215 protein-coding genes, 2 tRNA genes, 3 rRNA genes, 1 pseudogene and 1 riboswitch (2 of these 222 running past the window's edge) are annotated in these 227551 nt (G+C 66.2%); of the genes and pseudogenes, 142 read left to right on the top strand and 79 right to left on the bottom strand.

Going from position 1 to position 227551, the window contains the following annotated elements; genetic code table 11:
- The 3 genes in view from QFZ46_RS02240 to QFZ46_RS02230 are tightly spaced (at most 10 nt apart) and all read right to left on the bottom strand, a layout consistent with a single transcriptional unit that may run on beyond the window.
- Positions 1–983, bottom strand: partial view of an LLM class flavin-dependent oxidoreductase gene (locus QFZ46_RS02240; RefSeq protein ID WP_307357872.1) — the 5' portion only. Its footprint begins 76 nt before the window's first position; the window shows 983 of its 1059 coding nt (coding positions 1–983); the start codon lies at positions 981–983; the stop codon falls past the left edge of the window.
- A gap of 10 nt (positions 984–993) precedes the next feature.
- Positions 994–2286 (bottom strand): O-acetylhomoserine aminocarboxypropyltransferase/cysteine synthase family protein, encoded by a 1293-nt coding sequence (locus tag QFZ46_RS02235; RefSeq protein ID WP_307357870.1) that lies wholly within the window; start codon positions 2284–2286, stop codon positions 994–996.
- On the bottom strand, positions 2283–2972 hold the full coding sequence (locus tag QFZ46_RS02230) for an alpha/beta hydrolase (protein ID WP_307357867.1): 690 nt from the start codon (positions 2970–2972) through the stop codon (positions 2283–2285). The genes QFZ46_RS02235 and QFZ46_RS02230 overlap by 4 nt, the downstream gene beginning before the upstream one ends.
- A gap of 120 nt (positions 2973–3092) precedes the next feature.
- Here QFZ46_RS02230 and QFZ46_RS02225 point away from each other — a divergent pair, with 120 nt between their 5' ends.
- The 7 genes and pseudogenes from QFZ46_RS02225 (at position 3093) to QFZ46_RS19995 (ending at position 9319) form a co-directional block, all read left to right on the top strand.
- Positions 3093–4613, top strand: coding sequence for an ABC transporter substrate-binding protein (locus QFZ46_RS02225; RefSeq protein WP_307357865.1), 1521 nt, complete (start codon positions 3093–3095; stop codon positions 4611–4613).
- Between the two features lie 3 nt (positions 4614–4616).
- Positions 4617–5642: an ABC transporter permease gene (locus tag QFZ46_RS02220; RefSeq protein WP_307357863.1), complete on the top strand. Its 1026-nt coding sequence runs from the start codon at positions 4617–4619 to the stop codon at positions 5640–5642.
- Positions 5639–6502, top strand: a complete 864-nt coding sequence (locus QFZ46_RS02215) for an ABC transporter permease (RefSeq protein WP_307357860.1) — start codon at positions 5639–5641, stop codon at positions 6500–6502. Before QFZ46_RS02220 ends, QFZ46_RS02215 begins: the two co-directional genes overlap by 4 nt.
- Positions 6495–7388: an ABC transporter ATP-binding protein gene (locus tag QFZ46_RS02210; RefSeq protein WP_307357858.1), complete on the top strand. Its 894-nt coding sequence runs from the start codon at positions 6495–6497 to the stop codon at positions 7386–7388. The genes QFZ46_RS02215 and QFZ46_RS02210 overlap by 8 nt, the downstream gene beginning before the upstream one ends.
- Positions 7385–8188, top strand: a complete 804-nt coding sequence (locus QFZ46_RS02205; RefSeq protein WP_307357856.1) for an ATP-binding cassette domain-containing protein — start codon at positions 7385–7387, stop codon at positions 8186–8188. The genes QFZ46_RS02210 and QFZ46_RS02205 overlap by 4 nt, the downstream gene beginning before the upstream one ends.
- 17 nt (positions 8189–8205) lie before the next feature.
- A pseudogene (locus QFZ46_RS02200) lies at positions 8206–9015 on the top strand (LLM class flavin-dependent oxidoreductase); the annotation flags it as partial.
- Entirely contained in the window at positions 9011–9319 is a 309-nt protein-coding gene (locus QFZ46_RS19995) for an LLM class flavin-dependent oxidoreductase (RefSeq protein WP_373457631.1), read from the top strand. The pseudogene QFZ46_RS02200 and the gene QFZ46_RS19995, both read left to right, overlap by 5 nt.
- A gap of 9 nt (positions 9320–9328) precedes the next feature.
- Here the strand turns inward: QFZ46_RS19995 and QFZ46_RS02195 are convergent, their stop codons facing one another.
- The 7 genes from QFZ46_RS02195 to hrpA all read right to left on the bottom strand — a co-directional run bounded on the left by QFZ46_RS02195 (position 9329) and on the right by hrpA (position 17769).
- A complete protein-coding gene (locus QFZ46_RS02195; protein WP_307357852.1) occupies positions 9329–10015 on the bottom strand; it encodes an alpha/beta fold hydrolase in 687 nt (228 codons plus the stop codon).
- Positions 9939–10142, bottom strand: coding sequence for a hypothetical protein (locus tag QFZ46_RS02190; RefSeq protein WP_307364710.1), 204 nt, complete (start codon positions 10140–10142; stop codon positions 9939–9941). The genes QFZ46_RS02195 and QFZ46_RS02190 overlap by 77 nt, the downstream gene beginning before the upstream one ends.
- Positions 10139–11083 carry a quinone oxidoreductase family protein gene (locus QFZ46_RS02185; protein ID WP_307357851.1) on the bottom strand — a complete coding sequence of 315 codons (945 nt, stop codon included), beginning with the start codon at positions 11081–11083 and terminating at the stop codon, positions 10139–10141. Before QFZ46_RS02185 ends, QFZ46_RS02190 begins: the two co-directional genes overlap by 4 nt.
- A gap of 70 nt (positions 11084–11153) precedes the next feature.
- Positions 11154–11981, bottom strand: a complete 828-nt coding sequence (locus QFZ46_RS02180) for a MetQ/NlpA family ABC transporter substrate-binding protein (RefSeq protein WP_307357848.1) — start codon at positions 11979–11981, stop codon at positions 11154–11156.
- Positions 11982–12039: 58 nt separating this feature from the next.
- Positions 12040–12783 (bottom strand): methionine ABC transporter permease, encoded by a 744-nt coding sequence (locus tag QFZ46_RS02175; protein WP_307357846.1) that lies wholly within the window; start codon positions 12781–12783, stop codon positions 12040–12042.
- Complete coding sequence (locus QFZ46_RS02170; RefSeq protein WP_307357844.1) at positions 12780–13757, bottom strand: methionine ABC transporter ATP-binding protein; 978 nt, start codon at positions 13755–13757, stop codon at positions 12780–12782. Before QFZ46_RS02170 ends, QFZ46_RS02175 begins: the two co-directional genes overlap by 4 nt.
- 106 nt (positions 13758–13863) lie before the next feature.
- On the bottom strand, positions 13864–17769 hold the full coding sequence (gene hrpA / locus QFZ46_RS02165) for an ATP-dependent RNA helicase HrpA (protein WP_307357842.1): 3906 nt from the start codon (positions 17767–17769) through the stop codon (positions 13864–13866).
- Between the two features lie 67 nt (positions 17770–17836).
- Here hrpA and QFZ46_RS02160 point away from each other — a divergent pair, with 67 nt between their 5' ends.
- The 3 genes from QFZ46_RS02160 to QFZ46_RS02150 all read left to right on the top strand — a co-directional run bounded on the left by QFZ46_RS02160 (position 17837) and on the right by QFZ46_RS02150 (position 21166).
- Positions 17837–18673, top strand: coding sequence for an aldo/keto reductase (locus QFZ46_RS02160; RefSeq protein ID WP_307357840.1), 837 nt, complete (start codon positions 17837–17839; stop codon positions 18671–18673).
- A gap of 76 nt (positions 18674–18749) precedes the next feature.
- Complete coding sequence (msuE, locus tag QFZ46_RS02155; RefSeq protein WP_307357838.1) at positions 18750–19319, top strand: FMN reductase; 570 nt, start codon at positions 18750–18752, stop codon at positions 19317–19319.
- 47 nt (positions 19320–19366) lie between these two features.
- A complete protein-coding gene (locus QFZ46_RS02150; RefSeq protein ID WP_307357836.1) occupies positions 19367–21166 on the top strand; it encodes a thioredoxin domain-containing protein in 1800 nt (599 codons plus the stop codon).
- 17 nt (positions 21167–21183) lie between these two features.
- Here the strand turns inward: QFZ46_RS02150 and QFZ46_RS02145 are convergent, their stop codons facing one another.
- Positions 21184–22038 carry a PHP domain-containing protein gene (locus QFZ46_RS02145; RefSeq protein WP_307357835.1) on the bottom strand — a complete coding sequence of 285 codons (855 nt, stop codon included), beginning with the start codon at positions 22036–22038 and terminating at the stop codon, positions 21184–21186.
- Between the two features lie 155 nt (positions 22039–22193).
- Between QFZ46_RS02145 and QFZ46_RS02140 the strand changes: the two genes are divergently transcribed.
- On the top strand, positions 22194–23732 hold the full coding sequence (locus QFZ46_RS02140; RefSeq protein ID WP_307357833.1) for an HNH endonuclease signature motif containing protein: 1539 nt from the start codon (positions 22194–22196) through the stop codon (positions 23730–23732).
- A 30-nt stretch (positions 23733–23762) separates the two neighbouring features.
- Complete coding sequence (locus tag QFZ46_RS02135; RefSeq protein ID WP_307357832.1) at positions 23763–24500, top strand: phosphotransferase; 738 nt, start codon at positions 23763–23765, stop codon at positions 24498–24500.
- Between the two features lie 21 nt (positions 24501–24521).
- Here the strand turns inward: QFZ46_RS02135 and QFZ46_RS02130 are convergent, their stop codons facing one another.
- Positions 24522–26072 carry a dolichyl-phosphate-mannose--protein mannosyltransferase gene (locus tag QFZ46_RS02130; RefSeq protein ID WP_307357830.1) on the bottom strand — a complete coding sequence of 517 codons (1551 nt, stop codon included), beginning with the start codon at positions 26070–26072 and terminating at the stop codon, positions 24522–24524.
- Between the two features lie 35 nt (positions 26073–26107).
- On the opposite strand from QFZ46_RS02130, the gene rsmI reads away from it, so the two are divergent.
- The 11 genes from rsmI to QFZ46_RS02075 all read left to right on the top strand — a co-directional run bounded on the left by rsmI (position 26108) and on the right by QFZ46_RS02075 (position 39116).
- Complete coding sequence (rsmI, locus tag QFZ46_RS02125; RefSeq protein WP_307357828.1) at positions 26108–26929, top strand: 16S rRNA (cytidine(1402)-2'-O)-methyltransferase; 822 nt, start codon at positions 26108–26110, stop codon at positions 26927–26929.
- A 119-nt stretch (positions 26930–27048) separates the two neighbouring features.
- Positions 27049–27660 (top strand): class I SAM-dependent methyltransferase, encoded by a 612-nt coding sequence (locus QFZ46_RS02120; protein WP_307357825.1) that lies wholly within the window; start codon positions 27049–27051, stop codon positions 27658–27660.
- An 84-nt stretch (positions 27661–27744) separates the two neighbouring features.
- Positions 27745–28857, top strand: coding sequence for a LacI family DNA-binding transcriptional regulator (locus tag QFZ46_RS02115; protein WP_307357823.1), 1113 nt, complete (start codon positions 27745–27747; stop codon positions 28855–28857).
- Between the two features lie 154 nt (positions 28858–29011).
- Positions 29012–30676, top strand: a complete 1665-nt coding sequence (locus QFZ46_RS02110) for an ABC transporter substrate-binding protein (protein ID WP_307357821.1) — start codon at positions 29012–29014, stop codon at positions 30674–30676.
- On the top strand, positions 30673–31653 hold the full coding sequence (locus tag QFZ46_RS02105) for an ABC transporter permease (RefSeq protein ID WP_307357820.1): 981 nt from the start codon (positions 30673–30675) through the stop codon (positions 31651–31653). Before QFZ46_RS02110 ends, QFZ46_RS02105 begins: the two co-directional genes overlap by 4 nt.
- Positions 31650–32564 carry an ABC transporter permease gene (locus QFZ46_RS02100; protein WP_307357819.1) on the top strand — a complete coding sequence of 305 codons (915 nt, stop codon included), beginning with the start codon at positions 31650–31652 and terminating at the stop codon, positions 32562–32564. The genes QFZ46_RS02105 and QFZ46_RS02100 overlap by 4 nt, the downstream gene beginning before the upstream one ends.
- Positions 32565–32569: 5 nt before the next feature.
- Positions 32570–34273, top strand: coding sequence for an ABC transporter ATP-binding protein (locus QFZ46_RS02095; protein WP_307357817.1), 1704 nt, complete (start codon positions 32570–32572; stop codon positions 34271–34273).
- Between the two features lie 44 nt (positions 34274–34317).
- Positions 34318–35487, top strand: a complete 1170-nt coding sequence (locus QFZ46_RS02090) for a glycoside hydrolase family 1 protein (RefSeq protein ID WP_307357815.1) — start codon at positions 34318–34320, stop codon at positions 35485–35487.
- Between the two features lie 109 nt (positions 35488–35596).
- Positions 35597–36622 carry an NAD(P)/FAD-dependent oxidoreductase gene (locus QFZ46_RS02085; protein WP_307357813.1) on the top strand — a complete coding sequence of 342 codons (1026 nt, stop codon included), beginning with the start codon at positions 35597–35599 and terminating at the stop codon, positions 36620–36622.
- Between the two features lie 32 nt (positions 36623–36654).
- A complete protein-coding gene (gene metG / locus QFZ46_RS02080; RefSeq protein WP_307357812.1) occupies positions 36655–38232 on the top strand; it encodes a methionine--tRNA ligase in 1578 nt (525 codons plus the stop codon).
- Complete coding sequence (locus QFZ46_RS02075) at positions 38229–39116, top strand: TatD family hydrolase (RefSeq protein ID WP_307357810.1); 888 nt, start codon at positions 38229–38231, stop codon at positions 39114–39116. The genes metG and QFZ46_RS02075 overlap by 4 nt, the downstream gene beginning before the upstream one ends.
- Positions 39117–39119: 3 nt before the next feature.
- On the opposite strand, the gene QFZ46_RS02070 is transcribed toward QFZ46_RS02075, so the two are convergent.
- Positions 39120–40388: an MFS transporter gene (locus tag QFZ46_RS02070; RefSeq protein ID WP_307357808.1), complete on the bottom strand. Its 1269-nt coding sequence runs from the start codon at positions 40386–40388 to the stop codon at positions 39120–39122.
- Between the two features lie 35 nt (positions 40389–40423).
- Between QFZ46_RS02070 and rsmA the strand changes: the two genes are divergently transcribed.
- From rsmA to QFZ46_RS02050, 4 genes are all read left to right on the top strand, one after another.
- Positions 40424–41272: a 16S rRNA (adenine(1518)-N(6)/adenine(1519)-N(6))-dimethyltransferase RsmA gene (gene rsmA / locus QFZ46_RS02065; protein WP_307357805.1), complete on the top strand. Its 849-nt coding sequence runs from the start codon at positions 40424–40426 to the stop codon at positions 41270–41272.
- 9 nt (positions 41273–41281) lie between these two features.
- Entirely contained in the window at positions 41282–42349 is a 1068-nt protein-coding gene (gene mgrA, locus QFZ46_RS02060; protein WP_307357803.1) for an L-glyceraldehyde 3-phosphate reductase, read from the top strand.
- 7 nt (positions 42350–42356) lie between these two features.
- Positions 42357–43292: a 4-(cytidine 5'-diphospho)-2-C-methyl-D-erythritol kinase gene (locus QFZ46_RS02055; protein ID WP_307357801.1), complete on the top strand. Its 936-nt coding sequence runs from the start codon at positions 42357–42359 to the stop codon at positions 43290–43292.
- Positions 43293–43384: 92 nt separating this feature from the next.
- On the top strand, positions 43385–43804 hold the full coding sequence (locus QFZ46_RS02050; RefSeq protein WP_307357799.1) for a hypothetical protein: 420 nt from the start codon (positions 43385–43387) through the stop codon (positions 43802–43804).
- Positions 43805–43862: 58 nt separating this feature from the next.
- On the opposite strand, the gene mmsB (QFZ46_RS02045) is transcribed toward QFZ46_RS02050, so the two are convergent.
- From mmsB (QFZ46_RS02045) to chvE, 3 genes are all read right to left on the bottom strand, one after another.
- Positions 43863–45086, bottom strand: a complete 1224-nt coding sequence (gene mmsB / locus QFZ46_RS02045; RefSeq protein ID WP_307357797.1) for a multiple monosaccharide ABC transporter permease — start codon at positions 45084–45086, stop codon at positions 43863–43865.
- On the bottom strand, positions 45083–46636 hold the full coding sequence (mmsA, locus tag QFZ46_RS02040; protein ID WP_307357795.1) for a multiple monosaccharide ABC transporter ATP-binding protein: 1554 nt from the start codon (positions 46634–46636) through the stop codon (positions 45083–45085). Before mmsA (QFZ46_RS02040) ends, mmsB (QFZ46_RS02045) begins: the two co-directional genes overlap by 4 nt.
- Before the next feature lie 86 nt (positions 46637–46722).
- On the bottom strand, positions 46723–47868 hold the full coding sequence (gene chvE, locus QFZ46_RS02035) for a multiple monosaccharide ABC transporter substrate-binding protein (protein ID WP_307357790.1): 1146 nt from the start codon (positions 47866–47868) through the stop codon (positions 46723–46725).
- 176 nt (positions 47869–48044) lie between these two features.
- Here chvE and QFZ46_RS02030 point away from each other — a divergent pair, with 176 nt between their 5' ends.
- From QFZ46_RS02030 to QFZ46_RS02005, 6 genes are all read left to right on the top strand, one after another.
- Positions 48045–49571, top strand: a complete 1527-nt coding sequence (locus tag QFZ46_RS02030; protein WP_307357788.1) for a sugar ABC transporter ATP-binding protein — start codon at positions 48045–48047, stop codon at positions 49569–49571.
- Positions 49571–50800, top strand: a complete 1230-nt coding sequence (locus tag QFZ46_RS02025) for an ROK family protein (protein WP_307357785.1) — start codon at positions 49571–49573, stop codon at positions 50798–50800. Before QFZ46_RS02030 ends, QFZ46_RS02025 begins: the two co-directional genes overlap by 1 nt.
- A gap of 102 nt (positions 50801–50902) precedes the next feature.
- Complete coding sequence (locus QFZ46_RS02020) at positions 50903–51916, top strand: LacI family DNA-binding transcriptional regulator (protein ID WP_307357782.1); 1014 nt, start codon at positions 50903–50905, stop codon at positions 51914–51916.
- 150 nt (positions 51917–52066) lie between these two features.
- Positions 52067–53617, top strand: coding sequence for a multiple monosaccharide ABC transporter ATP-binding protein (gene mmsA, locus QFZ46_RS02015; protein ID WP_307364466.1), 1551 nt, complete (start codon positions 52067–52069; stop codon positions 53615–53617).
- Entirely contained in the window at positions 53614–54936 is a 1323-nt protein-coding gene (mmsB, locus tag QFZ46_RS02010; protein ID WP_307357780.1) for a multiple monosaccharide ABC transporter permease, read from the top strand. Before mmsA (QFZ46_RS02015) ends, mmsB (QFZ46_RS02010) begins: the two co-directional genes overlap by 4 nt.
- Positions 54937–54966: 30 nt before the next feature.
- Entirely contained in the window at positions 54967–56085 is a 1119-nt protein-coding gene (locus QFZ46_RS02005) for a substrate-binding domain-containing protein (protein WP_307357778.1), read from the top strand.
- A 69-nt stretch (positions 56086–56154) separates the two neighbouring features.
- Here QFZ46_RS02005 and QFZ46_RS02000 read toward each other — a convergent pair whose 3' ends face one another.
- Genes QFZ46_RS02000 through QFZ46_RS01980 form a run of 5 tightly spaced genes read right to left on the bottom strand, consistent with a single transcriptional unit; the run spans position 56155 to position 62815 of the window.
- Positions 56155–57465 carry a glycoside hydrolase family 125 protein gene (locus QFZ46_RS02000; RefSeq protein ID WP_307357776.1) on the bottom strand — a complete coding sequence of 437 codons (1311 nt, stop codon included), beginning with the start codon at positions 57463–57465 and terminating at the stop codon, positions 56155–56157.
- Positions 57462–59714, bottom strand: a complete 2253-nt coding sequence (locus QFZ46_RS01995; RefSeq protein WP_307357775.1) for a glycoside hydrolase family 3 protein — start codon at positions 59712–59714, stop codon at positions 57462–57464. The genes QFZ46_RS02000 and QFZ46_RS01995 overlap by 4 nt, the downstream gene beginning before the upstream one ends.
- The gene (locus tag QFZ46_RS01990; protein WP_307357773.1) at positions 59711–60562 is read right to left on the bottom strand and encodes a carbohydrate ABC transporter permease; all 852 of its coding nucleotides are present in this window, start codon (positions 60560–60562) and stop codon (positions 59711–59713) included. The genes QFZ46_RS01995 and QFZ46_RS01990 overlap by 4 nt, the downstream gene beginning before the upstream one ends.
- A 21-nt stretch (positions 60563–60583) precedes the next feature.
- Complete coding sequence (locus QFZ46_RS01985; RefSeq protein ID WP_307357770.1) at positions 60584–61513, bottom strand: carbohydrate ABC transporter permease; 930 nt, start codon at positions 61511–61513, stop codon at positions 60584–60586.
- Between the two features lie 18 nt (positions 61514–61531).
- Positions 61532–62815 (bottom strand): ABC transporter substrate-binding protein, encoded by a 1284-nt coding sequence (locus QFZ46_RS01980; protein WP_307357768.1) that lies wholly within the window; start codon positions 62813–62815, stop codon positions 61532–61534.
- A 142-nt stretch (positions 62816–62957) separates the two neighbouring features.
- On the opposite strand from QFZ46_RS01980, the gene QFZ46_RS01975 reads away from it, so the two are divergent.
- Together QFZ46_RS01975 and QFZ46_RS01970 are read left to right on the top strand one after the other, a co-directional pair.
- Positions 62958–63995, top strand: coding sequence for a LacI family DNA-binding transcriptional regulator (locus tag QFZ46_RS01975; protein WP_307357765.1), 1038 nt, complete (start codon positions 62958–62960; stop codon positions 63993–63995).
- Positions 63988–65238, top strand: a complete 1251-nt coding sequence (locus QFZ46_RS01970; protein ID WP_307357762.1) for a glycoside hydrolase 5 family protein — start codon at positions 63988–63990, stop codon at positions 65236–65238. The genes QFZ46_RS01975 and QFZ46_RS01970 overlap by 8 nt, the downstream gene beginning before the upstream one ends.
- A gap of 17 nt (positions 65239–65255) precedes the next feature.
- Here the strand turns inward: QFZ46_RS01970 and QFZ46_RS01965 are convergent, their stop codons facing one another.
- A complete protein-coding gene (locus tag QFZ46_RS01965) occupies positions 65256–65747 on the bottom strand; it encodes a nucleoside deaminase (protein WP_307357759.1) in 492 nt (163 codons plus the stop codon).
- 46 nt (positions 65748–65793) lie between these two features.
- On the opposite strand from QFZ46_RS01965, the gene QFZ46_RS01960 reads away from it, so the two are divergent.
- The gene (locus QFZ46_RS01960) at positions 65794–67599 is read left to right on the top strand and encodes an ABC-F family ATP-binding cassette domain-containing protein (protein WP_307357757.1); all 1806 of its coding nucleotides are present in this window, start codon (positions 65794–65796) and stop codon (positions 67597–67599) included.
- Between the two features lie 10 nt (positions 67600–67609).
- Here the strand turns inward: QFZ46_RS01960 and QFZ46_RS01955 are convergent, their stop codons facing one another.
- Both QFZ46_RS01955 and QFZ46_RS01950 read right to left on the bottom strand, forming a co-directional pair.
- Positions 67610–68521: a pseudouridine synthase gene (locus tag QFZ46_RS01955; protein ID WP_307364464.1), complete on the bottom strand. Its 912-nt coding sequence runs from the start codon at positions 68519–68521 to the stop codon at positions 67610–67612.
- A 22-nt stretch (positions 68522–68543) separates the two neighbouring features.
- Positions 68544–69038 carry a MarR family winged helix-turn-helix transcriptional regulator gene (locus QFZ46_RS01950; RefSeq protein WP_307357754.1) on the bottom strand — a complete coding sequence of 165 codons (495 nt, stop codon included), beginning with the start codon at positions 69036–69038 and terminating at the stop codon, positions 68544–68546.
- A gap of 90 nt (positions 69039–69128) precedes the next feature.
- Here QFZ46_RS01950 and QFZ46_RS01945 point away from each other — a divergent pair.
- The 6 genes from QFZ46_RS01945 to QFZ46_RS01920 all read left to right on the top strand — a co-directional run bounded on the left by QFZ46_RS01945 (position 69129) and on the right by QFZ46_RS01920 (position 74661).
- A tRNA-Gln gene (locus QFZ46_RS01945) sits at positions 69129–69200 on the top strand.
- Position 69201: 1 nt separating this feature from the next.
- Complete coding sequence (gene glmU, locus QFZ46_RS01940; protein ID WP_307357753.1) at positions 69202–70632, top strand: bifunctional UDP-N-acetylglucosamine diphosphorylase/glucosamine-1-phosphate N-acetyltransferase GlmU; 1431 nt, start codon at positions 69202–69204, stop codon at positions 70630–70632.
- A gap of 7 nt (positions 70633–70639) precedes the next feature.
- Positions 70640–71674, top strand: a complete 1035-nt coding sequence (locus QFZ46_RS01935; RefSeq protein WP_307357751.1) for a ribose-phosphate diphosphokinase — start codon at positions 70640–70642, stop codon at positions 71672–71674.
- A gap of 48 nt (positions 71675–71722) precedes the next feature.
- A complete protein-coding gene (locus QFZ46_RS01930) occupies positions 71723–72196 on the top strand; it encodes an FMN-binding protein (protein WP_307357748.1) in 474 nt (157 codons plus the stop codon).
- 5 nt (positions 72197–72201) lie between these two features.
- Positions 72202–73071 carry an FAD:protein FMN transferase gene (locus tag QFZ46_RS01925; protein ID WP_307357747.1) on the top strand — a complete coding sequence of 290 codons (870 nt, stop codon included), beginning with the start codon at positions 72202–72204 and terminating at the stop codon, positions 73069–73071.
- A gap of 15 nt (positions 73072–73086) precedes the next feature.
- Positions 73087–74661, top strand: a complete 1575-nt coding sequence (locus QFZ46_RS01920) for a flavodoxin reductase (protein ID WP_373457630.1) — start codon at positions 73087–73089, stop codon at positions 74659–74661.
- 29 nt (positions 74662–74690) lie between these two features.
- On the opposite strand, the gene QFZ46_RS01915 is transcribed toward QFZ46_RS01920, so the two are convergent.
- The 3 genes from QFZ46_RS01915 to QFZ46_RS01905 all read right to left on the bottom strand — a co-directional run bounded on the left by QFZ46_RS01915 (position 74691) and on the right by QFZ46_RS01905 (position 77745).
- The gene (locus tag QFZ46_RS01915) at positions 74691–76160 is read right to left on the bottom strand and encodes a sensor histidine kinase (protein WP_307357745.1); all 1470 of its coding nucleotides are present in this window, start codon (positions 76158–76160) and stop codon (positions 74691–74693) included.
- An 11-nt stretch (positions 76161–76171) separates the two neighbouring features.
- Positions 76172–76900, bottom strand: a complete 729-nt coding sequence (locus QFZ46_RS01910; protein WP_307357743.1) for a response regulator transcription factor — start codon at positions 76898–76900, stop codon at positions 76172–76174.
- Positions 76901–76977: 77 nt separating this feature from the next.
- Complete coding sequence (locus tag QFZ46_RS01905; protein WP_307357742.1) at positions 76978–77745, bottom strand: FadR/GntR family transcriptional regulator; 768 nt, start codon at positions 77743–77745, stop codon at positions 76978–76980.
- A 135-nt stretch (positions 77746–77880) separates the two neighbouring features.
- Here QFZ46_RS01905 and QFZ46_RS01900 point away from each other — a divergent pair, with 135 nt between their 5' ends.
- The 8 genes from QFZ46_RS01900 (at position 77881) to QFZ46_RS01865 (ending at position 86330) form a co-directional block, all read left to right on the top strand.
- Entirely contained in the window at positions 77881–79191 is a 1311-nt protein-coding gene (locus tag QFZ46_RS01900; protein ID WP_307357740.1) for an ABC transporter substrate-binding protein, read from the top strand.
- 69 nt (positions 79192–79260) lie between these two features.
- Complete coding sequence (locus tag QFZ46_RS01895; RefSeq protein ID WP_307357737.1) at positions 79261–80187, top strand: carbohydrate ABC transporter permease; 927 nt, start codon at positions 79261–79263, stop codon at positions 80185–80187.
- Positions 80184–81068: a carbohydrate ABC transporter permease gene (locus QFZ46_RS01890; RefSeq protein ID WP_307357735.1), complete on the top strand. Its 885-nt coding sequence runs from the start codon at positions 80184–80186 to the stop codon at positions 81066–81068. Before QFZ46_RS01895 ends, QFZ46_RS01890 begins: the two co-directional genes overlap by 4 nt.
- 3 nt (positions 81069–81071) lie before the next feature.
- Complete coding sequence (locus QFZ46_RS01885; protein WP_307357733.1) at positions 81072–81593, top strand: gluconokinase; 522 nt, start codon at positions 81072–81074, stop codon at positions 81591–81593.
- Positions 81590–82741 carry a galactonate dehydratase gene (gene dgoD / locus QFZ46_RS01880; protein ID WP_307357732.1) on the top strand — a complete coding sequence of 384 codons (1152 nt, stop codon included), beginning with the start codon at positions 81590–81592 and terminating at the stop codon, positions 82739–82741. Before QFZ46_RS01885 ends, dgoD begins: the two co-directional genes overlap by 4 nt.
- 25 nt (positions 82742–82766) lie before the next feature.
- Positions 82767–84005, top strand: coding sequence for a D-mannonate dehydratase ManD (manD, locus tag QFZ46_RS01875; protein ID WP_307357730.1), 1239 nt, complete (start codon positions 82767–82769; stop codon positions 84003–84005).
- The gene (locus QFZ46_RS01870; RefSeq protein WP_307357728.1) at positions 83995–85029 is read left to right on the top strand and encodes an alcohol dehydrogenase catalytic domain-containing protein; all 1035 of its coding nucleotides are present in this window, start codon (positions 83995–83997) and stop codon (positions 85027–85029) included. The genes manD and QFZ46_RS01870 overlap by 11 nt, the downstream gene beginning before the upstream one ends.
- A 62-nt stretch (positions 85030–85091) precedes the next feature.
- A complete protein-coding gene (locus QFZ46_RS01865; protein ID WP_307357726.1) occupies positions 85092–86330 on the top strand; it encodes an FAD-binding oxidoreductase in 1239 nt (412 codons plus the stop codon).
- Between the two features lie 51 nt (positions 86331–86381).
- On the opposite strand, the gene gndA is transcribed toward QFZ46_RS01865, so the two are convergent.
- Both gndA and QFZ46_RS01855 read right to left on the bottom strand, forming a co-directional pair.
- Positions 86382–87830: an NADP-dependent phosphogluconate dehydrogenase gene (gene gndA / locus QFZ46_RS01860; RefSeq protein WP_307357725.1), complete on the bottom strand. Its 1449-nt coding sequence runs from the start codon at positions 87828–87830 to the stop codon at positions 86382–86384.
- A 124-nt stretch (positions 87831–87954) separates the two neighbouring features.
- A complete protein-coding gene (locus QFZ46_RS01855) occupies positions 87955–88080 on the bottom strand; it encodes a hypothetical protein (RefSeq protein ID WP_307357724.1) in 126 nt (41 codons plus the stop codon).
- A gap of 222 nt (positions 88081–88302) precedes the next feature.
- Here QFZ46_RS01855 and QFZ46_RS01850 point away from each other — a divergent pair, with 222 nt between their 5' ends.
- Together QFZ46_RS01850 and pth are read left to right on the top strand one after the other, a co-directional pair.
- Positions 88303–88926, top strand: coding sequence for a 50S ribosomal protein L25/general stress protein Ctc (locus tag QFZ46_RS01850; RefSeq protein ID WP_307357722.1), 624 nt, complete (start codon positions 88303–88305; stop codon positions 88924–88926).
- A 102-nt stretch (positions 88927–89028) separates the two neighbouring features.
- On the top strand, positions 89029–89610 hold the full coding sequence (gene pth / locus QFZ46_RS01845) for an aminoacyl-tRNA hydrolase (protein ID WP_307357720.1): 582 nt from the start codon (positions 89029–89031) through the stop codon (positions 89608–89610).
- 78 nt (positions 89611–89688) lie between these two features.
- On the opposite strand, the gene QFZ46_RS01840 is transcribed toward pth, so the two are convergent.
- Positions 89689–90369, bottom strand: coding sequence for a hypothetical protein (locus QFZ46_RS01840; RefSeq protein ID WP_307357719.1), 681 nt, complete (start codon positions 90367–90369; stop codon positions 89689–89691).
- Between the two features lie 34 nt (positions 90370–90403).
- Positions 90404–91408 carry a tryptophan--tRNA ligase gene (gene trpS / locus QFZ46_RS01835; RefSeq protein WP_307357718.1) on the bottom strand — a complete coding sequence of 335 codons (1005 nt, stop codon included), beginning with the start codon at positions 91406–91408 and terminating at the stop codon, positions 90404–90406.
- A gap of 57 nt (positions 91409–91465) precedes the next feature.
- On the opposite strand from trpS, the gene QFZ46_RS01830 reads away from it, so the two are divergent.
- Positions 91466–91813 (top strand): hypothetical protein, encoded by a 348-nt coding sequence (locus QFZ46_RS01830; RefSeq protein ID WP_307357716.1) that lies wholly within the window; start codon positions 91466–91468, stop codon positions 91811–91813.
- Here the strand turns inward: QFZ46_RS01830 and QFZ46_RS01825 are convergent.
- The 7 genes from QFZ46_RS01825 to sdhC form a co-directional block, all read right to left on the bottom strand.
- Positions 91803–92330, bottom strand: a complete 528-nt coding sequence (locus QFZ46_RS01825; RefSeq protein ID WP_307357715.1) for a hypothetical protein — start codon at positions 92328–92330, stop codon at positions 91803–91805. The two genes, QFZ46_RS01830 and QFZ46_RS01825, sit on opposite strands and share 11 nt — an antisense overlap.
- Before the next feature lie 82 nt (positions 92331–92412).
- A complete protein-coding gene (locus tag QFZ46_RS01820; protein ID WP_307357714.1) occupies positions 92413–93252 on the bottom strand; it encodes an exodeoxyribonuclease III in 840 nt (279 codons plus the stop codon).
- Positions 93253–93262: 10 nt separating this feature from the next.
- Positions 93263–94459, bottom strand: coding sequence for a YihY/virulence factor BrkB family protein (locus QFZ46_RS01815; RefSeq protein WP_307357712.1), 1197 nt, complete (start codon positions 94457–94459; stop codon positions 93263–93265).
- 49 nt (positions 94460–94508) lie between these two features.
- On the bottom strand, positions 94509–95270 hold the full coding sequence (locus QFZ46_RS01810; protein WP_307357710.1) for a succinate dehydrogenase iron-sulfur subunit: 762 nt from the start codon (positions 95268–95270) through the stop codon (positions 94509–94511).
- A gap of 2 nt (positions 95271–95272) precedes the next feature.
- Complete coding sequence (sdhA, locus tag QFZ46_RS01805; RefSeq protein ID WP_307357709.1) at positions 95273–97078, bottom strand: succinate dehydrogenase flavoprotein subunit; 1806 nt, start codon at positions 97076–97078, stop codon at positions 95273–95275.
- A gap of 17 nt (positions 97079–97095) precedes the next feature.
- Positions 97096–97548, bottom strand: a complete 453-nt coding sequence (locus tag QFZ46_RS01800) for a succinate dehydrogenase hydrophobic membrane anchor subunit (RefSeq protein WP_307357708.1) — start codon at positions 97546–97548, stop codon at positions 97096–97098.
- The gene (gene sdhC, locus QFZ46_RS01795) at positions 97548–97982 is read right to left on the bottom strand and encodes a succinate dehydrogenase, cytochrome b556 subunit (protein WP_307357707.1); all 435 of its coding nucleotides are present in this window, start codon (positions 97980–97982) and stop codon (positions 97548–97550) included. Before sdhC ends, QFZ46_RS01800 begins: the two co-directional genes overlap by 1 nt.
- 166 nt (positions 97983–98148) lie before the next feature.
- On the opposite strand from sdhC, the gene QFZ46_RS01790 reads away from it, so the two are divergent.
- From QFZ46_RS01790 to QFZ46_RS01750, 9 genes are all read left to right on the top strand, one after another.
- Complete coding sequence (locus QFZ46_RS01790) at positions 98149–99264, top strand: mannose-1-phosphate guanylyltransferase (RefSeq protein WP_307357704.1); 1116 nt, start codon at positions 98149–98151, stop codon at positions 99262–99264.
- A gap of 129 nt (positions 99265–99393) precedes the next feature.
- The gene (locus QFZ46_RS01785) at positions 99394–100485 is read left to right on the top strand and encodes a BMP family lipoprotein (RefSeq protein ID WP_307357702.1); all 1092 of its coding nucleotides are present in this window, start codon (positions 99394–99396) and stop codon (positions 100483–100485) included.
- Between the two features lie 113 nt (positions 100486–100598).
- Entirely contained in the window at positions 100599–102155 is a 1557-nt protein-coding gene (locus tag QFZ46_RS01780) for an ABC transporter ATP-binding protein (protein WP_307357700.1), read from the top strand.
- Positions 102152–103459 carry an ABC transporter permease gene (locus tag QFZ46_RS01775; protein ID WP_307357699.1) on the top strand — a complete coding sequence of 436 codons (1308 nt, stop codon included), beginning with the start codon at positions 102152–102154 and terminating at the stop codon, positions 103457–103459. The genes QFZ46_RS01780 and QFZ46_RS01775 overlap by 4 nt, the downstream gene beginning before the upstream one ends.
- Positions 103456–104736 (top strand): ABC transporter permease, encoded by a 1281-nt coding sequence (locus QFZ46_RS01770; protein WP_307357698.1) that lies wholly within the window; start codon positions 103456–103458, stop codon positions 104734–104736. The genes QFZ46_RS01775 and QFZ46_RS01770 overlap by 4 nt, the downstream gene beginning before the upstream one ends.
- Before the next feature lie 21 nt (positions 104737–104757).
- The gene (locus tag QFZ46_RS01765; RefSeq protein WP_033106831.1) at positions 104758–105156 is read left to right on the top strand and encodes a cytidine deaminase; all 399 of its coding nucleotides are present in this window, start codon (positions 104758–104760) and stop codon (positions 105154–105156) included.
- Complete coding sequence (locus tag QFZ46_RS01760; RefSeq protein ID WP_307357696.1) at positions 105153–106469, top strand: thymidine phosphorylase; 1317 nt, start codon at positions 105153–105155, stop codon at positions 106467–106469. Before QFZ46_RS01765 ends, QFZ46_RS01760 begins: the two co-directional genes overlap by 4 nt.
- Positions 106470–106527: 58 nt before the next feature.
- The gene (locus QFZ46_RS01755; protein WP_307357694.1) at positions 106528–107646 is read left to right on the top strand and encodes an adenosine deaminase; all 1119 of its coding nucleotides are present in this window, start codon (positions 106528–106530) and stop codon (positions 107644–107646) included.
- A gap of 17 nt (positions 107647–107663) precedes the next feature.
- Positions 107664–108521, top strand: coding sequence for a carbohydrate kinase family protein (locus QFZ46_RS01750; RefSeq protein WP_307357692.1), 858 nt, complete (start codon positions 107664–107666; stop codon positions 108519–108521).
- 25 nt (positions 108522–108546) lie between these two features.
- Here QFZ46_RS01750 and QFZ46_RS01745 read toward each other — a convergent pair whose 3' ends face one another.
- The 8 genes from QFZ46_RS01745 to QFZ46_RS01710 all read right to left on the bottom strand — a co-directional run bounded on the left by QFZ46_RS01745 (position 108547) and on the right by QFZ46_RS01710 (position 116262).
- The gene (locus QFZ46_RS01745; RefSeq protein WP_307357690.1) at positions 108547–109302 is read right to left on the bottom strand and encodes an alpha/beta hydrolase; all 756 of its coding nucleotides are present in this window, start codon (positions 109300–109302) and stop codon (positions 108547–108549) included.
- A 21-nt stretch (positions 109303–109323) separates the two neighbouring features.
- Entirely contained in the window at positions 109324–110616 is a 1293-nt protein-coding gene (locus QFZ46_RS01740; protein WP_307357689.1) for a flavin-containing monooxygenase, read from the bottom strand.
- A 78-nt stretch (positions 110617–110694) separates the two neighbouring features.
- Positions 110695–111840 carry a mannitol-1-phosphate 5-dehydrogenase gene (locus QFZ46_RS01735; RefSeq protein WP_307357688.1) on the bottom strand — a complete coding sequence of 382 codons (1146 nt, stop codon included), beginning with the start codon at positions 111838–111840 and terminating at the stop codon, positions 110695–110697.
- Positions 111837–112271 carry a PTS sugar transporter subunit IIA gene (locus QFZ46_RS01730; RefSeq protein WP_307357687.1) on the bottom strand — a complete coding sequence of 145 codons (435 nt, stop codon included), beginning with the start codon at positions 112269–112271 and terminating at the stop codon, positions 111837–111839. Before QFZ46_RS01730 ends, QFZ46_RS01735 begins: the two co-directional genes overlap by 4 nt.
- Before the next feature lie 58 nt (positions 112272–112329).
- Complete coding sequence (locus tag QFZ46_RS01725) at positions 112330–113985, bottom strand: PTS mannitol transporter subunit IICB (RefSeq protein WP_307357685.1); 1656 nt, start codon at positions 113983–113985, stop codon at positions 112330–112332.
- A complete protein-coding gene (gene ptsP, locus QFZ46_RS01720; protein ID WP_307357683.1) occupies positions 113982–115667 on the bottom strand; it encodes a phosphoenolpyruvate--protein phosphotransferase in 1686 nt (561 codons plus the stop codon). Before ptsP ends, QFZ46_RS01725 begins: the two co-directional genes overlap by 4 nt.
- Entirely contained in the window at positions 115664–115948 is a 285-nt protein-coding gene (locus QFZ46_RS01715) for an HPr family phosphocarrier protein (RefSeq protein ID WP_307357681.1), read from the bottom strand. The genes ptsP and QFZ46_RS01715 overlap by 4 nt, the downstream gene beginning before the upstream one ends.
- Positions 115945–116262, bottom strand: coding sequence for a PTS sugar transporter subunit IIB (locus tag QFZ46_RS01710; protein ID WP_307357680.1), 318 nt, complete (start codon positions 116260–116262; stop codon positions 115945–115947). Before QFZ46_RS01710 ends, QFZ46_RS01715 begins: the two co-directional genes overlap by 4 nt.
- Before the next feature lie 126 nt (positions 116263–116388).
- Between QFZ46_RS01710 and QFZ46_RS01705 the strand changes: the two genes are divergently transcribed.
- Positions 116389–118311, top strand: a complete 1923-nt coding sequence (locus tag QFZ46_RS01705) for a BglG family transcription antiterminator (RefSeq protein WP_307357678.1) — start codon at positions 116389–116391, stop codon at positions 118309–118311.
- 3 nt (positions 118312–118314) lie between these two features.
- Here QFZ46_RS01705 and QFZ46_RS01700 read toward each other — a convergent pair whose 3' ends face one another.
- From QFZ46_RS01700 to QFZ46_RS01690, 3 genes are read right to left on the bottom strand one after another with little or no spacing between them, the layout of a single operon-like run.
- Positions 118315–118578, bottom strand: coding sequence for an HPr family phosphocarrier protein (locus tag QFZ46_RS01700; protein ID WP_307357676.1), 264 nt, complete (start codon positions 118576–118578; stop codon positions 118315–118317).
- Positions 118578–120257 (bottom strand): phospho-sugar mutase, encoded by a 1680-nt coding sequence (locus tag QFZ46_RS01695; RefSeq protein WP_307357674.1) that lies wholly within the window; start codon positions 120255–120257, stop codon positions 118578–118580. The genes QFZ46_RS01700 and QFZ46_RS01695 overlap by 1 nt, the downstream gene beginning before the upstream one ends.
- Positions 120254–121087, bottom strand: a complete 834-nt coding sequence (locus tag QFZ46_RS01690) for a purine-nucleoside phosphorylase (protein WP_307357672.1) — start codon at positions 121085–121087, stop codon at positions 120254–120256. Before QFZ46_RS01690 ends, QFZ46_RS01695 begins: the two co-directional genes overlap by 4 nt.
- Positions 121088–121137: 50 nt before the next feature.
- Here QFZ46_RS01690 and QFZ46_RS01685 point away from each other — a divergent pair, with 50 nt between their 5' ends.
- Positions 121138–122586 carry an NAD(P)H-quinone dehydrogenase gene (locus QFZ46_RS01685; protein WP_307357670.1) on the top strand — a complete coding sequence of 483 codons (1449 nt, stop codon included), beginning with the start codon at positions 121138–121140 and terminating at the stop codon, positions 122584–122586.
- 98 nt (positions 122587–122684) lie between these two features.
- Here the strand turns inward: QFZ46_RS01685 and QFZ46_RS01680 are convergent, their stop codons facing one another.
- Positions 122685–124451, bottom strand: coding sequence for an acetyl/propionyl/methylcrotonyl-CoA carboxylase subunit alpha (locus tag QFZ46_RS01680; RefSeq protein ID WP_307357668.1), 1767 nt, complete (start codon positions 124449–124451; stop codon positions 122685–122687).
- 78 nt (positions 124452–124529) lie between these two features.
- Positions 124530–125171, bottom strand: coding sequence for a Maf family protein (locus QFZ46_RS01675; RefSeq protein WP_307364460.1), 642 nt, complete (start codon positions 125169–125171; stop codon positions 124530–124532).
- 23 nt (positions 125172–125194) lie between these two features.
- Between QFZ46_RS01675 and QFZ46_RS01670 the strand changes: the two genes are divergently transcribed.
- From QFZ46_RS01670 to QFZ46_RS01655, 4 genes are read left to right on the top strand one after another with little or no spacing between them, the layout of a single operon-like run.
- Positions 125195–126394, top strand: coding sequence for a class I SAM-dependent RNA methyltransferase (locus tag QFZ46_RS01670; protein ID WP_307357666.1), 1200 nt, complete (start codon positions 125195–125197; stop codon positions 126392–126394).
- Positions 126395–126422: 28 nt separating this feature from the next.
- Positions 126423–127085 carry a response regulator transcription factor gene (locus QFZ46_RS01665; protein ID WP_307357665.1) on the top strand — a complete coding sequence of 221 codons (663 nt, stop codon included), beginning with the start codon at positions 126423–126425 and terminating at the stop codon, positions 127083–127085.
- Entirely contained in the window at positions 127075–128310 is a 1236-nt protein-coding gene (locus QFZ46_RS01660; RefSeq protein ID WP_307357663.1) for an ATP-binding protein, read from the top strand. The genes QFZ46_RS01665 and QFZ46_RS01660 overlap by 11 nt, the downstream gene beginning before the upstream one ends.
- A complete protein-coding gene (locus tag QFZ46_RS01655; protein WP_307357662.1) occupies positions 128307–129341 on the top strand; it encodes a hypothetical protein in 1035 nt (344 codons plus the stop codon). Before QFZ46_RS01660 ends, QFZ46_RS01655 begins: the two co-directional genes overlap by 4 nt.
- A 261-nt stretch (positions 129342–129602) precedes the next feature.
- On the opposite strand, the gene QFZ46_RS01650 is transcribed toward QFZ46_RS01655, so the two are convergent.
- The 5 genes from QFZ46_RS01650 to QFZ46_RS01630 form a co-directional block, all read right to left on the bottom strand.
- Positions 129603–129824 (bottom strand): acyl-CoA carboxylase subunit epsilon, encoded by a 222-nt coding sequence (locus QFZ46_RS01650; protein WP_307357660.1) that lies wholly within the window; start codon positions 129822–129824, stop codon positions 129603–129605.
- Positions 129821–131416 carry an acyl-CoA carboxylase subunit beta gene (locus QFZ46_RS01645; protein WP_307357659.1) on the bottom strand — a complete coding sequence of 532 codons (1596 nt, stop codon included), beginning with the start codon at positions 131414–131416 and terminating at the stop codon, positions 129821–129823. Before QFZ46_RS01645 ends, QFZ46_RS01650 begins: the two co-directional genes overlap by 4 nt.
- An 83-nt stretch (positions 131417–131499) precedes the next feature.
- Positions 131500–131805 carry a hypothetical protein gene (locus tag QFZ46_RS01640; RefSeq protein WP_307357657.1) on the bottom strand — a complete coding sequence of 102 codons (306 nt, stop codon included), beginning with the start codon at positions 131803–131805 and terminating at the stop codon, positions 131500–131502.
- A gap of 75 nt (positions 131806–131880) precedes the next feature.
- Positions 131881–132828: a hypothetical protein gene (locus QFZ46_RS01635; RefSeq protein WP_307357655.1), complete on the bottom strand. Its 948-nt coding sequence runs from the start codon at positions 132826–132828 to the stop codon at positions 131881–131883.
- Positions 132829–132909: 81 nt separating this feature from the next.
- Positions 132910–133602, bottom strand: a complete 693-nt coding sequence (locus QFZ46_RS01630) for a phosphocholine cytidylyltransferase family protein (protein WP_307357654.1) — start codon at positions 133600–133602, stop codon at positions 132910–132912.
- A 235-nt stretch (positions 133603–133837) separates the two neighbouring features.
- Here QFZ46_RS01630 and QFZ46_RS01625 point away from each other — a divergent pair, with 235 nt between their 5' ends.
- The 3 genes from QFZ46_RS01625 to QFZ46_RS01615 are packed head-to-tail and all read left to right on the top strand — an operon-like array spanning position 133838 to position 137408.
- Entirely contained in the window at positions 133838–135550 is a 1713-nt protein-coding gene (locus QFZ46_RS01625) for an ATP-binding cassette domain-containing protein (protein WP_307357652.1), read from the top strand.
- Entirely contained in the window at positions 135526–137091 is a 1566-nt protein-coding gene (locus QFZ46_RS01620; RefSeq protein ID WP_307357650.1) for a hypothetical protein, read from the top strand. The genes QFZ46_RS01625 and QFZ46_RS01620 overlap by 25 nt, the downstream gene beginning before the upstream one ends.
- Positions 137092–137141: 50 nt before the next feature.
- Positions 137142–137408, top strand: a complete 267-nt coding sequence (locus tag QFZ46_RS01615; protein WP_307357648.1) for a DUF3039 domain-containing protein — start codon at positions 137142–137144, stop codon at positions 137406–137408.
- Between the two features lie 23 nt (positions 137409–137431).
- Here the strand turns inward: QFZ46_RS01615 and QFZ46_RS01610 are convergent, their stop codons facing one another.
- Positions 137432–138757, bottom strand: a complete 1326-nt coding sequence (locus tag QFZ46_RS01610; protein WP_307357647.1) for a nicotinate phosphoribosyltransferase — start codon at positions 138755–138757, stop codon at positions 137432–137434.
- Positions 138758–138819: 62 nt separating this feature from the next.
- Between QFZ46_RS01610 and murI the strand changes: the two genes are divergently transcribed.
- The 4 genes from murI to QFZ46_RS01590 all read left to right on the top strand — a co-directional run bounded on the left by murI (position 138820) and on the right by QFZ46_RS01590 (position 142052).
- Positions 138820–139689 carry a glutamate racemase gene (gene murI / locus QFZ46_RS01605; RefSeq protein ID WP_307357646.1) on the top strand — a complete coding sequence of 290 codons (870 nt, stop codon included), beginning with the start codon at positions 138820–138822 and terminating at the stop codon, positions 139687–139689.
- The gene (gene rph, locus QFZ46_RS01600; RefSeq protein ID WP_307357644.1) at positions 139682–140419 is read left to right on the top strand and encodes a ribonuclease PH; all 738 of its coding nucleotides are present in this window, start codon (positions 139682–139684) and stop codon (positions 140417–140419) included. The genes murI and rph overlap by 8 nt, the downstream gene beginning before the upstream one ends.
- 2 nt (positions 140420–140421) lie before the next feature.
- On the top strand, positions 140422–141015 hold the full coding sequence (rdgB, locus tag QFZ46_RS01595; protein WP_307357643.1) for an RdgB/HAM1 family non-canonical purine NTP pyrophosphatase: 594 nt from the start codon (positions 140422–140424) through the stop codon (positions 141013–141015).
- A 119-nt stretch (positions 141016–141134) separates the two neighbouring features.
- Positions 141135–142052 carry a cation diffusion facilitator family transporter gene (locus tag QFZ46_RS01590; protein WP_307357641.1) on the top strand — a complete coding sequence of 306 codons (918 nt, stop codon included), beginning with the start codon at positions 141135–141137 and terminating at the stop codon, positions 142050–142052.
- Between the two features lie 9 nt (positions 142053–142061).
- On the opposite strand, the gene QFZ46_RS01585 is transcribed toward QFZ46_RS01590, so the two are convergent.
- On the bottom strand, positions 142062–144482 hold the full coding sequence (locus tag QFZ46_RS01585) for an ATP-dependent DNA ligase (RefSeq protein WP_307357638.1): 2421 nt from the start codon (positions 144480–144482) through the stop codon (positions 142062–142064).
- Between the two features lie 60 nt (positions 144483–144542).
- Here QFZ46_RS01585 and ku point away from each other — a divergent pair, with 60 nt between their 5' ends.
- Positions 144543–145349 carry a non-homologous end joining protein Ku gene (gene ku / locus QFZ46_RS01580; RefSeq protein ID WP_307357636.1) on the top strand — a complete coding sequence of 269 codons (807 nt, stop codon included), beginning with the start codon at positions 144543–144545 and terminating at the stop codon, positions 145347–145349.
- A gap of 24 nt (positions 145350–145373) precedes the next feature.
- On the opposite strand, the gene QFZ46_RS01575 is transcribed toward ku, so the two are convergent.
- Both QFZ46_RS01575 and QFZ46_RS01570 read right to left on the bottom strand, forming a co-directional pair.
- Positions 145374–146132: a DedA family protein gene (locus QFZ46_RS01575; RefSeq protein ID WP_307357634.1), complete on the bottom strand. Its 759-nt coding sequence runs from the start codon at positions 146130–146132 to the stop codon at positions 145374–145376.
- A 45-nt stretch (positions 146133–146177) separates the two neighbouring features.
- A tRNA-Leu gene (locus QFZ46_RS01570) sits at positions 146178–146259 on the bottom strand.
- Between the two features lie 140 nt (positions 146260–146399).
- Between QFZ46_RS01570 and QFZ46_RS01565 the strand changes: the two genes are divergently transcribed.
- From QFZ46_RS01565 to QFZ46_RS01535, 7 genes are read left to right on the top strand one after another with little or no spacing between them, the layout of a single operon-like run.
- Positions 146400–147542, top strand: coding sequence for a CpaF family protein (locus tag QFZ46_RS01565; protein WP_307357632.1), 1143 nt, complete (start codon positions 146400–146402; stop codon positions 147540–147542).
- Positions 147539–148399, top strand: coding sequence for a type II secretion system F family protein (locus QFZ46_RS01560; protein WP_307357630.1), 861 nt, complete (start codon positions 147539–147541; stop codon positions 148397–148399). Before QFZ46_RS01565 ends, QFZ46_RS01560 begins: the two co-directional genes overlap by 4 nt.
- Positions 148396–149334, top strand: a complete 939-nt coding sequence (locus tag QFZ46_RS01555; RefSeq protein ID WP_307357629.1) for a type II secretion system F family protein — start codon at positions 148396–148398, stop codon at positions 149332–149334. Before QFZ46_RS01560 ends, QFZ46_RS01555 begins: the two co-directional genes overlap by 4 nt.
- 44 nt (positions 149335–149378) lie before the next feature.
- A complete protein-coding gene (locus QFZ46_RS01550; protein ID WP_307364708.1) occupies positions 149379–149579 on the top strand; it encodes a hypothetical protein in 201 nt (66 codons plus the stop codon).
- A 1-nt stretch (position 149580) separates the two neighbouring features.
- Positions 149581–149982, top strand: coding sequence for a TadE/TadG family type IV pilus assembly protein (locus tag QFZ46_RS01545; RefSeq protein ID WP_307357628.1), 402 nt, complete (start codon positions 149581–149583; stop codon positions 149980–149982).
- On the top strand, positions 149951–150406 hold the full coding sequence (locus QFZ46_RS01540) for a TadE family protein (RefSeq protein ID WP_307357626.1): 456 nt from the start codon (positions 149951–149953) through the stop codon (positions 150404–150406). Before QFZ46_RS01545 ends, QFZ46_RS01540 begins: the two co-directional genes overlap by 32 nt.
- Entirely contained in the window at positions 150403–150828 is a 426-nt protein-coding gene (locus QFZ46_RS01535; RefSeq protein WP_307357624.1) for a pilus assembly protein TadG-related protein, read from the top strand. The genes QFZ46_RS01540 and QFZ46_RS01535 overlap by 4 nt, the downstream gene beginning before the upstream one ends.
- Positions 150829–150838: 10 nt before the next feature.
- Here the strand turns inward: QFZ46_RS01535 and QFZ46_RS01530 are convergent, their stop codons facing one another.
- Complete coding sequence (locus QFZ46_RS01530) at positions 150839–152056, bottom strand: MFS transporter (RefSeq protein WP_307364458.1); 1218 nt, start codon at positions 152054–152056, stop codon at positions 150839–150841.
- Between the two features lie 59 nt (positions 152057–152115).
- A complete protein-coding gene (locus QFZ46_RS01525; protein ID WP_307357623.1) occupies positions 152116–152931 on the bottom strand; it encodes an endo alpha-1,4 polygalactosaminidase in 816 nt (271 codons plus the stop codon).
- 49 nt (positions 152932–152980) lie between these two features.
- On the opposite strand from QFZ46_RS01525, the gene prfB reads away from it, so the two are divergent.
- Positions 152981–154090, top strand: a complete 1110-nt coding sequence (gene prfB / locus QFZ46_RS01520) for a peptide chain release factor 2 (RefSeq protein WP_307357621.1) — start codon at positions 152981–152983, stop codon at positions 154088–154090.
- A 6-nt stretch (positions 154091–154096) separates the two neighbouring features.
- Here prfB and QFZ46_RS01515 read toward each other — a convergent pair whose 3' ends face one another.
- Positions 154097–154921, bottom strand: a complete 825-nt coding sequence (locus tag QFZ46_RS01515) for a DUF2510 domain-containing protein (RefSeq protein ID WP_307357620.1) — start codon at positions 154919–154921, stop codon at positions 154097–154099.
- Between the two features lie 134 nt (positions 154922–155055).
- Between QFZ46_RS01515 and ftsE the strand changes: the two genes are divergently transcribed.
- From ftsE to smpB, 3 genes are all read left to right on the top strand, one after another.
- The gene (gene ftsE, locus QFZ46_RS01510; RefSeq protein WP_307357618.1) at positions 155056–156108 is read left to right on the top strand and encodes a cell division ATP-binding protein FtsE; all 1053 of its coding nucleotides are present in this window, start codon (positions 155056–155058) and stop codon (positions 156106–156108) included.
- On the top strand, positions 156105–157019 hold the full coding sequence (ftsX, locus tag QFZ46_RS01505; protein WP_307357616.1) for a permease-like cell division protein FtsX: 915 nt from the start codon (positions 156105–156107) through the stop codon (positions 157017–157019). The genes ftsE and ftsX overlap by 4 nt, the downstream gene beginning before the upstream one ends.
- A 69-nt stretch (positions 157020–157088) precedes the next feature.
- On the top strand, positions 157089–157565 hold the full coding sequence (smpB, locus tag QFZ46_RS01500; protein WP_307357614.1) for an SsrA-binding protein SmpB: 477 nt from the start codon (positions 157089–157091) through the stop codon (positions 157563–157565).
- 4 nt (positions 157566–157569) lie between these two features.
- Here the strand turns inward: smpB and QFZ46_RS01495 are convergent, their stop codons facing one another.
- Positions 157570–159429 (bottom strand): S9 family peptidase, encoded by a 1860-nt coding sequence (locus tag QFZ46_RS01495; protein ID WP_307357611.1) that lies wholly within the window; start codon positions 159427–159429, stop codon positions 157570–157572.
- Positions 159430–159547: 118 nt separating this feature from the next.
- Positions 159548–160234: a transcriptional repressor LexA gene (gene lexA / locus QFZ46_RS01490; protein WP_307357609.1), complete on the bottom strand. Its 687-nt coding sequence runs from the start codon at positions 160232–160234 to the stop codon at positions 159548–159550.
- Between the two features lie 308 nt (positions 160235–160542).
- Between lexA and QFZ46_RS01485 the strand changes: the two genes are divergently transcribed.
- The 4 genes from QFZ46_RS01485 to hisH are packed head-to-tail and all read left to right on the top strand — an operon-like array spanning position 160543 to position 163259.
- Positions 160543–160917: a LysM peptidoglycan-binding domain-containing protein gene (locus QFZ46_RS01485; RefSeq protein WP_307357608.1), complete on the top strand. Its 375-nt coding sequence runs from the start codon at positions 160543–160545 to the stop codon at positions 160915–160917.
- Positions 160918–160930: 13 nt separating this feature from the next.
- Positions 160931–162025, top strand: coding sequence for a histidinol-phosphate transaminase (locus QFZ46_RS01480; protein WP_307357606.1), 1095 nt, complete (start codon positions 160931–160933; stop codon positions 162023–162025).
- Entirely contained in the window at positions 162022–162627 is a 606-nt protein-coding gene (gene hisB, locus QFZ46_RS01475) for an imidazoleglycerol-phosphate dehydratase HisB (RefSeq protein ID WP_307357604.1), read from the top strand. Before QFZ46_RS01480 ends, hisB begins: the two co-directional genes overlap by 4 nt.
- The gene (hisH, locus tag QFZ46_RS01470; RefSeq protein WP_307357603.1) at positions 162624–163259 is read left to right on the top strand and encodes an imidazole glycerol phosphate synthase subunit HisH; all 636 of its coding nucleotides are present in this window, start codon (positions 162624–162626) and stop codon (positions 163257–163259) included. Before hisB ends, hisH begins: the two co-directional genes overlap by 4 nt.
- A gap of 43 nt (positions 163260–163302) precedes the next feature.
- On the opposite strand, the gene QFZ46_RS01465 is transcribed toward hisH, so the two are convergent.
- The 6 genes from QFZ46_RS01465 to QFZ46_RS01440 are packed head-to-tail and all read right to left on the bottom strand — an operon-like array spanning position 163303 to position 170953.
- Positions 163303–163836, bottom strand: a complete 534-nt coding sequence (locus QFZ46_RS01465) for a hypothetical protein (RefSeq protein WP_307357602.1) — start codon at positions 163834–163836, stop codon at positions 163303–163305.
- On the bottom strand, positions 163833–167768 hold the full coding sequence (gene eccCa, locus QFZ46_RS01460) for a type VII secretion protein EccCa (protein ID WP_307357601.1): 3936 nt from the start codon (positions 167766–167768) through the stop codon (positions 163833–163835). The genes QFZ46_RS01465 and eccCa overlap by 4 nt, the downstream gene beginning before the upstream one ends.
- Positions 167765–168412 carry a hypothetical protein gene (locus tag QFZ46_RS01455; protein ID WP_307357600.1) on the bottom strand — a complete coding sequence of 216 codons (648 nt, stop codon included), beginning with the start codon at positions 168410–168412 and terminating at the stop codon, positions 167765–167767. The genes eccCa and QFZ46_RS01455 overlap by 4 nt, the downstream gene beginning before the upstream one ends.
- Positions 168409–169728 (bottom strand): type VII secretion integral membrane protein EccD, encoded by a 1320-nt coding sequence (eccD, locus tag QFZ46_RS01450; RefSeq protein WP_307357598.1) that lies wholly within the window; start codon positions 169726–169728, stop codon positions 168409–168411. Before eccD ends, QFZ46_RS01455 begins: the two co-directional genes overlap by 4 nt.
- Positions 169725–170246, bottom strand: coding sequence for an OCRE domain-containing protein (locus QFZ46_RS01445; RefSeq protein WP_307357596.1), 522 nt, complete (start codon positions 170244–170246; stop codon positions 169725–169727). Before QFZ46_RS01445 ends, eccD begins: the two co-directional genes overlap by 4 nt.
- Positions 170243–170953, bottom strand: coding sequence for an FHA domain-containing protein (locus QFZ46_RS01440; RefSeq protein ID WP_307357594.1), 711 nt, complete (start codon positions 170951–170953; stop codon positions 170243–170245). Before QFZ46_RS01440 ends, QFZ46_RS01445 begins: the two co-directional genes overlap by 4 nt.
- Before the next feature lie 130 nt (positions 170954–171083).
- Between QFZ46_RS01440 and QFZ46_RS01435 the strand changes: the two genes are divergently transcribed.
- Genes QFZ46_RS01435 through QFZ46_RS01400 form a run of 8 tightly spaced genes read left to right on the top strand, consistent with a single transcriptional unit; the run spans position 171084 to position 177043 of the window.
- A complete protein-coding gene (locus tag QFZ46_RS01435) occupies positions 171084–171443 on the top strand; it encodes a hypothetical protein (protein WP_307357592.1) in 360 nt (119 codons plus the stop codon).
- A gap of 36 nt (positions 171444–171479) precedes the next feature.
- Positions 171480–171791: a pore-forming ESAT-6 family protein gene (locus QFZ46_RS01430; RefSeq protein WP_307357590.1), complete on the top strand. Its 312-nt coding sequence runs from the start codon at positions 171480–171482 to the stop codon at positions 171789–171791.
- Positions 171791–172837: a DUF6177 family protein gene (locus QFZ46_RS01425; protein WP_307357588.1), complete on the top strand. Its 1047-nt coding sequence runs from the start codon at positions 171791–171793 to the stop codon at positions 172835–172837. The genes QFZ46_RS01430 and QFZ46_RS01425 overlap by 1 nt, the downstream gene beginning before the upstream one ends.
- On the top strand, positions 172837–173172 hold the full coding sequence (locus tag QFZ46_RS01420; protein WP_307357586.1) for a hypothetical protein: 336 nt from the start codon (positions 172837–172839) through the stop codon (positions 173170–173172). Before QFZ46_RS01425 ends, QFZ46_RS01420 begins: the two co-directional genes overlap by 1 nt.
- Before the next feature lie 24 nt (positions 173173–173196).
- Complete coding sequence (locus QFZ46_RS01415; protein ID WP_307357584.1) at positions 173197–173568, top strand: DUF6507 family protein; 372 nt, start codon at positions 173197–173199, stop codon at positions 173566–173568.
- 5 nt (positions 173569–173573) lie between these two features.
- The gene (locus tag QFZ46_RS01410; protein ID WP_307357581.1) at positions 173574–176063 is read left to right on the top strand and encodes a hypothetical protein; all 2490 of its coding nucleotides are present in this window, start codon (positions 173574–173576) and stop codon (positions 176061–176063) included.
- A gap of 21 nt (positions 176064–176084) precedes the next feature.
- Complete coding sequence (locus tag QFZ46_RS01405) at positions 176085–176567, top strand: DUF6301 family protein (RefSeq protein ID WP_307357579.1); 483 nt, start codon at positions 176085–176087, stop codon at positions 176565–176567.
- A 2-nt stretch (positions 176568–176569) separates the two neighbouring features.
- Positions 176570–177043 (top strand): TY-Chap domain-containing protein, encoded by a 474-nt coding sequence (locus QFZ46_RS01400; protein WP_307357578.1) that lies wholly within the window; start codon positions 176570–176572, stop codon positions 177041–177043.
- A gap of 82 nt (positions 177044–177125) precedes the next feature.
- Here the strand turns inward: QFZ46_RS01400 and QFZ46_RS01395 are convergent, their stop codons facing one another.
- The 3 genes from QFZ46_RS01395 to QFZ46_RS01385 form a co-directional block, all read right to left on the bottom strand.
- Positions 177126–177512 carry a hypothetical protein gene (locus QFZ46_RS01395; RefSeq protein WP_307357576.1) on the bottom strand — a complete coding sequence of 129 codons (387 nt, stop codon included), beginning with the start codon at positions 177510–177512 and terminating at the stop codon, positions 177126–177128.
- Positions 177505–177846, bottom strand: coding sequence for a hypothetical protein (locus tag QFZ46_RS01390; RefSeq protein WP_307357574.1), 342 nt, complete (start codon positions 177844–177846; stop codon positions 177505–177507). Before QFZ46_RS01390 ends, QFZ46_RS01395 begins: the two co-directional genes overlap by 8 nt.
- Positions 177847–178188: 342 nt before the next feature.
- A complete protein-coding gene (locus QFZ46_RS01385) occupies positions 178189–179415 on the bottom strand; it encodes a MinD/ParA family ATP-binding protein (protein WP_307357573.1) in 1227 nt (408 codons plus the stop codon).
- A 99-nt stretch (positions 179416–179514) separates the two neighbouring features.
- On the opposite strand from QFZ46_RS01385, the gene priA reads away from it, so the two are divergent.
- From priA to QFZ46_RS01370, 3 genes are read left to right on the top strand one after another with little or no spacing between them, the layout of a single operon-like run.
- Positions 179515–180261 (top strand): bifunctional 1-(5-phosphoribosyl)-5-((5-phosphoribosylamino)methylideneamino)imidazole-4-carboxamide isomerase/phosphoribosylanthranilate isomerase PriA, encoded by a 747-nt coding sequence (gene priA / locus QFZ46_RS01380; RefSeq protein WP_307357571.1) that lies wholly within the window; start codon positions 179515–179517, stop codon positions 180259–180261.
- Entirely contained in the window at positions 180245–181015 is a 771-nt protein-coding gene (locus QFZ46_RS01375; RefSeq protein WP_307357569.1) for an SseB family protein, read from the top strand. Before priA ends, QFZ46_RS01375 begins: the two co-directional genes overlap by 17 nt.
- A gap of 22 nt (positions 181016–181037) precedes the next feature.
- Positions 181038–181451 (top strand): hypothetical protein, encoded by a 414-nt coding sequence (locus QFZ46_RS01370; RefSeq protein WP_307357568.1) that lies wholly within the window; start codon positions 181038–181040, stop codon positions 181449–181451.
- Here QFZ46_RS01370 and QFZ46_RS01365 read toward each other — a convergent pair.
- On the bottom strand, positions 181444–181839 hold the full coding sequence (locus QFZ46_RS01365; protein WP_307364456.1) for a DUF1844 domain-containing protein: 396 nt from the start codon (positions 181837–181839) through the stop codon (positions 181444–181446). The two genes, QFZ46_RS01370 and QFZ46_RS01365, sit on opposite strands and share 8 nt — an antisense overlap.
- A gap of 262 nt (positions 181840–182101) precedes the next feature.
- On the opposite strand from QFZ46_RS01365, the gene infC reads away from it, so the two are divergent.
- The 3 genes from infC to rplT all read left to right on the top strand — a co-directional run bounded on the left by infC (position 182102) and on the right by rplT (position 183415).
- Positions 182102–182728 (top strand): translation initiation factor IF-3, encoded by a 627-nt coding sequence (gene infC, locus QFZ46_RS01360; RefSeq protein WP_307364454.1) that lies wholly within the window; start codon positions 182102–182104, stop codon positions 182726–182728.
- 72 nt (positions 182729–182800) lie between these two features.
- Positions 182801–182995: a 50S ribosomal protein L35 gene (gene rpmI, locus QFZ46_RS01355; protein ID WP_017828564.1), complete on the top strand. Its 195-nt coding sequence runs from the start codon at positions 182801–182803 to the stop codon at positions 182993–182995.
- 33 nt (positions 182996–183028) lie between these two features.
- Positions 183029–183415 (top strand): 50S ribosomal protein L20, encoded by a 387-nt coding sequence (rplT, locus tag QFZ46_RS01350; RefSeq protein ID WP_033106886.1) that lies wholly within the window; start codon positions 183029–183031, stop codon positions 183413–183415.
- A gap of 67 nt (positions 183416–183482) precedes the next feature.
- Here the strand turns inward: rplT and QFZ46_RS01345 are convergent, their stop codons facing one another.
- Positions 183483–183905 (bottom strand): ribosomal maturation YjgA family protein, encoded by a 423-nt coding sequence (locus QFZ46_RS01345; protein ID WP_307357564.1) that lies wholly within the window; start codon positions 183903–183905, stop codon positions 183483–183485.
- An 84-nt stretch (positions 183906–183989) separates the two neighbouring features.
- On the opposite strand from QFZ46_RS01345, the gene QFZ46_RS01340 reads away from it, so the two are divergent.
- From QFZ46_RS01340 to argH, 21 genes are all read left to right on the top strand, one after another.
- On the top strand, positions 183990–184802 hold the full coding sequence (locus QFZ46_RS01340) for a TrmH family RNA methyltransferase (RefSeq protein WP_307357562.1): 813 nt from the start codon (positions 183990–183992) through the stop codon (positions 184800–184802).
- 104 nt (positions 184803–184906) lie between these two features.
- Positions 184907–185656, top strand: a complete 750-nt coding sequence (locus QFZ46_RS01335; RefSeq protein WP_307357560.1) for an amino acid ABC transporter ATP-binding protein — start codon at positions 184907–184909, stop codon at positions 185654–185656.
- Positions 185657–185693: 37 nt separating this feature from the next.
- A complete protein-coding gene (locus QFZ46_RS01330) occupies positions 185694–186602 on the top strand; it encodes a glutamate ABC transporter substrate-binding protein (RefSeq protein WP_307357558.1) in 909 nt (302 codons plus the stop codon).
- Between the two features lie 60 nt (positions 186603–186662).
- The gene (locus tag QFZ46_RS01325; RefSeq protein ID WP_307357556.1) at positions 186663–187319 is read left to right on the top strand and encodes an amino acid ABC transporter permease; all 657 of its coding nucleotides are present in this window, start codon (positions 186663–186665) and stop codon (positions 187317–187319) included.
- Complete coding sequence (locus tag QFZ46_RS01320; protein ID WP_307357554.1) at positions 187316–188236, top strand: amino acid ABC transporter permease; 921 nt, start codon at positions 187316–187318, stop codon at positions 188234–188236. Before QFZ46_RS01325 ends, QFZ46_RS01320 begins: the two co-directional genes overlap by 4 nt.
- Positions 188237–188266: 30 nt before the next feature.
- On the top strand, positions 188267–189307 hold the full coding sequence (gene pheS, locus QFZ46_RS01315) for a phenylalanine--tRNA ligase subunit alpha (protein WP_307357552.1): 1041 nt from the start codon (positions 188267–188269) through the stop codon (positions 189305–189307).
- Complete coding sequence (pheT, locus tag QFZ46_RS01310) at positions 189307–191802, top strand: phenylalanine--tRNA ligase subunit beta (RefSeq protein ID WP_307357551.1); 2496 nt, start codon at positions 189307–189309, stop codon at positions 191800–191802. Before pheS ends, pheT begins: the two co-directional genes overlap by 1 nt.
- Positions 191802–193211 carry an HNH endonuclease signature motif containing protein gene (locus QFZ46_RS01305; protein WP_307357549.1) on the top strand — a complete coding sequence of 470 codons (1410 nt, stop codon included), beginning with the start codon at positions 191802–191804 and terminating at the stop codon, positions 193209–193211. The genes pheT and QFZ46_RS01305 overlap by 1 nt, the downstream gene beginning before the upstream one ends.
- Before the next feature lie 77 nt (positions 193212–193288).
- On the top strand, positions 193289–193876 hold the full coding sequence (locus QFZ46_RS01300) for a pyridoxine/pyridoxamine 5'-phosphate oxidase (RefSeq protein WP_307357548.1): 588 nt from the start codon (positions 193289–193291) through the stop codon (positions 193874–193876).
- On the top strand, positions 193873–194310 hold the full coding sequence (locus QFZ46_RS01295; protein WP_307357546.1) for a cupin domain-containing protein: 438 nt from the start codon (positions 193873–193875) through the stop codon (positions 194308–194310). Before QFZ46_RS01300 ends, QFZ46_RS01295 begins: the two co-directional genes overlap by 4 nt.
- Entirely contained in the window at positions 194295–195020 is a 726-nt protein-coding gene (locus QFZ46_RS01290) for a DUF402 domain-containing protein (protein ID WP_307357545.1), read from the top strand. The genes QFZ46_RS01295 and QFZ46_RS01290 overlap by 16 nt, the downstream gene beginning before the upstream one ends.
- Positions 195021–195046: 26 nt before the next feature.
- A riboswitch (TPP riboswitch) is annotated at positions 195047–195141 on the top strand.
- Positions 195132–196004 carry a hydroxyethylthiazole kinase gene (thiM, locus tag QFZ46_RS01285; RefSeq protein WP_307357543.1) on the top strand — a complete coding sequence of 291 codons (873 nt, stop codon included), beginning with the start codon at positions 195132–195134 and terminating at the stop codon, positions 196002–196004. (Overlaps the previous riboswitch by 10 nt.)
- Positions 196001–198202: a bifunctional hydroxymethylpyrimidine kinase/phosphomethylpyrimidine kinase gene (locus QFZ46_RS01280; RefSeq protein ID WP_307357542.1), complete on the top strand. Its 2202-nt coding sequence runs from the start codon at positions 196001–196003 to the stop codon at positions 198200–198202. Before thiM ends, QFZ46_RS01280 begins: the two co-directional genes overlap by 4 nt.
- Before the next feature lie 7 nt (positions 198203–198209).
- Entirely contained in the window at positions 198210–199169 is a 960-nt protein-coding gene (locus tag QFZ46_RS01275) for an NAD-dependent epimerase/dehydratase family protein (RefSeq protein WP_307357540.1), read from the top strand.
- Positions 199170–199410: 241 nt separating this feature from the next.
- On the top strand, positions 199411–200454 hold the full coding sequence (gene argC / locus QFZ46_RS01270; protein ID WP_307357538.1) for an N-acetyl-gamma-glutamyl-phosphate reductase: 1044 nt from the start codon (positions 199411–199413) through the stop codon (positions 200452–200454).
- The gene (argJ, locus tag QFZ46_RS01265; protein ID WP_307357536.1) at positions 200451–201608 is read left to right on the top strand and encodes a bifunctional glutamate N-acetyltransferase/amino-acid acetyltransferase ArgJ; all 1158 of its coding nucleotides are present in this window, start codon (positions 200451–200453) and stop codon (positions 201606–201608) included. Before argC ends, argJ begins: the two co-directional genes overlap by 4 nt.
- Positions 201605–202522 (top strand): acetylglutamate kinase, encoded by a 918-nt coding sequence (argB, locus tag QFZ46_RS01260; protein WP_307357534.1) that lies wholly within the window; start codon positions 201605–201607, stop codon positions 202520–202522. The genes argJ and argB overlap by 4 nt, the downstream gene beginning before the upstream one ends.
- Entirely contained in the window at positions 202519–203736 is a 1218-nt protein-coding gene (locus QFZ46_RS01255) for an acetylornithine transaminase (protein WP_307357531.1), read from the top strand. Before argB ends, QFZ46_RS01255 begins: the two co-directional genes overlap by 4 nt.
- The gene (gene argF / locus QFZ46_RS01250; protein WP_307357529.1) at positions 203733–204656 is read left to right on the top strand and encodes an ornithine carbamoyltransferase; all 924 of its coding nucleotides are present in this window, start codon (positions 203733–203735) and stop codon (positions 204654–204656) included. Before QFZ46_RS01255 ends, argF begins: the two co-directional genes overlap by 4 nt.
- A gap of 10 nt (positions 204657–204666) precedes the next feature.
- The gene (locus tag QFZ46_RS01245; protein WP_307357527.1) at positions 204667–205758 is read left to right on the top strand and encodes a heparan-alpha-glucosaminide N-acetyltransferase domain-containing protein; all 1092 of its coding nucleotides are present in this window, start codon (positions 204667–204669) and stop codon (positions 205756–205758) included.
- A 9-nt stretch (positions 205759–205767) separates the two neighbouring features.
- Positions 205768–207198 (top strand): argininosuccinate lyase, encoded by a 1431-nt coding sequence (gene argH / locus QFZ46_RS01240; RefSeq protein WP_307357526.1) that lies wholly within the window; start codon positions 205768–205770, stop codon positions 207196–207198.
- A 14-nt stretch (positions 207199–207212) separates the two neighbouring features.
- On the opposite strand, the gene QFZ46_RS01235 is transcribed toward argH, so the two are convergent.
- Positions 207213–207785 carry a DUF1349 domain-containing protein gene (locus tag QFZ46_RS01235; protein WP_307357524.1) on the bottom strand — a complete coding sequence of 191 codons (573 nt, stop codon included), beginning with the start codon at positions 207783–207785 and terminating at the stop codon, positions 207213–207215.
- 92 nt (positions 207786–207877) lie between these two features.
- Here QFZ46_RS01235 and QFZ46_RS01230 point away from each other — a divergent pair, with 92 nt between their 5' ends.
- Positions 207878–209044 carry an ATP-binding protein gene (locus QFZ46_RS01230; protein ID WP_307357522.1) on the top strand — a complete coding sequence of 389 codons (1167 nt, stop codon included), beginning with the start codon at positions 207878–207880 and terminating at the stop codon, positions 209042–209044.
- Positions 209045–209079: 35 nt separating this feature from the next.
- Here QFZ46_RS01230 and QFZ46_RS01225 read toward each other — a convergent pair whose 3' ends face one another.
- The gene (locus QFZ46_RS01225) at positions 209080–209436 is read right to left on the bottom strand and encodes a MerR family transcriptional regulator (RefSeq protein ID WP_307357520.1); all 357 of its coding nucleotides are present in this window, start codon (positions 209434–209436) and stop codon (positions 209080–209082) included.
- Between the two features lie 53 nt (positions 209437–209489).
- On the opposite strand from QFZ46_RS01225, the gene QFZ46_RS01220 reads away from it, so the two are divergent.
- From QFZ46_RS01220 to QFZ46_RS01210, 3 genes are read left to right on the top strand one after another with little or no spacing between them, the layout of a single operon-like run.
- Positions 209490–210443: an aldo/keto reductase gene (locus tag QFZ46_RS01220; protein ID WP_307357518.1), complete on the top strand. Its 954-nt coding sequence runs from the start codon at positions 209490–209492 to the stop codon at positions 210441–210443.
- Between the two features lie 32 nt (positions 210444–210475).
- The gene (gene tyrS / locus QFZ46_RS01215) at positions 210476–211777 is read left to right on the top strand and encodes a tyrosine--tRNA ligase (protein WP_307357517.1); all 1302 of its coding nucleotides are present in this window, start codon (positions 210476–210478) and stop codon (positions 211775–211777) included.
- Positions 211777–212586 carry a DUF4184 family protein gene (locus tag QFZ46_RS01210; RefSeq protein WP_307357516.1) on the top strand — a complete coding sequence of 270 codons (810 nt, stop codon included), beginning with the start codon at positions 211777–211779 and terminating at the stop codon, positions 212584–212586. Before tyrS ends, QFZ46_RS01210 begins: the two co-directional genes overlap by 1 nt.
- Here the strand turns inward: QFZ46_RS01210 and QFZ46_RS01205 are convergent.
- Positions 212513–213775, bottom strand: a complete 1263-nt coding sequence (locus tag QFZ46_RS01205) for a CoA transferase (protein ID WP_307357515.1) — start codon at positions 213773–213775, stop codon at positions 212513–212515. The two genes, QFZ46_RS01210 and QFZ46_RS01205, sit on opposite strands and share 74 nt — an antisense overlap.
- Before the next feature lie 599 nt (positions 213776–214374).
- On the opposite strand from QFZ46_RS01205, the gene QFZ46_RS01200 reads away from it, so the two are divergent.
- From QFZ46_RS01200 to QFZ46_RS01145, 12 genes are all read left to right on the top strand, one after another.
- Positions 214375–215899, top strand: a 16S ribosomal RNA gene (locus QFZ46_RS01200).
- Positions 215900–216335: 436 nt separating this feature from the next.
- Positions 216336–219442 (top strand): 23S ribosomal RNA (locus QFZ46_RS01195).
- Between the two features lie 109 nt (positions 219443–219551).
- Positions 219552–219668: ribosomal RNA gene (rrf, locus tag QFZ46_RS01190) — 5S ribosomal RNA — on the top strand.
- Together the 16S, 23S and 5S rRNA genes form the textbook arrangement of a ribosomal RNA operon.
- A gap of 87 nt (positions 219669–219755) precedes the next feature.
- Complete coding sequence (locus QFZ46_RS01185; protein ID WP_307357513.1) at positions 219756–220460, top strand: hypothetical protein; 705 nt, start codon at positions 219756–219758, stop codon at positions 220458–220460.
- Positions 220461–220507: 47 nt separating this feature from the next.
- The gene (locus tag QFZ46_RS01180) at positions 220508–221149 is read left to right on the top strand and encodes a hypothetical protein (RefSeq protein ID WP_307357511.1); all 642 of its coding nucleotides are present in this window, start codon (positions 220508–220510) and stop codon (positions 221147–221149) included.
- Positions 221150–222181, top strand: a complete 1032-nt coding sequence (locus QFZ46_RS01175) for an HAD-IIA family hydrolase (protein ID WP_307357510.1) — start codon at positions 221150–221152, stop codon at positions 222179–222181.
- A 59-nt stretch (positions 222182–222240) separates the two neighbouring features.
- Complete coding sequence (locus QFZ46_RS01170) at positions 222241–222423, top strand: hypothetical protein (protein WP_307357508.1); 183 nt, start codon at positions 222241–222243, stop codon at positions 222421–222423.
- Entirely contained in the window at positions 222420–223217 is a 798-nt protein-coding gene (locus QFZ46_RS01165; protein WP_307357506.1) for a TlyA family RNA methyltransferase, read from the top strand. The genes QFZ46_RS01170 and QFZ46_RS01165 overlap by 4 nt, the downstream gene beginning before the upstream one ends.
- Positions 223214–224137: an NAD kinase gene (locus QFZ46_RS01160; RefSeq protein WP_307357504.1), complete on the top strand. Its 924-nt coding sequence runs from the start codon at positions 223214–223216 to the stop codon at positions 224135–224137. The genes QFZ46_RS01165 and QFZ46_RS01160 overlap by 4 nt, the downstream gene beginning before the upstream one ends.
- Positions 224134–225816 carry a DNA repair protein RecN gene (gene recN, locus QFZ46_RS01155; protein ID WP_307357502.1) on the top strand — a complete coding sequence of 561 codons (1683 nt, stop codon included), beginning with the start codon at positions 224134–224136 and terminating at the stop codon, positions 225814–225816. Before QFZ46_RS01160 ends, recN begins: the two co-directional genes overlap by 4 nt.
- Before the next feature lie 26 nt (positions 225817–225842).
- Positions 225843–227540, top strand: a complete 1698-nt coding sequence (locus QFZ46_RS01150; protein ID WP_307364452.1) for a CTP synthase — start codon at positions 225843–225845, stop codon at positions 227538–227540.
- Positions 227533–227551, top strand: the start of a protein-coding gene (locus QFZ46_RS01145; protein ID WP_307357500.1) for an NUDIX domain-containing protein. The gene runs 566 nt beyond the window's last position; the window shows 19 of its 585 coding nt (coding positions 1–19); its start codon is at positions 227533–227535; its stop codon lies off the right edge, out of view. Before QFZ46_RS01150 ends, QFZ46_RS01145 begins: the two co-directional genes overlap by 8 nt.

Here is a 227551-nt window from a genome sequence, read left to right as displayed (position 1 = left end):
TCCAACGGCGATGCCTGAATCAGCAGCAGCGTGATGCCGGCCTCGGCGTAGTCGTTGATGCGCTCGGCGACCTGCTCGGCCGTGCCGACGAGGTTCGGGCGCAGTCCGCGCGTGCCCACGGAGTACTCGCGGCGGCTGACCTCGAGCGAGAGGTTCGAGTGGCGTTTGAACTCCTCGAAGGAAGCGTATCCGGGGGAGTCGGGGTCCACCGTCGTGATCCGGTCGAGTTCGCGCTGCGCCTCTGCCTCGGTGTCGCGGACGATCACATATGCCGGCATCCCGAACTCGGCGATCGGCCGGCCATGGATCCGCTCGGACCTGGCATTCATGTCGGCGACGTTGCTGCGCACCTCATCGAGCGTGCCGCCGTGCATGACGTAGGCGTCGGCGAAGTCGGCGATCGCCTCACGGCCGGCGTCGCTCTCACCGCCGGCGAACACGACAGGATGGCTGGACGGCTTGGGCTCGACGATCGTGCCCTCGAACTCGTAGTGATCACCCGCGTAGGAGAACGGAGTCTGTTCCCAGAGCCCGTTGAGCACATCGACGAACTCCTTCGCCTGTGTGTAGCGCTCGTCGTGCGCGGGGAAGTTCCCGCCGAATTGCCGCGCTTCTTCGGCCCACCACGCCGCCACGACGTTGAGGGACACGCGACCTGGGGCGATGCTGTCGAGCGTGCTGACCGTCTTCGCGAGTACGGCGGGAAGATGGAAACCGGGGCGTACAGCCGTCATCACGCGCAGACGGTCGGTGACCGCGAGGATCGCCGCCGACAACGACCACGCCTCCAAACTGGGCGCCTCGACGCCCTTGCGGTCGTTGAGATAGAGCTCTGGGACGAGCGTGGTGTGGAAGCCGAGGCGGTCGGCCTTCACCGACACCTCGCGGATGTGCTCCCACGTGGCTGCCATTCGGCCCTCGTCGGTGACGTTGCGCAGGAATCCGCCATAGACAGGCGTCCAGTATCCGAGGTTGATGCTCATGATGCTCCAGTCATAAGCGCGCGAGCGCGCGGTCGAGGGCTGCGATGAGGTCGGCTGAGTCTTCCAACCCCGCACTCAGGCGGATCGTGTTCCACGAGATGCCGGCCGCGGCGCGCTGTTCGGCATTCAGATGCGAGTGCGTCATGGATGCCGGGTGCGAGACGAGACTGCGTGCGTCGCCGATGTTGGCGACCAGACGGAAGACCTCGAGAGAGTCGACCACGCGTGCGATGCGCGCCTGGGCCTCTGCATCCTCCGCTCCACGAAGGTCGATCGAGAACACGGACGGCGCTCCGCGGGGCAGGTAGCGTTCGGCGAGCGCATGCCAGCGGTTGCCTTCGAGCCCCGGGTGGTGGACGGCAGCGACCTTCGGGTGCGCCGCCAGATGCTCAGCGAGAGCCAGTGCGGTCGCGCTCTGGCGGGACACCCGAAGATCGAGCGTCTCGATGCCCTGCAGGATCTGCCAGGCGTTGAACGGCGAAAGCGACGGTCCGAGGTCGTGCACGTACTTGGATTTGACGAGCGCGGCGAAAGCCTGACCGATGCCGAAGCGCTCCCACAGCACGAGCTCACCGAACCGCGGATACGGCGCGGTGAACTGCGGCCAGCGCTCAGGCTGTGCGCCGAAGTCGAATGAGCCCTGATCGACGACGACTCCGCCGAGCGAGGTGCCGTGACCGGACAGGAACTTGGTCGCCGAGTGCACGACGAAGTCCGCGCCGTGTTCGCCGGGCCGGATGAGGTACGGCGTGCCGACCGTGTTGTCGATGACGAGCGGAACACCCGCCTCATGCGCGATGTCGGCGACGAGGCGGAAGTCGAGCACCTGGGCGATCGGGTTGGCGACGGATTCTGCGAACAGGGCGCGCGTATCGGGACGGATAGCGGCCCGCCACGCGTCCGCGTCGTCCTGGTCGACGAATGTCACGGGGATGCCGAAATCGTCGAAGGTGTCCTGGAAGAGGTCGACGGTGCCGCCGTACAGCTGACTGGCGGAGACGATATGGCCGCCACGGCCGGCGAGCGCCATCAGCGTGACGGCCACGGCTGCCTGCCCCGACGCGACCGCGACGGCGGATGCTCCGCCCTCGAGCGCGGCGACCCGCTCCTCCAGAACCTGCTGGGTGGGGCTGGCGTTGCGGCTGTACAGGTTGCCGGCCCGGCGCAAGGCGAACAGATCAGCGGCATCGGCCAGCGAGGCGAACTCGTATGCGGCGGTCTGGTAGATCGGCGGCACAGCACTGTTCTGCGGGATGCCAGGGGTGTATCCGGCCTGCACCTGCTGTGTTGAGAAAGCAGTCATGCGGCGGGCACCCCCGCTGCGTCACGCACGACGGGCGCGCGCACATCTCCGTTGCGCAGGCGCTCCAGCCACAGCACGATGGATGCTGCGACGCTGCGGTGCGACTGGTCGTTCAGCGCATCGTGCAGGCCGTCGACGGTCTCGAGCAGTTCGATGTCCGGTACAGCGCTCAGCAGCGCGCCGGCTTCGGCGATCGGCGAGACGGCATCGGCTGATCCGTGGAACGCCAGCACTGGCACCGCGATGGCCGCGAGGTCGGCGGACGCCGGGACGTGCTCGACGGCGAAGTCGGAGGTGCGCGCCTCGAGCGAGCCGAGTACACCGAGGTGCAGAGGGCAGGCCGTACGCTCCTCGTCGGCAGGCTGGGCGGCGCCGTCGACGTCGACCGGGGTGCCGGCGATGATCGCACCGTCCGGTGTCTCGCCCTGTGAGAGCACTCGCAGTACGGCGGCGGCTCCGGTGTCGGAGCCGACCAGCACCACCGGTACGTCGTCGACACCGGCGAGCCACGCGGCGGCGGCATCGGCATCCGCTTCGAACACGCCCACCGTATAACCGTCGGCGCTGAGGCGCCTCCCGAACCGCTCGTACACGGGTGCACGCTCGCCGCGACCCGTGACGACGGCGAGGATGCCCCTCACGCGGGCGGGCGGCGTCCAGAGGGCAGCAGGGGAGCTCGTGGTCATGCGTCCATATTGAGTGCAGCCTGCCCCGCCACGATATGGATGTGTCGAACTGTTGCAGTCTGTGTCGCCCTGCATCACCCATTCTGGCGGTGAGGAGTGGCACCTTCTAGCTTCACACCCATGACCTCACGACACAGACTCGCGTCACTCGCCGTGCTCACTGCCTCTGCCCTCGCCTTCACCGGTTGCGCTGCGGCGCAGGCGCCGGCAGGGGAGAGCGCCGACGCGACCTCCCTCACCTGGGGGTGGCGGTTGCCCACCAGCTGGGACCCGGTGACCTCGACAGCAGGTTGGGACACCCACGCGCTGGCCCTCGTGTACGACGGGCTGACGCAGCTCGACACCGAGGGCGAGCCGGTGCCCGGACTGGCCGAGACATGGGAGTACAACGCGGACGGAACCGCCATCACGTTCCACCTGCGTGAGGACGCGGCGTTCAGCGACGGGACACCGGTGACCGCTGAGGCAGTGAAGCTCAATCTCGAGCGGGGGCGCGATCAGGAGAACTCCACTCTCGCGGGGCAGTTGCGGATCGTCACTTCGGTGGATGCCGTCGACGATCACACCGTCACGGTGAACCTCGATCAAGCCGACTACCAGGTGCCCTACCTCTTCGCAGGCAAGACCGGGTTCATCGTGAACCCCGCGGCCTTCGATGACGTCACCACGCTCGCCACGCAGCCCGAAGGCGCCGGCCCGTTCGCATTGACCGAGTACGTGCCCAATGCGCACGCGACGCTGGAGAAGAACGACGAGTACTGGAACGCCGACCACATCTTCATCGACGACTTCTCCGTCGTACCGGTCGCAGACGATGCGACGGCTGTCGCCGGCGTGAACACCGGCCAGTGGGACGTCGCGATCATTCCGGCGTCGCAGGCAGAGGCGGCGGAATCGGCCGGCCTCGACGTCGAGGAGATCAAGGCTCTCACCGTTCGGGCTCTGGATGTGAACGGCACTGTGGCGCCGTTCGACGATCAGCGCGTCCTGCAGGCGATCAGCCATGCCACCGATCGTCAGGCGCTGATCGACTCCACATACTTCGGTCACGGCACCGCGAACTGGCAGCCGTTCCCCGATGGTTATGTGGCGCACAGCGACGAGCTGGACGACCTGTATCCGTACGATGTCGAGGCGGCCGAGGACCTCCTCGCCGAAGCAGGCCACCCCGATGGGATCGACATCACCCTCACTCTCGGCGAGGACGACACCGCGCTCGCCGAACTGCTGCAGGCGCAGTGGGCAGACGCCGGAATCCGCGTCACGCTGAACGTGCAGGCGGCAGCCGCGATCTCGCAGAACTATGTGCAGCGCACGTTCCCGTTCGTGCTCGACAGCTACTCGGGGCGTCAGTCGCCACTGCAGGCGCTCGAAGTGCTGTACGGACCCGAAGGGCTGATGAACCTCGGCCGTGAGACGCCGGAGGAACTCACGGCGGCCATCGACAAGGCACGCGCCACGCCGACGGACGACCCCGCATACGCGGAGACGATCCAGGATGCCGTCGAGGTCGGTGTGAAGCTGCAGCCGAACACCTTCCTGTTCAGCTGGCCGCGCATCCTCATCCACCCTGACAAGGTCACCGGCATCCAGCACTGGCTCGACGTGCAGCGCTGGGAAGACGTGAAGATCGAAGGCTGAGACATGACGACGACCGTGACCGCCGAGGCGCCCTTCGCGCCCGAGATCGAGGATGTGCTGAGCGTGCGCCGCGTGCGGCCTGCGCTGCGCACGGTGCTGGTCACCCTCGGCACGGCGATCACGGTCTTCGTGCTCGCCACCTTCGCCACTTTCGCGCTCGGTGCGGCGAGTGGATCCAATCCCGCAGCGGTCGCACTGGGTGAGGTCGCCACGCAGGCCGACATCGACCGGCTCAACCACGTGTTCGGGCTGGATCGGCCGTTCCTCGTGCGTTACCTCGACTGGATCTCGGGTGCTGTCACAGGCGATCTCGGTGCGAGCTGGTTCACGACCATCCCGGTCGCCGACAGCATCGCGCAGGCGTTTCCGGTGAGTCTGTCGATCGCCTGCGGTGCGATCCTGCTCGCGCTGCTGTTCGGGTTCGCGGGTGGAATCCTGGCGGCCGTCAGCCGGGGAGGCATCGTCGACCGCGCGGTGACCCTGCTGACCACGGTGTCTGCGACGGTTCCGGCGTTCGTCGCGGCGATCGCGCTCATCCTGCTGTTCGCCTACGCGATCCCGATCTTCCCCGTCGCCGGATATGTGCCGCCCGAGAAAGACTTGGGCGGCTGGATGCTCTGCCTGGTGCTGCCGTCGGTCGCACTGAGCCTGGACGCAGGGGCCGACATCGCCCGTCAGCTTCGCACGACGTTGGTCGGCACGCTGCAGGAGAACTACATCATCGGCGCGCGTGTACACGGCCTCGGGCCGGGGAGGATCGTGCTCAGACACGCGCTTCCGATCGCGTCGACGCCGGCGTTGTCGGTGCTCGGAGTGCACGCACCGCGCCTGGTCGGTGGAGCCGTCATCACCGAGGTGATCTTCGGGATGCCCGGCCTCGGTCAGCTCGCGAACCGCGCCGCGCTGCAGGGCGACGTTCCGGTCGTTCAGGGTGTGCTGCTCATCACGATCGCCATGGTCGTCATCATCGGCGTGATCATCAACCTCATCATCGCCCGCACCGGCGGCACCGATCGGAGCGCCGCATGAACGCCCTCGCTCGCCTCTGGGACGCCGGATGGACTGTGCGCATCGCGATCCTCGTCATCTTCGGAATCGTCGTGATCGCCGTCGCCGGTCCCGCGCTGGCGCCGTACGATCCGCTCGGGCAGGACACCGCGAATGCCCTTCAGGACTCGTCGTTCGCACACCTGTTCGGCACCGACTATCTCGGCCGCGATGTGCTCTCCCGGCTGCTCGCAGGAGCACCGGCCTCGCTGCTGAGTGCTCTGGGCGCGGCTCTCATCGGGCTCGTGATCGGTGCCGTGCCCGGAGCCCTCAGCGCTTTCGCGCCGAAGATCGGCGAGTGGCTGTCGCTGCGCCTCGTCGACGCTTTGCTCTCGCTGCCGTTCATCCTCTTCGCCATCGTGTTCGCGGCTCTGCTCGGCAACGGCCTCTTCCAGGCGACACTGGCGATCGGCATCCTGATCGCGCCGAGTTTCTTCCGCATCGCGCGTGCGGCAACGCTCCGGGTGCGCGACTCCCAGTACGTCGAGGCCGCCACATTCCTCGGTGGATCGGCGTGGTGGGTGCTGCGCCGCCATGTGTGGCGGCAGGTCGCCCCGAACCTCGTCGTGGCGTCGGTGTCGGCCCTCGGGGGTGCGCTGCTCGCGGTGGCTTCGCTCACGTTCCTCGGCATCGGAGTTCAGCCGCCTGCACCGACCTGGGGCGGGATGCTCTCCAGCGATCTCGGGTATCTCGGCCAGCGTCCGCTCGGGCCGGTGGCACCGGCGCTCGCCATCATCATCACGGTCGGAGCACTGAACCTGCTCGCGGATGCGGCTCGTGACGTGCTCGGAGCGGATGCCGTGACCGCACGCGCCGCGCGGAAGGAGGTCGCTCATGTCTGATCTGCGAACCACGACCGCATCGGAGGCGCCCTCATCGCCTGATGTCCGAGCGACATTCTCACCGTCGTTCGACGAGAGCTCGCTCGTGCGTGCGCCAGCGGCGTCGGCGGAGAACCTGGTGATCACGGCATCCGATGGAACCGAACTCGTGCACGGCGTCTCGGTTCAGGTGCGACCGGGGGAGGCCGTGGGCATCGTCGGAGAGTCCGGCAGCGGCAAGACGCTGACCTGTCGCGCCCTGCTCGGCATTCTTCCCCCTGGGCTGGCGATCACCGGTGGCACGGTTCGTGTCGGCGACCAGGACCTGACCGACGCGCCGGAGAAGACGTGGCGGAGCCTGCGGGGCACGCACGTGGCGGCGGTGTTCCAGGATCCGGCGTCGTATCTGCATCCCGCGATTCCCGTCGGCGCCCAGCTCGAGGAGACGTTGCGCATCACAGCGGGTATCCCGAGAAGGCAGACGCGCGAGCGTGCGCGCGAACTGCTCGATGACCTCGGCATCCGCAGGGTCGATCTCGTACTGCGCCAGCGCGTGTCGCAGCTCAGCGGAGGGATGCTGCAGCGCGTGCTCATCGCGATGGCGCTCGCCGCAGACCCCGCGGTGCTCATCGCTGATGAGGCGACCACCGCACTGGATGTCACCGTGCAGGCCGAGCTGCTCGATCTGCTGAAGCGGCTGCGGATCGAGCGCGACCTCGCGCTCATCCTGGTCTCGCATGATCTCGCGGTCGTCTCGCAGGTCTGCGAACGCGTGCAGGTCTTCCGCGACGGTCGCGTCGTCGAAGCCGGCGCGACCTCCCGTGTGCTGCGGGCGCCGGGGCACCCCTACACGCGCGAGCTGCTATCAGCGCACGCCGCATACGGACTCGAGAGGTATCTCGCATGACGTCTCAACCCGCGGTCGATTCCGTTCTTCACCTCGATTCGATCTCCGTCGATTTCGGTCAGGTGAGAGTGCTCGACGACATCTCCCTGACCGTGCGCCGCGGAGAGGTCGTCGGCGTTGTCGGCGAATCGGGATCGGGCAAGACGACTCTCGCGCGCACGGTGCTGCGTGCAGTCGCACCCGCAGAGGGACGCGTGAACGTGGCAGGGCGCGACGTCACCAAGTTGCGCGGCGGAGCACTGCGCGCCTGGCGCCGCTCCGGCGCAGTGCAGTACGTGTTCCAGGATCCGCTGCGCTCACTGGATCCTGGCGTCGCAGTCGCCGACTCCATCGTGGAGGGCTTGCGCATCGCCAAGGTGCCGCCGGCGGATGCTGCCCGTCGCCGCGCGGCGGCGCTCGAGGCCGTCGGACTCGACGAAGACCTCATCGCCCGGCTGCCGTCCGGTCTCTCAGGAGGGCAACGACAGCGTGCTGCCATCGCCAGAGCTCTCGTGGTGGAGCCGCAGCTGCTCGTGCTCGATGAACCGGTGAGTGCGCTCGACGCCGCAAGCCGGGACCGCGTCGTGCAGGCGTTGATCGCGCTGCGCGATCAACGGGGGAGCGACCTGGCGATGCTCGTGATCTCGCACGACATCGGCTCGCTGGCGGCCATGAGCGATCGGCTCGTGGTGCTCAACCGCGGACGCATCGTGGAAGACGGTCCGACCAGGCGCGTGGTCGCGCAACCGGAGCATCCCTACACCAGGCGCCTCATCGACTCCGTTCCCCTCATCCACACACCATCCGCCAACCGTCCCTGAACACTGGAGCTTCTGACATGCCCATCGAACTTCTCGGAATGATCGCCACGACCGCCGGGTCGGAGTCGAAGGCGATCGCGGGACCGGTCGTCGATCCCGCCTATGTGCGCGAATTCTCGCGTGCACACGAGGACGCCGGATTCGACCGAGTGCTCATCGGATACAGCGCGAGCTCGCCGGACGGCTTCGCCGTGGCGTCCGCGGCGCTGCACTCCACAGAGCGACTGAAGGTGCTCATCGCGCACCGCCCCGGCTTCGTCCCGCCGACGATCGTCGCGCGCAAGCTCGCCACGCTCGACCATCTCACCGGTGGTGGAAGGGTGGCGATCCACCACATCACCGGCGGCAGCGAGGCCGATCAGCGCCGTGACGGCGACTACAGCGAGAAGCAGGACCGCTACCGCCGCACCGGCGAGTTCATCGACGTGCTGCGCAAGACGCTCACCGAGGACGAGCCCTTCGATCACGAAGGCGAGTTCTACCGTTTCGAAGGTGCGTACTCGGCGGCGAAGCCGGCGACGGATGCGGGGATCCCGATCTTCTTCGGCGGTCTCTCAGGCGGTGCGGTCGAAGTCGGGGCCAAGAACGCCGACGTCTACATGCTGTTCGGCGAGCCGCTCGCCGAGGTCGCGGAACACATCCGCACGATCCGCGCTGCCGCCGCGAAAGAGGGCAGAACGATCGAGTTCAGCCTCTCGACGCGACCGATCGTCGCCGACACCGAAGAGGCGGCGTGGGCGAAGGCCGACCGGATCTACGCCGAGACCGAAGAGCTGATCGCGGCGCAGAAGGACGGCAACACACTGTCCTTCGCCCGATCGCGTGAACCGGAGGCGGAACGCGGTGTCGGCCGATCGCCTGCAGCAGATCGCGAAACGCGGCGACGTGCACGACGAGCGGCTGTGGACCGGGATCACCCGCCTCACCGGCCCAGCCGGCAATTCCACCGCGCCGGTGGGCACGCCCGAACAGGTCGCAGAAGCTCTGCTGAAGTACTACGACCTCGGCGTCACGCGATTCCTCATCCGCGGCTTCGATCCGCTGGGCGACGTGCGCGACTGGGGTAGTGAGCTGGTGCCGGCGCTTCGTGAGGGCGCACGTCTGCGGGACGAGGCGCGCGCTGCCGCGTGAGCGGCGGAATCACCCGCGGAGCGCGAGGAACTCCGCGATGGCGTCCAGCGCCGAGGGCGAACCCTCCAGATGCGGCAGGTGAGCGGAATCGGGAAGCTCCACGAACTGCCCGTTCTGAACGGAAGCGGCAGCCTCGCGTGCCCGTTCGCGGATATGCAACAGGTCGAGGCTGCCGACGAGGAACAGGATCGGTACGGTGATCCGGTCGAGTCGGGACCAGGCGTCCAATGCGTCTCCCGACGTGCCGGGGTCGATCGCGGAGATGGCGCGCGCGTTCATATCCAGGAAGAGGTCGCGGATGGGGCCGTTCACGCGCCCCTCGTGCCCGGGTCCGTCAAACCAGAGGTGCGCTTCCAGCCGGTTGACGGCGTCGAGATCCGCCACTGCATCGGCGGCGTCGATCTCGGCGTCAAGCGCTTCGACCAGGGGTTCGAGTTCCGGCTCAGGGGCACCACTGATCGCGGGGGCGATCAGCACGAGCGCTGAGATGCGCTCCGGATGCGCCAGCGCGAGGTCGATCGCTGTCCTGCCGCCGATCGAGCTGCCGATCGCGATCACCGTGTCCGCCTCAGAGGCATCCAACACGGCGACGGTGTCAGCCACAGGTGACCAGCCGTCCTCAGGGCTGTACTCCGTCTCGCCGTAGCTTCGCCTGTCGTAGCGGATGCAACGGACGGCTGTACCCAGACGATCCACCACGGGGTGCCCAGGAGCGCTTGTCCGTCACGCCGGCGTGCAGCAGCAGCACCGTCGTCCCATCGCGCGGACCGGTGTCTTCCACCGCGAGCGAAGCACGGCCCGACTCGACGCGCACAGAGGTCACGGCACCAGCGTGATCTTGCCTCGAGCGGCATGCGCCTCGATCAGCTCGTGCGCCTGCGCCGCCTCCGAGAGAGGTAGTTCGGCACCGAGTTCGATCTGGAAATCGCCCGCCGCGATCAAGGCGATCGCGACGTCGACGCCTTCGTGACGCCACGCGAGTTCCTGCTCCGTCAGCGGAGTGGGAGCACCACCACTGAAGGCGCGGATGCCGAGGGCTGCGGCGTCCGGCCCGCGGACGATCGTCGCGATGCGATCGTGGTCGCTGACGAGTTCCTTCGACACCTCGACAGCCTCGTCGGTGCCGATGCAGTCCAGCGCGACAGTCACGCCATCCGGTGCTGCCGTGCGCACGCGGTCGGCAAGGCCGGTGCCGTATGCGACGGGAATCGCGCCGAGTTCGCGCAGCTGCTCGTGACGCGCGGGGCTACCGGTGGCGATCACGGTCGCGCCCCACGCGACCGCGAACTGGATGGCGGCCTGCCCGACCGCGCCGGATCCGGCGTGGATCAGCAGTGTGTCGCCTTCACCGACACTCAGCGAGCGCAGGCACTGATACGCCGTTCCCACCGGGATGCTCAGAGCGGCGCCTTCCGCGGCGGTGACAGCATCCGGAAGGAGTGAAAGGTGCGCCACGGGCACGACCAGGTGCGTCGCATACGTTCCGACGGTGTCGCCGATCGCGACTCGGTCGCCGACCGCGAACTCCGTCACTCCTTCACCGATGGAATCGACCACGCCCGCCCCGTCCAAGCCGACGCGACGCGGTTCGGTGATGGGCGGCATGGGACGTTTGCCGCTGCGTCGCTTCGCATCGAGCGGGTTGACGCCTGCCGCCTCGATCTTCACCACGACCTCGCCGGAACCGGCGACAGGATCGGGGATCTCCACGAGGTGGAGGACGTCAGGGGAGCCGATTTCGGTGTGAACGATCGCGCGAGCCATGCGGCCAGGCTACCTGGAATGACGAGGCCCCCGCACCGAACGGCGCGAGGGCTTCATCACAGCAGAGAGGTCAGTCGACCGGAACGATCAGGCCCTTCCAGGTCTCCAGGATGTACTCCTTGGTGCGGTCATCGTTCAGCAGCTCGACGAGAGCTTCGATGCGCGGGTCATCCTTCATGTCCGCGCGCGTCGCGAGGATGTTGTAGTACTTGCTGTCGGTGCCCTCGAGCAGGATCGCCTGATCCTCGGAGAGCCCGGCCGGGATCGCGAACGACGCGGTCACGAACGCGGCGTCGTTGTCGGGAAGGGCCAGCGCGAGCGACGCGTTCTCGATCTCGACGAATTGCAGATCCTTCGGGTTCTCGGTGATCTCGGCGAGCGTGGTGGCGCCGTCTGAGATCTCGATGATGCCCTCGGCGGCGAGAAGTTTCAGCGCGCGTCCCTCGTTCGTCGGGTCGTTCGGGATCGCGATGGTGGCGCCCTTGTCGAGGTCGTCGAGGCTGTCGAGCTTCTCGCTGTAGAACGCGGCGGCGGGGAGGTAGATCTCGCCGACCGAGATCAGATCGTCGCCGGACTGCTCGTTGTACGTCTCGAGGAACGTCGAGTTCTGGAACAGGTTCGCGTCGACCGAACCGTCAGAGAGCGCAGGATTCGGAGTGTTGTAGTCGGTGAACTCCTGCCATTCGATCGTGAGTCCGGCATCCTCGGCGAGGTTGTCGGAGACCCACTTCAGGATGTCGCCGGCGGGAACGGGCAGCGCGCCGACCTTCAGCGTGCCGAGTCCTTCCGAGCCGTCCTCAGCGGGAGCGGGCGCGGAGCCGGCGCAGGCGGTGAGGCCGAGCGCGAGTGCACCGGCTGCGACGATGGCGACGCCGCGGGCGAGGGAGGAGAAGGACATGGTGGTGCTCCTTTTGATGTCTGTGTGAAGGGATGCAGAGGGGACGGGATGCAGGGTGTCAGGCGTCGGCGCCGATGACGTCGGCGGCATGCGATGCCCTGTTCGCATGGTCGAGTGACCGTGCGAGCGCATTGCATGCCCACTGCACGAGCAGCACGATCACGAACAGCACGACGACGACGGCGACGATGTGCACCCAGCTGTAGCGCTGGAATCCGTACGTGAGCGCGACATTGCCGAGTCCGCCACCGCCGACCACGCCGACCATCGCGGAGAAGTTGATGATCGAAGTGATCGTGGTTGCGATGCCGAGCACGATCGCCGGTGCCGTCTCGGGGAGGATGACGCGGCGGACGAGCTGCCAGCGCGTGGCGCCGATGGAGTCCGCCGCTTCCAGCAGGCCCGAATCGACCTCCTTGACGGCGATCTCGACCACGCGGGCGAAGAACGGGATCGCGATGAGGGTGAGAGGGAAGATCGCGGGGCCCGTGCCGATGAATGAGCCCAGCAGCAGGCGGGTCAGCGGTATCAACGCGATCATCAGCACAATGAACGGCACCGAACGACCGAGGTTCACGATGAATCCGAGGACGCGGTTGATGGTGACGCCGAGAGCTGGGGAGCCGAGGGGAGCGGAAAGGAACCGCCCCTTCTCGGTGCCGACCAGGACGATACCGAGCGGGAGGCCGACGATGATCGTGAACAGGATCGCCACGCCCGTCATCCAGAGCGTCTCGAGCGTGCCCTTGAGCATCGTGTCGAAGAGCTGCGGCCAGAAGTCGGGGGAGGTGTAGTCGATCATGCTGCCTTCACCACCTCGACGGCGACGCTGTGCTCCGCGAGGAACGCCTCCGCGCGGGCGACGATCGCAGGATCGGCCGGCAACGCGAGGCGCGTGCGTCCTGCCTGTGCGCCGCCGATGTTCTCGATCGTGGCGCCGAGGATGGAGACATCCAGGTCCAGCGCACGCGAGAGCAGCGCGATGGTCGGCTTCTGCGCCTCCTCGCCGGCGAATGTGAGATCGATGACAACGGAGCCGGGAATGTCCGGCACCTCGCCGAGCGGGAACAGATCGCGTGCGAGGCGGCTGCCTGGCGTGCGGATCAGGTCGGTGAGGGTGCCCTGCTCGATGATCTTGCCGTGCTCGAGGAGCGCGGCGGCGTCGCAGATCTGCTTCACGACCGCCATCTCATGCGTGATCAGCATGATCGTGAGTCCCAGCTCGCCGGAGAGGCGCCGCATCAGCGCGAGGATCTGACGCGTGGTGTCCGGATCGAGCGCGCTGGTGGCCTCGTCCGAGAGCAGCACGCTCGGACGCGACGCCAACGCGCGGGCGATTCCGACACGCTGACGTTGACCGCCGGAGAGCTGAGCAGGGTAGGCGTCGGCGCGCGCGGCGAGACCCACCAGATCGAGCATCTCCCGCGCCTCCTGCGCACGGTCGCCGCGGCCACGACCGACGGCCTCCAGCGCGAACTCGACGTTCTGCGCCACGGTGCGGTTGCCGATCAGATTGAAATGCTGGAACACCATGCCGATTCCGTGCCGCGCGGCGCGCAGCTCCTGCCCTGTCAGGTGCGAGACCTGCACGCCGTCGACAGTGACACTGCCGGAATCAGGGCGCTCCAGCGCGTTCACGGTGCGCAGCAGGGTCGATTTGCCCGCCCCCGACTGGCCGACGACGCCGAAGATCTGGCCGCGGCCGATCTCGAGCGACACATCTGCGAGTGCGCGGGTGCCGCCGAAGGCTCGGCTGACGTGCTCGATGGTGATCATGGGAATGCTGAAGGCCCCTTTCGGGGGAAGAGAAGGAGGGTAGGAGACAATTCCACCTGATCGGCGGGCCGAACGCCAATTCGCGTGACGCTCCGTGACGCCGTTGTCAGTTCTCTCGCAGGATCTTTGCTATGCGCTGCGGAGACACCGGCTGTGCGGTGCCGAGGCGCTGCGCGAAAACGCTGATCCGGTATTCCTCGAGCAGCCAGCGCACCTCCACGAGTGCGGGGGCGGCGCCGGTGGGGAGCGGGATCGTGCCCCCGGCATCCTCGAAGGCCTTCGAGACCCTCTCGTACTCGGTCATCCGTGCCCGATCCTTGCCCGGTTCGTTCGACAGCATCTTCAGCCGATCGAGCATGCCATCGAGGTACCGGGGGAAGTGAGCGAGTCGTTCGGTGCCCGTCGCCGAGATGAACCCCGGATGCAGCAGCCCGCTGAGCTGCGAACGGATGTCGTTCAACGGACCGAGCAGCGCGAGCGAGTTCTCCGTCTTGATGCCACGTTCTACGTCACGGGACTTCGTGAGAACGCGCGCGACGAGTGAGACCGTCGCGAACAACTGGTCCACGAGGGTGTTGTTCACGGCATCACGTGCTCGGACGAACTCGGCCTCGGTGCGGATCGGGTCCACAGGCAGCGCCGCGCGCACGACGGCGGCCCTGGCGTCTTCGATCAGCGCTGCGGCCGACGAATACGGTGACGCGGCCAGCGCGAGCTTCTCCTGCGCGGTCAGGTGCTGCTGCACGTACGACGCAGGAGACGGCACGTTCAACAGCACGAGCCGCAGCACGCCGTCCCGAGTGGCTGCTGTCGCCGCATCCGCCGTCGCCTCTACGCGCACCGAGACCGTCTTGCCCTGATCGATGATCGCCGGGTATCCGCGCACGACGCCGCCGGCGACTTTGGTGTCGAGCACCTCCGGCAGGTCGCCGAACGTCCAGCCGGTGAGGCCGTTCTGCTCGATCGCGCCCCTGGCCTGTGCCTGTGGGGCAGCGGACGCCGCGGCGACGGCACCCGTGCCCGGCCGCGCGCCGGTTCGTTCCGGACGTGAGATCGATCGCGCGACGCTGGCTCTCGCGCGATCCGAGAGCGAGCGCTGCAGGTCGCCGAGGTCCCGTGCGGATCCGGCGACGCGGCCTCGCTCGTCGACCGCGCGGAAGTTCATGCGCAGGTGTCCCGGAACGCGCTCGTCGTCGAAGTCGGCGGCCGACACCGGCTGATTCGCCAGCGGCTGGATCATCCTGGCCAGGGCTTCCTTCAGCGAGCGCTGGGGGAGCCCTCCGTGGTTCTCCGGCCCTTCAGGGGCGAGCGTTTCACCGAACTTGTCGGCCCAGTCCGCGGCGGGCACGACGTGCCGGCGAATGGTCTTCGGCAGTGCACGCAGCAGCGCGGTGACGAGGTCTGCGCGGAGTCCGGGCACCTGCCAGTCGAACCCGCGGTTCTCGATCTGCGCGAGGAGAGCGAGAGGCACGACAACGCTGACGCCGTCATCGTCAGCTCCCGGCTCGAACCGGTAGGCGAGACCGAGCACCTGGTCGCCCTGCGTCCAGCGCGTGGGGAAGTCGTTCTGGTCCGCGCGCTCCTCGTCTTCGATCAGGTCGCGCTCGCGCATGACGAGCAGCTTCGGCGTCTTCTGCAGCGTCTCGCGCCACCAGCTCTCGAAAGAGCGCACGTCGAACACCTCGGCGGGGATCCGCTCGTCGTAGAAGCGGAACACCTCCTCGTCGCCGGCGAGGATGTCGCGTCTGCGTTCGCGTTCCTCGAGCTTCTCGAGGCGCTTGCGGAGTTCGCCGTTGCTGCGCCAGAACGCGCTGACGCGTTTGTCGAGCCTGGTCGGATCCCACTCGCCCTCGACGAGTGCATGCCGCACGAAGAGTTCACGGGAGGCAGCGCGATCGATTCGCGCGAACTGGATGCGCCGGCGCGGGATGATCTCGACCCCGAACAGCGTGACCTTCTCGAAGGCGACAGCGGCGCCGGCATCCTTCGACCAGTGCGGTTCCGACACCGATCGCTTGGCGAGGTCACCGGCGAGCGACTCCGCCCAGGCAGGGTCGATCGCCGCGACAGTGCGCGCGAAGGTGCGGGAGGTCTCGACGATCTCGGCGGCCATGACGGCCTGCGGGCTCTGCTTGCGCAGTCCGGAGCCGGGGAAGATCGAGAAGCGGATGCCGCGTGCTCCTCGGTACTCGGCGATCCGGCGTTTCGGATCCTTCTGGCTCTTCGTCTGCCCCTTCGGCGGAGTCTTGGTGTTGCGTTCATCGAGGATGCCGATCTGGGAGAGCAGACCGGACAACAGGGCGCGGTGAATGGCGTCGGGATCTGCCGCGCCCTCGTTCTTCGAAGCCGGTGCGGCCTTGACCAGTGAGCGCAACTGGCGGTGCACGTCGAACCACTCCCGCACACGCACGTAATTCAGATGCTCGGAGCGGCAGAGGCGTCGGAACGCGCTCGAGCCCAGCTTCCGCTGCTGCTCGCGAAGATGGTTCCACAGGTTCAGGGTCGCCAGGAAGTCGCTCGTCGGGTCGGTGAAGCGCGCGTGCATCCGATCCGCGGCATCCCGCACGGCCTGGGGCGCCTCCTGAGAAGGACGCTCGCGGACGTCCTGGATGGTGAGGCCGGCGACGATCGCGAGCACCGGGTCTGTGACGCCGCTCTTCTGCGCCTCCAACAGCATGCGTGCGAAGCGCGGATCGATCGGCATCCGGGCGATATCGCGCCCCACCCGGGTGAGTCGCGGGGTGTCGCGACCCAGATCGACCGCTCCCAGCTCGGTGAGGAGGTCGAACGCCGCCTTGATGCCGCGGGAATCCGGCGGGGTGAGGAACGGGAACGCCGAGATGTCACCGAACCCGAGCGACAGCATCTGCAGCACTACCGAGGCGAGTGACGTGCGCAGCACCTCGGGCTCGGTGAACTCCGCGCGCTTGTCGAAGTCGTCTTCGCCGTAGAGGCGGATCGCGATGCCGTCGCTGGTGCGGCCGGCACGGCCGGAGCGCTGGTTCGCTGATGCCTGCGAGATCGGCTCGATCGGCAGCCGCTGCACCTTCGAGCGATTGCTGTAGCGCGAGATGCGCGCGGTGCCGGTGTCGACGACGTACTTGATGCCGGGGACGGTGAGGCTCGTCTCGGCGACGTTGGTGGCGAGGATGACGCGGCGTCGCACCCCTGTAACGCGGCTCGGCTCGAACACACGATGCTGCTCTGCGGCCGACAGTCTGCCGTACAACGGAAGCACTTCGACCGGTGCCTTGCTGGACGCATAGGCCGCTCGCACGGCATCCGCGGCATCCCGGATCTCGGCCTCTCCCGGGAGGAACACGAGGACATCGCCCGGCGCCTCGCGATCGAGTTCGCGCAGCGCGATGACGATCGCTGAGACCTCGTCTTCGCTCTCGTCCTCGGAGGGTGCGCGGTACCGGATCTCGACCGGGTAGGTGCGCCCTGACACCTCGATGACCGGCGCCGGCTCGCCGCCAGGGGTGGCGAAGTGCTTCGCGAAGCTCGCCGGGTCGATCGTCGCCGAGGTGATGATGACCTTGAGGTCGGGCCGCTCGGGAAGGATGCGCGTGAGGTAGCCGAGCAGGAAGTCGACGTTGAGGGAGCGTTCGTGCGCCTCGTCGATGATGATCGTGTCGTAGCGGCGCAACAACCGGTCGCGGTGGATCTCGTTGAGCAGGATGCCGTCGGTCATCAGGGCGACCTTGGTCGCATCCGACACCTTGTCGGTGAAGCGCACCTTGTAGCCGACGACGCCGCCGAGCTCGACCTGCAGCTCCTCGGCGACGCGCTCGGCGATCGTGCGCGCGGCGAGCCGCCTCGGCTGGGTGTGCGCGATGTTCGTGCGGCCGAGTTCGAGGCAGATCTTCGGAAGCTGGGTGGTCTTGCCTGATCCGGTCGCGCCGGCGACCACGACCACCTGGTTGTCGCGGATGGCGTCGGCGATCTCATCCCTGGCCGCGCTGACGGGCAGCTCCGGGGGATAGGTGATGACGAGATCGGCAGAAGACATAGCCCTCCATCGTATGACGGTGAGGCGCCGAGAGGCGACCTGTCATCACAGGTCGTAGGCTAGGCGCATGACGATCCCCACTGTGACCCTCAACGATGGCAACTCCATTCCTCAGCTCGGCTATGGCGTCTTCAAGGTGCCACCGGCAGACACCGAACGCACTGTCAGCGAGGCGCTCGAGATCGGCTACCGGCACATCGACACCGCGGCGATCTACGGCAACGAGGAAGGCGTGGGCGCAGCGATCGCGAAGAGCGGGATCGCCCGTGACGAGCTCTTCATCACAACCAAGCTCTGGAACGACCGGCACGACGGCGACGAGCCGAACGCCGCGATCGCAGAGAGCCTCGAGAAGCTCGGCCTCGAGCATGTCGACCTGTACCTCGTGCACTGGCCGACGCCCGGCAAGGACAACTACGTACATGCGTTCGCCAAGCTCATCGAGCTGCGGGATGCGGGACTCACGCGCAGCATCGGCGTCTCGAACTTCCTCGCCGAGCACCTCGAGCGCGTCGTGAACGAGACCGGTGTGACCCCGGCCGTCGACCAGATCGAACTGCACCCGGCGTACCAGCAGCGCGAGACCGTGGCATGGGCTGCTGACCACGGCATCCGCATCGAATCCTGGGGTCCGCTCGGGCAGGGCAAGTACGACCTGTTCGGTACGCCGGCCGTCGCCGACGCGGCAGCCGCTCATGGCAAGACACCTGCGCAGGTGGTGCTGGGCTGGCACCTGCAGAAGGGCACCATCGTGTTCCCGAAGTCGGTGCGTGCCGAGCGCCTGCGCGAGAACCTCGACGTGTTCGACTTCACGCTGACCGACGCCGAGATCGCGGCCATCGACGGCCTCGACCCGCTCGACGGATCGGGCCGCGTCGGCACGCACCCGAACGAGTTCGACTGAGACGCGCTGTTGCATTAGATGACGCCCCGTGTCGCTTCCTGCGCCACGGGGCGTCGTCATGAGTACGTTCTATGGCATGACCGCTCCTTATCGCATCGTCGCCGTCTCCGGCTCGCTCCACGAGCCCAGCAAGACGACCGCGCTTCTGCGAGCCATCGCCGCAGCCGTCGCCGAGCGGGCGGAGGTCGAGGTCCAGATGATCGAACTCACCGCGGTGGGCCCGGCGCTCGCCGGGGCTCTGCGGCGCGATCACCTGCCGGCCAGCGTCGAAGCGCAGTTGGTCGCGATCGAGCAGGCCGACCTGCTCATCGTCGGCTCCCCGGTCTACCGCGCCTCGTTCACCGGCCTCTTCAAGCATCTGTTCGACTTCGTCGGCCAGTACGCGCTCGTCGGCAAGCCCGTTCTGCTCGCGGCGACCGGCGGGGGAGAGCGCCACGCGCTCATCATCGAGCATCAGCTGCGCCCGCTGTTCGCGTTCTTCCAGGCGCTCACGCTTCCGCTCGGCGTCTACGCCAGCGACACCGACTTCGACGGGTATGTGATCAACTCCGAGATCCTGCAGGCGCGCATCTCGCTCGCTGCGGAACGTGCTCTGCCGCTGGTCGGGTACGCCGCGTCGCGGACCGCGGAGGCGCTCGTCGGCTGATCGACGCGCCGGTCCTGCGAGTCCGGCACGGGCGTAGCGTGGGGCGCATGACGAATCGTCTCGCGAACACGCTGAGCCCATATCTGCGATCGCACGCCGACAACCCTGTCGACTGGTTCCCCTGGGGTGCGGATGCGTTCGCCGAGGCGCAGCGACGGGATGTGCCGCTGCTGATCTCGATCGGCTACTCGACGTGCCACTGGTGTCACGTGATGGCGCGCGAATCCTTCTCCGACCCGGAGACTGCGGCCCTGATCAACGACGGCTTCGTCGCGATCAAGGTCGATCGGGAAGAGCATCCCGACGTCGACGGGGCGTACATGGCTGCGGCGTCAGCATTCACGCAGAATCTCGGCTGGCCCCTGACGGCGTTCGCCACTCCGCAGGGGCGCACGTTCTACGCCGGCACGTACTGGCCGCCTTCCGCGAGGGGTGGCCTGCCCGGATTCACGGATGTGCTCGCGGCGGTGAGGGAGGCATGGACGCTTCGCCGTGAGCAGGCGATCGAATCTGCGGATGCGGTGGCCGAGGCTCTGGCGAGTGCTGCGGCAGTCGTACCTTCTCCACTGCCGTCGGCGGCAGCACTCGCTGCGGCTGCGGCGAGCATCGCGGCAAGAGAAGATGAAGTGCATGGCGGCTTCGGGGGCGCTCCGAAATTCCCTGTGGCGACCACCCTGCGGTTCCTGCAGGCGCCGCTCGTGCGCAGGGACGCTCCGGAGGCCGCGGCTGCCGCCGGGCGCGCGCTCGCCGCGATGTCGGCATCCGATCTTCGCGATACGGTCGACGGCGGTTTCTTCCGCTACGCGACGCAGCGCGATTGGACCGTGCCGCACTACGAGCGGATGCTGACGGACAACGCGCAGCTGCTCGACGTGGCCGTTGCGTCCGGCGGTGAGGCGACGGCGCGAGGGATCGCCGGGTTCCTGCTCGGCGTGCTGCGGCGCGAAGGCGGCGCCTTCGGCGCTGCACAGGATTCGGAGTCATGGATCGACGGGCAGCGCAACGAGGGCGGATATTACCTCGCCGCGGATCGCACATCTCTGGAGCCGCCAGCGATCGATGGGAAGGTCATCACGGGGTGGAACGGCCTCGCGATCGGTGCCCTCGCGCGGGCAGGGGCGGCGCTGGGCGTGCCGGACTGGGTGGATGCCGCGGCGGCAGCGGCTTCGTTCGTGCTGGCCACCAACCGCTCGGCGGAGGGGCGTCTCGTCAGAGCCTCGTTGGAGCGGGCGGCGTCTCCGGCGGTGGCGACGCTTGCGGATCTCGGGCTTCTCGCGGAGGGGTTGTTCGCGCTCGCCGCGGCGAGCGGCGAGGTGTCGTGGGCTGTGACCGCGCGGGAGCTCGTCGACGACGCTCTCGGCGACGGAGTCGTGGTCGATCCCGTGCTGGCGGCGCAGGGCGTGGCGTCCGCTCCCGATCAGACCGACGGCGACCTGCCGTCGGGTGTCTCGGCGCTCGCCGCCGCAGCACTGGCGGCGTGGCGACTGGGCGGTGGGGAGCGATACCGGGAAGCCCCAGAAGAACTGGTGCAGGCGCACGCCGCCTCTGCGCTGCAGCATCCTTTCGGCCATGGCTCGCTTCTGGCCGTGGCTGCGGGACTCGTCGAGCCGCCTCGTCAGCTCGTCGTCGTCGCAGACGATCGTTCAGGCGCGCTCGCCGTCGCCTCACGCGGGGTGGATGCTGACGTGATCGCGGTCGTGACGCCTGCGCAGGCCCGCGCGTTCGCGGAGGCGGGATTCGAGCTGTTCGAGGGGAAGGACGCGTCATCCGATCTCGCATACGACTGCCGGGCGTTCGTCTGCCGGCTGCCGACGGGTGATGCGGCAGAGCTCGTCAGGGAGCGGTGACCTGCCGACGCAACCCGTCAGCGGGTCCAGAAGTCCTCGGGTTTCCTCCCCGGCCGAAAGCCGAAGCTCTCGACCATAGACATGGCCTCGGGAAAATGCGCTGCCAGGGTGTCCGGGCCGTGAGCATCGCTGCCGAATGACACCGCTCGCCCACCTTCTTCCGACCACCACTGCGGAATCCACGACTGAAGCCCTCGGGTGTTCATCTCCAACGCTCTGCCCGAGTCGGCGATCGCGCGCATTGCGACCCGAAATCCTTCTTCGAATGGCCGCGGATCGAAAGGCCCTGCCACAGGGACCGGCCAGGAACGTGCGGCGTAGTCGATGTGGGTGAAGACCACGAACGAATCGGAGCCGGCCACCATCCGGGGTATCTCCTCGAGGTACGCCCACATGACCTCATCCGCTTGTCGATGGCGATAGAGAGTCGTCGGCTCCGTTCGATCCTGGTCGTCGAACGGGAGCATGTGGAGGGAGCCGTTGACCCGATCGATCAGTCCGCTCGAGAGTAAAGCTGTAGCCTTGGCGCCCCACAGGTGGGGCTGTCCGAATTCCACGCCGGTAAGGATGCGAAGCTCTGGGTAGTCGTGACGACGACGTTCGATCGCATCGAGATATCCTTCGAAATCGAACGGCGGAAGCCTCACATGACCCGAACCGTCGACGTAGCGCTGGCCGTGCTCACCGATGTCCCCGGGATCGACCCGCCACGATTCCTCCAGATCAAGGTGCTCCGTGAAGACAAGCGCCGGCAGGCCGAGTTGAACTGCTCGCGCGCACATCCGATCCATCGCCCCTGCCGAGGACGGGTCGGAACCCGCATCCCACGACCATTCGCTATGCACGTGAGCGTCCGCCGTCAGATCTGTCATGGGCTCACGCTACCCCGACGATGAATCGATGATCCATCGTCGAAGTGTGCGGCGTGTGCGGGTTTGTGTGGCGCTTCGAGAATTGTTGGGAAAGGTTCTCTGACCTGGGTGAAAGCGGGGTGGGAATGTCGGTGGTCCGGTGTTGAATAGTTGGTATGAACAGCATCGTTGCTCGGCTTCGGGAACTCGAGGAGTCCCTCGATTCCGTGGCGCGTGATGCGTTCGGTTCGGAGCAGATTCCGGGGTTGTCCGACACCGATGTAGCGGAATTGCTGGCGGTCTCGGGGCGGATCCAGCGTCGGGTGGAAGGACTGCAGGTCGAAGCGACCGTGCAGGTCGGCGACCGGTCGGCCGGGCTGAAGGACGAGCGGATGACGACCCGGTATGGGTGTTCCACGCCGGCGGATCTGGTGCGGATGCTGGTCGGCACGGACACGCGCGGCGCGGCACAGCTGGTGAAGGCGGCCCGACTGGTGCGCCGGGATGTGGGGATCACGGATGGGGCGTTCCTGCCGGCCCGATATCACGCGCTGCGGGAAGTGATGGTCGAGGGCGGTCTGGGGCTGGCGGGATTGTTGGCGGCAACGGATCCGATCGAGCAGTCCGCGCGCCGGATCAGTGATGAGAACCGGGTCGAGGCGGACCGGCAACTCGCGGACTTCGCACGCGGCATGGACGCTGGCGCGGATGACGGGGTGCCGCGTCCGATCCCTCTTCCGGAGAATCTGGGCGTGTTGGCGCGGGTGATGGTCGCGTACCTGGATCCCGACGGGGCAGAGCCCGCGGAAGAGGCGGCGATGCGGGGCCGGTACTTCTCGATCGGGAGGGTCAAGGACGGTGCGGCACCGGTACGCGGCAGCCTCCTGCCCGAAGTCGCCGCGCAGTTGAGCCTGCTGATCGACAGTCTGTTGAACCCGAAGGTGAATGGGACGGACGACCCAGAGCGGGATGCTGGGGCCACCGGTGACGGTTCAACGGGCGGGTTGACGGACGCTGGGTCAGCGGGCGACGACGCAGATGGCGGTGCGAGGGGTGCGGGTGGTGGGGTGCGGTTCGAGCCGTCGGTGGAGACGGGTCCCGCGGATGTGACGGATACGGGTGTTACGGATACCCGTACGCGTGGGCAGAGGCTGCATGATGCGTTGGCGGCGATTCTGAACACGGCGGCCCGGACTGACCTGTTCCCGCACCTGGGCGGTGCGGCACCGACGCTCACTGTCTCCGCGACCGCGGCTGACCTTTCGGCCGGTTACGGGTGGGCGCAGATCGGGCACACCGGTGATCTGGTTCCGCTCGCTGCGGCGTTGCAGACCGGGTGCGCCGGTGGCATCCAACGGATCCTGTTCGATGACCACGGTCGGATCGTGTCGATCGGCACCAGTGGTCGTATCTTCAACGCCCTGCAACGCCGCGCCATCACCGCACGGGATGGCGGGTGCGTGATCCCGGGGTGCACGATCCCCGCGACGTGGTGCGAAGTGCACCACGTGCAGGAGCACGCCGACGGCGGCCCGACCCATACCGACAACGGGGTGCTGTTGTGCTGGTTCCATCACCGCACCCTGCACCTGACCGAGTGGGTGATCCGCATGAACCACGGCATCCCCGAAGTCCGCGGCCCCGCCTGGTGGGACCGCCACCAGAGATGGCACCCCACCCACAGCCCACACCACCGACAACCCATCCCCGGATAGGGAGCGCAAGCCTGCCCTTAACATCGAGTCATGAGCAAGGACGCGGCGGAGACCGAGCTCGCGGGCGGCAACATGAACGACGTGACACGCGTCGACGGAGAGGTTCGACGACCAGCGGGGGTGTGGACGGGAAATGTCCATGCATTTCTGGAAGAGCTTCATGCGGCGGGTGTCGATGGCGTTCCTCGGGTTCTAGGCATCACGGCTGACGGCCGGGAACGACTTTCCTTCATCGAAGGCGAGGTCGCGCATTACCCGCTTCCGGAATGGCTCTGGAACGACGGCATCCTGGTGAGTTCCGCGCGACTCCTCCGACGGATTCACGACGCCGGCGTCGAGAGCGCGCGCAGGTCGACGGGGTGGCGTAGTCCTTCCCGTGAGCCGATTGAAGTGGTCTGCCATAACGACTTCGCGCCATACAACCTGGTGTTCGAGCACCAGCAACTCGTCGGTGTGATCGACTTCGACATGGCTGCTCCTGGACCGCGTCTCTGGGATCTCGCTTATCTCGCGTACCGACTGGTCCCGTACGTGGAAGACGCTGAAGCGCCAGCCGACGTGCGGGCGGCAGAACCCACGCGTCTGGCAAAGCTCTTGTCGGCATACGGCACCGACGTATCGAACGACTCGCTGTGGACGATGATGGCTGCTCGACTCGATGCGCTCGCTGAGCACTCACGGTCCGAATCCATCGCCAGACCGGAGCTTGCAGCACACGCCGAGATGTACGAGCGCGACGCAACTCGGTTGCGAGACCGCCTGAGGTGAGACCGCCGCGCTGCGTACCTGTCACACCCAGGTCGGCATCCAGTTGTGGATCAGCCAGAACTCGTACGGCACGTTCATGCCGACCCACACCGGGTAGAAGAACGCCGAGACGACCACGGTCACTGCGAGGAAGATCATGACGGTGCGTTCGCCGGATTGCCGACGGTGCAGAGGGTCGTCGCGGCGTCCGGCCATCTCCCGCAGCGCGAGCGCAAGCGCCAGCACGAGGAACGGCATCATGACCACCGTGTAGAACTGGAAGATCGTGCGTTCGGGATACAGCAGCCATGGCACGTAGGTGACGGCGAGGCCGACGAGCGGGATCGCATACGTCCACGGCATCGGCCTGCGCTGGACGAGCCCGCGCACGAATCGGTAGAGCAGGAAGATCGCAGCGGCGACGCCGCCGTACCAGATCAGCGGATTCGGTACCGACGACACCACAGAGATGCAGTGATCGGTGCCGCAGCTCTGATCGTCTCCCACCCATACGGCCGTCGGACGGATGAGGAACGGCCACTGCCATGCCGGGCTGGCATACGGGTGACCACTGCTGAGTCCGACGTGGAAGGCGTAGATCGACTCGTGATACTCCCACAGGGCGGCCAGCGGGTTCCCGGCGGACTGCCGGTCGTAGCCACCGGCCGTCACGAGCCATCCGGTCCAGCTGGCGAGGTACGTGAGCAGCGCCGCCGGAACCAGCAGAACGAACGAGACCGGACCTTGCCTGAGCGCGGCATCCGTCGGCCAGAACAGCACACCGGCGCGTCGACGAGCCAAGGCGTCTGTGATGACGAGATACAGGCCGAGGCCGGCGAGCGCGTAGAGGCCTGACCATTTCACGGCGCTCGCAGCACCGAGGGCGACACCCGCTGCGATCACCCACGGACGACGCCAGATCACCCGGCCCCAGAGCGGAGCCGGTGATTCAGCGTCGACATATTCCACCAGCGGAATGCTGCGTCTGCGGTCATGCAGGATGAAGAGCACGGCGAGCAGGATGAAGAAAGTCAGGATGCCGTCGAGCAGGGCGATCCTGCTCATCACGATGCTGAGCCCGTCGATCGCCAACAGGACGCCGGCGACGGTCGCCGCAACGATCGAGCGTGTCAGCTCCTTCGCGACGAGGTAGACGAGCAGCACCGTGGCGGTGCCGATCACTGCGACCATAAGGCGCCAGGCCGCACTGTTTCCCTCACCGAACAGCCCCATGCCGAGGGCGATGATCCACTTGCCGAGAGGCGGATGCACGACGAAGCTGCCGACGCCGGTCAGCGCGTTCGTGTCGCCTGTGAGGAACGCTTCGTTCGCGCCATCGCCCCAAGCGCCTTCGTACCCCAGCGTCCACAGCGACCAGGCGTCCTTGACGTAGTAGGTCTCATCGAACGCGAGCACATTCGGGTGTGCCAGGTTCGCCAGGCGGAGCACTGCCGCGAGCGCCGTGATGACGAGTGGCGAGAGCCAGCGAAGGAGACGGTTCCAGTCCGGATCGAGCAGCAGCCGATCACGCAGCCGACCCCATAGCGTCAGACGCTCCGCAGGAGGGGGGAGCAGAGGCACGGGCGCGGTCACGGCACAAGCCTAAGCGGCGCGCCTAAGCTGATCGTGTGATCATCCTCGCCGCGACTCCGATCGGAAACCTCGGCGATGCGTCTCGTCGCCTCATCGAAGTGCTCGAGAACGCCGAGATCGTCGCGGCTGAAGACACCCGCACCACAGCTCACCTGCTTCGCGCGCTGCAGATCGAGAATCGGCCGAGACTGATCGCCCTGCACGACCACAACGAGAAGCACCTGGCAGTAGAGCTCGCCGCACTCGCCGTCGAGCAGGACATCGTGGTGGTCAGCGACGCAGGGATGCCGGCGGTCAGCGACCCAGGGTATGGCCTGGTCGCCGAGGCCGTCGCACAAGGAGTCACGGTCACCGCCATTCCGGGGCCGAGCGCGGTTCTCATGGCGCTCGCGATCTCGGGGCTGCCGACCGACCGCTTCACATTCGAAGGCTTCCTGCCGCGGAAGCCGGGGGAGCGACGTACGGCTCTGGCGAAGCTCGCCGCTGAGCCGCGCACGATGCTGTTCTTCGAATCACCCGCGCGCCTCGCCTCGTCCCTCGCCGACATGGGCGGCGCATTCGGCCCCGAACGCCGCATCGCCGTCTGCCGCGAGCTGACGAAGTTCTACGAAGAAGTGCGCCGAGGCACGGCATCCGAGCTCGTCGAATGGGCCGAGAAGGGCGTCAAGGGCGAGATCGTCGTCGTCGTCGAGGGCGCACCTCCTCGAGAGATGTCGCCGGAGGATGCCGGCGCCCAGGTGCAGGCGCTCGTCGACGGCGGTATGCGTCTGAAGGAAGCCTGTGCAGAGGTCGCCGCGGCGACAGGTCTGAGTTCACGCGACCTCTACCAGCAGGCACTCGTGGCCAGGAAGTCATGACGCCTGTGTACGTTCTTCGCAGATGTGCACTTCGCTCGCAGAGAATCCTGGAAACGCCTGCGAAGAGAATGCACATCTGCGAGGGAAGAGCCCCGCGTGGCGTTCGAGGTGTGCTTCACGTGACGGATGCGTCCATCGCCGCCGCCTATGATGAGCGAGCTGCGGAGTACATCGAGATCGCCGGAGAGATCGCGCAGATGGATGCCGCGGACCGCGAGCGCATCAGCACGTGGCGCGATGCGTCTTCGGGACGATTGCTGGACGCAGGATGCGGCCCTGGGATCTGGACGGAGTTCCTCCACGACGGGCACCGCGACGTCGTCGGCGTTGACATTTCTGCAGCGTTCCTGGCTGCTGCTCGCTTCCGCGCGCCGGGTCTTGTCTTCCAGCGGGCCTCTCTCCGCGCCCTTCCGTTCGAAGACGCGTCGCTCGGCGGCATCCTGGCATGGTATTCGGTGATCCACACGCCGCCCGAAGACGTTCCCGCGATCCTGGCGGAGTTCGCCCGCGTCCTCGCGCCGGGTGGCTCGCTTCTCCTCGGCTACTTCGAGGGTCCGCCTCGCGAAGACTTCGCCCACGCCGTAGCGCCCGCATATTTCTGGTCTGCGGATGCCCTGTCGGCCCTTCTCGCGGATGCCGGCCTTGCCGTCGTCTCGACTGAACGGCGTGACCGGGTGCCCGGTGAGGTGAGTCACCGTCCGCACGGCGCTCTGACGGCCCGCCGCCTCTGACCATTCGGCCGCGTGACGGAGAGTCCGATAGCTCGCGGTTCGGGCGCGGGTACCCTGGGCTGAGGTTCAGTGAGGGAGACGACTGTGGCGAAGGCCCCGACGGTGTACGACGTCGCGGATCGGGCAGGTGTCTCGATCGCGACGGTCTCCCGGGTGCTTCGGACGCCGGACGCGGTGCGTCCGGTCACTCGCGACCGGGTTCTCGATGCTGTGACCGCTCTGGGTTACGTTCCGAGTGGCAGCGCCCGGGGTCTTGCGGAACGACGTACCGGCGTGATCGGTCTGTACTTTCCGGGATTCGATGCCGCTGAGGAGGCACCGACGCTCGATGTGCTCTCTGCAGGTGCGACGCATCCGTTCACGATCGTTCGCGATGAAGGAGCGACGCCGGCGAGTGCAGAGGAGGATCCGGAGTCGATGCTCTTCCTCGACGAAGTGCTCCGTGGCGCCGAGCTGGAGGCGTGGAAACAAGGATTCGTCCTCATGGTCGGAGTGGGCAGGAACGACCCCGACCGCTCCACAGTGCGCGACATGGCTGGGCGAGTGGATGGACTCGTCGTCCTGGCGCGCAGCGTTCCCGACGACGTGCTCGCGCGGCTTGCCGCGCGGATCCCGGTCGTGGTGCTCTCCGGCCCGCCAAGGGGGGACAGCTACGACCACGTCACCGTGAGCAACACAGAGGCGATGACCGAACTCACCAGGCTCGTGCTGGCGCAATCGGATGGGCGGCCACCGGCGTTCCTCGCCGGACCGGTCGACTCACCGGACGGCGCGCAGCGGTGGCAGGGCTTCTCGGCAGCGATCGCCGAGGCGGGTATCTCCCTCGACGACGTCGCGGTAGTGCGGGGCGACTTCACGCGCAAATCGGGGCGTCGCGCGGCGGAGGAGTTGATGGCGAATGGGCTGCCCGCGGCGCTGATGTCGGCGAACGACCAGATGGCGCTCGGTGCGCTGGACGCCTTCCGTGCGGCCGGAGTCACGGTGCCGGACGATCTGCTGGTCACCGGGTTCGACGGCATCGACGCGGCTGCGGTGTCCCACCCGCGACTGACCACAGTCCGTCAGCCGATGATCGAGCTGGGTCGAGCTGCTGTGCAGGTGCTGGTGAACCGGTTGGAGTGCCCGGACACCGCCCCGATCTTCGTTCGTCTTCCCCTCGAGATCACGCTGCGCGAGAGTTCGCAGCGGCGACCCTGACGTCGCTCCCCGGCCTCTGCTGCACCCCTCGGGCCCACCGCTGGGGGTTGCGCTGCCAAAATGTATGCGCTTACAATTGCGAGTGCGGCGGATGCCGTGTGAACGCTCCGAGCAGAGAGCGCTCGCCATGACAGAGACGACATGAGGTGGCAGGGTGTCGAAGACGCACATGTTCCGGCGCTGGCGGAGAGCCGCGGTGGTGGGGCTCGCAGCTGTGGCGGTGGCCCTCAGCGGGTGCAGCATCCAGATCAGTTCACAGCCCGATCCATCGATCGGCGATGACACGATGCTGATCAACGCGGACAAGGGCAACCCGTTCTTCACTCGCAATTTCAACCCGTATCTCACCAACACGCGCACAGCCGCGCGTTGGATGTACGAGCCGCTCATCCTGATCAATCCGCTCGATGGCACACAGAATCCGTGGCTGGCTTCGGAGTGGTCGCAGCCGGACGCCCGCACGATCGTCATGACGATCCGCGAAGGCGTCCAGTGGAGCGACGGTGAAGAACTCACGCCTGATGACGTCGCCTTCACCTTCCAGCTCTTGAAGGACACGCCTGCGCTCGACATCAAGGGCGCCTGGCAGCATCTCGACAGCGTGGAGGTCGACGGCGGCGACGTCGTCTTCCACCTGAAGAGCGAGGATGCTCCGTCGCTCTCGATCATCGGGCAGACGATGATCGTCCCCGAACACCTCTGGTCGGATGTCGAGGACCCGGGAACGTGGCGGAACGAGAAGCCCGTCGGCACCGGTCCGTTCGTGCTCGGCAACTACAACGATCAGCAGTACTCGATGGACAGGAATCCCGACTACTGGCAGGCCGATTCGATCGAGATCGAGCACATCATCCTTCCGGCGACGAACTCCCAGCTCGACACCGTCACGCGAGGCTACGACTGGGCGTACTCCTTCATCTCCGATGTGGAGGGCAGCTGGGGTGCCGCGAGCCCCGACAACGCCTGGTGGTTCCCGCCGGGAGGTGTGATCGCGCTCATGCCGAATCTCGAAGTCGCCCCGTTCGACGACGTCAACGTCCGCCGCGGCATCGCCCTCGCGCTCGATCGTGACGAGATCGCCGAGACCGCCTCCGAGGGATACATGGAACCCGCGGGCCAGACCGGACTCATCCTGCCGAATCAGGAGGAGTATCTGAACCCGGACATCCCAGACGACGGAATACTCACCCAGGACACGGAAGCGGCGCTCGCAGCCTTCGCCGAGTCCGGCTACACGCTGGAAGGCGACCGCCTGGTCGGCCAGGACGGCGAGCAGCTCGAGTTCTCCCTCACCACCGCCAACGGCTTCTCCGACTGGACGCGTGCGGCGCAGACCGTGCAGCGACAGCTTGCGGCGGTCGGGGTGAAAGTCAGCCTGAAACTTCCGCAGCCAGCGGGGTATCAGAGTGCGATCAGCAACGGCGACTTCGAGATGGCCATCGGCGGCATGGGCAACGGCGATGTCTACCAGGCCTTCAACAACCTCCTCTCCAGCGAGTTCTACGTGCCCGTCGGAGAGACCACGGCGAACAATTTCCAGCGCTATCAGTCCGATGATGCCGACGCACTGCTCGCGGAGTACCGCGGCACCGTGGATCCGGCACGTCAGCAGGAGATCGTGAACGAGTTGCAGACACTCGTGTACGACGACCTGCCCGTCATCGGCCTGTACTACGGCGGCATCTGGGGCCTGTTCAACGACGGCAAGTTCACCGGCTGGCCCTCAGAGGAGGACCCGTACATGATCCCGCAGAACTACGACTCCGCTCCGTTGATGATCTTCACGCGGCTGGAACGAGTGAAGGGGGAGGACCAGTGAAGTATCTGCTCCAGAAGCTCGGGCTGTTCGTGCTCACCCTGTGGGCGGCGATCACGCTGAACTTCTTCCTCCCGAGGCTGATGCCCGGCTCACCGGCAGACGCGGCGATCGCCAAACTGTCGCAGAACGGTCCGGTCTCCGACGCCACGCGAGCGGCGATCGAGGCTCAGCTGGGCGTGCCGACCGGCTCGATGTGGGACCAGTACGTGACCTACCTCGGGCAGGTCGCTCGCCTCGACTTCGGCGTCTCGTACACGTTCTACCCGCAGTCCGTGGCCAGCATGGTGTCCACGGCCCTACCGTACACGATCGTCCTGGTGGGCGTCGTGACGGTCCTCGCCTTCGTCCTCGGCACGCTCATCGGTGTCGCCGCTGCGTGGCGTCGAGGCACCTGGCTCGACTCGCTGCCGACGCTGACGGGATCGTTCCTCAGCACGTTCCCGTACTTCTGGACGGCACTGCTGCTGCTGTTCTTCCTCGGCTACGTGCTGCACTGGTTCCCGACGACCGGCGCGTACTCCGCGACGACGACACCGGGCTTCACCGGCGAGTTCATCGTCGATCTCATACGTCACGCCGCGCTTCCCGCCCTGACGATCCTGCTCACCTCGCTCGGTGGATGGATCATCGGCATGCGCAACGCGATGATCAACACGCTCGGTGATGACTACGTCACATTCGCGGAGGCCAACGGGCTGCGCGGCCGCACTATCGCTCTCCGCTACGCTGCCCGCAACGCGATCCTGCCGAACCTCACCGGGTTCGGGCTCACGCTGGGCGGCGTGGTCGGCGGATCGATCCTCGTGGAGCAGGTGTTCGGATATCCGGGTATCGGATATCTGCTCTTCAACGCCGTGATCGGACAGGACTATCCGCTCATGCAGGCGCTCTTCCTGATGATCACCGTCAGCGTGCTCATCGCCAACTTCCTCGTCGACATCTTGTACGGCGTACTGGACCCAAGGACTCGCCGATGACTTCTACGATGAACGTCAAGATTCCCAGCGACCGGATCGCCGCGCCCAGCCCGTGGCGCGCGTTCGGACGGATGGTCGGCACTCTGTGGGGCAACGGGAAAGCCCGGATCGGGCTGTGCATTCTCGCCTTCTTCGTGCTCGTGGCCGTGTTCGCGCCGTTGATCGCGCCCTACGGGCCGAAGGACAACGGCTTCGAGCGCAACGCCGATGCCTCAGCTGCGCACTGGCTGGGAACGACGGCGGCCGGCGAGGACGTGCTCAGCCAGCTGATCTACGGCTCGCAGATCAGCCTCCTGGTCGGCTTCGCCGCCGGCATCCTCTCGACGATCGTCGCGATCCTGATCGGCCTGAGCTGGGGGTACATGCGCGGCTTCTCCGCCGAAGTGGTCGGCTTCATCGTCAACCTCTTCCTCGTCATCCCCGGACTGCCGCTCATGATCGTGATCGCCGCGTATCTGCAGAACGGCGGCATCCTGATGATCATCGCCGTGATCGTCGTGACCGGCTGGGCGTGGGGTGCGCGAGTCCTTCGCAGCCAGACGCAGTCCCTGCGAGGAAACGACTTCGTGTCGTCAGCGCAGTTCTCCGGCGACAGCCCGGCCCGGATCGTGTTCAGAGAGATCCTTCCGAACATGACGTCGATCATCGCCGGCACGCTCTTCGGCGCGGCGACCGCTGCGATCCTCGCCGAAGCGGGCCTGGAATTCCTCGGTCTCGGCGACTCCAGCATCGTCAGCTGGGGCACGATGCTCTACTGGGCGCAGAACTCCAACTCGCTGCTGACAGGGCAGTGGCTGCTGCTCTTCGCTCCTGGTCTCTGCATCGCGCTGCTGGCGCTGAGTCTCACGCTCATCAACTTCGGCGTGGACGGCATATCCAATCCGCGTCTGCGAGAGGGGAAAGGGCGATGAACGCCATGGAAGAGACTGAGATCCTGCTCGACGTCCAGAACCTCTCCGTCGAGTACGCCTCGCCCGGCACGGCGCCGGTGACCGCCGTCGAGGACGTGTCTTTCACGCTGCGTCGAGGAGAATTCGTGGGCCTGGTCGGCGAGTCCGGTTCCGGGAAGTCGACGTTGGGATTCGCGCTGACGCGACTGCAGAAGCCTCCGGCGCGGATCAGCGGGGGACGCATCCTGTTCGCCGGCCGTGACATCCGCGAGCTGGATGCCGAGGAGTTGCGCAGACAGCGTCAGGGCGGGTTCGCGATGGTGCTGCAGTCCGGCATGAACGCTCTCAACCCGGTGCGCACGGTGGGGGCGCATTTCCAGGACATCTTCGCCGCGCACGGCCATGTGCCCCGAGAGTCGCGCGCGCAGTGCGCGGCCGATCTCGTGGGCAAGGTGGGCCTCGACGCTGAGGTGCTGAAACGCTATCCGGGCGAGTTGTCCGGCGGCATGCGACAGCGCGCTTCGATCGCGCTGGCGCTGTCGCTCGAACCGCAGCTCATGGTCTTCGACGAGCCGACGACAGCACTGGACGTGCTCGTCCAGCACGCCGTGATGGACACGATCCGCGACCTGCAGCGCGAGGAGCAGTTCACGGCCATCCTCATCAGCCACGATCTCGGGATCGTTCTGGAGGCGACCGACCGCGTCATGGTGATGCACGAGGGGCGGATCGTCGAGGATGCGTCGAGCCGGGACATCCTCGAGCGGCCGCAGGACGAGTACACCCAGATGCTGCTCAGTCACTATGCGGACCCGCGTGCGGAGTCCATCTCCATCCCGGGCTTCATCGATCTCGGCACGCGTCGCAGCGAGGGGAAGTCCCGCACCGACCTCACCGAGACCTTGCCGACGGTGTCGCAGCGCGATGCACGAAGGGCGGATGCCGCGATCATCGTCGAGGGCGTCTCGAAGACCTATCCGGCGCCTCGGCGCGGCCAGGCCCCTGTCACGGCCGTCGATGATGTGTCGTTCCGCCTGGAACCCGGGGAAGCGCTCGCTCTGGTGGGAGCATCCGGCTCGGGAAAGTCGACGCTCGCGAAACTCATCACAGGAGTCGAGAAGCCGACCGCCGGAACCGTGCATTTCGGCGACCGGGATGTCGCCTCCCTGAAGCGGAGCGGCCTGAGAGACCTCCGCAAAGACGTCCAGATGGTGTTCCAGGACCCGTACTCGGCGCTGAACCCGTTGCACACCGTCGAGTACGCGCTCACCAGGCCGGTGCACAACTACACCAAGCTTCGTGGGCAGGAAGCGAGAGCGCGGGTGCTCGAACTTCTCGAGACTGTCGGGCTCACTCCCGTCGAGCAGTTCGCCGCCAAGCTCCCGCATCAGCTCTCCGGAGGACAGCGCCAGCGCGTGGTCATCGCCCGTGCACTCGCGAGCGATCCGCAAGTGCTCATCGCCGATGAGCCGGTGTCGATGCTCGATGTCTCGCTGCGCGCCGGGGTGCTGGCGCTGCTGGAAGATCTGCGGGAGCGCTGGGGCATCAGCATGCTCTACATCACTCACGACCTGTTGAGCGCGCGACTGGTCACCGAGAACATCCTGGTGCTCAACAATGGCCGGGTCGTCGAGCGTGGCGAGACGTCGCAGGTGCTGCGGCATCCGCAAGACCCGTACACCGTCGAGCTGCTCGACGCCGTGCCCAACCCTGCCCGCGCCGCGCGCTGATCCGCCGCGGCCCTGACCTGTCCATGACGACGAAAGGAGCATTCGTGCTCGAATTCCCCGACGGCTTCCTCTGGGGCGCCGCGACAGCGGCCCACCAGGTGGAGGGGAACAACACGACCAGTAACTGGTGGACGATGGAGCATGCTCCTGACACCTCGATGGTGGAGCCCTCAGGCGACGCGGCAGACCACTTCCACCGCTATCCGGAGGACATGCGCCTGCTCGCGGACGCTGGTCTGAACTCCTATCGGTTCTCCATCGAATGGGCGCGCATCGAGCCGGAGCGCGGATTCATCTCACGAGCGATGATCGACCACTACCGTCGCATGATCGACACCGCGCGTGAGGTCGGGCTCGACCCGACCGTGACACTGATGCACTTCACGGTGCCGCAGTGGTTCCAGCGCGACGGTTTCTGGCGCGCGGATGACGCGGTCGACCTGTTCTCCCGCTACGTGGAGACCGTCCTGCCGATCCTCGACGGAGTGAAGTACGTCTGCACGATCAATGAGCCGAACATCGCCGCGATGCTCGCCGGGGGCGAGGATGCGGCGAACCTGGTCGCGTTCGGACTCCCCAATCCGGATCTCGCGGTCGCAGACACCCTTCTGGCCGCGCACCGGCGAGCTTCGGACATATTGCACACCGTGCCCGGAGTGCAGGCTGGATGGACCATCGCCACTCAGGCCTTCCACTCGACGGGGGAGCCTGGGGCCGACGAGATGCTCGCGGAGTACGGCGACCCGCGTGACCACTGGTACCTGGAGCAGTCCGCCGGCGATGACTTCGTCGGCGTGCAGGCGTACACACGCACGTTCATCGGTCCCGAAGGCCCTCGCCCCGTGACCTCGGACGTGGAGACGACGCTCACGGGCTGGGAGTTCTTCCCCGAGGCGCTCGAGCTCGGCGTGCGCAGCGCGTGGGCGCTGAGCGGGGGAGTGCCAGTGCTGGTCACCGAGAACGGCATCGCCACGGCAGATGACACCCGCCGCATCGCCTACACGCAGGGGGCCCTGGAAGGGCTGCACCGAGCGATCTCCGACGGCATCGATGTGCGCGCGTACCAGCACTGGAGCGCCCTGGACAACTATGAGTGGGCCAGCGGTTTCGCACCGACTTTCGGACTGATCGCCTTCGACCACACGACCTTCGAGCGCACGCCGAAGCGAAGTCTGGCCTGGCTGGGTGAGGTCGCTCGGCGGAACGGACTCTGAGCCGGACGGCCTTGGGAGCGGATGCCGGGGCTGCCCTCGGACCATGAGTCGCGCGATCCGTGCGAAGTGCTCCCGATCGGGATGAACAGCGATGCCTAGGATGGACCGCATGTCGATGCGCCCGGTGATCGTGATCGGTGCGGGAATCATCGGCGCATCCATCACCTATCACCTTGCCGTTCGTGGCGCGGATGTCACCCTCGTCGATGCCGGTCTGCCCGGCGCCGGTGCGACGAGGCACTCTTTCGGCTGGATCGGCCGCTCGCCGGGTGATTCCAGTCCCGCGGGCGAGTTGCGAGCGCTCGGGCGCAGTCATTGGGAGCGACTCGCACGCGAGGTTCGTGGGCTCGAAGTGCACTGGTCAGGTGCCCTCGTCTGGGGTGAGCACTTCGCCGGCCGCGGACCCCGAGACACTCATGCGGCGACGCGCGAACCCCGTCTGGTTGAACCTCCGCGTCATGCAGAGTTCCGTCCGGATGATGGATGGGTTGATCCCGTTCGCGCGACCGAGAGCTTGATCAGCGCTGCACGGGAACACGGGGCGTCGGTGAGATTCGGCGCTCCTGTCACTCGACTGGTGACCACTCGCGACGGTGCAGTCGACGGCGTAGAGCTCGGCCAGGAGATCCTCGCAGCCTCCACAGTGGCCGTCGCCGCCGGCGTTGGGTCGACGGCACTCTGCGCGACAGCCGGCGTGAACCTGCCGATGCTCTCGAGCCCTGTCGTCATGGTGCGGCTGCGTGCGTCCTCGGGCCTCGTCCGAGGCATCGTCGCCAACGATCAGTTCGAAGCCCGCCAAGATGTCGATGGAACCGTGCTCATTCCTCTCGACTACGACAAACACACGTCGACTGACGAGCTGAGAAGGACCGGTGAGGAGGCGCTCCGTGTGTTCATGGCGTCGTTCACAGGCGCGGATGATGCCACCCTGGTGAGCGCGGAGATCGGGTGGCGACCGATGATGGCAGACGAAAAGCCCAGAGTCGGCTACGCCGAGGCATCTGGTTTGTACGTCGCAGTGGCCCATCCCGGTATCACCCTCGCCTCCGTCATCGGACACGCGGCGGCCGAAGAGATTCTGGCGCGGACCGACCGGGATGAGCCGGCAGCCCACCGATCGCCGGGCACGGCGTAACCCGGACCGGCATCCCGCCTAGAATTGACCCCATGCCCGCAGGCGAATCCTTCTACATCACTACGCCCATCTACTACCCCTCCGATGTCCCGCACATCGGTCACGGGTACACGTCGGTGGCGGTCGACACGCTCGCGCGTTGGCACCGTCAGTCGGGTGATGACACCTGGATGCTGACCGGCACAGACGAGCATGGCCAGAAGATGCTCCGCGCCGCCGCGGCGAACAACGTCACGCCTCAGGAGTGGGTGGACAAGCTCGTCACCGAGAGCTGGTTCCCGCTTCTGGAGACGCTCGACGTCGCCAACGACGATTTCATCCGCACCACGCAGGAGCGTCACGAGAAGAACGTGCAGGTGTTCTTCCAGCGTCTCTACGACGCCGGGTACATCTACGCGGGCGAGTACGAAGCGCTGTACTGCGTGGGCTGTGAGGAGTTCAAGCCCGAGTCGGAGATCGTCGACGGCACCGGTCCTTTCGAAGGACTGAAGGTCTGCGCCATCCACTCCAAGCCGCTGGAGCTGCTTCAGGAGAAGAACTACTTCTTCAAGCTGAGCGAGTTCCAGGACCGACTGCTCGATCTCTACAAGACCGAGCCCGACTTCGTCCGCCCGCACTCGGCCCGCAACGAGGTCGTCTCGTTCGTGTCGCAGGGGCTGAAGGACTTGTCGATCTCGCGCTCCACCTTCGACTGGGGCATCCCGCTGCCCTGGGATGAGTCGCACGTCATCTACGTGTGGGTCGACGCTCTGCTGAACTATGCCACTGCGGTGGGCTATGGCGCAGACGAAGAGCTCTTCGCGCGTCGCTGGCCTGCGTACCACGTGGTCGGCAAGGACATCCTGCGGTTCCACGCGGTCATCTGGCCTGCTCTGCTGATGGCTGCGGGCCTCGACGTGCCCAAGGGCGTCTTCGCGCACGGATGGCTGCTCGTCGGCGGTGAGAAGATGTCGAAGTCGAAGCTGACCGGCATCGCGCCGACCGAGATCACCGACGTGTTCGGATCCGACGCGTACCGGTACTACTTCCTCTCCGCCATCGCGTTCGGGCAGGACGGCTCCTTCAGCTGGGAAGACCTCTCGGCGCGATACCAGGCCGAGCTGGCCAACGGCTTCGGAAACCTCGCATCGCGTACGGTCGCCATGATCGAGAAGTACTTCGACGGTGTCGTGCCCGAGGCCGCCGAATACACCGATCAGGATCTTGCGATCCAGAAGATCGTGGCGGATGCCCAGGCCGCAGCCGACAGGTGGATGGAGCAGTTCCGCATCGACGAGGCGATCTCGTCGATCTGGGCGATCGTCGATGCGCTGAACGGCTACATCACCGAGAACGAGCCGTGGGCGCTCGCCCGTGACGAGGAAAAGCGTGCTCGACTCGGGACGGTGCTGTACACATGCGCCGAGGGTCTGCGTGCGCTCGCCGTGCTCCTGTCGCCGGTCATGCCGCAGGCGACCGAGAAGCTCTGGACCGCCCTCGGCGCTGCCGAGAGTCTCGGCTCGCTGCAGGCGCAGCCGCTCCGCGAGTCCGGTGCGTGGGGGGTCCTGCAGCCAGGCACGCAGGTCGCCGCTCTCGCACCGCTCTTCCCTCGTGTGGAGTCGCAGGCTTGACCGAGAACCCCAGTCAGTACGTTCGGGAGCGGGCAGCGGAGGGCCGTAAGGACCTCCGTTACCCGGTTGCCCCCGAACCGCTGACGTCGCCGGTGTACGACAATCACGCGCACCTGGAGATCACCGACGGCGTCGAGCCGCTTTCGTTGAAGGATCAGCTCGACAGGGCCGAGGCGGTCGGTGTCGCGGGTGTCGTGCAGGCGTCCGGTGACATCGAGTCGTCCCGCTGGGCGGTGGATGCCGCGGCAACCGATCCTCGAGTGCTCGCGGCCGTCGCGATCCACCCGAACGACGCGCCCGTGTACGCGGAAGCCGGCCAGCTCGATCAGGCGATCGGCGTGATCGACGAACTCGCCGCGCACCCCCGCACGCGCGCGATCGGGGAGACCGGGCTGGACTTCTTCCGCACCGAGGAAGACCGGCGCGGTCCGCAGTTCGAATCGTTCGAGGCCCACATCGCTCTCGCGAAGAAGCACGCCATCGCGATGCAGATCCACGATCGCGACGCCCACGACGCGGTCCTTGAGACCCTTGCTCGCGTCGGGGCGCCCGAGAAGACGGTGTTCCACTGCTTCTCCGGCGACGACGCGATGGCCAGAATCTGCGCGGATGCCGGATACTACCTGTCCTTTGCAGGCAACGTCACGTTCAAGAACGCCCAGAACCTGCGAGACGCGTTGCACGTCACCCCGCTCGACCGCCTTCTGATCGAGACGGATGCCCCGTTCCTGACACCGGTTCCCCTGCGCGGTCGCCCGAACGCGCCGTACCTGATCCCGCTCACGCTGCGGTTCATGGCGGCAGAGCTCGATACTCCGGTCGACGAGCTCGCCGCTCAGGTCGCTGAGAACACGCTTCGCGTCTACGGAGAGTTCGCCGACTGAGGCTCAGACCGCCGCGGCATCCTCAACGTCGTCGATCACGGGCTTCGCGTTCACGATGTGCGAGATCGGCTTCCACACCAGCACGAGGGTGATGGCCGCGCCGACGAAGGCGAACCACCACGGCGCCGTCAGCCCCCACACCTGGGCGATGACGCCGCCGAGCGCCTGACCGATCACCATGCCGCCGAAGACCCCGACCATGTTCACCGACGCGACCCGACCCTGCAACTCGTGCGGCACCAGGCGCTGGCGCACCGTCGTGGAGATCGTGCCCCACACGAAGGCATAGCTGCCGAACACGAACATGATCACCAGCGCCACCCATCCCGCACTCGTGAGCGCGAAGGCCAGGTGCATGAGCACTTCGAGCGACAACGCCACGCGCATGAGAGTGGCGAATGACACATGCCGCTCCAGCCATCCGAATGTCAACGTGGCGAGGATGCCGCCCGCTGCGGACGCGGTGGTGAGCGCCCCGTAACCGACGGCGCCCATGTGCAGGTGCTCCGTCGCGTAGAGCACGAGCACGCCCCAGGGTGCCGCCCACGTGATGTTGAACGTGAGGATGATCAGCACCAGCATCCGCACCGGAGGGTTGCGCCACATCCAGCGCACGCCCTCGGCGATGTCGGTATGGACGGGAGACGGCTTCTCAGCCGAGGTGGCGCGCGGCGGCACCGGTGTTCGCGCCATCCGTGAGATCAGCACGACTGCGAGCAGCACGCACACGACCTCGACGAGGAACGGCAGCGCGTGACCGGCGGCGAACAGGAACGCACCGACCGGCGGACCGGCGAATTGGTTCGCCACCAGATACCCTGCCTGCAGTCGTGCGTTGCCCACGCCGAGATCGGCGGGCTTCACGAGCATCGGCAGCAGGGTGCTGCTCGTGGTGTCGACGAACACTTCCGCCGTGCCGTAGAGGAAAGCGGCCGCGAGCACGACCCAGATGTTCGCCGTGTCGGTGAACAGGAACACGCAGAGCGCTGCCAGCACGAGCGCCCGTGCGGCGTTGGCGAACATCACGAGGCGTCGCCTGTCGAAACGGTCCGCGATGGCGCCGGCGTGCAACCCGAAGATCAGCCAGGGCAGGAACTGCAGAACCGCACCCGCCGCCACCAGGATCGGCGACGAGGTCATCGAGGCGATCAGGAGGGGAGCGGCCGCCAAGGCGATGCCGTCGCCGACATTGCTCGTCCATGAGGATGCCAGCAGCCAGCGGAAATCGCGGCCCATCCGGCGGGGTGCGATGAGTTCTCCGAGCGAGGGCACCCGAACACATTACCCGCATGGGGGACAATGGCAGGATGACCGTCACGCTGCTCGGCGCCACCGAGATCCGCCGTCTTGCCGCCGAGCTCGACGTCACCCCGACCAAGAAGCTCGGGCAGAACTTCGTCGTCGACGCCAACACGGTGCGCAAGATCGTGCACGTCGGGCGGGTGCAGGCAGGGGAGCGGGTCGTCGAGGTCGGTCCGGGCCTCGGCTCACTCACCCTCGCGATCCTCGAGACCGGAGCATCCGTCACGGCGGTCGAGATCGACCACCGCCTCGCGGCGAGACTCGCCGAGACTGCAAGCGCGCATGGCGTGCCCGCAGATGCCCTCACCGTGGTCGATGCGGATGCGCTGCGGATCAATGAGCTCCCTGGCGACCCGACCGTGCTGGTCGCGAACCTGCCCTACAACGTCTCCGTCCCCGTGCTGCTGCATTTCATGGAGACGTTCCCGAACCTGCAGCGGGGCATCGTGATGGTGCAGGCCGAGGTGGGCGAGCGACTCGCCGCCCCGCCAGGGAGCAAGGTCTACGGTGCACCGAGCGTCAAAGCGGCGTGGTACGGGCCCTGGCGACTCGCCGGTAACGTCTCGCGTCAGGTGTTTTGGCCGGTGCCGAACATCGACAGCGTGCTCGTCGCCTTCGAACGCGATGCAGAGCCCCGCGGCGACGAGGAACTGCGCAAGAAGACCTTCCGCATCGTCGACGCGGCGTTCCAGCAGCGCCGCAAGATGCTGCGTCAGGCGCTCTCCGTCGTGCTCGGCGGCACGGCGGCGGAAGCATCCGCGATTCTCGAGCGGGCGGGCGTCGCGCCCACCGCACGCGGCGAGCAGTTGACGGTGGATGACTTCGTGCGAATCGCCGAGGCGCTGGACGGCTAACCTGGAGGCGTGACTGAGACGCCCCGCTTCCCTACAGACATCGCTGAGCTCCACCGCCCGTACGCGGCGAAGGAGGACAGGTACAAGAACTTCGAATACCGTCAGGTCGGCACGTCCGGTCTGTATCTGCCGCCGATCTCGCTCGGTCTGTGGTGGAACTTCGGTGACAACATCCCGCTCGACAATCAGCGCGCGCTGCTGCGGCACGCATTCGACAGCGGCATCACGCACTTCGACCTCGCCAACAACTACGGCCCGCCGTACGGCTCGGCCGAGAAGAACTTCGGCCGCATCTTCGCCGAGGACCTCCGTCCCTACCGCGACGAGCTGATCATCTCGTCGAAAGCCGGCTACGACATGTGGCCCGGCCCGTACGGCAACTTCGGCAGCCGCAAGTACCTCCTCGCGAGCGCCGAGAAGTCCCTCACTTCGATGGGCCTCGATTACGTCGACATCTTCTACTCCCACCGTGCGGACCCCGTGACGCCGATCGAGGAGACCGTCGGCGCGCTCGACACCCTGGTCCGCCAGGGCAAGGCCCTGTACGTCGGCATCTCGTCGTACAGCGCGGAGCGCACGGCCAAGGCCGCCGAGGTCGCCCGTGAGCTCGGCACGCCGCTGGTGATCCACCAGCCCTCCTACTCGATCCTCAACCGCTGGGTCGAAGGCGGACTGACCGATACCCTGCGCAGCGAGGGCATGGGCGCGATCGCCTTCACGCCGCTCGCCCAGGGGCTGCTGACCGACAAGTACCTCGCTGACGGCACAGCGGAACGTGCGCAGAAACGTCGTTCGATCTCGGACCGGCCGCTCTCAGAGGACGGCCTCGGCATCCTCCGCAGCCTTAACGAGATCGCGAAGGAGCGCGGGCAGTCGCTGGCGCAGCTGGCGCTGCTGTGGACGCTTCGCGACCCGGTGGTCACCTCCGCGCTGATCGGCGCTTCTCGTCCTGCACAGCTCGACGAGAACATCGCAGCGCTCAACGGGCCTGCGCTCACCGACGAGGAGCTCGCTCGTATCGACGCCCTCTCCGACGGCATCGACGTCGACCTCTGGGCGTCATCGTCCGCTCTGTGAGACACCCATGAGCCTCGCCGCATTCCCCGAAGTGGTGCACGTGCGTGCTCCGGGGAAGATCAACGTCTACCTCGGCGTCGGCGGGCGTCATGATGACGGATATCACGCGCTGGCCACCGTGTTCCAGGCCGTGTCGCTCTACGAGGACGTCATCGCCCGTGATGCAGACGACTTCGCGCTGAGCGTGGTCGGTGTCGCAGATCCGAGCACCGTACCGGTGGATGACCGCAACCTTGCGATGCGTGCGGCAAAGCTGCTCGCCTCGGCGACCGGGTATACCGGCGGCGTGCACCTCGAGCTGCGCAAGAGCGTTCCTGTCGCGGGTGGGATGGGCGGAGGATCAGCGGATGCCGCGGCCGCCCTCGTCGCGTGCGACGCGCTCTGGGGCACAGGGCTCTCGCCGAATCGGCTCCATGAGCTCGCGGCCCGGCTCGGCGCCGATGTGCCGTTCGCGCTGCACGGCGGCACCGCGGTGGGCACCGGCCGGGGCGATCAACTGAACCCTGCGCTCGCGCACGGTCGCTTCGACTGGGTGCTCGTGCCCAGCGAGGAAGGGTTGTCGACGCCGGAGATCTACGCACGGCTCGACACGCACCGCGCCGAGAACGGTGCCCTGGCGGATGACCCGCCGCTGTCGTTGGACGTGCCGATCCCGGTGCTTCAGGCGCTGCGTGCCGGCGACCCGCATTCGCTCGCCGCATGCATGTTCAACGACCTCGAAGTGCCGGCGCTGCTGGAACGCCCCGCGCTGGACGACGTCATCAACGATGGGCTGCACGCCGGCGCGCTGAGCGGGATCGTCTCAGGATCTGGGCCGACGGTCGCGTTCCTGTGCGAGACGCCGGAGAGCGCGCGATACGTGCAGGGGGAGCTCAATGATGCCGGGCGCACCGCCCTGCACGTGCACGGGCCGGTGCCAGGGGCCCGGATCATCTCCGCCTGAGTTCATCAGATCTTCACTGAAACCGTGATCGGGAGCACGCTCTTCCTGCTTAGCGTGGTGTCAACAAGACACCGCTGAGGTCAGGAGTGATCATGGGACTGTTCAACCGCAAGTCGATGCAGCAGCGTCAGGAAGACGCGATGAAGATGGCCGACGACATCGGTCAGGGCCGCGGCTTCGTCGGGAAGATGACGAAGGCGATGATGGGCAGCGAGTTCACCGAGTCGGTGCAGCAGGCGACCGCATCCATGCACCAGGCCCAGCATGTCGCCGGCCTGCGCGCCGCAGGTGTGCCGACGCAGACCGCGACTGTGCTCACCATCCAGGACACCGGGCAGACGATCAACGACAATCCGCACATCGTGATCACGCTCGATGTCGACGGCCAGCAGGTGGCCCTGGCGACTCTGGTGTCGCGTCTGGAGATCCCGCGGACGGGCGACCAGGTCCTCGTGATGCGAGACCCGCAGAGCGGGAACCTCCTGTACGCGGGACTCGCACCGCGCGTCTGACATCACGCACGGAAGGGGGCGGAGCGCACAGCGCCCCGCTCCCTTCTCGCGTCAGCGCTCAGCGCACAGTGCCTGCACGGCGCTTGTTGTAGATGTCGAAGGCGACCGCGAGCAGCAGCACCAGACCCTTCACGATCTGCTGACTGGACTGAGGTACGCCCATCAGCTGCATGCCGTTCGTCATGACGGCCATCACGAGGCCGCCTACCAGCGCACCTCCGACTCGTCCGACTCCGCCCATCGTCGAGGCACCGCCGATGAAGCACGCCGCGATGACGTCGAGCTCGAACATGTTGCCCATGCCGGGCTGCGCGCCGTTGGAGCGCGAGGAGAACACTGCAGCGGCGATGCCGGTCAAGAATCCCATGTTGACGAAGATCCAGAAGTTCACGCTGCGCACGTTGACGCCCGAGAGACGGGCGGCCGAGAGATTGCCGCCCACGGCGTAGACGTGGCGACCGAACACCGTGCGGTTCGCGATCACCTGATAGATCAGGATGAGCACCGCGACGATGATCAGGACGATCGGGAAGCCGCGGTTGTACGCCAGTGCCCAGGCGAACGCCAGCAGCACGGCCGAGATCACGACGAGCTTCAGCACGAACAGCGGCATCGACTCCACGATCTGGTTGTAGCCCTGACGTGTGCGACGACTGCGCAGCGACGAGACGACGACGCCGATCACGGCGAGCACGCCGATGACGAGGGTGAAGATGTCGACGGTCTGCGGCACTGCCATCAGACCCTCGCCCTGACCCACGGTGATCGTCCCGAAGGGGCCGTCCAGGAACCCGCTGGCGACCTCGCGGTAGTCGGTCGGGAACGGAGACAGCGACACGTTGTTGAGCACCAGCCAGGTGAGGCCGCGGAACAGCAGCATGCCGGCCAGGGTGACGATGAACGCCGGGATTCCGACGTACGCAACCCAGTACCCCTGCCATGCGCCCACCACGATCCCTACGACGATGGCGGCGATCACACCGACCCACCACGGCATGCCCATGCGGATGACGAGCACGGCGGAGACGGCGGATGCGAACGCGAGGACGGAACCGACCGAGAGGTCGATGTGGCCGCCCACGATCACCAGGATCATGCCCAGCGCCATGATCAGGATGTGCGCGTTCTGCAGAACGATGTTCGTGACGTTCTCCGGGCTGAGCAGCGTTCCTCCTGTGAGGATCGTGAACAGCAGGATGATCGCGACGAAAGCGATGTAGATGCCTGACGTGCGCAGGTTGTGGGTCAGCAGGTCTTTGACCTCGGTGAACACGTTGTTCATGCCGCGGCCTCCTTCGGGGAAGAGTTCTCGATTGTCATGAGGGACATGAGCGCCTCCTGCGTCGCATCCGCGACGGGAAGCTGCCCGGTGATCCGCCCGTAGGCGAGGGTGTAGATGCGATCGGAGAGTCCGAGCAGTTCCGGCAGTTCGCTGGAGACGAGGATGACGGCCTTGCCTGCCGCCGCGAGCGCACCGATGATCTCGTAGATCTCGTACTTCGCTCCGACGTCGATGCCACGGGTCGGCTCATCGAGGATCAGGACCTCCGGATCCGTGTAGAGCCATTTCGCCAGCACGACCTTCTGCTGGTTGCCGCCGGAGAGGTTTCCGACGATCTGGGCGACCGTCCGAGACTTGATGTTGAGGTCGTTGCGGTATTTCTCCGCCACCTCGACCTCTCGGTTGCGGTCGATGAACGGTCCGGTGGATGTCAGGTTGCCCAGAGCAGCAGCGGAGATGTTCGTCTTGATGTCGGTGATCAGGTTGAGGCCGTACTCCTTCCGATCCTCCGAGACGTAGGCGATCCGATTGCCGATCGCATCCTTCACCGTGCGGGTGGAGATCTCCTCGCCGCGCAGGAAGACCTTCCCCGAGGCATCCCGTCCGTAGCTGCGTCCGAAGACGCTCATCATGAACTCGGTGCGACCCGCGCCCATGAGGCCTGCGATGCCGATGATCTCGCCCGCGCGCACCGACAGGGAGGCGTTGTCGACGACGACGCGATCCTGCTGGGTCGGATGCAGCACGCGCCAGTTCTCGATGCGGAAGATCTCCTCGCCGATGTTCGGAATGCGCTCGGGGAATCGGCGATCCAGCGACCTGCCGACCATGCCGCGGATGATGCGATCCTGCGTGGCATCGGGGCCGTGCATATCGATCGTCTCGATCGTCTGCCCGTCTCGGATGATCGTCGTCGAGTCGGCGACGTCGACGATCTCGCCGAGCTTGTGGCTGATGATGATGCAGGTGATGCCCTGCTCGCGAAGGCCGCGGAGCAGGCCGAGCAGATGCTCGGAATCGGTGTCGTTGAGCGCGGCGGTGGGCTCGTCGAGGATGAGCAGGCGCACGTCCTTCGTCAGTGCCTTGGCGATCTCGATGAGCTGCTGCTTGCCGACGCCGAGCTGACCGACCGGCGTCGTCGGGTTCTCATTGAGTCCGACGCGCTCCATGAGCGTCGCCGCTCGCGCGTTGGCCTCGTGCCAGTCGATCAATCCGCGGTGGACGACCTCGTTGCCGAGGAAGATGTTCTCGGCGATCGAGAGGTGAGGGACGAGCGCCAGCTCCTGGTGGATGATGACGATGCCGGCGTGCTCGGAGTCCTTGATCGCGTTGAACCGCTGCGGTTCGCCGTCGAAGACGATCGATCCGTCGAAGGAACCGTGGGGGTACACGCCCGAGAGCACCTTCATGAGGGTGGATTTTCCGGCGCCGTTCTCGCCGCAGATCGCGTGGATCTCGCCGCTGGTGACGGTCAGTGTGACGTCATCGAGCACTCTGACGCCGGGAAAGTTCTTGGTGATGTTGCGCATCTCGAGGATAGCGTCGGACATCGCAGCTCCTGTCTGTGATTTGGTGACAGCAGTTGTGAGGTCCGTCCGTCGGGTCTTGCCCCGACGGACGGACTTCACAACGCGGATCAGCCCGCGACGCCTGCGGCGATCTCTTCTTCGGTCCAGTAGCCGGAGTCGACCAGCAGCGGGGTGATGTTATCGGCCACCACGATGTCGGACTCGAGCAGGTAGGACGGGACGACCTTCACGCCGTTGTCGTACGTCTCGGTGTCGTTCGCCTCCGGCTCCTCGCCCTTCGCGAACGAGTCGGCGGCGGCCACTGCCTGAGTGGCGAGCTTGCGGGTGTCCTTGAAGATGGTCGCGTACTGCACGCCATCGGCGATCATCTTCACCGACGCGATCTCGGCATCCTGACCGGAGACGACCGGCAGCCCGCCTTCGATCGTCGAGCCGTAGCCCGCGTTCTCGAGGGCGGTGATGATGCCGCGGGAGATGCCGTCGTAGGGCGACAGCACTCCGTCCAGCGGCTTGGAGCCGCCGTCATAGGTGCTGGTGAGCAGGTCTTCCATGCGCTTCTGCGCGGTGGCCTGATCCCAGCGCAGCGTCGAGACGGTGTCCATGTCGATCTGGCCTGACGTGACGGTGATGCGGCCGTCGTCGAAGTACGGCTGCAGCGTGTCGATCGCACCCTCGTAGAAGAACTTGGTGTTGTTGTCGTCGGGTGAACCGGCGAACAACTCGATCGCCTTGGGATCTGTTGCGCCGGTGTCCTCGTTGTTCTCGTCGAGGAATCCGAGTCCGCGCAGCAGCGACTGCGCCTGCTGCACTCCGACGGTGTAGTTGTCGAACGTGACGTAGAAGTCGACATCCTCGGTGCCGTTGATGAGCCGGTCGTACGCGATGACCGGAATACCCTTGCTCGCGGCGTTCTCGAGCTGGGTCGCCAGAGCGGTGCCGTCGATGGACGCGATGATGAGGATGTCGGCACCGTTGGTGATCATCTGATCGAGCTGCTGCTGCTGACGGGGGATGTCGTCGTTCGCGAACTGGAGATCGACGTCGTAGCCGGCCTCTTCGAGCTGCGACTTGACGGCGTCGCCGTCGGCGATCCAGCGTTCGCTGGTCTCCGTCGGCATCGCGACGCCGACGGTGATGTCGGTCGCCTCGGCGTTGCCTTCAGATGACGGAGCAGGGCTGCCCGCGCAGGCTGCGAGTCCGAAGGCAAGTGCGAAGGCACCTGTGGTCGCGACTGCACGCAGGACTTTTCTCATAGCGTTCTCTCTTCCTTGAAAGGGCGGCGGTCCGTGCTGTCGGACCACTCTGTCGGCTGCGGGGCGGCGCTCGAGCGCTTTCCGCACCCGAAGCATTGCATATTGACGTACCTGCGGACAAATTATTTTTTTCGGTAGCATGGCTGAATCCGATCGACACGCGAAGAGGTGGTGCGATGCCCGACACGGTCCTGCGCATGTCGGGCGTCACGAAACGCTTCCGCGGCGTGACGGCGCTGAAAGACGTGTCTCTCGAGGTGCGTCGCGGTGAGGTTCACGCCATCTGCGGCGAGAATGGTGCGGGAAAGTCGACGCTCATGGAGATCCTCAGCGGCGTCCATCCGCACGGCACGTTCGAGGGCACGATCACGTTCGACGGGCGAGACATGCGGTTTCGCTCCCTCGCCGACAGTGAGGCCGAGGGCATCGTCATCGTGCACCAGGAGCTGGCAGTCGTCCCGCAGCTGTCCATAGCCGAGAACATTTTCCTCGGGCACGAGATGACCCGATTCGGGCTCGTCGATGAAGAGCGCACCCATGCCCGTGCGGCCGAGCTCATGGCCAGGGTGGGTCTCCAAGAGAGCCCGGCGACGCGGATGTCCGAACTCGGGATAGGCAAGCAGCAGCTGGTCGAGATCGCGAAGGCGCTGGCGAAGGACGTCAGGCTGCTGATCCTCGACGAACCGACCGCTGCGCTCGGGCGTGACGATTCCGATCGGCTGATGGTACTCGTCGACCGGTTCCGCGCCCAGGGGATCACCTGCGTGCTGATCTCGCACAAGCTGCAGGAGGTGCTGAGCATCGCCGACCGGATCACCGTGCTCCGCGACGGCGCGTCGATCGAGACGATGCGTCGCGATGACCCAGAGACGGACGAGAGTCGGATCATCCGAGCGATGGTGGGCCGCCCACTCGATGATCTTTTCCCACCGCGCGAACCGGACATCGGCGACGAACTGTTCCGCGTCGAGAACTGGACCGTTCATCATCCGAGCGACCCGCAGCGGGTCGTGATCGACGACGTGAGCTTCCACGTGAACTCGGGTGAGATCGTGGGGATCGCCGGTCTCATGGGAGCGGGACGGACCGAGCTCGCGATGAGCATCTTCGGTCGCTCCTACGGATCGACGATCACCGGATCAGCATTCAAACGCGGTGAGGAGATCGAGCTGCGCACGATCCGGGAGACGATCGGTCACGGCATCGCCTATGCTCCTGAGGATCGCAGGCAGGACGGACTCAACCTGCTCGCCTCGGTGGAGACGAGCATCTCCTCGGTGGCGTTGGGGCGACTCGCTCACCGCGGGCTGGTCGACGGCGTCCGCGAACGCAAGGTCGCCGAGGCGTATCGCTACAAGATGAACATCAAGACCCCGAGCGTGAGCGCGGCGACGGCGACGCTCTCGGGCGGGAACCAGCAGAAGGTCGTGCTGTCGAAATGGATCTTCAGCAACCCGGAGGTGCTCATCCTCGATGAACCCACCCGCGGCATCGACGTCGGTGCCAAGTACGAGATCTACGGTCTGATCAACGAACTCGCGGCGCAGGGCAAGGCGATCATCGTCATCTCCTCGGAGCTCCCAGAGGTGATCGGGCTCTCCGACCGTGTGTACACCCTCGCAGACGGGCGCATCACCGCCGAAGTGACCAGGGCCGATGCGACGCAGGAGTTGCTCATGCGACACATGATGGCAGGGCACTGATGGCCGCGCGCCAAGATACGGCGGATCGCGATCTCGTTGCGCCGGCAACTGCTCGGCCGGCGGCGCGCACGACGAACGAGGACGTGCGGCAGCAGAATCTGTCGGCCGTGCTGCAGCTGGTGCACGGCCGCGGTGCCCTGTCCCGATCGGAGATCGGTGCCTGGACAGGACTGACCCGCTCGACCGTGACGGCGCTGGTGCAAGAGCTCCTCGATCTGCAGGTCGTCTGCGAGACGTCGGTGAAGCCCACCGGCCGAGCCGGTCGTCCGTCGCTGGGCGTCGCGGCCGAGGACAGGGTCGTCGCGCTGAGTGTCAGTGCTGACCCGCACGCCGTCTCCGTGGCGCTGGTCGGCCTTGGCGGAGCGGTGCATTCGCGGGTCCGCCACGACCTCGCCAAGCCCCCGAACCCGAGACGTTTCGCGCAGCTCACCTCCTCGTTGGTCGACGGCATGCGCGCGGACATCGATCGCCACTACCGACTCGTCGGCGCAGGCGTCGCCGTTCCCGGCCTGGTGGACAGCGGCGGGACGGTGCTGCTGTCGCCCTCGCTCGGCTGGCGCAGGGAGAACCTGGCGCACCGACTCGCCGATGCGATCGGCATGGAGGTGACAGTCGGCAACGACACCAGCGTCGGCGCGATGGCGGAGACGCGGTTCGGCGTCGGACGAGACGTCGACAACGTGCTCTATCTGAGCGGTTCCATGAACGGCATCGGCGGCGGGCTGGTCCTCGACGGTGCCCTGGTGCGTGGCACGTCGGGGTTCGCGGGGGAGTTCGGTCACACGGTCGTCAACACGTCAGGCGCCCTCTGCTCCTGCGGGCGCCGCGGGTGCCTCCAGGTCGAGGTGCATCCGGCGAAAGTGCTCGCGCTGCTGGGCAGGCGGGGCCTCGACGAGGATGAGCTCGACATCGAACTCGGCCTGGTGCGCGACCCCGTCACCCTCGCCGAGGTGGCACGACAAGTGGATGTGCTCTCGGTCGCGCTGACCAACTTCGTCAACGCGTTCGCGCCCCAGATGGTCGTGCTGTCCGGGTACCTCGGCGTGCTGCTGGCCACGAGCAGAGAGCGGCTGTCGGCGGCTGTCCGACTGCACCCTGTGGGGGCTGAGGGGCGCACCGTCCGACTCGAACGAGCGCACATGAGATCGCATCTGATGCAGATCGCACCGGCCGAGCTCGCCTTCGAGTCGCTGCTGAGTGATCCGGTTTCCAGGGCCCCGAGGGCCTGACATCCTTCGACCGCGATCCGCGAGTCCTTGACGTGCACTGATCGTCGCAAGCAGACATAATGAACTGACGATGTGATCGTGCACATGGGAGGAGGCCGCGTGATGTCAAACGCCTCTGAGCGCGCACGGCTGCCCAGCATCCGTGACGTCGCGCGTCTCGCCGGGGTCTCGCATCAGACCGTTTCGAGGGTCCTGAATGACCATCCCAGCATTCGTCCTGAGACGAAGAAGCGCGTGCAGGACGCCATTGCCGTCCTCGACTACAAGCCGAATCTCGCAGCGCGGGCGCTTGTCACCAGCCGATCGCGGACCATCGGCGTGCTGTCGGCCACGATCGGCGAGTTCGGTCCGACGTCGTCGATCGCGAGCATCGAGGATGCCGCGCGCGTCGAGGGGTACTCCGTGACCACGGTCAACTTGCCGGCCACGACGCCCGAGGCGATCGGGGATGCGATCCGACAGCTCGGGCGGGAGCAAGTCAGCGGTATCGTCGTTCTTGCTCCGCAGGTGAGGGTGTTCAACGTGCTGCGCGGCATGGCCGTCGGTGTGCCCTTCGTCAGCCTTCAGACCGCCTCCGGTTCGGACGGGTTCTCGCTATCGGCGGACCAGGTTGCCGGTGCACGAGCGGTCACCGAGCACCTGATCTCGTTGGGTCACAGCGACATCGTCCACCTGGCGGGGCCGCAGGACTGGATCGAGGCCGAGTCGCGCATGCGCGGATACCTCGATGCCCTGCGTGAGGCCGATCTGCCCACCTTTCCGCCGATCCGGGGGGACTGGACGGCGGACTTCGGCCACTTCGCCGGTACCGAGCTCGCACGCCGCCCGGATTTCACCGCCGTGTTCGCGGCGAACGACCTGATGGCGATCGGGCTGATGCACGGATTCAGGGATGCCGGCATCGACGTGCCGCGCCAGGTCAGCGTCGTGGGCTTCGATGACATACCCGTCGCGGCTCACGTCTGGCCGCCGCTCACGACCGTGCATCAGGATTTTCCGTCCTTGGGTCAGCGCGCAGTGCATATCCTGCTTGCGCAGATCCGCGGTGAGGATGTTCCGGAGTTCGGACCCGTCGTACCGCAGCTGCGCCTGCGATCCTCCAGCTCATCGCGCTGACATCGTGACCGTCGCGTCTCGATAGCGCAACGACGGACGACCTCTACTTGACACCGGGGATCAAGAGGCGCAATATTGTGTCTCATGTGAACGGTCACATTAAGAACGGCCGTCAAGTATCGAGGAAGATCCGTGAGCAGCACAGCAGCGATGCCAGCAGTGTCGGGGCCCATCTTGGAGATGCGGGGCATCACCAAGGAGTTCCCGGGAGTCAAAGCACTCTCCGATGTCTCGATCACCGTACGCGCGGGTGAGATCCACGCCATCTGCGGTGAGAACGGTGCAGGCAAGTCGACTCTGATGAAGGTGCTGTCCGGGGTCTACCCGTACGGCTCGTACGACGGCGACATCCTCCTCTACGGCGAGGAGCAGCGCTTCAAGGACATCGTGGCCAGCGAGCAGGCCGGCATTGCGATCATCCATCAGGAGCTCGCCTTGATCCCCGAGCTCTCGATCACCGAGAACATCTTCCTCGGCAACGAGATCGCGAGCGGCGGTGTCATCGACTGGAGCGCAGCCAAGACGCGTGCGACTGAACTGCTCGCCCGCGTCGGCCTCAACGAGGATCCCGATATCGCGATCAAGCACCTCGGCGTCGGCAAGCAGCAGCTCATCGAGATCGCCAAGGCGCTCAACAAGGACGTACGGCTGCTCATCCTCGACGAGCCGACCGCCGCGCTGAACGAGAACGACTCGCAGCACCTGCTCGATCTGATCCTCGGGCTCAAGGCCAAGGGCATCGCGTCGATCATGATCAGCCACAAGCTCAACGAGATCGAGCAGATCGCCGACGAGATCACGATCATCCGCGACGGTCGCACCGTCGAGACCCTAGACATCACCAAGGGCGAGATCAACGAGGACCGCATCATCCGCGGTATGGTCGGGCGTTCGCTCGAGAGCCGGTATCCCGACCGCACACCGGAGATCGGCGAAGTCTTCTTCGAGGTCAAGGACTGGTGGGTGCAGCATCCGACCGTCGCTGAGCGCATGGTCGTCAAGGGATCAGGGCTGACCGTCCGCCGCGGCGAAGTCGTCGGCATCGCGGGGCTCATGGGCGCCGGACGCACCGAATTCGCCCGCAGCATCTTCGGCCGCTCGTACGGCAACTTCCTCGGCGGCCAGATGTTCAAGGACGGTGAGGAGATCGAGCTCCGCGACGTCTCGAGCGCCATCCGCCACGGACTCGCGTATGTCAGTGAAGACCGCAAGACGCTCGGACTGAACCTGCTCGACACCATCAAGCGCGCGGTCGTCTCCGCGAAGCTGTCGAAGATCGCCAAGCGCGGCGTCGTCGACGACCGCGAGGAGTTCGCGGTTGCAGAGCGGTATCGCAAGGCGCTGCGGATCAAGACGCCATCGGTCGAGGAGGGCGTCAACAAGCTCTCCGGCGGAAACCAACAGAAGGTCGTCCTCGCCAAGTGGATGTTCACCGACCCCGATCTGCTGATCCTCGATGAGCCGACCCGCGGCATCGACGTCGGTGCGAAGTACGAGATCTACTCGATCATCAACGAGCTCGCGGCATCCGGGAAGGGCGTCATCGTCATCTCCAGCGAGCTGCCGGAGCTGATGGGCATCTCCGACCGCATCTACACGATCTTCGAGGGGCGCGTCACCGACTGCATCCCCGCTGACCAGGCAACTCCGGAGGCGCTCATGCGCAGCATGACCTCCACGAATCAGAAAGCGAACGCATGAGCGGCACCAGCACCACCCCCGAGGTCAAGAATCAGGGATTCCACTTCCGCGATATCCGCAAGATGTTCGGTGGTGCGCAGTCGTCGCTGCGTCAGTTCGGCATCTTCGGCAGCCTCATCGTCATCGTCGTCCTCTTCGAGATCCTGACCCTGATCCGCAACGGTCCCAACGGCGCGACACTGACGCCGGGCAACCTGATCAACGTCATCAACCAGTACTCCTTCATCCTGATCCTCGCGATCGGGATGGTGATGGTGATCATCATGGGCCATATCGACCTTTCGGTCGGCTCGGTCGCGGCATTCGTCGGCATCATCGTCGCGAAGTCGATGGCGGAATGGAATCTTCCCTGGCCGCTGGCGATCGTGCTCGGGCTGGTCGTCGGCGCATTGGTGGGAGCATGGCAGGGATTCTGGGTCGCTTACGTCGGAGTACCGGCGTTCATCGTGACGCTGGCCGGCATGCTGTTCTTCCGCGGTGCCAACCAGTGGATCGGCAACTCGCAGTCGATCCCCGTGCCCAAGGAGTTCGTCTACATCGGCGCCGGTTACCTGCCGGAGATCGCTCTTCCGCTGCCGTTCAACGTGCCGACCATGATCCTCGCCCTCGCTGGCGTCGCCTGGCTGGTCTTCTGGGAGATCCGCACCCGTCGTATTCAGCACAAGATGGGCTCGCTCATGGCGCCACTGTGGGTGAGCGTGACCAAGGTCGTGCTGCTGTCCATCGTCGTCCTGGCGGCGGGCTGGATGTTTGCCACCGGTCGCCCCGGTACGAGCTTCCCCGTCTCGGGCATCATCCTGCTCGCGCTGGTCATCATCTACTCGTTCGTCACGCGCAACACGGTCTTCGGGCGGCACATCTACGCGGTCGGCGGCAACCGTCAGGCCGCCGGTCTGTCAGGCGTGAAGGACCGCTGGGTCGACTTCTTCGTCATGATGAACATGTCCGTGCTCGCAGCCCTCGCCGGCATGATCTTCGTCGCACGGTCGCAGGCCTCCGGCCCCGGTGACGGCAACGGGTGGGAGCTCGACGCCATCGCCAGCGTGTTCATCGGCGGTGCGGCCGTCGCCGGCGGCATCGGCACCGTGATCGGCTCGATCATCGGTGGTCTCGTGATGGCGTTCCTGAACAACGGACTTCAGCTGCTCGGTCAGGGTGCCGACGTCGTCTCGATGATCAAGGGCCTCGTGCTCCTCGTCGCCGTCGGCATCGACGTCTGGAACAAGCAGCAGGGGAGACCTTCGTTGATCGGATTCATGACGCGTCGGCGGGGCCGGCCCGATGGGCCCAACCTCACGGACTATCCAAAACCCAAGTAATCCACACCAAGAAACAGAGAAAGAGATCGCATGAAGAGAATGGCATTTGCGGCCACAGCGCTTGTCGCCGCAACAGCTCTCGCCCTCACCGGTTGCTCCGGCGAACGTGGCGGCGACACCGGAGGCGGAACCGACGAGGAAGTCACCGGATTCGAAGCAGGCTCGACGATCGGTGTCGCGCTCCCCGACAAGACCAGTGAGAACTGGGTTCTGGCGGGTCAGCTGTTCACCGACGGACTGGAAGAGGCCGGCTACAAGGCCGACGTCCAGTACGCACCGGCCAGCAACACCGTCGCCGAGCAGCAGAACCAGATCCAGACCATGGTCACCAACGGTGCCAAGGTCATCATCATCGGCGCGAAGGACGGCAAGCAGCTGGCCACGCAGGTGCAGGCGGCCAAGGATGCCGGTGCCTACGTGATCGCGTACGACCGACTGATCGAGAACACCGACGCGCTCGACTACTACGTCGCGTTCGACAACTTCAAGGTCGGCAACCTCCAGGGCCAGGCCCTGCTCGACGGGCTCGCCGAGCGCGCCGGTCACGAGGCGCCGTACAACATCGAGCTGTTCTCCGGCTCGCCGGACGACGCCAACTCGGCCGTCTTCTTCGACGGTGCCATGGAGGTTCTCCAGCCGGCGATCGACGACGGCACGCTGAACGTCGTCTCCGGACAGACCGAGATCGCCCAGACGGCGACGGAGGGCTGGCTGGCCGAGAACGCGCAGAACCGCATGGACACGCTGCTCACCGGCTCGTACGGCGGCGACGTCGTGCTCGACGGCGTGCTGTCGCCGAACGACACTCTGGCCCGCGCCATCCTCACTGCTGCGCAGCAGGCGGGCAAGGGCGTTCCGGTCGTCACCGGCCAGGACTCCGAGGTCGAGTCGGTGAAGTCGATCATGGAGGGCATCCAGTACTCCACGATCAACAAGGACACCGCGCTGCTCGTGGAGCAGGCCATCAAGATGGTCGGACAGCTGCAGAAGGGCGAAGAGGCCGAGGTCAACGACACCGAGTCGTACGACAACGGCTCGAAGGTCGTCCCGTCGTACCTGCTCGACCCGGTCATCGTCACGAAGGAGAACGCGGCCGAGGCCTACGCCAACGTTCCGACCCTCCTGGAGATCGTGGAGTCGTACAAGTAACGACTCCTGTTGGAACGAACGAGCTGTCCGGACCTCAGAGTCCGGACAGCTCGTCCCGTTTGTGCGCGGTCATCGCCCGGCTGGTGTGCTCCCGACGTCATCGACCACTGCCATCGCGAGCTCGCAGAACATCGATTCCGCCCAGGAGAACCAGGGTCGCGAGAAGATCGTGGGGTCATTCGCGTCGATGCTCTCGTGGATGTGCCCGGTACCGGCATCCGTGTCGCTGATCATCCTGAGAAGGCGGATCCGATCAGCGGGTGTTCCGACGAGGCCCTGCACCGCGAGGGCTATCGGCCAGACCCGTCCCGTCTTGGTGTGCGGGCTGCCCACACCTTTCAGCACCGAGCCGGAGAACCAATAGGGGTTGTCCTGGCTCAACACGAACATGCGGGTGGCATCCCAGATCCGACGATCGATCACGTCCGGCGCGATGAGCGGAAGCGAGAGCAGCGAGGGCGTGTTGGCATCGTCCATGCGGAGCACTCCGCCCAGACCGTCGACTTCATAGGCATAGATGGAGCTGCCATCTGGCGCATCGACGATCCCGAACTTCTCGACGCCGGACTGCAGCTCGGTAGACAGTGCACGGGCGCACGCGGCCAGGTCGGGATCGTCGCAGACCTCGTCGGCGATCTCTGCCACTGCCAGGAGAGCCTGTGCGGCGAAGAGATTCGCAGGGATGTTGTAGCCGTAGGTGCACGCGTCGTCCGAGGGACGAAACCCGCTCCACGTCATCCCCGTGTGCGCTGTCACTGACCCTCGACCTTCACGCGTCAGCGTCTCGGTCGGGATCGCTGTGGTGCGTTCGAAGCGGTACGAAGAATCGTCGTGCCGCTGTTCGAGGCGCAACTGGGCCACGATCGCACGCAGCGCCTGGTGCATTCGATCATCGACGAAGTCGGTGCGTCCCGTGCTCTTCCAGAGAGCATGCGCGAGGGAGATCGGATAGCAGAGGCTGTCGACCTCGTACTTCTGCTCCCAGACCGCAGGGTCGGCGCAGAGGTCCTCGGCGTCGTAATGCGCCCCTGTGGGGCCATCATTGAACGAATTCGCATATGGGTCGTGCCTGATGAACTCGAACTGGCGCCTGACCACGGACTCCACGAGATCTGCCAGCCAAGGACTGCGATCGAGGAAGCGGAGATACGGGGCGAGCTGCGTCGTCGAGTCCCGCAACCACATGGCGGGGATGTCGCCGGTGATGACGAAGACCGACCCGGTCTCATCGACACTGATCGTGCGGGTGAGAGTGCGCAGCAGCGCGGCCCTGACGAGGTCGCCGATACGCGTTCCGCAGACGTCGCGGACTTCGTCCGCCGCGGCAGTGAGGAGATCGAGAGTCGTCCGATCAGGCGTCAGCGCGGTCGGCGCTCTCATCCTGGGTCCCCGTCCTCGGTGATCCGCACGGTCGCGACATCTTCCGGGGGATCGTGCTGCGCGGCGGTCCAGGCGATCACCTCGACCGGCGACGGTTCGGGCCGCCCGGTAGCCCAGGAGCCGAGTGCGTCGAGTCCGAGCGCGAACCGCACCGCGGTCGACCCGCCGGCCGGCACGCGGACGCGACGCACGTCGAGCACAGTGCGCCGCCTGGGACGGATGCCGTACTCGTGGCGCCGGCCGAAGAGCGGCACAGCGAGAGAGATCTCGGAATCCGAATCGTTCACGACGTCCGCGATGAGGGTGCTGACTGCGCCCTCGGACAGCGCCGTGCGCGTCACGGATGAGCTGCTGGGGCGCAGGAGCACAGTGACGTCTTTCGGTGCACCAGCGCCGAGCAGATGACCGACGGGGTACCGGGCATCGACGTATCCGCGTGCCGTCTCCCTGCGTTCATCGTGCGCGACGGGCAGGACCCCGTCATCGGAGGGGAACGTCGCGGGAAGCAGGCCGCAGGCGGACCCGGTCTGCAGGGCGTCCACGATCGCCTGTCCGCCGCTCGGACCGGGGAACGGCGCCACGATCAGTGCGTCCGACAACGCGGCCACTTCTGTCAATGGGCGAGGCCGGCCGTCGATGATGACCGCGACCACGCGCGACGAGGCTGCCCGCGCCGCCCGCAGCACCTCGAGCTGAGCGGCCGGAAGCGCCAAGTGCGACTGATCGACGCCCTCCCCGTTCGTCGTGTCGACGGCCGGTGCGTCGACCGCTCCGTTGACTGCGAACTCATCCTCGTAGCTTCGACGGCTCGTCCCTCCGAGCACGACGATCGCGACATCCGCACCTGCGCACGCCTCGGTGACCGAGGTCAGCGCATCGTCGCCCAGCCTGTGACGATGCGTCGAACCGGGCGCGAAGCGCACGTTCCCGGCTCCGTACCGCCGGATAAGGGCGGTGCGCACGGTCGATGCGTCCGGATCCTCCGCAGGTCGTGGAGGGGAGTAGTCGCCCAGCTGTGCCTCGATGTCGTCGGCGTTGGGGCCCACGAGAGCAATGATGGCCGACGGGGCGAGCGGGAGAGTCTTCTCGCGGTCGTGAACGATGACGACCGATTCCGTTGCCGCCCTGGCGGCCAGCGTGATCAGTTCACGGACGTCGTACGCAGCTCGGCTGCTCGACTCGCCCGTGCCGCTGAGAAGCCCCACCCTGGTCTTCAACGCGAGAACACGATCTGCCGCTCGCGTGACGTCCCCCTCCGCGAGCAGTCCACGCTCCACGGCCTCGACGACATGCGTGAAGGCGTCATCCCACAGACTGAGGTCCACGCCTGCGTGGATGGAGATCGCCGCTGCGGATGCCGCATCGGGTGTGCTGTCTCGAAGGCGATCGATGGCGGTGCCGTCAGCCATGACGATGCCTTCCCAGCCCCAGTCCTCGCGGAGCCTACCGGTGAGCAACTCACGGTTCGCGCTGCACGGGATGCCGTCGATGTCGTTGTACGCGGCCATGAAGCCTGCCACTCCCGCGCGGGCGGCGGCGTACGCCGGTCGCAGATGCACTTCGCCCAGTTCCCTGCGACCGATAGGGGCACCCGATCCGTTGCGACCGCCGATCCCCGCGCCCTGTGCGGCGAGGTGCTTGGCGACGACCGCGATGTGTGCCCGGTCGATCGCCGCGTGCGGATCGGAACCCTGCATGCCGCGCACTGTTGCCCGGACGAAGGCCGCGGCGAGCCACGGGTCCTCGCTGAAGCATTCCTCTGCACGCCCCCAGCGCGGGTCGCGCAGCACGTCAAGACCGGAGACGAGCGCTACGTGCGCCCCGCGGGCCCGCGCCTCGGCCGCGACCTTCTCGCCCAGATGCTCGGCGAGCTCGAGGTCCATGGTGGCGCCGAGCGCGAGATTCACCGGGAGCGTGGTCGCCCCCAGTGCCATCAGCCCGTGAGGAGCCTCTTCGACGAAGAGCGTGGGAATGCCAGTGCCGTTGCGCATGACATAGTCCTGCACCGCATGGTAGGCCTCGGCGCTGCGCTCCGGCGGAATGCCGTTGCGCCACCTGACCTGCGACCACGGATCCGCGCGGAGCACGCCGTAGATTGCTCCGAGGCCGCCCCACCTGTCCACTTCGCGGCGGAGCACATCGGTGATCCTGGGTTCGCCGTCGATCCAGCGGACGGCTTCCCAACCCTTGAGGCGTTGATTGATCTGCCCGACGCGCTCGCGCAGCGACAGGTCGTTCGCGGAGGTCATCCCTTGATCGCCCCTGAGACGAGTGCACGCTGCATCTGACGCTGCAGCACGGTGTAGACGAGATATACGGGGAGCAGTGTGAGCAGGGTTCCGGCCATCAGCACACCGTAATCGGTACCGGCATCCACCTTCAGCGTCGGCAGCGCGACCTGGATGGTGCGTTGCGCGGTGTCCGGGCCGATCAGGATCAGCGGATAGAGGTACGCGTTCCAGAACGACAGGAAGTTCAGCAGGAGCACGGTGGCGATGCCGGGGATGCAGATGGGGAGATAGACCTGCCGCAGCACCTGAAGCGTCGTCGCCCCGTCCATCGATGCGGCTTCCTCCAACTCGCGTGGAATCGTGCGCATGAACGACGTGAGGATCACGATCGACAGCGGAAGCGCCGTGGCAGGCAGGAGAAGCACGACGAACGTGCGGGTGTGGAACAAACCGAGCGCTGCGGCCAACAGGAAGGTGGGGAACAGCGCGGCGAACGAGGGGATCAGGAAGCCGAGGCTGAACACGGTCTCGATGATCCGGCCCACTCGTCCCTTCGCCCGTGCGAGAGCGAAGGATGCAGGAAGTGCGAGCAGCAGGGTGAGGACGAGCGCGCAGACCGTCGTGATGGCGGAGTTCGCTATCGCGAGCCACAGGTCGGCCTGCTGCACTGCGGTGGCGAAGTTCGACAGATCCCACTGCGTCGGCAATGCGAGCGGAGACTCGAAGATCTCTTCATTCGTCTTGAACGACGAGGTGATGAAGTAATAGAACGGGATGAGCAGCGCGGCGGCGTACAGCCAGGCCAGCGTTCCGCTGGTGATCGATCCCACGCGATCGCGCAGAGGGAGAACAGTGCGTCGTGCCATGAGGTTCGCCTTCGTCCGAGGTCAGTGAGTCGCGCGCAGGAAGCGGCGGATGAGCCCCATCCCGACCAGCCCGATGATGAAAAGGATCACGCCGACCGCTTGGCTGTAGCCGAGATCGGTCTCGACGAAGGCCTTGCGGTAGATGAGGTAGGAAAGCGTCATCGTGGAGTTCCCCGGTCCGCCCTGTGTCAACAGCAGCACGGTCTGTGCGGAGTTGAACAGCAGGGACAGGAACTGGAGCATCGTGACGACGCCGATGAAGTCCTGCGCGATCGGCCAGTACATCCGCCATGCGATGCGCCAGTCTCCTGCACCGTCCACGCGTGCGGCCTGGATCATCTCGGAGTCGACTCCGTCGAGCCGCGCCGCGATGAGGACGGCCGAGTACCCGATTCCGCTCCACAGCTCGACGGCGATGATCGCACCCAGAGCGGTGCTCGGATCAGCCAGCCAGGCGTTGCCCACGAGCCCCAGGGGTCGCATGACGCCGTTGACAAGGCCGTCCGGGTTGAGCATGGCGTAGAACACCATGGCCGTGGCGGGGGCCGAGATGAGTGCGGGGATGAAGAGCAGATAGCGCAGGACGCGGTGCCCCGGCGGCTTCTGCACGACGTAGAACGCGAGCAGGAAGGCCAGCACGATCATGATCGGCAGCCCGACGACGATCTGGATCGCCGAGTTGCCCAGAGCGGCCCAGAACGTGGTGTCGGCGAACACGGCGGAGAAGTTCGCCCATCCGGCGCCGGTCGGCGTCTCGAGCATCCCTGGCCAGTCGAGGAACGCGATGACGAAGATCGCGACGACAGGCCCGATCATGAAGACGGCGTACCAGATCAGAGCCGGCAGAGCCAGGCCGGGGAAGCGCTCGCGCAGTGTGGAGCGGCGACGTGGCGCAGGCATCCGGGGTTCAGGGGATGCGGGTGCGATGGGAGATGGGGCGAGCGCGGTCATCATTGTCCTTCCGGGCCGTCAGGCCGCGTCGTAGGCCTTCTCGAACGTTTCGATGATCTGATCGACAGAGGCAGTGCCGTACGCCATTGCTGTGGCGCGGATCATCGGTTCGAACACGGCGTCGGGGATGAGCAGATCGGGGAGCATCACAGGGGTGACCTGATCGGTCGTCAGCTGCGAGGCCTGTGCGACGAGGGGAAAATCGGTGCTGACGACATCCGTGATCCTGCTCATGTCGCGTCCGGAGTCGAGGATGAACTCCTTCGTGACTTCCGGGCTGTACAGGTTCTGGATGAAAGGTTTGAGCAGATCGAGCTTCTCCGCTCCGTTCGTGCTGATCCAGATCCCGTGGCCGTTGTAGCTCTGGATCACGCTCGGATGGGCGAGAACACCGCCTCGAGACGGCTTGGGCCATCCGCCGACGACGACCTCGGCCGCGCGCTCGAGCGGCACGAGAGCGAGTGCCGACGACATTGCAGGGACGATGGCGGCTTTGCGGGTGTTGAACTGGGTGAGTTCGGAGTCCGAGGTGTACCCCTGCACGTTGTCGACGAAGACTCCGGCGTCGCGAAGCTCGACGAAATGCTCGACGCCCGCGATCGCTCCTGGGCTCTCGGAGAGCTTGCCGGTCGAGAACGCTCGGCTGGCCTCCTCCTTGGTGAGGAAGCCCTGAAGGATCTGCAGGAACATCTTCTGCCCGCTCCAGTCGGAGCCCCCGACCGTGACCGGGCCGATTCCCTTGGAACGCAGCGCGTCCGCGACCACGATGAGTTCATCGGTCGTGGTCGGCAGCTGGACGCCCGCTTCGTCGAGCAGTCCGACGTTGAACGAGACGGGCCAGTTCGTGCGAGTGAAGGGGAATGCGCGCAGGTGCCCATGCTCGTCCGTCCACTCCTCGATGGCCTCCGGGATGATCTTGTCCCGCAGCCCCCATTCATCGAGCAGGTCTTCGACGGGGATCGTCGCCTCGAGGCGAGTCCACGACAGGGTGCGTCCCTGCAGGTTGACCATCGCGATGTCGGCTTCCTTGCCGGCCAGGGCGCTCGTCTCGAACACGATCGGCAGATCGGATCCGTTCTTGAGCAGTGCGACGGTCTGGTCGTTCGCGCGCTGATACGCGGCCACGACGTCGGAGAACACCTGTGCTCCCGAGACCGCGCCGCTGAGCTGAGTGTGCACGGATATCGCGCCCGGTGCGCTCGAGGCGGACATGAGAGGGCCGCAACCCGCCAGCAGCGGCGTCACGACGCCGGTTCCGATTATCGCGCCGAGGAACGTGCGCCTGCTGATGCCTTGGGACAAGGAGACCTCCTGAGAGCTGCGGTGCATCTGAACGGGGTGATGGCCGCCCGTGTCGGGACTCGTGTAAAGCGGTACACATCAACTGGCGGCTAATGTATACCGCTTTACATTCGGCGGTCAAGCCCCTAATCTCTCTCATGAGATGAACGAGAACAGACCAGCCCGAGTCACCATCGCCGCTGTTGCCGCGCGAGCGGGCGTGTCCCCTTCCGCCGTCTCGCATGTCTTCAACGGACGCCCCAATGTCTCTGAGGCGACGGCTGCTCGCATCCGTGAGGCGGCGGATCAACTGAACTGGCGCCCGAACTATGCCAGTCGCAAGGTCGGAGGGCAGGGCGGGCACAGCCTCGGACTCGTCGTGTCGCGAATAGGCGGCAGATTCGAGCGTGATCCGTTCTTCATGAGGCTGATCGCGGGGCTCACGCAGCCGTTGGCCGAGATCGACTGGTCTCTTTCGCTCACCCTCGTGCTCGCCGATGACGAGCAGCGCGTCTATCGAGAATGGTGGAGCGAGCGGCGCGTGGACGCCTTCCTGCTCGTCGATGTCCGTGACGAGGACCCGCGCATCGCGCATGTGCGCGAGCTCGGCGCTCCCGCCGTACTGCTGGGTGCACCGATCGAAGACGCCGTGCCCGCGGTCACCGTGAGCGATGAGACGGCGTACGACCAGGTGCTCACGCATCTCGGCGACCTCGGACATCTCCAGATCGCTCGCGTGAGCGATTCACCTGGCCTCGTCCACGCTCGCGATCGCGACCGTCGCTTCACTGAGGCTGCGCTGCGACGAGGTATCGCGGCAGATGTGCTGCGCTGGGATCCGACGTCCCCGGATCCCGTCGCGGACCTGCTCCGCCGTGCTGGCGCTGCTACCGCCCTCGTCGTGGACAGCGAGGCGATGGCCGCAGAGATCGTCGCGCACGCGCCCGAGATCGGCGTGCGCGTGCCGGATCAGCTCTCTGTCGTCGCCTGGGAGGACTCCTGGGTCTCCACGCTCGTGCGTCCGCGCCTGACGGCGCTCGATGCCCCCGTGGAGGAGAGCGCCCGCACAGCAGTGCAGATGCTGCGCAGGCTCGTCGACGGCGAACAGGTCTCTTCGCAGACCGTGTCCGGCCGTCGACTCATCATTCGTGAATCGACCGCATCACCGCCCAGCAAGAAGGATGAGACTCCCAGTGACTGACCGCACTCCGCGATTCGGAGCGAACTACACGCCCTCCAAGGACTGGATGTTCCAGTGGATGGGGATCGACCCGGATGTCGTGCGCGCCGACTTCGAGGCGCTCGCGGGCCTCGGCATCGACCACGTGAGAGTCTTCCCGTTGTGGCCGGTGCTCCAGCCCAACCGAACCCTGATCCGGACGCAGGCGCTGCAGGACATCGCACTGGTCGCTGACATCGCAGCCGAGTTCGATCTCGACATCGCCGTGGACGTCATCCAGGGCCACATGTCGGGATTCGATTTCGTGCCCGCATGGCTGGTCAACTGGCACGACGGCAACATGTTCGTCGATGAGGCGGCCATCGCCGCTCAGGCTCAACTGGTCTCGGCCGTGTACGACGCGGTCAGGGACCGTGAGAATCTGATCGGCCTGACGCTCGGGAACGAGCTCAATCAGTTCCAGCTCCCGAACCCGTCGGCGATGCCGGCCGACAGCGACCAGATCGGACATTGGCTCTCGTCGCTCCTGTCCGCACCCGTGGACCCGGACCCGCGTCATCTGATCACTCACAGCGAGAACGATCATCTGTGGTACCGCGACGAGCATCCTTTCCTCCCGGTTCATGCGTCCCGCCTCGGCGACATCACCACTGTCCACTCCTGGATCTTCAATGGGACAGCGGCAGCCTATGGCGGACTGTCACCGCAGTCCGTGCGTCATGCCGAGTGGATGATCGAGCTCTCCAAGGCGTTCGCGACGGACTCAGGACGTCAGGTGTGGCTGCAGGAGGTCGGCGCGCCTTCCCTCAATCTCGCCGACGAGGAGATGCCGGAGTTCGCCGCACGCACCGTGACGGCCGCCTTGAGCTCACCGGGCTTGTACGGCATCACGTGGTGGTGCTCGCACGACGTCTCCCGCACGCTCGGAGACTACAAGGAACTCGAGTACTCGCTCGGACTTCTCGACGTCGACAACGGTGTGAAGCCGCTCGGACGCGAGTTCGCAGACCTCATCGCACGGGCTCGCGCCGGTGACCTCCCGCTCGCGGAGCCGCGGAGCATCGGCGTCGTCGTCGAGGTGGATGATGACGATCTCCCTGTCGCTCGTGCAGATCTGGCCCCCGGCGGAGCGGTCTTCGAACGGTGGCATGAGCTGCGCGAGCAGGGCGAGGCCGTGACGGTCATCACATCCCGCACAGCGGCAGATGCCAGGCGACTCGAAGATCTCGGAATCACCTCGGTGAATCTGATGCGCTCGGTGTGACGACGCGAGGCCCGCGATCAGTCGCCCGCGCGGCGCAGATGAAGTTCGCGGAGTTCGTCGGCGAACGCGGAGACGGGGCCCGCGACGGGCACGGCGGGAGCGACGGTCGCGATGGGCAGCGGGGCGACAGGGGAGGGACCTGCGCCTCGCTCTGCACTCCACTGCACGAGTTGCGCAGAGCTCGCCGCGTAGACGATGCGGCCGAGCCCCATCCATGCATGCGCCGCCGAGCACATCGGGCAGTGCTCGCCTGAGGTGAAGACAGTGCTCGATGCGCGCTCTTCAGAGGTGAGGTTCGTCGCCGACCAGCGGGCGATCTCGAACTCCGGATGCCGCGTCTGATCCCCGTGCTTGACGCGGTTGCGGTCTTCGAACCGTACCGTTCCGTGCGCGTCGACCAGGATCGAGCCGAACGGCTCATCGCCGTCGTCGAGCGCCTCACGGGCGAGATCGACGCAACGGCGAAGATGTTCGAACTCGGAGGCAGTGGGTTCGTAGAACGTCGTCATGCCACCGAGGCTAGCAATCAGGCGACTGCCGTAGCCTTGGAGTGACATGGCACATCTTCTCGGGGCCGAGGCCCTTCACCTGGAATACCCGACCAAGGTCGTCTTCGACTCCATCACCCTCGGCATCGAGGAGGGGGATCGGATCGGCATCGTCGGTCGAAACGGCGACGGCAAGTCTTCGCTGCTGGCGATGCTCGCCGGCCGCAAGGAACCGGATGGTGGGCGCGTGACGATGCGCGCCGGTACCACCGTCGGCGTGCTGGACCAGGCGGACACCCTCGATGACTCCCTCACGATCGCGCAGTCGGTGGTCGGCGACACTCCGGAATACGAGTGGGCGGGCGACGCACGTGTGCGAGACGTCATACAGGGCCTGCTGGCTGATCTGGCATGGGATGCCCCGGTCCGCGGCCTCAGCGGCGGACAGCGGCGTCGTGTCGCGCTCGCCGCGCTGCTCGTTCAGGACTGGGACATCGTCGCGCTCGATGAGCCGACCAACCACCTCGATGTCGAAGCGATCACGTGGCTCGCAGGGCACTTGAAGAAGCGCTGGGCGGTGAACTCCGGCGCGTTCCTCGTCGTCACTCACGATCGCTGGTTCCTCGACGAAGTCTGCACCGAGACGTGGGAGGTGCACGATCGTATCGTCGAGCCCTTCGAGGGCGGTTACGCCGCGTACATCCTGCAGCGTGTGGAGCGCGACCGCATGTCGGCCGCGACCGAGGCGAAGCGACAGAACCTCGCACGCAAGGAGCTCGCTTGGCTGCGCCGAGGAGCTCCGGCACGCACCAGCAAGCCGAAGTTCCGCATCGATGCGGCGAACGAGCTGATCGAGGACGTACCCGAGATCCGCGACAAGGTCTCGCTGCAGTCACTCGCCGTCTCCCGACTCGGCAAGGACGTCGTCGACCTGCTGGATGCCGGCGTGACGTACCCCGCATCGGACAGCGGTGCACCCCGTGAGGTGCTGCGCGACGTGGAGTGGCGCATCGCGCCGGGGGAGCGCACCGGCATCCTCGGCGTGAACGGTGCGGGCAAGTCGACGCTCCTCGGGCTCGTCGCCGGCACCATCGAGCCGACCAGCGGTCGGGTGAAGCGTGGCACCACCGTCAAGGTGAAGACGCTCACGCAGCGGATCGATGAACTCGCCGTGGTCTGGAACGATCCGGTGCGCAAGGTCATCGAGAGCCTGCGCACGGAGTACACCTTCGGCAGCGGGTCCAAGTCGCAGTCGCTCACACCCGGCCAGCTCCTCGAGCGGCTCGGGTTCTCGTCGGCGCAGCTCTCGACGCCGGTGAAGGATCTCTCCGGAGGTCAGCAGCGACGGCTGCAGCTGCTGCTCGTGCTGCTCGAGCAGCCGAACGTGCTGATCCTCGATGAGCCGACCAACGACATGGACACCGACATGCTCGCGGCGATCGAGGACCTGCTGGACTCATGGCCGGGCACGCTTCTCGTGGTGAGCCACGACCGGTACTTCCTCGAGCGCGTCACCGATCAGCAGTTCGCCGTCATGGGAGGACGCCTGCGTCACCTCCCAGGGGGAGTGGACGAGTACCTTCGGCTGCGTGCGGCAGAGCAGAGCGGTGCGCCATCCGCGGCGAAGGCATCGTCTTCGTCCTCCGGCCTCGAAGGTGCGGCGCTGCGCGCAGCGCAGAAAGAGGTCGCGGCGCTCGAGCGCAAGATCCAGAAGCTCACGCAGCAGATCGACAACGCCAAGCACGCGATGGTGGAGCACGATCAGTCCGACTACGAGGGTCTCGCTCAGAAGATGAAGCGCATCAGCACGCTGGAGTCCGAGGTCGAGGAGAACGAGATGCGCTGGCTCGAGCTCAGCGACAAGGTCGGCTGACGCTCAGAAGTCAGCGCGGCGCGTAGCGCAGCGTCCGTCGTGTGCGGAAGTCGCGCTCCTCGCCGCTGAGCGGGTCGATGAAGCGCAGTTCTCTCGCGAGAAGCTGCAGCGGCCTCTCGTGATCGTCGGGCTTCTCGTCCGTGAGGATCGGGTACAGATTGTCGTGCAGGATGCCGAGACCGATGCTCGCGAGATGCACTCGCAGCTGATGCATCTTGCCGGTGTGCGGGCGAAGCAGGGTGTGGACCACGTGCTCGTCGGCGCCGATCAACTCGATGAGCGTCTCGGAGTTCGGCTCGCGATCGAGGTCGACGTCGACGCACACCTGACTGCGCAGCTTCTCGATGTGCAGCCGCACCGTCTTGGGCAGGTCATCGGTCCATCCGGCAGGTCGCGCGGACACCGCCTCGTACACCTTCTCGATCTGACGGCGCTGGAACAGCGTCTGGTACGCGCCGCGCGTCACGGAGCGCGCGGAGAACATGAGCAGTCCGGCCGTGGCACGGTCCAGACGGTGCACTGGAGCGAGATCAGCATTGTCCAGCAGGCGGCGCAGGCGCACGAGTGCGGAGTTCTGCACGTATCTTCCTGCCGGCGTCGACGGCAGGAAGTGCGGCTTGTCGATCACGACGAGGTCCCTGTCCTGATGCAGGATCTCGATCTCGAACGGGATGTGCGTCTCGGCCGGCGGCTCCCGGTAGTACCAGACGAACTCCTCTGCGCCGAGCGGGGCGTCGCGAGTGACTGCGGTCCCATCGAACGCGACGATCTCGCCGTCATCGAAACGCGTCAGCAGCCAGTTCGGATCGAGGTGGAAGAAGCGCTCCACCATGTATGCGCTCACGGTGGGCCACGGACCGGTGAGCGGCACATGCAGGCGCGTCGCGCCGACACCGTCGCGGACCGGGAGCGGAGAGCGCATCGCCATCAGGTGAGGGTCTCCATCAGGCGTCGTAGCTCAGGCTGAGTTTGCGGAGCAGTGATGCCATCCGATCGCGGTCGGCGCGTGAGAGCGCCTGCAGCAGTTCGGCTTCGACGTCGACGAGGCGCGTGATCGCGGCATCCACGCGCATCTGACCGTCCTCGGTCAAGGTGACGAGCACGCTGCGACCGTCACCCGGGTCTGCCTCGCGTCTGACGAAACGACGCCCGACCAGCCGATCGATCCGGTTGGTCATGGTGCCGCTCGAGACGAGCGTCTGCTGCAACAGCTGCTTCGGCGAGAGCTGGAACGGCGCGCCGGCACGCCGCAGCGCCGAGAGCACGTCCCACTCCCACGGCTCGATGTCGCTGCGTCGGAAGACGTCGCGACGTGCGCGGTCAAGATGCTTGGACAGCCGGTCCATGCGGGAGAGCACTTCGAGGGGAGAGAAATCGAGGTCGGGGCGCTGTGTGTTCCATGCGCCGACGATCCGGTCGACCTCATCTGCCTCGCTCATCTTCCTATTATCGGGCAGGGGCATCGCACTCACACGCGCAGGGCAGGCGATCCGGCATGGCAGACTTGTCTGGTGACCTCGCGGTCGCGGTCCGCCGTGGTGTAATGGCAGCACGACAGCCTTTGGAGCTGTTAGGTCTAGGTTCGAATCCTGGCGGCGGAGCATGACGGAGAACAAGCTCGCCATCATCGTGCTCGCTGCAGGTCAGGGCACTCGGATGAAGTCCCGACTGCCGAAGGTGCTGCACCCGATCAGCGGTCGTCCTCTGGTGGGGCATGTGCTGACGACGGCGGCTGCGCTCGACGCCGCGCATGTCGAAGTGGTCGTGCGCCACGAGCGCGATCAGGTGGTGGCAGCGCTCACTGCAGACTATCCGCAGGTGACGTTCGTCGATCAGGACGAGATCCCTGGAACCGGCCGCGCAGTCCAGGTCGCGGTCGATGCGCTTCCCGCCGGTTTCGACGGCGACGTGCTGGTGCTCTCCGGCGACTGCCCGCTGGCGGATGCTGAGACCCTGACCTCGTTCATCGCCGCGCACAGAGCGGCCGACGCCGCCGCGACGCTGATGACGGCGGTGGTGGCCGATCCGACCGGCTACGGCCGCGTGATCCGCGACGCCGACGGCGGCGTCGACCGCGTCGTCGAGCAGAAGGACGCCACGATCGACGAGGCGTCCGTCAACGAGATCAACGCGGGAATGTACATGTTCCGCGCCGCAACGCTGCGCGAATACCTCCCCGCCATCGGCGTGGACAACGCGCAGGGCGAGATGTATCTCACCGATGTGCCAGGGCTCCTTCGCCGCGACGGCGGCCGGGTCGCGGCATCCGTCGTCTCCGACGTCACGGTGACGTACGGCGTCAACGATCGCGCGCAGCTGGCAGAGGTGGGGCGGCTGCTGAACGCCCGCATCGTGCGCCGCTGGCAGCTCGAGGGCGTCACGATCGTGGACCCGACGACCACCTGGATCGATGACGATGCGAAGCTCGCACCGGATGTCACCATCCTCCCGAACACTCACATCGTCGGCGCGACGGTCATCGAATCGGGCGCCGTCGTGGGGCCCGACACGTCTCTCATCGACTGCGAGGTCGGAGCGGACGCCGTCATCCGTCGTTCGGAGGCCACCCTAGCGGTCATCGGCCAAGGCGCGACGGTCGGTCCGTTCTCCTACCTCCGTGCGGGTACGACCCTCGGTGCGAAGGGCAAGATCGGCGCTTACGTCGAGACCAAGAACGCCCAGATCGGCGACGGAAGCAAGGTGCCGCACCTCTCCTACGTCGGCGATGCGACCATCGGTCGCGGCGTCAACCTCGGTGCAAGCACGATCACTGCGAACTACGACGACGTGAACAAGCACCGCACGGAGATCGGCGACGAGGTGCACACCGGATCGCACACGGTCCTCGTCGCGCCCGTTAAGCTGGGAGCAGGTGCGAAGACCGGTGCAGGCGCCGTCGTCCGCAAGGACGTCCCCGCCGGAGCGCTGGCCATGAGCGTGGCCCCGCAACGCAACATCGAGGGCTGGGTCGAGAAGAACAGAGCAGGCACGGGTGCGGCGGATGCCGCGGCTCGCGAACAATCGGCGGAATAGGCGGAGCATGGCGCGCAAGAAGAAGACCGTTGAACTGGATCGGGACAACGGCATTGCGCCCGGACTCGTGGCGAAGACGAAGAAGCGACTCGTCATCGCGGGTGGGCGTTCCCACCCCGCACTGACTGCCGCGGTCGCGGCCGGCCTCGGCACCGAGATCGCCCCGACCGAGCATCGCACCTTCGCCTCCGGCGAGATCTACTCCCGTTTCGAGGTGTCGATCCGCGGTTGCGATCTGTTCCTCATTCAGACCTTCGGTGAGCCGGTCAACGAATGGCTCATGGAGACGCTGATCATGATCGATGCCGCCAAGCGCGCGTCGGCCAAGCGGATCACCGTCGTCGCGCCCTACTACCCCTATTCGCGCCAGGACAAGAAGGGCCGTGGCCGCGAGCCGATCAGTGCACGCCTGGTCGCCGATCTTCTCAAGACCGCGGGCGCCGACCGGGTCATGAGCGTCGACCTGCACGCTGCGCAGATCCAGGGCTTCTTCGACGGGCCGGTCGATCACCTGTTCGCGAAGCCGGTTCTGCTGGAGTACTTCCGCGAGAACCTGACGCCGGAGGACCGTGAGACGCTCACGATCGTCTCGCCCGACATGGGCCGAGTCCGCGTGGCCGACACATGGTCGGACAGTCTCGACGCACCGCTCGCGATCATCCACAAGCGCCGAGACCCGAAGGTGGCCAACCAGGTCTCGGTGCACGAGATCGTCGGCGAGGTCGAGGGTCGCACGTGTCTGCTCGTGGACGACATGATCGACACCGGTGGCACGATCGTCAAGGCCGCGCAGGCGCTGAAGGAAGCGGGCGCACGTCGGGTCATCGTCGCAGCCACGCATGCGATCTTCAGCGACCCGGCCAACGAGCGGCTGCAGGATGCATCGATCGACGAAGTCGTCGTCACCGACACGATCCCGTTGACCGAGTCGCGTCGCTGGGACGGCCTGACGATTCTGCCGATCGCGCCGCTGCTGGCGCGCGCCATCCACGAGGTCTTCGAGGACGGCTCCGTCACCAGCATGTTCGGCGGCGACGCGTAGCGTCACGGGCACAGCCCGCCCATAGCAGATCGCCCTAATCTCAGGATCATGATGAGCATGAGCGTTTCGTCCTCCGTTCGTAAGAGCGCTGCTGTCGTCGGAGTCGCCGGACTCCTCGTGCTGGCCGGCTGCTCCGGCGCCGCCGACGCCGAGGATGCCCCGGACACCGGCGCGGACACCGATACCGGAACGGGCTCCGACACGCAGAGCTCGTCGGATGCCGGTGAATACGCCGACGGGACCTACTCGGCCGACGGTTCCTACCAGACCCCGGAGACGGTCGAGCAGATCTCGGTCACTCTCACCCTCGAGGACGGCTTCGTCACCGACGTCGAGGTGACCGGCGACCCTCAGGCTCGCGAGACCGAGCAGTACCAGGGGGAGTTCATCGACGGCATCGCGGCGGAGGTCGTCGGCGTCGCCATCGACGATCTGAACGTCAGTCGCGTCGCCGGATCGTCGCTCACGAGCGGTGGCTTCAACGCGGCCGTCGAAGAGATCAAGGATCAGGCCGCGGCCTGAGCGCCATGTCCGTATGGGGCTTCGACGCGATCGGCACCCGTTGGGAGATCGAAACCGAGACTCCGCTGGACGAACCCGAACGTGCACGGGTGAGCGCCGCGATCGGTTCCTTCGATCGCACGTGGTCGCGTTTTCGCGACGATTCGCTCGTAACCGTGCTCGCTCACAGCGGTGGTGACGTGGGCGCGCCCGCGGATGCCGCGGCGATGCTCGAGGTGTATCGCGAGCTCTCAGATGCCACAGACGGCGCGGTGAATCCTCTGGTGGGTGAGAGCCTCAGCGCGCTCGGCTATGACGCCGAGGTGTCTCTGCTCGCTGGTGAGCCTCGTCCGGCGCCCGCCGACTGGACCAGCATCCTCACCTGGTCCGGCGCGCGATTGTCCGTGGCGACGCCGGTACAGATCGATGTCGGCGCGCTCGGCAAGGGGCGCCTCGTCGATCTCGTGCTCGCGGAGCTCGGCGACGTTCCAGGCAGCGTTACCGTGGATGGCGGCGGTGACATCGCTGTGCGCGGCGATGAGGTGCGCATCGGCCTCGAGCATCCGTTCGATCGGACGAAGGCGATCGGCGTCGCGAGCATCCGAGACCAGGCGCTGTGCGCCTCCGCCACCAACAGGCGCGCCTGGGGCGACGGGTTGCATCATGTGCTCGACGCCCGCACAGGAGCGCCGGTGCGCACGTGGGCGGCGACCTGGGCGATCGCTCCGGATGCGATGCATGCGGATGCCGCCGCGACGGCGCTGTTCTTCGGCGGTGGCGCGGAGCTCGCTGCCCGCTGGGGCGTCGAGTGGGTGCGGATGAGCACGACAGGCATGGCGGAGCGTTCGGCCGAGTGCCCGGTCGAGTTGTTCACAACCCCCGGCGTTCGCAGATAGGGAAGAGTTGTATTCGTGACGTACTCATTCACGGCTGTTCGTCAGCGGGTCCTGGCGGTTCTCGGCGCCATGTCGATGTACCGCCTCGTGTTGTTCTCGCTCGTGGCGCTCGCTCTGATCGCACTGGTGCTGTCGCTGTTCGGCGTCATCGTGTCGCCGACCCCGATCGAGCTGCTGGCATCTTTCGTGGTGCTCACGCTCGTGATCTCTGCGGTCGATGCTGCCGTGCAACGTCTGCTCCACTTGCCGTGGCGCATCGAGTCGTCGCTCGTCACCGCGCTGATCATGCTGTTCGTCATGCGGCCCGGCGTGGAACCGGCGGCGCTGATCGGCCTCGCGCTGGCGGGTGTCTTGGCCAGTGTCTCGAAGTACCTGATCGCATGGCGCGGTCGTCACATCCTCAACCCGGCAGCGTTCGGCGCGGCAGTGGTCTCGATTATCGGCTCTTTCGGCGCGTTCGAATGGCTCGGCACCTCGGCATCGTGGTGGGTCGGCAACGGCGCGTTGGCGATCCCTGTGGCGGTGCTGGGGCTCGCGGTGCTCTGGCGCACCGAGAAGGTGCGCGTCGTGCTCGTGTTCCTGCTGATCGCGATCGTCACTGCAGTCGTGCGTCAGGCCGTGCAGGCTCAGCAGTTCGACATCGAATTCAACCTTGTGACCGCCCTGCAGTTCGCGGTGCTGCAGAGTCCATTCCTGTTTCTGGGCGCGTTCATGGTGTCGGAGCCGCTGACACTCCCGCCGCGGCGCTGGCAGCAGTTCTGGGTCGCCGCTCTCGTCGGCGTGCTCGCCGGCTGGCCGATCCTCGTGGGCGGACTGTTCACGCTCGGCCAGGAGCGGGCGCTGCTGATCGGCAATCTGCTGGCATTCGCCTTCGCATTGCGCGGATCCGTGCGACTGACGCTCGAGAAGCGCGAGTTCATCACGCCGACCGCGCAGGAGCTCACCTTCCGCGCCAGAGGGAAGTTGAAGTTCCTGCCCGGTCAGTATCTCGAGTTGGACGTGCCGCACCACCATCCAGACGCGCGCGGAACACGACGGGAGTTCAGCATCGTCTCGGCACCGGCCGACCTGCCGATACTGCGCATCGCGTACAAGAACGGTGATCAGAAGCATCCCTCGAGCTACAAGCGCGCGCTCGCGGCCGCGGAACCCGGCGCCACGCTCGCAGTCACCGGCACGTGGGGAGACTTCGTCATGCCGAGGGGAGACGCGCCGGTGCTCATGGTCGCCGCGGGAATCGGCGTCACGCCCTTCGTCTCGCAGCTTCGGCAGCTGCATGCCGAAGGGCGCACGCGCGATGTCGTGCTGATCTATGTTGCCGCTGAGGCCTCCGAGCTCGCGTTCCGTGCAGAGCTCGCCGAGACCGGAGTGCGCACGGTGGTGTTCACCAGAGACGCCCCGGCAGACCTGCCGGAGCACTGGACGTGGGCGCAGGGCGTGCGTCTGGGCGCCGAAGGACTCGAGCGCATCGTCGCAGACATCTCCACGCGCCATGCGTTCATATCCGGGCCTCCGCGGCTCATCGCCGACCTCGCGCCCGCACTGCAGAAGGCGCACTCACTGACGACGGACGCCTTCGCCGGGTACTGAGCACGCCCGTCCCCTGCAGGTGTGCCCGGTTACGGGGTGGGAGCGGGGGCACTGACCGGAGTCAGGGGAAAACGCACGGTGAAGGTCGTGTCACCGGGCTCGGATTCCACCCCGATCGTGCCATTGTGGCCCTCCACGATGGCCTTGGCGATTGCAAGGCCCAGACCCGTGCCGCCCGTCTGACGCGCACGAGAGCTGTCGCCTCTGGCGAAGCGGGCGAACAGCTCCTCACGCACCTGCGGTTCGATCCCAGGGCCGTCGTCGTGCACCCGGATGACCGCCTCGTCGCCTTCCCTCGCCACGCTCAGCGTGATGGTGGTGCCGTCCGGTGTATGGGTGCGGGCGTTGGCGAGCAGGTTGGCGACCACTTGGTGCAGTCTTCCCGCATCTCCGAGCATGACCACCGGCTCTTCGGGGACATCGATGATCCAGTGGTGCGCCGGCGCCGTCGGACGTGCATCGGTGAGTCCTTCGAGCGCCAGTTGCGTGAGATCGACCGTGCCGTGCACGAGTTCCTGCCCCTCGTCGAGGCGGGCCAGAAGCAGCAGGTCCTCGACCAGTCGAGTCATCCGCAGCGACTGCGCCTGGATGCGCTCCAGTGCAGTCTGCGCTGTCTCCGGCAGTTCGCGATCCCGCAGCGACAACTCCGAGTATCCGCGGATCGAGGCCAGCGGCGTGCGCAGCTCGTGGCTCGCATCGGCGACGAACCGTCGCATCCGCTCCTCGTTCTTCTGACGAGACGCGAGCGAATCGTTCACGTGGTCGAGCAGCTTGTTCAGCGAGGCGCCGACAAGGCCGGTCTCCGTGCGTGGATCCGCTTCGGCGTCTGGCACCCGCTCGGTGATGGTGACTTCTCCGCGATCCAGCGGCTGGTTCGCCACCCTGGTCGCCGTCCGGGCCACGGCCCTCAGCGGGCGCAGGCTCATCCGGATCGTGATGGTCGTCGTGAGCGCGAGCAGGATGAGCCCGCCGAGGGTGGCGAGCGTGATCACGGTGAGCAGTTGCGCCATGGTGCTCTGCACCTCATCGCGCGGGAGGCCCGTGACGATTCCGATGCCGTTGGTCTTCGTCACCGTGAGTTGGAAGGAACCGAGGCCATCGAGCGTGATGGAAGCACCGGGCGAGGTCTTCACGGCGTCGTCGAGCTGAAGGACCTGAGCATCGGTCAGGTCTGTGGTCCCATCGGAATTGAGCACCACTCCCTCCGGGCCGTTCGACGTGTAGATGGCAAGCAGCAGGCCCGAGACCTGGAAGTGCGCGCCAGCCAATGCCGTGCGTGCCGTCAGCGGGTCGCCGGTGACGGCGGAGCGAAACGCCTGCTGCGCCACAAGAGTCGTGGTGTCATCGGCGGTCGAGCGCAATTGATCCTGCAGTCGTCCTTCCAAGGAAGTGCCGAGCGTCGCACTGGTGATGACGGCGACGATGATGAGGATGACCGACACGAACCCGATGACGGCGGCCATCAGCCGCGTCTGCAGAGTCAGCGGGGGTCGCGACATCCTCGGGGCGGTCAATGCGGAGCCTTGATCATGTACCCGACGCCGCGGACGGTGTGCAGCAGAGGCGCGCGACCGGCGTCGATCTTCTTGCGCAGGTACGAGATGTAGAGCTCCACGACGGAGGACTTGCCGCCGAAGTCGTAGCTCCACACCCGGTCGAGGATCTGTGCTTTCGAGAGCACGCGGCGCTCGTTGCGCATGAGGTAGCGCAGCAGCTCGAATTCGGTGGCGGTCAACTCGATCTCGGTGCCTTCGCGCTCGACCTCGTGACTGTCCTCGTTGAGGGTGAGGTCGCCGACGCGAAGGATCGACTGACCGTCGTCTGTGCTGGCGAGTCCGGTGCGGCGGATGATCGCGCGCAGGCGCGCGATCACCTCCTCAAGGCTGAACGGCTTCGTGACGTAGTCGTCGCCGCCGGCTGTGAGCCCGGCGATGCGGTCGCCGACGGCGTCCTTCGCCGTCAGGAAAAGCACGGGCACGAGGTTGCCCGATTCGCGAAGGCGTCGCAGAACGCTCATTCCGTCGAGGTCGGGCATCATGATGTCGAGCAGCAGCGCATCCGGCTCGAAGTCGCGCGCGACCTGGAGCGCCTCGAGGCCGGATGATGCCGTGCGCACTTCCCAACCTTCCATGCGCAGCGCCATGGCGAGCAGGTCTGTGAGCATCTGCTCGTCGTCCACGGCGAGGATGCGCAGGGGTGAGCCGTCTGGGCGGCGCAGGTCGGGCTGATCACTGGTCATGAGCCCATTCTGAGGAATCAGCTATGGGATTTCTATGGAGTGCGCTATGGGTGGCCTGTGAATTCCGGGATCGTATGTCAGTCGACGATAGGAGCTTCCTGCTCCCAGATCGAGCTCATCTCGACGAGAGTGCGATCCATGATCGCGACCATCGAAGCGGCCGCCTTCTCCGCGTTTCCGGTCTGGATCGCGGTCGCGATGTCGACGTGCATCTGCAGCGCTTCGGGGGCGGGGAACTGCGGCATGAGGTCGTACTGGGTTCGGCCGGTGAGCACCTCTGCCACGAGGTGATGCAACTGGGCGAACATCTCGTTGCCGCTCATCGTCAGGATCAGCGAGTGGAACTCCTTGTCCAGCTCCAGGAACTTCGCCGCGTCGCCTTCCCGTCCGGCTGCCCACAGCCGTCCCGCGAGGCCGACGAGGTCGCTCGCCTGATTCAGCGGCGCACGCATCGCTGCCATCCGCGCTGCGGCCGGTTCGATGGCTCCGCGCAGTTCGGTGAGCGAACGCAACTGCGCGACTCTGCTGGGGCCCGCGAGCCGCCAGCGGATGACCTGCAAGTCGTACACGTTCCAGTCGGTGAGCGGGAGCACGCGCATGCCGACGCGTCTCTTGGGCGTGATGAGCCCCTGCGCTTCGAGGGCGCGCAGCGCTTCGCGGACCACGGAGCGCGACACCTGGAATCTGCTCTCGATCGACTCGGTCGTGAACGTGGTCTGAGGCCCGATCACACCGGCGCAGATCTCTCGCCCGAGCGTGTCGAAGACGAGGTTGCGTCGGTCTACAGCGGGGGCGGATGCAGTGGGGGGAGCCGGATCGGCCTCGATGCCGGATGGCGGAGTCATGGCTAGATCATATCTTTCTGATCACGGAAGTTGAAAAGTATGACTTGTGGCTACTATCTTGGCCATTGAGCAGACGTAACAGAAGTTCTGCACCAGGGAACCCCGCGACGACGCGCGGTTCAGGACGGAGTCACAGTGAAGTACCGATCCAAGACCGCCCGCTTCGTCGCGGCGGCAACCACGGCAGTCGTCGCAGGAACCCTCGTCAGCTGCAGCTCGGGCTCGGAGCCCGACGGGGGCGAGGGGATCGAAGGCACGACCATTCGCGTCACCCTCGCCAACCACGTCTGGACCGAGACGCTCAAGGACCTCATCCCGGAGTTCGAAGAGGAGACCGGAGCCAAGGTCGAGATCTCTCAGCTCGCGGAGGACCAGCTCTCCGACCAGTACAACGTCAAGCTCAATGCCGGCACCGACGAGATCGACGTGCTGATGTACCGCCCGCTGCAGGAGAACAAGCTGTTCGCCAGCAACGGCTATCTCTCGGACATCACCGAACAGGTGGAAGGCGACACGGATTGGGACTGGTCCGATTTCCAGTCCGGACCGGCATCCCTGACCACCTATGAGGAGGCGGTCGTCGGCGTCCCGATCATCACGGAGCGCACCGTGCTGTACTACCGCAAGGATCTGCTCGAGGAAGCGGGTCTCGAGGTACCGACCACGCTGGAAGAGCTCGACGCCGCTGCGGCAGCGATCCACGCGCTGCACCCAGAGGTCGCCGGCTATATCGGCCGCACCGGCAAGTCTGCTGCCGTCACCCAGTTCAGCGCGTTCCTGTTCAGCTCCGGCGGGCAGTGGATCGACGAGGACGGCAAGTCAGCGATCGACAGCGAAGAGGCCCGTGGCGCCTACCAGTACTACGGTGACCTGATCAGCAATCACACCGACGCCACCATCAACCCCGAGATGAGCTGGCCGGAAGCGTTCGCCGTGTTCCAGCAGGGCCAGGCCGCGTTCATCGCAGACGCTGACAGCCTCTACAAGAACATGACCGACCCCTCGCAGTCGACGGTCGCCGACCAGGTCGGATTCGCGGCCTTCCCCGAGGGTGAAGCAGGTTCCAAGCCGTACAACGTGGCGGCGTGGGCGCTCGCCATCAACGAGACTTCTGCGAACCAGGAAGCCGCATGGCAGTTCATCAAGTGGGCGACCTCGAAAGAGATCACGCTCGAGATGTCGACACTCGGTGTGATGGGCGCTCGTACATCGGTGTGGGATGACGCGGACGCCACTGCCGAATACCCGGCTGAGCTCGTCGAGGCGATCAAGATCAACGGTGAGAACGGCGTCGGTGAGGATCGCCCCCTCGTGATCCAGGTGGCTGAGGCACGCGAGATCGTCGGCGAGCCGATCGTCGCGGCGATCGCCGGCGGCGACGTGGACGCCGCGGTCGAAAGCGCGAACAAGGCGTTCGACGAGTTCCTCCTCGAAGACGCCGAGTAATCATTCCGAGTCCGTCGCCGCCCAGGTCATCACACGGGGCGGCGACGGCAGACCCTCACGGAAGCACTCATGACTGCACTACGCGACCCCGAGGTTGTCGGGGCGAGGGAACGATTCAGCCGCTGGGCCAACCGGCATCGCAAGTGGCTGTTCGCGGGTCCCTCGATCATCTTCACGGCGCTGCTGCTCGCGATCCCGCTGGGCTGGACGCTGTTCCTCAGCTTCACCGACGCCAAGCGCTCGGTTCGCCGCAAGTTCGACTTCAACGGACTCGACAACTACGTCGAGGCCCTCACCGACACCGAGCGCTTCTGGCCTGCGGTGTGGCGCACGTTCGCCTTCACTGGTGGAGCACTGTTCTTCGAGTTGATCCTCGGAATGATCATCGCGCTGCTGCTGTGGAAGCCCTTCCGGGGTCAGGGCGTCGTGAGAACCATCATCCTGCTGCCACTGGTGGCGACACCCGTCGCCGTCGGCATGATGTGGCGGCTGCTCTTCGAACCGAACATCGGCTTCGTGAACGAGATGCTGTCGTGGGTCGGCATCCCGCCTCAGCCATGGCTCGCTGACCCCGCCACCTCGCTGGCCACGCTGACGTTCGTCGACATCTGGCAGTGGACGCCCATGGTGGCGCTCATCCTGCTCGCCGGACTCACCGGGCTTTCGGATGAACCGCAGGAAGCGGCGAAGGTCGACGGAGCGAACGGCTGGCAGCGATTCTGGTACGTGACCGTGCCGCTGATGCGTCCCGTGATCATCGCTGCGGTGCTGCTGCGCGGCATCGACGCGCTGAAGACATTCGACATCCTCTACGCCACCAAGGGCAAGGGCGGCGGTGCCTTCCACGACGTGGAGACGCTCAACGTCTACGCGTACGGGCTGAGCTTCGACTACAACGAGTACGGATTGGCGTCGGCGGTTCTCATCCTGTTCTTCCTGCTGATCCTGGGTGTGATCTGGGTTCTCCAGATGCAGAGAAAGGGCAAGGACTCATGACGACCACGGCAGACACCCGCACGCTCGTCACCGGCGGTGCGAGGCCTCCGATGCGGCGTCGACGGAAGTTCCGCTGGGGCCCAGTGGGACGATTCGTCGGGCTTGCGCTCATTGTGCTGGCATTCCTCGGCCCGATCGTGTGGATGGTGCTGGCGAGCTTCAAGCTCAACGTGCAGATCTACGATCCGACCAAGGCGTTCCTCTTCGACCCGACGCTCGAGAACTACGGCACGGTGTTCGACCCGCGCCGCGGCAATTATCTCGTCTACATCTGGAACTCGTTCTTCGTCGCCTTCATGGCGACGGCGCTGTCACTGGTGCTGGCTGTTCCCGCCGCCTACGCCATGAGTCGATTCATGATGAACAAATCGGCGATGGTGGTGCTGCTGGCACGCATCATCCCCGGCGTCAGCCTTCTGGTGCCGTGGTACTTCATCTTCGCCCAGTTGAAGATGACTGGTGGGTACCTGCCGCTGATCCTCTCGCACATGTTCGTGTCCTTGCCGCTGATCCTCTACATCATGATGTCGTTCTTCGATCAGCTGCCAGAAGAGCTGGAGGAGTCCGCGCAGGTCGACGGTCTCACGGCGATCGGGGCGTTCTTCCGGATCACCCTGCCGCTGTCGGTGCCGGGCATCGCGACCGCGACGATCCTGTCGTTCATCTTCTCGTGGAACAACTTCATGTTCGCTCTGGTGCTCTCCGGCAACGCGACGAAGACATTGCCGGTGGCGATCTTCGACTTCATCGGCTATGCCTCGATCGACTGGGGCGCGCTGATGGCCGCCTCCGTGGTCGTGACGACGCCCATCATGCTGATCGCGCTGTTCACGCAGCGATACATCGTGACCGGACTCACCGCCGGCGCGACGAAGGGCTGAGGCATGAACGCAGGATCAACCACCTCGATCGTCGTGATGGGCGTGCAGGGGATCGGCAAGTCGACGATCGGGAAGATGCTCGCCGAGCGGCTCGGAGTCCGCTTCGTCGACGGCGATGAACTGCACTCACCACAGAACGTCGAGCTCATGGCTGCAGGAACGCCGCTCTCGGACGAAGACCGGGAGCCGTGGCTGCACGCGGTGGGCGAGACGCTCGCGGCTCATGCCGACGGCGTGGTGGTGGCGTGCTCAGCCCTGAGGCGTGAGTATCGAGACCTCATCCGCGAACACGATCCGAGGGTGTACTTCGTCGAACCGTGGGGGCCGATCGAGCTGGTGCGCGAGCGCGTGGGCTCACGCACGCACGAGTACATGCCTGCGTCTCTGCTGCAGTCGCAGTACGACACACTAGAGCCGCTCGCGGCCGACGAGCGCGGTATCCGCGTCAGTGTGACCGCCGATCCCGACGCGATCGTCGATGCGGTCCTGGCCGATTACCTCCCGCAGAAAGGACAGGCCGAATGACCGTCATCATCGACCGCGTCGAATCGTTCCCGATCGCACCTCGCTGGCTCTTCGTTCGCATCGAGACCGATGACGGGCTCGTCGGTTGGGGAGAGGCGTCGCTGGAAGGCTACGCCGATGTCGTGCGGGCGGCGGTGGATCAGTTCGCCGAGTACCTCATCGGGAAGGATCCCGGGCTCATCGAGGATCACTGGCAGGTGCTCACCAAGAGCCAGTTCTATCGCGGTGGAGCGGTGCTCGCCAGCGCAGTGTCCGGAATCGATCAGGCGCTCTGGGATCTCAAGGGCAAGCGTCTCGGGGTGCCGGTGCACGACCTTCTCGGCGGTGCGGTGCGCGATCGCATCCGCGCCTATGGCTGGATAGGCGGTGACGATCCGGCAGAGATCGCAGACCACATAGCCGCCCAGGTCGAGGTCGGTCTCACCGCGGTCAAGATGAACGCCTCGGGGAGGATGAACCGCAACGGCTCGATGGCGGAGCTCGACGCCGTCGTCGCGAGAGTCGCCAGTGCACGTGCGACGCTCGGCCCTGATCGTGACTTCGCGGTCGACCTGCACGGCCGCTTCACTCTTGCGACCGCCCGCCGACTGGCACCGCTGCTGGAACCGCTGCATCCGTTCTTCATCGAGGAGCCGGTCGTTCCCGAGAACTCCCACGTGATCGAGCGGATGGTGGATGCCACGACGATCCCGATCGCGACGGGCGAGCGGCTGTACAGCCGACAGGAGTTCCTCCCAGTGCTCCAGGCCGGCGTAGCGATCGCGCAGCCCGACCTCTCCCACGCCGGCGGCATCTCGGAAGTGCGTCGCATCGCGGCCCTCGCCGAGACGTTCGACGCGGTGATCGCCCCGCATTGCCCGCTGGGACCGCTCGCGCTCGCCGCGTGCCTGCAGGTCGGCTTCGCGACGCCGAACCATCTCATCCAGGAGCAGTCGATCGGCATCCATTACAACAAGGGCGCTGAGGTCCTCGACTACGTCATCGACACCGCGCCGTTGAAGTTCGTCGACGGCGGTTTCGAACTGTTGACCGGCGCAGGTCTCGGAATCGAGATCGATGAGCGCGCAGTGCGCGAGGCCTCCTCCCGTTGGGAGACATGGCAGAACCCGATCTGGCGGCACGCCGACGGATCGGTCGCGGAATGGTGAACACCCCCAGGAAAGGACCATCGCAATGATCATCGACAAGGCAGAGGTCATCGTCACGAGCCCCGGTCGCAACTTCGTCACGTTGCGTCTGACAACCGACGAGGGCCACGTCGGCATCGGTGATGCGACTCTGAACGGCCGTGAGCTCGCGGTCGTGAGCTATCTCAAGGATCATGTGGTGCCGTTGCTGATCGGTCGCGACGCGCACCGCATCGAGGACACCTGGCAGTTCCTGTATCGCTCTGCGTACTGGCGACGGGGTCCGGTGACGATGGCGGCGATCGCGTCGGTTGACATGGCCTTGTGGGACATCAAGGGCAAGGCGGCGGGGATGCCGGTGTATCAGTTGCTCGGCGGTGCCAGCCGCACGGGGCTGATGGCCTACGGGCATGCGTCGGGCAAGAGTCTGCCCGAGCTGTTCGACTCGATCCGCGCGCATCAGGAGCAGGGGTATCGGTCGATCCGGGTACAGACGGGTGTGCCTGGCCTGAAGGCGATCTATGGCATCGCGTCGCAGGCCGCGGACACGGCAGATGGCAGCATCCGTTACGACCATGAGCCGGCGCGGCGTGGGGCGTTCCCGACGGAGGAGGACTGGGACACCCGCTCGTACATGCGGCACCTGCCGGGTGTGTTCGAGGCGGTGCGTAATGAGTTCGGGCCGGAGTTGCCGTTGTTGCATGACGGGCATCATCGGATGACGCCGATCCAGGCGGCGCGCCTGGGCAAGGATCTCGAGCCGTATGACCTGTTCTGGCTCGAGGACTGCACGCCGGCGGAGAATCAGGAGGCGTTGCGGCTGGTGCGTCAGCACACGACGACGCCGTTGGCGATCGGTGAGGTCTTCAATACGGTGTGGGACTTCAAGGATCTGATCCGCGATCAGCTCATCGACTACGTGCGTGGCGCGGTGACGCATATGGGCGGGATCACGGCGCTCAAGAAGACTCTCGACTACGCCGCGCAGTACCAGATCAAGTCGGGCATGCACGGCCCGACCGACATCTCCCCGGTCGGGATGGCAGCCGCGATGCATCTGGGCCTCAGCATCCACAACTTCGGCATCCAGGAGTACATGCAGCACTCCGCGCAGACGAACCAGGTGTTCCAGCAGTCCTTCACGTGGAAGGACGGCATGCTGCACCCGGGAGATCAGCCGGGTCTCGGCGTCACACTCGACGTCGACGAGGCCGGCAAGTACCCGTACGAACAGGCGTACCTGCCCTACAACCGCCTCGCCGACGGAACCGTCCATGACTGGTGATGGCCTGACGAACACCATGCAGGCAGTGATCAAGCGCGGACCAGGCCTCGCGGGGATCGAGATCGGAGAGGTGGACGTTCCGTCTGCCGGGCCAGGACAAGTCATCGTCGACGTGCTGGCGACCGGTATATGCGGAACCGACGTGCATATCGCCCACGATGAGTATGCGCACGAGCGGCCCGTCGTCATGGGACATGAAGTCTTCGGCGTCGTCTCGGCCGTCGGCTCGGAGTCGGACGTCGGCTGGCTCGGAGCGAAGGTGGCGGTCGAGACGTATTTCTCGGCGTGCGAGATGTGCGACATGTGCAGAGCAGGTCGACGCAACCTGTGCGGAGATCGCCGTTCGATCGGATCTTTCCGCAACGGCGGGTTCGCAGAGAGACTGTTGATCCCAGTGATCAATCTGCACCGTCTGCCCGATACGCCGGGCGCGCTCGACGGCGTGCTCAGCGAGCCCCTCGCCTGCGTAGCGCAGTGTCTGCTCGACCCGCCCATCGTGCAGCCGGGAGACCGGGTGCTCGTCACCGGCCCCGGAGCCATGGGCCAGCTTGCGGCGCAGGTCGCGAGAGCATCCGGCGGTGTCGTCACCCTCGCGGGATTGCCCGCCGATGCGGAGCGCCTCGCCGTCGCCGCTGATTTCGGCATCGGGACCACGACCGAGGCGCCGGCGGATGATTCATTCGACGTCGTCATCGAATGCTCCGGGTCCGCTCCCGGCGCGGCAGGCGCAATGCGCGCCGCGCGCAGGGGAGCCCGCTACGTGCAGGTCGGCATCTTCGGACGCGAGGTGACCCTGCCGTTCGACATCGTGCTGTACAAGGAACTCACCATCACCAGTGGCTTTGCGTCGACGCCGACATCGTGGCGAACGGCGATGCGATTGATCGAGGCGGGGGATGTCGTGCTGACGCCACTGGTCACGAAGCGCGTGTCGTTGGACGCGTTCTTCGATGCTCTGGATGCTGCGGCCCACGGCGAGGGATTGAAGACCGTCGTCGTGCCGAAGGGCGAGTCGGTTCGCTGACGGCGAAGACCGGATACCCGCGGTCCCGCCGCGATGTCCGCGTCCCTCGCTAACGTGAGCGCATGACAGAAACCCAATTCACAGTACGTCCGGCGACCCCGGAGGACGTCGTCGCGCTGGTGCGCCGCGCGCACCAGGATTCCCAGTCGATCACGGTCGTCTCAGGTGGCCACGGGCCGTGGTCGCATGACGCCTCAGACGGCATGCGCATCGAACTCACTGACCTCGCCGACATTCGAATCGACGGCACCACCGTGCACATCGGGGGCGGGGCGACGTGGGGCGCGGTCGCTGCAGCGCTTTCGGAAGCCGGACTGGCGATCAGCTCTGGTGATACCTCCACCGTCGGCGTCGGCGGACTGACGCTCGGCGGCGGGATCGGATGGATGGTGCGGGCCTGGGGGCTCGCCGTGGACCAGCTCATCGGCGCACAGGTCGTCACAGCGTCGGGGGAGATCGTCGAGGCCTCCGCGCACGAGAACACCGATCTGTTCTGGGGGCTGCGCGGCGGCGGAGGAAACTTCGGTGTCGTCACCCGCTTCGACTTCGAGGCGCATCGGATAGCCGGTATCGCTCATGGCGAGTATGTGATCGGCGGTGACGCCGGTGCGGCTTTGCGCGCCGCACGTGATGTGATGCGCACAGCCCCGCGCGATCTGACCGTGACGTACATGGATGTTCCTGCGATGGATCCGAGCGCGCCTGCGGGCGCGCGCCTGGCCGCGGTCTGGGCGGGGGACGACGTCGAAGCGCTGCAATCGTCGCTCGCGCCGGTGTCCGCGCTGGAGGGCGTCGAGGCGACGGTGACGACGCCGGCATACCGCGAGATCCTGCTCGAGATGCCCTCGCCGGAAGCAGGAGAGGACGCTCCCGCTCCTCCCGGATTCATCGGGGGCAATGGGCTTTACGCCGAACTGGATGACGAGCTCATCGACCGGCTCGTGGCATTTCGCGCGGCGTACCCGGCGTCGGTGGTGTTCCTGCGCTCACTGGGCGGGGCATTCGGGGACGTTCCTCAAGAGGAGACGCCGTTCCCCGCGCGATCGGCGACATGGTTCGTGATGGCGGGTGGATTCGACATCCCGGGCATGATCGACGATGACACGCGCGCCGCGATCATCGCCGACTGGCGGGAGATCGAATCGGGTCGCCTCGCCGAGTACGGCAACTTCGCCGACACGGAGCGGCCTCAGGCGGTGCCAGGGATGTTCACGTCCGACGCCTACGACAGGTTGCGCACGGTGAAGGAGAAGTGGGACCCGCAGAACCTCTTCCGACGCAATCACAACATCATCCGGTGATGCACGAAGGGCCGGCGACCTCGCGGTCGCCGGCCCTTCTCCGCAGATTTGTCAGTGCGTGTCTTCGGCTTCGATCTCGGTGCGGTCGCCCGACCACAGTGTGTGGAAGGTGCCTTCCCTGTCGATCCGTTTGTAGGTGTGCGCGCCGAAGAAGTCGCGCTGTCCCTGCACGAGCGCGGCGGGGAGCCGGTCGGCGCGGATGCCGTCGTAGTACGACAGCGACGACGAGAACGCCGGGGCCGGGATGCCGGCCTGGGCGGCCGCTACGACGACACGGCGCCAGGCGGACTGCGCACGTGTGATCGCCTCGGCGAAGTAGGGCGCGGTCAGCAGGACGGGCAGATCGGTGTTGTCGGCGTAAGCGTCGGCGATGCGGTTGAGGAACTGGGCGCGGATGATGCACCCACCCCGCCAGATCTTCGAGACGGCGCCGAGGTCGATGTTCCAGTCGTATTCCGCGGCGCCCGCACGGATCTCATCGAAGCCCTGGGAGTAGGCGACGATCTTCGAGGCGTAGAGCGCGAGACGGACGTCTTCGATGAACGCGTCGTGGTCGGTGACCACGAACTCGTCGTCCGGGCCGGGAAGGCTCACAGCGACGGCGCGCTGCTCGGGGTGGGAGGACAGGGACCGGGCGAAGGTCGCTTCGGCGATGCCCGACACGGGCACGCCGAGGGCGAGGGCGGTCTGCACGGTCCATGCGCCAGTGCCCTTCGCGCCCGCCTGGTCGACGATGACGTCCACGAGCGGCTTACCGGTGGTCGCGTCGACCTGGCGGAGCACCTCGGCTGTGATCTCGATCAGGTAGGACTCGAGTTCGCCCTTGTTCCAGTCTGCGAAGATCTCCGCGATCTCGGCGGGCGAGCGGCCCGTGCCGCGGCGGATGAGGTCGTAAGCCTCGGCGATGAGCTGCATGTCGGCGTACTCGATGCCGTTGTGCACCATCTTCACGAAGTGGCCGGCGCCGTCATGGCCGATGTGCGTGACGCACGGCTCGCCCTCTGCGACTGCAGCGATCGACTTCAGGATCGGGCCGAGGGTGACCCACGACTCGTCCGAGCCGCCGGGCATGATCGACGGGCCGAGAAGCGCCCCCTCCTCGCCGCCGGAGATTCCCGCGCCGACGAAGTTGATGCCGGTCTCGCGCACGGCCTTCTCACGGCGGATCGTGTCGGGGAAGTATGCGTTGCCGCCGTCGACGATGATGTCGCCCGGCTCGAACACCTCGGTCAGCGCCTGGATCACGGCATCTGTGCCCGCGCCCGCCTTGACCATGATGATCGCGGTGCGGGGCTTCTGCAGCGACGCCGCGAACTCTTCGTACGTGGAAGCCGGAATGAAACCAGCCTCCGGGTGTGCATCGAGCACGGTCTGCGTCTTCTCGTAGCTTCGGTTGAAGATCGCCACGGTGTTGCCCTCGCGGCTGGCGAGGTTGCGGGCGAGATTCGAACCCATGACTGCGAGTCCGACGACTCCGATGTTCGCTGATGCTTCGGGCACAGACTGCTCCTCGGTTGTGAAGTAGGGGACCACTTCAGATTATCGCTGTGTGCGAGGCCCTTGGGCGCGTGTGTCGCCAGATGCCGTCGAACCCCTCGGTGCTTAGCAGGCGCCGTATCGAGACTCAGTCCTTGCGGTAGCTGGTGCGACCCATCGAGAACAGTGCGCCGATGGTGAACACCGTCGCGCACAGCGTCATGGCACCGATGAGCCACAGAAGGATGTGTGAGAGGAAGGCGCCGTCGAGCATTCCGGACTCCAAGTTCTACGAGGGAAACAAGCTGAGTTTCAGCCTACTCGGTCATCCGGTACGATAGAGGAGTTCCTCGGCGAGGGATGCTCCGCGTGCGCGGCATCCGTTATCGACGCGGCGAACCAAGCCTCGTGGCTTTTTCGCACGTCTGCGTCCGGGAAGCCGACCAAAAGACCACCACGCGGCGAGCAGTTCGTCGTGTGCCCCGAAGGAGAATTCATGTCTGAGGACACCAAGGTCCACGCCGAGGTCCGCGAGCAGTTCGGCAAGGGCTTCGCCCGTCGCCTGCGTGCGGCCGGCAAGATCCCCGCCGTCATCTACGGCCACGGCACCGAGCCGGTGCACGTCGCACTGCCGGGCCACCAGGTCTCGCTCATCATCCGCCGCGCGAACGCGCTGCTCGAGCTCGACATCGAAGGAACGGCCTCGCTCGCCCTCGTGAAGGATGTTCAGCGCGATCCCGTGCGTCAGATCATCGAGCACATCGACCTTCTCGTCGTGAAGAAGGGCGAGAAGATCCAGGTCGACGTGCCGATCCTCATCACGGGTGAGCCGTTCGCCGGCACCGTCGCCAACCTCGACGCGACCTCTCTCGCCGTCGAGGTCGAGGCGACGCACATCCCGCAGAACTTCGAGGTCTCCGTTGAAGGCCTGGAAGAGGGCCAGCACATCACGGCCGCGGACGTGAAGCTCCCCAAGGGTGCATCGCTGCTCGCCGACCCCGAGACCCTCATCGTCGCGATCTACGTTCCGACCGCTGAGGCCGCCGAAGAGACGACCGACGAGGTCTCCGCCGAGGGCGAGGCCGCAGCGGCTCAGGCCGAAGAGGGCGCCTCGGAGTAATCCACACGCACTTCGTGCACAGGTATTCCTACGACAGAGGGGACGCGAGCGCATCGCGTCCCCTCTGTCGTATCCTGACGACGTCTGAAAGGCGTGAGAGGCATGGCCGACACCTGGCTGATCGTGGGACTGGGTAATCCTGGCCCCCGGTACGAAACGACCCGGCACAACGTCGGCCAGCTGGTCGTGGACGAACTGGCCGCACGCCGGGGCGAGAGCTTCCGCGAGCACAAGGGCGGAGCGCGAGTCGTGGAGACGTGGTTGCGTCCTGGGGCGGAGAAGCTCGTGCTCGCGAAGCCCAACACGTTCATGAATGTCTCCGGTACCCCAGTGGCAGCGCTGGCGCGGTTCTACTCCGTACCGCCGGAGCGCACCGTCGTGATCCACGATGAGCTCGATATCCCGTTCGACACGCTCAAGCTCAAGATCGGCGGCGGACACGGCGGCCACAACGGCGTTCGCGACGTTGCGCGTGCGATCAGCACCGCCGACTTTCCCCGAGTGCGCGTCGGCATCGGCAGGCCACCCGGACGCCAGGACCCCGCGGACTGGGTGCTGTCGCCGTTCGGCAAGACGGAGCGAGAGACGCTGCCGATGCTCGTCTCAGATTCAGCGGATGCCGTCGAGCTGCTCGTCGCCGAGGGACTGCTCGCTGCTCAGCAGAAGCATCACGCTCCGCGCTGATCCGTCACCGGCATCCGATCGGGTCCCGCCTGATCGCGGATCGTCCGACCAGGCGCCAGTGGTTCAGGCGGCCGCGGTTCAGGCGCCGTAGAACGTGGCGGAACCGGCGCCGGCACCGACTCCGAGCGTGACGCCGAGCACGGTGAAGAAGATCAGCGGGCCGATCACGCCGAGAATCAGTGCCGTGATTCCCCATGCGCGTCCTGCGCGCTTCGCGATCGCCATGATCCCGATCACTATCGCGGCGATGCCGGTCAGAGTACCCAGCCAGAAGGAGATCTCGCCCATCAGCACCTGGTCGCGCACGGGCGCGAGGAAGGACAGATCACTCGTCGAATCGTTGATCTGCTGCATGACGGTCGGCAGTTTGAAGCCGATCTGGTAACCCGCGGCACCGCCGATGATCGAAGCGACGACCGCGGCGACGATCGACAGTGCGAAGGAGACGATGCCGAGCGCGGAGGACTTCGGCTGCGATGAGGTGGACGGATCATACGCCCCTGCTGGCGCGCTGTAGCCGCCCACTGGTGCCGGATAGGCACCCGGGGGCGCCTGATAGGTCGGGGCGGGCGGCGTCGGACTCGGCGTGCCGGGAGGCGACTGATACGCGGGCGCCGGGTATGCCGGAGCGACCGGCGGCTGATAGCCCGGCGCCAGCGGCACAGCGGGCACGTTGCCGGATGCCGGAGGCACTGGGCTTGCGGGTGCCGGAGGCACTGGGCCGTTGGGCGAGGGCGGCGGAAGCTGCGGATCGGTCACGGAACCATCCTAGAGCGCGGGCAGGACGCGCTCGTCAGACTCGACGCAGCAGCCCGACCTTCTCGTAGACGTCGGCGAGCGTCGCATCGGCCACGGCGTCTGCACGTGCCGCGTTCGCGGCGAGGATGCGGTCGAGTTCGGCGGGGTCGGACAGCAGTTCGAGCGCGCGTGCGCGCACCGGCTCGAACTCCGACACGACGACCTCGGCGAGACCCTTCTTGAAGTCGCCGTAACCGCGGCCGGCATACTCGTCCTCGATCGAGGCGACCTGACGGCCGGACAGTGCCGCGTAGATCGTCAGCAGGTTCGAGACTCCGGGCTTGGTCTCTCGATCGAAGCGGACGCTGCCTTCGTTGTCGGTCACCGCACGCATGATCTTCTTCGCCGACTTAGCCGGATCGTCCAGCATCCAGAGCACACCGGCGTCGCTCTCGGCCGACTTCGACATCTTCGCCGTCGGCATCTGCAGGTCGTAGATGCGTGCCGTGTCCTTCTGGATCACCGGCATGGGAACGGTGAATGTCTCACCGAAGCGCGAGTTGAACCGCTCGGCCAGATCACGGGTCAGCTCGACGTGCTGCTTCTGATCGTCACCGACCGGAACGACGTCGGTCTGGTAGAGCAGGATGTCGGCGGCCATCAGCACCGGATATGTGAACAGGCCCACTGAGGTGGCATCGGCGCCGTAGCGGGATGACTTGTCCTTGAACTGCGTCATGCGCCCGGCTTCGCCGAATCCCGTGATCGTGCTGAGGATCCATGCGAGCTCCGCGTGCGCACGCACGTGCGACTGCACGTACAGAGTCGACTTCGACGGCTCGATTCCGGCGGCGATGTACTGCGCCGCCGTGCGGCGGGTCTTCTCGCGCAGCTCGGCGGGGTTGTTCGGCTGAGTCAGCGCGTGCAGGTCGACGACCGAGAAATAAGCGTCGTAGGAGTTCTGCAGATCCCGCCACTGCAGGAGAGCTCCGATGTAGTTTCCGATCTGGAGAGAGTCGGCGGAGGGCTGCATTCCCGAGTAGAGGCGAGGTTTCTTCACGGTATCAATCCTACGGGGATGCCGGCGAGCCCTCGGCGCGACTGACAGACTTCACGGATGAACCAGACACCGCCGCAGCCCCGGAGGTCCGAACCGAACACTCGGCCTGGCGGATCGACGGCGTGGGTCCGCATCGTCGGAGCGGTGCTCACGCTGACGTTCGGCATCCCCTTCGTGATTCTGCTGTGGATGGTGCTGAGCAGCCGATTCGGGGCCGCGGATGTGGATCCGCATGGTTACGTGCTGATCTTCGGGACTTTCGCTGCACTCGTGACCGGGCTGGCTGCGAGTGTCTTCGTCCCTCTGCTGTTCCGCCGCCAGCACCGCTCCAGGGCCATGCTCTTGAGCATGGGCGTCTACGTCGTCATCGCCGTTCTGCTGCTGACGGCTCTGATCACTGCCTGACTCCACTCGACAGCCGCAGCGACCGGAGACGCCACGAATAGACGGCGACTGCCAGGGTGGTCATGACATAGAGGACGCCGGCCTGCAGTGCATAGGCGGGGTAGTGGATGATCCACGGCGACTGGCTCTGATCGGTGAGGTGCGCCGGGTTGTCGCTCACGTAGGGCACGAGCGCACCCACGATGTAGCCGATGACCTGCCCTGCCACGTAGATCGTTGCTCCTGCAGCGAGAGCGATCATCGCCCCGCCGCGCCGCTGCTGCCAGACGCCACGAGCGCAACGCCACGCCGCCCGGGGCTCCCGCCCGCCCCTGACAGGGCTGAACCAGGCCGCCATGATCGGTGCGCATACGAACGCCCCGATCAGCAGCACAGCCAGGAGAGCCGTGCCGATGAGCAGCAGCTGCTCGTCACCGGCCCGACTGCGCATCAGTTGCGGGACGAGCAGAAGGGCGAGAATCGGAAGACAGCCGAGCACACACCCGATCCAGATGCGGAGAAACGATCCTGAGTTCACTCATCCAGCATGTCGGCTCCTCGACACCCGGGGTACCCGGGAAACCCCCGGTCGCGTGTCGGGGAAACCGGCTTCTCGCAGGTCAGTACGAGTAGTCCACGATCACTGGCGCATGGTCGCTCCAGCGGTGCGCATACGATGCTGCGCGCGCCACGCTGTACGCCTCGACCCGATCGGCGAGGGCCGGTGTCGCGAGGTGATAGTCGATGCGCCACCCGGTGTCGTTGTCGAACGCCTGGCCGCGCATCGACCACCACGTGTACGGACCCTCGACCTCGCCGTGAAAACGGCGGCCGACATCGACCCAGCCGAGACCGGGACCGACCGTGCCGTCGACACCGGTGATCTCCGCTCCTGCGTCGCCGAGGAAACGATCGAAGTACGCGCGCTCGCGGGGGAGGAAGCCCGCTTTCTTGCGGTTGCCTCGCCAGTTCTTGATGTCGAGCTCACGATGGCCGACGTTGAGGTCGCCGGTGACGAGCGCGAATGCGTCATCTCGTCCCAGCTCCTCGAGCCTGGTGCCGAAGGCCTCGAGGAACTTCCATTTCTCGTCCTGCTTCGGGGTGTCGGCCTCGCCGGAGTGCACGTAGGCGCTCACGACCGTGATCGTTCGATCGCCGAGTGGAAAGTCGCCTTCTATCCAGCGGCCTTTCGAATCGAAATCGTCGGCGCCGAACGTGGTTCGCGACGCGAGTGCAGGCGTGCGGCTCGCGATCGCCACTCCCGCACGCCCCTTGGCGGTCGCCTCATCATGGACGATCGACCAGCCGGGGAGCGCTGCTTCCAGGTGCTCGTCCTGGCCGCGCACCTCTTGCAGCGTCAGGATGTCTACGTCGGCGGCATCGAGCCAGCCGCTCATCCCGTTTCGGGCTGCCGCCCGGATTCCGTTGACATTGACCGAAGCGACGCGCAGATGAGGCATGGGATCCAGCCTAGCCAGCGCCTCCGACATCGTTGCGTGATCGGGTGAACTCAGTGAGCAGTCGGTGAAGGGCCGGCGTCGCGATATCCGGCGGATCGGCCACGAGATCATCCAGTGCCGTTTCCGCAGCGTGCACGGCTCGTCTCGCTCCCCAGACGCGATACCACGGCGCCTCGTCCTGCGCCTGGCGGGCTTCACGCAGGCGAATGCGCGCGGCCACCAGCAGAGCCTGGTATTCGGCGGCGATACGTTCGTCCTCGGTCTGACGCAGCAATGGAAGGTCACGATCCTGGGCTGAGACTGCGATCCAGGCAGAAGCCACCAGCATGATCACACCGTTGATGCGGAACCACAGCAGAAGGCCGACGAAGATCGCGAACGTGGCGAGGAGCGGATTGGTCGGGGTGTAACTCAAGAGGAAGCCCGCACCGAACTGCAGCACCGTCATGGCCCCGCCGCCGAGCAGCGCGCCAGGCCAGATCGTGCGCCATCGCAGAGACGTGCCGGTGAGGAAGCGCACCATCGCCGCCAGCGCTGCCGACAGCAGTGCGAACGAGACCAAGACGGTTCCGATGCGGATGAGCAGGTTGACGACACCGGATCCGTAGTCCCAACCGAACAGCGAGAGGATCCAACTCAATGCGGCGGCACTCGCAGAACTGAGTGCCGAGCCGAGGATCAATGCGATTCCGAAGATCACGGCAGCGAGCAGATCTCGCGCCTTGAGCAGCACGTAACTGCGGCGATCAGGAGGAAGTCCGAAGATGTCCCTGACGGCTCGTCGAGAGAAGGTCACCCACCCGATGGCCGTCCAGATCACTGCTCCGAGGGCGATGAGACCCGTGACGCTGAGGACTCCGGTCATGTTCCCGGCGATCTCCTTCGCCTGATCCGGCGTGAGGAAATCGCTCTGATCACTGATGAGATTCGGGACATAGCTGTTGATCACGCCGATCAGCGCGTCTACGGCCTCGTCGCTGCCGCCCAGCCAAAGGCCGGCGATCGCGAATGCGAGGTAGATCGCCGCGAAGATCGCGAAGAGGGCCTGATAGCTCACGCCTGCGGCGAGAAGGAAGCCGTTGTTCTGGAGGAAATGGCGCCAGACGCGCACTGGGAACAGCGCGAGAGTGCGTCTGGTCAGCGCGGTGGCGCGCTCGACTGCCGTATCGATACGGCTCGCGGGCGCATCCATCTCAGAATCAGACACGCCCTCACCCTATCCAAGGGCGAGGGCGTGTCTGTGACGCGAACTCAGGTCAGCGGCGTCCGCGAAGAACAGCCTGCTTGACCTCGGCGATGGCCTTGGTGACCTCGATGCCACGGGGGCATGCCTCAGAGCAGTTGAAGGTCGTACGGCAGCGCCAGACGCCTTCCTTGTCGTTGAGGATGTCCAGACGCACGTCGGCGTTGTCATCTCGGGAGTCGAAGATGAAGCGGTGCGCATTGACGATCGCAGCGGGCCCGAAGTACTGCCCGTCGGTCCAGAAGACCGGGCAGGACGAGGTGCACGCGGCGCACAGGATGCACTTGGTGGTGTCGTCGAAGATCGCGCGGTCGGCGATCGACTGCACGCGCTCCTTGCCCTTCTCGGGAGCGGAGCTCGCGACCAGGAACGGCTGCACCTCGCGGTAGGAGGCGAAGAACGGCTCCATGTCGACGATCAGGTCCTTCTCCAGCGGGAGGCCCTTGATCGCTTCGACGTAGATCGGCTTCGAGATGTCGAGGTCCTTGATCAGCGTCTTGCAGGCGAGGCGGTTGCGGCCGTTGATGCGCATCGCGTCCGAACCGCAGATGCCGTGCGCGCACGAGCGGCGGAACGACAGCGAGCCGTCGACCTCCCACTTGATCTTGTGCAGGGCGTCGAGCACGCGATCGGTGGAGAACAGCTCTACGTCGTAGTCGACCCAGCGCGGCTCGGCATCCTTCTCCGGATCGAACCGGCGGATGGTGAAGGTCACCAGGAAAGACTGGATGGCCGGGTCAGCGGCGGCAGGAGATTCTGCGACGGCGTTCGACATTCTCAGTACTTCCTCTCCATCGGCTGGTAACGGGTCATGACGACGGGTTTCCAATCGAGTTTGATGTGATCGGACGGTGTCGACGAGTGCGGGTCGCCGGTGAGGTAGGCCATCGTGTGCTTCATGTAGTTCTCGTCATCGCGCTTAGGGAAGTCGTCGCGCATGTGTCCGCCACGGCTCTCCTCGCGGTTCTGCGCCGCGTAGACGACGACCTCGGCGATGTCGAGCAGGAAGCCGAGCTCGACGGCCTCGAGAAGGTCGGTGTTGAACCGGTGCCCCTTGTCATCGACGTAGACGTTCTTGTAGCGCTCACGCAGTTCGGCGATGACACCGAGCACATGCTCGAGAGACTCGTGGGTGCGGAACACCTGCGCCCCGAGATCCATCTCCTCCTGCAGCTTCTTGCGGAGGACGGCGACTCGCTCGGTGCCCTTGCTGTCGCGAAGCTGCTCGAGCAGGCCGGAGACGAATGCCGCCGGGTTCTCGGGCAGCGGGACGAAATCGGCGGTCTTCGCGTACTCGACCGCGTTGTTGCCCGCACGCTTGCCGAAGACGTTGATGTCGAGGAGCGAGTTGGTGCCGAGGCGGTTGGAGCCGTGCACCGACACGCAGGCGCATTCGCCGGCCGCGTACAGGCCGGGCACGACGGTGTTGTTGTCGGCGAGCACCTCGGCGTCGTTGTTGGTGGGAATGCCGCCCATCGCATAGTGCGCGGTCGGCATGACCGGTACCGGGTCGGTCACCGGGTCGACGCCGAGGTAGGTGCGAGCGAATTCGGTGATGTCGGGGAGCTTGGTCTCCAGTACTTCTGCGCCCAGGTGGGTGCAGTCGAGGTACACGTAGTCCTTGTGCGGGCCGGCGCCGCGGCCGTCGAGGACCTCCTGGACCATCGATCGCGCGACGATGTCACGAGGTGCGAGGTCCTTGATGGTGGGGGCGTAGCGCTCCATGAAGCGTTCACCGGAGGCGTTGCGCAGGATCGCGCCCTCACCGCGGGCACCCTCGGTGAGCAGGATTCCGAGACCGGCGAGGCCGGTGGGATGGAACTGGAAGAACTCCATGTCCTCCAGCGGCAGGTTCTTGCGCCAGACGATGCCGACGCCGTCACCGGTGAGGGTGTGCGCGTTGGAGGTGGTCTTGTAGATCTTGCCGAAGCCGCCGGTCGCGAAGATGATCGCCTTGGCCTGGAAGACGTGCAGCTCACCGGTGGAGAGGTCGTATGCGACGACGCCGGCGACCTGGGTGCCCCCGTCTTCGCCCTTGACCGTGATCAGGTCGAGCACGTAGAACTCGTTGAAGAAGTTGATGCCGAGCTTCACGCAGTTCTGGAACAGCGTCTGCAGGATCATGTGACCCGTGCGGTCGGCGGCGTAGCAGGCGCGGCGAACCGGCGTCTTGCCGTGATTCGCGGTGTGACCGCCGAAACGGCGCTGGTCGATCTTGCCCTCAGGGGTGCGGTTGAACGGCAGGCCCATGTTCTCGAGGTCGATGACCGCATCGATGGCCTCCTTGGCCAGGATCTCGGCAGCATCCTGATCGACGAGGTAGTCGCCGCCCTTGACGGTGTCGAAGGTGTGCCACTCCCAGCTGTCCTCCTCGACGTTCGCGAGGGCCGCAGCCATGCCGCCCTGCGCAGCGCCGGTGTGGGACCGCGTCGGGTAGAGCTTGGAGATCACTGCGGTCTTGGCACCGGGCCCCGCCTCGATCGCCGCGCGCATGCCGGCGCCGCCGGCGCCCACGATGACGACGTCGAACTGGTGGTAGTGCACGCCGTCGCGGACGACGGAATCCTGTGTCTCAGTAGTCACTTCTCGTTGCTCTCTTCTCAGTTCCCGACGACGCCTGCGGCCACGCAGGTGTCCCAGAGCGTGCTGGACTCCGTCACGCCGAGGCAGGGGTCGAAGGTGAAGACGACCAGGGTGCCCAGCACGATCAGGAGTCCGGCCGCGAGGCCGATCGCCCAGACCAGAGCCTTACGCACCTTCTCGTGCGTGACGTAGTCGTTGATGATCGTGCGCATGCCGTTGCCGCCGTGCAGAAGAGCGAGCCACAGCATCAGCACATCCCACCACTGCCAGAACGGCGTGGCGAACTTGCCGGCGATGAAGGCGAAGTCGAGGGCGTGGATGCCCTCGCCGACCATCAGGTTGACGAACAGGTGGCCGAAGATCAGGACGATCAGCACGACGCCGGAGCCGCGCATGAACAGCCAGCCCCACTTCTCGAGGTTGATCCCGCGACGTCGACGTGCCGGGGCGGCGATGGTCTGTGCGGACATCAGTGACCCCCTCCGAAACCGGCGAACGCGAGCATGAGGTGGCGTGGCACGAAACCGGCCATCAGCACGACCCACACGGCGAGGACGCCCCAGAACATCTGGCGCTGGAAGCGCGCGCCCTTGGACCAGAAGTCGATGAGGATGATGCGGAGCCCGTTGATGGCGTGGAACACGATGGCGCCGACCAGCGCGACTTCACCCAGTGCCATGATCGGATTCTTGTACGTCCCGATCACGGCGTTGTACGCCTCGGGCGAGACCCGGATGAGTGCAGTGTCCAGCACATGCACGAGCAGGAAGAAGAAGATCGCGACTCCGGTGATGCGGTGAAGCACCCATGACCACATGCCTTCGCGACCCCGGTAGAGGGTGCCGCGCGGCGTCTTGGACGTGGTCTCCGAAATCGACGGTGTCAAGCGAGTGCCTGCGGACACGGTCGTCCTCCCTGATCGATTCGAGGTCGGTAGCACGCACTGGGTCTGGGGCGACCGCAGACGTGCCCGATCGTGTCCCATCCTATTCCTGTTCAATCGCTGGGAGCGACGAAGGGTGGCCTAACTCTCTCGACGTCGAGATTGTTTCGACGACTACGCTGGGGTGATGACCGAGCCGATCAAGGACTTCTACGCAGTGATCCCCGCCGGAGGCATCGGAAGTCGGCTGTGGCCGCTCTCTCGCGCTGACGCGCCGAAGTTCCTCCACGACCTGACCGGCTCCGGCAACTCGCTGCTGCGCGACACCTGGGACCGCTTGGAATCCCTCACCGGCGCCGACCGCATCTCGGTCGTGACCGGGCGAGCGCACCGGGCTGCTGTGGAGGCCGAGCTCCCCGGGATCGCGGACAAGAACGTGTTCCTCGAGTCCGAGCCGCGAGATTCGGCCGCGGCGATCGGTCTCGCCGCCGCGATCCTGCACCGCCGTGACCCAGACGTCATCATCGGGTCTTTCGCCGCCGACCACTTCATCCGCGGCACCCGCACATTCGAATTCGCCGTGCAGCAGGCCGTGGAGGTCGCGCGCGCAGGCTACATCTGCACGATCGGCATCCAGCCCTCGGAGCCGTCTGTGGGCTTCGGGTACATGCGCAAGGGTGACGAGCTCATCGTGGACGGAGCCCCCGAGGCTGCCATCGTGGAGCGCTTCGTGGAGAAGCCGGATCTCGAGACGGCGAAGCAGTACTACGCGGATCGCTCGTTCCTGTGGAACGCCGGCATGTTCATCTCGAAGGCGAGCGTCCTGCTCGATGAACTGGCGGCGAACGAGCCGGAGCTGCATGCGGGCCTCCTGGAACTCGCCGAGGCCTGGGATGATCGCGAGCGCCGCGGGCCGGTCGTGGACCGGGTGTGGCCGACGTTGAAGAAGATCGCCATCGATTACGCCGTCGCCGAGCCTGCGGCAGACAAGGGACGACTGGCCGTCATTCCCGGACATTTCGACTGGGACGACGTGGGGGACTTCGCCTCGCTCACCAAGCTCATCAGCAACGGCCGCAAGAACGACCTCGCGGTGCTGGGGCCGAAGGCCAGGGTCCTCTCGGATGCTGCGACCGGAATCCTCGTGAGCCAGACCTCGCGCGTGATCAGTCTCGTCGGCGTGAAGGACATAGTGGTCGTGGATACTCCCGACGCGCTGCTGGTCACGACGACGGAGCACGCTCAGCGGGTGAAGGGCGTCGTGGAATCGCTCAAACTCACCGGCCGGGGAGATGTGCTCTAGCCGTTCGTCACGGGTCTATTGCGAGTTTGTAACCATTAACCGCAACCGTGACGTCGGATGCCGTAACACTGGGTAACTTATCCCCACGGGCATTGCGAATGGCGCAGGCCAGTAGTCGTGGAGGCTTACGTGACCATTTCCACCAAGAAGCGCGCTCTGGCCGCGCTTGTGGCGACAGGCGTCGCCGTCGCACTCGCAGGTTGCGGTGCCGCTCCTGAGGAGAACGGCGGAGACGCGGGCGGCGAGACGATCGACTTCCTCCCCTGCATCGTCTCCGATGCCGGCGGATTCGACGACAAGTCGTTCAACCAGCTGTCCTTCGAGGGCGTCGTGCAGGCCTCCGAGGAACTCGGAGTCGAGTACAAGAACGTCGAATCCAACAGCGAGACGGACTTCGCCCCGAACCTGGAGAGCCTCGTCTCCCAGGGCTGCAACGCGATCGTCTCGGTCGGCTTCGCGCTGTCGGCGGCTACCGTCGAGGCGGCGACTGCCAACGAGGGCATCGACTTCATCCTCGTCGACGACGCTGCTGACAACGACTTCGACGGCGAGAAGGATGCCGAGAACGTCAAGCCGCTGCTGTACGACACGGCACAGGCCGCTTTCCTTGCGGGCTACCTGTCCGCCGGCTACTCGCAGACCGGCAAGGTCGGCACCTACGGCGGCATGGAGTTCCCGACCGTCACGATCTTCATGGACGGCTTCTACCAGGGCGTGAACTACTACAACGAGCAGAACGGCACCGCCGTCGAGGTCGTCGGGTGGGACGGCAAGGCCGGATCGTTCACCGGTGGATTCGAGGCGGGTCCAGAGGCCAAGACCGTCGCGCAGAACATCATCGACCAGGGCGTCGACGTGCTCCTGCCGGTCGGCGGACCGATCTACCAGTCGGGCCTGCAGGCCATCAAGGAGTCCGGCCGCGACATCGCACTGATCGGCGCGGACGCCGATCTGTTCGTCACCGACCCGACGACCGAGGACTTCGTGCTCACCTCGATCCTCAAGGACATGAAGCTCTCCGTGTACGAGGCGACCATGAGCAGCGCGAACGAGGAGTTCGATGCTGAGGCCTACATCGGAACCCTGGAGAACGAGGGCGTCGGCATCGCCGAACTGCACAACTTCGAGGACAAGGTCGACCCTGCGCTCTGGACCGCGGTTCAGGACCTGCAGCAGCAGATCATCGACGGTGAGGTCACCGTCACCTCGTACCTCGGCTGATCGAGAGACGAGACACAGGGGGAGGTCGGCGACCCGCCGGCCTCCCCCTCGCTGTTGCCCGGGCTCCCACAGGAACCTGGGACGAAGCACCTTTGCTGATTAGGATCTGACACATGAAGCTAGAACTGCGCGGCATCACGAAGAAGTTCGGCGCGCTGACGGCCAACGACCACATCGATCTCACCATCGAACCAGGAGAGATCCACTGTCTCCTGGGCGAGAACGGCGCCGGAAAATCGACGCTGATGAACGTGCTCTACGGCCTGTACCAGGCCGATGAGGGCGAGATCCTGCTGGACGACGTCGAACAGCACTTCGCCGGCCCGGGCGACGCCATGGCCGCCGGTATCGGCATGGTGCACCAGCACTTCATGCTGATCCCCGTCTTCACCGTGGCAGAGAACGTCATGCTCGGCCATGAGAAGACGACCTTCGGCGGTCGCCTCGACCTCGCCGCAGCCCGCGCGATGGTGCGCGAGATCTCAGATCGTTTCGGCTTCCAGGTCGATCCCGATGCCGTGGTCGAGGACCTCCCGGTCGGCGTGCAGCAGCGCGTGGAGATCATCAAGGCGCTCTCACGCGACGCCAAGGTGCTCGTGTTCGATGAGCCGACCGCCGTGCTCACGCCGCAGGAGACCGACGAGCTGATGGCGACGATGCGCCAGTTGCAGGAGAGCGGCACCTCGATCGTCTTCATCACCCACAAGCTCCGCGAGGTTCGCGAGGTCGCGGACCGGATCACGGTCATCCGCCTCGGAAAGGTCGTCGGCGAAGCATCACCGACGGCCAGCAACGAAGAACTCGCCTCGCTCATGGTCGGCCGCGCCGTCGAGCTCAAGGTTCACAAGGATGCGCCGAAGCTCGGTGAGGAATCACTCATCGTGAAGGAGCTCACGGTCACCGACCCCTTCGGGACGGTGCTCGTCGACGACGTCTCGTTCTCCGTGCGCGGAGGCGAGGTGCTGGTCATCGCCGGTGTGCAGGGAAACGGTCAGACCGAGGTCACCGAAGCGATCGTCGGACTGCAGCCGCGCGTCGAGGGCAGCGTGCGGCTCAACGGCGAGGAGCTGGTGGGACGATCGGTGCGCGACATCCTCGACGACGGCGTCGGCTTCGTCCCGGAGGACCGCAGCGTCGACGGTCTGGTCAAGGAGTTCTCGATCGCCGAGAACCTGATGCTTGACCGCTCGGTCGGCGCCCCCTTCGTCAAGGCCGGCACCCTGCAATTGGGTGCGCTCGACGATTTCGCCCGCGAGAAGATCACCGAGTTCGACATCCGCACGCAGGGGCCGGCGCAACAGGCCGGACGCCTCTCCGGCGGAAACCAGCAGAAGGTCGTGCTGGCGCGCGAGCTCAGCCGCGAACTGTCCCTCTTCGTCGCAGCGCAGCCGACGCGCGGCGTCGACGTGGGCTCCATCGAATTCATCCACAAGCGCATCATCGAGACGCGCGACTCCGGCATCCCCGTGATCGTCATCTCGACGGAGCTCGACGAGGCGGCGGCACTCGCCGACCGCATCATGGTGATGTATCGAGGCAAGGTCGTCGGCATCGTGCCCGGCGACACCACGCGTGAGCAGCTCGGCCTCATGATGGCCGGAATGATCGAGACCGACACGACGGCCGTGGCCGCCACGACGGCAGCCGACACCGAGGAGACGAGCGCATGACCGGCCCAGAGCTGAAGCCGATCGCCTCCGCCCCCGCGGATTTCGGCACCGATCCCACGGTCCCTGACACCGAACCCTCGCGGTGGCACGGTGCCTTCCGGCGCATCGTGACCGGCAACGGTCTGATCTCCGTACTGTCGGTGGTCCTCGCACTCATCGCGGGATCGATCATGATCGCGTTCACCGATCCCGAGGTGCAGAGCACCGCCGGCTACTTCTTCAGGCGGCCCGGTGACATGCTCTCCGCCGTGTGGAGCTCGATCTCCGGCGCGTATGTCGCGCTCTTCCAGGGAGCCTTCTACAACTTCCGCGTCGACGGATTCGCCGCCGGCATCCGCCCGCTCACCGAGACGCTGAAGTTCGCCACGCCGCTGATCGCCGCAGGGCTCGGAGTGGGCCTCGCCTTCCGCGCCGGCCTCTTCAACATCGGCGGCCAGGGCCAGATGCTGATGGCCGCTGCGGCCGCCGGCTGGGTCGGAACGAGCATGGACCTCCCGTGGCCGCTGCACATGCTGGTCGCCATCGTGGCTGGCGTCGTCGCCGGAGGGATCTGGGCCGGTATCGCCGGCATCCTGAAGGCGCGCACCGGTGCGCACGAGGTGATCGTCACGATCATGCTCAACCACATCGCCGTCTATCTGCTGGCCTGGATGCTGGCCACGCAGGGCATCCTGCAGGCGCCGGGCTCGAACAACCCGAAGACAGCGGCGATGGCGGACTCCGCCGTGCTTCCCGGCATCCTCGGACCCCAGTACAAGCTGCACGCCGGATTCATCCTCGCTCTGATCGCCGTCGCTTTCACCTGGTGGCTGCTGGAGCGCTCGAGTCTCGGATTCCGCTTCCGCGCGGTGGGGGAGAACCCCAGCGCCGCGAAGGTGGCCGGGATCAGCGTCGGCAGGATGTACTTCTACGTCATGCTGATCGCCGGCGGCCTCGTCGGCATCGCCGGCGTCAGCCAGATGCTCGGCACCGTGACCAGCGGTTTCGGCGGTGACATCGACGCCGGCATCGGCTTCGATGCGATCACCGTCGCATTGCTCGGACGCTCGACACCGCTGGGCATCCTGGCCGCAGGCATCCTGTTCGGCGCATTCAAGGCCGGCGGGTTCGCGATGCAGGCATCCGAGAACGTGCCGATCGAGATCGTGCTCGTCGTACAGTCCCTGATCGTGCTGTTCATCGCGGCGCCGCCGCTGGTGCGCGCGATCTTCGGTCTGCCTCAGCCGGGTGCGCGGAAGAAGCCGACGAAACCGAAGAAGCCGAAGAAGAACGCGGCGCAGATCGCCGAGGAGGTGTCCGCATGACCGTCACGGCTGAAGCTGTGGTCAGCGACGAACAGCGTCGCGTCACCATCACCTCCTGGAAGACTCCGATCATCTTCGGGCTGTTCACCGTGCTGTTCGCGCTGCTGCCGCTGCTCGTGCCGCGCGAGGGAGACAGCACGTTCCGGCTCGTCCGCTCCGCCGACGCCGCCATCCAACTGCCGGAGCTCGTGCTGCCGGCCAACGCCACGGCCTGGGTCGCCGTCGTCCTGCTCGCCGCGATCACGGCACTTTCGGTGCTGTGGACGCGTGCTCGCCGTCGGCTGCCGCTGTGGTTGACCGTCATCTACGTGATCGTGCTTCTCGTCGGCTTCCTCGCCTGGGCATCAGCCGGCGGGACGCTGCCGATGATCGGCCTGCTCGGCGGCGCGCTCGCGCTCGCGACGCCTCTGATCTTCGGTGCTCTGGGTGGAGTGATCGGAGAGCGCGTCGGCGTCGTCAACATCGCGATCGAGGCGCAACTGCTGGCCGGCGCGTTCATGGCAGCTCTCGTCGGATCGGCGACCGGGAGTGCGTGGGCAGGTCTCATCGCCGCGATGGTCGCCGGTGTGCTGGTGTCGCTCGTGCTCGCCGTGTTCGCGATCACCTACTACGTCAATCAGGTGATCGTCGGCGTCGTGCTGAACGTGCTCGTGGCCGGGCTGACGACGTTCCTCTACCGACAGGTGCTCAACGCCAATCCCGAGACGCTGAACTCCCCGCCGCTGTTCCCCGTGATCCCGATCCCGCTGCTCAGCGAGATCCCCGTGCTCGGGCCGGTGCTGTTCCGCCAGACGATCATCGTCTACCTGATGTACATCACGGTGTTCCTGGTCTGGTACGGCCTGTACCGCACCCGATGGGGGCTGCGCCTGCGAGCCGTGGGGGAGCATCCGCAGGCGGCTGACACCGTCGGCATCAAGGTCGCACCCACGCGATACTGGAACATGATGCTCGCCGGTGCCATCGCCGGCATGGGCGGCGCGTTCTACACGCTGGTGACGAACCCGCAGTTCGGTCGGGAGATGACCGCCGGTGCCGGCTACATCGCACTGGCCGCGGTGATCTTCGGCAAATGGGACCCGGTGCGCGCGACTCTGGCGGCTCTGCTGTTCGGCTTCGCCACGAACCTGCAGGGCGTGCTCTCGGTGATCGGGTCTCCGGTTCCGAGCCAGTTCATGCTGATGCTGCCGTACGTCGTGACGATCTTCGCCGTCGCCGGTCTCGTCGGGCGGTCTCGTCCGCCGGCGGCCTCCGGCGAGCCGTACATCAAGAGCTAGAGGGACAGGGCCAGAGTAACAATGACTGACATCGACTGGGACGAACTGCGCCAGGTCGCCACCGACGCCATGCACAAGGCATACGCCCCGTACTCGCGGTACAAGGTGGGGGCGGCCGCTCTCGTCGACGACGGTCGGATCGTGGCCGGATGCAACGTGGAGAACGCCTCGTACGGGGTGACCCTGTGCGCCGAGTGCGCGCTGGTGGGCGACCTGCACATGTCCGGCGGCGGACGCCTCGTGGCGTTCGTATGCGTCAACAACGACGGGCAGACCATCATGCCGTGCGGGCGGTGCCGCCAGCTGCTGTTCGAGCACTCCATGCCCGAGATGCTGCTGGAGACCGTGTCGGGCATCCGCACGATCGATGAGGTGCTGCCCGATGCATTCGGGCCGCGTGACCTGGAGGATGTCCGATGAGCTCAGCGACGCAGCAGAATAACAACATGGAGCCGTTCGACGCGATCGACGTGATCCGCGCCAAGCGCGATGGCGGAGTCGTACCGGAGGCCGCCCTGCGCTGGATGGTGGACGCGTATACGCGCGGCTATGTCTCCGATGCGCAGATGGCGTCGTTCGCGATGGCGGTGTTCCAGCGCGGCATGCAACGCGATGAGATCCGTGTGCTCACGGACGCGATGATCGCGTCCGGGGAGCGGATGAGCTTCGCCTCCCTCGGGAAGAAGACCGTCGACAAGCACTCCACAGGTGGCGTCGGTGACAAGATCACCTTGCCGCTCGCCCCCCTGGTCGCGGTGTTCGGCGTCGCGGTGCCGCAGCTCAGCGGACGCGGACTGGGGCACACCGGAGGCACGCTCGACAAGCTCGAGTCGATCCCTGGCTGGCGCGCCGCACTCAGCAACGAGGAGATGTTCGCACAGATGCAGGGCGATGTCGGTGCAGTGATCTGCGCCGCCGGTTCCGGCCTCGCCCCCGCCGACAAGAAGCTCTATGCGCTGCGCGATGTCACCGGCACCGTCGAGGCGATTCCCCTGATCGCGTCGAGCATCATGTCGAAGAAGATCGCGGAGGGCACCGACGCGCTCGTACTGGACGTCAAGTTCGGCTCCGGCGCGTTCATGCAGGACATCGATCGTGCCCGTGAACTCGCACAGACCATGGTCGCGCTCGGCACCGACTCCGGCGTCGCCACCACCGCACTACTGACCGACATGAACGTGCCACTCGGTCTCGCGATCGGCAACGCCAACGAGGTCCGTGAGTCTGTCGAGATCCTCGCCGGTGGTGGCCCCGCCGACGTGCGTGAGCTCACCGTCGCCCTGGCGCGTGAGATGCTCGCGCTCGCCGGTCTCCCGGATGCCGACGTCGAGGCTGCGCTGGACGATGGTCGTGCGATGGACAGCTGGCAGGCGATGATCCGCGCGCAGGACGGCGATCCGGATGCTGCGCTGCCGACCGCGCGTGAGACGCATGTCGTCACCGCTCCGGCCGACGGCGTCGTGACGCGCATGGAGGCGCTGCCGGTCGGCATCTCGGCATGGCGGCTCGGGGCGGGACGCGCCCGCGCCGAGGACCAGGTCGTGCATGCGGCGGGCATCGACCTGCACGCCAAGCCCGGTGACCGTGTGGCGGCGGGGCAGCCGCTGTTCACGCTCTCGGCAGAGGACGAGGCGCGCTTCCCTCGCGCTCTCGAAGCGCTCGAAGGCGCGTGGTCGATCGGCGACACCACGCCCGAGACCGGGCCGCTCGTCCGCGAGCGCATCACCGCGTAGGCTGGAGGCGCCTCGGGCGAGTTCGTCGAGGCGCCGCCGTCGAGAGGACACCCATTCCATGTCGATCGCTGCCGACGGTGACAAGGAGCTGCAGGGAATCTCACTGCGCTCACTGCCGAAGATCTCACTGCACGACCATCTCGACGGCGCTGTGCGCCCGGCGACGATCATCGAACTGGCAGAGGATGCGGGCCTGGCGCTGCCGGCGTCCGACGCGCAGGCGCTCGGTGAATGGTTCGCGGCGCAGAGCGACTCCGGATCGCTGGTGAACTACCTGAAGACGTTCGAACTCACGGTCGGTGTGATGCAGACGGCCGATGGCCTCACCCGCATCGCGCGCGAGTTCGTGGAGGATCTCGCGGATGACGGCGTGATCTACGGGGAAGTGCGCTGGGCGCCAGAGCAGCACCTCGCAGGCGGCCTGTCGCTCGACGAAGCAGTCGAGGCGGTGCAGCAGGGCATCGAAGACGGCGAGGACGCCGTGGACCACTCCGGGCGCAGCATCCGCGTCGGCCAGATCCTCAGCGCGATGCGTCAGAGCGATCGTTCCCTCGAGATCGCCGAGCTTGCGCTCGACAACCGCGAGGCCGGCGTCGTCGGTTTCGATATCGCGGGCCCGGAAGACGGCCACCCCGCATCCGATCACAGTGAGGCGTTCGATCTGCTCGCCGAGAACTTCTTCCCCGTCACCGTCCATGCGGGTGAGGCCGCTGGGCTCGCGTCGATCCGCAGCGCGCTGATCGACGGCCGTGCTCTTCGCCTGGGGCATGGTGTGCGCATCGTCAGCGATCTCGACGTCATCGAGCGAGACGGTGACGAGGTCCAGGTCAAGTTCGGCGATCTCGCACGGTGGGTGCGCGATCGGGAGATCCCTCTCGAACTCTCGCCGTCGTCGAACGTGCACACCGGGGCGATCGAGGCCTGGGGTACCGAACTCGCGGATCATCCGTTCGATCTGCTGTATCAGCTGGGCTTCTCCGTGACGGTGAACGTCGACAACCGCACCATGAGCCGAACGTCTCTGACCCGTGAGCTCGCCCTGCTCGTCGATGCCTTCGGCTACGACCTGGATGACCTGGAGGCCTTCCAGTTCAACGCGGCATCAGCGGCCTTCCTCCCAGTGGAGGAGCGCGAGGAGCTCGTCGAGATGATCGCCGACGGGTTCCGGAACGACTGACGGGACGCCGTCCAACCATGACCGCCCCTGCCGTCTTCATCGTCGGTCCGGCATCCTGGAATTCCATCGTCGTGCTCGACCGGCTGCCTGAGCCTGTACCGCACATGCAGTTCGCCCAGGAGAGCTGGGAGACGGTTGGTGGGACCAGCGCGGGCAAGGCGCTCAGCCTCGCCGCGCTGGGCACGCCTGCTCTGCTGTATGCGCTCGTCGGCGATGATGAGCCGGGTCGGCGGATCAGCGCTGCGCTGGCTGCGGCCGGAGTCGAGGCACGATGGGGGGCGAGTGCGACCACCGAGCGGCACCTCAATCTGATGACGCGTGCCGGCGAACGCGTCTCGCTGTACCTGTCCACGCCGTCTGAGCAGACCGGCGCGATCGCCGACGATCTGCGGTCGGCGATGTCGGATGCCGAGGTCATAGTGCTCGATCTCGCGGCAGAGCCCCTGCGGCTGCTGCCGCTCGCGCAGGCGAGCGGCAGGCCGGTGTGGGTGGACGTGCACGACTACGACGGCGAGGCGGAGTATCACCGGCCGTTCCTCGCCGCGGCTGACGGGGTGTTCTGCAACGCCGACAAACTGACCGATCCGGTCGGGTTCCTGCGCTCACGTGTCGCGTCGGGGGCGTCCTTCGCGGTATGCACGCTCGGTGCAGAAGGCGCGGTGGCTGTGGACGCCGACGGCGAGACGCATCGGGTGGATGCCGTGCCGGTCGACGTCGTCGACACGAACGGCGCGGGCGACGCGTTCTTCGCCGGCGTGCTGGCTGCCCGGCTGGAGGGTGCGACACTGCCGGTGTCGTTGTCCGCCGGCGCAGACTCGGCCGCGAAGGCCCTCGGCAGCAGACACCTGCATCCGCTGCTTGACACCGTCCTTTGACGTCGACGGATTGTCACCGCGTGACTCAGCCTGACGAATCGACCTCGTCTGCGAACGCACCGACGAGCTCTGCGAGCTGGGCGATCATGTCCTCGTCGGAGATCGTGGGTGTTCCGTCACCCGCCTGAGGCCCGTACGCCCCGAACGAGGAGTGAGATGCCCCCTCGATCTCCACGAGCTCGGCGTCCTCCGGCAGCAGATGCCTGGCATCCGCGATCTCCTCAGGCGTCGACAGACCGTCCTCGCTGCCGGCGATGCTCAGCACCGGCAGGTCCGTATCGCTCAGATCTGTCGCGCAGTACGACGCGAACAGCACAAGTGCATCAGCATCCGTCGCGAGTTGGCAGGCGCGGACGCCGCCCAGAGAATGGCCGCCGGCCATCCACAGATCGATGTCGGGCACGAGAGAGGTGAAGGCGTCGAGCGGACGCAGATCGAAGAACGCGAGATTCAACCACGGCTTGGTGATGACGACGGTGATGTCGTCTTCCGCTGCCAGATCCTGCAGCGTCGCGGCATACGCCCAAGGATCCACCTTGGCACCGGGGATGAAGACGAGACCGATGTCGGAGGAGCCGCCTGCGGGGGAGAGGACGATTCCCGCCGCGTCATCCGTGATCGTGACGTCGGGGTTCGCGCGTACGGCAGCAAGAGGCTCGGCTTCGGCCTCGCTGACGCCGATCTGGCTCCAGGCGATCGTCCCCCCGATGACGAGGAGGACGACGACGAGGACACTCCATCCGACCCTGGCCAGGATTCTCCGGCGTCGCTTCTTCTGCACACAGTCAGCGTAACCGCGACTTCATCCGGCCCGCTCCAGTGCCTCACGCTCGCGGCGCACGGCTGAGCGGTACGCGTGGTTGTTGACGTAGTAGGCCATGCGATCGAGGCCGAGGTAGCGGTAACCGCCGGTGACGTCCGGCCATGGGCTGCCGGTCACCCTCTCGCGGAATCGTTCGGCGCTCTCCGGAGCTCGTTCGGAGGCCGCGAGATAGCTCGCCAAGAGTTTTGCCTGCTCGAAACGCCCCTGCCATCCGATGCCAGACGCCTCGATCATGCCCATCATGTACAGACCGTTGAACGTCGCAGGGAACATGTTGAGGAAGAGCCGCGGGGACGAGCCGCGCCACTGCAGGTGCTCCCGGTCGACGAACGGATAGTCCAGGCGGTATCCCGTCGCGAGCATCACGAGGTCGTAGTCGCCGCTCGACCCGTCGCGGAACCGGACGGTGCGACCGTCGAACCGTTCGACGTCGGCGCGCACGCGCAGATCACCCTGCCCGAGGTGGTTCAGCACCATGGTGTTCACGATCGGGTGCGACTCGTAGATGCGGTAGTCGGGCGTCGGGAAACCGAACCGCACCGGATCCCCGGTGAACGCCTTCAGCACACGGGAGTCCACTGCCTGTTTGATGCGTGCAGGAAGAGGCCTTCCCTGATTGAGCGTGTCGCTGGGCCTGCCGAACAGGTAGCGCGGCACGAAGTAGTAGCCGCGGCGCACGCTCAGGTCGACGGATGCCGCGTGATGGACGCCATCCACGGCGATGTCGCAGCCGGAGTTCCCGGCTCCCACGATGAGTAGGCGTCTGCCGTCCAGCTGAGCCGCGCTCTTATATGCACTCGTGTGCATGAGTTCTCCGGTGAACTCTCCGACGAATGACGGCATGTTCGGCTCCGCGAGAGTGCCGTTCGCGATCACGACGCCCGCATACCAGCGCGTGCCCGTGCCGTCCGGCCCCTCGTACGCGATATCCCATCCGCCATCACGCGGTTCGAGCCGGGTGACTCGAGTGTCGAAGCGGAACAGCGACGTGAGTCCGAACCGATCAGCGTACGACCGGAAGTAGTCGCGCAGCACTCGGTGGCTCGGGTAATCGACGTCGCTGGCCATCGGGAACTCGGAGAACTCGGTCGTCGTGCGAGATGAGATCAAGTGCGCGGACTCATACATCGTGCTGCGCGGGTTGGTGATGTCCCAGAGGCCCCCGACCCCGTGGGAAGCCTCGTAACCCTCGACTTCGATGCCCCGCATCTGCAGTGCTCGCGCGATGGCCAGGCCTGACGGGCCTGCGCCGATGACGGCGTATCTGCTCATGGTGCTCCCCGCACGACGGTGTGCTCGATCTGTCGCCCCCCCGGCTCGATCGTAGCGGCATCGCCGTGCGGGAAGTCGTCAGAGCGTGCGCAGCTCCTCTTGACGTGCGGCGAACACCTGGTGCACTGCGTCGAAGAGCGGATGCTCCGGCTCCAGCCCGGTGACGGTCGCGGTGAGTACGTCGGCGTCCTCGGTGCGCAGCATCCGCTGCAGTTCCACGGACTGCTCGTCCGTGTCGTCGTCGAATGCGATGGCGGCGGCGACGGCCGCGACGAGCGCGGAGGTGGTGAGTCCTCGCTCCGCGGCCTGGACGGCTGGGCCGACGAAGCGCTCGTTGCGGGAGAGCTTGCGCAGCGGCTGGCGGCCGACGCGCTGCACGGTGTCGACGAGCTCCGGGTTGCGGAAGCGCTCGAGGATCGTGGCGCGGTACTCGGCGAGATCGGCGGGATCGAGCCCGTGCACGGCGCTGAGCACTGCGGACGTCTCCTCCAGCGCAGCACCGACGCGTGCCGCGACCGAAGGATCGGCGAGCGCTTCCGATATCCGCACATGACCGGCCTGCGCGCCGAAGTACGCTGTCGCGGCGTGGCCCGTGTTCACGGTGAACAGTTTGCGTTCGATGTACGGGGCGAGGTCATCGACGAAATGGGCGCCCGGGATGCGCGGCAGGTCTCCACCGAACGGGCCGGACTCGATCGCCCACTCGAAATACGGCTCCACGGTCACATCGACGCCGCCGCCCTCAGGCTGCGCGGGCACGATGCGGTCGACGGCCGTGTTCGCGAACACCGCGCGATCGGCCGCAGACGGGTCTAGCTTCTCGATCTCGGCGCGCAGCTGATCCGTGGCACCGATCGCGTTCTCGCACGCCATGATCTTCAAGGCCGCGAGATCGGGGGAGCGCCGCTTCAGACCTTCGACGATCGCGGGCGCGATGAACCGCAGCACGGTCGGTCCGACGGCGCACGTCACGACGTCGGCGGTCGCGACCTCATCGGCGACGGCATCCGGGTCGGTCTTGCTGTTCACCGCACGGTAGCCGGTGACCACTCGATCGACGCCGCCGGGGCCGGCTTCATGGACCGTGTAGGCGTCCGTGGCATTGATCGCGTCGACCAGCGCACCCGCGACGTCGGAGAAGACGATCTCGTAACCGCCCTCGTGCAGCAGCAGTCCTACGAATCCGCGCCCGATGTTACCCGCACCGAAATGGACGGCCTTCATCCTTCGTTCACCGCCGACAGCAGTGCGTAAAGCTCGTCCGGCGTCTTGGCGGCGTTGAGCTTTGCGACGTCGTCCTCCTCGGAGAACAGGATGGCGATCTGGGAGAGGATCTCGAGGTGTTCGTCGCCGCGGCCCGCGATGCCGACGACGAACGTGGCCTGATCGCCGGCCCAGTCCACGCCGCCGTCGTAGCGGACCACGGACAGGCCGGAGTCGAGGATGGTCTCCTTCGTCTCGTTCGTGCCGTGCGGGATCGCGAGGCCGTTGCCCATGAAGGTCGACACGGTCTCCTCACGCTGACGCATCGCGTCCACGTAGGCGGGTGTGACGGCGCCTGCCGCCACGAGGATGTCGGTCGCCTCCTGCAGCGCCTCATCCTGAGTCGCTGAGCCGGAGTGGATGCGAACCTGTCCGATTGACAGAACGGCCATGATTTCTCCTTCTTTCGATGTGGGGCGGATGCGAGCGGCATCCGCCCCACCGGGTCGATTACTCGCCGGATTCCTTCTGCTTGCGCACCATCTCGACGACCTCTTCATACTTCGGGGAGTTCATGAAGTTGTCCACCGAGACATGGATCGAGTTCGGGGACTTGCCCTGCGCGCGATCGGTCAGCTGCTGTTGAGTGATCACCAGATCGGCGGTGCCGTCGAGGTTCGCGATGGCCTGGTTCGTGACCTTGATGTCCTCGATACCCGCCTTCTTCAGCTTGTTGCGAAGCACACTCGCGCCCATCGCAGATGACCCCATGCCGGCGTCGCAGGCGAACACGATGTTCTGGATCGGCGTGGTCGCGACTGCCGTCGCCGCAGCGTCGCCCCCAGCCTCAGCGCCAGCGCCCGCGGCGGCCGCGCCGCCGCCCGCTGCGGACGCCGCGAGATTCGACAGGTGCTCGGACTTCTTGCCCTTGTTCGCCTCGGTCTGCGCGATAGCCGCGCCGAACGCGTCGCCTTCAGCGGCCAGGTCGCGCTTGCGAGACGCCCGCAGGATCACCCCGGTGATCAGGAACGTCACGGCGGCGGCGATGACGACAGACAGGTAGACGACCAGCAGGTTCCCCACACCGCCGCCGACTGCGGCCGCGGTCACCGCGATGATGCTTCCAGGGGCAGCGGGGAAGCCCAGTCCGCCGCCGAGAAGCATGTTGGTGGTGACGCCCGCAGCTCCACCGGCGATCAGCGCGAGAATCGTGGTCGGCTTGCTCAGCGCGTACGGGAAGTAGATCTCGTGGATGCCACCGAAGAACTGGATGATCGCCGCTCCCGGTGCGGAGGCCTTGGCAGCGCCGACGCCGAAGAATGTGAACGCGAGCAGCAGTCCGAGGCCGGGGCCAGGGTTGGCCTCGATGAGGAACAGGATGGACTTGCCGTTCTCGGCCGCCTGTTCGATGCCGAGTGGCGTGAACACGCCGTGGTTGATGGCGTTGTTCAGGAACAGCACCTTGGCGGGCTCGACGATGATCGAAACGAGCGGCAGAAGCTGCAACTGCACGAGCCAGTCGACGGCGGTTCCGAGCACGGTGCTGATGCCGAGCATCACCGGACCGAACGCGAAGAAGCCGGCGATGGCGAGGATCATGCCGAGGATGCCGGCGGAGAAGTTGTTCACCAGCATCTCGAACCCTGGCCGGATCTTGCCGTCCCAGATCCTGTCCATCTGCTTGGTGATCCATGCCGCGAGCGGTCCCATGATCATCGCACCGAGGAACATCGGGATGTTGGTGCCGACGATGACGCCCATCGTGGCGATCGTCGCGACGACGCCGCCGCGTTCGGCGTAGACCATGCGGCCGGCCGTGTTCGCGATGAGCAACGGCAGCAGGTACGTCACCATCGGGCCTACAAGGCCGACGTAGGCGAGGATGTTGCCGCCATCGCCCTCGGCCAGCGCTGACATCGCACCCGGCCAATTGATGAGCGCGGAGTCGCCGCCGCCGCCGATGATCTCGGCGACCGGGGCCCAGTGCCATCCGAACGGGCTGTCCGCGCCGAAGAAACCGGCGGGTATGAACAGCATCGTGATGAAGCCCCAGGCGATGAAGGCCGCGATGTTCGGCATGATCATTCCGGAGAGGAACGTGCCGAGTCTCTGCACGCCCACCCTGAGCCCGCTCTGCTTCGGAGCGGCTGTTGACGTCGTCGTCATGATGTCGTCTCTTTCTGATGTGAAGGGAGGGTCGCCGCGGCTTCAGCCACTGCGTTGCGGGCACTCGCGGCATCATCTGCCGCCAGAGCCACTTCGGCGAGGTGCTTCGCCTCGTCGAGGGTGCGCTCGGAGAGCGCGAGGCGTACGTCGGCCAGCGCCGCCGACGCCATGGAGAGGCTCGTGGCTCCGAGCCCCACCAGCACCACCGCCAGCAATGGATCAGCGGCGGACTCGCCGCAGACGCCGACCGGCTTTCCCAGACGGGCGCCGGCAGCACCGACCTCGCCGACCAGGCGCAGCACTGCAGGGTGCCACGGGTCCTGGAAGCCTGCGACGGACCCGAGCATGCGGTCGGCGGCCATCGTGTACTGGGTGAGGTCGTTCGTGCCGATGGACGCGAAGTCCGTGTGCGCGAGCACCCGGTCGGCCAGCAGCGCGGCGGCGGGGATCTCCACCATCACCCCTGCTGTCTTCACTCCGTACTCACGGGCCAGAGCGGTGAAGTACTTCGTCTCCTCGACGGTGGCCACCATGGGCGCCATGACCCACAGGTCGGCGTCTGTCAGGGCATCTGCCTCCGCGAGCGCCGTGAGCTGTTCCCGGAGGATGTCCTCGCTGGCGCGCAGCGAGCGCAGTCCCCGAAGACCCAGCGCGGGATTCTCCTCATGCGCGTCGTTGAGGAATGCGAGCGGCTTGTCGGCGCCGGCATCCAGCATCCGCACCACGACCTTCTTGCCGCTGAAGGCCGCGAGCAACTCGCGATACGACTCGCGCTGCTCGGCCACGGTGGGCGCCTGCGCCGAAGACAGGAACAGGAACTCGGTGCGGAACAGACCGACGCCTTCGGCGCCGCGCGCCACGGCATCCGCGGCATCCGCAGGCTTCCCGAGGTTCGCCAGCAGGGCGATGGCCGTACCGTCCGCGAGAGCCCCGGGAGTCGGTGGCGCACTCTCGGCGGCATCGCGTGCAGCAGCCCGCTGGGCCGCCCGGTCGAGCTGCTCCGCCGACGGATCAGTCGTGACGGTGCCGGCAGCAGCATCCACGATCACCATGGTCCCGGTTGCCAGTGTCGTGGCCTCCGTCGCGCCGACGATGGCGACGATGCCCTTCTCCCTGGCGAGGATCGCGGTGTGGGACGTGGGTCCGCCGTCGGTGGTGACCAGTGCCAGCACCTGCTCGAGGTCGAGCAGCGCCGTGTCCGCGGGTGCCAGATCGCGTGCGACGAGCACGAAGGGATGTCCTGGGTCCGGCACACCGGGGGCATCGAGGCCCCTGAGGTGCGCGAGGACGCGCTGCGCGATGTCGTCCAGATCAGCGGCACGCTCTCCGAGGTAGCCGCCGACCGCCTCCAGCGTCGCACGGAAACCGGCGAAGGCGTCGTGCACGGCCCATTCGGCCGTGCTGCCGTCGTCGATGCGGGAATCGACCTCGTCCTGAAGGGTGGGGTCCTCGGCGATCATCGCCTGGGCCTCGAGCACCTCTTGCGCTGATCCTCCTGCGGTCTCAGCGCGCTGCTGCAGCTCCGCGGCGACTGCCGCGACGGCTTCGCGGGCACGGGTGCGCTCGGCATCGGGACCGACCGCGCTGGGGGTGTTCTCCGGCGCCGGCAACGCCTCGGCCATTCGGACGACCGGACCTTGTCCGACGCCGCGGCCGATACCGACACCTCGCAGCTCGGTCATCCGGCCGCCTCCTGATCGTGGTCGGTGGTCAACAGCTCGGTGAGCGTGTCGAGCACGCCCTCGGCGCCGTCCCCGTCGGCGGAAAGCGTGACGTAGTCGCCGTGCTCGACGGCGAGTGCGATGACGCCGAGGATGCTCGCGGCGTTGACCGGCTTTCCGGAGTCCTTCGCGATGGTCACCGGGATGCCGGCGTCCTTCGCTGCCTGTGCGAAGAGCTTCGCCGGCCTGGCATGCAGTCCATGGGAGGATCCGATGCGGACGGTGCGTGAGATCGCGGTCATGATGTTCCTTTCGCAGTGGGCGGGGAGTCGGAGAGCGTCTTCAGGGCGACGTCAAGGGTTCTGGTTCCGTCGCGATCGCTGAAGACGTCGTCGGGGAGCACGGCGACGGGGCCGCGTGCGGCGGCGCGGATCGCGTCGAGGCGATCCGCGAGGTGCGGGCCGACGAGCACGAGGTCCGCGAAGGCGGTGGGGATCGTCTGCTCGGTGCCGGCGGCGGTGTCCCAGTCGAGGCCGGCGGCGGATGCCGCGCGCCGAAGTCGCTGTGCGACGAAGGTGCTGGACGCTCCCGCGCCGCACACCACCAGGATCCTCATCGATGCCACCTCTTCCTCCTCTCCATTCTGGGAAGTCGCTGTGAGCGGCGCCACCAGGTTCCTTTCCGCCCCTGCGGAACATTCCGCTCCCGCCCGCTGGCACAGCACTACTGGCATCATGGGAGCATGTCGCGTCAGCGCCAGGATCAGCTCCTGCAGGCCCTCCTCCGGCAGGACGACTGGGCGACGGCGGCGAGCCTCGCAGACCTGTTCGGTGTGACGCCGCGCAGCGTCCGCTCCTACGTCGCCGCTCTCAACACCCGCGCGGCCGGCGGTGATGCCGTCGAGTCCGGGCCTGCCGGATACCGGGCCGGTGCCGGGGCGCACGCCGCTCTGCGCTCGCGCTCGACGGGGGAGTCCGCCCCGCGTGACCGCCTGCACACGGTGGTGCGCATGCTGCTGGACGAATCCGGCGGCATCGACGTGTACGCCACGGCGGAACGGCTGCACGTCAGTGAGGCCACGCTGGAGGCCGACCTCGCGCGCGTACGCGGCCTGCTCGATGGCACGGACCTCCGATTGGAACGCGAGCGTGAGATCGTCCGACTGCGGGGGACCGAGATCGCGCAGCGCCGGCTGCTGAGCCGCCTCGCGCACGATGAGATGGATGCCGGGTCCTTCCACCCGGAGAGCATCCGACGGGCACTCACCGGCAGCGCCGTCGCCGCCCACGCCGTGGCGCCGTTCAAGACCGCGCTGGTTCGTGAGCTGGGTGCGCTCGGCTACTACGTCAACGAGCTCGCGATCTCCGATGTGCTGCTGCACATCGCGATAGCCGCCGACCGGGTGTCGGCCGGTCGTGCGCTCGAGACCCCGCAACCTGGCGCCTCCGAGGAGATCTCGAGACTGGGCGGCGTGATCACGGAGCTCGCTGCGGAACACTTCGGCGTGGCAATGGGGGGAGGCGACAGCGCGCACCTCGCGACACTGGTGCTCACCAGGGCGATCGCGCCGGGTCAGAGTTCAGGGGACGGCGCAGCTCGTAGCGGCGTCGATCAGGGCGTCGAGGCCGCTGTCCGCGCCGAGATCGTCCAGGCGGCGGCGGACTATCAGGTCGATCTGGTCGATGAGGCCTTCATCCTCCGACTGGCACTGCACGTGCAGAATCTGCTGCGCCGCGCAGAGGAGCGGGCATGGACCCGCAATCCGCTCACACGGTCGCTGAAGTCGTCGTACCCCATGATCTTCGAAGTGGCGGTCTCCATCGCGAGCGGTCTGCACGACCGGCTGGGAGCGCCCATCCACGACGATGAGATCGCATACATCGCGATGCACATCGGCGGACGGCTGGAGCGCAGCCGCAAGGCCGAGTCGATTCTCACCGCGACGATCGTCTGCCCCGGTTACTACGAGCTGCATGAGCTGCTGCGCTCGAGTGTCGACCGTTCTCTGGGCTCATCGGTCGAGGTCACCAGCGTGGTCACGAGTGTCGATCCGGATTGGGCGGCGATCGACACCGACCTGGTGCTGAGCACGATCGAGCCCGGCGCGACGGGGGACCGCTACGTGCGCATCCAGCCGTTCCTCACCGATGCCGACGTCGAGCGCGTGTCGCAGGCCGCGGCGCGCATGCGCCGAGGTCGCCGCCTCACCCGCCTGCGTGAGGAGCTGTCGCGCTATTTCGTCGCGGACGCGTTCGTCAGGCCGCTGCCGGACGAGGGCGAGGACGCCGTCATCGGCCGCCTCGGCGGCCTGCTCGTCGATGCCGGACTCATCGGCGACGATTACGTCGAGAACACGATCGTCAGGGAGCGGATGTCGTCGACCGCCTTCACGGATGCACTGGCAGTACCGCATGCGCTGCAGATGACCGCGCGACGCACCGCTATTGCGATAGGGGTGGCGGACGGATCCGTGGCGTGGGGCGAAGGACGAGTGCAGGTCGTCGCGCTCGCCGCCTTCAGCGAAAGCGATCGGGCGGCGTTCCAGACCGTCTTCGAGCAATTGGTCGAGGTGTTCAGCGAACGCGAGAGCGTGCAGCGCATCGTACGTCGAGGTACGACGTTCGAGGCGTTCCTGGATGAGCTCGTCGCGGTCATCGACGGCTGAGCTTCAGTCGCGTCTGGCGAGCACCTCGACCATGGCGTCCAGCACGCTCCCGGCTTCCGCGGATTCCGGTGTGGACAGCGCGACCTCATCACCCTGCGCAAGGGCGAGGTCCATCACTGCCAGTACGCTGCTGAGATCCACCTCCGCACCCCCCGCCGTGCGCAGGCTGATCGAGTCCTGGTGGGACTGCGCGAGACGCACGAGCTCGGCGACGGGACGGGCGTGCACTCCATTGTGCGCGCGGATGATCACATGTCGGGTCGGCATCAGGAGCGTTCGTCCAGGAGCTCCTGCACGCCCGTCTCGAGGTCGGCGACCGCGCGGCGGGCGCTCTCTGCCGAATCGGCCTGTGCGTCGATGTACACCTTGAGCTTCGGCTCTGTGCCGCTCGGGCGCACGATCACGCGTGAGCCGTCGGAAAGGCTGTAGCGCAGCACGTCGCCGGCGGGCTGCCCGGGGGCGGCCTGCAGCAGATCCTCGGCCGATCGCACTGTCTTCTCGCCGATTCGCGTCGGCGGCAGCGTGCGCAGTGCAAGCATGATCTTGTCGATGATCGCGAGATCGTCGACCCGCACCGACACCTGTCCGCTCGCGAAGTGGCCGTACACGTCGCCGAGCTCGGCGACCAGCGTCGCGAGCGAATCGCCGCGCTCGTGCGCCTCGGCGGCGAGACCGAGCACGGCGATGGCGGCAGAGATCCCGTCCTTGTCGCGCACCGTCTCCGGGTTGACCAGGTATCCGAGTGCCTCCTCGAAGCCGAACACCATGCCTGGCGCGCGCGAGATCCATTTGAAACCGGTCAGCGTCTCGTGGAAGTCCAGCCCGTGGTGAGCGGCGATCGCGCCGAGGCCGGGGGAGGAGACCAGCGAGCACGCCAGCGACGCGCCCGGCGTGCCTTCCGCTCCTCGTGCCGCGCGAGCGCCCAGCAGCAGTCCCACCTCGTTGCCGCTGAGGCGGCGCCATCCGCCCTCGACCGAGTCATCCGGGATCGCCACGGCCAGGCGATCGGCGTCGGGATCGTTGGCGATGATGAAATCGGCGCGGGTACGCGTTGCCGCGGCGAACGCGAGATCCATCGCCCCTGGTTCCTCGGGGTTCGGGAACGACACCGTGGGGAATCTCGGATCCGGGCTCAGCTGCTCCTTCACGGTCTTCGGCTGAGGATAGCCCGCAGTACGGAGAATGCGGGAGAACGTTTCCCAGCCCACTCCGTGCATCGCGGTGTAGACCCAGCTGAGGCTCTTCGCCGATTCCGGGGCGGGAGCGACAGCAGCCGTCGCGCGGATGTAGGCGGAGAGGACCTCTTCGTCCGCCGTCTCGTACGCGGTCGATCGTGGCAGGCTGGAGATGTCGCCGGAATCGGCCACGTGCGAGATATGGGATGCGATCTCCGCGTCCGCCGGAGCCACGATCTGCGACCCGGCATCCGCACCGCCGAGGTACACCTTGTAGCCGTTGTCATCCGGCGGATTGTGGCTGGCGGTGACCATGACACCGGCATCCGCCCCGAAGTGGCGCACAGCGAACGCCAGCACCGGCGTAGGAAGCAGCCGAGGCAGCAATATCGTGCGAAGACCAGCGCCGGCGAACAGCTCGGCCGAGTCGAGAGCGAATCGTCGGGAATTGCGGCGGCCGTCATAACCGACCACGACTGTGGGAGCGCTGCCGCGCACGTGCTCCCGCAGATACGCCGCGAAGCCGGCCGCGGCCTGAGCGATCAGCACGCGGTTCATCCGGTTGCTGCCCGCACCGAGCGCACCGCGGAGACCTGCGGTGCCGAAGGCGAGGCGGGTGCCGAAGCGATCGTCAAGATCTGCGATCGCCGGGCCATCACCCGATGCCGCGCGCGTGATGATGCCGGCGAGCTCATCTCGGGTCGCCGCATCCGGATCCTGCCGCAGCCATGCGCGTGCCTGGGCCAGCCGCGCCTCGACCTGCTCGTTCACAGCGCCTCCACCACTCGTGCGAGCAGCGCCGAGATCACCGGCTCGGCCTCGCGGCCCGCCTCGATGACCTCAGCGTGGCTGAGCGGAGTCTTCTGGATGCCGGCGGCCAGGTTCGTGATCAGGGAGAAGCCGAGGACCTCCATGCCCGCTTCCCGGGCGGCGATGGCCTCGAGCGCCGTCGACATCCCGACGATGTGCCCGCCGATGACCTTCGCCATCTGCACTTCGGCCGGCGTCTCATAGTGCGGTCCGCGGAACTGCGTGTAGACGCCCTCATCCAGCGACGGGTCGACGGTGCGCGCGACGTCACGCAGCCGCGTCGAATACAGGTCGGTGAGGTCGACGAAGTTCGCGCCCTCCAGCGGGGAGTCGGCCGTCAGGTTGATGTGGTCGCTGATGAGCACGGGCTGGCCGGGCTTCCATGTCTCGCGGATGCCGCCGGCGCCGTTGGTGAGCACCATGATCCTCGCCCCCGCAGCTGCTGCGGTGCGCACGCTGTGCACGACACGACGGACACCGTGGTCCTCGTAATAGTGCGTACGGGCGCCGATGACGAGAACATGCTTGCCGCTGGGCGTGCGGATGCTGCGCAGGGTGCCGACGTGCCCCTCGAGGGCCGGCTTGGAGAATCCGGTGACCTCGGTCGCCGGGATCGTGGCGATGGTCTCGCCGAGCAGGTCGGCGGCTTTGCCCCATCCGCTTCCGAGAGTGAGGGCGATGTCGTGCTTCTCGATGCCGCTGATCCGCGCGATGTCCGCAGCAGCGAGGGCAGCGACCGCGAACGGGTCGGCGTTCGGGTCGTCGAGAGGGTTGTCATGAATGTCGGTCATGGATCCACTCTAAGGAGTGGTGACGGTGACACACCCAGGATTGCGGAAGAATGGGAGTCATGTCCTCCACTCCTTTCGAGCGCACTCAGCGCGTCGCCGTCCTCGGCGGCGGTCCCGGCGGTTACGAAGCGGCGCTCGCCGCGGCCCAGCTCGGCGCTGAGGTGACACTCGTCGAACGCGTCGGCGTCGGGGGCTCGGCTGTGCTCACCGACGTCGTGCCGTCGAAGAGCCTGATCGCCACGGCGGACGCCGCGGTCGCGATCTCCGAGGCGAGCGACCTCGGCGTGCAGTTCTACGCCAAGGGTGGGAACGGCAAGCCGCTCAAGCCCGAGATCGCGATCAACCTCGCCGCGGTCAACAAGCGTCTGCTGGCCCTGGCGGGGCAGCAATCCGAAGACATGCGAGAGACGCTGCTCGAGGCCGGCGTCCGCATCCTCTCCGGTCATGGGCGGCTCGAAGGGCCGAACGCGATCGTGGTCGCCACGGGTCCCGGCGGCACCGACTTCGATCGCGTCGAGGCCGACACCATCATCGTGTCGGTCGGCGCATCGCCGCGCGAGCTCGACAGTGCGAAGCCCGATGGCAAGCGCATCCTGACCTGGACGCAGCTGTACGACATGAAGGCGCTGCCCGAGCACCTCATCGTCGTCGGCTCCGGTGTCACGGGTGCGGAGTTCGCATCGGCGTACATGAATCTCGGCGCGAAGGTGACGCTCGTCTCCAGCCGCGACCAGGTGCTGCCCGGCGAGGACCAGGACGCTGCGCGAGTTCTGGAGAAGGTCTTCAAACGCGGCGGAATGACCGTGCTGTCCAAGTCGCGCGCCGACAAGGTGGAGCGTACGGAGACGGGCGTTCTGGTGACGCTGTCGGACGGCCGAACGGTCGAGGGCAGCCACTGCCTGATGGCGGTCGGCTCGATACCGAACACCGCGGGAATCGGACTGGAGGAGGCCGGCGTCGAACTCACCGAGTCGGGTCATGTCCGCGTGAACCGAGTCGCCCGTGCCTCCGTACCGAACATCTACGCCGTTGGGGACTGCACGAACTTCATGCCGCTCGCATCCGTCGCCTCCATGCAGGGGCGCACGGCGGTGTTCCACGCGCTGGGCGATATCGTCATCCCGCTCGAGAAGATCAAGGTCACCTCGAACATCTTCACCGCTCCGGAGATCGCCACGGTCGGCTGGGGTGAGAAGGACGTCGAAGACGGCGTCGCCGATGGTCTGGTCTACAAGTTGCCGCTCGCCGCCAATCCGCGCGCGAAGATGATGGGCATCAAGGACGGCTTCGTCAAGATCATCGCCCGTAAGGGTTCTGGCACGGTCATCGGCGGTGTGATCGTGGCGCCCAAGGCATCCGAACTGATCTATCCGATCGCCGTTGCCGTCGAGCGTCGCCTCACGGTCGACCAGGTCTCCCGCGTGTTCGCCGCGTACCCGTCACTGTCCTCGAGCATCACGGATGCGTCCCGCGCGATGCACCTCGTGAACATCAGCTGACACCGGTTCTGCTGCCGAGACCCCGTCTTCGCACCGAGACCCCATGCTGTGTGCGTCGGCAGCATGGGGTCTCGGTGACAGAGTGGGGTCTCGCGGTTCTAGGAGATCAGCAGCAGCTGATGGCCGGATGAGACCGTGGCCCCGGCGGCCGCATTGATGCTGCCGATCACGCCGTCCTTGTGCGCCTGCAGAGGCTGTTCCATCTTCATCGCCTCGAGCACGACGACCAGATCGCCCTTGACGACGTGCTGCCCTTCTTCGACGGCGATCTTCACGACCGTGGCCTGCATGGGCGACTTCACGGCGTCACCCGAGGCGCCGGCCGAGACAGAGGTGGCGTGGCTGCGCCTCGACGGCGGCACTGCGGCAGGGCGGCCGGAGACGCCGGAGGATCCGGTGACTCGATCGGGCAGGCTCACTTCGAGGCGCTTGCCCGCGACTTCGACGACCACGGTGTGGCGGCTCTCTGCGGCCGACGGGGCCTCCAGTTCGCCATCCCAGGCGGGGATGTCGTTGTCGAACTCGGTTTCGATCCAGCGGGTGAAGATGCCGAAGTCGCCGTTCTCCGCAGTGAAGGCAGCGTCGCGCACCACCTTGCGGTGGAAGGGGAGCACGGTCGGAAGGCCGGCGACCTCGAACTCGTCCAGGGCACGACGGGCGCGTTCGAGCGCCTCAGGGCGGTCACGGCCTGTGACGATGATCTTGGCGAGCAGCGAGTCGAATGCGCCCGAGACGGCGTCGCCGGCCGTGACACCGGAATCGAGACGGATGCCTGGCCCACCGAACGTCTTGAAGACGTGGATCGGGCCGGGCTGGGGAAGAAAGCCCCGACCCGGGTCTTCGCCGTTGATGCGGAATTCGAAGGAGTGCCCCGAGGGCTGCGGGTCATCGTAGTCGATCAGCCCGCCTGCGGCGATGCGGAACTGCTCGCGCACCAGGTCGATTCCGGTGACCTCTTCGGAGACCGGGTGCTCCACCTGCAGGCGCGTGTTCACTTCGAGGAAGGAAACGGTGCCGTCGGCACCGATGAGGAACTCGCACGTACCGGCGCCGACGTAACCGACCTCTTTGAGGATCGCCTTCGACGCGGAATACAGCAGGTTGTTCTGCTCCTCAGTGAGGAATGGCGCCGGGGCCTCCTCGACAAGCTTCTGGTGGCGGCGCTGCAGCGAGCAGTCGCGCGTCGAGATGACGACGACGTTGCCCGCAGCATCCGCGAGGCACTGCGTCTCGACATGCCGAGGCTTGTCGAGGTACTTCTCGACGAAGCACTCACCACGCCCGAAGGCAGCCACTGCTTCGCGGGTGGCGGACTCGAACAGCTCCGCGACCTCGTCGAGCTCCCGGGCGACTTTGAGCCCGCGCCCGCCGCCGCCGTAGGCCGCCTTGATCGCGATCGGCAGGCCGTGCTCTTTGGCGAACGCCACGACCTCGTCGGCTGTCTCGACAGGACCAGGTGTGCCGGGGGCCAGCGGCGCGCCGACCTTCTCGGCGACGTGGCGTGCGGTCACCTTGTCCCCGAGTGATTCGATCGCTTCGGGAGACGGGCCGATCCAGATCATGCCGGCGCCGATCACGGCACGGGCGAATTCGGCGTTTTCGGCGAGGAAGCCGTAGCCGGGGTGCACGGCGTCGGCGCCTGCGCGGCGCGCGACGGAGAGGATCTTGTCGATCTGCAGATACGTCGTGGCGCTGGTGTCTCCGTCGAGGGAGTACGCCTCGTCCGCAAGACGGGTGTGCAGAGCATCCCGATCCTGGTCGGCGTAGACGGCGACGGAGCCGATCCCGGAGTCACGTGCGGCGCGGATGATGCGTACGGCGATCTCGCCGCGGTTCGCGATGAGGACCTTGGCGATAGCAGGCATGAATGTCAGCCTAGCGAGATCGACGTCGATATTTTTGACGACCCTCAACAAGAAACTCGTAAGAACGTGGCGGGATCTCTACGACCACAGGTCGGTCCACGTGACCCCCAGCTCGGTGACCAGCCGACGGATCATGGAGAGGGACATGCCGACGACGGTCGACGGATCGCCGTCCACGCGGGAGATGAACGCACCGCCGAGGCTGTCGACGGTGAACGCACCGGCCACATGCAGCGGCTCGCCGGTCGCGACGTAGGCAGATATCTCATCGTCTGTGATGTCGTCGGCGAAGGTGACGGATGCCTCGGCGATCGCCGTGGCTTCCCGCGGCACCGCGCCGGGCTCGAGCCTGAACACCGAGTGTCCGGAGTGCAGGATGCCGGTCGTCCCGCGCATCTCGTGCCACCGCCGGGTCGCCTCCTCGGCTGTATGGGGTTTGCCGTACACGCGACCGTTGAGCTCGAACATCGAGTCTCCACCGATCACGAGACCGTCGAAGTCGGGATCGGATGCCGCGAGCCGGTGCGCCACGTCCGCGGCTTTGGCCCGCGCGAGCAGCAGCACGAGCTCTGCGGGTGGGAGGTCCGAGCCTCGCTCCTCCGCGGCCTGGGCCGCGATGGCATCCTCGTCGGTCTGGGGGGCACGCGTGAGCGGTTCGATTCCCGCCTGGCGCAGCAGCATGAGTCGAGCGGGAGAGGTTGAAGCCAGGCAGATGCGCATGTCCATCACCGTATCCTGGAGGGATGACTTCCTCTGCGGGCCAAACGCTCGACCTCGACATCACCGGCATCGCGCACGGTGGCACCTTCATCGCCCGTCACGAAGGTCGCGTGGTGTTCGTCTCGGACGCGATTCCCGGGGAGCGGGTGCGTGCACGTGTGACCGACGGCGCGAAATCGTCGTTCTGGCGCGCAGAGACACTCGAGGTTCTCGAGGAATCGCCGCATCGTCGTCCGCACGTGTGGAAGGAAGCCGACATCTCGCGCGACCCGGCCGACAGAGCAGGCGGCGCAGACCTCGGGCACATCGACCTCGCGCATCAGCGCACCCTCAAGCGTCAGGTGCTCACCGAGGCGCTCGACAAGTTCGCCGGTTCCGGTCTTGAAGCGCCCGAGATCACCCCGATCGATGACGGCGATGGCACGGGATGGCGCACGCGCGTCTCGTTGCACGTCGATGCCGATGGCGTGGTCGGACCGTTCGCCGCTCGCAGTCATCGCGTCATCCCGGTGCAGTCGTATCCGCTCGCCCGTCGCCGCGTGGCGGCCGAGGCGCTCTCGCTGAAGAACGCCAAGCCCGGCCGCATCGATCTCGTCCAGTCCGCGGACGGCAGCGTCCACGTCCTCCGGCGTCCGGAGCGCGGCAGACGGCCGGCACCGGAGATCATCAAGGAGCAGGTCGGTGAGCGCACGTTCCGCGTGGACGCGGACGGATTCTGGCAGGTGCACGCGCGCGCGGCCGACACGCTCGACACGGCGGTGCGCTCGCTCCTGGAGGGACGGATCGACCCGGCGAAGACGCATCTCGACCTTTACGGCGGGGTCGGACTGTTCGCTGCGTCTCTCGCCGAACTCGGAGCGACCGATCTCGTCACAGTGGAATCGAGCAGTCGCGCGACGGAGCACGCGAAGCACAACCTCGATCCGTTCGACGTCGCCGCCGTCACCGATCGCGTCGATCGCTATCTGGCCGGACTCCCATCGGGAACGCAGGCGGGTGCCGTGGTGCTGGATCCGCCTCGTGCCGGCGCCGGACGCGCCGTCGTCGAGGGCGTTCATGCGCTGAGCCCCGACGCGATCGTCTACGTCGCCTGCGACCCTGTGGCTCTGGCCCGCGACCTCGGCACGTTCCGTGATCTCGGGTGGAATGTCGACTCTCTGCAGGGCTACGACCTGTTCCCGCACTCGCATCATTTCGAGGTCATCGCCCTGCTCAGTCGGTGACTTCTCAGCAGATCGATAGGGTGGAGCAATGAGCAGGGTCGCACTCATCGATGATCACGAGTCCGTCCGTCTCGGGCTCGAGCTCGCATGCGAGCGCGACGGCGCCCAGACGGTCGTCTTCTCGGGGAGCACGGTCGGCTCGTATCTGGCGTGGCGCACTTCGACGATCTCCGCTCCGGCCGATGTCGTGGTGCTCGATCTGACCCTCGGAGACGGCACCACGGTGACGGAGAATGTGCGAGCCCTGGTCTCCGATGGCGCCAGCGTCGTGATCCACAGTGTCGCCGACCGCCCTGCCGCCGTTCGTGAGGCACTCGCCGCCGGCGCCGCAGGGGTGGTGAGCAAATCCTCTGCGCTGGATGACGTGCTCGACGCGATCCGCACCGTCGCACGTGGCGACGCACTCAACAACGTCGAGTGGGCGAGCGCCGTCGAGGGCGACCGCGAGTTCGCGGATGCGCAGCTGTCGGTGCGTGAACGCGAAGTGCTGCGTCTGTACGCGGCCGGATTGCCGTTGAAGGTCGTGGCGGAGCGGCTCGGTGTCGCCTATTCCACTGCGAAGGAGAACATCACACGCGTGCGCGTGAAGTATGTCGAGGTCGGTCGACCCGCACCGACCAAGGTCGACCTGCTGCGCCGCGCGATGGAGGACGGAATCGTGGCGGCCGACGGGGCCACCAATGCTGGCTGAGACGGTCCTCAAGGACGCCTGGAGTCGGATTCCGTCCCCGGGCACGGCGGACACGGCATTCGAGCGCTTCACCGGGAAGCGGATGGAGCGCATCCTCGCCACGGTCGTGGCGATCGGATCGGCCGTGCTGGGTACGCAGGCCATATTCGCGGCCATCGGCAGCATGTCCGCTGGAACCTCGCCCGTCCGCGTTGTCCTGCTGATCATCGTGTACGTCCCGCTGGTGGCGATGCTGGTCGCCTGTGTCATCGGCCGCGGCGTGCGGCCTGCTGCAGGATCTTTCGCGGTCGTGTACCTGGTCGCGCTGGCGATCTGGCCGCTCACCATGAACGCGGGCGATGAGCGAACCGTCAACCAGCCGTGGATATTCTTCCTCGTGAACGTCGGGGTGGTGGCAGCGATGCTCGCCTTCCCTGTGCGCATCCAGATGATCTGGGCGGTCGGGGTGCCTCTCATCTACGGGTATGTGCGCCTCGTGGAAGGCGAGTTCGCCGGGTCGTTCTGGACGACGACGGCGTTCGACGTCTCTTTCACCCTGATCCTCAGCGTCGTCATCCTGTCATTGGGGTGGATGTTCCGGTCCGTCGCCGCTGGCGTCGACGACGCGCGCGGACGGGCGGTCGCGTCCTACGCGGGCGCTGCTGCTGCCGCCGCCGCCGAGGAGGAGCGCGTAGCGATGGCGGCACTCATGCATGACAGCGTGCTCGCTGCGTTGATCGCCGCTGAGCGTGCCGATACCGACCGTGCGCGCGATCTTGCCGTAGCGATGGCACGAGAGGCACTGACCAGACTCGCGAACACCGAGGCGGCCGTGGCACAGGAGGGCAGTGACGAACCGGTGGGCACGGCCCAGATCGTGATCGAGCTGCGGCGCGCGTTGTCAGAGCTCGGCGCGGACGCGATCGTCGAGGAGCGTGGAGTGGCGGGAATGATCCCCGGTCGAGTCGCTCGTGCAGTCGTGCTGGCTGCGCGTCAAGCCGTCGGAAACGCGGTCACTCACGCGCACGGTCGCGGGCTGCACCTCATCGTGGAAGGGTATGGCGACGAGGGCCTGACGGTGACGGTGATGGATGCTGGCGCCGGCTTCGACATGGACGCGATCGGTGAGGATCGGCTCGGCATCCGCGCATCGATCATCGCGCGGATGGCGGGCGTCGCAGGCACGGCCACGATCGATTCCGATGACACGGGCACCACTGTCGTGCTGGGCTGGATGCGCGAATGAACCGATCTGTACGCAGCGTCGCGACGTCGCTCGCGATCGGGTTTGCCGTGTACTTCGCCGCGCGTGCCGTGTGGTGGACCGTTCAGCCGGCGGTGCCGCTGCTGATGGTCGCGGCGATATTGCTCTATCTCATCGTGGTCGTGACGACCGTTCTGCTCGAATCACCGGCAGGACCGCAGCTGCCGCGATGGTTGGCTGCGGTCGCGGTCATCGTCGCGGCGGTGATCCCCATCATGGCAAGCGCATCATTGCAGCCCGCGCACCGGACGGCTCCGTTCGCGACCTGGTACATCGGGGCGCTGGGACTGCTCGCGGTGGTGTGCATAGTCCGGCGGCGAGCCATCGCCGGGTGGCTCGTGCTGGCCGCGCTCGCAGTGTCGTCGGCGGTGTGCATCGGTCCGCTCGTCTCGCTCGAGCTGGGGCTGGTCGGGTCGATGATGTGGACTGTCGTGGCGCAGCTGCTGGTGTTGTTCTGGGATCGCGCAGTGCACGACACCGAACATCTCGCAGACATCCAGCAGGCGGTGTCGGCATGGCACGCCACCCAGCTCGTGCGGCAGCGTGAACGCCGCGTTCGCGTGAAGTACGCGCTGGGTGTTGCCGGGCCGGTACTGACCAGGACCGTCGCCGCACGTGGACGGCTCACGGATGAGGACCGTCTGGAAGCTCGACTCGCCGAAGGTCGACTGCGCGACGAGCTGCGAGGAGCCAGTCTGCTGAACGACGCGGTGCGTGAGGCGATCCAGCAGGCTCGATTGCGTGGAGCGACGGTGACCGTATTCGACGAGGGGGGCCTGGACGAGCTCGATGAAGGGCGCCGCGCGGAGATCCGCGATGAGCTCGCTGAAGTCCTGAAACGCGCCGAGGCCGGTCGGGTGATCATCCGCGCGGCGCGCGACCCGAAGAGCGCGGTGACCGTGGTCGGCCGCTCTGGATCGGGCGATTCCTCAGACGAGGACTCTGTGGGGCTGTGGCATGAGATTCCGCGCGAATCCCCGGCGGACGTCGCGCACGCGAGCAGCGAGGACTGATCCCGCGGACGCAGCGGAGAGCGGCAAGCTTTGAGAGCGGCAAGCTTTGAGATGGGCGAGGGGCGGCGAAGCCGCCCGCCCCTCGCCAGGTGCGATTCAGTTACCCGAAAACTGACCGCAGGTGGTCGATCACCGTCTGCCTACCCTGGGGCAAAGAGACCGACCGAACGCGAAGCGTTGATTTAATTCTGCTGGGGGTCGACTCGGTTGTCTGTAGGTATTTTGGGGGACAAGGAATCGACCTCGGTGACGGAGGCGTGCTCAGCCCGAAAAACGCCCCCAGGGGATGTCTCGACGCAGAGGTGTGCGCAGCGGACGCTGGGTTCGCCGCCAGGCCGAGGTCCGAGGCTCTTCAGCGACGGCATCCGCCGTCTCCGTGGTGTACGCGTCGCTGACGACGGCCATGAGGGCGGCGAGCTCTTCTTCGCTGGCGACGCCGCGGATGATCCGTACATCGGCTGAGGGCTGCTCCGGTGCTGTCACAGTGGGATGTTCCCGTGCTTCTTCGGCGGCAGCTCACTGCGCTTGCCGCGGAGCGACCTCAGCGCCTTGGCGATCGAGACGCGCGTGTTCGCGGGCTCGATGATTCCGTCGATCTCACCGCGCTCTGCGGCGAGGAACGGCGATGTGACGCTGTAGGTGTACTCGTTGGCGAGGCGAGTGCGGACAGCGGTGACGTCTTCGCCGGCTTCTTCCGCCTTCTTGATCTCGCCGCGGTAAAGGATGTTGACGGCGCCCTGGCCGCCCATGACGGCGATCTCTGCGGTCGGCCATGCGAGATTGACGTCAGCGCCGAGCTGCTTGGACCCCATCACGATGTACGCGCCGCCGTAGGCCTTGCGGAGGATCACAGTGACCAGCGGAACGGTGGCTTCGGCATAGGCGTAGATGAGCTTCGCACCGCGGCGGATCACGCCGGTCCACTCCTGGTCGGTGCCCGGCAGGTAACCGGGTACGTCGACGAGGGTGACGATCGGGATCGAGAAGGCGTCGCAGAAGCGTACGAAGCGGCTGGCCTTCTCTCCGGCCTCGATGTTGAGCGTTCCGGCCATCTGCGATGGCTGGTTGGCGATGATGCCGACCGAACGCCCCTCGACGCGGCCGAAGCCGATCACGATGTTCGGAGCGAACAGTGGCTGCACCTCGAGGAAGTCGTCGTCGATCACATGGTCGATGACCGTGTGGATGTCGTAGGGCTGGTTCGCGGAGTCCGGGATGATCGTGTTCAGCGTGCGATCAGCATCCGTCGTCTCCCACTCGAAGTCGCTTTCGTAGCCGGGGATCTCGCCCATGTTGTTGTCGGGCAGGAAGCCGAGCAGGGTGCGCGCGTAGTCGATCGCATCGTCTTCGTCTTCAGCGAGGTAGTGCGCGACACCGGAGCGGGTGTTGTGAGTCAGGGCGCCGCCGAGCTCTTCCATCCCGACGTCTTCGCCGGTGACGGTCTTGATGACGTCCGGGCCGGTGACGAACATCTGGCTGGTCTTGTCGACCATGATGACGAAATCGGTGAGGGCGGGGCCGTAGACGGCGCCGCCGGCCGCCGGACCCATGATGATCGAGAGTTGCGGGATGACGCCGGATGAGCGGGTGTTCAGGCGGAAGATCTCGCCGTACTTGCTGAGGGCGAGAACGCCTTCCTGGATGCGGGCGCCGCCGGAGTCGAGGATGCCGATGATGGGGATGCCGCCCTGGAGGGCGTATTCCATGATCTTGATGATCTTGTCGCCGGAGACTTCGCCGAGGGAGCCGCCGAAGGTGGTGAAGTCCTGCGAATACACGGCGACGGTGCGACCGTGGATGGTACCGATGCCGGTGACGACGGAGTCGCCGTATGGGCGGTTGCGGTCCATGCCGAAGGCTGTGGTGCGATGCCGTACGTACTCGTCGAATTCGACGAAGCTGCCGGGATCGACGAGCAGTTCGATGCGTTCACGGGCGGTCATCTTGCCCTTGGCATGCTGCTTCTCCTTCGCCTTCGTCTCGGCGTCGACCACTGCTTCGCTGTAGCGCGCGCGGAGGTCGGCGATCTTGCCGGCGGTCGTCGAAAGGTCAGGGGTGTCCGTCACGGATTCCACACTAGCCGCGGGGAGCGGACTGACGTTGGACGCTCGCCACAACGGGTTGGCTGATCCTTTGGTGAGAGTGGCCTGTTGCGAGCTCACACCACGAAACGCCACACGTATTCGAGCCCGTCTGCGGGTCGGAACCACGCGAGCGTGACCACTGCCTCATGCGGATCGGACGCGCACAGGCACAGTTCGATCTCCTCAGCAGGCAGCACTTGACCCCACAGTTGCGTGCGCTCCGACGGGGCGCCGTCTCCGCGGAACACGCGAACGAAGTCTGCGGCATCGCGACCATCGTTGATGACGACCGGATGCGACGCATCCACCCGTACCACCCGCCATGGCACGCGGTACGCAGGCGGAGGGGGCAGCTCGGTCGGTTCGATAGGTCTCAACATGACCGCCACGGTAGGAGCGGCATCCGACGCCTCGACCCTGCTCAGCAGGTGACCTTCGTGGCCGGGGGAGAAGACTCAGGAATCTGCTTCGGTGGAGGCAGAGTCGCCCGCACCGAGCTCCTTGCGATTGCGGTGCCTGAGATCGCCGACCTTGTGGCCGACCCATCCTGCTCCCCGCGCCACAGTGCCCGCAGCACCCGCGACGGCGGACCCGGCATAGCGCGCGCCGCGCAGCACGCGGGTTTCGATCTTCTCGGCACCTGTCACAGGCTCGAGCTCAGCGGGAAGCACTGTAGGCGCCACGCCGAAGGCGCGTCGAGAGGTCGTGAGAACGCGTCGACCGAGCAGGTGGTTGCCCGCACCGCCGACCGCAGCGCCGACACCGAACGGCAGTGCCTTTCCGAGGAACGACGCACCGCCCGCCGCCGCGAAGTGCCTGACGAACATCGTCTTGAGCCGGTCTACGACAGGGCCAACCGCTGCACGGGGGAGGGACTTGGTCACGAGCTCGCCCCAATACGACGAACGAGTCGAGCCGCGCCCTGTGGCCTGTCTGGCGAGCTGCCCGACGAGGTCGACGCCCTCCTTGCCGAGCATCAGCGTCATCACGAGCGCCCGCGCGCGATCAGGGTTCTCGATCGCGATGCCGTGCACCTCGGCCAGGGACTGTGCGAACAGCGCGGTCGACTCCACGAATCCGAGGGTCTCCACTCCCGACAGCGCCAGAGTGATACCGGTTCCGATGCCAGGGACGACAGCGGTCGCCCCGACCGCAGCGCCTCCCGTCGTCACAGCCGCGAGATAGCGGCGCTCGAGAATTCGCACGAGCTGGTCGGGTGTGGCCTGCGGATTGCGCAGGCGGATGCTGCGGATATGAGCCAGCACGAGCGGGCGCTGGATCGCGAGCACTCGATCAAGTCCTCGCACCGCGGCCGGATGCTCGTCCGAACCCACTGGAGGGATTCCCTTGTCCCAGGCTGAGTCGTCCGGGAGGGAATGGATCTTATGCACCTTCTTAGCCACAGCACGATCCTAGATTCGTCGGCAGGGAGAAAGCAGAGAGCCGCGCCCTGTGACAGGGCGCGGCTCTCTGGAATGCGAAGTTCAGACGAACTGGTTCGCGCGCTCGAGGTCTTCCGCGAAGTCGACCTCGACGGCGTACAGATCTGAGACGTCCATCGGCTCGAGCAGCAGACCGTCTTCTGCGATCGCGAGCTCGAGGCCGCGCTCGAAGTAGTCCTGGTCCTCGACGCGCTGCAGCTGACGCATGAACGCCTTCTTGTTCGCGGACGAGATGTAGTTGATTCCGACAGCCTCACCGAGACCGCCCTTCACCGTCTTCGACAGCTCCTTGATGAAGCCCTCAGCGGTGACGGTGTACTTGACCTCTTCGTCACTCACCTTGGAGGTGTTGACCGTGACGAACGACTGGTCGCGCTCGATGAACTCGATTGCGCGGCCGAGGATGCGGGGATCGAAGACCACGTCGCCGTTCATCCACAGCACGCCGCTCTTGCCCGTGGCGCCGAGAGCGCGCAGCAGGCTCTTGGAGGTGTTGGTCTCGTCGTAACGCTCGTTGTGCACGTAGTTCACGTGCGGGAACGCCTCGATGATGGTCTCGGCGCGATATCCGACGACGGCGGTGATGCGTGCGTCGCTGCCGAATGCGGCGCGGATGTTCTCGTGCTGCTGCTGCATGATCGTGCGTCCGTCGCCGAGCTCGGTCAGTGGCTTCGGAAGGGCGCGGCCGAGGCGCGAGCCCATGCCGGCGGCAAGAATGACGGTCTGAAGAGTCACGAATACTCCTTAAAAAGAAATCTGTGTTCACGGTCGGTTCACCGACCAGACACTTCTTCGTGCCGAGTTCATGTTAGCGATGCCCCCTGGGAACCCCCGGGTCCAGGATGCCGCCGTTGCCATTTCGTGATCGAGTACACACCTGACGCACAGGTCGATCGTCAGGCGATCACGTCATATCTGAATTGTTTCGCCGGTACCTCAGAAAGTCCAGCGCCGTTGATACCGTAGGACCGTGACTGCTTCTCCAGATGACCCCTCCGATCGGCCAGACGACGTGACGGACGCCTCCGTCGATGGCTCCACGAAGAGGCCCACGGCGAAGAAGGCAGCAGCGAAGCCGAAGACCGCGACCGCCAAGTCGGTGGCGGACAAGGCTGCGGCAGTGAAATCCGGCGAGGCCAAGACTGCGGCGGCCAAGAGCGCGGCGGCACGGACCACCGCAGCGAAGGCCGCTGCCGCGAAGAGTGCGGCCTCCCGAGCGGCGGCGACCAAGACCGCCGCGAAGACGGCCTCAGCGAAGACAGCCGCTGCGAAGGCTGCTGCTGCGAAGGCCGCTGCTGCCAAGGCAGCTGCGACGCGGGCCGCCACCGCGAAGGCGGCCGCAGCCGACGCAGAGGCAGAGAAGCTGCGTGCCGCAGTCGACGAGTCGGCCCCGGCAGGCCAGGCATCGATGGCTGGGCCGGACGAGGCTGCAGGGCGCACGGCATCCGGCACGCCGACCACCAAGCGCACGACGAAGAAGACCACGCAGGCGAAGCCGCGAACCACGAAGCCGCGCACCGCGAAGCCGTCAGCGCGTCCCAAGCCCGTTGTCGCTGCCGACGCTGCCGCGCCGACATCCGAAGCTGTTTCGTCTCCGACGGGTGAGGCCGCGCCGCGCGCCGTGGATGCCGTCACCGAAGACGACCTCTTCGCAGACCTCCTCGACCCCGCCGATACCGAACCGGTCACCGCGCACGCACACGTCGAGAACGTCGTCGACCCCGTCGCCCCCGACTCCGTCGCCACCGACCCCGTCGCGTCTGAGCAGGCAGACCCCGAGCAGGCAATGCCCGAGCAGGCAGACCCCGGTTCGGCCGACCTGGACTCGCTCGGCGTTCAGGAACCAGGCGCTGCCGGCCTCGCCATCGAAGACGTTGCAGCCCCAGCTCCCGACGCCGGCGCTGTCTCCGCATCGGCTGATGTTCCGCACGCCGTCGTACTTCGCGATCTCATCAAGGACTTCGGCGATCAGCGCGCGGTCAACGGCATCGACCTGACAGTTCCTGCCGGTTCGTTCTACGGCATCGTCGGACCGAACGGTGCGGGTAAGACGACCACGTTGTCGATCCTGGCCGGCCTGCTCCGGCCGACCTCGGGCCAGGTGGTCGTCTGCGGCATCGACCTGGCAGAAGACGCACTCGGCGCGAAGCGCGTGATGGGCGTGCTTCCCGACCGGCTGCGCACGTTCGACCGGCTGACCGGTCGACAGCTGCTGCATTACTACGGTCTGCTGCGAGGGCTGGCGCCCGAGGTGATCGAGAAGCGCACGGCGGATCTCGCCCGTGCGTTCGATCTCGCCGACGCACTCAATCGCGTCGTGTCCGACTACTCAGCCGGCATGACGAAGAAGATCATGCTCGCTGGAGCCATGATCCACTCGCCGCGGGTACTGGTGCTGGACGAGCCGTTCGAAGCCGTCGATCCCGTCTCATCGGCAGTGATCCTCGACATCCTTCGCGCGTACGTCGCGCACGGAGGCACCGTCATCCTGTCGAGTCACGGAATGGACCTCGTCGAACGGGTCTGCTCGCGGGTGGCGATCATCGTCGGTGGTGATGTGCTGGCGGAGGGGACGATCGACGAAGTGCGCGCAGGCCAGACGCTCGAAGCACGATTCGTAGAGCTCTCCGGCGGCATCGGCGAGGTGGAGGGTCTCGAGTGGCTGCACACGTTCTCCGACTGAGGTTGACGCTGATGCTCGGCGCCCTCCGCGGCGGACGGGCGCTGCGCACCCTGCTCGGATTCGCCGCGATCGTGATCGTGACGGTCGCCGTCTGCATCGCCATTCTCAGCCTCGCAGATGCGCCCCTCGCTGTGGCGCGCGCAGTGATCGTGCTCGGGGGCACCGCCGTTCTGCTCGGCTTCCTGATCGGTCCGATCCTCACCGGTGCCGTCGACCAGCTCGACCCGCGTCGGTTCAGCGTCTTCGGAGTCGATGAACGGCAGATGCCGTGGATCCTCGCTCTCGCCTCACTGCTCAGCGTGCCCTCGTTCGCGCTGCTCGCCGTCGGCGCGTGCATCGTCGTGCTCGCGGTGCAGCTCGGCGCGCCCTGGATCGCCGCGGTGCTCGTGTCTCTTCTCGGCGTCGTCGCATCTGCGCTCGTCGCTCGCATCGGCATGTCGCTGAGCGCATTGCTGCTGCCGGAGCGACGCTCACGGGAGCTCACCGCGCTCTTCGCACTCGCTGTCGTCGTCGTGGCATTCCCGGTCGCGGTGTTCCTCGCCTCGCTGGAATGGGACGGGGCTGTGCCCGGTCCTGTGGCCGTCGCGACGACCATCGTCGGTTTCACCCCCTTCGCCGCGATTCCGGCGTTCCCGTTCGCGATCGCCGCTGGCGACGTCGTGGGGGCGTGGATCAGCGGAATCGTCGCCATCGTGACCGTGGTGGCAGTGTGGCTGACCTGGTCATGGGTCGTGCACCGACTGCTCACGACGACCGAGCGCCCGACGACATCGCGTGAGCGCACGGGGCTCGGCTGGTTCGCGCTGCTGCCCAGCAACGCGTTCGGGGCGATCGCCGCGCGCAGTCTCGTTTACTGGCTGCGTGATCGTCGTTACATCGTGAACATCGTCATCGTGCCCATCGCCGGAGTCCTCACGGTGTTCCCGCTCCTCGTCGCAGGCGTGCCGCTGTACATCGCCGCGCTCGTACCGGTTCCTGTGATGGCGCTGTTCTTCGGCTGGCTGCCGCACAACGACGTCGCGTACGACTCCACAGCATTCTGGACGCACGTCGCGAGCGGTGTGCGCGGGTTGCCGGATCGCCTCGGCCGGCTGGTACCGATCGCGCTCGTGGCGGTACCGGTGCTCGCGATCGCGATCCCGCTGACGCTCGCGCTGATCGAGAGCTGGTATCTGCTGCTCCCGATGATCGGGCTCGCCGCCAGCCTGTTCCTCTCCGGTCTCGGCCTGTCCAGCATCTCTTCCGTCGTTTCGCCGTACGCGGTCTCGCGCCCCGGCGACAGTCCGTTCCAGCAGCCTCAGAGATCGGCATCCCGCGGCTCTTTCGGCCCGGCAGCCGCATTCATCGGCACCCTGATCGTCAGCGCCCCGACGCTCTGGCTCTTCATCATGACGATCATCACGGACGGCGTCTACAACCCGCTGACATTCTGGGTCGGGCTGAGCACAGGGATCGCCATCCTCGCGTTCGGCGCGTTTGTCGGCGGACGCATCTACGACCGCGGCGGCGCGCGCCTCATGGAGTTCGTCGAGACCGCCTGAGTACGCACTGCACGCCCCGCACCGGGCTCAGGACGGTTAGACTCACCGCTATGAGTACTCCGCTGGACAGCCCCGATCAGGGTGGCGTGGCAACGCTTGATCGCGAACTGGAAGAACTTCTCAACGAAGAGAACCTCGAGCCTGGCGACCACGAGCGCTTCTCGCACTACGTGAAGAAGGACAAGATCCTCGAGTCGGCGATCTCCGGCAAGCCGGTACGCGCCCTATGCGGCAAGAAGTGGACGCCGGGTCGCGACCCGGAGAAGTTCCCGATCTGCCCCACGTGCAAGGAGATCTACGAGTCGATGGTCGGCTGACCCCGTCTCGATTCTGCTGCGACCTACTCCGCGTCGATGAAGTCGGTCGGGATCGCGGGGTCGGATTTGCTCAGCGCGAGCGCGCGCACCGGCATCTCCTCGCGCACGCGCAGGTGGTGCGCACGAGCGGATGCCGTCCCCTCGGATCCCTCATGGGCTGCATCGATCTCGCCTCGGTCGACCAGCGTCACCTGAAGCGAGCGCGATTCCGGATGCTCTGCCGCTGTACTGACCGCTTCGAAGCCGTCTGACACGACCACGGTCTCAGCGACGGCGACGCCATCACGCAGCGTGCGGAAAGCGGCCTTGCGTCCCCCCTTGGAGGCCTTGTCGGTCGACGCCTTGGCGACTCCGACCCAGGATCCGGACGGGTCCTGACGTGCGACGAGCTTGTAGACCATTCCTGCGGTCGGATAGCCGGACCCGGTGACGACCGAAGTGCCCACGCCGTAGAAGTCGACCGGCGACGCCGCCAGGGCGGCGATCGCGTATTCATCGAGGTCGCTCGTCACCGTGATCTTCGTGCCGGTGGCGCCGAGCTCGTCGAGCTGTACGCGCACGGCGGCGGCGACCGTGGGGAGGTCGCCCGAGTCGAGACGCACGCCACCGAGCCCGGTGCCGGCGACCCGGATCGCGGTCTCGACCCCGGTGCGGATGTCGTACGTGTCCACGAGCAGGGTGGTGTCTGTGCCGAGGCTCTCGATCTGCGCCCGGAAGGCGTCCTCCTCGGTGTCGTGCAGCAGCGTCCATGAATGCGCGGCCGTACCCATGGTCGGGATGCCCCATGTGCGCCCGGCCTCGAGATTGCTCGTCGAGCCGAACCCGGCGATGAAGGCGGCCCGCGCGGCAGCGACAGCCGACATCTCAGCCGCTCGACGTGAGCCCATCTCCGCGAGCGGGCGCTCTCCGGCGGCGATGCTCATCCGCGAGGCCGCGGTCGCGACGGCCGAGTCGTGATTGAGCACGCTCAACGCCAGGGTCTCGAGCACGACGGCATCCGCGAAGCTGCCCTCGACGGTGAGGACGGGGGAGCCGGGGAAGTACAGTTCCCCCTCTCGATACCCGTGCACGGATCCTGTGAACCGATAGTTCTCGAGGTATTTCAGCGTCTCGGCATCCACGACACCGCCATCGTGCAGGAATCGCAGCTCGTCGTCCCCGAAGCGGAAGTCACGCAGCAGCGAGAGCAGGCGTCCTGTACCGGCCACGACACCGAAACGGCGACCGCCCGAGAGGCGCCTGGAGAACAGCTCGAAGACGCTGGGTCGCGAGGCGGTGCCATCGCGCAGCGCCGCTCCGAGCATGGTGAGTTCGTATCGATCCGTGAGCAGCGCCGTCGACGAGGTCATGCGCTCAGTTTAGTGAGCGTGGTGAATGCGACGCGTCGCGGGCGCGGGTAGGCTCGGTAGTCATGAACGACGCGCCGATCGGAATCTTCGACTCCGGTGTCGGCGGGCTCACGGTGGCTCGCGCGATCCGTGCCCAGTTGCCGAGAGAGTCGTTCGTCTACATCGGTGACACCGCGCACTCGCCGTACGGTCCCAAGCCCATCGCCGATGTGCGCCGCTACTCGCTCGAGGTGCTCGACACGCTCGTCGATCAGGGCGTGAAGATGCTCGTGATCGCCTGCAACACGGCATCCGCTGCGATGCTCCGTGACGCGCGAGAACGTTACGACGTCCCCGTCATCGAGGTGATCGGACCAGCGGTTCGCCGAGCCGTCTCGACGACGCGCAACAACCGGATCGGCGTCATCGGCACGGTCGGTACGATCGGCTCGCGCGCCTACCAGGACATGCTCGAAGTCAACGAGCGCCTATCCGTGTTCACGGCCGCGTGCCCCCGTTTCGTCGAGTTCGTCGAGGCCGGCATCACCGGGACTGAAGAGGTGCTCGCGGTGGCGGAGGCGTATCTCGCCCCGCTCCGCGACGCGGGCGTCGACACCCTGGTGCTCGGTTGCACGCATTACCCGTTCCTTCGCGGCGCGATCAGTTACGTGATGGGCGACGGCGTCGCGCTTGTCTCCAGCGACGATGAGACGGCCGGTGACGTGTACCGTCAACTCGTGCGCGGCGACCTGCTCGCTCCGGCGGATGCCGTGGCGACTGCCGTGTATGAGGCCACCGGCGAGTCCACCGAGGAATTCACTGCGCTCGCCAATCGGCTCATGGGCCGTGAGGTGCGCGACGTGCAGCACGTGCAGACCGGAGTGATCACGCTCCCTGACCTCACCGAGCTGGCTGAGGCCGGCATCTCGAACCAGAAGGATTTCCATGACTGACATCGTCCGCGCCGACGGCCGCGCCACCGACCAGCTCCGTGAGATCACCATTGAGCGCGGATGGAGCGCGAATGCCGAAGGCTCCGCGTTGATCAGCTTCGGTGGCACGAAGGTGCTCTGCACGGCATCCTTCACCAATGGCGTGCCGCGCTGGCTGACGGGCAAGGGCAAGGGCTGGGTGACCGCCGAGTATGCGATGCTGCCGCGCGCGACGAACAGCCGCAACGACCGCGAGAGCGTCAAGGGCCGCATCGGCGGGCGCACGCACGAGATCTCGCGTCTGATCGGCCGGGCTCTCCGCGCCGTCGTCGACACCAAGGCGCTCGGCGAGAACACCATCGTGATCGACTGCGACGTGCTGCAAGCCGACGGCGGCACCCGTACTGCGGCGATCACCGGCGCGTATGTCGCTCTCGCGGACGCGATCGAGTGGGGACGCGAGAAGAAGTTCATCGGCAAGAACGCGACGCCGCTGCTCGACTCGGTCTCGGCGATCTCGGTCGGGATCATCGACGGCACGCCCATGCTCGATCTGCCATATGTCGAGGACGTCCGCGCGGAGACCGACATGAACATCGTCGTCACCGGTCGCGGATTGTTCGTCGAAGTGCAGGGCACTGCCGAAGGTGCGCCGTTCGACAAGCGCGAGCTGGATGCGCTGCTGGAGCTCGGCCTCGCGGGCTGTGCGACGCTGAAGGAGCACCAGCTGACGGCTCTGGCCGGCGAGTGACGATGGCCAAGGTCGTCCTCGCCACGCATAACCCGCACAAGATCGCGGAGTTCCAGCAGATCGTCGCGTCGACCCGCCCCGACCTGGAGGTCGTGGGCTACGACGGCCCCGAACCGGTCGAGGACGGCGTGACATTCGCCGAGAACGCTCTTATCAAGGCGCGCGCCGCCGCGGCCCACACCGGTCTGACTGCCATGGCCGATGACTCGGGCATCTGCGTCGATGTGCTCGGCGGGTCGCCCGGCATCTTCTCGGCGTACTGGGCCGGCCAGAAGAAGGATGCGAAGGCGAACCTCGAGCTGCTCCTCGACCAGCTCGCCGACATCGCCGATCCGCACCGATCCGCGCAGTTCGTGTCGACGATCGCGCTGGTGACCCCGGAGGGGGCCGAGCATACGGTCGCCGGCGTGTGGCCCGGCCGCTTGGCGCGCGAGGCCGCCGGTGGCGGCGGGTTCGGATACGACCCGATCTTCATCCCCGACGGTCAGGTCGGCCCTGAACGGTCGGTCGGGGAGTTCACCGACGAGGAGAAGCAGGCGCAGTCGCACCGCGCCCGTGCCTTCCAAGCGTTGATCCCGCTGCTCGCGACGTTGTGACACCGTGGCCGGCCAGGCATCAATCCTCGACGAGACCTGCCGGGCTAACGAGAATCGTTACCCTTCCCGACTAGGCGAAACGGCGCCTGGGCACCGGAATCCGGCCGTAGCCTGGGGGCATGCACGATCATGCCCCAGCCGGAGGAATCCGCGATTCCAGCAACCGTAGACTGCTGACCATCTCGCTGTGCCTGACCGCGACGGTGATGATCGTGCAGGTGGTGGGTGCGCTGCTCACCGGCTCGCTGGCGCTCTTGGCGGATGCCGCCCACATGTTCACGGATGCCTCGGCGCTGGTGGTCGCGCTGATCGCGAGCGCTGTCGCCGCACGCCCGGCAGATGACCGACGTACTTTCGGATATCAGCGGGCCGAGGTCTTCGGCGCACTGATCAACGCCGTCATCCTCATCGTGCTGTCGGTGCTGGTCGGGGTCGAGGGCATCAGGCGTCTGCTGGAGCCCGCTGAGACCGAGGTTGCCGGCCCCCTCATGCTCGTCGTGGCGGTGATCGGTCTGATCGCCAACGCTGTGGCGATGTGGCTGCTGAGCTCGGCGCAGAAGACCAGCATCAACGTGCGAGGGGCCTACCTCGAGGTGCTCGGTGACATGATCGGCTCCGCGGCCGTGATCATCGCCGCCATCATCATCGTCACGACCGGGTGGATGCCGGCGGATGCGATCGCCTCGCTGCTGATCGCCGTCATGATCATTCCACGGGCGATCACGCTGCTGCGGGAGGTGTTCTCCGTGCTTGCCGAGTCGGCACCGAAGAACACGCACGTCAGCGAGATCCGCGACCATCTGCTCGCATTCAACGGCGTCACCAGCGTTCACGACGTGCATGTCTGGCAGCTCACCCGAGGGGCCCCGGTGTTCACCGCGCACGTCAAGGTCGACCCGGCGCTGCTCGCGACCGGCCGATCAGCCGAGCTCCTCGAAGAGCTGCAGGCCTGCCTCACGGATCACTTCGATGTCGCCCATTCCACCTTCCAGATCGAATCCGCCGCCGCGGGGGAGTGCGAAGAAGCCCACGCCTGACGAGGTGGATCAGGGCTCCACGACGATCTCGTCGACGGTCTTGTCTGCGCGCAGCCCGCGCCAGCGTGCGTGGCGGAGGATGCCGTCCGGTGTCCAGTTGGCGAACTCCACCTCACCGACGAGTGTCGGTTGCACCCAGAGGGCGTCCCGCGCATCGGCTGCGGGGACGCCTTTGAGCCCAGCGCTCTTGGTGCGCAACGGCTCGAGTCGGGTTGAGAGATCGTGCAGGATCCGCTCCGAGAAGCCGGTGCCCACGCGCCCCACGTAGCGCAACGAATCGGTCCCGGCGTCCGGAATCCCGAGCAGCAACGACCCGATCTTCCCCGTACGGTCGCCTTTTCCTGGACGGATGCCGGCGATCACGACCTCCTGCGTGCGCGTGTGCTTGAGCTTCAGCCAGGAGCCGGAGCGGATGCCTGGGCGATAGGCGGAGCCGGATTCCTTCGCGACCACGCCCTCGAGGGCGAAGGCGCGACTGGTGTCGAGAGCGGCGTCCAGGTCATCGAAGACGGGCGGCACGACGACCGGAGCATCCACACCATCGACAAGCGTCTCCAGCAGCGCGCGCCGATCTCGAAGCGGCAGCCCGGTGACGTCGTGACCATCGAGTCGCAGCAGGTCGAAGACGTAGTAGACGATCGGCGTGCGCACCACTTCTCGCTCGATCTCACGAGCCTTCGTCAGGTGCATCCGGTTCTGCAGTCTGCTGAAGCTCGGGCGCCCGGAGGCATCCAGCGCGACGATCTCACCATCGATGACAGCATCGCCGACCCCGAGATGCGGAGCACCGTCTGCAGTGAGCTCCGGGTATCGTGCCGTGACGTCTGTGCCACTGCGCGCGTGCAGCTTCATCCGACCATCCGCCCAGGTGCCGAGGGCGCGGATGCCATCCCATTTGATCTCGATCCAGGGGTCGCGCAGCGACCGGACGAGACCCGCCGTCCCGGACTCCGCGAGCATCGGTCGTGGGGGAGATCCGGGAAGAGCCTTGTCAGCGGGGGTCTTGTCGAGGGATGCGATGGGGCGGTGCTTCGACGCCCCGGCGCGGTGCGCAGCATCCTTCGAATCCTTCATCCGGTGCAGCAGCCAGGACGACTTCTCGCCCGAGCCGGTGGTGCGGATCAGCGCGAGCCTCACGCGGCCGAGTGGTCCCGTTCCGGAGAACGTGCCGATCACCTCATCGTCGCGCCATTTCTCGAGTTCGACGGTGCCCGTGTCCCAGACCGTCATCGTGCCCGCCCCGTACTCGCCCTTCGGGATCTCGCCGTGGAAGGAGAGGTACTCCAGCGGATGCGGTTCGGTCATGACGGCGAGATGGTTGCTGTCGGACGTGTCCGGAACTCCTTTCGGCACCGCCCAGCTGATCAGCACTCCGTCGCGTTCGATGCGCAGATCGAAGTGCGTTCTCCTGGCGTGATGCTCCTGGATGACGAACCGCGTGAGCCCATCGGCGTCCGGTGGCAGGACCGTCTGCGGCATGGGCTCCGGAGTCTTCTTCGCGTCGCGCTTGCCGACATAGGACTCGAGCAGCCCTGCGCTCGCGGCGGACGCAAGGGAGGCGAGCGGGTTGATACCTGCTTCGACACGGTCCATGACGTCGTCGAAGCGCAACTGGCGCAGTTCGGGATCGTCGAGTTCGTCCCAGGTGCGAGGGGCCGCCACGGTGGGATGAGCTCGCCCGCGCAGCGAATACGGTGCGATCGTGGTCTTCTTGCCGTTGTTCTGACTCCAATCGATGAACACCTTTCCACCGCGCGAGGCCTTCGCCATGGTGCTCGTCGCGATGTCCGGATGGTCGGCCTCGATGGCACGGGCCAGTTCGCGGGCGATCGCCGACGCCTGATCGCTCGAATGCGTGCCGTCGAGGCTGCTGTACAGATGGATGCCCTTGCTGCCGCTTGTCACGGGCTGGGGATCCAGACCGATGTCGCGGAGGATCTCGCGTGCGAGTCGCGCGATCTGTGCGCACTGAGCGAGATCGGCACCTGGGCCGGGGTCGAGGTCCAGCACGAGCCTGTCGGGGTTGCGTCGTTCACCCGCCGGGCCGAACCTCCACTGCGGGACGTGCAACTCGATGCTGGCGACCTGTGCCAGCCAGACCAGGGTCGGCAGGTCATCTGCGATCGGGTAGTCCTTGGCGCCGGCGGAATGCTCGATCGGCATCCTGTGCACCCAGGCGGGCGCGCCGGGCTCGAGCTGCTTCGCGAAGAACGCATCGGCGGGGGCCTCAGCGGTCCCCACGCCTTCGACCCAGCGCTTCCGCGTGACAGGACGCCCCGCCAGCAGGGGCAGCATCAGCGGAGCCACCGCCGTGTAATAGGCGATCACTTCGCCTTTCGTCGTGCCTGTCTCGGGGTACAGCACCTTGTCGAGATTGGTCAGACGCACGCGGCGTCCGCCGACATCGACGACCTGCGCGCCTGTGGCCATGACGAAAGAGTAACCGCAAGCCTCTGGCCTCAGGCCCCTTACGCGGTGTGTACTGGTCACATGAGGTCGATCTGGAAGGGCGCCCTGACGTTCGGGCTCGTGAACGTACCGGTGAAGGTGTACTCCGCCACCGAGGATCACGACGTCTCGCTGCATCAGGTGCATGACGAGGACGGCGGGCGCATCCGCTACAAGCGCACGTGCGAGGTGTGCGGCGAGGTCGTCGCGTACCAGAACATCGACAGGGCCTACGAGGACGACGGTCAGATGGTCGTCCTCACGAAGGAAGATCTCGATGCGCTGCCCGCGGAGCGCAGTCGCGAGATCGATGTCGTCGAGTTCGTGCCGAGTGAGCAGGTCGACCTGCTCACGCTCGACAAGGCGTACTACCTCGAGCCTGATTCGAAGTCGCCGAAGGCGTACGTGCTGCTGCGCCGGACTCTCGAGCAGACCGATCGAACAGCCATCGTGCGCTTCACTCTTCGCCAGAAGACGCGGCTGGCCGCGCTGCGGGTGCGCGACGACGTGCTCGTGCTGCAGACGTTGCTCTGGGCCGACGAGGTGCGTGCGGCGGAGTTCCCGGCGCTGGACGAGGACGTCAAGATCTCGAAGAAGGAACTCGAGCTCTCAGCGAGCCTCGTGAAGAGCTACTCCAGCGACTTCGATCCCGAGTCGTTCGTCGACGAGTATCAGAAGGAGCTTCGCACTCTCATCGACGCGAAGATCGAGGCGGGCGAGACGTTCGACGTCAAGGAGACCTTCGCCGACGAGGCTGAGGAGGAGAAGGGTGGCGAGGTCATCGACCTCATGGAGGCGCTCAAGGCCAGCGTCGAGCGCTCACGGGCGAAGAAGAAGGACGCCGGCTGAGCCGGTACGCGACCTCGATGCAGGTCAGTGCTTTCCGTCGCCGTCCACATCGGGCGCCCGGTCGAACACGTGCGGATCGAGGGTGAGGCTTTCGGCCTCGGCGGCATCGACCTCGGGGTCGCCGCCCGCAGCGAGCTCCTTCTTCACCTTGTAGCGCTCCGAGAAGTAATGCCAGAGCGTGACCACAGCGGTGCCGCCGACGGCGATCAACAGGATGACGTCGATGTACTCGGTGACCAGGTCGCGGATCCACGGGATGTATGCGATCACGTAACCGAGCATGGTCAGACCGAAGCCCCATAGGAGTGCCCCGATGAGGTTGTACAGGCTGTACTTCTTCCACGGCATGTGCCCGACACCGGCGGCCACCGGAGTGAACGTGCGGACGATGGGCACGAAGCGGGCGAGGATGACGGTCAAGCCGCCGTAGCGCTCGAAGAACGCGTTCGTGCGTTCGACGTTCTTCCGGCTGAAAAGTCCGGACTCCTTGCGTTCGAAGACCGCAGGACCGCCCTTGTGTCCGATGAGATACCCGACCTCGCCGCCGACGAATGCGGCGAGTGCGATGAGCAGCGCGACCACCCAGATGTTGACGCCGAAGACGTTGCTGGTGTGCGTCAGCAGGCCGGCGATGACCAGCAGCGTGTCACCGGGAAGCAGGAACCCGACGAGGAGCCCTGTCTCGGCGAACACGATGAAGCACACCACGAGCAGTGCCCAGGGGCCGGCCGCTCCGATGATGAGAGCAGGATCGAGCCAGGGGATGAGCGAGATGTTGTGCATGGTGTCCCGTCGAGCAGGTCGTGCGGCGGTCAGTCGGTACTGCTGTGCGGAAGGTGGGACTTGAACCCACACGCCCTAGGGCACAGGAACCTAAATCCTGCGTGTCTGCCAATTCCACCACTCCCGCGCGACGTCAAGTCTAGCCAGTGCCCGCGCTGTGACGCCTGGGGGATATCCGGAGAGAATGCCGAGGGTTCTTCGCGCGCGTCCGACGTCTCCTGTGGATAACTTCTGCGGCCGGCTTCTGATTCTTGCGAGGATGCCCGTGTGAGCCAGACCTCCCTCGTCGTCGCCGAGCGTGTGCGCCGGCGTCTGCGCGCGGAGCGGACTGATCCTTCTCTGGCGCCGGAGGAGGCCAGGCGGGTCGCGCAGGCCGAGGTGCGACGGCACAACGACCTGGCTTTGTCGCGAGGGGAAGCGACGATCGATGATGAGACGGCCTGCGTGCGGGATGTTCTCGCATCGGTCAGCGGTTTCGGGCCCCTTCAACCGCTCCTCGATGATCCCGAGATCGAGGAGATCTGGTTGAACGGGCCCGACCGCGTCTACGTCGCCCGTGAAGGCGTATCGGAACGACTCCCACTGCGATTGACCGACGCGATGGTGCGCGACCTCGTGGAACGGATGCTGCAGGCCACCGGCCGCCGCGTCGACATCAGCCAGCCGTTCGTCGATGCGTCCCTGCCCGATGGTTCGCGACTGCATGTCGCCATCGCCGATGTCGTTCGAGGCTCGTGGGCCGTCAACATCCGCAAGTTCCTGCCTCGATACCGCACTCTGGAGGCGCTGGTCGAACTGGGAACGCTGCCGGCTCACGTCGCGGAGATGCTGAGCCGTGCGATGCGAGACGGGCTCAGTGTGATCGTGTCCGGCGCGACCCATGCCGGCAAGACCACGCTTCTCGGTGCTCTGCTGGCCTCGTGCGCGGGCACGCAACGCATCATCACCGTGGAGGAGACCTTCGAACTGGCCGTGGACGGGCCCGATCTCGTCGCGTTGCAGGGGCGCCAGGCGAGTCTGGAGGGCAGCGGAGAGATCACGCTGCGACGCCTCGTGAAAGAAGCCCTGCGCATGCGGCCGGATCGCCTCGTCGTCGGTGAAGTCCGCGACGCGGAAGCCCTCGACTTGGTGCTCGCTTTGAACACCGGCGTGCCGGGCGCGGGAACAGTGCACGCGAACTCGGCGGTGGAGGCTCTTGAGAAGCTCACGATCCTGCCGCTGCTGGCCGGGCGGAACATCGATCGCGCGTTCATCGCCCCCGCTCTTGCGGCGTCGGTGTCGATGGTCGTGCACTGCGCGCGTGATGCCGCGGGCGGTCGTCGTGTCACGGAGGTGATCGCTCCGACCGGCGAAGTCGTGGAGGGGCGGATCATCACGCGATCGCTCTTTCGGGCGGAGCCGGCGGTATGACGTTGCTCGTCGGTGCGGTTCTCGCTGCGGGGCTGCTTCTGTGTGCGTCGCCGTGGCTGTGGCCGCACCGAGAGAAGGACGAACGTCCTGCTGCCGGACGCGGGTGGCTCGTTCGATTGATCGACGAGGCCGGCTACGCATCGGTTCCGCAACGCACCGTCGTGGTGGTGATCATCGCCGTCGCGCTGGCTGCGGCTGCCGCCGTGTGGCTGATCACCGGCATCCCGGCGCTGGCGGTTCTCGCCGCGATCGGAGGAGCGTCCGCCCCGGTCGCGTTCTTGCGGTCGCGTCGTCTGCGACTGCTCAAGGCGCGAAGGCAGCTGTGGCCTGACGTCTGCGACCTCCTGATCGCTTCGATCCGTGTAGGCCTGTCGCTGCCGGATGCGGTGGCATCGCTCGCAGAGTCGGCACCCGCGATGGTGCGTCCGGCGTTCGCCGTGTTCGCCAGAGACCTGCACTCCACGGGCCGTTTCGAGAGCAGCATCGAGCGGCTGAAGACCTCACTCGCCGACCCCATCGCCGACCGGATCGTCGAGACCCTCAAGATGGCGCGCCAGGTGGGCGGAACCGAACTCACCGGAGTGCTGCGGGCGTTGTCGTCATCGGTGCGTGCGGATGCCGCGCTGCGCGGAGAAGTCGAGGCGCGGCAGTCGTGGATCCGCGGAGCGGCGGTGCTGGGAGTCGTCGCGCCATGGGTCATTCTCGGATTGCTGGCGCTGCGTCCGGAGGGCGCGCAGGCGTATACGAGTCCAGAGGGCGTGCTCGTGATCTGCGGTGGTGCGGCTGTCTCCGTCGTGGCGTTCCGCATCATGGTGCGGATCGGTCGGCTCCCGGAACCCAGACGGTGGTTCGCATGAGCGGGGTCACAGATGCGGCGATGGCGATCCTGCTCGGCGGGCTCCTGGCGGCCGGCATTCTGTGCATCTTCGCTGCGGCGCCGCGCTGGCGTGCCGCCTCGCTGACCACGCGCATCGCGCCTTATGTGAGGGACGTCGTCGACGATGCGGCGCTGCCGTCCGGCATCCTTCCGCGAGCGGGCGTGCTTCCTCTCCTGCCAGGGAACGGGTGGGAGCGGTTGAAGAACATGTTCGTGCGAGGGCTGGGCGGCAGCGACGCGCTGGCGCAGCGGCTCGCGCAGGCCGGAATCGACGAGGCGCCTGCCTCCTTCCGCGCTCGCCAGCTCGCGTGGGCGATGGCGGGACTCGGCGTCGGATGCGTCCTGGTCGTGATCCTCGCGCTGAGCGGTCGGATGACGCCACCGGCGGCTGTGCTGCCGATACTGGTCGCCGCGGCCGGCGCGATCATCGTGGACATTCTGCTCTCCGCGCGTGTCAAGGCGCGGATGGGTCGGCTGAGCGATGAGCTGCCGACCACACTGGAGTTCCTCGCGTTGTGCTTGTCGGCCGGAGAGGGGTTCTTCGACGCGCTGCGCCGCGTCGCATCGATCGGCTCCGGCGAGCTCACACAAGAACTGCGGCAGGTGGTCCTCGCTGTCGGCACCGGTTCCTCGCTGGCGGATGCGCTCGGGGAGATGGCTGCGCGGTTGCGACTGCCCGGGCTGTCGCGCGCGGTCGACCAGGTGATCGCTGCGCTCGAGCACGGGGCGCCGCTCGCCGGCGTACTGCACTCGCAGGCCGCCGACGCGCGCGAGGATGCGAAACGCGTGCTCATCGAGCAGGCAGGTCGTCGCGAGATCTACATGATGCTGCCGCTTGTCTTCCTGATCCTGCCCTTGAGCGTGCTGTTCGCGGTATTCCCAGGGCTGTTCATCCTGCGGCTCGGACTCGGCTGAATCCGAGCCACGTCACGCAAGACCGACCATTTACGAGAGGACTGATGATGAGAGCAATCGGACGCTGGTGGGCGGCTATGGCCGCCGATGCCAGAGCGCTCGCCGAAGACGAAACCGGAGACGTACCTGGATGGGTTCTGGTGACCTTGATGACGGCCGGATTGGTCGTGTTGATCTGGGCGGTCGCGGGCCCCGCACTGACCGGGCTGTTCGAGCAGGCCATCTCGCGAGTGTCCGGGCTCTGACGTGCGCTGGCGGGAGGCAGCGGCGGATGAGCGCGGGTCGAGCCCGGTCGAGTTCGTGCTCGTCGGTTCGCTGCTCACCGTCTTGACCCTCGCCGTGCTGCAACTGGGCTTCGCCGTCTACGTGCGCAACGTCGTGCACGATGCAGCCGTCGAAGGCGCGCATTACGCGGCGCTCGCCGATACCGCACTGGAGGAGGGCGCGCAGCGCACCCGGGAGTCGATCACCCGGGCGGTCGGTGCGACCTATGCGGAAGACATCGCCGTCTCCGAGAGCGACCGGCTGGGACACGTGACTGCAGTCGTGACTGTGCGCACAACGCTGCCAATCATCGGTCTGCTCGGCATCCCGTATGCGATGGAGGTGAACGCGGATGCGCCGGTGGAGACTCTGGGCGAAGAATGACGACGGCTCCGCGGCACTGGAGTTCATCACGGTCGGTGTCATCCTGCTCGTGCCGCTCGCGTACCTCGTCATCACTCTCGGCGCGATCCAGGAGAGCCTCCTCGGTGTCGAGGCAGCGGCTCGGCACACCGCAAGGGTGATCGGCCAGGCGGACGACATCGACTCCGCGGCGTCGAACAGCGACGCCGTGCTGGCGAGTGTGATCGAGGAGTACGGAATGGATGCCGCGAGCGTCGATGTGTCCATGTCCTGCACACCGGCGGGAGCCGATTGCCCATCGGCCGGCGCGACTGTGATCGTCACGGTGAGCGCCCGCGTCTCGCTGCCGTTGGTACCGCCCATCTTCGGGCTCGACAAGGCAGCGAGCATCCCACTCGAGGCCGCCGCGGCGCAGAAGGTATCGCGCCTGTGGGGTACCGGATGACGCAGCCACGGTCTCTCGCGCAGGATGAGGGCGGCAGCATCCTTCCGCTTCTGCTGGGCTATGTCGTGCTCGCGATCGCCGTGGTCTTCGTGTGCACCTGCGCGACAGACCTCTACGTCGCACAGAAGCGACTCGATTCCCTCGCGGATGCTGCCGCGCTCGCCGGGGCCGACGGGTTCACGCTTGTCGTCGACGGGGACGCTGTGCGTGCGGAGTTGACCGACGCCGGAGTACGGGAGCAGGCTGTCGCGATCATCGACGCCGTGACGACCGAGGCAGCACTCGTCTCGGCATCCGCTCCCGACGGAGTGACGGCGCGCGTCACGGTAGCGGCGGCCTGGCACCCGCCGCTGTTCTCACCGTTCGTGCCGGATGGTGTGCCATTGGAGGCGACGGCCACGAGCCGGACCGCCCTGCAGTGAGGTCTGGTCCCTATCGCTTGTCCCGCGGACTGAACCGGGGGATCCAGCGGATGAACCCGAGTGCGCCGAGCAGCCCCACGACGCCGATCACGCCGGATGCCACCGAGAGCGAAGCGATCGCGGTGACGCCGGAAACGATCAGCGGCGCGATGGCGCCGCCGGCGTCCGTGAGCGTCCGCCAGGAGCCGAGGAACGCCGCGGGCTCCTGCTTCGGGGCGGTATCGGCGCCGAGCGTCAGCAGGATGCCGCTCGAGAGCCCGTTGCCGACTCCGAGCACCGCCGCAAGCATCCCGAACCACAGGACCGCGGATTCCCCGTCGTGCGTGAATGCGAGCACGAGGAACCCGGCGCCCATCAGGATCATCGCCGGCATCGCAGCCCACAGCCTGCCGAAGCGATCCATCACCTGACCGCTGGCGTAGAACAGAGCGAAGTCGATCGCTCCGGAGACGCCGACGACCAGGGCGATGGTCTGCGCGTCCAGTCCGAGCGACACGCCCCACAGCGGCAGCACGACCTGTCGAGCAGACCGCACGGCAGACAGCGATGCGGCGGCGAGTCCCAATCGCCCGAGCACACCACGGTAGTTCCACATGGTCCGGAAGATGCCCACGCGCTCCAGAGTCGGGATCGAGCCGGTCACCGCTTCGCCCGAGTCTTCCGCGAGGGTCGAACTCGACGCGATCGGCGGCGTGGTCTTCTCCGGGTCTGGCCCGAACAGCACCAGCACCACCATCACGATCAGGCAGCCGAGGAAGAACCAGATCGCGGCGTGCTCGTTGCCGAACACCTGCAGCAGGGCGGCGGTGACGAACGGTCCCACGAACACACCGAGGCGGAAGCTGCCGCCCAGCAGCGACAGCGCGCGGGCCCGGAACGCGACCGGAACCCGCGTCGTCATGAACGCGTGCCTCGCGAGGCCGAATGCCGCGGCGCAGAAACCGAGAAGGAACACGGATGCCGCGAACGCCGCGATCACTGGGGCGAAGACCATCCCGACCACGGCGATGATGGAGATCACCCCGGCGATCACCATCGTGAAGCGCTCGCCGATGCGGGCCACGGCCCACCCGGCGGGAAGATTGCCGCACAGCTGCCCGATCACGAGCGCGGATGCGACCAGCGCGGCGGAGGCGACGTCGGCGCCCATGTTCGCCGCGATCACCGGGATCAGCGGGATGACGGCGCCCTCGCCGAGGGCGAAGAGCACGGTGGGGAGGTACACCATCGGTCCGAACTGTCTCAGGACCGATGACGCGTTGCTCACAGGGCCACGCTACTCCGCGTTCAGCACGCCTCCCTGCGGTGCGCAGGATCGGCGGGCGTCGCAAGGTCGCGGTCACGCAGGATCGTCGCGGGTGGCGAGTCCGCATCGGCGCACACCTCTGCGAATGGACGCGGCAGATTGTCGGTGTACTCGATGTTCAGCACACCTGTGCCGTATGACTCGACATACGCGGAGCACTCGTCGTACGCGGCGCACTCCTCGCTGACGGCGAAGTCGAAGTCCGCTTCATCGTGGAACATGGCGGCGAATTCGGCGGCGTTCTTCTGGCCGGCGCTGAGGCCGGCAGCGTGCGCGACAGCGACCAGCCTCGCCGCCACGTCGAGGCCGTCGTCGACCGATATCCGTCCGCCGGCCCGCGTGAATGAATCGAGGTTGTCGAACTCGACCGCATCGAATCCGTCCGCCGCGCATTGACGGATCCAATCGCCGACGGTGGCGACGACGATCTTCTGCCCGGCGGGGGAGGAGATGTCCAACAGTGCTTCGTCGGGCCAGTCCGGGTCGCGCACGGACAGTCCGGAGTCGTCGACGAGCACGGCATCCGACGGCCAGTCGTCGAGCTCGCCCGGCTGTGTCTGAAAGGCGTTGACGTAGCAGATCGAGTACAGATCGGCCTCTGGTGCATCACTGCGATCACGCACGACCACCGTGACATCATCGGCGGGCGGATATCCTCCGCCGAGCTGGTAGTCGAACACCGCGTCGTGGGGCAGGACGGCGAGATCGGCCGGGTCTGCCGCTGGCCCGGAAGCCGCGCAGGCGGCGAGGGCGAGCACGGTCGCCGCGGCGGCCGCGCCGCCGAAGGGTCGTCTCACGCGGATACCCACACCTCAGACTAACCGGGGCAGGATAGGCTGGGGTGTCATGCTCGAACTAGATCTCTCCGCCGAAATTCAGGCGCTCAGGCAAACCTTCGGCGATATCAGCGAGGTCGTCGATGTTTCGCGACTCCGCGAAGACATCGCCCGTCTCAGTGAGGAAGCGGGCGCACCCGACCTCTGGGACGACACCGAGCGCGCTCAGAAGGTGACCAGCGCCCTCAGCCACCGTCAGTCCGAGCTTGCTCGCATCACCGGCATCGCGCAGCGCCTGGACGATCTCGAGGTCCTCGTCGATCTCGCCAACGAGATGGGTGATGAGGAATCAGGTCAGGAAGCGCGGGCGGAACTCGCGGCCCTCACCTCCGTGATCAACCAGCTCGAGGTGCAGACGCTCCTCGATGGCGAGTACGACGATCGCTCGGCGATCATCACGATCCGCTCCGGCGCAGGCGGCGACGACGCCACCGACTTCGCCGAGATGCTCATGCGCATGTATCTGCGATGGGCCGAGAAGCACAAGTACCCGGCCAAGGTCATGGACACGTCTTACGCTGAAGGCGCCGGCATCAAATCCGCGACCTTCGAGATCACGGCTCCCTATGCCTTCGGCACGCTGTCGGTCGAGGCCGGTACGCACCGGCTCGCACGTATCAGCCCGTTCGGTTCTGCCGACAAGCGTCAGACCAGCTTCGCCGCGGTCGAGGTCATCCCGCTCATGGAAGAGGCCACCGCGATCGAGATCCCCGAGGGCGACATCCGCGTCGACGTCTTCCGCTCGTCCGGCCCCGGTGGCCAGTCCGTCAACACGACCGACTCGGCCGTGCGCCTGACGCACCTTCCCACCGGCATCGTCGTCTCGATGCAGAACGAGAAGTCGCAGATTCAGAACCGTGCCGCCGCCATGCGTGTGCTGCAGACCCGACTTCTGCTGCTGCAGAAGGAAGAAGAAGCGGCGAAGAAGAAAGAGCTCGCGGGCAACATCACGGCGAGCTGGGGCGACCAGATGCGCTCGTACTTCCTGTACGGCCAGCAGTTGGTCAAAGACCTCCGCACCGGTCAGGAATCGGGCAACCCCGCGGCGGTGTTCGACGGCGACCTCGACGATTTCATCTCGGCCGGCATCCGCTGGCGCAAGCGCAAAGACGACGACTGAGTCGGTTCAGCGCTCGGCACCCTTGAGCGCGCCGGTAAGTGCGTTCGTCTCGGGATCGAAGATCGAGCACTGCACGACGCGGTCATCGGCGGTGTTCCAGGTGACCTCGGTGGGCGTGATCGCCCAGAAGTCGAGCTCAGAGTCCTCATACGGAATGCCGACGAAGGTACCGAACTCCGCCATGCAGACGGCGGTCGCCTCTTTGATCACCGCTTTGTCTCCGGGGAACTCGGCACCGTCCATCGTGTACGTGTAATAGATCTCGTCGGAGTGGGTCAGCGTGCACGACACGATGTCCGCATAGCCCGCCGACCAGTCCTCCTCGTCGTATCGCCAGCAGTCTCCGAGCTCGATCTCATCCCAGTAGACGGTCTCCTCCTCTTCCGCCTCCTGCTGTCTCTCGGCTTCTTCGGCTTCCGGCTCGTGCGTGCGGATCTCCCACGGAGCGATCAGGGGGTTCTGACCGTCATCCTCTGCTGCCGGCTGGTCGGTCGGCATGAAGAACGGGATCGCCACCACCGCTACCACCACGATGACGACGGCGGCTCCGATCAGCCCGAAGATCAGCCCCTTGCGAGACCGACGGGCTCCGGTCGGTGCGGGCGTCGCCGACGGCACTCCTCGGTGGTCGAGTGCGACCGCAGGCATCGTCGGAGCCATCGTGGTCTGCGGGGGCAGGACGAACGGGGGCGCGAACGCGGGAAGCGTCTCGGCGGTCTCCGCCACAGGGGCGGGCACAGGGTCGAAGACATGCTCGGTCCATCGGGCACCGTCCCACCATCGCTGTCGCCCTGAACCATCCCCATACCAGCCGGCAGGTGCCGTCATCATGCTCCCCTCCGGCATCCCGGATGCATCTCGTCAGGTCATATATAGCAGGATGCGGTCGCATACCGTCGGCATGGTGATCTGGGCGGGGTGTCGCTCGCGGCGAGCGAGGGGCGCGCGCTTAGGCTCGTAAAGCCATGATTCGGTTCGAGAACGTCACCAAGCGCTACCGCGGCACGAAGCGACCGGCCCTCGCCGGCGTCGACTTCGAGGTCCAACGGGGCGAATTCGTCTTCCTCGTCGGTGCGTCGGGTTCAGGGAAGTCCACCTGCCTCCAGCTCATCCTGCGAGAAGAGGTCCCTTCCGCAGGGCGCGTCGCCGTGCTCGGCCGCGACCTGCGTTCGCTGGCGAACCGTAAAGTGCCCTACTTCCGCCGCCATATCGGCTCGGTCTTCCAGGACTTCCGTCTGCTCTCGACCAAGACCGTGTTCCAGAACGTCGCCTTCACCCTGCAGGTGACCGGATCCTCCCGCGGCTTCATCCAGCAGGCGGTGCCGGAGGCGTTGGCCCTCGTAGGGCTGGACGGCAAGGAGAAGCGGATGCCGCACGAGCTGTCCGGCGGAGAGCAGCAGCGCGTCGCGATCGCCCGTGCACTCGTGAACCGTCCGCAGGTACTGCTCGCCGACGAGCCGACCGGAAACCTCGACCCGGCGACCTCCGTCGACATCATGCAACTGCTGGCGCGGATCAACGCCGGTGGCACGACCGTGCTGATGGCCACTCACGAGGCCGCGTTCGTGGATCAGATGCAGCGCCGAGTGATCGAACTCCGCGACGGTGAGATGGTGCGCGATGAAGTGCACGGCGGATACGGCGATCGGTCGATGATTCCGCAGCTCGTGCCGGAGCAGGAGCGGGGCGCCGCCGCGACGGCCGCGCTCACCGCGGTGCAGGAGGTGCAGCGTCAGACGGAGTCGCTCGAGCCGCTCACCGCTGAGATGATCGCGTCGATGAGAGCGGCGCGGAGCGCCGCAGGCGCTCCGGCTGCCGAGACGAATTCTGCCGCTGACACCCCCGCATCCGCGCCGGCCGCAGAGCCCGCGCCGGCCGCAGAGCCCGCGCCGACCGCTGTCGGCCCTCGCACCCACCCGATCATCCTTCCGGAGGTCGACGTCGCCGAGCTCGGAGTCGCCGACCGCCTCGGGCTCGCGGATAGCGGCGACGACGAAGAAGTGGGGCCGACATCGTGAGAGTGGGGCTGATCCTCGCCGAGGCCCTCGGGGGCCTCCGACGCAACATCTCGATGGTGATCTCGGTCGTGCTCGTGACATTCGTGTCGCTCACGTTCGTCGGCGCGGCGATCCTCATGCAGGGCCAGATCAGCACCATGCGCGACTACTGGACCGAGCGTGCCCAGGTGTCTGTCTCGATGTGCTCGACCGTCTCGACGGGCGAGAGCTGTCTCGATGGCGCCGCCACACCGGAGCAGGTCGACCAGGTGCGCGCAGAACTCGAAGGCGATCCGCTCGCCTCGCTCATCGGCGACCTCCGATTCGAGAACAAGGCAGAGGCCTACGCGAACATCACCGAACTCCTCGGCGAAGAGCAGGCGAGTGTGCTCACCGAGGAGCAGATGTCGGAGACGTTCTACGTCACGCTCAAGGACCCCGGTCAATCGCAGGTGATCGTAGAGGCTTTCGCCGGCATCAACGGTGTCGAGGAGGTGCGTGACCAGCTGCAGTATCTCGATCCGCTGTTCTCCGCTCTCACCGTCGCGACCTACATCGCCGTCGGCATCGCGGTACTCATGCTCATCGCCGCCATCCTGCTGATCGCCACGACGATCCGATTGTCGGCGTATGCGAGACGCAAGGAGATCGGGATCATGCGCCTGGTGGGCGCCTCGAACCGATTCATCCAGACGCCGTTCGTGCTGGAGGGCGTGTTCGCCGCCTTCATCGGCTCGGTGCTGGCCAGCGCCGCCGTGGTCGCCGGCGTGCACTTCGGCGTGAACGGCTATCTGAAGGGCCGGGTGCCGTTCATCACCACCTGGGTGACGATGCAGGATGCTGCGCTCGTCGTGCCCGTACTCATCGGCATCGGTGTGCTTCTTGCTGCGCTGTCGGCCGGCTTCGCGATTCGTCGCTGGCTGCGCACCTAGCATCCGTCTGCGTCGTTGTAGACTGATGGGCTGTCGTGCGTTCGGCGCGGCACGGATCAGGAGAGCATCATGCCCAGGGAACGCGGGGAGAAGGTCGTCGCGACCAATCGTCGCGCACGTCACGACTATAACATCGAGAAGTCGTACGAGGCGGGGATGGTGCTCACCGGCACCGAAGTGAAGTCATTGCGGCAGGGCCGCGCGAACCTCAGCGATGGGTACGCGTTCGTCAAGGGGAATGAGATCTTCCTCGACTCGGTGCACATCCCCGAGTACTCGCAGGGGCACTGGACGAATCACTCGGCCAAGCGGATTCGCAAGCTGCTGCTGCACCGCGAGGAGATCGAGAAGCTGCAGCATGCGGTGTCCGCAGGCGGGTACACGCTGATCCCGCTCAAGCTGTACTTCTCGGACGGGCGAGCCAAGGTCGAGATCGCTCTCGCGAAGGGCAAGCGCGAGTTCGACAAGCGCCAGACGCTGCGTGAACGCCAGGACACCCGAGAGGCCCAGCGCGCGATGCGCCTGCGCAATCGCGTGGGGGACTAAACCTCTACAGCTCGGGCTGGAAGTCGAACACTTTCCCGAGGAAGCGCAGCTCGCGCTCGAGCGCGTCGATGATCGTCTCCGCGCGGCGGAACCCATGCCCCTCACCCGGGTAGACGACGTACTCGTGCGGGATGCCTCGTGCCGCCAGCGCGTCGCGGATCGACTCCGACTGCGATGGCGGGACGACGCGATCATCGGCGCCCTGCAGCAGCAGCACAGGCACATCGATCTGCTCGACGTGGGTGAGCGGGGAGCGGTCGATGTAGACCTGTTCGGCAGCGGGCAGCGGGCCCACCAGGCCGTCGAGGTAGTACTTCTCGAAGTCGTGCGTGTCTTCGGCCAGGGCGCGCAGGTCGGTCACACCATAACGACTGATCCCTGCGGCGAACACGCCACCGCGCACGAGTGCCGCGAGCACCGTCCATCCTCCCGCTGAGCCGCCGCGGATCGCGATGCGACTCGGATCCGCACGTCCGGATTCGGCGAGCCCGCGCGCGGCGGCCAGCACATCGTCGACGTCGGTGATTCCCCATTCGCGGTCGAGCCGCTCGCGGTAGGCGCGGCCGTAGCCGGTCGAGCCGCCGTAGTTCACATCCAGCACGCCGATGCCGCGGCTCGTGTAGAACGCGATGGCTGCGGAGGCCGCCCCTGCGACGTGCGCGGTCGGACCTCCGTGCACGAAGACGATGTACGGCGGAAGCTCTGCGTCTGGCGCTGCGGCATCGGGATTCGCCGGCGCGTAGTCGAAGGCGTGCACCGGCCCGTTCGCGCCCTCGAATGCGATGCGGGAGGCGGGCGGCATCCACGCTTCATCGGAACGTATGCCGCCTCTGATGCGTTCGACGGCTCCCGAATCCACGTCAACGGTCCACAGACCTGCGCTCACGTTCGCTCCGCCGCCGGAGAGCAGCACACGCGTGCCGGACGCGTCGTCGATGCTGACGTGAGCAGTGGCCGGCACATCCAGGCGCTTCTCTGACCCGTCGCTCCCGATCAGCACGACCTCGTCCGAGCCGTTCGTGCGCACGGCGACGATGCGGCCGTCGGCGAGCGGCTGGTACCAGCGGTTGCCCAGTACCCACAGGCCGTAGCCTGTGTCGGCGTCGGCCGGTGCGATGGCCTCCGGCATGGAAGCCTCAAGCCCGTCCATCCGCCGTCGATACAGGTTCCAGCGGCCGGTGGGATCGTCGGCGTAGACGAGCTCTGAATCGCTGATCCACTCGGGCTGCAAGGCAGCATGAGCGCGGGTGTCGGCGAAGACGTCGCCGCCGACGTTGGTGATGCTGAGCATGGCCTGCTGCCATGGCATCTGGCGTCCGCTCCACTCGACCCACGCGATGCGGGTGCCGTCGGGGGAGAGCGCGGGGTGGGCGAAGAACGCGCTGCCCTGGACGAACACGCGCATGGCGTCCGCGTCGGCAAGACCGGAGCCATCTGTGGGGATCTCGACGATGGCGCGCCGGTGCGGTTCCACAGACAGATCCTCGCGCACGGCGAGAAGGCGCCCGTGCTGCAGACGGAGTCCGCCATGGTTCGGACCCTCGGGTGTCAACGGCTCCGGCTCCGCGCCCGGCCGCATCCGGTACACGCGCTGGTCGCCGGCGTCGACGAAGAACAGCGTGCCGTGAGCATCCGCCGTCCACGCGCCGCCGCCGTACTCGTGCACTCGCGATCGCGCACTCCAGGGCTCGGGCAGCAGCACGTCGCCAGTCGAACTGCGCACCGTGACACGACCGCCCTCGGCGGGCACCGACTCCCCCCACCAGATCTCGTCGCCGACGAAACGGGCACCGTCGATGCGCGGGGCGGATGATGCGATATCGGCGGCGTGGAAGGGGGACGGCCAGGTTCCGTACGGCTGCATGCTTCGAGCCTAAGCGGCGTCTGCCGTGTGCAGCCGCGTGGACGTCGTCGCCGTCTGATGTCCGAATGACGAAGAACCGCCCCTCCGAATCCGGAGGGGCGGTTCTTCGTGGATGCCGTCAGACCGCGCGCAGCACCGCGACGATCTTCCCCAGCACAACGGCGTCGTCGCCGAGGATGGGCTCGAATGAGGAGTTGCGGGGGAGGAGCCAAGTGTGTCCGTCGCGCTGGCGGAACGTCTTCACAGTGGCTTCGCCGTCGAGCATCGCCGCGACGATCTCGCCGTTCTCCGCCGTGTTCTGCGTGCGCACGACGACCCAGTCGCCATCGCAGATGGCGGCGTCGATCATCGACTCACCGGAGACCTTGAGCATGAACAGATCGCCCTTGCCGACGAGCTGGCGGGGGAGCGGGAAGATCTCCTCCACCTGCTGCTCTGCCGTGATCGGGATACCGGCGGCGATCTGACCGACCAGCGGCACCATCGCCGCATCGCCGACCGGAGTGGCTGAGTCGGCGGGGTTCTCGCCGCTGGTGCCGGGCAGGTCGATGAGTACTTCCATGGCACGGGTCTTGCCCGGGTCGCGGCGCAGATAGCCGCTCAGCTCCAGCTGCCCGAGCTGGTGGGTCACGCTCGAAAGCGACTTCAGACCGACGGCGTCGCCGATCTCGCGCATGCTCGGCGGATAGCCGTGCCGTGCGATCGAGGTCTGGATGACCTCGAGGATCGCCAGCTGCTTCGCGCTGAGGTTCTTGCGCCGACGGGTGCGCGGGGCCTCAGGGCTGGGGACGGAGATGTCGCTCATGGGTGCTCCTTCGTGCGCGCTCACGGTGCTGATCGTCGTGTCCACGGCGCTCATCTTCGAATGTCGGTGGCCCGTGGTGTGGTGTTCGTATCGAAACCGTATCCGAGAAACACACCGAAACGGAAGATCTGTTCGAGCGTGTCGGTAAATTCAGCGGGTGGGTTTCGAATAGGTCTTGACAGATGTTCGAATTCGAAGATACATTCGGTACGTAGCTTCGCATTCCCCGCTCCCGGCCGAGCGGCGAATGCGAACGCTACGCCAAAAGGCGAAAGTCCAGAGGCAGCCAAGAGGCAGAGGAGAGTCACATGAGCACCATCAGCATCAGCGCCCCCGCAGTCCCTTCCGTACGTGCAACGTCCAGTGCTTCGACGCGACTGCGACTGACGGCACGCGGACGTCGGCTGCTGGTCGCCCTCGCGGCGCTCCCCCTGGCTGCAGGGATCGGGTTCGCTGCTCTCAGCGGCGGCTCTGCTCTCGCTTCCGGCGAGGCAGTGGAGACCACTGACTTCGACACGGTCACGGTGATGCCCGGCGACACGCTCTGGGCGATCGCCGAAGACGTCGCCCCCGGAGAAGACCCCCGCACGGTGATCAGCGAGATCGAGAAGCTCAACGCGCTCGGCGGCGGTTCGCTGCAGGTCGGCCAGCAACTCGCGATCCCCGCGGAGTACGCCGACTGAACTCCGCGTTAACATGGGGAGGGTGACTGTCTCACTCAGCGACCTCCCCCTTCGCGACGATCTTCGCGGCCTCACCCCCTACGGCGCACCTCAGGCCCCGCTGGCCGTCGCGCTGAACGTCAACGAGAACACCCATCCGGTTCCGGATGAAGTGGCGAGCGACATCCTCGACGACATCGCCGTCGCGCTGCGTGATGTGAACCGCTACCCCGATCGGGAGTTCACGGCGCTGCGTGAGGGATTCGCCGAGTACCTCGGCCACGACCTCGACGCGTCGCAGATCTGGGCGGGCAACGGTTCGAACGAGGTGCTGCAGCACATTCTGCAGGCCTTCGCCGGACCGGGTCGAACGGTCTTCGGCTTCGCACCCACCTACTCGATGTATCCCCTGCTGGCGCAGGGCATTGGCGCACGTTGGACAGCCGGCAGCCGTCAGCCCGACTACACGATCACCGCCGAGGACGCGGTGGCTCAGGTGATCGAAGCTGACCCCGACGTGATCATGCTGTGCACTCCGAACAACCCCACGGGCACTCCGCTCGGGCTTGATGTGGTGGAGGCCGTCTACGAGGCCTCCCGCGGGATCGTGGTGGTGGACGAGGCATACCAGGAGTTCGCGCCCCGTGAATCGGCATCCGCTCTCACTCTGCTCGAGGGACGCCCTCGCCTGGCCGTCTCGCGAACCATGAGCAAGGCGTTCGCATTCGCCGGTGCGCGGGTCGGGTATCTCGCCGCCGATCCGGCGTTCATCGATGCGCTGCGGCTCGTGCGGCTGCCGTATCACCTGAGCGCCCTCACTCAGGCGGCCGCCGTGGCTGCATTGCGCAATGCGCCGACGATGCTCGGCATGGTCGACGACATCATCGAGCAGCGTGATCGGATCACCGCGACCCTCGAGGCGCTCGACTACGAGCCGCACGAGTCGTGGTCGAACTTCGTGCTGTTCGGAGGAGTGGCCGATCCGCAGGCGACGTTCCATGCCCTTTACGAGCGGGGAGTGCTGGTGCGTGACGTCGGCATCCCGAATCACTTGCGCGTCACCGCGGGGACCGAGGCGGAGACCACGGCATTCCTGGACGCGCTGGCCTCGATAGGATCGGCGTCATGAGCGTTTCCCGCACCGCCACTCGTACCCGCAGCACGTCTGAGTCGACCGTCGAGCTCGAACTCAACCTCGACGGCACAGGGCAGAGCCACATCGATACGTCGGTGCCGTTCTTCGACCACATGCTCACGGCCTTCGCGAAGCACTCGCTCACCGATCTGACGGTGCGGGCCTCCGGTGACACGAACATCGACGCCCACCACACGGTGGAGGACATCTCGATCGTGCTCGGGCAGGCGATCCGTGAAGCGCTGGGCGACAAGTCCGGCATCTCCCGTTACGGTGACGCGCTCGTGCCGCTCGACGAGGCGCTCGCACAGGCGGTCGTCGACATCAGCGGGCGTCCTTATCTCGTGCACTCGGGCGAACCGGCGGGTTTCGAGCACCACCTCATCGGCGGCCACTTCACCGGCTCACTCGTGCGTCACGTGTTCGAGGCGATCACGTTCGGCGCGGGGCTGACCGTGCACGTGCGCGTGCTGGGTGGACGCGACCCGCACCACATCGCAGAGGCGGAGTTCAAGGCGTTCGCCCGTGCGTTCCGCCAGGCGAAGGCGCTCGACCCTCAGGTGGTCGGCATCCCCTCCACCAAGGGCGCGCTGTGACGCGCACGCCCACTGTCGCGGTCTACGACTACGGTTCCGGCAACGTCCACTCCGCGGTCAAAGCCCTCATCGCGGCGGGCGCGGACGCGACGCTCACGGGTGACCGTGCGGCGGCGCTGGAGGCGGATGGACTGTTCGTCCCCGGCGTCGGCGCTTTCGCCGCGGTGCGCGAAGCGCTCCGGACCAAGGGCGGTGACGAGATCATCGAACGCAGGCTCGCCGGTGGTCGGCCCGTACTCGGAGTGTGCGTCGGGATGCAGGTGCTGTTCTCCCACGGTGTGGAGCGCGGACAGGACGTCGAAGGACTCGGCGAGTGGCCGGGAAGCGTGACGGAGCTCGATGCGCCCGTGCTGCCGCACATGGGCTGGAACACCGTCACTCCCGATGAGGGCAGCGTGCTGTTCCGCGGTATCGAGGACGAACGCTTCTACTTCGTGCACTCGTATGCCGCGCAGAGCTGGGAGCTCGACGTGATCCCACCGTTCCCGCAGCCCGCGCTCACGTGGACGACCTACGGCAGGCCGTTCCTCGCCGCGGTCGAGAACGGGCCGCTCTCGGCGACGCAGTTCCACCCCGAGAAGTCGGGCGACGCCGGGATCCAGTTGCTGCGCAACTGGGTGCAGAGCCTCTGACGAGGAGCCGCTCCGACCGGCAGCCGCGCCGCCGACGCACAGGTCACCGGATACCGTACGTCTCCCGCAGTACGGGCAGCCACTGCATGTTCAGCGCGGTCTTCGTCCGCGCGCGCAGGGACGGAAGCGTCTTCGTGAGCGGCGCGCCGACGGCGAGACGCGCGTCGAAGGGGACGGACAGTCGGCCGGCGACCGTCGTGGATCTCCCGAACGCCGAGCAGAGCACTGGGAGCGTGCGTTCGAGACCCGGGGTGCCGAAGCGCTGAGCCACGTCCGACAGGCTGCTCTCGAGCGCCGCGACCCCCTGGGGAGTGGATGCGCCCACCAGGACCAGGCGGCCCTGTTCGATCGCCGCCGCGGCCTTTCCCGGCTGGTAGCGTCCGCCGTCGACCAGCTCGTGCCCACTCCCGCGCACCGGTGACGAGAGGGTGCCGAGGCGGAGGTCGAACGACTGCGCATCCTCCGCGACGACGGTCGGGATCCGCGAGCCCTGCTCGACCAGAAGCAGCACGCTCAGAGCGGCGAGCGTCGTCGTGCCGGTTCCTCCACTCGCACCGATGAACGTCAACGAGGTCATGGTCTCGCCTCCGTGCTGTCGGGCAGATGCGCGACCTGCACGACGAACGGGCTCTCTCCGCGTCGTGCATAGCGTCCGCGCCCCGGCGGGAATCTCTCCGCGTACAGACGGGGCATGATCTGCCCCTCGCTCCGATCGCCGGAAAGGATCAGCAGCGCCGCCCCTGTGTCGCGGATGCCCTGCAGGAAGGCGCCGTACATCGCTCTGACCGATCCGGCGACAGGACGGGCGAGCACGATGTGGAACTTGCTGTCGCGTGCCGTGGGCAGATGCGGCGCCAGCGCTGCGAGGTGCTCGATCCCGCCGGCGCTGATGATGTCGTGGTCGTCGACGAGCAGCACCACTCGGGGAACGCTTCTGAGCTCTTTCGCGGACATCTGCGGTCTGCGGGCTAGCTCCGTCGCGATCGACGATGCCAGGCCGGACGCCTGCGTCGCCGTCCTGGCGTGCGCGGCGAGGTACTCGTCGGGGATGACCTCTGCGACGTGGCCGCGGGAATCCACGACGGCGATCGCGAGCTCTTCGGGCGTGAACCTCTCGATGAGACCGGCGGCGATCATGCGCAGCGTCGCCGACTTCCCGCTGCGAGCGTCGCCGAGCACGAGCAGGTGCTGATCTGCCTGCTGGAACTCCCAGAACGCGCTGGCCATCGTGTCCTGACGCAGGCCGAACGGCACGGCATCGGGTTCGTCGACAGCCTCCGGCAGCTGTTCTGGATCCAGCTCCTGCGGGAGCAACCGGATGGGGGCGGCGGACGGGCCGGCCCATGACGCCGCCACCCGCCGTCCGAGTTCCTCGATCTCGTCGCCGAGTTCGTCGTCGCCGCTCGTCTCGAGAACGGGCAGCGCGACGTGGCCGAGGAGTCCGCTGTCGGCGAGCGCCCGACCCGGCGTCGACGTGCTGATCGTCTTGGCGAGAGAACGGTCGATCGTCGATTCGGTCGGGTCGTTCAGACGCAGTTCGATCTTCGTGCCGAACAGCGACTGGTGGGCGATGCGCAATTCGCTCCATCGGGATAGTCCGAGCACGATGTGCACGCCGTAGTTCGCCGCACGCAGCAGAACAGCGGTGAACGCGGCATCGAGGTCGTCGAACTCCTGTCTGAGAGCGCCGTATCCGTTGACGAGCACGACCACGTCTGCGGACGACAGCTGCGGCACCTCTCCGGCAGCGTGCCGTGCACGCAGCTGCGAGACCGAGTCGATGCCGGAGTCCTTGAACACGCGCTCACGAGTGGCGAGCATCGACTCGAGTTCTTCGATCAGCCGGCGCACTCGTGCGGGATCCGATCGGGTGGCGACGCCGCCGACATGCGGGAACGGCTCGAGACGGCGCAGCCCGCCGCCGGCGAGATCCATCCCGTACACCGCGACCTCGGCCGGGGTGCGGCCGAGCGCCAGCGACACGGCGATGGTCCGAAGCAAGGTGGTGCGCCCTGACTGGGGGCTTCCGACGATGGCGAGATGGCCGCCGCCGCGCGTGAGATCGAGCATCCAGGGCTGCTGATTCTGGTGCGCCGGGTCATCGATCAGTCCGATCGGCGTCTCCAGGGCGATCGTCCGCTCTCGCTCTCCCAGGATCTGCCCGAGAGCGAGGGTCTCCGGCAACGGCGGCAACCACGCCGACGAGACGATGCGATCGTCGGCGCGAAGTCGCAGAACGGCCTCGTCCACGAGCAGCTGCCCGACCTCGGGCGTGGTGAACGACGGACTCGCCGGTGTCCTGTCATCGTCGTCGCCCTGGCTGATGCCGTTGTACGTCGGCACGCGGAAGACACGTGTGAGCTCGCCGTCGCTGGGTGCCGGAGCGGACCGGACCGGCACCGGGCCGGACACATAGCCGGCGCGAAAACGCTGATACAGCGACGTGTCGACCTTGAGGATGCCGTAGCCGGGCAGCGCCGGCAGCCGATAGGCGTCCGTCGTCCCGAGCACGACCTGTGACTCGCTCTCGCTGAACGTCCGCAACCCGAGCCGGTAGGAAAGATAAGTGTCGAGTCCGCGCAGCTTGCCTGCCTCGATGCGCTGGCTGGAGAGGAGCAGATGGATGCCGATGGACCGGCCGATCCGGCCGATCTGAAGGAACAGGTCGATGAACTCCGGCTCAGCGGTGAGCAGTTCGCCGAACTCGTCGATCACCATGAACAGATGAGGCATCGGCGGCAGTTCGGGCCGAGTCTTGCGGAGCTCCCGGTAGTGCGTGATGGACGGTGAGGCGTCGGCGTCCTTGAGCAGCTGCTGCCGCCTGACCACCTCGCCTTGGAGCGAGGCGCGTGCACGCGTGGTGAGCTGAGGGTCGTCGGCGAGGTTGTCGATCAGCCCGGCGACGTGCGGCAGCTTCTGGAACGGGGAGAACGCCGCGCCGCCCTTGTAGTCCACGAGGATGAAGCTCAGGTCCTCAGGCGGATGCGCCAGGGCGAGGGCGAGCAGCACGGTGCGCAGCATCTCGGATTTTCCCGAACCGGTGGCGCCGACGCAGATGCCGTGCGGGCCCATGCCCTCCTGCGCGCTCTCCTTCAGATCGAGGAAGACGGGGCGATCGTTGTCATCGAGCGCGAACGGCACACGCAGGAACGCACTCGGCGAGCGGGGAGTCCACAGCTCATCCGGGTCGATCGCGGAAGCATCCGTGATCCCGAGAAGCTGGGTGATGTCGAAGGCCTCGGTCGTGCCGCTCTGCGGCCGAGACGCGTGAACAGTGCGGAACGCGGCCATCGAACGGGCCAGGGTCGTCACCGTCCCGCCGTGTGTCCGATCCGGCGTGAACGCGACATGCGCGGGGGCGGCCGAAGAAGCCTGAGACGTGATCACGGCCCCGTCGTCATCGACGGTGATCCGGATGTCGACGTCGTCGGGCTCGTCCAGGCGGTCCGCGAGCAGATGCACGACGGTGATGTTGAGGTCGCGAATGCGCAGGTGGGGATCCGGGCTGCTCAGACGCGACGCGGCCTGCCCGTGGTCATCGAGGAAGACGACGAGGCGTCCGTGCGGATTCTCTCCTCGGCCATGGCGCTGCACGCCTGCGGCGGAACCGGCACGCTTGCCGAGGTCGCCCGCGAGGACATCGGTGAGGGATCGGATGTCGGGCGCGATCCGGCGTGCAGGAACAGGGCCGTCGAAGAGACCGGGATCCTGCACGTGGGGCAGGAGATCGAACCCGTTCCACTGATCGGCATGATGCGGCGCGTAGGCGGCGGCGAGGGTGAGATCGTCAGGGGTGTGCGCGGTCGCCAGCTGCGCGACCAGCGAGCGGACCACCGACATGCCGCGGTCACGGTCACCGACCACGGACACGACCCACGCGTCCTGCAGATCTGCTGTCGCCGGCATCTCGGGTACGGCGTCGAGACTGCGTGCGACGATCTCCGCCTCGCGCAGCAGGATGGGGTCTGCGGGCTCGAGCGGGGAATCGCTTCGAGCGACGGAGAGCGAGAACCACGGACGCGATGCGACGCCGATCCGTGCGGAGAGGTAGTCGTCATCGGAGCGGCGGCGTTCCCATCGGCGAGCCGGATCGCGCATGATGCCGACGAGGGCCTCAGGGGCGGGATGCACGGCGATCGCAGAGGCGCGGTCGCTGGCGCCGCGCTCACGCAACTCGGACCGGTAGCGCTCGAGGTAGTCGAGGTACAGCTCGCGCTGAGTGCGGGCCTTGCGTGCCGCCCGGCCGCGCGCAGACAGGGCGAAACCGAGTCCGCCGACGATGGCGACGACGAAGATCACGGCGGCCAGAACGAGGAACAACGGCTGTCCGTTGCGCAGCACGACCATCATGATGACGGACGACAACGCCCCGATCAGCGGAAGCATGAACTGCAGCGGCATGCCGCCGCCTTGATCGGTGAGCGCCGGCGGCGGCGGGATGAGCTCGGGCTCCGGTGGAGTGGGAGGCGCCGTCACCCGTGTGGGACGGTGGAACAGCGTCCGGGTCATGCGACCAGCACCTCTGCCGAAGGGCGTCCGCCGAGGCGCACGATCTCCGCGCCCAGCGTCGCGAGGGCGAAGGCGCTCGCGCTGCTGCGGGCGCCGGGCTCACCGAGGCGAACGGTTCGATCGAAGGGCAGCAGGAACACGGGCACCGGCGACGATGCGAGCATCCGTCGCACTGCGGGCGTCGCCTTCCCGCGCACGGACGACGCCACCAGTACCGTCGGCGTTCCCGATTCGATCACGAAGGATGCCGCGTCCAGGGCCTGTTGCACCGCCGACCGTTCGGTCGTCGAAGTCAGGCACAGCACGTGAGATGACGCTGAGATCGTGGAGAGCCGTGCGGCGTCGATCGAGCCCCAGTCGGTGAGTGTGAGCTCGGGCGCGCGCGTTGTTCCCGAAGCCGAAAGAGGCGACTGGATGGAGCCGGCCTCGTCCGCGTCGAGGAGCAGGACACCGCCTCTTCTGCGCCCGTCGAGCGTCGATGCGACGCCGCGCGCTGCGGTGGAGCATCCGGTCCCGCCGCGAAGCGACGCGAATCCGATCCGACGCACCACCGGGAGGGGAGCGCGCAGGTCGCGTTCGGCGGTGATCGCCTGCTCGTGCCGCGCTGTCGGCCAGACCTGGAGCAGCCTTCCCCACCTGCTCACGAGAACGCTCCGAGGAGATCGTCGAATATGCCGAGGATACCGAGCAGGAGCGGGATCAGTGCGATCGCGGACAGCGACTCGAGGACGCCGAGGAAGCGCCGCAAACGCGCCTGCGCTGCCGCAGACGGTCGCATCACGGAGACCACCACGAGAAGGACGACGATCACGCCGCTGATGAGGACCGGCCACGGCTGAGGCAGCATGTCAGTGGTCCACAACCAATGGGCGGCCGGAAGCACGGTCGCCGCGAGCAGGGCTATGCGGGCGATCGCGAACGGGAAAAGTCTGCTGCGCACCAGCACAAGGATGACGAGGGCCGCGGCGAGGCCGGCCTGCCAGGCGTTTCCGGCGCCGAGGATCAGGGCCGTCGTCGCGATCGGGGGCGCCAGAGCGAGTACGAGAGCGGTCTGCGAGGCGAACGCCGTGGCCAATGCCGAATCGATATCCGTGCGTTTGACCGTATCGCCGTCCATGGCGGTGTCATCCAGCCTGGCCACACCCGCGGTGCTGAGGGCGAACGACGGCGCGAGTGCGAGGACGACCGCCGCCGCGATGCCAGAGAACGCGGCCACGAGTGGGACCGGGGCCGCGCTCAGCGTCGCGACAAGCACGACTGCGCTGCTCAGGAGGGCGAGTGCTGCGCCTGTCAGCACTCCCGGATGCCGGCCCCCGATACCGACCACGACGGCCACTGCCGTCCAGACCAGTGCCCACGTGATCGCGAGCGTGACCGGGATCATCGCGGCACCCTGCGCCGGCAACGAAACGGCTGTGTGGAGTCCGAGCGGCACGGCGACACCGATGCACAGTCCGAGCAGGCCGTGCTGTCCTGAGGTGTTGTCGCGCCGGGAGAGCACGGCGCCACCGACGGTGGCGAGCAGGAAGACCGATGACAGAAGGATGATCGAGGCCGCCGCCGGCAACGAAAGCAGCAGACCGGCCGTCGCTGCGACTACGGCGATCGTCGACGCGACCACGATCGCCGTGAGTCGGCTGTTCCAACGATCAGGGCGACCGATCGACGCATCGGCGACGGCCTCGGTGACCTCTGCGACGTCCGGCGGACGCGGTGCGTCGTCGGCGGGGAGGAGTCGGAGCAGCGCGCCGTGTTCGATGCCCTGGTCGGCCAGGGCCGTGCGTCCGTCGACCGGCTGCCCGAGCAGCGTGGACAGCACGAGCGGGGAGCCGGCTGCGACGGGTTCCTCGAGCAGGTCGATGATCTCCGGGAGCAGCTCGTCGACGGGGTGGTCGTCCGGCAGCACGAGGTCCGCCTTGCGGCGGCTGCCGATGACTGTGACGCGCGTGTATTCCATCATTCCTTCTGATCTTCGACGGATTCGATGACCTCGAGCGTCTCGGGATCGATGGTGACGTCGGTCTCCGGGTCGGTGTAGTAGCCGGTCTCGGGATCGATGTACCAGCCTGTACGCGGATCGATCGTGCGCCCCTGCGGGTCGGTGGCCCATCCGGTCGCCGGGTCCACGATGAATCCCGTGCGCGGATCGATGAGCTCAGAGGTCGCGGTGTCGATCAGATAACCGGTCTCCTCGTCCTCGACCAGTCCGTCGCCCGGTTGCAGCGGACTGGAGGCGATCGCCGAGCGGAACGCGGCGATCGCCTTGTCCTCGCGCTGCGTCTCGATGATGTTCAGGACGAATCCGGTCCCCAGGCAGCCGGCGCAGATCACAGCGCCCAGGATGACGGATCCAGTCAGACGCCGAAGGTTGTTGTTGACCTTCCTCCGGTCGCGCTGCGCGCCGTGCACGAACGCCGCGGTGAGGCGATCGCGGTGCGTGCGCGTCGACTCCAGCAGGGTCTGGTCGTAGTCGATCACGAGACCTCCGTCGAGCGTCGTCGTTGTTCCAAGGTGACTCGACGATCACCGAGAAGGAGCGCGGCTCCCCACGGCACGACCGTCGCGCGATGCGGGATCAGGGGTGCGTCCGCACCCTCGACGTATGTCCCATTCGACGAACCCAGGTCGGTGACGGACAACCCGTCCGGACCGATCTGGACGAGCATGTGCACCTTCGAGATCGTGCGGGTGAGATCGGGGATCGCGACGAGCGCGTGTCGGGGATCGAGCGGCACGGTCGGATCGCGGCCGATGAGTGCGGAATGCTGCACCGTATGGGTCGTGCCGTCATCCACCACCAGACGGAGGTGCGAGCGCGGCGGTTCGGGTCGGAGATCGGACCGCGGCGGGGTCACGATCGCGAATCGCTGCGGTCGCAGCGCGAACGGGTCGTCCTCGCCGCCGCGTCGGGCCACGCGTGCGGAGCGGAAGCGGAAAGAGGGAAGCCCCGAAAGCTCATCCACGCTACGCAGTCGCAGCAACGAATGCCCGATGCTGCCGCCGAGAATCCCGCGCCAGATCACGAGTGCCACGAACGCTGCCGCTCCCACCGTGAGCGCCCAGGTGAGGGGTGCCGACGGGGCGATCGCAAAGCCGACCGCACCCGCCAGAAGCACCGTCAGCACATCCATCCCCACGGAGGTGAGGACCGCTGCACGGGATGGCACGGCAGGATCAGAGGACACGTCGGCCATCGTACACAGCGCACCGGTTCACCTGATGTTCGCCTGTGACCTTGGGGGATGGGGACTATTACCCATGGACATTCGTGGTGGTTCATTTAGCATTGGACGCGTCTCTCGGAAGGAGTGCGGTATGAACATGAAATTCGCTATGGAGGCGGAGACGCTGGTCCGTCTCGGCCAGCGTTCGGCGACCGAGTCCGAAGATCTCGGCACGCTCGTCCGCTCGCTCGTCGAGGCCGCTGAGCCGCTTCAAGGGGTCTTCAACGGTCCCGCACGTGCACGATTCGACAACTTCAAGCAGAACACCGACGCGATCGCGAACGGCCTCAACGGCGCACTCGCGGGAATCGTCGGTGCGATCTCGGGGCAGAACATCGCGTTCAACACTGCCGGTGAAGACGGGGCCGCTGCGCACGACGCCGGGCAGTCGTCCGCCGATTTCAGCAGCGAGGCGACACTCGCTCGTATCTCCGGTCAGTCCAGCGCCTGACCTGTCAAGACTCAGACACATCACGGAGGGTATGTCATGCCACTTGAGAACCAAGCAGATCGCAACGACTACAACGTCGGAGCATCCCAGTCGACGCAGTCGAACTTCGAGACTGTCGCGGGTCGCCTTGAGGCGGCTCTCGAGCGCCGGGATCAGGATGTCAAGGCCGCGATGGCCGATTACCAGGCCGATGGCGTCTCGGATGAGTACGCCGCCCTGGAGAAGCAGTGGAACGATGCCGGCGTCCAGGTGCGCGGTGTGATCGCTGCCATCCGGGGTTCGCTCGAACAGAACGATGATGTCGCCGTGCGCGCGCTGCAGCGTGCGCGGGCGGCTCTCCCGATCTGATGGTCACCGCCGTCCATCCGTTCGCGGATGAGTGGACGGATGACTACGCACTGTTCTCGGTCGAGCACGACCGGGTCGCATATTCACGCCCGCTACGGCATTTCCTCGCCCACTGCCGCGCGGACCGTCTGCGACCGGTCCTCCTCACCGGGGAGGGTGCGCTCATCAGCCCCCACCTCTATACCGCGATGACTGAGAGCGGCGCGCTCTGGGCCTTTCGCAGTGCCAGGGGAGTGTTCGACGCGCGATCCGGCCTGCGCATCCGGAGCATCTCAGAGCTATGGACCGGAACGGATGCGTCTGAGCGCCACACCGAGATCGCATTCGAAGGGCTGCCTGTACCTGTCGTGCTCTTCGACATCTACGCGACGGAACGAGCAGTGGATTCCACCCTCGTCGGGCCGCTGGCGGATCACGCGGTGGCGACACTGGGTGGCGGTTCGCTGACGCGCTACGGCCGCGATGAGCCGTTGACGTCGCAGTGGGACCACCGCGCGCTGACCACGCAGGTCCAAGGTCAGATGCCGGCGAGCGAGGTGATCCTTGCAGCATCCGATCTGGGCGCATGGTGCTCGCTCACGGTGGCGCGCACGCGCGACGGACTGATCCAGCGCGTGCACGGCGGCGTGCCACTGCCGAGTCTGAGCTCGACGCCGGTCGACGGCCTGCGCGATCGGGTCATGCCGACCGTGACTCGCATGCTGTCCGGGCTGGTCGACGAGTTCCGTCCGCGTGTGGCGATGGTTTCGGCCGGGATGCTGAGGCACAACGCTGCGGATTTCGGATTCAGGGTGGGGGGTCAGCCGGTGGATGCGCCGTTGGCCGTGCTGATCGGTCCGCGCGCAGTCAGGGATCTCCGTCTCGATTTCACGAGGCTTGCCGAACGTCACGACCTGACCACGCTCGGCCCTGGGCGGGTGCCCAGTGCGTTGGTGCGGATGACAGGGCGGGACGCTCTCTGGGCGCAGTTGCGGGCCTTCGCCTACGACCTCGATCAGGAACGGCTGGGCGCTGTGCTCGCCACAGAGCTCGGGGGGATGTCCTGATGGCGATGGAACTCGTGCTGTTGAGCGATGTGCCGCTCACCGCCGACCTGATGGCGGCGACGGCGGCGCAGGTGATTCCGGACGGCGTGGGGATCGAGTACCGCGACGGCGAGGTGACGCAGTTCGTCGACGCGAACGGCGCGCAGGTTCTGACGATCTTCGATCCGGTGTCGGTGCATGTGCCGGATGAGGCGCGGGCGATGCTGAAGGATCCACCGCTCTCGTTCGCGCTGTGGACGGAGATGACAGTCCCGTTCGAAGCGAGCGCGGCTGCACGGCCGCTCGCGGAGGCGTTGGCGAGGTCTGTGCGAGGAGTTGTGAGGGAGAAGCTGTGATGCGAGACCGGAGAGGTGCGGGCAATGTCTGAATGGAAGATGGATCCGTCGCAGGTGACGACGGCGCTGACGAATACGACGACGGCGTACGATGCGCTGTCCAAAGTCGTGACGGAGGATTCGATCACGACGATCTTCAACGGGCTCACTTGGGGGAGCTGGGTCACCGCGTGCGTGCCGCAGGCGCTGAACGAAGTGCTCGCGGAACAGCAGAACGTCAACCTCGAGAACATCGCCAATCACATCGCTGCAGGGATCAGCGGGGTGGGCAATTCGGCACGAGCGCTGCAGGAGGGGAATGAGGACATGGCTCAGACCTTTCAGACCGAGATGTACGCCGCCGCCGAGGACGGCGATTTCTCGTACTTCGAACAGCACGGCTACAGGTCGGAGTAGGCGAAATGGGTGGCGAAAGCACTGCGCTCGTCTGCACCGCGGACGACGGCTTGATCAATCCGGCCGGCTTCCCGTGCAAGTCGGCTGATCTCGACGTCGAGGTCATCAACGGTGCGGCGGACAACGTCGCGGCGATCGGCACGAACGTGCTCGCGGCAGCTGAGGACGCCTCGACGGCATGGGCCGGTTTGAAGGGACCGGGCGTCTTCGAGACGCCCGACCGCGACGCCGTGTACGCACTGATGGACCCCGCTGTCGAGGGTGCGACCACGATGAACGGCGTGACTTCACGCATCTCGGCGGCGATCGAGACCTATGCGACAGCGCTGGCGGGGATCAAGCCTGACCTGCAAGATCTGGAGGTGCGGGCAGCAGAGTTCCGCGCCAGGGCTCTCGAGGGCTACGAGGTGAGCAGCTGGGAGGCCGATGGCTTCTTCGGGACGCTGGTCTCGCCCGGTGACTGGGATGAGACCAAGGAGATCGGCTGGCAGGAGCACGGCCCTGCGGTTGAGAAGAACCAGGGGTACGTCGACGAGTACAACGCGATCATCGAGCGGATCTCGACCGCAGCATCCGCCTGTGCGACGGCGATCCAGGCGGAGTTGACGATGGTGTGTGCCGCACCGCCGACAGTCATCACTGCTGAAGCGCTGGCGAACACACCGGAGATCTCGACGTGGGGTACGGGCGTCGAAGAAGATCGCAACTGCACCGAGTCTGTGGGCCACGGCTTCGCGAACTTCGGCACCGGACTCTGGAATGGCGTGCAGAGCCTCGGCGGATTCGACCCGGAGACGGGCGATCACAGCTGGGGTCTGATGGGACGCTCCTGGCTCGGCGTCGGCGACTTCCTCCTGTCCACGGTGATCATCACCAACCCGGCGCTGGCTGTGGTCGCGACCCAGGATGATGGGCCGGTCGGGAATTTCCTCGAGGACCGATTCAACACCGCCTACACCGGCTGGGGGAGCCTGGTCGGCTGGGACCATCAGGCCTGGATGGCAGGCGAGGACGGCTGGCACAAGTGGAAGGAGGACGGCGTCGCGACGGGTACCGAGACGATCGCGAACATCGGCACGTTCTTCATCCCGGTGGCCGGATGGGCAGGCGGTGGGGCCAAGGTGGTCCTGTCAGGCACGCGGGTCGGCAGCTTCGTGGTGAAGGTCGGCACTCATGTGGCTGAGATCGCCATTCCTGGTGGGTCTCATGTCGTCGCGGCGACGGTGCGCATCGTCGATCTGAGCGCCAATGGGCTCAAGGGCGGATGGCGCGGGCTCATCGACGTGGTCAGGACTGCTGATGTGCATCCGTCCGGACTCCCGGGCGTCATCAACCCGGCGATCGATCACGCGCCGATCCCGCCGCGGACGTCGGTGTCGGATTCGCTCGGTCTGGAGCATCCGCCCTCCGGCGAGACTCCTCGCGTGCCGGGCGAGACACCGAATTCGAATCCGGTGACCGTTCATCCCGATGTGGATGCCGGATCTCCGTCAGGTACGCACGATCCGTCGGGCGCACCTGAGCCGCCGAGCTCTCCCGATCCGTCGAATACGGAGCCATCGACCACTGCGCCCGACGGTGGACCGACGCACGACAACGCCGGACGGGAGTACAGGTTCGACGCGAACGGCAATCGCCACCTCGAGAACGATCCTCCCCACACGTACCGCGACGAGAACGGGCGTCTGCACGACGAGAAGTCGAACGCTTATGTGCACGACCCGAACAAGCCGGACGTCAATGGTCTTCCGATCGACGATGCGGTCAAGGGCGAGACCGACCGCGGCGTGCAGCTGGATGCTGACTCCAGCGTCGTTCATGACGGACTGCTGCAGGATCGTACGCAGCTGCAGTCCGCCTCCGACGCCGCGACCACTCATCTGAATGATCTGGCGAAGTCGGCCGGCGTGGATCCTCAGGCGTTGCAGGGATCGTCGAAGAGCGTTCGTGAGGCGCTCGGTGAGCTGCAGAACTCCGGGCAGATCTCCACGCGTCAGAGCCAGCGGCTGGAAGCAGCCGCCGATGCGGCACGCGATGCGATGACTGAGTTGAAGCTCGGTTCGGAGCGGCTGGGCGACCACGCGGCAGAAGCAGTCTCTGCGTCGCGCGGTGAGACCTCCATCATCGACGGCGGTGGCGCGTCATCCGGACAATTCGACCACGCGAGCCTCAGCGGCGGATCGAAGCCCGCCCTGAACGTGTACGAAGCCAAGGGCGGTGGGTCGACTCTCGGGTATCGCACGGTCAACGGCGCGCGCGTGCAACAAGGGACCACCGCGTATCTCAACGAGGTGCTCGGGCTGGACTCTCGTGTGGCCGCAGGCCTGCGCGAATATGTCGCTCGTCCTGATGCGGATCCTGCCATCGTGTCCGCCATTCGGAACGGAACGTTGGACGTGCACTACCGTCTCGTCCAGGCGCGGGCGGACGGAAGGATCGACGTGACGGACTTCGTGATCGATTCCTCGCAGATCGCCATCCCTGGCGTTCGCTGATACCGGGATAAGGTTTTGAGTATGGTTTGGAAGGCGATGACACCTGGCGAGGTGTGTGACCTGTTGGCGTACTTCTCCGATCTTCCGTGGCCGCTGTCGCGGGCAGAAGTGCACCGTCTGGCGATCGAGCACTTCGGTTGGACAGCGGAGATCGAAGACGATGAGGAGTTCCTGGTGAACTCGGTGTCGGGTCTCAGTGATCCCGATGTGGCCACGGTGGCATCGCGCGAGTGGCTTTCGTCGCTGAATCTTCAAGTCACCGATCGGATCCAGGACGAGTCTGCAGAGTCTGCGGCTTTCCTCGGTGATGTGTTCACGAGCGTCGTCCGCGAGGGTGCGGAACGCTGGGGTGGTCCGGCGATGGAGCGGAAGAAAACGCAGGAGGTCGCCACGTGGAACATGAGCAGCGGGGGCAAGGCCTCGCTGACGCTTCTGTCGAGGTCGGTCTCTGTGGCGTTCTTCACTCCTCAGCGTGTCGAAGCGGATCGCAAGGCGGGATACTGACGATGTCGGAGTGGTCGCAGTTCGGTGATCGCCTTGCAGCGGGATTCAGGGCTGTATCGGAACGGGTGTTCCTGATCGTGTCGGCGCGCGACGACTCGCGCATATACGTGCAGTTCGCCGGCGGGTCGGATGCAATGGATGCAGAGGCCCCGGGTGCTGCGGTGGTCGAGGGGATCGACGAGGCCGTCCTGGCGGCTGCCGGCTGGGCCGCGCCGAGCGCGGGCCAGCCGAACTGGTCGTTCGAGTTGCCGTTGCCGGCTTTGACGTCCGAGTATGCGGAACTGGCGGAGCGGTGCGTGGTGGCGTTGCGGGACGTGTTCGGCGTCACCGACCCAGGGCAACTCGTGTACAGGGCGTGGCGTGATGCAGAGGCTTTCCCGCAGGGCGTGACGCTGTATCCCGAGCAGATCGAGGCGTTGGACAGGGGCGAGGACCCGCTCGAGATCGCCCAGCTCGGGTTGCCTGCGGCATCCTGAGTTCCACTCGGTCAGGAGCAAGAGCAGTATCCCGATTCATCAGAGGAATTGGCTGCTGGTCGCGTGGACTTCAGCCCGCTATTTACAGGCACACATCGGTGTAGTTGTTGAAGAGCAGGTCGCGGGCGGCCTCTGTCTCGTCGGTATCGAGTTCGAAGATCGAGTGGTCGAACTCCGTGTATTCCGTGACCGCGGTGACGTACGTCACCCACAGCTCATGCTCGTCAGCCAACTCATCGTTCGGCGGTCCCGCATCGAGCAACACCTCAAGCCGAGGCTCCGCCCAGCTCGCGGGAGTCGTATTCTTCTCGAACATGATCGGCGCGTACAGCGTAGGAGCGACGTCAGACGCCTTGACCGCGTCGCAATAGGCACCCTGATCGGCGGCACAGGCGCTGAGCGCCAGTAGGGATGCCGTGCACATCGCTATCGCGGTGGCGCCTCGCCGGAGGATTCGGAACTCAGACATTCGGCGACTCCGGCGACGTGCGCGCCGCCGCACGTTGCCTCAGCCACACGTTGACGGGCTTGCGGAAGATGAGGATCGTCGACACGACGGCGACGATCAGCAGCAGATACAGGATCGGCAGAGGGGAGCCCAACAGAGAGACGGTGCCGACGATCACCGCGCCGATGTAGATCCAGCGCGCCCAACCGTTGCCAGCGCGCACGAGGGTCAACGCACCGCACCTCACAACCATCATTGCCAACAGGCCGCCGACGGCGAGGATGAACGCCTGCGGAACGACCGAACCGCGGGGGCCGTTGAAGGCGGCGACCAACACGATTGCTACGATCCCCACTGTGAAAATGGCAGCGATGCCCTCCATCACGAGGGCAGCCGTGGCTCCGCCGGGCGACGCCTGAACGGGATGCGGTGGAGGTGTCGCGGGGTACCCGTGTACGGGTTGTCCCACCATCGGGTACGCGGGCTGCCCTGCGGCCGGATACGGCGGGACCGCAGGCGCCGGTGGTGCAGGTGTCGAGTAAGCCTGCGCTGCAGGGGGAGGAGGCGGCGCTGGTGCGGGAACAGGCATCGGTCCCGGGTCAGCGGAGGGGCCAGTCGAATCAGTCACGCTTCGACCATATCAACGCCGAGGATCGACGCCCGAGCCGGCCCGCCCCGCTGGGGATAAGCGTGAAGTTCAGAGCCCGCGGGCGACCGACGCGGCAGCGGAGAGCCAGGCTCGCTGCGTACGCTTGGCGAGCGCGCCGTAGCGGAGGTGACCGTCGACCATCTCGTGATCGAACGGGATGCTGACCACCTCGCGGGCAAGCGAGCGGTATCCGCCGACGACGTGTTCGATGTCAGCTGCCGAAGCCTTCGGATCGGCCTGAGAGACCACGACGACGGACTGCCGGGCGAGCTGTGCGGACCGATCGTCGCGATCTTCGAGTGCTTCGAGCAGCAGGGCGCCGGCCTCAGCGTGGTCGGCGCGGGTCGTGGTCGCGACGACGATCTGGTCGGCGCGATCGATCATGCGCAGCCACATGGGATCCGACTCGTCGTTGCCGGAATCGATGATGATGAGCCGGTAGAACTTCGCCGCGACGGCATGGATGGCGTCGACATCCTCTGGGCGCAGACGGTTCTCGTGCGCGAGCCTGATCGGCTTCGAGCGCAGAACGTCGTACTTCTCGCGGGGCTGGTGATGGACGAAATGCGCGAGATCTGCCGACTGCGCACCGGTGCCGAGCAGCCGCTCCGCCTCTGGAATCATCTCCAGCAGCGTGCGATCGTGCGCACCTGCCTCGGTGCGCCACCCCAGCGTGCCGCGCGTCTGATTGTTGTCCCATGCCAGAACACCAGCACCGCCGTAGCGGGCGAAGACCGCAGAGAGCAGGATGGTCGTCGGCGTCTTTCCCGCTCCGCCCTTGCCGTTGACGACGGCGATCGTCCGAGGACCAGGCCAATGCTGACTCACCGCGAGCTCATCGTTGCGCGCCGACTGCTCCGCCGCGTTCGGTGCCAGCTTGAAGCCCATACGGTTCAGAGCACCGCGTGCGCCTTCGCTGGCTGGTTCTTCCGGGCGCTCTGTCTGCAGGAATGACTTGCGTTCCTGCTGCTCGCGCTGCTGCCGTCGAGAGGGCAGATCCGCGCCGACGGCGGGCGCGTCATCGAGCTGCGCTGCGAAACTGCTCCGCCGGTACTGCGGAGGCTCGGCCGGAGACGCGGGTGCCGTTGCATATGCCTGCTCGAGGAACTCATTCTGCGACGCATCGTCTGCCTCGACGGGTGTCGATGGAAGCGGCGGAACCGGTGGGATGGCCTGCGCCATCGGCGGTATTCCGCTGATGATCGGCTGCGCGTGATCACCGCTCCTGGCCGGCACATCGGCCGAAGGCGTGGGTTCCTCGGTTGCTCCAGACATCACGTAGAGCATAGTGGCATTTGAGGCTGACCGGCCTCGGAGGTACTCTCAGTTCTCGTGCCCTCCCATCGGAGCACTCCACCCCCTACTGAGGACGAGATGAACGACTTCGCGTCAACGCCCAAGCTCACTCTTCTCCCGGCTGTCGATGTCGCCGGAGGCAAGGCCGTCCGCCTGACCCAGGGCGAGGCAGGCAGCGAGACCAGTTACGGCGATCCGCTCGACGCCGCGGCCGAGTGGGTCGATCAGGGTGCCGAGTGGATCCATCTGGTCGATCTCGACGCCGCGTTCGGTCGCGGATCCAACGCACCGATGCTCCGCAAGGTCATCAAGCAGTTCCGCAGTGTGAACGTGGAGCTCTCCGGCGGCATCCGCGACGACGCCAGCCTCGAGGCCGCGCTCGAGACCGGAGCTTCCCGAATCAACCTCGGTACCGCTGCTCTGGAGAACCCGGAATGGGCTGCTGACGTGATCGGCCGCTACGGCGAGGCCGTCGCCGTAGGCCTGGACGTGCGCGGTACGACTCTCGCGGCTCGTGGCTGGACGAAGGAGGGCGGCGACCTCTGGGAAGTCCTCGCTCGTCTTGAGGATGCCGGATGCAGCCGCTACGTCGTCACCGATGTCACCAAGGACGGCACGCTGCGCGGCCCCAACCTCGAACTGCTGCGTGAAGTGACCTCCCGTACGCCGAAGCCGGTCGTCGCATCCGGTGGAATCTCCAGCCTCGATGACATCGCCGCGCTGCGCGAGCTCGTGCACCTCGGGGTCGAAGGCGCGATCGTGGGCAAGGCTCTCTACGCCGGCGCATTCACGCTGGCTGAGGCGCTGGATGTCGCAGGGGACTGACGACGCCGGCGATTCGGCGGGCGTCCCGTGGGAGGGGCGCAGTTTCGAATCGAACCCGCACTCGGGGGATGACGGCTCTGCCGACCCGGAACTTCTCGCCGCTCTGCTGCGCTTCCGCGCGGGGGAGGGCAGCCAGGTCGAGGTCATCGATGCGTTCCGCTCGGCTCGCGTGCTGATCCCTCTCGTCGCTGAGAAGGGCGAGGAGGGCGTGGCCCCCAACGGCCTCTCCGTCGACAAGACGCAGGAACTGTCGATCGTGACGGTCGCGGCTCCGGACGGTCGTACCGTGCAGCCGGTGTTCTCCTCGGTCACGGCGATGCAGAAGTGGGATGCCACGGCTCGGCCGATCCCGGTCGAGGCTGTGCGCGCGGCGTTGGCGGCATCGTCGGAGCAGACCGACCTGATCGTGCTGGATCCGACTTCCGACACCGAGTTCGTGATCCGTCGCCCCGCCGTCTGGGCGGTCGCGCAGGGGCAGAAGTGGGAGCCGAGCTTCCATTCCCCGGAGGTGTTCACGGCTCTTCAGGAGAGCGTCGCGCGCGAGCTCGCGGTGATCGACGTCGCGGTCGATGCCGGCGATCCGGATGCGCGGCTGAGCGGTCCAGAACTGATCGTCATCCTCGAGCTCGTCGACGGTCTGGAGCGCGATGTGCTGGATGCCGTGCTCGCACGCCTGGCGCAGCGTTGGGCCGCGGATGACCGCATCGCCGTCCTCGCCGACTCCCTGACGGTGAAGCTCCGCCGCTCCAGCTGAGCTTCTGCCATATGCTCGCCCCATGCGCAGGATGCTGGCGATCGGGATGCTGGGGCTCGTACTCGCGCTCGGAACGACCGGATGCTCATCGGACCTCGTGTGCCCGGCGATCGGCTGGAACAACACCGTGCAGGTCGATGCTTCGGCATTCGGTGATGCCGTGCTCGTGCAGCTCTGCGTGGATGCCGGATGCTCAGCGGGCCCAGGAGAAGAACCGGCACCGTCTTCGGACATGGGCATGCCCGTGCACGCCGAGGACGGCGTATTCAACCTGAGTATGACGGCCCCCGAGGAAGCGACGATCCGCGTCTACGACGCTGCCGGCACGCTCCTGCAGGAATCCGGCCATGAAATCGAATGGACGCATTCCACCGAGGCCTGCGGCGGCCCCGGCGTCGCCGCCCCGATCACCGTGATACCCGAGCGCCCTAGTTGACCGGCCCGGTCCACTTCTCGCCGGGCCCCTTGCCGATCGGGTCGGGGATGGCGGATGCTTCGCGGAAGGCGAGCTGGAGCGAGCGCAGCCCGTCGCGCAGAGAGCGCGCGTGCATGTCGCTGATCTCGGGAGCACCGGCCGTGATGAGACCGGCGAGGGCGTTGATGAGCTTGCGGGCCTCATCGAGGTCGAGCTCGGCGTCCGGGTTGTCTGCGAGGCCGGTCTTGACCGCTGCTGCGCTCATGAGATGCACGGCGGCGGTGGTGATCACCTCGACGGCGGGTACGTCCGCGATGTCGCGGGTGGCTGCGGATGCCGCATCCTCCTGTTGCTGCCAGCGCTCGTGGCGCTCGTCGTGGCCGTCATCCTGAACCGGAATCGTCACTATGCCTTGCCTTCTGTTAGACTTTGTCGGGCTCCGGAGCGAAACTGCTCCGGAACGAAAGAGGATTCACTTCCCACCCGCGCTTGCCGTTCAAGGCTACCGGGTCTTGCACTCCACCGGCTCACGTCGGCAGATCGGACGAAGTCCGATGTTCAGGGTGCGAAGCCGGCGTCTGAATGCGCGGTGGGTGGGGGACGATTCCGATTTCGCCCGTGTCGCAGAAAGCGTCACGGTGGCTTAATCCATCGTCTAAAAGGAGTTCCGCATCAGCGATCCCCGCACCAATGAGCGCATCCGCGTCCCCGAGGTCCGCCTCGTCGGCCCCGCGGGTGAGCAGATCGGCGTCGTCCGCATCGAGGCAGCGTTGCGCCTTGCGCAGGAAGCCGACCTAGACCTCGTCGAGGTCGCCCCAAACTCGAAGCCGCCCGTGGTCAAGATCATGGACTACGGCAAGTTCAAGTACGAGGCCGCGCAGAAGGCGAAGGAAGCTCGTCGCAACCAGGCGAACACGATCCTCAAAGAGGTGCGCTTCCGTCTGAAGATCGAAGCACACGACTACACGACGAAGCTCAAGCGCGCCGAAGGCTTCCTCAAGGCCGGCGACAAGGTCAAGGCCATGATCCTGTTCCGTGGTCGTGAGCAGTCGCGCCCCGAGCAGGGCGTTCGCCTGCTGCGCAAGTTCGCCGAGGACGTCGCCGAGCTCGGCACCGTCGAGTCGAACCCGACGATCGATGGACGCAACATGGTGATGGTCGTCGCGCCGCTGAAGAACAAGTCCGACGCGAAGGCCGAGCAGAACGCCCAGCGCGATGCGCAGCGTGCGGCCAACAAGCAGGCGTCGCATGCGACCCGTGAGACAACGGCCTCCACCGAAGAGGCCGTCGCGGAGTAATCCGCCCCCCCCAGACTCCCGCAACGCGGGTTGAACCGTCGCCTGAGAAGGCGCCATACGAAGGAAGAGAAGATGCCGAAGCAGAAGACCCACTCGGGTGCTAAGAAGCGCTTCAAGATCACCGGCAGCGGCAAGCTGAAGAAGCAGCAGGCCGGGATGCGCCACAACCTCGAGCACAAGTCGAGCCGTCGCACCCGCCGTCTGAACCAGGACCAGGTGCTCTCGAAGGCTGACACCAAGGTCGCGAAGAAGCTTCTCGGTCGCTGAAGCGCCCGAACGCAGGAATAGGAACTCAGGAAAATGGCAAGAGTAAAGCGGGCGGTAAACGCCCACAAGAAGCGTCGCGTCATCCTCGAGCGCGCCTCCGGCTACCGGGGCCAGCGTTCGCGCCTCTACCGCAAGGCCAAGGAGCAGGTCACCCACTCCCTGGTCTACGCGTACCGCGACCGTCGCAAGCGCAAGGGCGACTTCCGTCGCCTCTGGATCCAGCGCATCAACGCCGCTGCACGCCAGAACGGCATCACGTACAACCGCTTCATCCAGGGTCTCGGCCTTGCGGGCGTCCAGGTCGACCGCCGCATGCTCGCCGAGCTCGCGGTGAACGAGCCCGCGACGTTCGTCTCGCTCGTCGAGACGGCCAAGAAGGCACTGCCTTCCGACGTCAACGCTCCGAAGTCGGCTGCGTAAGCATCTTTCAGACGACGGGCGCCTCCCTCAGGGGAGGCGCCCGTTTTCGTCTGTCGGCCTGAAACCGTCAGTGCCTCGGCAGCGACCGCTGCCGTCGCGCTGCTCGTGAGAGCGCGACGTCGACGATCAGCCCGAGCAGAACGGATGCCGGGTACACGAGCAGATCGCGTTGCGCGAAGCCCGAGCCGAGAACGAGTGCGGACGGTGGGAACGCGAGAGCCCATGTGCGCGGCAGGTCGGTGAGCTGCAGGAACTCGATGGCCGTGCAGAAGATGATCGCAAGCGCGGCGGGCAGTGTTCGTGAAGTCCTTGCCAAGAGGATCGCGAACAGCAGGTACACGAGCACGGCGTAGAGGGCGTCGCCCGCGATGTCGCCGACCTTGCCGGAACCGAACCGATGCACGAGCAGACCGCCGATGAGTACCACGACCGCCACCGCCACGAGCGCCAACCGGCGCCGGGCAGTGGAGCGTCTGGTGCGATCGGTCACATGAGCACAGTACGAAGTGAACCTGCGCGCACGCTCGACGTCTCCATGTGCGCAGCTGGGTGTCTGTGTCCCTAGACTGGGATCGTGCTGGAGAATCCCCGGTCCCCGCGTGTCCGAGCCGTCGCGAAGCTGACGAAGCGCAGTGCGCGTACGGAGACGGGCTTGTTCCTGCTGGAAGGTCCTCAAGCCGTCCGCGAGGCGCTCGCATACCGTCCCGAAGGCATTGTGGAACTCTTCGCCACGCCGGCCGGGTGGGAGAAGCATCCTGACCTGCGTGCGGCGAGCGCCACCCATGCGGTGAAGGTCGAGTTCGTCACCGAGTACGTGCTGAACGCCATGGCCGACACCGTCACCCCACAGGGGCTGATCGCCGTGGTTCGCCAAGCTCCGACATCGGCTCGAGACATCTTCGGGGCATCTCCTCGCCTGATCGCGATCTGCGAGGAGGTGCGCGACCCGGGCAACCTCGGCACCATCATCCGTGCTGCGGATGCGGCGGGCGCGGATGCCGTGATCCTCACGGGTCGCACGGTCGATCCTCACAACCCCAAGGTCGTGCGCGCCACGACGGGATCTCTGTTCCATCTGCCGGTGTCAGTGGGCGGAAACCTCGAGGACGTGGTCGAACGCGCCCACGCTGCTGGCGTGACTGTGCTCGCCGCAGATGTGAAGGGCGACGACCTGCTGCAGGCCCGTGCGGACGGCGTGCTCGCAAAGCCGACGGCCTGGCTGTTCGGGAACGAGGCTCATGGACTTGAGGAGTCGGCACTCGCGCTTGCCGACCACGTGCTCAAACTCCCGATCTTCGGTCGTGCCGAGTCGCTGAACCTCGCCACCGCTGCCAGCGTCTGTCTGTACGAAAGCGCCTTCACTCAGCGCGCCGCAGACGGCCGCTGACAGCAAGCTCCTCCCGGCTCGTCCTGTTTCCGATCGGTTACAACTCGATAACCCGCCGACGCGGATGCTGGTTCCCGCGCTCATGCACTCACTAGTGTGGGGACATGACCGAGACTGGTACACCCCTCGTCGTGGTGGAGAACGTTCAGAAGCACTACGGCGACTTCCAGGCGCTGACCGACATCGACCTCACCGTGAACAAGGGTGAAGTCGTCGTCGTGATCGGGCCGTCCGGATCCGGCAAGTCGACGCTCTGCCGCACGATCAATCGTCTGGAGACGATCACGAGCGGCACGATCTCGATCGATGGCAAGCCGCTTCCCGCCGAGGGCAAGGGACTGGCGAAGCTCCGCGCCGACGTGGGCATGGTCTTCCAGTCTTTCAATCTCTTCGCCCATCTCACGATCCTCGAGAACGTGACGCTGGGGCCGATCAAGGTGCGCGGCCTCAAGAAGGCGGATGCCGACAAAGAAGGCATGGCGCTTCTCGAACGCGTCGGCGTCGCCCAGCAGGCCTCGAAACTTCCGGCTCAGCTCTCCGGCGGACAGCAGCAGCGCGTCGCGATCGCACGTGCGCTCGCGATGCGTCCGAAGGTCATGCTCTTCGACGAGCCGACCAGCGCGCTCGACCCGGAGATGATCAACGAGGTGCTCGATGTCATGGTCGGGCTGGCGAAAGACGGGATGACGATGATCGTCGTCACTCATGAGATGGGCTTCGCGCGCAAGGCTGCGAACCGTGTCGTCTTCATGGCGGATGGGAAGATCGTCGAAGAGGCGACGCCCGAGGAGTTCTTCACCAATCCGAAGAGCGATCGAGCCAAGGATTTCCTTTCGAAGCTCCTCACACACTGACCTACTTCACTCACAGCACACGAAGGAGACGCACATCATGCGACGCACACGAACTCTTGCCGGCATCGGCATCGCGACGGTAGCGCTGCTGGCGCTGACCGCCTGTAACAGCGGCAGCCCGAGCAGCCCGGGCGGCGACACCGGTGACGGCGGTGACGCAGGCGAGGACTCGACGTGGTTCGAGGTGGCCAGTGACGTCTCGCTGGAGGGAAGTCCGACCTTCGACAAGATGCAGGAAGCCGACAAGGTGACGATCGGTGTCAAGGAGGACCAGCCCGGTCTCGGCTACCTCGACGTCACGACGGGGGAGCGCACCGGCTTCGACGTCGACATCGCACGGTGGATCGCCGCATCGCTCGGCTTCGACGAGGACAAGATCGAGTTCAAGCCGATCGCTTCGGCGAACCGCGAGCAGGCCATCATCAACGGTGACGTCGACTACTACGTCGGCACATACTCGATCAACGACAAGCGCAAGGAACTCATCGACTTCGCGGGTCCCTACTTCGTCACCGGCCAGGGCCTGCTCGTCGCCGCCGATACACCGGAGGCCGAGAAGCTCGAGGACTTCAACGGAAAGACCGTCTGCTCGGCGACCGGCTCGACGCCGATCCAGAACATCAAGGCGAACTTCCCCGAGATCAAGACGCAGGAGTACGACCTGTACTCGGCTTGCGTCGAAGACCTCCTCAGCGGCAAGGTCGACGCGGTCACGACCGACCAGGCGATCCTGATCGGCTACGCGGCTCAGTATCCGGACGAGCTGAAGGTCACAGGCGGTCTGTTCACCGAGGAGCGCTACGGCGTCGGCCTCGCCAAGGGCGACACCGCTCTGCAGGAGCACATCAACACCCTCTTCACCGATGGTGGCGACATCTGGCAGGCGATCTTCGACAAGAACCTCGGTTCATCGGGTATCGAGGTCGAACAGCCCGCTGTCGACTGAGTGCCCCCGGGGCGGCCCTGAAAGGGGCCGCCCCTCCAACTTTTCAGAAGGGAAGACGGCGTGGACGTCATCTTCGGCAACCTCGACCTGTGGGGCGAGGCGATTGTCAACACGCTGCTCGTCTTCGTAGTCGGCGGGCTCATCGCTCTCGTGCTCGGATTCATCATCGGGGCTGCGCGTGTTTCACCGGTGCCCATCGCTCGCGCCGTGGGGACCTTGTACGTCAACGTCGTGCGCAACACCCCGCTCACGCTGGTCTTCTTCGTCTTCGTCTTCGGCTACCCGGCGCTGGGGCTTCCCAAGCTGTCCAACCTGGTGCTCGGCATCCTGGCGATCGGCATCTACACCGCGACCTATGTCGCCGAAGTGCTGCGCGCAGGCATCAACACCGTGCCCGTCGGTCAGGCAGAGGCGGCTCGCGCTATCGGCCTGCCGTTCGGACAGGTCATGGGCGAGGTCATCCTTCCACAGGCCTTCCGCTCGGTCGTTCCGCCCATGATGAGCGTCTTCATCGCCCTGTTGAAGAACACCACGGTGGCGGCCGGGTTCGGAATCGCAGAGCTCGGTGCTCTCAGAGCGTCGGTGAACGACGCAGGGGATCGTCCGGGAAACCCGATGGAAGTCCTGCTGTGGGTCGCCGCGGTGTTCGTCGCTCTGGTGCTCGTGCTGAGCGCGGTGCAACGCCGCCTCGAGAACAAGTGGAGGATCGTGCGATGAGTGTCGTGCTCTATGACGTCCCGGGTCCCCGTGCGATCGCGCGCAACCGCGTCATCGCTGTCATCACCGTCATCGTCGTACTCGCGGCGCTCGGGTTCATCGTCTACCGACTCTTCGCGACAGGACAGTTCTCCGCAGAGAAGTGGTACATCTTCACGTTCTCCAACGTGTGGATGGGCATTCTCAAGGCGTTGGGAGCGACGCTCGCGGCATTCGCGTCTGCGGCTGTCCTGAGTATCGTGCTCGGATTCATCCTCGCGATCGGCAGGCTTTCCGAGCATGCGTGGGTGCGTGTCCCGGTCACTGTCGTCACGGAGCTGTTCCGCGCCATCCCGGTGCTGGTGCTGATGATGCTGCTCTACTTCGGTCTGCCGGTCATCGGGATCAAGATGGAGCCGTATTTCGCCGTCGTGATCGCGCTGATGCTGTACAACGGATCCGTCCTCGCCGAGGTGCTGCGCGCCGGCATCGAATCCCTGCCGCGTGGGCAGAGAGAAGCCGGGTACGCGATCGGGCTCCGAAAGAGCGGCGTCATGCGACTCATCCTGCTGCCGCAGGCGATCCGTGCCATGCTCCCGGTCATCGTCGCGCAGCTCGTGGTGACGATGAAGGACACCGCACTCGGATTCATCATCACCTACCCCGAACTGCTGTACTACGCGAAGCAGCTGATGTCGCAGCAGGGCCGTCCGATCCTGCAGTCGACATTCGTCATCGGCGGCATCTACATCATCATGTGTCTGATCCTCTCCGGTATTGCGAAATGGGTGGAGATTCGCACCCGTCGTTCGCCGAAGCTGCAGGCACTCGCCGCGGACAACGCGGCGGTGATGCACGAGGGCACCGACACCGAGATTCTCGTGGCGCAGAAGGGCGCGGGGAAATTCGACGGGAACAGCCAGGGTCCGGGCATTTGAGCGTACGGCTCGCCGGTAGACTCATGTCTCGTGTCTGATGCCCCTGAAATCACGCCCGAGGCGGTGGAATCCGCCGTCGCCGCAGCGCTCGAGGCGATCGGTGCCGCCGCCGATACCGCAGAGCTGAAAGAGGCTCGCACCGCGCATGTCGCTGAGGGGTCGCCGCTGGCAGTCCTGAACGCCTCCATGCGTCAGGTCGCGCCCGAGCACAAGGCCGCTTTCGGCAAGCTCGTGGGTCAGGGCCGCGGTCAAGTGACCAAGGCTCTCGCTGCCCGTGAAGCCGAGCTCGCCGAGGCGGAGACTGCGGCACGCCTGGAGGCGGAGCGCGTGGACATCACCGCCGTGTCGTCGCGCACGCGTGTCGGAGCACGGCATCCTCTCTCGCAGCTTCAGGACGACGTCTCCGACATCTTCGTCGGAATGGGGTGGGAGATCGCGGAAGGGCCGGAGCTCGAGCACGAGTGGTTCAACTTCGACGCGCTGAACTTCGACGTCGATCACCCTGCACGTCAGATGCAGGACACGTTCTTCGTCGATCCCGTCGATCGTCACCTCGTCATGCGCACGCACACGAGTCCGGTGCAGGTGCGCTCGATGCTCGATCGCGACGTGCCGATCTACGTGCTGTGCCCGGGGCGGGTCTACCGGACAGACGAGTTCGACGCCACGCACCTGCCGGTGTTCACCCAGTTCGAGGGCCTCGTCGTCGACAAGGGCATCACTATGGCGCACCTCAAAGGCACCCTCGACCACTTCGCGAAGCTCCTCTTCGGCCCCGAGGCCAAGACGCGCTTCCGTACCAACTACTTCCCGTTCACCGAGCCCTCAGCCGAACTCGACCTGTGGCACCCGACCTTCAAGGGCGGCGCGCGCTGGATCGAGTGGGGCGGGTGCGGCATGATCAACCCGAACGTGTTGCGTGCGGCGGGCATAGATCCCGATGTGTACAGCGGCTTCGCCTTCGGGATGGGGATCGAGCGCGGGCTGATGTTCCGCAGCGATGTGCAGGACATGCGCGACATGGCAGAGGGCGATGTGCGCTTCAGTGAGCAGTTCGGGATGGTGGTGTGATGCGCGTCCCGCTTTCGTGGTTGCGTGAGTACGTCGATGTGGCATCGGATGCCACGGCAGAGGACATTCTCGAGTCGTTGGTGACCGTCGGCTTCGAAGAGGAGGAGATCCACCGCTTCGAGATCTCCGGTCCGGTCGTCGTCGGGCAGGTGCTGTCCTTCGACGCCGAACCGCAGTCCAACGGCAAGACGATCCGCTGGTGCCAGGTGGATGTCGGCGAGGCTGAGCCGCGAGGCATCGTCTGCGGTGCGAGCAACTTCGCCGTCGGCGACAAGGTCGTGGTGACGCTGCCTGGCGCCGTACTGCCCGGCCCGTTCCCGATCGCTGCGCGCAAGACCTATGGTCACGTCTCGGACGGGATGATCGCGTCGGCGCGAGAGCTGGGGCTGGGGGATGAGCACGACGGCATCCTCGTCCTGTCGTCGCTCGGCATCGACGTTCCGGTCGGCACTGATGCGATCCAACTGCTGGGACTTGACGACGTCGCCGTCGAGATCAACGTCACTCCCGATCGCGGTTACGCTTTCTCGATCCGCGGAGTCGCCCGCGAGTATGCGCACGCGACCGGTGGGGACTTCCGCGATCCTGCGGAGCACGAATGGTCGGAGGTGGAGCCGGGAACCGGCTTCCCGATCAGCGTCGACGCTGAGCCGCTGCGGGAGAGCCCTGCCGTGCAGGAGTTCGTCGTCCGTGTCGTCCGCGATGTCGATCCCTCCCGTCCGACGCCGCCGTGGATGGTCGCCAGGCTTTCGCTCGCCGGCATCCGTTCGCTCGGTGTGCTGATCGACATCACGAACTACGTGATGCTCGAGCTGGGCAACCCCATCCACGGGTACGACCTCGACAAGCTCTCCGGCGGCATCACGGTTCGTCGCGCGCAGCACGGCGAGACGATGAAGACGCTCGACGGCCAGGAGCGTACGCTCCACGTCGAAGACCTGCTCATCACCGACGAGTCAGGCCCCATCGGCCTCGCCGGTGTCATGGGCGGCGGCACGACCGAGATGGGTGACGAGACGCACAACGTGCTCATCGAGGCCGCGATCTTCGATCCGATCTCCATCGCACGCAGCGCGCGTCGCCACAAGCTGCCCAGCGAAGCGTCCAAGCGCTTCGAGCGCGGTGTCGATCCGCTGGTGCCGTTCGTCGCCGCGCGCCGTGTTGCCGATCTGATGGTCGAACTCGCCGGCGGTCGCATCGACGAGGTGGGTGGTGCGCTGTTCAGCGACGTCTCCATCGACGGCATCGAGCTTCCCGCCGAGTTCGTTCCAGGACTGATCGGCGTCGACTACACGGATGAAGAGATCGTGTACGCGCTCGAGACGATCGGCGCAGAGGTCACCGAGACGACCGACGGCTGGCAGGTCATCCCACCCAGCTGGCGTCCCGATCTCACGGACAGGTGGACGCTGGCGGAGGAGGTCGCTCGGATTCACGGGCTCGACCGTATCCCCGCCGTACTGCCGACCCCGCCGTCCGGCCGCGGACTCACCGCCCATCAGCAGGGTCGTCGTCGCGTCTCGAACGCGCTGGCTGCCGCGGGCCTGGTCGAGACGCCCGCGTTCCCGTTCACCACTGAGGCGCAGAACGATCTTCACGGATCGGCATCGGGGGAGCACCTTCCGAGCATCAAGCTCGCGAACCCGCTCGACGGGCAGGCGCCGTTCCTGCGTCGATCGCTGATCCCCGGCCTGCTCCAGATCGCGCATCGAAACATCGCGCGGGGACTCACCGACCTTGCGATCTTCGAGATCGGTGTCGTCTTCCTGCCGGAGCCGGGAGTCACGTACGGCACCGATGAGGTGCCGCCGCTGGGCCAGCGGCCTTCGGATGAAAAGCTCGCCGAGTTGAACGCCTCGATCCCACCACAGCACCGTCATGTCGCCGGGCTCTTCACGGGCAACGTGACCGAGCGTCAGCCCGGTCGCGCTGCAGAGGCTTTCGGACTGACGGAGGCGCTGGATGCCGTGCGCGTGATCGCTGCAGCATCAGGCGTCGAGATCGATGTCGAGCAGGGGCAGCGCGCGGCGCTGCACCCAGGGCGTACGGGCGTGCTGAGCGTCGGCGGCACCGAGGTGGGCTACGTCGGTGAGCTGCATCCGAAGGTGGCCGCTGACGCCGATCTGCCTGGTCGCGCGGTGGTGCTGGAACTCGATCTCGATGGCATCCTGTCGTTGGCGGGATCGCGCGTGGTCGCCGCATCGCTGTCGACATATCCAGCAGCGACGCAGGATGTGTCGCTGGTGGTTCCGACTTCTGTGACGGCTGGCGAGCTGCGCGCTGCTCTCGTCGAAGGCGCGGGCGAGCTGCTCGAGTCGCTGCGACTGGTCGACGACTATCGCGGCGAGGGCGTGCCCGACGGCTCGAAGAGCCTGACGTTCGCGCTGCGATTCCGTGCTGAGGATCGCACGTTGACCGCGGGCGAGGCGACCGAGGCGAAGCTCGCCGGTGTCGCTGTCACGGCTGAGCGCTTCGGGGCGGCGTTGCGCGAGTAGTGCCTGAGTCTCGTTCGGAACGCCGGTGTCTCTTTTCGGGATGCCGGCGTTCTGTTTTCACTGCCACTTCGTCGAACATAACAACGAATCAAATTCTTGCTCATATCGAACATATGGACTATACTGAGTTCATGGAACCTTGGTTCGACGATGTGGATGATCGGCCGCGTGATGCGGCGTTCTTCGTGGAGTCGGCGTTGGATGATCTGCAGTGTGCGGATATTGATCTGAATAGGTATGAGGCGATGCGGTCGTGCCGGATCGCTGATGCTGTCGCGTTGGCTCGACGGAATCCTCACGTCTATGTGCACGGGACGGACAAGGATGCTGTGGCGCAGGCCGAGCGTGCTGCGATCTTCGACATCGCGCTGCGACTGAGGTGTTCGGAAGAGTATGTGCGCGGGGTGCTGTTCACGGCAGAAGAGGCGATGACGCATCTTCCGTTGCTGTGGCGGCAGGCCAAGGATGGTTTCGTGTCGATGTATCTGGTCGGTCGCACCGTGGGATCGCTCGCGCGGGTACGTGCCGATATCGGTGCGTCGGAGGAAGAGGTTGAGCTCGAACGTGAGGCGATGCGGCTGATCGATCAGGCAGCGTCCGAGTGGGCGTTCTCGTGTCCACCGGCGGCGTTCCTGCGTCGGTTGCGTACCCTGGTTGATCGGCTCGATCCGGTCGGGGCCACGGAGCGGCATGCTCGCAAGGTTCGTGGCCGCCGCGTGGTGGTTCACGAGGATGAAGACGGCATGAGCTGGTTCATGGCATACATCCCGACAGTTGAGGCGATCGCGGCGAAGCGCCGGTTGACGTCGGCGGCGAAGCATTTGCAGAAGAACCCGGACGAGTGCCGTAGCCGTGACCAGATCCGCGCCGATCTGTGCTCCGACTGGTTGCGCGGTATCGGTACCGACAAGGCAGTCAAGACGAAGATCTTCGTCACCATCCCGGTTCAACTCTTGGAAGGGGAGACCGTGCCCGCCCAGGAGGCCGAGCTCGTCGGGCATGGTCCGATCGACCCCCTCACCGCGAAGCAAGTGTTCCTCGACACGACAGCCTTCCGCCGGGTGATCATCGACCCGATCCGCAGCATCGTCATCGACATGGACCGCCGCAGCCGCCGTGCCACCCCGGCGCAACGCGAGTGGCTCATCCTGCAACACGGCACCTGCGCCAGAGACGGCTGCAACCGCCTCGCCCAAGACGCCGACATCGACCACACCACCCCCTGGGCCCACGGCGGCACCACCGACCTCCACGAGCTCAGACCCCTGTGCCCCCGCGACCACACGCACCGACATCTCACCCGCGCGATCTACCGCAACCGACCAGACAACACCGTCCAAGTCACCACACCCACCGGCCACGAAAGCAAACCCCCACCACGTTCTTCCGCGATCGCCCCGCCGTTCTGAACCGTGCTCAGCGCGCGCTGCCGGGTTCACTCGCGTGTCCTTCGACGTCTCTCCTGATGACCGGCGAGGATGAGCGCATGGCTTCAGAATCCGTATCCACCTGGCTGCGTGAGCAGCCTGCACTCACGGGTGTGCCTCTGGCTGTCACTCTCGATGACCTGCCCGCCGATCCGGCCGCGCTGTTCAGGACCTGGATCCACGAGGCAGTGGCCCACGGCGTCCCTGAACCTCACGCGGCGACCCTTGCGACCGTCGATGCCGACGGTGTTCCTGACGCACGCACGCTGATCCTGAAGGACGTCAGCAGCCACGGCTGGGCGTTCGCCGGTCACCGTTCGTCGCAGAAGGCTGAGCAGCTTCTCGCGCGCCCTTCGGCGGCATTGAACTTCTGGTGGCAGCCGATCGTCAGAGCCGTGCGCGTGCGAGGCGCTGTGCGGGAAGCGACTCCTGAGGAGAGCGATGCCGACCTGGCAGCACGCTCTGCCTCGGCCCGCGAGGGCATCGCACCGGGGGAATGGGTTCTGTGGCGCCTCGCTCCGACCAGGATCGAGTTCTGGAACGGCGCCGTCGACCGCCGGCACACGCGAATCGTGTACTTTCGCGAGGGTGAGAACTGGTCGCACACGGTGACCGGCGGCGATACGAACGGAGACACTGCGACATGAGCGGCTATCAGGTGACGCAGATCGGTGCGCCGGACGAGTGGCGTGACCATTTCGGTGGCTTCGACGAGGCGCGTTCCCGTGACGGTCGACGGGTCGTAGACCACGAGCTGAAGATGCAGTACATCGGTATGACGGCGAATGCGCTCGAGCCCGGCGAAGAGGCCGGATACTGGCACACGCACAGCCACGTCGAAGAGCTCTACGTCTTCCTCGGGGGGACGGGCCAGATGGGGTTGGATGACGAGGTCGTCGAAGTCGGCCCTGGCACGGTCGTCAGAGTCGAACAGAATGTCTGGCGCACCTGGCGTGCACGCCCGGACAGCGCCGAGCAGCTGCGCTGGCTCTGCATCCGTGCCGGTGGCGAGCAGCTGCCGCACCTTCCGAACGACGGCACGCGCGCGCCCGAGCGGCCCATGCCGTGGCCGGCGTCGTGATCGAAGCGTCTGCCGTGCCGCGGGCAACCGCAGCGACGGCGCCATCCGGTGCCCGCGAGCTCGGTGTCGCACCTTTTCTGAGCACCGGCGCGCAGATCGACTGGCACTCCCGCAAGCCACGCTGGCAGCAGGGCGACGCATCCAACATCGCGCCGATGCGCGTCGTCCGTGACGACGAACGGGGCCTGGTGGCGTGGCTGACGCCTGGCACCCTCCTGGAGGGGATGGGGGCATCGAACGGGAAACGCATCCGAACCGTGCCGCTCGATCAGCGCTGGCTCGTCGATCGCACCCGGATCGTGGAGGAGTGGTGGGGAAATGGAGTGCTGCGCATCGCGCCCGCCGGCACGCCCTGGTCCGTCTGGCTGTTCTGGAACGAGGCCACCGGGGACGATTGGGAATTCGCCGGCTGGTACGTGAACCTCGAGAACGCGCATCAACGCCTGCACGCAGCCACGCACTCATCCGACCACGTGCTCGACGTCGAGATCGATGCCGCCGGCGACATCAGCCTGAAGGACGAGGACGAACTGGAAGCGGCGATCGAACAGGGCCGCATTTCCGTCGACGAGGCGCAGCAGATCACCCGTCATGCGGACGCCGCGATCGCCGCGTTCCGTGACGGGCACTGGGCGTTCGCGCAGAGATGGGTCGATTGGCGCCCGGATCCGACGTGGACGATCCCGCAACTCGCCGACTTACCGAGCTGACGCTCTCGCACCATCGCTAGACTTCGAGCAGTGACACGGGGTGCCGCGCCGAGCGGCTGAGAACACACCCGTCGAACCTGATCTAGTTCGTACTAGCGAAGGGATGTCGCCATGAGCGATCTTCTGTACCCACCGTCCGCCCAGCCCGTCGTCGCTGAAGCGATGCGATTGCTGAAGTCGGTGCGCGAGGCGCCGCCGCTCACGCACTGCATCACCAACGCCGTCGTCACCGGCTTCACCGCCAACGTGCTGCTCGCCGTCGGTGCGGCTCCGGCGATGGTTGACATCGTCGGCGAATCCGAGCTGTTCGCCGGAGTCGCCAACGGCCTTCTGATCAATCTCGGCACGCCCACCCCGGAGCAGCGTGCCGCCGGACTCGAGGCTGCCGCAGGTGCCGCGGCATCAGCAACGCCCTGGGTGCTCGATCCGGTCGCGATTGGCGCTCTGCCGGTGCGCACCGCCCACGCACAGCGCCTCGTCGAGCAGCGTCCGACAGCGATCAGAGGAAACGCCTCAGAGATCCTCGCACTCGCCGGAATGAGCGCCGGTGGACGCGGCGTGGATGCGACGGATTCTCCGGACGCCGCCGCAGATGCTGCGCGCATGCTCGCGACCCGCTACGGCAGCGTCGTCGCGGTCTCCGGGCCGATCGACTTGATCACAGACGGAGAGCGTGTCTTCCGCATCGCCAACGGCGACGAGCTCCTCACTCGCGTCACGGGTGGCGGCTGCGCACTCGGCGCCGTCATGGCCGCCTTCCTCGGCGCGGCGCGTTCGATACACCTCTCACCTCTCACCGCCGTCACGGCCGCCACCGTGTACTACACGATCGCCGCAGAGCGCGCCGCCGCCCGAGCTACCGGCCCCGGCAGCTTCGCGGTCGCTTTCCTTGATGAACTGGCAGCCACGACGCCTGCTGATCTCGACAGTGCGGCACGCATCGAAGACGAGACGACCGCACGCGTCGAGATGGACGTCTCGTGAGTATCGATCTCTCGCTGTATCTCGTCACGGATCCCGTGCTGTGCGGCGAACGAGGCGTCGTCGACGTCGTGCGAGAAGCGGTCGCTGGTGGCGTGGGCATCGTCCAGCTGCGCGACAAGACCGCGACCGACGCGCAGATCGTCGACCAGCTCATCGAGCTGTCCGACGTGATCGACGCACGCGCAGCGCTCGTCGTCAATGACCGGCTGGATGCGGCGCTCGAAGCCCGCGCGCGCGGCGCTCGCGTCGACGGCGTCCACCTGGGACAGTCCGACACCTCAGTCGAGCGCGCGAGGGAATTGCTCGGACCTGACGCGATCATCGGACTCACCGCGAACACCGCAGCGCACCTCGATGCCGTGCGCGCATTGCCGCCGGGAACCGTCGACCATCTCGGCGTGGGAGTGATCCGACCGACCGACACCAAACCGGATCACCCGGCACCGCTGGGAATCGAAGGGTTCCGTGCGTTCGCGGAGCTCAGCGAATTGCCCTGCGTCGCCATCGGCGGCGTCGGGATCGACGACGTCGAGGCGCTCCGCGATGCCGGCGCGGCAGGGATCGCGGTGGTCTCGGCACTGTGCGCCGCGGACGATCCTCGGACGGAGGCACGTGCGTTCCGTCGTCGTTGGAGGGGCGCGGCATCCGTTCCCCGTGTGCTGAGCATCGCCGGAAGCGACCCGTCCGGTGGTGCAGGAATCCAGGCCGATCTGAAGTCCATCGGCGCGAACGGCGGATACGGGATGGCTGCGATCACGGCCCTCACCGTGCAGAACACGCAGGGCGTCCGCGCAGTGCATGTGCCTCCCGCCGACTTCCTCCGTGCCCAGCTCGACGCGCTATCGGTGGACATCGACATCGATGCCGTCAAGATCGGGATGCTCGCCGACGCAGCAGTCATCCGCACCGTCACCGCATGGCTCGACGACGCGCGCCCACCCATCGTCATCGTCGATCCGGTGATGGTCGCGACGAGCGGGGATCGCCTGCTCGAGGAGGATGCGGAGCACGCACTGCGCGATCTGCTCAGGCGGGCCGACCTGGTCACCCCGAATCTCCTCGAGCTCGCAGTGCTCGCGGACACGGTGATCGCAGACAGCTGGCCCGCCGCGATCGCGGATGCCGAGCGGCTGTCCGCCGACATCGGCGTAGCCGTTCTCATCAAGGGCGGCCACCTCGGCGGGGACCAGTCGCCCGACGCCTTCGTCGACGCGACGACAGCGACCGTTCAGCAGTTTCCCGGCACGCGGATCGACACGGACGCCACGCACGGCACGGGTTGCTCGTTGTCCTCGGCTCTCGCCACCCAGCGTGCGCTGGGGAAGGAGTGGCCGCAAGCCGTGATCGCGGCGAGGGAATGGCTGCGCGAATCATTGCGCGCCGGTGCTGAGCTGCAGGTAGGGCGTGGTCACGGGCCGATCGACCATTTCGCAGGATCGCGCGCACGAGGCGGCATCGATACGTCACCGACCCGTGACGAGGTCGTGACGCAATGGTGGGAGCACATATCGGCGATACGTGCCGACATCGACGAGCTCCCGTTCGTCCGCGCGCTCGCCGACGGCACACTCGACAGGGGCGCGTTCACCCACTACCTCGCGCAGGACGCCCTGTACCTCAGCGGTTATGCGCGTGTGCTCGCAGATGCCGCGCGGCTCGCTCCGACGGCGAAGGAGCAGGCTTTCTGGGCGAACTCGGCGCACGGGTCGATCGTCGGCGAGCTCGAACTGCATGCGCAGTGGCTCACACCGGATGAGGGCGTGAGCGATGGGACCTTCTCCGCGACGCCGTCTCCGACGACGACCGCGTATCTCGATCACCTCAGATCGTCGGCATACGGAGGCGACTACGCGCAGTTGATCGCTGCTCTGCTTCCGTGCTTCTGGTTGTACACCGATCTCGGGCTGCGCCTCGGTGAGGGGCACTTCGGAGACTTCGCCCGGTCGATGACCCACCCCTACGCGTCGTGGCTGCGCACCTACGCGGACGAATCGTTCGCCGAGGCCACGCAGCAGGCGATCGAGTACGTGGCGTCGGCGGCCGCAGCATCCGATGGGGAAGGCCGGATGCGCATGCTGCGCGCGTTCGAGGCATCAGCGCGGCACGAGCTCGCGTTCTTCGCTGAACCGCTCCGACACGAGTCGTGCGTATCCGCCCTGAGTAGATCGTCGGCCGCGCCCGAGGCGAAGATGGTGTGATGGGCATATGACGAATGTGCTCGTTCTCGGTGGAACCGCCTGGCTCTCCGGCCTCATCGCGACGAGATGGGTCGACAGCGGCGCACGTGTGACATGCCTCGCGCGTGGCACCCACGCTGTCCCGAAGGGCGCCGCGCTCGTCCGCGCCGACCGCGACGACGCCGATCCGTACGACGAACTGCACGGCGAGTGGGACGAGATCGTCGACGTCTCCCGTCATGTTGGTCACGCCCGCGGTGCGGTGGCAGCGCTGGGTGGCCGCGCCGCGCGCTGGACATACGTCTCCTCGACGTCGGTGTACGCCGACGAGGCGACACCAGGCGCGGATGAGACGGCAGCGACCGTGGCGCCGGCGAGGGACGGCGACGAGTACGAGTACGGCGCGCACAAGGTCGCCTCCGAGGAGGTCGTCCGCTCGCTCGGCGAACGCGCACGCATCGTGCGTCCGGGCCTCATCGTGGGTCCGGGAGACCCGAGCGATCGCTTCGGATACTGGGCGGCTGCGTTCGACCGCGCTGCGGACGGTCCGGTGCTCGTCCCGAGTGTCGAGGGGCGAGCGGCGCAGGTGATCGACATCGATGACCTGGTCTCCTTCCTGGTGGCCGGCGATTCCTCCGGTACGGTCAACGCCGTCGGTGATGTGCACGACCTCGGCCACGTGCTGGATGCCTTCCGCACGGCGACCGCACACGACGGCGAGGTCATCACGGCCGACGATGGATGGCTCGAGGCGCGCGGCGTCGAGTTCTGGTCGGGGGATCGATCCCTGCCGCTGTGGCTGCCGATGGACATGGGCGGCTTCATGACGCGCTCGAACGCCGCGTACCGGGCCGCAGGGGGAATCCTGACGCCGCTGGAGACGACGATCGCGCGCATCGTCGAGGATGAGCGGGCCAGGGGAGTGAACCGCGAGCGACGGGCGGGACTCACCCGTGACGAGGAGTCGGCGCTGCTCGAGACGCTGTAGCGGTCTGCCGATTTGCGCACCGCACGGCCGCGGCGCTACTGTCGCCACATGCCTTCGGCTGTTTCCGCTTCCCCGACGCTCGCTCCGAGCGTCGTCGTGGTGCGCCGACGCCGCAGCCGTCTGGGCGGCCGCCGACTCTAGGCGACCCCGTGCTCCCCGAACGTCGATGCGTCGACGAGAGGGTCGATCACCGGTGTCGCCGCCATCGGCCCATACCCCCCCAGACCGTTAAGGTAGAACCATGACGTATTCCGTCGCCGTCTCCGGCGCATCCGGCTATGCGGGAGGCGAGATCCTGCGCCTGCTGGCGAGTCACCCGGACATCGAGATCCGCACCGTCACAGCGCATTCGAACGCCGGCCAGCCGCTGATCCAGCACCAGCCGCACCTGCGCTCGCTCGCGCACCTCACCCTGCAGGACACGACCCCCGAGATCCTCGCGGGTCACGACATCGTCTTCCTCGCGCTCCCGCACGGCCAGTCCGGCCAGTACACGGATGCTCTGGGTGAAGTTCCGATCGTGATCGACGCCGGCGCCGACCACCGCCTCACCTCCCGTGAATCGTGGGACGCGTTCTACGGCGGCCCATTCCACGAGCCATGGGCGTACGGCGTCCCCGAGCTTCTCGTCGGCGGCAGCAAGCAGCGTGAGATCCTCCGCAGCGCGAAGCGCATCGCAGCCCCCGGCTGCAACGCCTCGACCGTGAGCCTCAGCCTCGCCCCCGGCGTCGCTGCAGGAGTCATCGACCCGAGTGACATCGTCGCAGTGCTCGCAGTCGGACCTTCAGGGGCGGGCAAGAGCCTCAAGACCAATCTGCTCGCGAGTGAGATCCTCGGCAGCGCCAACCCGTACGCCGTCGGCGGCACGCATCGGCACATCCCGGAGATCCAGCAGGCATTGTCCGCTGCAGGTGCGGACGACGTGCGCATCTCCTTCACCCCTGTCCTCGTGCCGATGGCACGCGGCATCCTCGCCACCTCGACAGCGCCGATCACCGACGGCGTTTCGGATGCCGAGATCCGCGCGGCATGGGAGGACGCCTACGGCGACGAGACGTTCGTCCAACTGCTGCCGGAAGGGCAGTTCCCGCGCACCGCCGACGTCATCGGCGCCAACACCGCGCTGATCGGGCTCGCCATCGATCGTGCAGCAGGCCGCGTCGCGGTCGTCACCGCTGTCGACAACCTCGTCAAGGGCACCGCGGGCGCAGCCATCCAATCCATGAACCTCGCGCTCGGGCTTCCCGAAGACCGCGCGCTGTCACTGAACGGAGTCGCGCCATGAGCGTCACCGCACCACAGGGATTCGAAGCGGCGGGCGTCGCAGCGGGCCTCAAGTCCACCGGCAAGCCTGATGTGGCCGTCGTCGTGAACCGTGGCCCGCGCAGGATCGGCGCGGCCGTCTTCACCAGCAACCGCGCCAAGGCGAATCCCATAATCTGGTCGCAGCAGGTCATCCTCGACCGCACTGTCGAGGCCGTCGTGCTCAACTCGGGCGGGGCGAACTGCTTCACCGGCGCATTCGGATTCCAGACCACGCACCAGACCGCAGAGAAGGCCGCCGAGCTGCTCGACGTCAGTGCCGGCGACATCCTGGTCTGCTCGACCGGCCTGATCGGTACGGGCGACGAGGAATTCCGTTCGAAGGTGCTCGCTGGAACGGAGCAGGCGATCGGGGAACTCAGCGCCGACGGTGGCGATGCGGCCGCGCAGGCGATCATGACCACCGACACCGTCGCGAAGACAGCGATCGTCACTCGCGACGGCTGGACGATCGGCGGTATGGCCAAGGGTGCGGGGATGCTGGCGCCAGGTCTTGCCACGATGCTCGTCGTCATCACCACGGACGCCGACCTCGACGCGCTCGACGCGGACACCGCGCTGCGCCGCGCGACAGGACAGACCTTCGACCGGCTCGACTCCGACGGCTGCATGTCGACCAACGACCAGGTGACGCTCCTCGCCAACGGTGCCAGTGGCATCCGGCCCGACCTCGACGAGTTCGCGGCCGCGCTCACCGAACTCAGCGATGAACTCGCGATCAAGCTGCAGGGCGACGCCGAAGGCGCGAGCCATGACATCACGATCCGTGTCACCAACGCGGCCTCGGAGCAGGACGCCGTGGAGGTCGGGCGCTCGGTCGCACGCAACAACCTCTTCAAGGCCGCCATCTTCGGCAACGATCCGAACTGGGGCCGCGTTCTGGCGGCGATCGGAACCACCAGCGCGCAGTTCGACCCTTACAACGTCGACGTCTGGATGAACGGCGTACGGGTGTGCTCCGAGGGCGGCCCCGACCGGCCGCGGGAAGAAGTCGACCTCACTCCGCGCGCCACAGATCTGCTGATCGATCTACAGGTGGGCGAGGCCCAGGCGACCATCCGCACGAACGACCTCACGCATGATTACGTGCACGAGAACAGCGCGTACGCCTCATGACGGGCATCCAGGACACGCCCGCTGACATCGCGGCGCTCAAGGCGACGACTCTGATCGGATCGCTGCCGTGGCTGAAGAAGTTCCGCGACCAGATCGTGGTGGTCAAATACGGCGGCAATGCCATGGTCTCGGACGAGCTGCAGGAGGCGTTCGCGCAGGACATCGCCTACCTCCGGTACGTCGGAGTGCAGCCGGTCGTCGTCCACGGCGGTGGCCCGCAGATCTCGAACATGCTTGATCGGCTCGCGATCCCCAGCGAGTTCAAAGGCGGCTACCGCGTCACCAACACCGAGGCGATCAGCGTCGTGCGCATGGTGCTCACCGGTCAGGTCAACCCCCAGCTCGTCGCCAAGATCAACTCGCACGGCCCGATCGCGACCGGGCTGAGCGGCGAGGACGCCGGGCTGTTCGGCGGTCGCCGGCGCGGCGTCGTGATCGATGGCGAGAATGTCGACCTCGGACGCGTCGGCGACGTCGTCGAGGTGGACCCCACCGCCGTGCTCGACCACCTGGCCGCCGGACGCATACCGGTGATCTCCAGCATCGCTCCCGACCTGGATCACCCCGGTCAGTCACTCAATGTGAACGCGGATGCCGCAGCATCCGCCCTCGCCATCGCGTTGAACGCTCGCAAGCTCGTCGTCCTCACCGACGTGCCCGGTCTCTACGCGGACTGGCCCAACCGGGAGTCGCTCGTCTCGCACCTCACGTCCGCACAGCTCATCGAGATGCTCCCGTCGTTGGAATCGGGAATGATCCCGAAGATGCGCGCATGCCTCGACGCGGTCGAGGGCGGAGTGGATGCCGCGGCCATCATCGACGGACGCGTGCCGCACTCGGTGCTCGTCGAACTCTTCACCAGCGAAGGAATCGGAACTGAAGTGGTACTCGGAGAATCAGGGGTGACGGCATGACCGTCTGGCAGGAAGACGCAGCACGGGATCTGGTGCTCAACGCGGGCGAGCGGTTCGCGCTGCTCACACGCGGCGAGGGCTCCTACCTCTGGGACGACCAGGGCAAGCGCTACCTCGATTTCCTCGCCGGCATCGCCGTGACGTCTCTGGGGCACGCGCACCCGGTGTTCGTCGACGCGATCTCGAAGCAGGCCGCGACGCTCGCCCACGTGTCGAACTACTTCGCCACGCCTCCGCAGCTCGAGCTCGCCGCTCGTCTGAAGCGTCTGGCCGGAGCCGGCATCGACGGCCGCGTGTACTTCTCGAACTCCGGCGCAGAGGCCAATGAAGCCGCCTTCAAGCTCGCCCGCCTGCACGGCGGTGCCGAGCGGCCGCGCATCATCGCTTTGGAGAACGCCTTCCACGGACGCACCATGGGCTCTCTCGCCATGACGGCGAAAGCGGCGATGCGGGCGCCCTTCGAGCCGATGCCGGGCGGCGTCGAGCACATCCCCGCCACGATCGAGGCGCTCGAGGCGGCGCTCGACGACCGCGTCGCCGCGGTCTTCGTCGAGCCCATCCAGGGTGAAGCCGGTGTCGTGGAGCTCCCGGAGGGCTATCTCGCCGCTGCGCGCTCGCTCACGCTGAAGCACGGCGCGCTGCTCATCATCGATGAGATCCAGACCGGCGCCGGTCGTACCGGCGCATGGTTCGGATTCAACCATGAGGGCATCACACCCGACGCGATCACGCTGGCCAAGGGCATCGGCGGAGGATTCCCGATCGGCGCCCTCGTGACATTCGGTGCAGCGAGCTCGCTGTTCACACCCGGATCGCACGGATCGACGTTCGGAGGCAACCCGTTGGGCACCGCGGTCGCGAACGCCGTGCTCGGTGAGATCGAGAGCGCGAGGCTGGTGGAGAACGCCGCCGCGCGCGGAGTGCAGCTGCGCACCGTGATCGAAGGCATCGGCTCTCCGCTCGTCAGCGGCGTGCGCGGACGCGGCCTGCTCATCGGCGTCGCACTGACCGCCCCCGTGGCGGGCAAGGTCGTCGCCGCCGCGCAAGAGCGCGGGCTCATCGTGAACGCCGCGAACCCCGAGAGCGTGCGCATCGCGCCGGCCCTCACCATCGGCGACGCCGAGATAGAAGAATTCCAGACGCTGTTCGCCACAGCCCTCGCCGATGTGCGGGTGGGCATGACAGCATCCGAAACCGGAAAGGTTGACGCATGACCCGCCACCTGCTGCGTGATGACGATCTCACCACGGCCGAGCAGACCGAGATCCTCGATCTCGCCGTCGAGCTGAAGAAGGACCGCTGGGCGGACAAGACGCTCGCGGGACCTCAGACGGTGGCGGTGATCTTCGACAAGTCGTCGACCCGCACCCGGGTGTCGTTCGCGGTCGGCATCGCAGACCTCGGCGGCTCGCCGCTGATCATCTCGACCGCCAGCAGTCAACTCGGCGGCAAGGAGACCCCGTCAGACACGGCGCGGGTGCTCGAGCGTCAGGTGGCCGCAATCGTGTGGCGCACTTATGCGCAGTCGGGACTCGAGGAGATGGCTGCGGGCACGCGAGTTCCGGTGGTCAACGCACTGTCGGATGACTTCCACCCCTGCCAGCTGCTCGCGGATCTGCTCACGATCCGTGAGCACAAGGGGGAACTCAAGGGGCTCACCCTGACGTTCCTGGGCGACGGTCAGAGCAACATGGCGCACTCCTATGCCCTCGCGGGCGTCACTGCGGGCATGCACGTACGCATCGCATCGCCGGAGACATACGCCCCGCGCGCTGATGTGATCGATGCAGCAGATCGCCGTGCCGCCGAAACCGGCGGATCGATCGCGCTCTACACCGACCCGGTCGAGGCCTCCGCCGGCGCCGATGTCATCGTCACCGACACGTGGGTGTCGATGGGCAAGGAAGAGGAGAAGCTCGCGCGCATCCGCGATCTCGGCGGCTACAAGGTCACCGCTGAGACGATGACCCTGGCCGATCCCGAAGCGATCTTCATCCACTGTCTTCCGGCTGATCGCGGCTACGAGGTGGACCCGGAGGTCATCGACAGCCCGCAGAGCGTCGTCTGGGACGAGGCGGAGAACCGTCTGCACGCGCAGAAGGCGCTGCTGGTCTGGCTGCTGCGCCAGAACTGAGGCGCTCGTTATGCGCGCCCGCCTGCGTGAGAACTGGAATCGCCTGAACGGCCGCGACCGGATAGCAGGCATAGATCTCGCGCGCGGTCTCGCCGTGATCGGAATGTTCGCGGCGCATCTGCTGGCGAACGCGGACCAGTTCGTCTGGGCGGAACCTGCGACCTGGTCTGCGATCGTCGACGGTCGCTCATCGATCCTGTTCGCCACGCTCGCGGGTGTCTCGATCGGTCTTGTCACGGGCGGTGCAGTACCGCTGACGGGCACGCGGATGATGGTGACGCGGTGGAAGCTCGTGCTCAGGGGCCTGATGCTCCTGGCCCTCGGCATCCTCCTGATCCTCACCGGTGTTCCGGTCTACGTCATCCTGCCCGCCTACGCGATCCTGTTCCTTCTTGCTCTGCCGTTCACAGGCTGGCCGGCGAGGTCGGTGCTGTGGGCGGCAGCAGGCACGGCGATAGTGATGCCGTTCATCCAGCCAGTGCTCGACGCGCTTCCGGTCTGGGGGTCGCTGTTCGGCGAGGAGCTGGATGCTGGGATCGGTTGGCACTATCCGTTCACGGTGTGGATCGCCTTCGTGCTCGCGGGTCTCGGTACCGCACGCGCCGGAATCGTCCGGGCCACCGTCCAGGTGCGGTTGCTGGTCGTGGGCAGCGTTCTTGCAGCGATCGGCTACGGACTGGCCGAAGTGCCACCACCGACGACGGACGCGTACTGGTGGACTGTGTGGAGCGCCCAGCCGCACTCCTCCGGGCTTCTCGAGGTGATCGGCTCCGGTGGGTTCGCGATGGCGGTGATCGGTGCCTGCCTTCTGATGTGCCGGATGCGGTGGGTCAAGGCGATCATGCTTCCGCTGCGCGCGGTCGGTGCCATGCCGTTGACGGCATACACGGTGCAGTTGGTCGTGTGGGCCGTTGTCGCCCTGCTGTTGCTCGGTGACCCGAGCGATCTGACAGGCTTCGTCGCGCTTGAGCCGTTCTGGCCCATGACGATCGGCATAGTGCTCGGCTGCACGGCGTGGGCACTGCTGATCGGCCGAGGACCGCTGGAGTGGCTGCTCGAGCGGGGTACCAGACCCGTCGGGATGGAACTGACGCGCCGGTAGGCTGGAAGCATGAGCGACGCGAAGCACGATGGCACGAACGAGGGCGCACTCTGGGGAGCACGATTCGCGAGCGGGCCGTCACCGGAGCTCGCAGAACTCAGCCGCTCGACGCACTTCGACTGGATACTCGCGCCTTACGACATCGCCGGCTCGCACGCGCACGCGAAGGCGCTCGCCGCGGCCGGATACCTCGAGCCCGATGAGGAGCAGAAGATGCATGCGGGCCTGGACGCGGTGGCGCGTCGGGTCGCCGACGGCACACTGCGTCCGGCACCCTCGGATGAAGACGTGCACGGCGCACTCGAGCAGGCGTTGATCGCGGAGCTCGGCCCCGAGCTCGGCGGGCGCCTCCGCGCCGGCCGCAGCCGGAACGACCAGATCGCGACGCTCGTGCGGATGTACCTGATCGATCACGCCAGGGTCATCGCCCGCGACATCCTGCGCGTCATCGATGCTCTCGTCGCACAGGCCGAAGCGCATCCCGATGCGATCCTTCCCGGCCGAACGCACCTTCAGCATGCGCAGCCGGTTCTCCTCGCACACCACCTCCAGGCGCATGCGTGGCCGCTCGTACGTGAGCTCGAACGCCTGGTCGACTGGCGCGTCCGCGCCGGCGTCTCGCCGTACGGCGGGGGAGCACTCGCAGGATCGACGCTCGGCCTCGATCCCGAGCTGGTCGCTCGCGAGCTGGGCCTCGATCGTCCGGCGGAGAATTCCCTCGACGGCACCGCCGCTCGCGATGTCGTGGCGGAATTCGCCTTCATCGCCGCGATGACGGGAGTCGATGTGTCCCGGTTCGCCGAGGAGATCATCCTCTGGAACACGCGGGAATTCGGCTTCGTCACACTGCACGACAGCTGGTCGACCGGTTCGAGCATCATGCCGCAGAAGAAGAACCCCGACATCGCCGAGCTGGCCCGAGGCAAGTCCGGCCGCCTGATCGGAAACCTGTCAGGACTTCTCGCCACGCTCAAGGGCCTGCCGATCGCCTACAACCGCGACTTGCAGGAGGACAAGGAGCCGGTCTTCGACTCGGTGAACACCCTCGAGGTGCTGCTGCCGGCATTCGCCGGGATGATCGCCACCCTCACCTTCGACACCGCGCGGATGGCGGAGCTCGCGCCGCAGGGGTTCTCGCTCGCGACCGATGTCGCCGAGTGGCTGGTCAAGCGGCGAGTGCCGTTCCGCGACGCCCATGAGATCTCCGGTGCCCTCGTGAAAGCATGCGAGTCGCAGGGCATCGGGCTCGAAGACGCGTCGGACGAGCTGCTCGCTCAGGTCTCGCCGCATCTGACCCCTGAGGTGCGCGAAGTCCTGAGCATCGAGGGATCCGTCGCCTCACGCACCGGAGCCGGCGGCACAGCTCCGGTCCGCGTCGCAGAGCAGCGCGCCGAGTTGATCGCCCGCGCCCAGGCTGCGGTGCACGCACTCGGCCTCTGACGGAGCGCGATCGATCAGTGCAAAGCCTCGTCCGCGGCGCTGCGCTCCCAACGTGTGAATCTCACGACCAGGCTCGCACTGGTCGGTGCGGCGAGGAACGGGCCGGCTGACGCGACGGCATCCCCGTCGAACGGCGCGACACGCACCAGGCGCCACTCGCCGTCATCCGCGCGCGCCCGCACGATCAGCGCGTCGGACCAACGGCTCACGCGCACCGTGATCTCCGACCCGTGCCACTCGTCGACGAACCCGACCGACCAGTCCGAGCGGATGTCGGTGACCACGGCTCCGAGACCGAGGTGGCCGTCGGCGAACTCCAGCCCGGCCTTCGTCCAGTGCTCGTCGTCGATCTGGACGAACACTCCAGCCTGGTCGAACTGTCCGTCCCAGGGTGCACGGAACGAGACTTCCATCGCTTCACCGACGGCCAGGGGTGCGAGGAGCGCGTGGGCGTTCTCATGTACGAAGCCGTACGCGGTGTGGCGCCAGGCGTCGCTTCCATGGCGCGCGGTAACGTCGAGGTGACTCCCCGTGACACTGCTCGCAGCAGGGGGAGTGGTCCATGTTCCTTCGTTCCAGGCGATCATGCTCGCCACCATATCGGCCGTTGACGCCGTTTGGATACCTTGCGATACTTGGGCCGAAGTATCTCGTAGTATCTCGCACCGACGGAGGTCCGATGCAGCCGAGTCCGTACACCCCGGGGGAGATCGCACGCGCCGTTCCCGGTCGCGGCGAGCTGATCGAGGAGTTCAACGAGCGGCTCTCGCTTCTGGTCGACCTGCAGCGCCTGATCGGCCGCATCCATGTCGCGTTCGGCGAGCGCGGGATCGGCAAGACCTCCCTGCTGCGCGCCTACCAGCGCCTCGCGGAGGAACGCGACGTGCTCTGCATCTGGGTCACGGCGGGGGAGCAGAGCGGACTGATCGCTCAGATCATCGACGGCATCCGCGAGGCGACGAGCTCGTGGCCGCAGGCCACCGAAGCATCGATACGCCAGCACCTCGATGCGCTCACCGTCACAGTCGGAGTGCCGGGGATCGCCTCGGTCAGTGCGAAGACCACCAGGCGCACAGCACCCGATGCCGTCGGCGCCCGCGCGCTCGAGAAGCTGATCCGCGCGACGACGGAGGATCGAAAGCGCGTGAAGGCGCTCGTGCTGTTCATCGACGAAGTGCAGTCCGCCGATGCCGACGGCATCCGAACGCTCGCCTACGCCTGGCAGCATCTGCAGGCGGAGGCGCCGAACATTCCCGCCGCTGTGTACGCCGCCGGCCTCCCCAACGCGCCGGAGCAGATCGCGGATGCCGTCACGTTCAGCGAGCGCTTCGCATACCGACCGCTCGAGATGTTGTCCGTCGGGGCGCAGGTCGCGGCGCTCCGCGACCCGGCTTCGGAACTGCACGTCACGTGGGAGCCGGATGCGCTCGAGCTCGCAGCCGAACTCGCGGTCGGATACCCGTACGCGGTGCAGCTGTACGGCGATGCGTCCTGGGTCGCGGCAGGGCGACCGGATGCCGGTGGCACGATCACCCCGCGGCACGTCAAGACCGCCAGGGCGAGCGTCGACCGTGATCTCCGCAATCTCTTCGCCGCCCGCTGGGCGAACACCACGGCGAACCAGCGCCGATTCCTCGTGGCTGTCGCCTGGCTGCAGGCGAACGACGATGCCGTGGACCGCGGCGATCTCGCCGACGTGCTCGACGTGTCATCACGCAGCCTGTCGTCGGTGCGCGCCCGCTTGATCGCGAAGGGTCTGATCCGCTCGGAAGGGCACGGCCGTGTCACGATCCCCGTCCCCGGGTTCGCGGACTACATCCGCGAGCTCGAAGACGACCCGCGGTAGCCGGTCGGCCGATCACTCGATCAGAAAATCTCCCATCAGAGGATCGAGCGGTACCAGTCGAGCTTCTCCGTGAGTCGTGCCTGCTTCGCGAGCACCTCGTCGAGTTGTCGCTGCACACTGGCGGCATGCTCCTCGAGCAGGGCGATGCGCTCCGGGACCGTCTCCTCGTCGCGGCACAGCTCGCCGTAGCGACGGAGCCGCTCCACTGGCATCCCGGTGTCGCGCAGGCACTTGAGGAATTCGAGTGTGCCCAGCTCGGAATCGGAGTAGACGCGATGTCCGCCCGCGGTGCGTCGCACCGGAGCGAGGATTCCCTCGCGCTCGTAGTACCGCAGGGTATCGATGCTGAATCCGCTGCGCTCTGACGCCTCGGCAGGTGTGTACGTCGTCATGGCCCGAGCATAGAGCTTGACCTGGAGTGCGCTCCAGGTTGCACAGTGGGCTCATGACTGATGACAGGATCCCCGTTTCCCCGCTCGTGCTCGGTGCGATGTCCTTCGGCACCCGAATCGATGAGGACACCTCTTTCGCGCTGCTCGACCGCTTCGTCGAACGCGGCGGTGTCTGGATCGACACAGCTGACTGCTACAGCTTCTGGGACAGTCCCACCGGTCACGGTGGGGCATCCGAAGCGGTCCTCGGTCGCTGGCTGGCCGCTCGACCAGGGTTCCGCGAGCAGGTGAGGCTGTCGACGAAGCTCGGTGCCGAGCCGCTGTGGCCCGGGTCCTGGCCGGAACGCCGAGCCGGTCTGTCGGCGCGTGCGATCCGTGATGCGGCGGCCGGCAGCCTCGATCGGCTCGGGGTCGATCAGATCGATCTGCTCTGGTTGCATCAAGAGGATCGATCGGTGCCTATCGAAGAGACTGTGGAGGCACTCGCTGAACTGACGTCGGCGGGCACAGTGCGTCGGGTCGGCGCATCCAACCATCCCGCATGGCGGGTCGAGCGGGCTCGCGCGCATGCGAAGCAGATCGGGACCCTCCCTATCGACGCATTCCAGCTCAACAGCACTTATCTGCGAGCCCGGCCCGGCACACGGCTGCCAGGAGTCATCCACCGGTTCGGGGTGTTCGATGACGAACAACGCGACTACGCCACGGAGCACGGCATCGAGACCTGGGCGTACACACCGCTCCTGTCCGGTGCCTACGACAACCCGGACAAGACGATCGCTGAGGTCTACGACCATCCCGGCAACACGCGACGTCTCGCCGTGCTCGATGAGATCGCCGGTGAACGCGGTGCCCAGCGCGGGCAGATCGTGCTCGCCTGGCTGCTGGCGCACGGCATCCGTCCGATCCTGGGCGGGAGCAGGCTCGACCAGCTCGAGACGGCGATGGACGCTGCACTCCTGACTCTCGCACCGGAGGAGGTCGAGGCGATGGATGCACCGGCCTGAGGGGGCGGTGCCGCGCTGATAGCCTGGAGCGCGTGTCGAATCCTGCTCTGACGACTGCTGAACCCGCGATCGACCCCACGTTCGAGAACGTGTGGGATGAACTCGTGTGGCGCGGCCTCGTCCACGTGTCCACCGACCAGGAGGCGCTGCGCGCCCTTCTCGCCGGAGACCCGATCACGTATTACTGCGGGTTCGATCCGACGGCGGCCAGCCTGCATCTGGGAAACCTCGTGCAGTTGCTCACGATGCGCCGCATCCAGCTCGCGGGTCACAAGCCGCTCGGCCTCGTCGGCGGCTCGACCGGACTCATCGGCGACCCTCGCCCCACGGCGGAGCGCACGCTGAACACCCCGGAGACGGTCGCCCAGTGGGTCGGCCGTCTGCGGGCCCAGGTCGAGCGCTACCTGAGCTTCGAGGGCGACAACGCCGCGCGCATGGTGAACAACCTCGACTGGACGGCGCCCATGTCGGCGATCGACTTCCTGCGGGAGATCGGAAAGCACTACCGCGTCGGCACGATGCTGAAGAAGGATGCCGTCGCCGCGCGCCTGAACTCCGACGAGGGCATCAGCTACACCGAGTTCAGCTACCAGATCCTGCAGGGCATGGACTACCTCGAGCTGTACCGCCAGTACGACTGCGTGCTGCAGACCGGCGGCAGCGACCAGTGGGGCAACCTCACCAGCGGCACCGACCTCATCCGCCGAGCCGAGGGGGTCTCCGCGCACGCGATCGGCACCCCGTTGATCACGAATAGCGACGGCACGAAGTTCGGCAAGAGCGAGGGCAACGCCATCTGGCTCGACGCCGACATGTGCAGCCCGTACCGGATGTACCAGTTCTGGCTCAGCACGGCCGACGTCGACGTGATCGAGCGGCTGAAGGTCTTCACGTTCCTCACGCGGGCAGAGATCGAGGAGTACGCGGCCCTCGTCGAATCCGAGCCGTTCCGACGTGCCGCCCAGAAGCGCCTCGCGCTCGAGGTGGTCGCGACTGTGCACGGCACGGATGCCACCGCCGCCGTCATCGCAGCATCAGAGGCTCTCTTCGGCCAGGGCGACCTGACCGCTCTGGACCCGGCGACGCTGCGTTCCGCTCTCGAGGAGCTTCCGCACACGACCGCCGCGGCCGGCACGACGGTCGTCGACGCGCTCGTCTCGACCGGTCTTGTCGGGAGCCTCTCAGAGGCGCGTCGCGCGATCGCGCAGGGCGGCGTCTCGGTCGACGGTTCGCGGGTGGAAGACGACGCTGCTGTCGTGGAGGGAACTCTGCCCGGAGGGGTGTCGGTACTTCGTCGCGGTAAGAAGACGCTCGCGGGCGTGTTCATCGGCTGATGCCGTTCACACCGAGCCATGCAGTGCTCGCGCTGCCTTTCATCCGCACGCCACTGATCCCGTCGGCGATCGCGATCGGCGCGATGACTCCGGACCTGCCGCTGTTCCTGCGCGGATTCGGCGTCACGTACGCGTTCACCCATACCTACGCCAACGTGCTCTGGACGACGGTGCTCGCGCTCGGACTGTTCCTCATCTGGCGCGTGGTGCTGCGGCCCGCGGCTTCAGAGTTGTCACCCTCCTGGCTGGCGCGCAGGCTACCGCGCAGCTGGGATGAGCCGGCCGCAGATGCCGTGAAGCAGGCGATAGGTGTGGGGCAACGGCGCTCGTATGTGCCGCTGCTCGTGCTGTCGCTGCTGCTCGGCGTCGTCTCGCACATCCTGTGGGATGCGTTCACCCACGCTGGACGTATCGGCTCTCAGCTCTTTCCGGCTTTGGCTGAGCAGTGGGGGCCGTTGCAGGGATTCAAATGGCTGCAACACGGATCGAGCGTCGTCGGGCTCGCCATCATCGGCGTCTGGGCACTCCTCTGGCTGCGTCGCAGTGAGCCTCAGGATGTGCGCGGGCGGACGCTGCCCCCGTGGGCTCGGGTGTCGTGGTGGTTTTCGCTCCCGGTGATCCTCATCGCCGCATGGGTGATCGGGTACCTGGCCTACGGCCCGTTCACCGCGGGATTCACGATCCAGCATCTTGCGTATCGTGTGCTGCCTCCCGCGTGCGGAATCTGGGCGATGCTCACGCTCGTGCTGTGCGTGGTGATCGCCATTGTGGGCGGTCGCCGCCCCACGGGCGCGGTGCGGCGAAGCTGAACCCCGGGAGCACTGAACCGGCGGTCACGAGCGTGCGTCCTTCGATGAGGAACTCCTGACTGTGCTCGGCTGGATCGATCTCACGCTCTGGTTCCGGGGCTTCGCGTCGTGGCATTCCGAGCAGTTCTGCGGCCACTCGTCGTAGCGAGGTCTCGATGTGCCAGGTGCCGCCTTCCCTCCGGCGGCGACGGAGCGTCTCGCAGACGGCCGCCGCCAGAAGGTAGCCGGCGCTGTGGTCGAGCGCCTGTGCCGGAAGGGCGCCGGGGCGCTCGCCGTCGGGCGATTCGATCATCGCGATACCCGATTCCGCTTGCACGAGCGAGTCGAATCCTGCGCGGTCAGGGTGTGCAGTGCCCCATGCACTCAGCTGCGCGATGATCAGGCCGGGATGCTGTTCGGCGAGGAGCTCGGGGGCGAGGCCGAGACGCGCGAGGGCGGCGGGGCGGTAGCCGAGCACGATGACATCCGCGCCTTCCACGAGTGCGGTCATCTGCGCTGACCGCGCATCCAGCAGCGCGCTGCGCTTTCCGTGACCGGTGTCGAAGTGCTGCCACTCCGGTTCGGCGAGATGGGGTGGATCGATGCGCAGCACCTCGGCGCCGAGCAGGGCGAGAGTGCGAGTGCAGACCGGACCCGCGATCACGCGGGTGAGGTCGAGTACTCGAATGCCGTGAAGCGGTGCAGTTCGAGAGGACTCTGCCGTACCCGCAGACGCCGCAGATCGGGGTGCGTCGCCGACACGACGCAGCTCGACGAGGGGGCGCGACCGCAGCGTCGCGTCGAGATCGGGATTCTCCGCGTTGACGGGGACGGCCAGCCCTCCGGCGGCAGTGATGCGGTCGACGGACTCATGAACGGATGCCGCGGCGAACGCTGCGCGCAGGTCGGCAGCGTCAGCGTCTGCAGACAGTGCGAGACCGCGACGAAGGGCACGCGCACGATGCGGGTAGTTGCCGTGCGTGCGAAGCCATCCGTCGTTCGCGCGCCAGAACCCGGAGGATGCCGACCACACCGATGCGGCCTGGCCGTCCACTCGGAGCAGCCGATCACTGCGGTACGCCATCGCGATCCGGTCGGGATCCGGATCGGCGGGGGGCGAGTCGCTGACGGACCGCAGCACGGCAGTCACACTGGCCCAGGCGAGATCGCCTGTCGACAGGCGAGAGGGGAGCGGGACCGGCACACTCATGACGAAGAGGGGCGGTCGACGAGCAGATCCATGGTCGAGATCGTACGCCGAGCCGCGTTCCGAGCAGAAAATGCGCGTGATCAGGACTGATGATTCTGAGCGGCTGAGGCGACACGCCCGGGGTGATCCCGTGATTTGCCGGACCCCCGGATCCCGCGTAACTTATTACTTGTTCGCCCCACAGGGTTGAGAAAGGGCCAAGGCTCAGCTCCCCTCAAGCGGTTGAACAACACCCCACACAGAAGATCACCTCGGTGAGATGCTGTGCGGGGTTGCTCTGTGGTTCCGCAGATCGACATCGAGTTCGCTCGGATCGCCGATTTGACAAACGGATGCCACGGGGTAAGATTGAGAAGTTGCCCTTCGGGCCTGGTTGTGATGACTGGGTCGGGGGAGCGTCCGATCCTTGAGAACTCAACAGCGTGCACTTGTCAAATGCCAAATTATCCTCGTCGCTCTTCGGAGTGGTGAGAATTCCTTTGGATCAAAGACCAGCCCTTCCGGGGGTTGGCATTTTAAATGAAGTCAGTTTGATTCATTTCTTTGGTCAGTTCAAACTCGCTGCTCATGCCTTTTTCCGGTGTGTTCAGTTTTTTTCTTTTACGGAGAGTTTGATCCTGGCTCAGGATGAACGCTGGCGGCGTGCTTAACACATGCAAGTCGAACGATGAAGCCCAGCTTGCTGGGTGGATTAGTGGCGAACGGGTGAGTAACACGTGAGCAACCTGCCCCTGACTCTGGGATAAGCGCTGGAAACGGCGTCTAATACTGGATACGAACCATGAAGGCATCTTCAGTGGTTGGAAAGATTTATTGGTTGGGGATGGGCTCGCGGCCTATCAGCTTGTTGGTGAGGTAATGGCTCACCAAGGCGTCGACGGGTAGCCGGCCTGAGAGGGTGACCGGCCACACTGGGACTGAGACACGGCCCAGACTCCTACGGGAGGCAGCAGTGGGGAATATTGCACAATGGGCGCAAGCCTGATGCAGCAACGCCGCGTGAGGGATGACGGCCTTCGGGTTGTAAACCTCTTTTAGCAGGGAAGAAGCGAAAGTGACGGTACCTGCAGAAAAAGCACCGGCTAACTACGTGCCAGCAGCCGCGGTAATACGTAGGGTGCAAGCGTTATCCGGAATTATTGGGCGTAAAGAGCTCGTAGGCGGTTTGTCGCGTCTGCTGTGAAATCTGGGGGCTCAACCCCCAGCCTGCAGTGGGTACGGGCAGACTAGAGTGCGGTAGGGGAGATTGGAATTCCTGGTGTAGCGGTGGAATGCGCAGATATCAGGAGGAACACCGATGGCGAAGGCAGATCTCTGGGCCGTAACTGACGCTGAGGAGCGAAAGGGTGGGGAGCAAACAGGCTTAGATACCCTGGTAGTCCACCCCGTAAACGTTGGGAACTAGTTGTGGGGTCCATTCCACGGATTCCGTGACGCAGCTAACGCATTAAGTTCCCCGCCTGGGGAGTACGGCCGCAAGGCTAAAACTCAAAGGAATTGACGGGGACCCGCACAAGCGGCGGAGCATGCGGATTAATTCGATGCAACGCGAAGAACCTTACCAAGGCTTGACATATACGAGAACGGGCCAGAAATGGTCAACTCTTTGGACACTCGTAAACAGGTGGTGCATGGTTGTCGTCAGCTCGTGTCGTGAGATGTTGGGTTAAGTCCCGCAACGAGCGCAACCCTCGTTCTATGTTGCCAGCACGTAATGGTGGGAACTCATGGGATACTGCCGGGGTCAACTCGGAGGAAGGTGGGGATGACGTCAAATCATCATGCCCCTTATGTCTTGGGCTTCACGCATGCTACAATGGCCGGTACAATGGGCTGCAATACCGTGAGGTGGAGCGAATCCCAAAAAGCCGGTCCCAGTTCGGATTGAGGTCTGCAACTCGACCTCATGAAGTCGGAGTCGCTAGTAATCGCAGATCAGCAACGCTGCGGTGAATACGTTCCCGGGTCTTGTACACACCGCCCGTCAAGTCATGAAAGTCGGTAACACCTGAAGCCGGTGGCCTAACCCCTTGTGGGAGGGAGCTGTCGAAGGTGGGATCGGTAATTAGGACTAAGTCGTAACAAGGTAGCCGTACCGGAAGGTGCGGCTGGATCACCTCCTTTCTAAGGAGCAACTGGCAGCCTCTTGGTTGTCCAGACCCCAGATCGAAGGCGTATGTTCTTCGCTGGGAGCTCATGGGTGGAACATTTGACAAGGTGCTGGAGGAAGATTTCCTCTCTTAGTACATCGCTCTTCGGGGTGATCGGAACGGGGTGGGGGTTGGGTGCCGGTACTTGCACGCTGTTGGGTCCTGAGGGACCGGAACCGGTCTGATCTCCTTTGGGGGTTGGGTTTGGGACTGGGTCTTCTGGACCTTTTGCTGTTTCTGGCTTTGGCTGGTTTCGGTGATGGGTACCGCCCGTACTTTGAGAACTACACAGTGGACGCGAGCATCTTGCAGCTGATCTTCGGATCGGTTGCACAAGATGATCTTAAAGATCATTAGTCAATTTCAGACACAGTCTTCGGACTGGGTCGAGTTTTTGATTCAAACTCATGTATCAAGTCTTTAAGAGCAAACGGTGGATGCCTTGGCATCTGGAGCCGAAGAAGGACGTAGCAATCTGCGATAAGCCTCGGGGAACTGATAAGCAAGTTTTGATCCGAGGGTGTCCGAATGGGGAAACCCCGCTGGGCGGCGTGCCGACCTAGTGACTCCCGCCTGAATATATAGGGCGGGTAGAGGGAACGTGGGGAAGTGAAACATCTCAGTACCCACAGGAAGAGAAAGCAACCGCGATTCCGTTAGTAGTGGCGAGCGAAACCGGATCAGGCTAAACCGAGTATGTGTGATATCCGGCAGGAGTTGCATATTCGGGGTTGTGGGACTCACCTGTCATCTCTGCCGAGGTGGCGACGTTACAGAAGCGTATAGACGAACGGTCTTGAAAGGCCGGTCATAGAGGGTGCCAACCCCGTAGTCGAAATGCGTGTTCTGGCGTGGAGAGTATCCCAAGTAGCACGGGGCCCGAGAAATCCCGTGTGAATCTGTCAGGACCACCTGATAAGCCTAAATACTTCCAGATGACCGATAGCGGACAAGTACCGTGAGGGAAAGGTGAAAAGTACCCCGGGAGGGGAGTGAAATAGTACCTGAAACCGTTTGCTTACAAACCGTTGGAGCCTCCTTAGTAGGGGTGACAGCGTGCCTTTTGAAGAATGAGCCTGCGAGTTAGCGATATGTGGCGAGGTTAACCCGTGTGGGGTAGCCGTAGCGAAAGCGAGTCTGAATAGGGCGATTCAGTCGCATGTCCTAGACCCGAAGCGAAGTGATCTATCCATGGCCAGGTTGAAGCGTGTGTAAGAGCACGTGGAGGACCGAACCCACTTAGGTTGAAAACTGAGGGGATGAGCTGTGGATAGGGGTGAAAGGCCAATCAAACTTCGTGATAGCTGGTTCTCTCCGAAATGCATTTAGGTGCAGCGTTGCGTGTTTCTTGCCGGAGGTAGAGCTACTGGATGGCCGATGGGCCCTACAAGGTTACTGACGTCAGCCAAACTCCGAATGCCGGTAAGTGAGAGCGCAGCAGTGAGACTGTGGGGGATAAGCTTCATAGTCGAGAGGGAAACAACCCAGACCACCAACTAAGGTCCCTAAGCGCGTGCTAAGTGGGAAAGGATGTGGAGTTGCTGTGACAACCAGGAGGTTGGCTTAGAAGCAGCCACCCTTGAAAGAGTGCGTAATAGCTCACTGGTCAAGTGATTCCGCGCCGACAATGTAACGGGGCTCAAGCACGCCACCGAAGTTGTGGCATTGACATTATTGGTAGGCCTTCGTGGTCCAGCCGTGTTGATGGGTAGGAGAGCGTCGTGTGGCCAGCGAAGCGGCGGTGTGAACCAGCCGTGGAGGCTACACGAGTGAGAATGCAGGCATGAGTAGCGAAAGACGTGTGAGAAACACGTCCTCCGAAAGACCAAGGGTTCCAGGGTCAAGCTAATCTTCCCTGGGTAAGTCGGGACCTAAGGCGAGGCCGACAGGCGTAGTCGATGGACAACGGGTTGATATTCCCGTACCGGCGAAGAACCGCCCAAGCTAATCCAGTGGTGCTAAGTATCTGAATCCTCATGACCGGATCCCTTCGGGGTGATGGGGTGAGGCCTAGCGTACGACCCCATGCTGGTGCGGTTAGCGTATTAACAGGTGTGACGCAGGAAGGTAGTCCAAGCCAGGCGATGGTAGTCCTGGTGCAAGTGTGTAGGCCGAGTCGTAGGCAAATCCGCGACTCACATAGGCTGAGACATGATGCGGATAAAAAGTGGATGATCCTATGCTGCCAAGAAAAGCATCGACGCGAGGTTCTAGCCGCCCGTACCCCAAACCGACTCAGGTGGTCAGGTAGAGAATACCAAGGAGATCGAGAGAATCGTGGTTAAGGAACTCGGCAAAATGCCCCCGTAACTTCGGGAGAAGGGGGGCCATCCACTTATACGGATTTACTCCGAAAAGGGTGTGGTGGCCGCAGAGACTAGTGGGTAGCGACTGTTTACTAAAAACACAGGTCCGTGCCAAGTCGCAAGACGATGTATACGGACTGACGCCTGCCCGGTGCTGGAAGGTTAAGAGGACCGGTTAGCCGTAAGGCGAAGCTGAGAATTTAAGCCCCAGTAAACGGCGGTGGTAACTATAACCATCCTAAGGTAGCGAAATTCCTTGTCGGGTAAGTTCCGACCTGCACGAATGGCGTAACGACTTCCCAACTGTCTCAACCGCGAACTCGGCGAAATTGCATTACGAGTAAAGATGCTCGTTACGCGCAGCAGGACGGAAAGACCCCGTGACCTTTACTACAGCTTTGTATTGGTGTTCGGTGTGGCTTGTGTAGGATAGGTGGGAGACTTTGAAGCCATGACGCCAGTTATGGTGGAGTCATTGTTGAAATACCACTCTGGTCACTCTGGATATCTAACTTCGAACCGTGATCCGGTTCAGGGACAGTGCATGGTGGGTAGTTTAACTGGGGCGGTTGCCTCCCAAAAAGTAACGGAGGCGCCCAAAGGTTCCCTCAACCTGGTTGGTAATCAGGTGGCGAGTGTAAGTGCACAAGGGAGCTTGACTGTGAGACTGACAGGTCGAGCAGGGACGAAAGTCGGGACTAGTGATCCGGCAGTGGCTTGTGGAAGCGCTGTCGCTCAACGGATAAAAGGTACCTCGGGGATAACAGGCTGATCTTGCCCAAGAGTCCATATCGACGGCATGGTTTGGCACCTCGATGTCGGCTCGTCGCATCCTGGGGCTGGAGTAGGTCCCAAGGGTTGGGCTGTTCGCCCATTAAAGCGGTACGCGAGCTGGGTTTAGAACGTCGTGAGACAGTTCGGTCCCTATCCGCTGCGCGCGTAGGAAATTTGAGAGGATCTGACCCTAGTACGAGAGGACCGGGTTGGACGAACCTCTGGTGTGTCAGTTGTTCCGCCAGGAGCACCGCTGATTAGCTACGTTCGGGATGGATAACCGCTGAAAGCATCTAAGCGGGAAGCCGGCCTCAAGATGAGATTTCCATACCTTCGGGTGAGAGGCTCCCAGCCAGACTACTGGGTTGATAGGCCAGATGTGGAAGTGCAGCAATGCATGCAGCTGACTGGTACTAATAAGCCGATGACTTGATAACACACCGTTTGTTGGTGCTACGCGTCCACTGAGTGGTTCTCGATGTACGGTCGAGAACCCTAACAGGCACCACGCGTGCCTTTAGGTTTTTGTTGAAACATCAATAGTGTTTCGGCGGCCATAGCGTGAGGGAAACGCCCGGTTACATTCCGAACCCGGAAGCTAAGCCTCACAGCGCCGATGGTACTGCAGGGGGGACCCTGTGGGAGAGTAGGACACCGCCGAACTTCTTCTAAACAAAATGGCCACCCAACGCTGGGTGGCCATTTTGCGTTTTACAGGAAGTTGAGAGAATCAGAGCATGCCGAACGAGGATGAGCGTCGCCCGCGACGTGACGACGACTCCAATGCCCGACGCGACGATCGTCAGGGCCGTCCTCCGCGCTCTGATCGCTCAACTTCGTCTGGTGGTTCCAGCGCCCCGCGCCGTGATGGTGCCCCGCGCCGTGATGGTTCCGGCGCACCGCGTCGCGAAGGTTCTGGCGCCCCGCGTCGCGAAGGTGGTTATCAGGGCCGTGATGGCGCTCCGCGCCGTGAAGGTTCCGGCGCACCGCGTCGCGAAGGTTCCGGCGCACCGCGTCGTGAAGGTTCCGGCGCACCGCGTCGTGAAGGTTCCGGCGCACCGCGTCGCGGAGGTTCCGGCGCACCGCGTCGCGAAGGTTCCGGCGCACCGCGCCGCGAAGGCGGCTACCAGGGTCGTGACGGTGCTCCGCGTCGCGAAGGTTCTGGCGCCCCGCGTCACGAAGGTGGCTACGCCAAGCGGGACGGCGCCGCACCACGTAAGGATGGTGATCGCCGTGAAGCCGGCTACCAGAAGCGTGAAGGCGGCTACCAGGGTCGGGACGGCGCACCGCGTCGCGACGATCGCAGCTCCGCCGGGCGTGGCTTCCCACAGCGTGCCGGCAGTGGACGTGAGCGTCCTGATCGCCGGACCGACGATCGTCCGCGCTTCGACGATCCGATTGTTCCCGAGGACGTCACTCCCAATGATCTGCACGCCTCGGCACGCAACGAGCTGAAGACGCTGAGCAAGGAGAACGCCGAGCAGGTCGCCCGTCATCTTGCCATGGCTGCTCGGCTGATCGACGAAGACCCCCCTCTCGCTCATGAGCATGCGCTGGCGGCATCCCGCCGGGCAGGCCGCATCGCCATCGTGCGCGAGTCGCTCGGAATCACCGCCTACGCGACTGGCGACTTCGCACTCGCTCTGCGCGAGCTGCGCACCTACCGGCGTATCTCCGGCAAGGACGACCAGATCGCCCTCATGGTCGACAGCGAGCGCGGAATCGGACGCCCGGACCGAGCCCTCGAGACCGGACGCGCTGCGGATCGGTCGAAGCTTCCGACACCGGTGCGCGTCGCCCTCGCCATCGCCATGTCAGGCGCGCGTCTCGACCTCGGCGACACCGAACTCGCTCTCGGCGAGCTGCAGATCCCCGAGCTCGACCCCGATCGTGCTTTCGAGTGGAGTCCCGCTCTGTTCGCTGCGCACGCGGCGGTGCTCGAAGACCTCGGCCGCGACGATGAAGCAGCATTCTGGGCGGAGCGCGCCGATGTCGCAGCCGATGCACTCGGCATGGGCGATGACGATGAAGACGAGATCTTCGTGGAAGACGGTCTCATCGAGGGTGAGTTCCCCGACGAGGAACCGACAAAGACGGTCGAAGAGCCGACGAAGTCTGCCGAGGCGCAGGAAGAGGAGTCCTGAGTGGGGCTCTTCTCCAGGTCACGCCCGACTCCGCTCGATGGCGTCGACGTCGTTCTCGCCGACCTTGATGGCGTCGTCTACGCCGGCCCCGGTGCTCTCCCGCATGCCGTCGAGAGCCTCAACCAGGTCGCCCGGTCGCGGCGCGTCGGGTACATCACGAACAACGCCTCCCGCACCGACGCATCCGTCGCGGCGCATCTCACGTCACTCGGTCTGACCGTAGAGGCGCGTGAGGTCGTCACCAGCCCGCAGGCGGCGATGCGCCTGCTCGCGTCCATGGTGCCCGCGCCCGCCACCTTGCTCATAGTGGGCGGTGAAGGGCTCGTCGTGGAGGCCGAGAAGGCCGGCTATACGGTGACACGCAGCGCCGACGACGCCCCGGATGCCGTCGTGCAGGGCTTTGCTCCTGAGGTCGCCTGGACCGACTTGGCAGAAGCCTCCTTCGCTCTGAAGGTCCCGGAGGAAGAGGGTGGCATCCCTTGGATCGCCACCAACAGCGACTGGACCATCCCACGAGAACGCGGCATCGCTCCGGGAAACGGGACGCTCGTCTCAGCCGTGCATACGGCTGTGGGACGCTTGGCCACTGTGGCCGGCAAACCCGAGGTGCCGATCTTCGAGGAAGCGATCGCACGCTTCGGCGCCACCAAGACGTTGTTCATCGGCGACCGCCTCGACACCGACATCATGGGCGCCGTGCGGGTAGGCATCGACTCTGTACTCGTGCTCACCGGCATCGACCGGCCGAAGCATGTGCTGGCTGCACCTGAGGGATCCCGTCCGACATACATTCTGGGTGACCTGCGCGAGCTGCATGAACCGTATCCGCAGACGGAGCGCAAGGATGACGCGGTCACCGTGAACGGTGCATCCGTCCGTGTCGTCGGGGGAGACGTCGAGATCCTTGCTGAGGGTTCGCGACAGATCGATCTTGTGCGCGCCGGCGCAACCGCGATCTGGGAGTCCGGCACACCCATCTTCGTGCTCCGCGTTCCCGAGAAGCTCTACGAGGACCCGTTCCACCGACCGTGAACCGCGTGTGCCCGCCGCGCCTCGACGGGCGCGTCCGAGCCGCGCCGTAGAGTGGAGTGGTGAGCGATGAGACGATTGCGACGCCGACCGACGGCCTGTGGAGCCGGTTGCGCCTCATAGAGGGCCAGCCGCTGGCCGATCGCGCCGACGCGTATTCGACTCTCCACGACGAACTCTTCCGCCGGCTCGAGAGCGGTACCAGGCTCGACTCCCGCGAGAAGACCCCGTCGGGAGACCGGTGACGCGCCTCGACGCCGCCCTCGCCGCTCGGGGACTCGCGCGCTCGCGCTCGCACGCGGCCACGCTCATCGTCGCAGGACTCGTGAGCGTCGATGGTCGACAGATGATCAAGGCCTCGACCTCCGTGAGCGACGAGTCCGTGATCACCCTCGCTGAGACGGACGATTACGTCAGTCGCGGCGCGCATAAGCTCATCGCCGCACTCGACGCGTTCGGGGTCGTCGCCGAGGGACGTCTCGCGCTCGACATGGGAGCCTCGACTGGCGGTTTCACCCAGGTGCTCCGTGAACGCGGAGCGCGGAAGGTGCTCGCGGTGGATGTCGGGCATGATCAGCTCGCGGCGTCCATCGCGGCTGACCCCGGAGTCGTCAGTGTCGAAGGCTTCAACGTGCGTCACATGACGCAGGAGAGTCTCGCCGAAGCGACCGGTGAGCGGGATGCACCCGAGCTGATCGTCGGCGATCTCTCATTCATCTCGCTCGAACTGATCCTGCCCGCAGTCGCCTCGGTCGCGGCATCCGGCTCCGACATCGTTCTGCTCGTCAAACCTCAGTTCGAGGTCGGACGCACCGCCGTGCGCGGCGGATTGGTGACGGACCCCGCCACTCGAGCGGACGCCGTGGCCCGTGTGGTCTGGAACGGCTGGGATGCCGGATTCGGGATGCTGGGCATCATCGCGTCGCCGATTCTCGGCACGCACGGCAACGCGGAATTCCTCGTGCACATGGCGCCCGGCAGGGGGAGCAATCCGACACAATGGAGAGACCGGATCGACGAACTGGCTGGAGGACGATGAACGAGCGCAACATCCTGGTCGTCGCCCATGCCGGCCGGGCCGATACCGTCGCCGCCGCTCGTCGCGTCATCGAGTTGCTTCGCAGCGCCGGCGCGCGCCCGGTACTCGCTCCCGATGACCGTGCCGAGCTGTCGGCCGTCGACTCCGATTTCGGCGACGTCCACGCTCTGGGCGAAGCCGTGACCGTTGACGATCTGGAACTCGCGATCGTGCTGGGCGGTGACGGCACGATTCTGCGTGCGGCCGAACTCGTCCGCGGCGCCAACAGCGCACCGGTGCTCGGGATCAACATGGGACATGTCGGATTCCTCGCCGAGATCGAACGCGACGCGATGGACGATGCCGTGCAGCGCGTCATCGCGAAGGACTATGCGGTCGAGGAGCGGCTTGCGCTCGCGGTGCGCGTCAAAGACGCTGCGGGCAAGGTCGTCTTCGAGACGTGGGCGTTGAATGAGGCGACCGTCGAGAAGGCGAGCCGCGAGCGCATGATCGAAGTCGTCGTCGAGATCGACGGACGGCCGTTGTCGAGCTACGGCTGCGACGGCATGGTCATCTCCACGCCGACGGGATCGACCGCGTACAACTTCTCCGCCGGCGGACCGGTGATCTGGCCGAGTGTCGAGGCCATCACGGTGATCCCGCTCTCGGCGCACGCGCTGTTCGCCCGCCCGCTCGTCGTCAGCCCGGACGCATCGGTGGCGATCGAGATGCTCGAGCGTACCGCCGGTACCGGAATACTCTGGTGCGACGGTCGCCGCTCGCATGATCTTCCTCCCGGCGCGCGCGTGGTCGCACGCCGCTCATCTCGTCCGGTGCGCCTGGCTCGGCTGCACCCGACCGCGTTCACCGATCGGCTGGTGCGCAAGTTCCAGTTGCCGGTCGCCGGATGGCGCGGACAGGACGGGGGAGCGCCGGCGTGATCGAGGAGATGCGGTTGCAGGGGCTCGGTGTCATCGCTGACGCCGTGCTGCCGCTCGGTCCCGGATTCACCGCGATCACCGGCGAGACGGGTGCGGGCAAGACGATGGTGGTCACCGGACTCGGCCTCCTGCTCGGACAACGCGCAGACTCCGGCGCCGTGCGGGCAGGGGCGGCGCAGGCCTCGGTCGCCGGGGTATGGGTGGTGCCCCGGTCGGGTGCTGTGGCAGACATCGTGACCGACGCCGGCGGCGATCTCGAACCGCTCGACGACGGTCAGGGCGAGCTGTACGTCTCACGCACCCTTAGTGCGGAAGGGCGCAGCCGCGCGAGCGTCGGCGGGCGCGCGGCGCCGGCCGGGGTCCTCTCCGCCCTCGCCGATGAACTCGTCGTCGTGCATGGGCAGTCCGAGCAGCTGCGCCTGCGCTCGACCGCAGCCCAGCGGGACGCGCTCGATCGTTTCGGGGGCGCGCCCATCGCCGACGCCCTCGACACATACACGTCCGCGTTCGCGCGCTGGCGCGAGTTGGATGCCGAGATCGCCGAGATTTCCGAGAACCGCGATCGCCGTGCCGAAGAAGCGCAGCGGCTGCGGGAAGCACTGGCGCTGATCGAGGCGACAGCACCAGAAGCAGGCGAAGACGTCGTGCTCGCGGAGAGAGCGGAGCGTCTCGCCAATGCCGAAGAGCTCAGGCTCGCGGCATCCCTCGCCCACAACGCCCTCTCGAGCGAAGAGGGCGAAGCCGACGCTTCCGCGCTCGTCGCCGAAGCACGAAGCAATCTGGAGCGTGCGGCCGATCCGGCGCTCACTGAGATCTCAGAGGGTCTCGCCGACGTCGGGTACCGCATCGCGGACCTTGCCGGCCAGCTCTCCGTCTACCTCGCCGATCTCGACGAGACCGGGCCGCACGAGCTCGCCACGGTCGAAGAGCGGCGCGCGGCGCTCACCACCCTGATCCGTGCTCACGGCTCGCTGGATGAGGCCCTGGAGCTGTGGCAGACCGGTTCAGCGCGCCTCGCCGAACTCGATGACGACGGCGATCGCCTGGAGCGATTGCACTCTGAACGCGATGCGGCCAGAGCGACGCTCGATGACGCAGCGACAGCACTCACCGCTGCGCGCACCGAGGCTGCAGCGCGCCTGGGCGCCGCGGTGACGGAAGAACTGCACGCGCTCGCCATGCCGGACGCCCGACTCGAGGTCGCAGTCCGTGAGGGGAGCGAGAGCACGCATGGACGCGATGACGTCGCGATCCTGCTGGCACCCCACCCCGGCGCGGAACCGCGCTCTGTTGCGAAGAGCGCCTCCGGTGGTGAGCTGTCGCGAGTGATGCTCGCCATCGAGGTCGTGATCGCCGGCACCGACCCGGTTCCGACCTTCGTCTTCGATGAGGTGGATGCCGGTATCGGTGGCGCCGCGGCGATCGAAGTGGGTCGGCGACTCGCCCGACTTGCAGAGACTTCGCAAGTCATCGCGGTGACGCACCTGGCCCAGGTCGCCGCTTTCGCCTCCAATCACCTTTCCGTCGTGAAAGCCAATGACGGCGCGGTCACCGCGTCCAGCGTGCGGCGTCTGGAGGGCGAGGACAGGGAGGCGGAGATGGCGCGTCTGCTGTCAGGACTCACCGATTCCGATGCCGCCATCACCCATGCCCGAGAACTTCTCAGCCTTGCTGTCTGAGCGAACTGTTAGGATTGAAGCCCGTGATGAACTCTTCTGACGCGGGGCCCAAGAACGACACGACCAAGCACATCTTTGTGACCGGTGGTGTCGTTTCGTCTTTGGGTAAGGGCCTCACGGCCGCCAGCCTGGGAAACCTGCTCACCGCACGCGGAGTCCGCGTCGTGATGCAGAAACTCGATCCCTACCTGAACGTCGACCCCGGCACCATGAACCCGTTCCAGCACGGTGAGGTTTTCGTCACCGATGATGGCGCGGAGACCGACCTCGACATCGGGCACTACGAGCGCTTCCTCGACATCAACCTGTCACAGGCGGCCAACGTCACCACCGGCCAGATCTATTCGCAGGTGATCGCGCGTGAGCGCCGCGGCGAGTACCTCGGCGACACCGTGCAGGTCATCCCGCACATCACCGACGAGATCAAGCGCCGGATGCGCCTGCAGGCGGATGAGACTCCGAAGCCGGATGTCATCATCACCGAGGTCGGCGGCACGGTCGGTGACATCGAGTCGCAGCCGTTCCTCGAGTCGGCGCGCCAGCTTCGCCACGAGCTTGGCCGAGACAGCGTGTTCTTCGTGCACGTTTCGCTCGTGCCTTTCATGGGTGCCTCCGGCGAGCAGAAGACCAAGCCCACGCAGCACTCCGTCGCAGCGCTCCGCCAGGTCGGCATCCAGCCAGACGCACTGGTGCTGCGCAGCGACCGTCCCGTCAGCGAGAGCAATCGCAACAAGATCGCGCTGATGTGCGACGTCGACGTCGAGGGCGTCATCAACACCGTCGATCTGCCCAGCATCTACGACATCCCCTCGACGCTGAACGATCAGGGTCTCGACTCCTACATCGTGCGTCGTCTCGGCCTGGACTCCAAGGCCGCGCCCGAGGTCGACTGGTCACGGTGGCAGAAGGTGCTCCAGGCCGTGCACAACCCGAAGCACGAGGTCACGATCGGCCTGGTCGGCAAGTACATCGACCTTCCTGACGCCTACCTCTCGGTCACCGAGGCGCTGCGCGCCGGTGGTTTCGCTCACGAGGCGCACGTCAGTATCCGCTGGATCCCGTCCGACTCGTGTGAGACGCCGGAGGGGGCAGCGAAGATGCTGTCGGATGTCGACGGCATCTGCGTACCTGGCGGGTTCGGCATCCGCGGCATCGAGGGCAAGCTCGGCGCGTTGAAGTTCGCTCGCGAGCAGGGCATCCCGACGCTCGGCCTGTGCCTCGGCCTGCAGTGCATGGTCATCGAGTACGGACGGAACGTCGCAGGCATCGCCGGCGCGTCCTCGAGCGAGTTCGACCCCGAGACCTCTGAGCCGGTCATCGCGACGATGGCTGAGCAGGTCGAGATCCTCGACGGCGGTGACCTGGGCGGCACCATGCGCCTGGGGCTCTACGAAGCCGAACTCGGTGAAGGCACGCTCGCCCGTGAGCTGTACGGCACGGCACAGGCATCCGAGCGGCACCGCCACCGCTACGAGGTCAACAACGCTTACCGTGACCGCCTCTCGGCCGCTGGGCTCGTGTTCTCGGGCCTCAACCCCGACCTCGACCTCGTCGAATACGTGGAGCTGCCCCGCGAGGTGCACCCGTACTACATCGCCACGCAGGCGCACCCCGAACTGCGCTCGCGCCCGACCGCACCCCACCCGCTGTTCCGTGGTCTGATCGGCGCGGCGATCGAACGTCACCGCTCGAGCGAGCTGTTCGATGTCTCGGCCGATGACTGAGACATCGATCA

The sequence above is a fragment of the Microbacterium murale genome (assembly GCF_030815955.1).
GTDB lineage: Bacteria > Actinomycetota > Actinomycetes > Actinomycetales > Microbacteriaceae > Microbacterium > Microbacterium murale_A.
The sequence above is the reverse complement of the archived record's forward strand: the minus strand, read 5'-3'. Positions and strand labels throughout refer to the sequence as shown.

What these genes read in the sequence shown, in the direction of transcription:
- QFZ46_RS02235 (WP_307357870.1), bottom strand. Translation starts at nt 2,286, where the DNA reads ATGACTGCTTTCTCAACACAGCAGGTGCAGGCCGGATACACCCCTGGC.
- QFZ46_RS02230 (WP_307357867.1), bottom strand. Translation starts at nt 2,972, where the DNA reads ATGACCACGAGCTCCCCTGCTGCCCTCTGGACGCCGCCCGCCCGCGTG.
- QFZ46_RS02225 (WP_307357865.1), top strand. Translation starts at nt 3,093, where the DNA reads ATGACCTCACGACACAGACTCGCGTCACTCGCCGTGCTCACTGCCTCT.
- QFZ46_RS02220 (WP_307357863.1), top strand. Translation starts at nt 4,617, where the DNA reads ATGACGACGACCGTGACCGCCGAGGCGCCCTTCGCGCCCGAGATCGAG.
- QFZ46_RS02215 (WP_307357860.1), top strand. Translation starts at nt 5,639, where the DNA reads ATGAACGCCCTCGCTCGCCTCTGGGACGCCGGATGGACTGTGCGCATC.
- QFZ46_RS02210 (WP_307357858.1), top strand. Translation starts at nt 6,495, where the DNA reads ATGTCTGATCTGCGAACCACGACCGCATCGGAGGCGCCCTCATCGCCT.
- QFZ46_RS02205 (WP_307357856.1), top strand. Translation starts at nt 7,385, where the DNA reads ATGACGTCTCAACCCGCGGTCGATTCCGTTCTTCACCTCGATTCGATC.
- QFZ46_RS02185 (WP_307357851.1), bottom strand. Translation starts at nt 11,083, where the DNA reads ATGGCTCGCGCGATCGTTCACACCGAAATCGGCTCCCCTGACGTCCTC.
- QFZ46_RS02180 (WP_307357848.1), bottom strand. Translation starts at nt 11,981, where the DNA reads ATGTCCTTCTCCTCCCTCGCCCGCGGCGTCGCCATCGTCGCAGCCGGT.
- QFZ46_RS02175 (WP_307357846.1), bottom strand. Translation starts at nt 12,783, where the DNA reads ATGATCGACTACACCTCCCCCGACTTCTGGCCGCAGCTCTTCGACACG.
- QFZ46_RS02170 (WP_307357844.1), bottom strand. Translation starts at nt 13,757, where the DNA reads ATGATCACCATCGAGCACGTCAGCCGAGCCTTCGGCGGCACCCGCGCA.
- hrpA (WP_307357842.1), bottom strand. Translation starts at nt 17,769, where the DNA reads ATGTCTTCTGCCGATCTCGTCATCACCTATCCCCCGGAGCTGCCCGTC.
- QFZ46_RS02160 (WP_307357840.1), top strand. Translation starts at nt 17,837, where the DNA reads ATGACGATCCCCACTGTGACCCTCAACGATGGCAACTCCATTCCTCAG.
- msuE (WP_307357838.1), top strand. Translation starts at nt 18,750, where the DNA reads ATGACCGCTCCTTATCGCATCGTCGCCGTCTCCGGCTCGCTCCACGAG.
- QFZ46_RS02150 (WP_307357836.1), top strand. Translation starts at nt 19,367, where the DNA reads ATGACGAATCGTCTCGCGAACACGCTGAGCCCATATCTGCGATCGCAC.
- QFZ46_RS02145 (WP_307357835.1), bottom strand. Translation starts at nt 22,038, where the DNA reads ATGACAGATCTGACGGCGGACGCTCACGTGCATAGCGAATGGTCGTGG.
- QFZ46_RS02140 (WP_307357833.1), top strand. Translation starts at nt 22,194, where the DNA reads ATGAACAGCATCGTTGCTCGGCTTCGGGAACTCGAGGAGTCCCTCGAT.
- QFZ46_RS02135 (WP_307357832.1), top strand. Translation starts at nt 23,763, where the DNA reads ATGAGCAAGGACGCGGCGGAGACCGAGCTCGCGGGCGGCAACATGAAC.
- QFZ46_RS02100 (WP_307357819.1), top strand. Translation starts at nt 31,650, where the DNA reads ATGACTTCTACGATGAACGTCAAGATTCCCAGCGACCGGATCGCCGCG.
- QFZ46_RS02095 (WP_307357817.1), top strand. Translation starts at nt 32,570, where the DNA reads ATGGAAGAGACTGAGATCCTGCTCGACGTCCAGAACCTCTCCGTCGAG.
- QFZ46_RS02085 (WP_307357813.1), top strand. Translation starts at nt 35,597, where the DNA reads ATGTCGATGCGCCCGGTGATCGTGATCGGTGCGGGAATCATCGGCGCA.
- metG (WP_307357812.1), top strand. Translation starts at nt 36,655, where the DNA reads ATGCCCGCAGGCGAATCCTTCTACATCACTACGCCCATCTACTACCCC.
- rsmA (WP_307357805.1), top strand. Translation starts at nt 40,424, where the DNA reads ATGACCGTCACGCTGCTCGGCGCCACCGAGATCCGCCGTCTTGCCGCC.
- QFZ46_RS02055 (WP_307357801.1), top strand. Translation starts at nt 42,357, where the DNA reads ATGAGCCTCGCCGCATTCCCCGAAGTGGTGCACGTGCGTGCTCCGGGG.
- QFZ46_RS02050 (WP_307357799.1), top strand. Translation starts at nt 43,385, where the DNA reads ATGGGACTGTTCAACCGCAAGTCGATGCAGCAGCGTCAGGAAGACGCG.
- mmsB (WP_307357797.1), bottom strand. Translation starts at nt 45,086, where the DNA reads ATGAACAACGTGTTCACCGAGGTCAAAGACCTGCTGACCCACAACCTG.
- mmsA (WP_307357795.1), bottom strand. Translation starts at nt 46,636, where the DNA reads ATGTCCGACGCTATCCTCGAGATGCGCAACATCACCAAGAACTTTCCC.
- chvE (WP_307357790.1), bottom strand. Translation starts at nt 47,868, where the DNA reads ATGAGAAAAGTCCTGCGTGCAGTCGCGACCACAGGTGCCTTCGCACTT.
- QFZ46_RS02030 (WP_307357788.1), top strand. Translation starts at nt 48,045, where the DNA reads ATGCCCGACACGGTCCTGCGCATGTCGGGCGTCACGAAACGCTTCCGC.
- QFZ46_RS02025 (WP_307357785.1), top strand. Translation starts at nt 49,571, where the DNA reads ATGGCCGCGCGCCAAGATACGGCGGATCGCGATCTCGTTGCGCCGGCA.
- QFZ46_RS02020 (WP_307357782.1), top strand. Translation starts at nt 50,903, where the DNA reads ATGTCAAACGCCTCTGAGCGCGCACGGCTGCCCAGCATCCGTGACGTC.
- mmsA (WP_307364466.1), top strand. Translation starts at nt 52,067, where the DNA reads ATGCCAGCAGTGTCGGGGCCCATCTTGGAGATGCGGGGCATCACCAAG.
- mmsB (WP_307357780.1), top strand. Translation starts at nt 53,614, where the DNA reads ATGAGCGGCACCAGCACCACCCCCGAGGTCAAGAATCAGGGATTCCAC.
- QFZ46_RS02005 (WP_307357778.1), top strand. Translation starts at nt 54,967, where the DNA reads ATGAAGAGAATGGCATTTGCGGCCACAGCGCTTGTCGCCGCAACAGCT.
- QFZ46_RS02000 (WP_307357776.1), bottom strand. Translation starts at nt 57,465, where the DNA reads ATGAGAGCGCCGACCGCGCTGACGCCTGATCGGACGACTCTCGATCTC.
- QFZ46_RS01995 (WP_307357775.1), bottom strand. Translation starts at nt 59,714, where the DNA reads ATGACCTCCGCGAACGACCTGTCGCTGCGCGAGCGCGTCGGGCAGATC.
- QFZ46_RS01990 (WP_307357773.1), bottom strand. Translation starts at nt 60,562, where the DNA reads ATGGCACGACGCACTGTTCTCCCTCTGCGCGATCGCGTGGGATCGATC.
- QFZ46_RS01985 (WP_307357770.1), bottom strand. Translation starts at nt 61,513, where the DNA reads ATGACCGCGCTCGCCCCATCTCCCATCGCACCCGCATCCCCTGAACCC.
- QFZ46_RS01975 (WP_307357765.1), top strand. Translation starts at nt 62,958, where the DNA reads ATGAACGAGAACAGACCAGCCCGAGTCACCATCGCCGCTGTTGCCGCG.
- QFZ46_RS01965 (WP_307357759.1), bottom strand. Translation starts at nt 65,747, where the DNA reads ATGACGACGTTCTACGAACCCACTGCCTCCGAGTTCGAACATCTTCGC.
- QFZ46_RS01960 (WP_307357757.1), top strand. Translation starts at nt 65,794, where the DNA reads ATGGCACATCTTCTCGGGGCCGAGGCCCTTCACCTGGAATACCCGACC.
- QFZ46_RS01955 (WP_307364464.1), bottom strand. Translation starts at nt 68,521, where the DNA reads ATGCGCTCTCCGCTCCCGGTCCGCGACGGTGTCGGCGCGACGCGCCTG.
- QFZ46_RS01950 (WP_307357754.1), bottom strand. Translation starts at nt 69,038, where the DNA reads ATGAGCGAGGCAGATGAGGTCGACCGGATCGTCGGCGCATGGAACACA.
- glmU (WP_307357753.1), top strand. Translation starts at nt 69,202, where the DNA reads ATGACGGAGAACAAGCTCGCCATCATCGTGCTCGCTGCAGGTCAGGGC.
- QFZ46_RS01935 (WP_307357751.1), top strand. Translation starts at nt 70,640, where the DNA reads ATGGCGCGCAAGAAGAAGACCGTTGAACTGGATCGGGACAACGGCATT.
- QFZ46_RS01930 (WP_307357748.1), top strand. Translation starts at nt 71,723, where the DNA reads ATGATGAGCATGAGCGTTTCGTCCTCCGTTCGTAAGAGCGCTGCTGTC.
- QFZ46_RS01925 (WP_307357747.1), top strand. Translation starts at nt 72,202, where the DNA reads ATGTCCGTATGGGGCTTCGACGCGATCGGCACCCGTTGGGAGATCGAA.
- QFZ46_RS01915 (WP_307357745.1), bottom strand. Translation starts at nt 76,160, where the DNA reads ATGTCGCGACCCCCGCTGACTCTGCAGACGCGGCTGATGGCCGCCGTC.
- QFZ46_RS01910 (WP_307357743.1), bottom strand. Translation starts at nt 76,900, where the DNA reads ATGACCAGTGATCAGCCCGACCTGCGCCGCCCAGACGGCTCACCCCTG.
- QFZ46_RS01905 (WP_307357742.1), bottom strand. Translation starts at nt 77,745, where the DNA reads ATGACTCCGCCATCCGGCATCGAGGCCGATCCGGCTCCCCCCACTGCA.
- QFZ46_RS01895 (WP_307357737.1), top strand. Translation starts at nt 79,261, where the DNA reads ATGACTGCACTACGCGACCCCGAGGTTGTCGGGGCGAGGGAACGATTC.
- QFZ46_RS01890 (WP_307357735.1), top strand. Translation starts at nt 80,184, where the DNA reads ATGACGACCACGGCAGACACCCGCACGCTCGTCACCGGCGGTGCGAGG.
- QFZ46_RS01885 (WP_307357733.1), top strand. Translation starts at nt 81,072, where the DNA reads ATGAACGCAGGATCAACCACCTCGATCGTCGTGATGGGCGTGCAGGGG.
- dgoD (WP_307357732.1), top strand. Translation starts at nt 81,590, where the DNA reads ATGACCGTCATCATCGACCGCGTCGAATCGTTCCCGATCGCACCTCGC.
- manD (WP_307357730.1), top strand. Translation starts at nt 82,767, where the DNA reads ATGATCATCGACAAGGCAGAGGTCATCGTCACGAGCCCCGGTCGCAAC.
- QFZ46_RS01870 (WP_307357728.1), top strand. Translation starts at nt 83,995, where the DNA reads ATGACTGGTGATGGCCTGACGAACACCATGCAGGCAGTGATCAAGCGC.
- QFZ46_RS01865 (WP_307357726.1), top strand. Translation starts at nt 85,092, where the DNA reads ATGACAGAAACCCAATTCACAGTACGTCCGGCGACCCCGGAGGACGTC.
- QFZ46_RS01855 (WP_307357724.1), bottom strand. Translation starts at nt 88,080, where the DNA reads ATGCTCGACGGCGCCTTCCTCTCACACATCCTTCTGTGGCTCATCGGT.
- QFZ46_RS01850 (WP_307357722.1), top strand. Translation starts at nt 88,303, where the DNA reads ATGTCTGAGGACACCAAGGTCCACGCCGAGGTCCGCGAGCAGTTCGGC.
- pth (WP_307357720.1), top strand. Translation starts at nt 89,029, where the DNA reads ATGGCCGACACCTGGCTGATCGTGGGACTGGGTAATCCTGGCCCCCGG.
- QFZ46_RS01830 (WP_307357716.1), top strand. Translation starts at nt 91,466, where the DNA reads ATGAACCAGACACCGCCGCAGCCCCGGAGGTCCGAACCGAACACTCGG.
- QFZ46_RS01820 (WP_307357714.1), bottom strand. Translation starts at nt 93,252, where the DNA reads ATGCCTCATCTGCGCGTCGCTTCGGTCAATGTCAACGGAATCCGGGCG.
- QFZ46_RS01810 (WP_307357710.1), bottom strand. Translation starts at nt 95,270, where the DNA reads ATGTCGAACGCCGTCGCAGAATCTCCTGCCGCCGCTGACCCGGCCATC.
- QFZ46_RS01800 (WP_307357708.1), bottom strand. Translation starts at nt 97,548, where the DNA reads ATGTCCGCACAGACCATCGCCGCCCCGGCACGTCGACGTCGCGGGATC.
- QFZ46_RS01790 (WP_307357704.1), top strand. Translation starts at nt 98,149, where the DNA reads ATGACCGAGCCGATCAAGGACTTCTACGCAGTGATCCCCGCCGGAGGC.
- QFZ46_RS01780 (WP_307357700.1), top strand. Translation starts at nt 100,599, where the DNA reads ATGAAGCTAGAACTGCGCGGCATCACGAAGAAGTTCGGCGCGCTGACG.
- QFZ46_RS01775 (WP_307357699.1), top strand. Translation starts at nt 102,152, where the DNA reads ATGACCGGCCCAGAGCTGAAGCCGATCGCCTCCGCCCCCGCGGATTTC.
- QFZ46_RS01770 (WP_307357698.1), top strand. Translation starts at nt 103,456, where the DNA reads ATGACCGTCACGGCTGAAGCTGTGGTCAGCGACGAACAGCGTCGCGTC.
- QFZ46_RS01765 (WP_033106831.1), top strand. Translation starts at nt 104,758, where the DNA reads ATGACTGACATCGACTGGGACGAACTGCGCCAGGTCGCCACCGACGCC.
- QFZ46_RS01760 (WP_307357696.1), top strand. Translation starts at nt 105,153, where the DNA reads ATGAGCTCAGCGACGCAGCAGAATAACAACATGGAGCCGTTCGACGCG.
- QFZ46_RS01755 (WP_307357694.1), top strand. Translation starts at nt 106,528, where the DNA reads ATGTCGATCGCTGCCGACGGTGACAAGGAGCTGCAGGGAATCTCACTG.
- QFZ46_RS01750 (WP_307357692.1), top strand. Translation starts at nt 107,664, where the DNA reads ATGACCGCCCCTGCCGTCTTCATCGTCGGTCCGGCATCCTGGAATTCC.
- QFZ46_RS01740 (WP_307357689.1), bottom strand. Translation starts at nt 110,616, where the DNA reads ATGAGCAGATACGCCGTCATCGGCGCAGGCCCGTCAGGCCTGGCCATC.
- QFZ46_RS01735 (WP_307357688.1), bottom strand. Translation starts at nt 111,840, where the DNA reads ATGAAGGCCGTCCATTTCGGTGCGGGTAACATCGGGCGCGGATTCGTA.
- QFZ46_RS01730 (WP_307357687.1), bottom strand. Translation starts at nt 112,271, where the DNA reads ATGGCCGTTCTGTCAATCGGACAGGTTCGCATCCACTCCGGCTCAGCG.
- QFZ46_RS01725 (WP_307357685.1), bottom strand. Translation starts at nt 113,985, where the DNA reads ATGACGACGACGTCAACAGCCGCTCCGAAGCAGAGCGGGCTCAGGGTG.
- ptsP (WP_307357683.1), bottom strand. Translation starts at nt 115,667, where the DNA reads ATGACCGAGCTGCGAGGTGTCGGTATCGGCCGCGGCGTCGGACAAGGT.
- QFZ46_RS01715 (WP_307357681.1), bottom strand. Translation starts at nt 115,948, where the DNA reads ATGACCGCGATCTCACGCACCGTCCGCATCGGATCCTCCCATGGACTG.
- QFZ46_RS01710 (WP_307357680.1), bottom strand. Translation starts at nt 116,262, where the DNA reads ATGAGGATCCTGGTGGTGTGCGGCGCGGGAGCGTCCAGCACCTTCGTC.
- QFZ46_RS01705 (WP_307357678.1), top strand. Translation starts at nt 116,389, where the DNA reads ATGTCGCGTCAGCGCCAGGATCAGCTCCTGCAGGCCCTCCTCCGGCAG.
- QFZ46_RS01700 (WP_307357676.1), bottom strand. Translation starts at nt 118,578, where the DNA reads ATGCCGACCCGACATGTGATCATCCGCGCGCACAATGGAGTGCACGCC.
- QFZ46_RS01690 (WP_307357672.1), bottom strand. Translation starts at nt 121,087, where the DNA reads ATGACCGACATTCATGACAACCCTCTCGACGACCCGAACGCCGACCCG.
- QFZ46_RS01685 (WP_307357670.1), top strand. Translation starts at nt 121,138, where the DNA reads ATGGGAGTCATGTCCTCCACTCCTTTCGAGCGCACTCAGCGCGTCGCC.
- QFZ46_RS01680 (WP_307357668.1), bottom strand. Translation starts at nt 124,451, where the DNA reads ATGCCTGCTATCGCCAAGGTCCTCATCGCGAACCGCGGCGAGATCGCC.
- QFZ46_RS01675 (WP_307364460.1), bottom strand. Translation starts at nt 125,171, where the DNA reads ATGCGCATCTGCCTGGCTTCAACCTCTCCCGCTCGACTCATGCTGCTG.
- QFZ46_RS01670 (WP_307357666.1), top strand. Translation starts at nt 125,195, where the DNA reads ATGACTTCCTCTGCGGGCCAAACGCTCGACCTCGACATCACCGGCATC.
- QFZ46_RS01665 (WP_307357665.1), top strand. Translation starts at nt 126,423, where the DNA reads ATGAGCAGGGTCGCACTCATCGATGATCACGAGTCCGTCCGTCTCGGG.
- QFZ46_RS01660 (WP_307357663.1), top strand. Translation starts at nt 127,075, where the DNA reads ATGCTGGCTGAGACGGTCCTCAAGGACGCCTGGAGTCGGATTCCGTCC.
- QFZ46_RS01655 (WP_307357662.1), top strand. Translation starts at nt 128,307, where the DNA reads ATGAACCGATCTGTACGCAGCGTCGCGACGTCGCTCGCGATCGGGTTT.
- QFZ46_RS01640 (WP_307357657.1), bottom strand. Translation starts at nt 131,805, where the DNA reads ATGTTGAGACCTATCGAACCGACCGAGCTGCCCCCTCCGCCTGCGTAC.
- QFZ46_RS01615 (WP_307357648.1), top strand. Translation starts at nt 137,142, where the DNA reads ATGAGTACTCCGCTGGACAGCCCCGATCAGGGTGGCGTGGCAACGCTT.
- QFZ46_RS01610 (WP_307357647.1), bottom strand. Translation starts at nt 138,757, where the DNA reads ATGACCTCGTCGACGGCGCTGCTCACGGATCGATACGAACTCACCATG.
- murI (WP_307357646.1), top strand. Translation starts at nt 138,820, where the DNA reads ATGAACGACGCGCCGATCGGAATCTTCGACTCCGGTGTCGGCGGGCTC.
- rph (WP_307357644.1), top strand. Translation starts at nt 139,682, where the DNA reads ATGACTGACATCGTCCGCGCCGACGGCCGCGCCACCGACCAGCTCCGT.
- rdgB (WP_307357643.1), top strand. Translation starts at nt 140,422, where the DNA reads ATGGCCAAGGTCGTCCTCGCCACGCATAACCCGCACAAGATCGCGGAG.
- QFZ46_RS01590 (WP_307357641.1), top strand. Translation starts at nt 141,135, where the DNA reads ATGCACGATCATGCCCCAGCCGGAGGAATCCGCGATTCCAGCAACCGT.
- QFZ46_RS01585 (WP_307357638.1), bottom strand. Translation starts at nt 144,482, where the DNA reads ATGGCCACAGGCGCGCAGGTCGTCGATGTCGGCGGACGCCGCGTGCGT.
- ku (WP_307357636.1), top strand. Translation starts at nt 144,543, where the DNA reads ATGAGGTCGATCTGGAAGGGCGCCCTGACGTTCGGGCTCGTGAACGTA.
- QFZ46_RS01575 (WP_307357634.1), bottom strand. Translation starts at nt 146,132, where the DNA reads ATGCACAACATCTCGCTCATCCCCTGGCTCGATCCTGCTCTCATCATC.
- QFZ46_RS01560 (WP_307357630.1), top strand. Translation starts at nt 147,539, where the DNA reads ATGACGTTGCTCGTCGGTGCGGTTCTCGCTGCGGGGCTGCTTCTGTGT.
- QFZ46_RS01555 (WP_307357629.1), top strand. Translation starts at nt 148,396, where the DNA reads ATGAGCGGGGTCACAGATGCGGCGATGGCGATCCTGCTCGGCGGGCTC.
- QFZ46_RS01550 (WP_307364708.1), top strand. Translation starts at nt 149,379, where the DNA reads ATGATGAGAGCAATCGGACGCTGGTGGGCGGCTATGGCCGCCGATGCC.
- QFZ46_RS01540 (WP_307357626.1), top strand. Translation starts at nt 149,951, where the DNA reads ATGCGCCGGTGGAGACTCTGGGCGAAGAATGACGACGGCTCCGCGGCA.
- QFZ46_RS01535 (WP_307357624.1), top strand. Translation starts at nt 150,403, where the DNA reads ATGACGCAGCCACGGTCTCTCGCGCAGGATGAGGGCGGCAGCATCCTT.
- QFZ46_RS01530 (WP_307364458.1), bottom strand. Translation starts at nt 152,056, where the DNA reads ATGGTGTACCTCCCCACCGTGCTCTTCGCCCTCGGCGAGGGCGCCGTC.
- prfB (WP_307357621.1), top strand. Translation starts at nt 152,981, where the DNA reads ATGCTCGAACTAGATCTCTCCGCCGAAATTCAGGCGCTCAGGCAAACC.
- QFZ46_RS01515 (WP_307357620.1), bottom strand. Translation starts at nt 154,921, where the DNA reads ATGATGACGGCACCTGCCGGCTGGTATGGGGATGGTTCAGGGCGACAG.
- ftsE (WP_307357618.1), top strand. Translation starts at nt 155,056, where the DNA reads ATGATTCGGTTCGAGAACGTCACCAAGCGCTACCGCGGCACGAAGCGA.
- smpB (WP_307357614.1), top strand. Translation starts at nt 157,089, where the DNA reads ATGCCCAGGGAACGCGGGGAGAAGGTCGTCGCGACCAATCGTCGCGCA.
- QFZ46_RS01495 (WP_307357611.1), bottom strand. Translation starts at nt 159,429, where the DNA reads ATGCAGCCGTACGGAACCTGGCCGTCCCCCTTCCACGCCGCCGATATC.
- lexA (WP_307357609.1), bottom strand. Translation starts at nt 160,234, where the DNA reads ATGAGCGACATCTCCGTCCCCAGCCCTGAGGCCCCGCGCACCCGTCGG.
- QFZ46_RS01485 (WP_307357608.1), top strand. Translation starts at nt 160,543, where the DNA reads ATGAGCACCATCAGCATCAGCGCCCCCGCAGTCCCTTCCGTACGTGCA.
- QFZ46_RS01480 (WP_307357606.1), top strand. Translation starts at nt 160,931, where the DNA reads ATGGGGAGGGTGACTGTCTCACTCAGCGACCTCCCCCTTCGCGACGAT.
- hisB (WP_307357604.1), top strand. Translation starts at nt 162,022, where the DNA reads ATGAGCGTTTCCCGCACCGCCACTCGTACCCGCAGCACGTCTGAGTCG.
- QFZ46_RS01465 (WP_307357602.1), bottom strand. Translation starts at nt 163,836, where the DNA reads ATGACCTCGTTGACGTTCATCGGTGCGAGTGGAGGAACCGGCACGACG.
- eccCa (WP_307357601.1), bottom strand. Translation starts at nt 167,768, where the DNA reads ATGACCCGGACGCTGTTCCACCGTCCCACACGGGTGACGGCGCCTCCC.
- eccD (WP_307357598.1), bottom strand. Translation starts at nt 169,728, where the DNA reads ATGATGGAATACACGCGCGTCACAGTCATCGGCAGCCGCCGCAAGGCG.
- QFZ46_RS01435 (WP_307357592.1), top strand. Translation starts at nt 171,084, where the DNA reads ATGAACATGAAATTCGCTATGGAGGCGGAGACGCTGGTCCGTCTCGGC.
- QFZ46_RS01430 (WP_307357590.1), top strand. Translation starts at nt 171,480, where the DNA reads ATGCCACTTGAGAACCAAGCAGATCGCAACGACTACAACGTCGGAGCA.
- QFZ46_RS01425 (WP_307357588.1), top strand. Translation starts at nt 171,791, where the DNA reads ATGGTCACCGCCGTCCATCCGTTCGCGGATGAGTGGACGGATGACTAC.
- QFZ46_RS01420 (WP_307357586.1), top strand. Translation starts at nt 172,837, where the DNA reads ATGGCGATGGAACTCGTGCTGTTGAGCGATGTGCCGCTCACCGCCGAC.
- QFZ46_RS01415 (WP_307357584.1), top strand. Translation starts at nt 173,197, where the DNA reads ATGTCTGAATGGAAGATGGATCCGTCGCAGGTGACGACGGCGCTGACG.
- QFZ46_RS01410 (WP_307357581.1), top strand. Translation starts at nt 173,574, where the DNA reads ATGGGTGGCGAAAGCACTGCGCTCGTCTGCACCGCGGACGACGGCTTG.
- QFZ46_RS01405 (WP_307357579.1), top strand. Translation starts at nt 176,085, where the DNA reads ATGGTTTGGAAGGCGATGACACCTGGCGAGGTGTGTGACCTGTTGGCG.
- QFZ46_RS01400 (WP_307357578.1), top strand. Translation starts at nt 176,570, where the DNA reads ATGTCGGAGTGGTCGCAGTTCGGTGATCGCCTTGCAGCGGGATTCAGG.
- QFZ46_RS01395 (WP_307357576.1), bottom strand. Translation starts at nt 177,512, where the DNA reads ATGTCTGAGTTCCGAATCCTCCGGCGAGGCGCCACCGCGATAGCGATG.
- QFZ46_RS01385 (WP_307357573.1), bottom strand. Translation starts at nt 179,415, where the DNA reads ATGTCTGGAGCAACCGAGGAACCCACGCCTTCGGCCGATGTGCCGGCC.
- priA (WP_307357571.1), top strand. Translation starts at nt 179,515, where the DNA reads ATGAACGACTTCGCGTCAACGCCCAAGCTCACTCTTCTCCCGGCTGTC.
- QFZ46_RS01375 (WP_307357569.1), top strand. Translation starts at nt 180,245, where the DNA reads ATGTCGCAGGGGACTGACGACGCCGGCGATTCGGCGGGCGTCCCGTGG.
- QFZ46_RS01370 (WP_307357568.1), top strand. Translation starts at nt 181,038, where the DNA reads ATGCGCAGGATGCTGGCGATCGGGATGCTGGGGCTCGTACTCGCGCTC.
- rpmI (WP_017828564.1), top strand. Translation starts at nt 182,801, where the DNA reads ATGCCGAAGCAGAAGACCCACTCGGGTGCTAAGAAGCGCTTCAAGATC.
- rplT (WP_033106886.1), top strand. Translation starts at nt 183,029, where the DNA reads ATGGCAAGAGTAAAGCGGGCGGTAAACGCCCACAAGAAGCGTCGCGTC.
- QFZ46_RS01335 (WP_307357560.1), top strand. Translation starts at nt 184,907, where the DNA reads ATGACCGAGACTGGTACACCCCTCGTCGTGGTGGAGAACGTTCAGAAG.
- QFZ46_RS01330 (WP_307357558.1), top strand. Translation starts at nt 185,694, where the DNA reads ATGCGACGCACACGAACTCTTGCCGGCATCGGCATCGCGACGGTAGCG.
- QFZ46_RS01320 (WP_307357554.1), top strand. Translation starts at nt 187,316, where the DNA reads ATGAGTGTCGTGCTCTATGACGTCCCGGGTCCCCGTGCGATCGCGCGC.
- pheT (WP_307357551.1), top strand. Translation starts at nt 189,307, where the DNA reads ATGCGCGTCCCGCTTTCGTGGTTGCGTGAGTACGTCGATGTGGCATCG.
- QFZ46_RS01300 (WP_307357548.1), top strand. Translation starts at nt 193,289, where the DNA reads ATGGCTTCAGAATCCGTATCCACCTGGCTGCGTGAGCAGCCTGCACTC.
- QFZ46_RS01295 (WP_307357546.1), top strand. Translation starts at nt 193,873, where the DNA reads ATGAGCGGCTATCAGGTGACGCAGATCGGTGCGCCGGACGAGTGGCGT.
- thiM (WP_307357543.1), top strand. Translation starts at nt 195,132, where the DNA reads ATGAGCGATCTTCTGTACCCACCGTCCGCCCAGCCCGTCGTCGCTGAA.
- QFZ46_RS01275 (WP_307357540.1), top strand. Translation starts at nt 198,210, where the DNA reads ATGACGAATGTGCTCGTTCTCGGTGGAACCGCCTGGCTCTCCGGCCTC.
- argC (WP_307357538.1), top strand. Translation starts at nt 199,411, where the DNA reads ATGACGTATTCCGTCGCCGTCTCCGGCGCATCCGGCTATGCGGGAGGC.
- argJ (WP_307357536.1), top strand. Translation starts at nt 200,451, where the DNA reads ATGAGCGTCACCGCACCACAGGGATTCGAAGCGGCGGGCGTCGCAGCG.
- argB (WP_307357534.1), top strand. Translation starts at nt 201,605, where the DNA reads ATGACGGGCATCCAGGACACGCCCGCTGACATCGCGGCGCTCAAGGCG.
- QFZ46_RS01255 (WP_307357531.1), top strand. Translation starts at nt 202,519, where the DNA reads ATGACCGTCTGGCAGGAAGACGCAGCACGGGATCTGGTGCTCAACGCG.
- argF (WP_307357529.1), top strand. Translation starts at nt 203,733, where the DNA reads ATGACCCGCCACCTGCTGCGTGATGACGATCTCACCACGGCCGAGCAG.
- QFZ46_RS01245 (WP_307357527.1), top strand. Translation starts at nt 204,667, where the DNA reads ATGCGCGCCCGCCTGCGTGAGAACTGGAATCGCCTGAACGGCCGCGAC.
- argH (WP_307357526.1), top strand. Translation starts at nt 205,768, where the DNA reads ATGAGCGACGCGAAGCACGATGGCACGAACGAGGGCGCACTCTGGGGA.
- QFZ46_RS01235 (WP_307357524.1), bottom strand. Translation starts at nt 207,785, where the DNA reads ATGATCGCCTGGAACGAAGGAACATGGACCACTCCCCCTGCTGCGAGC.
- QFZ46_RS01230 (WP_307357522.1), top strand. Translation starts at nt 207,878, where the DNA reads ATGCAGCCGAGTCCGTACACCCCGGGGGAGATCGCACGCGCCGTTCCC.
- QFZ46_RS01225 (WP_307357520.1), bottom strand. Translation starts at nt 209,436, where the DNA reads ATGACGACGTACACACCTGCCGAGGCGTCAGAGCGCAGCGGATTCAGC.
- QFZ46_RS01220 (WP_307357518.1), top strand. Translation starts at nt 209,490, where the DNA reads ATGACTGATGACAGGATCCCCGTTTCCCCGCTCGTGCTCGGTGCGATG.
- QFZ46_RS01210 (WP_307357516.1), top strand. Translation starts at nt 211,777, where the DNA reads ATGCCGTTCACACCGAGCCATGCAGTGCTCGCGCTGCCTTTCATCCGC.
- QFZ46_RS01205 (WP_307357515.1), bottom strand. Translation starts at nt 213,775, where the DNA reads ATGAGTGTGCCGGTCCCGCTCCCCTCTCGCCTGTCGACAGGCGATCTC.
- QFZ46_RS01185 (WP_307357513.1), top strand. Translation starts at nt 219,756, where the DNA reads ATGAGCGTCGCCCGCGACGTGACGACGACTCCAATGCCCGACGCGACG.
- QFZ46_RS01180 (WP_307357511.1), top strand. Translation starts at nt 220,508, where the DNA reads ATGGCTGCTCGGCTGATCGACGAAGACCCCCCTCTCGCTCATGAGCAT.
- QFZ46_RS01160 (WP_307357504.1), top strand. Translation starts at nt 223,214, where the DNA reads ATGAACGAGCGCAACATCCTGGTCGTCGCCCATGCCGGCCGGGCCGAT.
- QFZ46_RS01150 (WP_307364452.1), top strand. Translation starts at nt 225,843, where the DNA reads ATGAACTCTTCTGACGCGGGGCCCAAGAACGACACGACCAAGCACATC.